This window comes from Flavobacterium sp. Leaf82 (genome assembly GCF_001422725.1).
In the GTDB taxonomy this organism is placed as follows: Bacteria; Bacteroidota; Bacteroidia; order Flavobacteriales; family Flavobacteriaceae; genus Flavobacterium.
In genome coordinates, this window is record NZ_LMMA01000023.1 from 230,686 (window position 1) to 448,404 (window position 217,719).

The window sequence follows — 217,719 nt, forward strand, 5'->3', positions numbered from 1 at the left end:
GATAAGATTTTTTGGACTTGGTTGTTTTTAAAATCTGCCATACGTGATTTCAATGCGTGATATGGAGCTGTGCCTTCTTCTACAGCTCTTTCACAGATGTAACAAATGTTGTCATCTAACATTTTTTGCACATATTCTGGACCAGGTAATGTAATTGGAACTGGGTTTTCAGACTTTTGAAATGACTTAATTTCTTTACTTAAAACATCCATATTAACGGATGATTTTTTGATCAAATCATCACATTTATTTAGCATCCATTTTGAAATAAATTTTTCTTTACTCTGAACAGACAAAAAATCTATTTTATCGTTAACTGCTTTAATTTCATATTCATATTTATTTAATTTCAATTTTAAATCAGAATACTTACCAACACCTTTTAATTTTTCCTCTTCTTTAATTATTGAATCTTCTAAATTTAATAATTCATTTTTAGCCTCAATTATTCTGTCATCATAAGAAGATGATTTTCTTTTTGCCTCTTCAACCTCTACTAATATTCTCTCTTGCTCAACAGTAAATTTTTTAACTTTTTTTAATTCATTATCAATCTTGTTACTAATACTTGATTCAGCCTTTTTAGTAATTGCTACCAAATTTTCATAAATTGGAAAATATGAAATTTCATTGATTGCATAACTTAGGGTTGCAGGATTGCTAAAATCATATAATTCATCAACAGTCTCTCCTTGAAACCACATAAATTTTCTTATGCTAACAGGAAAAATTTTATCTAAAAACCATTTATGTTCTCCTTTATCTAAGTATTTAGTTTCTCCGTTAAATACATACCAAATTTGCAATTCTGGTTTGGAGGTTGGAAAAACATCATTTATTCTCTTTTTAAAGAAAATTTCTTTTTCAAAATGATATTCAACTAAATCACCTTTTATTTCCTCATTTTCATGAAACTCAGCTGTAAGTGTGATTTTTATAGCAGTCTTAAAAACATCATCTACATTAGAATTTAAAACAATATAATCTGGTAATGTATTGATGTTGTCTGCTGCTTTCCATTCCTTTTTTGTTGTATCTTCTTGTTTATCAACATATATATTGTTGAAAAACGTCCAATGAAAAGCATTAAACAGGTGCGATTTTCCACCAGAGTTTTTTGCTGACACAATATTAAGACCTTTATCAAAATCAAACTCATTATACCCTACGTAACAAAAAAAGTTATCTATTTCTACTTTATTAATAATCATCTTTAATAATTTTTAGTTCTAAAATAGTTGATTAAATAGTTCTCAAATTCTCCTCTAGCCCGATCGGTTAAATCAGAATCATATTTAAATTTTAATAAAACATCAAAAGCTTTATTTAAAACATTTATATCCAGTCCATCTATTTGAATCTTCTCTAAGAATTCTTCTTTGGCAAGAATGGTATTGAATTCTTCACGTAATGAGTCATTTAATGATTTCATTTTATTTATAATTTTCAAGTTCTTTGTTAGCTAATTCGTATATATCAATATCAAGATCATAACATATCTGTTCAAGACTTTTTAAACAAGAATCTTTATTTTTACTTAAAACAGAAAAGTTAACTAATCTTTTTAATTCGGATAAAAATATATTCTTTTCAATCTTGGATAGTTTTTCATCGGTATTTGTGTGGTCTATTATTGGTTTTACAACCAAATCGTAAATGATAGCATGTTCTTTACCTTTAAAATTTCTTAGAACCCTACCTCGTCTTTGTACATATTGTCTTGGATTTCCTGTTGATGAACAAAAGATTGCATATTTTGTTTGCGGAATATCAACTCCTTCGTCTAAACACTTCATTGCTAATAAAGCATCTAATTTTTCACCTTTAAATTGCTCAAATATCTGATCTCTATTTTTGGTTTCTCCTGTGAATTTAGCCATTCGCAATCCAAAATTATTATATAGTATACTAAGATATTGATCAATTAACTTGTCATTATCACTTTCAATATCAAAAATAGCATTTTCATTTTCAGCATAATCAACTTCTATACCTTCCGGCACGTATATAAAGGCATTATTAAAATTTTCTTTTCCAATTCCTTTAACAATGGATATTAACTCATCTATTTTTCTTGAAGCTTTATGAATTATATTTTTCCTTTTAATCAATAAATTATTGACATAATCAGATTCTCGATACCTACCTGTTTCTGGATCAATATACTTCAATAATTCCTTTGAAATTTTCAAATATTCATCCTGTTCGCTTTGCTCTAAATTTACAATTTTAGGATAATAATAATATTTACACAACACCCCATTTTCTATTGCAGTCTTCATATTATACTCGTACGTATATTCATCTTCAGATGTAGAAAAATATTGAGCTAATATTTTATTACCCACATCATCAAATTGTCTTTCTGGAGTAGCCGATAATCCAATACGTTTATTAATATAGTTAGGTAATACATTTATAAAACCTTGTGATCCCATAGTATGGGCTTCATCGGCAATAATTGTAATTTTATCAAAATCATTCTCAAAATTATCTTTAAATATTGTTTGAAAATTCACTCCCTTAAAAGTAGCATACGTTGTTACTATTGCGTAGTCAATATCTCGTTTAAAAACGACATTTTTACCAATACTTTTAAGTTCTTCTTTCCATCCACTATTAATGCTACAACATATAATTGTATTCTGAAAATTGAACTTATGCTTCACTTCATCAACCCACTGTTTTGCTAAAGCAGTAGTCGGTACTAAAACAATGAATTTATAATATTTATTCTCACCGAAGTCATTCAAAACACAATTCAATGACGTAATGGTCTTTCCAGTTCCTGTTGCCATTGCAAAAAGTCCTTTCCGATCATTAGAAATCCATTTTTGATATGCTTCCATTTGATATGGACGAGGACCTTCTACAAAAGGAAATTTAGGATATCCCTCTTGTTTTTCAAACTCTTCAATTTTTGCTATTGCAGAAATGAATGATTTTTGAATTTTAGAATTATTAAATATTTTATCACGTTTAGCTAATAATTCTTTTTCTTGAATTAACAATTCATGAATATTTTTATCACCAAACTCTTTTTTAATTGCGGCTTTAACGTCTTCAATACTTAAATATTCTACAAAATCTGCTTTCTCGGTAAATATCTCTTCAAAATATTGATTCTGTCTTCTTATAAATTTATTTGATCTTCCATTTTCCCAAGACATAAAACAATCTAATTCTTCTAAATTTTCTAATAGTCCGTAAGCTGTAAAATTACATGATGATTTAAAACCAATTGTGTTTTCTCCATCAGTAAAAATACCTGATTTATAGTGTGAAATTCCTTTTCCTTCTTTTGGTCTTATAATTTTTATTTCTATCCTATCATTAGCTATTAACCATGCAAAACATTCAAAAAAATGTTTTCCGTATTCATCTAATGACTCTTTTAATTCTTTGACATTATTAAAATTATAAACTGTTGAAAATGCTTCTTTTTTCTGGCCTTTTTCAATTGCCTTTTTATCTTCTTCAGAAAGTATATTATTTATAACTGCTCTCATTTTTCCACCAGAATAAATGAAGTTAGCAAAACCTAACGACAAAACATTCAGAGCTGATGAACTAAAATAACCTAACAATAAATCAAATGATGTACTATTACACAAAGCATCCAAATAAAATTGTAATGGTTCGTCTTCACTACCTGTTTTATAATCTCTATCTTCTGCCCAAAGAATATTTTTTAACATCTTAAATTTAATTTATCTCGATCTGTATCGCATTAACTAATAAATCTATTTGATTTTCCGTTATCGTTTTGTCAATAGATATTCTTATACACTGATTACAATCAAAATCAGTTAATCCCATTGCTTTTAAAACATGTGAGTTTTCAATAATTTGTGAAGTACATGCAGAACCATTACTCACCAAAAAATCCACACTTTTTGATATGAATATTTGAGAATTTAAACGTGGTACTAAAACATTTAAAATATTGCAAACGTTGTGTTTTTTATTCCCAATTTGCTTAAATCCTGATATTTTATTTAATTTTTGAATTAAATACTCACTTTTAGCGTCAATTATGGCTGTATTTATTGCTAGTTCACTCATGGAAATTTCACACGCTTTTCCTAATCCAACTATAAAAGAAGTATTATATGTACCAGCTCTTAATCCATATTCTTGTCCTCCACCATGAAGCAATGGAACTAAATCTATTCCTTTTCTTTTATATAAAACACCAACTCCTTTTGGACCGTTTAATTTATGTCCACTAAAACATAACATGTCAATATTGTCTTTTTCAACATCTACTACGATTTTACCAACGGCTTGTGTTGCATCACAAAAAAAAGTAATATGATTTTTTCTTGCGATGGAACCAATTTCTTTAATTGGTTGTATAACTCCCGTTTCATTGTTTACATACATAATACAGACCAAAAATGTATCAGCTCTTATAGCATTCTGTAAATCATAAATCGAAATTAGACCATCTTTATCTACATCCAAATAAGTAACTTCAATACCTTTTGTTTCTAAATATTCACATGTTGAAAGAACAGCTTTATGCTCAGTCTTAACTGTAATAATGTGATTTCCTTTATCATAATTAGATTCAACAAAACCTTTTAAAGCAAAATTTATAGATTCAGTAGCACCTGATGTAAATATTACTTCATTTTCACTAGAATTTATTAAATGTGCAACTTGTGATCTTGCAATATCTATTGATTTTTTTGCTCTTTTACCAAAATCGTGATTGCTCGACGCGTTCCCAAATATATCTGTTAAATAAGGTAACATTGATTCAAGAACTCTAGAATCAATTTTGGTTGTGCTCGCATTATCGAAGTAGTTAATCTGCATTTAATAATCTTTTTATATACAATAATACGAAAAAGCATCGGAAAGAAAATAAGGAAAACCGTAAAGAAAAAACCGTATTCAAAATCAGGTATTTTTACGTAAGTTTTTTTAATTATTTCAACTACAATTATCCTCAATATGTTCTAACTAACTGAACTACTCTCTTAGTCTATGTTTGCCTGAAAAGCTTAAAGTAGAATTTCTTTAATTTATAAACAAAAAAATCTGAAATTAAAAATATCAGATTAAAGGAATTAACTTTTCAAACTCTTTATAACTGCAATTTCAAGATCTCCAATGAGTTTGGAATTACTTAAAAGAAATTTATAGTCAATACTACATCTAAAATCAGCATTTAGCATTAGAAGTTTAGCTTCTTTAGCTCTACTTGTGCTTTCTATTACTTTTTTATGATCTTCATAAACTGATTCAAGAAAAATTCCAGGACTTGGTATAAACTTTAAATTTTCTAAAACATAATCTTCATCCATATCCTTAATATCCTTTGTACGTTCAATCAGAGCTATACAATAGTGTTCTTTATATTTTGGATTTACAGCTCTCTCTAACTGTGATATTGCAAGTTTTATTGAATCCGTATTTCCATGTCTTACCGACTTCATTTCAATATAAAATGATTGTCCAGTTACTGGATTAGTAATTCTAAAATCATAAGATCCGCCTCCTGCATAAACAAAGTTAACATCATCTAAATTAATTTTTTCGACAATTAATCCTAAATGTGCTTTTTCAAATGCCGTTTTAAATAATTTTTCCACATCGCTGCCGATTTTTGATTTAGTGTCAAAATCTCGTTTTTTTTCTCCTTCTTCACGTGCTATGTCCATTACGTGCGAAGGTATTTTATCAGGAAACAGCTCAGCTAATTCTTTAAGCTGATTTAGATTTGCGCCAGATTCTATTATGCTGATTATTTTCTTTACCTCAGAAATACTTTCCACAACTTTATTTAATTCAGCTTCAGTGACATCTGACTCTGCAAGTCTAAGTAATGAATCTTGTTTACCGCTATCACGAATTGTAATTGCTTTTACTCTTTCTTCTTCATTAAAACTTTCCATAAAAAAATTAGAATACGAGCCATGAAATGTTGGGAAATAATTTGAAAGTTCTTTCCAATTAGGGAATCCTTTTACTTTCAGCCATTTTAACAGAATACTTAAACCTTCTAATTCATTTTTAGATAATCTAGAATTTCCATCTAATCGTATCCGGAAAATATCATCTATTTCTTTTGCTAAAGAATCCCATGTTTTAAATTTATTAGCAGGCAATAGATTAACGACTTCTTTATTGATTACATCATTTAAAAGTTTATCGCGATAGTTTTCATTTTTCATTTTGTTGAAAACCTCAATCAAATCATGATGAACTCCATTATCTGCATAAATTTCTGCATCTCTGTCTACAAATGTGCCTTCTTCTGATTTGCAAGGAATTATTTTATGCTTTGTAAGTAGGCCATTATCATTTTCTATTACATACTTTATAAAAACAGCCAGCCATTTAATTGTTTCTTCTTCATTCTTGTTAAGTAACTTTGAAAGCTGGACTAAATTTTTAGTCTCTTCTACTATTTTTACTGCTGCGTCTAATCTAAATGGAACCTGCTTAAATATTGTGAAATCTATATTTTTCAGCCAGTTTAAATATTCATGCCTATTAGGTACCTGTCCTAATATTAAATCACAAACAGTATCATAAAAATCTAAATCTTTTGATTCTGTTTTATTTTCGGGAATGAAAGGAAGTTTTAGTTCAGAGTAGGAAATACTTTCCCCGTTACAATTAACAAATTTTACCTGATCGAGTACGATTTTGAAGTCTTTTTCAATATTCTGTTGAAACCATGAAGAATCATTTTGAAGTGCTTTTATTCTGTCACTCTTTAGTTTTACTAAATGATAGAGATTTCCAACTCTATCTTTTGACAATGTTTCAAGCAACTTTTGATATGCTTTAACTCCATTTGATAAATTATTTCTGTTTTCAATATCATTATTTGAAATATTTATTCCATTTCTTTCTGTTTCTGGTTTAAACTTTTGGGAATTTATTGAAACTGGAAAAGGAAATTTTTCTGAACCAATCATGGGAAGATATAAAAATAGTACAGCCATATTTTCCGGATATTCCAACACAAGATTATTTTTTATCTCTACAGCAACAGTAACATCATCTTCTACAGCATACTTAACTTTTATATCTGGCTGGGGTACTGCATTTATTTCATAACCTATTTCACATAATCCAGACTGATCGTTCCTGCTTTTTTGATAAAAATAGCTTTCTTTTAAACTACCGTTATTTTGAATAAACTTAACCGATTTAAGTTTTGGTAGAAAAGTAAAAACTAATGGTAAAATTTTAACCGCATATTCAATACCTGATTTGGCAACTTCTTTTGGAGTTAGATTAGATAATCCTTTATTTAAATCATAAGTGAATTTTGTTTCAAAAGATCCAGGCAAGTGCTCAGATGATACATACTTACTTTTAAACTGACTTTCTGAACTTTGAATCGAATCTATCAATTTAGGTTTAGAATTATATTGATTTCTGTCTAAGTCAAATTTAAATCTGTAATATACATTTTCTCTGTATTTGTCTTTGACCAAACCCTCAACAGTAATTAAAGATGAAAGTACATGAGTCGATATAAAACCACTTCCAAAACGTCCAATATAATCATCATCAATATCTTTGTCATCCTTATCTGAATCAGGTGTTATCAAATTTTCAACATCTACAAGTTTAAAGGGCTGACCATTATGCCGAAATATTAAATAATTCTCTTTATGCTCTAATTCTATATCAACTTCGGAATTAAAATCACTTGCATTTTGAATCAATTCCCAAAACCACCTGTACTGAAGGGAATCTATTTTACTAGGTATAGGTTCCAATTTTTCCATCAGCCTTTTGGCCGGAATGCTTAACTTTTTTTCAATTTCAGTTTCTTTGATTTGGTCATCAAATGATTTAAACTCTGTATTCGATATTTTAACTTCTTCCATACTATTAATTAATTGCTAACAAGATTTCTACAGTGGTTAAGTAACTGTTATTTATATTTATATTGTTTTGTCTGTATAATTTAAAAGATTATTTTACCATCTTACTGCCAGTACTTTTGAGTAATAATTTGTGAGATATTGAAGTTTTTATCTTTTAATTACTTTACCAATATAGGATTTTTCCCAATACCTTTTTATTAATCAAAAGAATTTCTAATAGATTTATAACATCATATAGCCGATGTGACTTGTAATTAAAAAATCAGAATGTTAATCAGCAGGAATTTTGAATCTTATTTTTATTATAGTTATGAAAATAAGATTTCTGATATTGACTAAATTCAATAATAAACTATAATCTTCTTAAAAGTGATAAAAATCAGGATCTCTATGAATCTACAAGTTTGGAAGATTTATTTTGACTTGAAAATTCATGCAATAGCTTAATGATTTCTATTTCAATAATTCTTGCATTTTTTGCTGAAGTAATTGTTTGTCCGGAAGCTGGATTTTGTATTCAGCTACCATAGTAGAAGAAAGACTTCTATTGAGAGCATACTCTACTACTTTACTGTCCTTGTCGGTGCATAACAATATCCCGATGCTTGGATTTTCATTGGATTTTTTAACATCACGGTCTAATGCTTCCAAATAAAAATTTAACTGTCCTAAATATTCCGGTTTAAATTTATCTGTTTTTAATTCAAAAGCAACTAGACACTGTAATCCTCTATGGTAAAATAAAAGGTCAATATAAAAATCGCTATTACCAACCTGCAATTTATATTCCTGATCAATGAAGATAAAATCTTTGCCTAATTCCAAAATGAAATTCTTCATCTGCTTAATCAATCCTTGTTGTAATTCATTTTCACTGTAGGATTCAGAAAGATTTAAAAAATCAAAAATATAACTGTCTTTGAAGGTATTATTAATTTCAGAATGTATTTCTCGCACCACTGGTGCGAGTTTTGAATTTCCAATCATAGTTCTTTCAAAAAGACTGGATGAAATTTGACGCTCTAATTCTCGTTTACTATAGTTTTCTCTTTTTGAAAAGCTTAGATAAAACTCTCGTTCTTCTAATGTTTTACATCTAGAAAAGATAATCAGATTATTGGACCAGTTAATTTCTCGCAGCAGTGGTGCGAGTTTTGGCGTATCTTTATAGATTTCATAAAACTGCCTCATACGCCAAAGGTTTGCATCCGAAAATCCTTTTGAATCAGGCTCACTTCTTTGCAAAAAATCGGCCAGTTCTTTTACTACTGATTTCCCCCACTGTGCTGTTTCGATTCGATTATAAATGTATTGTCCAATATTCCAGTACAGATTAATCATTTCAGTGTTAACTGCTGAAATGGCTTTTGATCTGGATTGTTTTATTAATTGGATTATATCGGTAAATTGTTCTTGTATCATTATTTCTAATTTAAATTTATTATCACTTCTTAATTACTAAATGACTTAGTTCAATATCATTTAATAGTCTTTCCTTTTCAGCATAAATAGTATCCTTGATGTCCTTTTTTATCTGTAGGTAATTGCGCTGTACCATTGCATTATCAACTTTACGAATAACAGGAATATCGACATAGTGATCCTGTTCTTTTTTTAATGCTTCATGGTCATTTACTATTTCAGAATGAAATGTTTTGAGTTCAATTTTACAATCAGGATCATCGGCTACCATACCCACGAATTCACCAGAACTAAGTCCGGAAATTTTGGATGGAGGTACTGCTGATTCCAATTGTTTGGAACGGCTGATTGAAGTATCTCCACTATTAATCGAAAGGCTTTCCCTATCCTGCATTATTTTACCGAAACGCTCTGATAATTGTTTGGCAGTATCTCCTGCAACTTGTCCACTGACTACGTTTCCAACAATATTCATAATCACATCCGCCTGTTCTCGTCCATAGTCTTTACGCAGCTGGCTAAAATCCTGGATACCCAAACAAGTTGCTACCTTATTGCTCCGGGCTGTAGCAATTAAGCTGTCCATATTGTTGAGGTAAATAGTTGGAAATTCATCGAATATCAGACTGCTTTTATGTTTGTTTTTTTGGTTTACCTGCTTTACCAATCGGTTTACATAAAGTGACAACACAGCTCCATATATCTGGATTTTCTGGGGGTTATTACCCATACAAACGATCTTCGGTTCATCCGGATTATTAATGTCCAATGTGAAGTCACTACCCGATAAAACATAATACAATTGTGGAGAGGAAAGACGTGCCATGGCAATTTTTGCTGATGCAATTTGCCCCTCTAATTGGTCCATAACATTATTTAGGTAGGCATTCACAAAGGGATTAATAAGCACTTCAATTTCTTTTTCGGTTCTAAGCAGCGTAAAGAGACTATCATAATCTTCCTGCATGAGCTCAATTACATGGGGAAGTGTGCAGAATTCTCCGTCTTTGTATTTTCGTAAATACCATATTATGGCGGAAAGAAAATTAATCGGTGACTCTACAAAAAAATCACCCTGTCTTTTGATCCATTCCCTGTTGAGTCCCAACAAAATGGTACGTGCCGATTCTGAAGCATCTGTAATGTCACTCATACCTGACGGCTCTAACGGATTACACCGGTTAGTCCGGGTCAAATCATCAAAATTAATGACATAAAACTGTGGCAATTTCGGATAGTTATGTTTGTATTTAAGCCAAGTATTATAGACAATTTTGGTTAGGTCATCAAACTTGAAGTCATAGACAAACATGGTGAATTGTTTACGGATGTGCTGGGTAATGACATGGCGTATGACGAAATAAGATTTCCCAGATCCTGGTGTGCCGGAAACCAGCAATCCTCGAAAGGGATTAATAATGTTTATCCAACTGTCCCTTATCTTATCCTTTAAATGATAACGGGCCGGAAGGTTGATGGAATATTCATTATCCAAGAATCTTTCTTCCTGGGGGAAAGTTTCATTTTCGTTATTAAAAATATCCTTGCTGTTGAGCCTGTTTTTTATAATACGAGATAATAGTGTACCTCCGGAAAGCATCAGAAGAAAGCCACTGGAAGTTATGGTGATATAAGCAATTGCTGCCAGCATGAGTTCAATTTTCAGGTATAGTGAAAGACAACTTATAAAGTAAATAAGGAGACCTGTAATGATGTAAGCAAAAGCTGTTTTAGAACTCAGTTTTTCATCTTTTCTCCCTTTTGCTCCAATTAGTGAGATTAATAAAAATACTAGTGCAAAGAGTTTGGATTTATGAAAGTTATTGAATAATCCAGTATGGTAAATATTGCCCATAATTTTATCACTAAATCCGCTGACCAGATGCCACTGCTGAAAGGCAGCATAGCAGTAATAATAAAAATGGATTACTAAAATAATGATGCTGATAAGTCTTGTCATATCCAAGATCTTTCTAAGCGCCTGTTCGTTTTCTCCTGTCTGCATAGCCATGATTTCACGTTTTATCGATTATTAGACTGTCCTCTTCTTTTTTTCTTTTTGTTTCTCAACTCATATGGAAGGTAATTAGCTGTCTGTTCTGATTGAGTGAGCATCTCTGCTAATTGCCCCATTATTGTGCTGGACCCTACATATTTGTTATTTCTAAAATAATCACCAAACAGTGCTGCAACTATTTCCGATTTCGGTGTTTCAAATGTGATTTCGTATAATTTTTCACTTACCAAATTTGTCATTTTTTGTTCGGCCGGATTAATGAATGTACAGCGTTCCTGTATTGCCTTAGCACTGTATTGTTTACCAAGTGTACTGCCATTAAAAACACATTTTGTGGTATGATCTACATAGGTAATCCCATAAATTAATCCTTCTGCGTTTTTTCTAAAAACAGTATTGATTCCATCTTTTTGCAGTACTTGAACTAGTTCTGCGAGCGATATTTGAGTTTTAAAGAATGCCATATCAATGGCATTTTTTACCCTTCTTATATTTGAGACTTCATTTGTTTTATTAGACGCAAATTTTTCTTCTAAAAATTTCAGTGTTGGCTTGTTGTAAAACAGACTGGCTTTTATGGGGACTCCGATAGGTTTACCGTCATCATCAAGTATTCTATACATCAATCCTTTTGCTTTATACATTTTTGAATCTTCATTGCCGCGGTCAGCTAAAACATTGTATTGTTTAAGCACAGCATTGAGTTCTGGAAAGCTGGCGTATTTATACGATGAAAGCACCTGATTGAGTACATTTGTAATAGCCTTTTTCGATTCGCTTCGCCCGTATTGAATCTTTTGTGAGATGATTGGCTTAAGCATAAAATCAATACTGTTTTTATTCCCTTGCGCCTTAACAAGTCCAAAGCGTTCTTCGATTTCTTTTCTTGCCGGTTCAGATCGGTTTTTACCAATATTTTGCATGTCAATTCGCTTACTATCCCTTTGAACATTTATGGAGACCAGATGGATGTGCGGATGTCCGGAATCGTTGTGCTGATATACGAGATAAGGCTGCTCGCCAAATCCGATTTTTTGCATATAAGTATCCGCGATAGCCATTAATTTTTCCTTGGAATGATTTTCTGAAAGATCAAAATTGATCGAAATATGTACACTGTTTCGCTTTACATTTTCATTTAGTTCCAGTTGTTTTAAAAAGCGGTTCAGTTTCACAGTAAGCCCCATTTTATCAACATCAATAGGATAATTTCCAGCACCAATACATTGGGCCACATTTTCTTTTACTTTGTTTTCATTGTAATAGAAAACTTTCTGGATAGAGTATCCTGTTTTTATGATCGCAACCATTTTTCGGAGATTTTCCGGATGTAATTTTTGATTTCATCAATTTTGTCAAAAAGGATTTTTTTATCCAGTTCAGCACTTAAAATCCATACTTTAAATTCCGGAATTTGATTTAGTGTATGTAGTTTTTTTACTGCCTGATTGAAGTTGTTTCCAATACCATTTAATTGCTTGAATAACTGGGTCATTTCATGGATCATATCATCTAAAGACTGATTCCTGTAAGTGGTGTTTATAGATTTCTCAAATAAGTGCCTACGAATGTAATCACTCAGTTTGCGGCAAGTACTAGCTTTCCATTTTTTCTCAATTTTCGCATACTCTCCAGGTGTAAAGCGTAACCCAACTATACGTGTTCTGTTTGAATTTTCTCTTTTCATTTTCTCTCTTTTTCATTGTTATCAAACCTTAATTTATGCTTTTAGTATCACTGCTCACGAGTTCCGAGTATAGAGCAGCAAGAAGGCTGTTGTTTAACAACAGGACATCTTGCCGATTGCAGGAACGTTGCAATCTTGCTGATACTTTAAGATGTTCTTTAGACATTCTAATATTTCTAAAACACTCAAAACTTAAATTTCTCTTTTTACAGACTGTTTTTATATTATGTGATGTATTAATTGTAGTATTCCGGAAATTTAATACTGTATCCATTAAGTCATTATAGTTCAATATCCTTTTATAAAATCTGTTTGACTTTTATTTTTAAAACTCAAAGAAAGTGCACACTGCATATAATTTGAAACTACTGTAACGGGCTAGCTATAATGGCAATTTATCCTCTCAATTTTAGATTTAAAAACGTGCTCTTTCAAACCAATAAACCAATTTTAAAACAACAAAATCCTGACTCTTTTAAGGAAGGTTTTTGATTGTTCCTTTTAACCTTTCCTGTTATTTCTGATACAAAATTAAGTAAGCGAAATGGATTTTACCTATGATGGACATATTATGTCCATGACATTTTAGGACTAGCTTTATACCTTTGTATAAATAAATTATTAATTAAAAACGTGAAGATTATGACAACAAATGATGTGGCCAAGGTTTTTGATACTGTGCTTAGTATCCCTAGCATGAATGATGTAGTGAAGATTGATTTTAAAATTTCACGAAAAAATGTATTGTTATTACACCATGTTATCGAACGTGGTTTAGCAGCTAAAGGAGATGATAAACCATCAATACTCTTAACAAGTGTTTCAGAAGAAAATCTACAGGATTTAAAACTGTTTGCAGAGGAATGTCTTTTAAAAGCAGGGCTTATAGAACTTAGTGAAAAGCTCAACACATTAAATGAGACAGGTAAGTCATAAAAGATTAAAAAACCAAGAAAATATAAGAGGTTCAAATAAACAATTAGTGTTTATTTGAACCCTTTTTTATTATCCAATTTATTTTACCATTGTTTTTTTTAAAACTTTAACTAAAATATCGGATTTTGACAAATTGATGTCGGATTTTGATAACGCACTATAAAACAAGCTGTTGTAATTTTGTTTTCGCCCCAACTCCAAACAATTGAATCACAGTTAAAATGCTTTTCATTTTTTAGGATTTAAGGGGATTTAAATTTTGTTGTTAAAATTTATTAAGTGAATAACAGCAAAATTTAAAACTAGAATAAAAATTTCCATATGAATGATACCGATTTAGTATCACTAATTGTATCAGCTTAAATCTATAAAAACATGAAACTGAATGTAAAAATTAAGAGTGTAATTCTGGACGCAATATGTCTGCTTTATATACTTCTATTTGTATATGCTGCAGTTAGCAAATTACTTGATTATGAGAACTTCCATGTGCAACTTGGACAATCTCCTCTTTTAAGCGCTTTTGCTACCTGGATTTCCTGGATAGTGCCACTGAGTGAATTATTGATTGTTGTGCTACTGGTTGTTAAAAGATTTAGAAACTGGGGACTACTTGCTTCAGTAAGTATGATGACCATGTTTACGGCATATATTTTTATTGTACTGCATTACAGTTCTTTTGTTCCTTGTTCTTGTGGTGGTATATTGGAGAAAATGAGCTGGGATGTACATCTGATTTTCAATATTGTTTTTGTACTGTTAGGATTGTTAGCTCTTCTGTTAGAACATAATATACGCATAGAAAGTGAATACTTTGCAAGATCGGTTGTGGGGATAAAAACAACTATAATTTCAGTTGTACTTAGTATCATAACAGTTGTTGTTTTGTTTTTATCATCGGAACAAATTATGCAACATGAAAATCCATTTGTCAGAAGGTATCCACAGCATCCTATCATGCTGCAAAAAACAGAAAATCTGAAATTCAATTCCTATTATTTTGCCGGAAGCAGAGATAATCAGTTATATCTTGGGAACTACACAGATCCACTGCATATTATTGCATTTGATTCTGCCTTACAGGTGAAACAGACATTTAAAATCTCTTTTATCCAAAAAGATATAGCATTTAAAAGGATTAAAATTTTAGTTAGAGGATCTTACTTTTATTTGATGGATGGAACCGTTCCCTGCATTTTTTGGGGAAGGACCAATAATTGGAAAGTGATCGGCGAAATAAAAGACCTTCATTATTTTACCATCGCTGAGCCTGTGGATATTACTTCAGTAGTATTCAGGTCTAATAATGGCAAGAATGCTGCTCATATTTTAAGTATTTTTAAAGCCGAAAGGTCACCAAAAATTAGCTATAACGATACACTTTTGCAGACACAAATCGACGGCGTATTCGATACTGATGGTATGCTTGTCTACAATGAGAAAATGAAACGAATGATTTATCTCTATTATTACAGAAATGAATTTATTGTTGCAGATGAAAATTTAAAGCTATTATACCGGGGTCATACTATAGATACAATATCACATGCTCAGATTAAGGTAGCGTATCTCAAAAATAATACAGAGAGAAGAATGGCAACACCGCCGATGACCGTAAATGCAAATCTTGCTGTAAATTCAAATCTACTTTTTATAAACTCCAAAATTCAAGGACGTTTTGAAGATCTGAAATTATGGAAACAGGCTGCGATAATTGATGTATATGACCTAAAGAAAAAAGCTTATTTACTGAGTTTTGCAATCTACAATGTTGAGGATAAAAAACTGCAATCCTTTATCGTTACTGATACTCATTTGTATGCTTTGATGAGTGATGAACTGTCTGTTTATAAACTTAGAGATATACTAAAAAAAGAAATAAAAATGCTGGAATGAAAAAGCAGCATCAAAATACATTGGCCGATGTCAGGAAGCCAGATCGAACACCTGTAGAAAAAAGTAGATCGTGTTTTTAATTTAATATTTATTATTATGAAAACTTTTTTAAAAAATGTAATGCCGGCAGCAGTTATTGCGCTGGGAATTACCGGAGCATTTGCCACTATGTCCATGCAAAGTACTGAAAAAAAACTTGCACCAAAAATTGGATATACTCTCAATGCTCAAGGCGCTTGTAACATTCCGGTAAATTGTGATACCAGTGGATCACAAACCTGTCGTCTTAATGGGGCAACAGGACCGCAGGCATTTGGTAAAAATGCCCAAGGGAACTGTAATGAAGTATTGTTTCGACCAGCAAACTAACTGTTTGAGGTTTCGATAAACGGCAATGCAGTTCCAAAGCGGAACTGCATTGCTTTTTTTAGTTTATTTTAAAATTATTTCACGCCTTCGGTTATCCATTCTGCCGACAAATCATCTTTGAGATAGTAGGCAAACCACTGTTGAATCCGGCTGGTCATATCTTTTTGATTGGCTGGTTTTGAAATGCCATGTCCTTCGTCCGGATATAAGAGCATGATGCATTTTTTACCCAAAGAACGAAGTGCAAAATAAAATTCCATAGTCTGATGAGGATCAACATTATAATCTTCTTTTCCCGACCATAACAAGAGAGGTGTATTCACTTTATTGGCATACGTAATGGGGGAATTACGTCGATAGGTTTCAGGGTCTTCAAACGGACTCTGACTTATTTTCCATTGTCCACTGGCAAAGCGATACATATTAGGATAAGAGAAGTTTTTGGCAAGGGTAAAATAAAAACTATTTAGATCGGTACTACCGGCACTTGCAATAGCTGAGGCAAAAAGATTTGTTTGCGTAATTATAAACGAAGTCTCATACGCTCCGAAAGAATGTCCCATAAGTCCGATTTTATCTGGTTTTATAATTTCCTTAGCGAGGACTTTTTTGACTGCTGCCAAAACGCAATCCAAGGCTGAATAACCCAGAGTATCATACTCCACAATGATATCCGGAAGAAGAACAAAGTAGCCTTGAGTGGTCCATACAGTATCATTATCTTCATCCTCCATCTGTGATGTAGGATTTATATATTTATGATGCTGATCATATTGCCTCTGGTATACATGCACTATCATCGGATATTTTTTTTTGGGATCATAATGCGCAGGGTAACGTAGTACCCCTTTCATTTTTACGCCTTTAGAATTTTCATATTCGATGAGTTCTGATGTTCCCCAATAATATCTTTTTTGCTGTGGATTACTTTGAAAAAAAGAGACTGGATTCAAATTTTTCTTTTTAATTATCAGCTGTGGAGAAAGGTCAAATTTTTGTTCCCTGTAAAACAAATTTTGTTTGTTAGAATTATAGGTTAATTGGTCAATATGTAGATCATCATAGATAATTGACTTTTCACGTGACTTCTTATTCCACTTAAAATAACCCGTTTTTCCATCGTCTCCCTGACCGTGAAGAAACAATTCTTTTTCGATATCAATGTTGTCTACTTTTAGCGCATCATAAACAAAAAGATAAGGTTGCCTGTCGGGGCTGCTAACCAGTCTGTATCTTATTTTTAATTCGCGTCCCTGTGTTAACCTCCTGAAAGAAGTTCCATCGGGTTTAATAGCCCACAGGTCGAACTCGTCATATAGCAGAATTTCTTTATCATCCATACTCCAGCCTGCATTTGAGTTTTTGGCGGAGATGGAATACTGTAAATCTTCTGCTGTAAATTTAGATTTTATTCCCGCTGTAATATTTTGATGTGTATCAGCTGCAATATTATATACCCACCAGTTGCCGTCTTTAAAATAAGAAATATAGTTTCCTTTAGGCGATGGTATTAGTTCTAAAAAATGAGCAGAATGTTTTTTCAAAAACAGCTTTTTTTCAAGTGTTTTCAGATTCAGAATATAAATATCACTTGGACCGGGTTTTATTATAAACTGAGGTTCATAATCCTTTGGATTAAATAATAAGGCATATTGTTGATCACCGGAAAGCATCAGCTTAGGCAGGTCATTTGTTGTTAATTGATTGGCAATATTAGAAAAAGGAAACCAAAGTGCAACCCTTGGAACTGTTGAGAGAGAACCTCCCTTTTCCCTTTCGGTATACAACGATTTGTCATTTGCGTTCCATATTTCAACATCTGTAGTGTTTTTTTTCTCCAATAATGGACTATTTATTTTTGTGGTAAAAAACACTTTCTGCATATCATCAGAAACGGTCAGTTTAAATGTAAAGTCTGCAGGTATAAAGGTATTCTTCGGCAAGTTTAATTGTAGCGCCGGATCGAGCTTATATAATTTTTCATTTTCGAGTATATAATAAAACAAGAAGGTCTCAGTTATTAAATTTGATTGTGTTCCAAAAGCAACAGCACTTCCATCTTTATGCCATGTAAAGCCAAAACTTTTATCTTCGTGATTGTTCAGAATCAACTTTTCCTGCTCCGTTTTTTTTAGATCCAGCAGGATAACGGAATGTTTATCGTTCAATGCTCTTCCATAAACCAGATGCTGCTTGTCAGGACTTAAAGAAAAACTGGTAATGTCAGCTATTTCCCTAACGACTTTGCCATCTGGAGTTTGAAGGATGAGTTTCTTTTTATCCTGTGGAAGGTTGATTGTTACGATGATAAGATCTGCAAAGGATGAATAATCAAACTCATGAGCTGATTTTATATACTGTTTTTTCCCTGTGTGTAGTTCTGTAATTTGTAATCCCTCTTCATTCTTACATACAAAAGTGTTGTTTTTAGTGAATAAAGAATGCTGAACTGTCACAAACGAAAATGTCTTAAGACTTACTGTATTACGAACAAATAATGTATCAATATTATTCTCGTAACTCATGGTATAACTGGCCCACTTCTGGTCAGGAGATATTTTTTCCAGACTCAGTGCACCCCATAAGTGATAGTCTGCTGCAGTAAGATCTTTTTTTTGCACCACCTGTCCCCTTAAAGGACAGGCTACTAATGGCAAAATAAAAAATAAAAAAAAGTGTAAACGCGTATTTAGCAATAAAGAAGCACTTACAGGACTGAAACATTTTTGAGTAGCGTACTTCATCATCTTAAACGATTTTAATATCCCTGGTTTTGAGGACGAAGATTCGGATTTGAACTTAGTTCACTCTGAGGGAGAGGGAATAAACTATCAGACGCATTCCATCCCGGCTTACTGCTTGAAAGCACCACATCTATTTGATTGAAGCGTTTCAGATCGAAAAAACGATGTCCATACTCGGTAAAGAATTCCCATCGTCTCTCCTTTAATACAGCATCCAAGATTTCTTCTTTAGTGATTGCCGAAGTATCATCAAGACCAGCTCGATGTCTGATTTTGTTTAAGTCTTCTTTGGCACCAATAAGATCACCTTGCTGTGCTCGTGCTTCGGCTCTGATAAGATATTGTTCGGCAAGCCTGAAAACAATCGAATATTCTTTAGAGATCGAAGTAAAGTTTTGCTCTTTATACTTGTAGGCATGGTACCATGTTGAGGTGTCGTCATTGACCGCTTTAATCCAATTGGAATATCGCAGGTCAGATGCTGAAAAGGAATTTACAAGATTATCATTTAGAGCTACAATTGCAGGTGGACCAGATAAGAATATAAAGGTTGATGCTTCCTGTGTATTCTGTCCTGCTTCTGCTGATTGCAGCTGCCAGATGGTCTCTTTTGAATCCACTAAAAAGGTTTGGTCTATATTTTCCAAAGCAAACAAATCGGTCTGGTTAAGAACTGCCGAGGCTTCATTGGCAGCCTCAGGATAAGATTTAGTGTAGAGGTAAACTCTGGCTAAAAAGGCATGGATAACATATTTGTCAGCGCGGATTCTTCCCATTTCGCTGTAATTATTTTGCAATAAAGCAATAGCACTTTCCAGATCATTTATAATATTCTGATATACCTGATTGACAGGTATTCTGCTTACTGTACTGTTTTTTTTATAATCGGTCACTGTGATGTAGGGAATGTCTCCAAAGAGATTGACCAGATAAAAATGCTGTAGTGCGCGAATAAAAAGAGCTTCTCCTTTAAGTTGTTTTTTATTTTGGTCTGAAAGCTTAGTGCTCGCTTCTATACCTTCCATTAAAGAATTGGCAGCATAAATCTGATTGTAGGAGTCGTTCCAGTACTGCGCAATATCTGAATTCTCAGCTAAAAGGCTATTGTTATAAAAGTTCAAACTTGGATTTGAAGGCGTACCATAAGGAATTATCTCGTCTGTGTAGTTACCAAGCTGATTTGACAGCCCTCTGTTGTTGCCGGTTAGTAAGCCCTTATCCCTGATTTTTGCGTATATGTCCGTAAGGGCTGCATCAGCAGTAGCATAATCCTCAAACACGGTTACAGTGGTAAGTTGTGATTTGGGAAGATCTACCTCTACAAAAGAATCGCAGGAATTCATAAAAAAGGACAATATGCCTAGCCACAACATTTGCGTTGCTGTATGATAAAATGTTTTCATAAATACTGTTTTAAAATGTTAATAGGACACCTGCAGTTATTACTTTTAAAGGTGGGAGAAATCCAGAGGAAGTAAATTCAGGATCGCCGTCTTTGTATTTGGTAAAAGTCAAAAGATTCTGGCTCTGCAGCATTATTTTACATTGTACCACGTTTGAGTGCATGGGTAATAGATAGGAAAGCGAGATGTTTTTAAGTCTTATAAATGAAGCGTCTGTTATTGAGGCATCACTTCTGTCGTATAAATAATCTGCTGTAACAGACTCATTATTATTACCGGTTGTATACAATTGATAAGCGGGAATGTCTCCGACAGCTTGCCAGCGATCTGTTTTCGAAACAGGCTGATTGGACATCTGTCCTGCAAATCCCATTGGATTTATTCTGTTTTTTTGTTTGACAAACTGAAATAAGAAGTCAAGGTTCCAATTCTTATAGCGAAGCTGATTTTGCAGACCGCCGTAATACTTTGGATTAAGATCGACAGCTTTCTGTCTGTCTTCAGGAAAAGTAATTTTACCGTCTTTATTAATGTCTTCAAATTCATAGAGACCAGTCTGGGAATTAACCCCTTTATACTCGTAGACAAGCTCAATGTTTAGGGGCTTATCAAGGCGATATTTCTGGCTGTAGGGAGAACTTTCTAATCCCGGAAAACTAAGCAGTTTGTTCTTGGCAAAGGTTAGGTTGAAGCTGGTTGTCCAGCTAAAATTTGCATTACTGAAGTTATTGGTTCTAAGTGTCAGTTCCAAACCTCTGTTTTGAACTTCGGCATTTAAATTTGACTGAATAACGGTAAAACCAGTTGTTCCGGGCAGTGGGACTCCCACGAGCTGATTAGATGATTTGTTCTGATACCATGAAGCTGTTGTAAATATTTTATCGTGAAAAAAACCTAATTCAAGCGCGGCTTCTAGTTTTTTGTTGGTTTCCCAACCAAAATCAGCATTGTAAAGCCGGGTTGGCTCAAGGCCGACATTTCCTCCATAATTTATCCCTGTAGTAGTATAGGTATTTAAGAACTGATAATCGCCAATCTGGTCACTACCGGTTGTTCCGTAACTGGATCTTAGTTTTCCAAAACTGATCCATGAGCTATTTTTTAGAAAATTCTCATTTGAGAAGAGCCATGCCACACCTACGGCACCGAAAGTAGCAAATTGATTGCCTGGTCCAAAACGGCTTGACCCATCACGCCTGCCTGTAAGGTTGATGATATAACGTTTGTCGAAACTATAGTTAATACGTCCGAAAAAGGCCTGATACTTATATATGGTTTCATCATTTAGCAGTACATTAATGTACTTAGCAGATGCCAGATTATAAATCAGGCTGTTGGAACTATATCCTGTACCTGACTGAAACAACCGGGTGGTAGTTTGATTTTGAAAAGTTGATCCTGCAAGCAGGTCCAGTTTTCCTAAACCTAATTCTTTTGTCCAACTTATCTGTGGTTCTATGATCCAGGAAGAGCGGTCTGTATTGTTTAGATAAAGTGATGAATTAGCACTGCTGATATTGTAGGCAGGATTATATACAGACGATGGAGCTGTACGGGTTTCCACAGTGCTTAAATCAGTATATCCAAAATTGCTTTTAATCAAGAGACCTGAAGATATTTCATATGATAATACGGAATTGGCAATAAGGTCATTTGTTTTAGATTCAAATTCAGCATTAAGGTTCCGAAGCGGATTGTCCCAAGTGCCGTTTTCCCAGTTTAGTTCACCATTAGAATCATAAAGGGCAGGTGCATTAGGAGGGAGTGAGCGGGCATCATAGGTAAAATCAAAGGCGGGCTGATCATTGTTTTGACTGTTATATCCAGCTGAGAACGTAACCCTGAATTTATTATCTTCTGAGCGGTGGTTTAAATTGAATTGTGAACCGCCTTTTTTATAGATAAAATCACCCGGAAATACGCTGGACTGCGTATGATAATTACCGCTGATCAGGAACTGTGTTTTTTCAGATCCCCCTGAAATAGCAGCCTGCAGATCTGTGATGCTGGCTGTACCACCGATAAGTTCCTTTTGCCAATCGGTATATCTGTTTTGATCCCATGTTCCATTTACATCATAATCCCATGAATTGTAGGGAATGCCGTCATTTTTAAAAGCTTCTCTTCGCATGGCTAGATACTGCTCTGTATTCATGAGTTTCATGAATTTTGTTACAGTTCCGGCACCCGTGGAGGCAGTTACTGTAAAAGTTGTTTTTCCTGCTTTTCCTTTTTTAGTTGTGATGAGCACCACACCGTTAGCACCTCTCGAACCATATATAGCTGTGGCATCTGCATCTTTGAGTATTTCAATACTTTCGATAGTATCAGGATTTATACTGTTTAGAGGGCTTGTAGGTGATGGATAAATAGTAGAGGTCTGATTGTATCCAATTGTTTCAGAAGCATATGGCACACCATCTATAAGATAAAGTGGTGCATTGCCATCAACGCGAATACTGTTTTGTCCCCTGATTTTAATATCGAAATTACCTCCGGGAACTCCTGTATTTTGTGTAATATTCACACCTGCCATACGACCCTGCATCGTGGCAAGTACATTAGTTACGGGCTGTGTTTCGATATCCTTTGAAGTAATTTTTGCTATACTTCCCGTGCGTTCGCTCTCTTTAACGGAATAATATCCTGCATTAATTTTTACTTCCTGAAGGGAAGTGGCATCTTCCTTCATTTGTACATTAATCACTAAGCGCCCTGCAACTGGAATTTCAATTGTTTTGAAACCAATGTAAGTGAAAATAAGAATATCGTGTGATGACACTGTTATTGTAAATTTACCATCAAAGTCAGTAGCCACAGCTTTTTTCTGGTTTTTTACTGAAATACTGACTCCCGGAAGAGGAAGGGTGCCATCAGTTACAATACCATGGACTTGTGTTTGTTGTTGTGAAACGGAAAAGAACAAGGTGTTCCTTGCTAAGGCTGGCGTGCAAAAAAGATAGAACCCGAAAATAAACGGATACCAAAGTCCCGCCAACCCTTTATTTAATGAAAAAGTTTTCATAATTTTGGGGTTAGTTAATTTGAAACGAAAGTTTTATTAATTCAGCTCTCTAAACTTGTTGATCGCGGGTTAGAGAGCTTTTTTTAGCTTAGATAAAGCCATGTAATCTTGCTTTTTTTTAAACCTATAAAACCTTGCAGTTGACTAATTCATAATAAAAATTGAGACAGTGCAGGCAGTAAAAAAAAATAGCAGTAATTTTTTTTAATTCATAAGTCATGCAGGTTTGGTTAGGTAATAGCTAAATGCGAGACTTTGAAAAATGGAGAAGCAGTGCTATGAATGTAAGGGGAGAATTTTGCCAAGGAAATAAAAAATGGCGCAGTAACTCAGCTTATTGCACTAGAGGTACTGGAAATACCGAGCAACAATAAGTGAGCCCACGCCATGGTCGTGAGCATCTTAACTTATCATCTCGTTGCAAAATTTCCAGTTTTCTAGTGCGAGATTCAAAGCGAATGCTTCAAATATTTTTATATGAAGAATCGCAAATATACATCTTATTGATGTATACGTTAGGCAAATATATAAAATTATTTAAAAACATGGTCGAATTCGACCATGTTTTTTTTCTTAAAAAAATTCAATTTGCTTGAAAATTACTCATTATGGATAATAAGAACATTAATTTAGAATTTCGAAACAAAATTGGAGATAAAATAAAACTTATCAGAAATGGTGAGTCATATGCAAAGATTGCTTCACGTTGTAATTTAGACGCTACTAAAATTAGCAAAATTGAAAAAGGTCGTGTCGATTTTAGAATTAATACCATATTTGAAATTGCAAAAGGTCTCAGAGTCCATCCAAAGGAGTTGTTAGATATAGAATTTAACTTTGATGCTTACTATAAAGAGATCGATCACACTTATAAATAATCTTTGTCCAATAGCAGTTTTGAATTATAACTTTTAGATTCAAAACTATTAGGAACAGGCTAAGAAATTCGCCTAAAAAATAATAATAAAATGATATGGATTTAATACAGGGCAATATTATAACAACAATGTTAACAATATTTGGAACCGTAATTGTTGCTATACTAGGAAAGCAGTCATTAGCAGATGTATTCGACTTTTTTCAGAGAAGAAAGTTGAAGAATTTATTAAATGACTTAGAGACATATTCTGTAATGGATAAATTTGATGATGATTTTAAAACCAAATTTGTTACTCCTTATTTGAAAGAGTTATACTTTTTTTCTTTAACTGGAATTGATGCAAATGAAGAATCAATACCTAAATATATTGATTTTAAAAATAGGCTGAATTACACATGGACAAAAATCAAGAAAGCAAAACAACATTTTGATCTAAATAGTTCAGAAATAAAGATAAATTTAAGTATATATGAAAGAATTTGTGCTAACATTGCTATAGTATGTTTTATAATTCTACTTTTAGGTGGAACTATTTTGTTTACATATCTAAATCAATTTAAAACCCAAGGTATAAGAGATATTCTTATAATATTATCATCATTAATAATTCCAGCTGTCATTGGAATTTTATTAATTAGGGCTGTAGGTTCGATATTGATTGCAAAACAAATGGAAAATAGATTAAATAAAATCAACTAAAACTTATTTCTTGCTAAGCACATAAACCTCACTTAAATTATCTAAGTGAGGTTATTAGTTTAAAGGCTATTATTTCTTTGACTCCTCAATAGAAACTTTTCTAAACTCTTTCAATAATTTTTCTAATTCCAAAGTTGATTTACGAGCTCTAGCTCCAGCTGCTTTTACTCCTTTTTCAATTAGAGATTCTGATTCTGTCTTAAATGTTTCGATTTCTGCGTGGATTTTAGCTACTAAATCTTTCATGATATATTTTATTAAATGAGGGAACAAAAATAGAAGTTTACCTTTTAGATGTAAAGAAAAAAATGTTAAAACTATTCTTTTCTTAGTTCTTTCATAAAATATGATGTTGGCATTCCGGTTGTGGAAAAAAAAGCTTTTGTAAAACGTTCTTTACTACTAAAACCTGCTTCTTCTGATAGCGCTTTATTTGTATAATTCTGAAATTTCTTTTCCTCTTTCATTAATTTTATCAAATAGTCTATCCTTAGATCATTGATATACTTTACAAATTTCTTACCTCTGTAATGTAATATTATTTTTGAAAGATATTTTATATTTGAATCAATTAGAACTGCGAGTTTTGCTTCCGTTAAATCTTTCACCAAAAATTTTTTATCCTTTTCAAATTTTTCTAATTGCTTCAATATAACCATTACAGTCTCCGGATTTATATCTTCAATTCCGTTATTTAGGTTTTTTGATTCAAACTTAGATACAGTTTCACTTTTTTTCATTAAATCATCGAATCTTTGACGATAAACTTTCTTATTCCTACTATGATTATAAATTAGAAAGACCACAGATAAAAATAAAAATACTATTATACCCTTAAAAATAAAGTCATTACGCTTTCTTTCTTCAAATAACTTTTCAATTTTATTTTTCTGAAATAGTAATTCTTTAGTGTTATAGTCTTTGTAAATTCTTTGCGATACGTATTTGTATCTGCTGTTCATAATATTATTTACTTTAAGCAGTTTCTCAATATAGTAAAGTTGTAGGTTAAGATTTTTTTTGGATTTAAAGTAGCTGATTAATAATTCATAGCTATTGAGAAGATCAGGACGAATGTATCCTTTATTATTAAAAATATCATCTACTTTTTTGAAATAAGGTATGGCCATTTCTGGATTCTTAAGATCCCAATAACTTTTCCCAATATAAAAATAGCCAACAGCTTCATTTGCAAAATCTTTGTTTTTTATAATGACTGGTAGTGAATAGTTGATTTTACTAATAGCCAAAGTATAATTGCCTCGGAAATACTGGTTAACTCCTTCGGAGATAATAAAATACTCTTTCATCTCATTGTTAGATAATCTTTGTCCTTCTGATAATCCCTTCTCATTTATTTCTGTACATAAACTATAACTTCCGAGACGATTATAACAAAGACCCAGAGAATGTAAGGAATTCAGATAGCCCCTATCGTTGTTTTCTTTAAAGTAATCGATGCATTCCTTAAATAAAGAAATTGCCTCATTATAAAATCCCAGGTAGTATTTTATATTTGCAATATTGTATTTTACCTTATATATCAAATACTTATCATTTGTTTTGGAAATATAATTATCTGCAATTAGATAATTGTCTAATGCATAATTATGTTTTTTAGCGGCATAATATACGATTCCTTTTGAAAGATAGGCTGAACCTATTAATGCATTATCTTTTGATTTTTTTGCAGCATAAATCATACTATCTACATAGATCAGTTTTAGATTTTCCGGCGAGTGATGAACATAGTTTTTATAGCCATTTACAAGCTCTTCCAAATTATTTTCTGCTTTCGATTTTACGAGAAAGGATTTAAGGTATAAGGATTTTTTAACACTATCTTTTTCAGATTCTTCTATCCTTTCAAAAAGGTAATCGTAATTCTTATTTCGAAGTGTATCGGGAATTTTAAAATGGATTTCCTGTGCGCAGATTTGATCTCCCAAGCAAAGAGAGAGTACAAATAGATACTTTCTAATCATAGTTTGAATTAAAATGAGACATTATTTTTTGTACAAAATCATTCTGAAAGCTAAATAAAAGGCTTATAAAAAGGCTCATTAACATTTTTCAAAAAAATCGCCTTAAATATAGTGTAAACAATTGATAATTAAGGTTTTTTTATTTAAAAAAGGTATCTGGATTTTCCGAAAATCCATACTGTTATTCTCGGAAATCCACATACTAATGTTTTGCAAATCAAAAAATCTACTTTTAGATTTGCCTTGAATTCAAAAGCAAAAATATTTAGTAGAGTACTAAATTAAAGTTCTGCTTACCCGGGTGAAATGAACTGACTAAAAAATTAGTCGGTCACATTTAACACATTTTAATCATGAAAAACATTTCATTACGATTAATAATTTTACCATTATTAATCGTTTCCTGTACTACTGATACTATTGATAATATAGAAAGTATAGATAGTAAAATCAGTAGCAAGGAATCAGAAAAATCAGCACGTTTGGTGCAAAACATGACCCCTGAAAACCCTGCAAACATTTACGATTTTGCTGGTAAACTACATAATGATATTCTTGATGCTTATTTATCAGGTAACTATCAGTATAACACAATAGGACAAATTTCTCAACAGATCGAAACTATAGCGGCTCAAAATAATGATCTAATGCTTTTAACTTCAGGAACAAATTTGTCTCCCAATCTGATTGTAATACAAGAGATTATAAATAATCCACAGTCTAAACTAGATCAGACTATTTTAAATTCTACAATGACAATTGCAGCAAAAGATAATCTTTCGAATTTTATGAATGATATCCTTTTATGGGAAAATGATTCCTACGAGGAAATTTATCAATACATAATATCTTTTGAATCAGCTGTGATAGCTAATCAGGCATTTAACAGTGAGGATAAGAGAATTATCCTTACCACTTCCTCCATAGCGAGGTATTCAACGTATTATGCTCTGGAACGCAAAGATAAAGACTGGGACACTTCTACTGGTCACCGTGTTGCAGGGGTTAGTGGTGCAATTGATGATCCCTGTACGGCAATAAAACGTTCACTTGTAACAGGAATCATGATATACAATCAATGATCTGAGTTATGATGTATTATATCTATTGCTATGAAAAAGAGATAGCATACGTGTTTACTGTGTGCTTGATTCTTTTCAATCTTGTTAGTCTTTATTTCATCATAGATCTATTATCCTATGATGAAATAATTGGCTATCTCACAAATGGCGAGATAAAAAGTGATAGTCCACGTAGTCTGGCCTACCTGCTTTTTGTGAGTGGCATGTCCAATTTACTTTTTATTACCGTTACATTGATGTCTAGGTTGATGTCAGAGTAGCTTGCCAATTTGGGCTTTAATAAAGTAAAATTTATTTTAACTGATTATAATTTCATAAAGAGTATTGTCGTGGTAAGCAAAAAATCAAAATATTTTCATATAGGCCTGCAAGTTTACATTTTTGAGAAATTTACATCTAAAAAATCTTTGAGTAAATTATTTAAGGTAGACCATTTCTCTATACTGATTGTCAATTCGGGTTCCTTATCTATCCTAATAGATAATACAGAAGTTACTGTCTTTGAAAGTGAGATCCTTGTGATACCTATAAAGACTTCATTTGAAATTTTGATCATGAGTGATCAATTACAAATTTGCTTGCTGTCATTTACTACAGACTTTGTTATTGAAAATAGTATACGAAGACCTCATATTAGGTATTTTGAATTTTTTATTACCCAATTATCCTCTAAAATCTTTCTAAAAAGTAAAGATGTTTTATTACTAATTGATTTATTGACATTACTTAATAGCAAAGTATTACGACCTAGCTCGCATGTTTTTAAAGATGAGATAATACTTTTTAGTTTTAATCTGTTATTATATGAATTAGCAGGTATCTATCACAGGTCATCCTGGCATATATCACTTCAGCATTCGAAAAGGGAAAAACTAGTTCTTCAATTTTTTAAAATTTTAGAAATGAATTGCAGAAAGCAACACAGTGTAAAATACTACGCAAATTATTTAGGTGTTAATACGGATCATTTTAGTAGAATAGTTAAACAAGTTACAGAAAAAACTGCGAAGCAATTTATTGAAGAAGCGATTCTCCTCGAAGCAAAAGTTTTGCTGCAAAACAATCATTTAACCATTTTATATATTGGAGAAGAATTGCACTTTAGTAATTCTTCTGCTTTCAGTACTTTTTTTAAAAGGCATACTTCCCTGTCTCCTTCAGAATACCGTTTACAATTAAATTCTAATTAAATACTTTATAATACATGTTTGACCGGGTTAAGAATGTTCTATAAGCATTGATTTAGAGTACTGTCGATTGCAAGTCGAGAGAAATATTTACTAAGTAAAAGTAAAAAAAATGACTCAAACCTATCTTTTAGAATGGATGGATTTAACGGTGACCTCAACCCTTAATCCTGGTAAAACAGATCTTACTATGATTACTCCAATTCAATCCAAAGCGATTATTAAAAAAGCGACCGAGCAAACATTCTTAATTCAGTCACAATTTACGGTACAGGTTTTTTCGCTTACCAAGGAGAAACAGATTAAAATTTTAGTTGGAAATTATTATTCATCGCTGTTATTTCTTTTAGATAAAATTACAGAGATAAATAGTACCGATGATGAACATAGAGAACATTTAAAAGAGGTAACTGCTACTTTAATTTCGTGTTTGGATGAATTAATAACTTTTGTAGAATCCAGATTTGCAAACTATTTAAACAAACCTTTACCAATTATTGAAAAGAAGATGTGTGAGTCCTCCGTTATAGACTCTTCCTCTAATAAAGTCTTATGTAAGCTTTCGACAGATCAGACAGCCTTAATACTTAGGGCATCTGATGAATTAAAAATTCTTATTTCAAAATCAATGAATCATTTATTTAAAACAATTGTTCCATTTCTATCCACTCCAAATAAAGTGGATCTTTCATACAATGCCATGCGAAGCAAGGCTTACATTTTTGAAGAAAGGGATAAACGAATAGCAATTGAAACATTGGAGCGCATGATTAAACAGATTAAAGAATATTAACTAAATAATTTAAAACTTAAAAATATGAAAAATCTATCTTATATTTTAGCCACTATGCTTCTGATCATAACAGGTTGCCAGCCTAAAAAGCTGGATGAGAAATTGGCTACCACCCTTATTCTGGAAAAAAATCATTACCCTACTATTGTAGACCATGATATTTTCTGTGGTGATCCCGCGCATGCCTACACCATTTTTAAATCCGGACTCGTAGAAAAAGGATTTGTAAAAGTACTTCAAACCAAAAAATTTGGTGATACAACGGCTTTCGTGAGTTTTACCCCTGCAGCAAGACCGTACTTACTGCCAACACCTGCAGCAGATAAAAAACATAAAATTCAACGTGTAAAAGTAGCCGATGAAGAATTTGGAGCAATTGCAGAAATCAGAATTATGAGTTCCGGTAATAAGGCAATTGTAGAATACACTACAATTCGGAGAAAGAATGTTTTTGCTGCTAGCATTAAGAATGGCTTGAAAGACTTATTGAGTCATGAAGTGTATTTTATACTAGCCGATGATGGCTGGCAAATCATGGATAAAAAATCAGAAATTGAATTTTTATCTTATTAGAATATGTATATTATCTTCAAATTACTTAACTAAATATATTTTAATATAATAAATATCAAATAATTAAAAAGTTATTACCAATTAGAAAGGTATCAATTAAATCCGTTTAAACCGCACATTTGTAGATCCTACAAATCTTTTTCAAACCATTTCATACATGATTTAGAGAAATCTCAATAAGAGGATAACTTAGGAATTATTTTTATTTCAATTTCCAAAAAGTTAAAAAATTGTAGTAAAAATATTTCTTATATTCGCTGAAAGAAAAAGCAAACTTACTGCACCAACACAACCAAAAGGGTTGCGTTGGTGCCATTTTATGACTGGTATTAATGAGTTGGGTGCAATGGTACCTCAAAATCACCAAAAAAGTAATTTATGACAAAAATTAAAGTTTTTAAAAATATTCTTATTGTATTTACTACTATAATTTTTTTAATCATTATTTGGATATCTTTCGATTTAATAAATGAAACAAGTCCAAAACAAATTGAAATTGACTTTGCAAATAAGTCAGATATTATCTCGGGTTATGGAACTCTTATTGGTGGTGTTTTATCTTTTCTTTCAATCTTATTTGTAATATTGAGCTTACTTGAACAGCGACAACAAATTTTAAGAAATGAAGAACTTGTCCGAACCGAAAATCAAAAAGAATTACTTGACAAACTCAAACTGTTAAATACTTTTTTAAAATCCATGATTGATGGAATAATAGAACAAGGAACAGTGATGGAAAAGTATTATTTAGAAGAACAGACTCAACCCTCTAAGATGAATAGAATGTATTTCTTAGTAAATCGTAATTTTGCCAGAGCTGTTGAAATGGATTCATTATCTATTTACAATGGAATCAAATTCTATTTAAAAGATGATCCTGACTGGGAGAAGACATTTCTTAATCTTTTTACATTAATAGACTTTTATAAAGAAGGTATTGAAGAACTTAGAGCAAAATACACATCTCAAATCAATTATAAAGTTGAAGAACAAAGAAAAATTGGTTCTGCTTTTTTGAAACTTATGAATATGTGCGCTTCAATGATTGATGATTATAAAATTGCTAATCCGGACAATTACATGTCATTGCCATGGGCAAAATTAGTAAATCAATTTACTGGCGAGTATTACGAATATTTACAGGAATGTGAAGATAATGACGAGGCTACAGATTTTAGAGTTATCTCAAACGACATCTTGATTGAATTTCTTAGAGTTTCAATGGAATTTAGAAATACTATAGGATATGATATTTTTGGAAGCCGAAACATTGTGAGTTTCGTTGCAGACTTAAGAAAACAAATAAATGAAATTGAGATTCATTGTAAATATTATGCTAAAGATATAGAAGAACAATACAATTCTTATTTTAGTCCAGAAAATGATAGCTTAGATAAACTAAAGAAAATAAAAATAAAAATTGAAACCATTGTTACGTAAAACCACAGCACCCAACAGCCACTACAACGGATTTGGGCATTGGGTTTAATGGAAACATGGTTTTGTATTTGGGGTGATTTGGCAAATCCAAAAATAGGGCTTAATTTAGTCCCAAACCCGCTGTACTGCCAAGACGCTGGCAGCAAGCGCTTAGCAAACTTAGGAATTTAACGCAATTTTGCCATTATTAAAAAATTAAAAATTAATTTATTTTATATAACTATGCTATTGTCATTTAAAAATAATCACGAAATAAAAGAAAAAAAATTAGCTTCTACATATGATTGGTTGAATATGAAAAAGGCTCCTAAGTCAGCAGAGGAAATAGCAGAAAAGTTATTCAATCTAAATAGGACATACACCTCACCTGACTTTTTTTTAGAAGATTACGAAAATTTCCCTAGTAATTTAGGTTTACCTAATTGGTTAGGAAATCTATTATTTACTATTAACCACCATAATTCAAATGATTTTAGTGGTTTTAAAGAAAACTATGAAGAGTACTTTTATCCTGCCTTTTTGGAATCATGCAATGTCGGTATTGATTACTCTTTAATGTTTCATAAATGGGAACTTATGATTTTAACCGATATGATTCCAAAGCAAGAAAGGGAAAAAAAATATTTCCATGATTTAATTAAATTACACAAAAATGCTCTTGACGGAAAAGATTTAGAAAGCAATGAATGGAATGAATTACAAGCTAGAATAGATAAAGAGTTACAAGAAATAGAAGCACGAACTATAACATGGAATTCAGGTAGGACAGCATATTTGTCTATTGAAAATCACATAAATAAAGAAGATCCATATACTACATCTTCAGAAGCTATAGTTGATGCTTTACTTACAGAATATATTAACGACAATCAAAATTTTGTTAATAAATCGGAACAAGAATTAAGAAAAAATATTTGGTTTGAATTAATGAAAAAATTGTTAGCAATGCTTAATGAATGGAAATAAATTAAAACTAAAATAATGCCAGCTGCCAAAAAACGTTTAGAGACATTTACAAATTTAGTGGAATCATTCTTTTTCATCATATTTTAGATAAGCGGAAAATACTCGTTTTCATAACTTGTAAATGTCTAAAAGCGAAAGAACGTTTGCCGTAATTGTATCTCATAGTCAAGAATCTAACTCAATTTTTATTTAAAAAAAAACTCATTAACAATAGAAAAACAACTATGAAAAACACGATTCTATCTTTATTTTTATTTCTAATTTTTATTTGTTGTTCGAAACAGAACAAAAATGAATCGCTAAATGACCAAATTAAAAACACCAAAAATAATCTTGACAAGAAAAATAATGAAATTGCAATTAAATATTCAACCCCGATTAAGGGCTATAATGTAAGTGCAAAATGGCTAATTAGAGGGAAGATTGAATCAAAGTTTTCAAAAAATTTTAAAGGGCCAGCAATTCTAACTTTTGAAAACATTAAAACTAAAGAAATCTTCTGGGTTATACACCCTGAATTTACAATAGATATTGACAAAGAAAATTTAAAACATATAATTGTTGTAGATGATGAGTTTGTGAAAAATGAAAGTTTTACACAAGTTTGTAAATATGTAAAACCAAAATTTGAGAAAGTAGGAACTTCTAAAGAAGAAGAAGGTTTCGGATATGTATATATTCCATTCTTTTTTCAAGATGTAGATTTTGACGATGTAGATGAACTTATTCTAACATATGCAACTACTTATGAAAAAGGAGGTTCTATTAATAAAATATTCAAAAAAGGAGCTGATAAAAATTTAGAATTTAGTGAAATGACTAATGAACCATTTACAAATTTTTCAGGATTCTATTATGGCAACCCAAATGCTGACGCATACAATTATACAACTATAGATTATAAAAATAAAACGATAAGTCACCATGAATCGTCCGGAGATGGAGGTTCTAGAGAAATAATTTATGAGTTTAAAAAAACAAATAATAATCCAAATTATATATTATTCGGAAAGATTGATAAAAATAATTTCGAAAATTCGGAAATACAAAAAAGGACTGTATTTAAATACAATGATTATGGTGAAATTGTAAGTGTTGATAAAATAAAACAACCGACGGCTAACGCACGTTTGTGATTGTTGTGGAATTTAATGGAATTAACGTTATAATTTGTACTTACGTTTAACTGAAAATGCTTGTCTTCGAACTCCGCAACAGCCAAAATTGCGAGAACGTTATCACCAATATAAAAAAACCAAATACACTAAGAAAAATGACAAATGAAACTTACCAAAAAATGATTGGCGAATTGATTAGCAAAATAGTAGATGAAAAAAGGGAAAAACCTGAATTAATTAAAGGAATATTGGCTGATAATAAAGAAATTAGGGATAGTTTGTTTAAAACACTTCCTGATTTATTTAACGAGTTAGATACAAAAATTGGAGATAGATATGTAATGAATTCTCAAAACTCAATCAATGAAGAACTTGAAGAGGCTGAAAAGAAAATAAAAGAACTAAATGGACAAATTCAACTTAGAATTTCAGGTATAAAAGAATTTTACGATAAATTAATAACTGAACTTGAAAAGTTTGCTTAATAATAAATCCTGGTGCTAACAGCAGTTTGCGTTATTTTATAAAGAAATCATATGAACAGAGAAATTTGGAGCAAAAGTAATTTCACAAATAAAAATCCTTTAGACTATAATTGCCCTAAATGTAATATTGGAATATTAAATATTACTGATTTGAATTCTAAAATTATTCCAGGACAAGAAGAAATGGAAATGTATAATTATCCTAATGGAATTGATTATGTTTTCAGTGGAATATTAGTATGTAAAAATAGTAATTGTAAAAATGTATTGTCAATCATAGGAAACGTTTTGAAGGATATACATAATGGATATCAATTGCCAAATGGAGAATATGTTGAAGAATATTTAAGTATATATTATCCTAAATATTTCTTTCCTCCTTTAAAAATAATAGAAATTTCCCAAAAAGTGCCGAAAGAAGTAGCACAACAATTAAACTTGTCATTTTCACATTTTTATAATGACCTATCTTCTTGTGCAAATAGAATTAGAAATTCTATTGAGTTAATATTAGACGATTTAAAAGCTCCTAAAAAATATAGAGATTCCAAAACTAATAAACTCAAAGCTTTTAGAACTTTACATCATAGAATTGAAAACTATGAGAAAAAAACAAAAAACAAGAAAATAACTAACTTATTATTTGCGATAAAAATAATTGGAAATGAAGGGAGTCACATTGGAAATATAGCTTTAGAGGACATATTAGACGCCTATGAATTTTTAGAATCAATATTAGATTTTGTATATGACAAAAAAGAAAAAAACATTCATATTAAAGCATCCGAAATTGTTCTGAAAAACAAACCGATGTCAAAGCATAAATAAAAAATAAGGCATTAACAGCTACAACAACGGATTTGGGCAATTGGCTTATTGGGCAGTTTGTTTTGTATTTTGGATGATTAGTAAATTCGAAAACTGTACTTAATTTAATCCCAAACCTCTTGTAGCATGGGAACCTTGTCTATAATAGTAACTGTACACAAAAAAAAATGAGAAATTTCAAGATTATTACCTTTATAACATTATTACTTTTAGTCAGTTGCGATTCAAATAATGAACAAGTAGAATCTACTTATTTGGATAAAGACTTAAAAACGAAAATAGATTCATATATTGAAGATTCAGTTGATATTTTCAGTGAAGAATTAGAGGCTGATGGCGGTTTTTTTATGTGGAAAAACTACATAGATTATTTAGGATTAGGCGACATTGGATTTAAAGAACGTATACACAACTCATGGAACAAAGCCTACGACAATAAAACTTTAGAACTTTACATCAATACGGAATTGGCAAAAAAACATGGTACATCAAATTTTAAAATTGATAAAAACTTATCTGTAATCGATAATTATTCTATCATCCTTCTTTTTCCTTTTTTACAATTTGCATTTGAAGAATTATTACAGTGGATAATTGTTTTATTAATAATTGAATTTATAATTATACCTTATGTAGCAAAAAAAACATTACGGAAAGAGTATAAAACCAACAGTTTTTGGTCTAGCCTTGCCTTTAGTTTTGTGTCTAGTGTTGAACGTCAGAATAGAATTGACGCTAGAGTAAAAAAATTAAGAACAATTTTTAATAGAATTGCATTAATTAGTTTAATTGTTTTTACAATTTTTTATTATGATTTTAATGATTCTCTGAATAAAACACTTAAAACGAATATTAAAAAAGATATATTGGAAAATATAAATATTAAAATTAATGATCAATCAAACTAATATATATTAATGAATAAACTCATAAAATATTTTATTCTAATCTGTTTTACTTTAATAGCTTGTAAAAAGATGACTACAGAGTTATCAGAAAGAACCATTATTGAGACTTCGGAAACAGTAAGTGAAATTTCTAAAAAATCTGGTATAATTAAAGTCTTAAATCCTGAACGTAATTATAGTAGAACAGCTATAAATAAAGTGTTTACGTTAAAAAAAATAGAAATGCATGCTGAAGCCTTAAAACGTGGTCAAAAAGATAACATAAAAAATGCTTTATTCACTGATGGTTATACTGGCAAACGTCTTTTGGGTGGAATTAGCAAGTATGAATTTGATCATGTTCGTTCCGCTGAATATATCTATAAAAAGTACAAGTCTATATTAACAGATGAGGAAATTGCTCAAGTAGTTAATTGCAATGAAAATATATTAACTACTTCTACTAAAATAAATCGAGCAAAAGGTAAATGGCCTTTGGAGAGTCTATTGAATAATATTCAAAAAAAAGAAGAACTCGGAATAAATTCTTTATTAGCCAATCAAGCCATAAAAAATGCAGATGAAGGTATTAAAAGAAAGGTAAGTGAATTGATACTCAAAAAATAGTTGCTTAATAAGGACGAATAGCCAACAGCTACAACAACGGATTTTGGCATTTGGCTTAATGGGAAGTTGGTTTTATATTTGGGATGATTTGACAAATCCGAAAACAAGACTTAATTTAACCTCAAACCCCTTGCTAGTACGACAATGTCGGCAGTTATGCTACTGACATAAAAATTGAAAAAATCTGATGAAAGAAAATATATATTTAGAAGAACTTCTTCAGACAATATCAGAAAATCAATATATTGGATTGGGAAATCCTACCGCCAAAATATTGTTTATAGGAAAAGAAGCTGGAGATGAAATTGAACAAGAAATGTTTCATGGAAGCACTAAATCTTGGAGACAAAAAGAATTTAATTATTCTGAAAGATATGTCCCAAAAGAAGCAAAGATCAGAAACTTAAATCATACTTGGCAAAGATATCAAAAACTATACGATTGTATTTTGTCAAATTTAAATATAGAATTTGATAAAAAAGACAAATATGAAATCAGTTTTATTGAAAATATATTTACTACAGAATTAAGCAATTTACAGGCACCAAACACAAAAGACGCAAAAAAACAGGAGAAGTTTGGAGAAGAACTTAAATTAAGAAAAATAGAGTTTTTCAAAAGTAAATTTATTCAAGATTTTCAAATAGTGATAATATTTGCTAGTGATAATAAATACATAGAAACATATCCAGGAGAAATATGTGAGTTATTCAATGTAAAATTTATTAAATTACATAATCTAAATGCAAAAGATAAAATTTGGATACATTCAGAAAATGAAACTGGGAAAAAACCAAAATTATTAATTCACACAAGACAATTGACAAATAGAATTACTAACGAATTAATACCAAATATTTGTGAAGTTGTTGTGGATTTTTTGAAAACAAATTCAATACAATTAGAAAAACAATAGAAAAGCACTACTGCTAAAAGCCGTTTGGTATTGTCCAATTATTCTTGTTTCAAAAATCTATTTTTCAGTATTTTAGAACACAAATAACTATCCTAAATAATTCTTCCATCATCAAATTAGCCTCCCACTCGGTAGGCTTTTTTATTTTTTTAATACTTTTTTATTTTTTTTCTCCTTGATTTTACTGGGGGTTCAACGGGGTACAACTGAGGTACAACAAAAAGTTGTACTTGTAGCAGTTTATTATCTATTGTTCCTTTGTCCTGTAATGATGAAGATCCGGATTTAGAAATCGGGATTGCGAGAAACTAAATGTAGAACGATAAAATGATGAGGTATGTTTACAGACATTTCATGGGGTAATTACATGGTTGTAGTTATTCTGCTATTGGCAAGCTGGTATTTATTTGTTGGATTTCGATTTTATTTTGATGACCTCAAAGAAGTCATATCAGGAAAGCGGAAACTTCAATTCCGTGGATTTGAAAACTCAACTTCCCAAGATACTGAACCCGAGTTAAAGGATCAGGATTATCCTGAACTGACTTCAAACCAAACTTCTTTTGGAGAATTTGACATCACTTTTCAGGACGTTGATGCTTTGGTGGCAAGAATAAAAACTTTTATAACAGATGCAGCAAAGAAAAAATTAGTCAAAAAAGAATTTACCTATTATCTCCAGCTTCTCCTAAGAGAATTCCCTTCATTGAAAAATTCCCCTTTTAATTCTTCAATAAGTGAATTGATAGTCTCAGAATGTGAGAAACTCGAATCAATTACTTTAACCCAGAAGGAAGCAGAAGCCCTTTGGGAATAAATTATAAAACAACATAACGGAGGAATCGCCCCTGTCCATCCCGGCGCAGTATGGCAGATGTAACAGGAAAGTGGAACTGCGACAGCGGCTACACCTCCGTTTTTTATCTGAATTTTTAAACTTCAAAAATAATGTGCGATGAAAAAATGGAACTGGAATTTTAAAAAGTTTATAGAGCAAAAAACAAAAAGTATCTGTATGCTTCTGGCACAATTGCTTTTTGTAATAAGTTATGAAACCTACGCCCAGGATGGTCTGGCAGGAATCAATGAAGCCAACCAACAAGTACGAAGTTACTTTGATGCAGGAACGGAACTGATGTATGCCGTAGGAGCATTACTAGGACTAATAGGCGCTGTGAAAGTATATCAAAAATGGAATGCAGGTGATCCTGATACCGGGAAAGTAGCGGCAGCCTGGTTTGGAAGCTGTGTTTTTCTGGTAGTGGTAGCCACAGTAATCAAATCCTTCTTTGGGATTTAAAACAAATCGTTATGGAAGATCTACTCAAAGAAAAGTTATGGTTTTACATTATCCACAACAATCCCGATTTGATGTTTACACTACAGGAAGATTATAGTGTATTGGATTATCTCAATGAGAAAATAAGTAGTGTAAAATCCATATTGGACGATATGTTATTTGATGGTACACCAAAATATATCATCGAAGAAATCTGTCTCAATGTACTTACCGAAGATTTAAAACCTTCCCGGTTTTTATATATCCGCTCGTTACTTTCGGATGAGTTTGAGAAAACCTATACCGCTTTTCAGGAATCAGGTATCCTGACATATGAGGTAATGAATCTTATGGAAAACTGCAGGCCCGTTTTTGAAACCATTGGTTTTACTAAAGAAAATGAAGAAGATCCTAATTTGAGAAATGCCCTTATCGGTCAGATTGCTGACTATCTGAATTGAGCTATTTATAGCAGTGTGTAGTATGAAAAGGAGTAATTATGGCTTACAATCAATCCCAAAAACTAAATACCAATATCAAGGCGATTACCATTGCAATGCAATGGCAGCAAGGTGATGCTTTATCGGCAGAAGCAGTTGACGCGCTTAAGGCATATGCCGGCTTCGGAGGTATCAAGGCTGTATTATACCCAAATGGCACTACTGAAGACTGGATAAAATCCGGCGCTACTAAAGAAGATCTGAAGTTGCATCCGGAAATGACACGACTGCACGCAATACTGCAAGAACACTATTCTGAAAAGGAATACAACTCGGTAGTTTCTTCACTTCGTAATAGTGTCCTTACTGCATTTTATACGCCGGAAATTGTACCCAAAACTTTTTACAGGGCTTTGAAAGAACAAGGTATTGCCCCTAAAAGGTTCTACGAACCATCAGCTGGATCGGGCATTTTTATCACTGAAGCAGAAAACGCATTTTCAAATTTGGAACATATTACTGCTGTGGAAAAAGACCAATTAAGCGGACTGGTGCTTTCAGCATTAAACAGTGCACTTTCAATCCAAAATACCACACATGTACTAGGACTCGAACAAGCGCCAACATATGATAACGGCAGTTATGATCTTGTGGTCAGTAATATTCCCTTTGGTAATTTTTCAGTTTACGATGCATCCTATCCTGATAAAGTAATTTCGGGGAAAATTCACAATTACTTCTTTGCAAAAGGACTGGACAAACTCGCTGATGGCGGTCTTATGGCTTATATTACAACAGACGGTTTTTTGAACAGTCCTTCCAATCAGAGCGTGCGAGAATATCTTTTTCAAAATGCAGATTTTGTAAGTGTGGCAGTTATGCCCGATAATCTGATGAAGGAAACAGGAAACACCGATGCTCCAAATCATCTGCTTATTGTTCAGAAAAACGAGCATAAACAAACCCTGTCTGATAATGAAAATGAGCTACTGCAAACCGTTGAACTGGAAAATGAATTTGGAAAATACAGTATCAATAAATATCTGCATAATAAACCTGAGCTCATCATTGGGAATGAAATACAAGCCGGTAAAAACCAATACGGACAGGCGCACCAAAGTGTGAGACAAAACGGTGATATCAATTCTATTGGAAACTACCTTGCTGAAAATATTACCAAGGGATTAAAAGAAAACTTTAACCCGGAACGCTTTGAGAAGGCTCAAAAAACGAAGATCGTTCAGCCCGCTGAAGCAATCGGACAAAAATTCACTTATTTGCCCATGCCAGAGAGTAAAGCAAGCGGTATTTCAGTCCAGCTTGGCTTGTTTGATACTGTGCCTGCAGAGAATATCAACCGTGCTATGGATTACATCAATACTCTTGATGAAACTGTAGTGGATAAAAAAACAGCACGAATACTCAGTACCATACGCACAAATGATAATCCCTCACATGAAAATGTGGTGCTTATCACTGCTAAACAAATTAAGACCAATCGATACCTGTATAAATTATATTCCAATGTAAAAGAAATCAATGGCTTTTCAGCCAATTGGATGAATGGCGGATTACTCCCACATGAATTATTGGCTTTATCCAATACCCTTCAATACTATGATCACAAATATATTTATGAAGGAGATAAAACCCTTGAACCTGCTTTTAACCTTGAAAAACGACTCTATGAAGAAGTTGCTTCATTGAAATCTTTTTATACAGAAGGTACTCTTGTTAGAGTTGGAGAATCCGTTGGAATTATCAGTGATATCAATGAGCAGCACAAACAAGCCTTTTTCCAACCATTAGCATCACAAGGCAATCTGAAATTCTATGATTCCTATATTGCTATTCGGGATCATTATCTGGAATTGTTTGAGAAAGAGCAATCAGATAAAGCTGGCAGTGAAGAGGTGCGGAAAAATCTGGATGAGCAGTATACCAAATTTGTTTCTCACTATGGTATTTTGAACAGTGCTGAGAATCGCAGATTAATCATGCAGGATTCCGCTTTTGGTTTCACCATTCTTTCTTCATTGGAACGCAAAGAAGGCGAACGTTACGTGAAGTCGGATATTTTAATAGAATCTGTAGTAAAACAGCAAGACCGCTATTATACAGATGATCCGGTTGAAGCGCTGGCCCGAAGTCTTAATGAAAAAGGAACTGTTGACTTAGGATTTATAACTGCTGCGACAGGACTTGAACAAAATGAGGTTATAGAACGTCTGAACCATCATATCTATTTGAATCCTACAGATCAGAATTGGGAAACTTCAGACCTCTATTTAAGCGGCAATGTTGTAGAAAAGTTACAACAGGCTAAACAGGCTGTGCAACTGTATCCTGAAAACACGCAATATTACAAAGGATTGCAGGCACTGGAAAAAGTACAGCCGGAGCGCATCCCTTTCGAATTACTCGATTTTAATCTGGGCGAGCGATGGATTCCCAACCGATACTATGAAAGTTTTGCCGGAAAATTATTTGACCAGCCAACTGAAATTAATTATTTCCCATCACTTGATACCTTTAAAGTAAGTACAGGTCACAATACCAAAATAGACAGAGAATTTTCGGTGACTCCCAAAAGCGGCAGAACCACTTATGGTTACACGATATTGGAGCATGCGCTCGAAAATACGGCTCCCTTTTTTACCTATGAAGTTGAGGGAGCCGGCGGAAAACCCATCCGACTGCCCGATAATGAAGCCATACAGCTTGCCCATCAAAAAATTGAAAACATCCGTAATGGCTTTATTGAGTGGCTGCAGGAATTGCCAATAAGCGATAAAAATGAACTGGAGAGCCTCTATAACAATACTTTCAATTGTTACGTATTGCGAGAATATGATGGAAGTCATCTAAGCTTTCCGGGTTTGGATAAAAAAGCACTTGAAATTGAAGACTTGTACAGTTCTCAGAAAAATGCGGCATGGCGTATCATTGAGAACCGTGGCGCTTTAATCGATCATGAGGTTGGGCTTGGAAAAACATTAACCATGATTGTAGCTGCCAATGAAATGAAACGATTAGGGATTATTCACAAACCTGCAATACTGGCATTGAATGCCAATGTAAATCAAATTGCAGCAACCTATCGAAAGGCTTATCCCAATGCAAGAATATTGGCACCTGGTGAAAATGATTTTACTCCGGCAAAAAGAATGAGACTCTTCCATGAGATTAAAAATAACAATTGGGACTGTATCATTTTAACCCACGATCAGTTTGGTAAAATTCCGCAGTCACCCGAAATACAAAAAGAGATCTTACAAAATGAGCTGGATAATATAGAACGGGACCTTGATACGGCCAGAGATTTGGGAGGCGATATCTCCAAGAAAATATTAAAGGGTCTTGAAATACGAAAAAATAATCTGGACGGCAGACTAAAAACACTGCTGAAAGATATAGAAGATAAAAAGGACAGCGGTATCAACTTTAAAGAAATGGGTATCGATCATTTGTTTGTAGATGAATCTCACAAATTCAAAAACCTGACTTTCACTACCCGTCATGACCGTGTTGCCGGAATTGGAAATATGCAGGGAAGCCAAAAGGCGCTTAATATGTTATTTGCGGTACGCACGCTTCAGGAAAAATTCGATTCGGATCTGTGTGTAACTTTTCTTTCCGGTACTCCAATATCCAATAGTCTTACCGAAATGTATCTGCTTTTCAAATACCTGCGACCTAAAGAAATGGAACGCCAGCATATTGAAAACTTTGATGGATGGGCAGCTGTTTTTGCCAGAAAAACAACTGATTTTGAATTTTCTGTCACCAATGAGATTATTGCCAAGGAGCGTTTTCGCCATTTTATTAAAGTTCCGGAACTGGCACTGTTCTATAATGAGATTACCGATTATAAAACAGCCAAACATATTGAACTTGATAAACCTGAAATTGAGGAACAGCTTGTCAATATCAGTCCTACACCTGAGCAAAGTGAGTTTATTACCCAGCTCATGCAGTTTGCCAAAACTGGTAATGCGACACTTATTGGCAGGGCACCTCTTACCTCGCAAGAAGATAAAGGCAGGATGCTTATAGCTACTAATTATGCTAAAAAAATGGCTGCCGATATGAGGCTGATAAATGAAAGATATGGTGATCACCCGAATAATAAAGTGAATACATGCGCCAGAAAGGTGGCTGAAATTTATCAGGCTTCCATCGAGCATAAAGGCACCCAAATTGTTTTTTCAGATATCGGGACACCAAAGCCGGATGACTTTAATATGTATGATGCCCTTAAAGGAAAACTGGTAAGGGATTTTAATATCCCGGCTCATGAAATTACCTATATACACGACTGGACCGATAAGAAGAAACTGGAGTTGTTTTCTAAAATGAATACAGGTGAGATACGTATTCTTTTGGGCAGTACAGAAAAAGCAGGTACGGGGCTTAATGTACAAATGCGTGTTGTGGCGATGCATCATATGGATATTCCCTGGCGACCATCAGATCTGGGACAACGCAACGGCCGAGGAAGCAGGCAAGGTAACGAAGTTGCCAAACAGCATTATGGGAATAAAGTAAAGAATTTCATCTATGCGACAGAGCAGTCACTGGACAATTACAAATTCAACCTTTTGAAGAACAAACAGACTTTTATCAGTCAGATGAAAAACTGTGAACTTAATGTCAGGACTATTGATGAGGGAGCTATGGATGAGCAAAGTGGAATGAACTTTTCAGAATATATCGCAGTATTATCAGGTGATACTTCATTACTGGAAAAATCAAAATTGGAGAAAAAAGTAACGGTAATGGAAAGCCTTAAAAAAGCACATTACAAGGAAATTTCCAGAACTAAATATCAGGTTGAATACCTAATGGAGGAAAAAGGAATCACCACTAAAACACTCGACAAACTAACTGCTGATCACAGTTTTTACAAAAACAATCTGAAGTATGAACCTGATGGTTCCAAAGCAAATCCTATAGAGTTGTATAACTGCAAAACAGCAGATCCAGAAAGTATCGGCAAAGAAATTATCCTGCTCTATAAAAACTGGAAACCTCCCGAAGGAGAAAACCAGGCCAAACAAATTGGGAAGTTATATGATTTTGGACTCTATATAAAAAGAGAACGTGAAGCCTATCAAAATGATGGTTTATACCAGTACCGTTACTCCAACAGCTTTTATGCACAACGTTTAGAAGATGGTATTAAATATACTTCCAATGGAGGAACTCCAAATGTGGACAATCCAAAATTGGCAGCCCGCCACTTTTTAAATGCCATTGATAAGGTGGAACATCTCAGGTCTAAATACCAAAAGTCACTGAATGATATTGAAAACCAACTGCCGGAATTACAACAATTAACCACAAGAGTATTTAGTCAGGAGGATGAGCTTCAAAAAATGAAAAGCGACCTCTTTAGTCTGGAAAGGGAAATAGCCCTGAAAATTCAGGAGAACCAATTGAAAGAAGCCAATCCGCAAGAGGCTAGTCTCAGTAATGAAACAAAATTAACGGATACAGCTCCGGTAATTCAACTCCCAATAAAGAGCAGTGAAGAATCACAGCGTTTCAAAGGGGTAGAAAGCAATACTGATAAATGGCAGGAACGCTCTTTTTCAGAAATGAGGCGCAGCAGCAGGATGAAATTTTAAAATAAATACCATGTCAAACAGTGTGTATAAGATCAACAAAGGAATTAACCAGAGCATAGAGTTTAAAGGGCTAAAGGCGCAGTATATCTGGTATTTGGGCGGTGGCGTCATTGTGCTTATGATACTGTTTGCCATTATGTACATAGCCGGATTACCCTCTTTAATCTGTATTGGGATTATTGGTATTTCAGGAACATTGTGGGTTTTGAAAATATACAAGATGAGCCACAAATACGGTGAATATGGAATGATGAAAGCTTTAGCAAAACGGCAGATTCCAAAAGCTGTGAAATCGAAAAGCAGAAAAATATTTATGATGAAGAAATAGAATTTGCTCAGCATTACCTGAGCGGTAAAAAAGAGGATGATGGAAAAGATGATAGATGATATTTTACCAATTATGGATGTAGAGCATGATTGCATCCTGTCCAAACAAGGAGATGTGACAGTAGTATTTAGAGCAGAACTGCCTGAGATATTTACCTTGTCAGATCAGGAATACGAAGCATTTCATCAGGCGTGGCTTAAAGCTATAAAACTGCTTCCGAAATTTAGTGTATTCCATAAACAGGACTGGTTTATAGACAGCAAGTTTGAACCCGATTTCACAAGCGAAGATTCCAGTTTTCTTACCCGAAGCAGTGAACGTTTTTTTAATGAACGTCCCTTTCTGGATCATTCGTGTTACATTTTCCTGACCAAAAAACCAGCAGGCAGAAAAACATCCACTTCCCTATTTTCAAATTTACTGAGAAGTTCAATAGTTCCAGAAGAAACATTAAAAGCGCAGGTGCGTCAAGAATTTATTGATAGTACCGGACAATTCAGACGCATACTGGAAGACAGTGGTTTTGTCAAATTGACCCGCCTTGGTAATGATGAACTTAAAAGCCACAGCAGAAAGATTGGAATTATTGAACAATATTGTTTTTTGTCTGAAAAACAGAAATCGTTTGTTTTTAAAGATATCTCTTTTGATGATGGTCTTCAGGTAGGAGACAAACACTGCCAGATTTATACGTTGGGGGATGCCGCTGATCTGCCTGCCTTATGTGGTTCGAGAATTAATTATGACCGCTATTCCACAGATAAGACCAAATTCAGTATCGGATTTGCTTCGACTCTGGGGCAATTACTTTCCTGTAACCACATTTATAATCAATATATTTTCATAGAGGATTTCCAGAAAACGCTGCAAAAACTGGAAAGTAAAAGACTGCGACTGCAATCCTTATCAGCCTACAGTAGGGAGAACCTGATTGCGCGAGATGCTACAAATGATTTTCTTAACGAGGCTATCAGCCAGCAGCGACTGCCTGTAAAAGCACATTTTAATGTGCTGATCTGGACAGATAATAAAGAAGAACTCAAAGACCTGAAGAATAAAGTTTCTTCAGCACTGGCTCAGATGGATGCAGCTGCTAAACAGGAAACGGTTGGAGCTGCACAAATATTTTGGGCAGGAATTCCCGGGAATTCCGCAGATTTCCCAATGAACGACACCTTTGATACGTTCACAGAACAAGCGACATGCTTCCTGAATCTGGAAACGGGCTATCGCTCTTCCCTTAGTCCGACTGGTATTCGATTAGGAGATCGTTTGACTGGAAAACCGGTTCATGTGGATATCAGTGATGAGCCGGTTAAAATGGGGATTTGTACCAATAGGAACAAATTTATACTGGGACCCTCTGGAAGCGGTAAATCCTTTTTTACCAACCATATGGTCAGAAGCTATTATGAGCAGGGAACCCATGTTGTACTTGTTGATGTTGGACACAGCTACAAGGGACTGTGTGATATGGTAAAGGGCTACTACTTTACCTACGATGAAAAGAACCCAATCCGGTTTAATCCCTTTTATATCAGTGAAGGCGACTTGCTTGATACAGAGAAAAAAGAAAGTATTAAAACATTGTTATTAGCACTCTGGAAAAAAGACAATGAGACATTCAACCGAAGTGAATATGTTGCACTGTCCAATGCGCTTCAATTGTACTATGAAAAGTTAGACAGCAATTCTGATTTGTTTCCCTGCTTTGACAGCTTTTATGAATTTCTGAAAAATGAGTTTGTATCCATATTGGAAGGTGACAAAGTAAAGGAAAAGGATTTTGATGTAAATAATTTTCTCTATGTACTGCGCCCGTACTACAGAGGAGGTGAATTTGATTACCTGCTCAATGCTACCGAGAATCTGGATCTGTTAAAAGAACGCTTTATTGTTTTTGAACTTGATAATATCAAAGATCATCCGATACTTTTTCCAGTGGTAACGATCATCATTATGGAAGTCTTTATCAGTAAGATGCGCAAGCTTAAGGGAGTGCGGAAAATGATCCTGATTGAAGAGGCCTGGAAAGCTATTGCCAAGGAAGGAATGGCCGAATATATTCGGTATTTATTCAAAACTGTGCGTAAATTCTTTGGAGAGGCCATAGTAGTCACGCAGGAAGTAGAAGATATCATTTCCTCTCCTGTAGTCAAGCAGGCTATTATCAATAACAGTGACTGCAAGATATTACTGGACCAAAGCAAGTATCAAAACAAATTCGAGCAAATTCAGGAACTTCTTGGGCTTACAGAAAAAGAAAAAGCACTCGTATTATCTGTAAACAAAGCCAATGATCCTGATAAGAAATACAAAGAAGTGTTTATCTCCCTTGGGGGCATGCAGTCTAAAGTATACCGCACCGAGGTATCCCTTGAGGAATACTACGCCTACACCACCGAAGAAACTGAAAAAGTAAAAGTACAGGCGTATGCTAAGAAATTTGATAGTGATATCAGAAAAGGCATTGCAGCACTTGCCAATGACCTAAGAGCAGAAAAATTATGAAAACAAAACAACAATACTTATGAGAGCAAAAAAGAAAATCATGATTTGCCTGTTGTGCTTTTTACTGATCAGCACTCCGGCAAGACCGGCAAAGGTTGCGGCAATACCAATTTTGGAAATTGTAAAAGCAGTTGCCAAAAAAGTAATTAAGGCTATTGACCTAAGGATCCAAAAACTGCAGAACAAAACAATCTGGCTTCAGAATGCGCAGAAAAAAATAGAAAATGTACTCTCCAAACTAAAGCTGGATGAGATTTCAGATTGGACTGAGAAACAAAAAGAACTCTACAGGAATTATTATGAGGAACTGGCAAAAGTCAAATCCATCATTACCTATTACCAGCGTATCAAAGATATCAGTGCAAAGCAGATTCGTTTGGTAGATGAATATGAAAGAGCCTGGAACCTGTTTCAAAAAGATGCTCATTTCAATTCCAGTGAACTCGATTATATGCAAAGTGTTTATTCTGGAATACTCGATGAAAGCCTGAAAAACATCGATCAGATTTTCCTTGTATTGGATTCTTTCACCACACAGATGAGTGATGCCAAAAGGCTGGAGATTATAAATGCTGCCGCAGATCAGATTGATGCCAATTATGATGACCTGACACTATTCAACAGACAAAACATACTACTGAGCCTTCAAAGAGCCAAAACACAGCATGATGTCAAATCCGTTAAACAATTTTACGGAATTCCGTAAACAACAAATAAAATCATGAAAAAAATATTCTTACTGGTGCTTATTACTGCACTGACCACAGGGAATCTTCATGCACAGACAAAACAGCAAAGGATGCTTTTAGAGCAAATAGCAGCCCTGCAAGTCTATATTGGATATGCTCAAAAAGGCTATTCGGCAGTCAAAAAAGGACTCAATACCATAGGAGATTTCAAACGTGGAGAATTTAATCTTCATACCGATTACCTGAATTCCCTTAAGACAGTCAATCCCAAAATAAAAAAGTACGCCAGGGTAACGGAAATTATAGGGCTCCAGATAAAAATCATGAAAAGCTACAAGAGCTTACATCAGCAAATCCGGCAGGATGATTTGTTTCATGGAGATGAAGTCGATTATATCAAAAGGATCTTTGAAAGGTTAATCAAAAATTGTGATACCAATCTGGATGAACTACAAACAATCATTACGGACGGAAAGTTAGAGATGAAAGATGATGAGCGATTGAAACGCATTGATATGATTTACCAAGATATGCTGGATAACTATGCTTTCTCTGAGAGCTTCAGTAATGAAACTAAAATCCTGGCTGTATCAAAAGCTACCGAATTAAAAGAAGCAAAAAATAGCCGTTCACTGAACGGCATAAATACTGATTTACCATGAAAAAATTACTGATTATAGGAATTGTGTTTATCGGATTGCTATTTCCATCCCCGATAACCGCTCAAAAACAGGAAATCCAGCAATTGATTTTGAACATAGAGAAGTTGGCCCAGTTCAAACAGATTCTAAAGGATATGAAAAAGGGCTATGAAATACTAAGTGGAGGTTATAATACTGTAAAAGATTTGTCTGAAGGAAATTTCGGCCTTCATGAAACATTTCTTGATGCGCTCATGCAGGTTAGCCCCACAGTTAAGAATTACAGGCGTATTGGTGACATTGTGAATTATCAGGTGCTGCTGGTAAAAGAATACAAGTCCGCTTTTAGCCGCTTTAGGGATAGTAAAAATTTTAATCCAGAAGAAATTGCCTATTTCGAAAGGGTGTACGATAATCTGTTTAAACAAAGCCTTAGAAATCTTGATGAACTCACATCGGTGATTACTGCTAATAAAATGCGAATGTCAGATGATGAAAGACTGGCATCCATTGACAAAATATATGCAGATATGCAGGACAAACTTTTGTTCCTGAGAAACTTTAACAATAATACTGCTGTACTGGCTTTGCAACGTGCAAAAGAGCACAATGATACGCGGGCAATGCGCAGTATTTACAAGCTAAACAATTAAACCTAAACTGCTATGATAAAAATAAATCAAAAGAAATTATTTGTCATTCCGGGTATATTATTCCCCTTTCTAAGCCATGCACAAGGAATTGCAGACGACATGAACGGCCTGCATAGTGTACTGGAACAATTGTATGATGAAATGATGCCTTTATGCAGTAATCTGATTGGTGTTGGACAAGGACTTGCCGGTTTTGCTGCTATTTGGTATATCTCCTCAAGAGTTTGGAGACATATTGCCAGTGCTGAACCCATAGATTTCTATCCACTCTTTCGTCCTTTTGTTATCGGATTTTGCATTATGATTTTTCCCTCTGTCCTCTATATGATAAATGGTGTCATGAAACCTACTGTTACAGCAACTGCTGCAATGGTGGAAGGCTCCAACAAAGCGATTGAAAGACTGCTTAAAGAAAAAGAAGAAGCACTCAAAGAAACAGATCCCTGGAAAATGTATGTTGGTTCGACAGGAAGCGGTGATCAGGATAAATGGTACCGCTATACACATGATGATGCAGATACAAGTGGTCAGGGAATGCTAGATGGTATTGGAAATGATATCAAATTTGCCATGAGCAAGGCCTCTTATAATTTCCGCAATTCAGTAAAAGAATGGATGAGCGAGGTACTGCGTGTATTATTTGAATCTGCTTCCCTGTGCATCGACACACTTCGGACTTTTCAATTGGTGGTACTTTCTATTTTAGGTCCAATTGTTTTTGGTATTTCGGTCTTCGATGGTTTTCAACACACCCTTACCGTCTGGCTGGCACGTTACATCAATATCTATCTGTGGCTTCCCGTGGCTAATATATTTGGAAGCATTATTGGAAAAATTCAGGAGAATATGCTAAAGATTGATATTGCGCAAGCAGGAGAATATGGAGAGACTTTCTTTAGCAGGACTGATGTTGCCTATTTGGTCTTTATGATTATTGGGATTATAGGTTATTTCACTGTCCCTTCTGTTGCTAATTACATTGTTCATGCCGGAGGTGGCGGTGCACTCGGACAAAAAGTAACCAGTATGTTTAGTAATTCAACAACTTCCCTTGTCAATACTACATCTCAAGGGACTACAATGGTAGCGGATGCTATGGGGAATGCTGCCGGGCGTATGTACCAAAGCATGTCTGATTCCGGTAATTCTGCGCCTTACTTCAAGGACAATTATATGGCTGACAAATTAAAAGGTAAATCTTAACCCTAAATTCAAAGTTTATGTTTAGCAAAATGAAAAATATTGACACTGCCTTTCGACATATTCGCGGATTTACCATGCTGGTCATTATAGGGTGTATTTTAATTAGCTGCTTTGCGCTTTATAAGAGTTTCTCGCTGGTATCTCAAATGCAAAACAAGGTTTATATACTGGCTAATGGAAAAGCACTTGAAGCCTATGCTTCAGACCGAAAAGACAACATTCCTGTCGAGGCTAGAGATCATGTAAAAACGTTTCATAAGCTGTTTTTTACCCTTGACCCGGATGATAAAGTCATTAAAAGCAATGTAACAAAGGCTCTTTATCTGGCGGATGACAGTGCCAAACGTGTCTATGACGATTTAAAGGAAAACGGTTATTACTCCGGCATTATATCAGGGAACGTCAGCCAGACCATACAGATTGACAGTGTGACTATTGACCTTAACCGCTATCCGTATGGATTCCGATGTTATGCTACTCAAAATATCATTCGTACCACCAGCATCGCACATCGGAACCTTATCACTGAAGGTAACCTTCGTAACGTATCGAGAAGCGATAACAATCCACATGGCTTTTTAATCGAGCGATGGAATACTATTGAGAATCGGGACATAAGTACCGAAAATCGAAAATAATAAACTACTAATTATGAAAGTCACTTTTAAAAGAAAGAACAATGCTGTTACGGGTACTAGAGATAGTCTCTGGCAGAAATTTGAGCAGGCCAATCTTCGATTGCAACATAAGTGTGCACAATGGTTAGAGCGTAAAACAGCTCATTTTTCTAGACTCAATTGGATTGTGGTTCTATTCACTTTTATAGTGTTTACAGGAGGTTGCAGTATTTATCTGATTGTAACAAGCTTTTCTGGAAATACAACTAAAAAAACAACTGTAATTCCAATTACTAAACCAACGAGTTCGGTTTCCTTAAAAGAAAAGCCTATCCAACTCAATACAATTATTAGTAAAACAGAATTTGAAAAAATCACAAGTTTTAGGAAATATATGGATAGTCTGGGGCGAAGTCCGACAGGGAAAAAAACGCACGACAGCATTGTATTAAATCGTCCCGGACTTCTGGACAGTTTAACAATAATAGAAAATTACTATTACTCACATCTTAAAAATTAATATCATGGAACAAGACACAAAATCATTAAAGACCTTAAAGCATCGTAAGATGCTCTTGGTACTGCCAATATTGGCTTTGCCATTTCTAACTGCCATATTTTGGGCATTGGGCGGTGGAAAAATGGATGCTGCCAATTCAGCAACACCAGAGCAAAAAGGTTTTAATCTAAAACTTCCCAATGCGAACCTGAAAGAAGGGCTTCCAATGGATAAAATGAATTATTACGATCTGGCTGCTCTTGATTCAGCAAAGCTTGATGAACTTATCAAAAAAGATCCCAACTATTTAAGCCTGTCCTTTCAGATTGATTCCACTGAGGACAGCAGTGCTGTTACTCAAAGAAAAGAACAACATGGTTTAAAGAAATCTGTTTATCGCGATTCCAACGAAGAAAAAGTGCATCAAAAATTGGAAGCTTTGCAAAAAGCAATCAATACACCAGTAGCAGTTCCAGAGCAAAACAGAGATTATACTAAAATTGTAAAATCAAATGAAACCTCACTGCATTCCAATGATGTGGACAGGCTCGAACAAATGATGCAATCCATGAATGAAGAGCAGGAAAGTCAGGATCCGGAACTACAACAGCTCGGTGGAATGCTGGAGAGTATTTTGGATATCCAACATCCCAACAGGGTACAGGAAAAATTGAAAAAAGCGTCCGAGGCTCAGCGTGGACAAGTCTTTACTATTTCCACCAAGGAGCATGAAGATCCTGTTTCTTCTTTACAAAGCAAAACAATGAACAGTTTTGAGTACAAACAGAATGGTTTTTACTCTTTAGATGAATTTGAAAGTAATGATTTAGATCAGAATGCCGTACAAGCGGTAATTCATGAAAATCAGACTATTGTAAACGGAGCTACAGTTAAGTTCCGACTCATGAACGACATATTTATAAATGGCATTAAAGTTCCAAAAGATAATTTTTTGTTTGGAACAGCTTCCTTAAAAGGAGAACGATTAACTATTAACATTACTAGTATCAGATACAACAACTCCCTATTCCCAGTAGACTTGTCAGTTTACGATATGGATGGACTTGTTGGTATATATATTCCGGGAGCCATTAATCGTGATGTTGCCAAAGCTTCGGCTGATCGCTCCATGCAAACTTTAGGAGTTGCATCTCTTGACGATTCCTGGGGAGCTCAGGCAGCCGGAGCAGGAATTGAAGCGGCTAAAAGCCTGCTAAGTAAAAAAGTAAAACTAGTTAAAGTAGTTGTAAAAGCAGGTTATAAGGTGCTCTTGCATGATGAAAAAGAGAAACAAAAAGATTCCAATTAAAAACTAAAAATGATACAGATGAAAAATTTTAAACTATTGGTGATGGGCCATCTATTATTTATGACCATCGGTGTGTTGGCACAGCAAACAGGTAAAAACCGTTTATTCCAAACAGAATCAGACTCTTTAATGATAGCCTATTCAAAAACAACCAATATTGTATTTCCTTTTGCCATTAAAAGTGTTGACAAGGGAAGTCCAGAAATATTGGTACAAAAAGCAAAAGGTCTTGAAAATATCCTTCAGGTTAAGGCTGCCCAAAAAGGATTTTTCCAGACCAATCTTACGGTAGTGACTGCAGATGGAAAATTCTACTCTTTCGTGCTGGACTATAATGAAGAATTTCCACAGCTGAATCTTACCCTTAATAAAACTAAGCCTGATGGGCAGGAAATTTATTTTTCAGATGAAATTATTAATGATCAGGATATTGAGGAATATTCAAAGTTAGCGCTACACGACAAAAAAAAGCTGCGAGGTCAAAAGGAAAGTAACTATGATATTGACTTTAGGCTCAACGGAATTTTTATTCGTGACGAAGTAATGTATTACAGGATAAAAGTAACCAACAATTCTAAAATCAATTATGAGATCGACCAGCTTCGTTTTTTTATTCGCGACACTAAAAAAATACAACGTACTGCTTCACAGGAAATTGAAATTACACCAATTTATATTCTGAATGATGTTGATAAAATTAAAGCTGAAGCAGAAAACATCTTTGTATTTGCGCTGCCAAAATTTACAATTCCGGAAAAAAAATATTTAGCCATACAGCTAATGGAGAAAAATGGCGGCAGACATTTAGAAGAACATGTCAAGAACACAAAACTGGTACAGGTTACTGTACTTCCAAAATTATAAACTATTTAATAATTAAAAAATTGAAATCATGAACGAGAAAAATTTTGAATACTTAAGAGATCAGATTAAGTATACTGGATTCGGTGAAGCACTGGAATCTCAATTAAAAGAAAAAATGCAGAAGGAAGAGCCTAATTTTACTTTGACGCATAATGCGCAATACGGTAATGATACCGCTACAGCGACGTTAAATTTTAAAAAATCTGATCAAAGCGACATTTACTTTTTTAACTCTTATAAAGTCGAATTGCAAAAAGAAAATTCTAAAGAAGCCTTGGAACAAACCTTTTACATCAATAAAGGCAGCAACATAACAATGAAGGAAGCTTACAATCTTATGGAAGGCAGGTCGGTAAATAAAGATCTCACCAGTAAAGAGGGGGAAGTTTATAATTCTTGGGTTCAAATGGACTTCAAACAATCCGAATCTAATGGAAACTTTAAACTAAACCATTACCACCAAAATTACGGTTATGATTTAGAAGCAGCACTGTCCAAACATCCGATTAAAGAACTGGAAACCCCAAAATACAAAGAAGACTTGATAAATTCTTTGAAAAAAGGAAATCTGCAGAGCGCTACTTTTTTAAAAGAAGGTAATGAGATCAAGCAGTATATTGAAGCCAGCCCGCAATTCAAAACAATTAATATCTATGATAATAATATGAAAAGGATTGACAATCGTAAAGCTCAGGAAGAAAAGCAATCCGAAACTCAGCAAACTTCCGAAAAACAGGGCAGTAAAAAGCAAAACCAAACAGCCGATGATGATGGACCAGAAATACCAAAGGAAGCTAAGAAGAAAAAGAAAAGTCAATCCATGTAAGCAGTGATGAAGAACGAACAACTTCCCATAAACAGAGTAGAAATGGAATTAAACCAGTGGCGCTCCAGGGAAGAGCGTTTTAGTAAACTGTTTAATTTTAGTCTTTCGGGCAATAGGTCACTGATTAAAGAAAAGTTGCATCATTACGAGCGGATTGGAACAAAGTATAAGGGAACAAAAAATATTGAGGAGCGTTTTGCTTTGCAGATGCTCAAGCAGGAAAAGAACAAGATTCTTAAGCAGCTTTATCCTAATTTATTGGTAAGACTCATTCGTAAACTGATCATTGCACCACTCGTAGACCAAATTGCTGTTCGGAAAGATGCAAAAGAAGAAGAAAAAAATAACCAATCGCTGCACGATCAGGTGCAGCGTATTGGTTTTAGAGATTTGTCAAATCAAATTGATAAGCAAATCAAACAAGGTCATGAGCAGTTCATTATTCCGGTTTCTTATTACGTCAACGAAAAAGAACGACTGGATCATGAGTTGTCTTTTTCTAAAGACCAGAGTGGACAGTATCAATTTGAAGCATATAAAACGACTTTGCAAAATGAATCAAAGCCTGATGAAGAGAGAAGCCAATATTTTAAAGTACAACAAGGAAATTCTATTGATACCACACAGGCATATAATTTATTAGCTGGACGTTCCATTCAGAAGGAAAAATCCTGGATCCAACTGGATCTTAACGACAAAGATGCTAGTGGCAATCATAGAATCAAAGAATTTCATTCCGGGTATGGTTATGATCTTGAAAAAGCCTTACAGCAACTTCCTTTAAAGGAATTATCAAATAAAACTCAAGCCGATAAATTAAAGGATGATTTAAAACAAGGAAATCGGTTGCCCGTAACCTTGATTAAAAATGGAAATGAACATCGGTTTTATATTGAAGCTAATCCCCAGTTTAAATCAGTAAACATTTATGACGAGCATTCAAGAAAAATAACGCTCGCAACTGCATTGGGCAATAAAACAATGGAAACAGTAAAACAGCAGCAAAAGACAAATGAGAGTCAACAGTTAAACCATTCCACAAGAAATGGTATGCGTGTAAGCTCATAATCTAGAAAATAATGAAAACACTAAAACCTTTATCTGATTTTTTTAAGGCAATAGAGAAAGATTACCGTATCAGCGTAACGCATATTGGCATATATGCGGCATTACTTCAGTTTAGGACGGAAAAGGGTTTTGTTAATCCTATTGAGGTCTATAGGTATGAAATCATGAAGTTAGCCAAGATAACCGGGCCTGTAACATACCATAAATGTATTCGTGAGCTAAATGAGTATGGCTACATTAGCTATCAGCCAAAACGCAATAGAAACCAAAGGAGTATGATTTATTTTCCTATATGAGTAATTGAAACAATTTTATTTTAATTAATAAAGCCCGCTTGCGGGCTTTTGCTGTCAATAGAAGGAGGTATATGATGAGAGATAAAGATATTGATAGAATAACGCCTAACAAGGCAATGGAATTATTAAGGAAAGATGGAATTAATGTTGATGATGAACAAGCAAAAATAATCTTAGATTTCCTCTACGAAATGGCTGAAATAGTGGTTAGTACATATTTAAATGAACAAAAAAGACGTAAATTTACCCTCCAACAAGATGAGTGTAAATAAGTTTAATCAATTTCAAAATCATGAAAATTGCAGATTTATATATTAGGGTAAGTACGGAAGAGCAGGCTGATAAAGGATATTCACAACGTGATCAGGAAGAACGTCTGCGCAAGTATTGTGAATTAAACTCACTTAAAGTTCGTAAAGTTGTAATAGAAGATCACTCAGCTAAAACATTTAACCGTCCAGCCTGGAAAAAACTATTAGCAGAACTCCGATCACGCAGGGGACATTCTGATCTTATTTTATTTACAAAGTGGGACAGATTCAGTAGAAATGCAGGTGATTCATATCAAATGATCAGTACATTACGCAATTTAGGAGTAGAACCTCAGGCTGTTGAGCAGCCATTGGACCTTTCAATACCCGAAAACAAAATGATGCTAGCATTTTACCTTGCTGCACCGGAGGTAGAAAATGACCGCCGTGCACTAAATGTATTCAATGGAATGCGGAGAGCAAAAAAAGAAGGACGTGTTATGGGCCGCCCTCCTTTAGGATATGTAAATAGAATCACTGAAACAGGAAAAAAACATATTGCAATTAAAGAAGATCAGGCATTAATAATGCTCTGGGTATTTGAAGAACTTGCTAAAGGACAAATACACACAGAACAAATATGGAAAGCTGCTAAGAAAAAAGGTCTTAATTCCACACGAAGCTGCTTCTGGGTTGCACTGAGAAATCCTATTTACTTCGGCAAGGTATTCGTTGCTAAATATAAAGACGAAGAATGTCATTTAGTCCAGGGACAGCATGAGCCACTTATAACAGAAGCCTTATTTTATGACGTACAGGATATACTAGATGGACGGAAAAAAATAAAAAGAACTACAATAACAGTAGATCCAGCATTGCCACTCCGCGGATATTTAATATGTCCTAAGTGCGGAAAAGTACTTACCGGGAGTGCGTCAAAAGGGCGTCACAAGTACTATCATTATTATCACTGCACTATGGGATGTACATTCAGAGAAAAAGCACCTATAGTTAATGACAAAATAGTAGAGGAACTTCGAAAATATGTCAGACCATTACCTTTTCTTGAACTTTACAAGCAGACAATCACTTCTGTATATAATAGTAAAACAAAATATAATAGAAGCGATTCTGATGTTTTGAAAAAGAAACTAGAGGAAACAAATCAAAGATTGACACGTGCAAGAAACTTATTAATAGCCGGTGATTTAGATGCTGACGATTATAAAAGAATCAAAATAGAAACAGCAGATAATATAAATCGTCTAGAAGCACAACTCACAAGTCAAAACAGCAGTATTCCAAACGTTGAACCTCTTTTAAATAAGGCGCTCAGCAACATTTCACAGCTTGATAAACTCTATGAAGAAGCATCTACAGAAGGGAAAAGGAAGATAATTGGTTCGATATTTCCTGAAAAACTTACTTTTGAAAATAACGAAGTTCGAACCACTAAAATTAACGAAGCGCTCCGGCTTATGTTATTGTTTTACAAGGAGTTATACAATAAAAAAAGAGGACAAAATCAGAAAAATACTGATTTGTCCTCTTATGTGAACGCAGAAGGATTCGAACCTTCGACCGCCTGCTTAGAAGGCAGGTGCTCTATCCAGCTGAGCTATGCGTCCATTTGTTTTAAAACTTTATGGCAAAGTTTCTGTCGGGGTGGCAGGATTCGAACCTGCGGCCTCCTGCTCCCAAAGCAGGCGCGATAACCGGGCTACGCTACACCCCGAAGGCAAATTATTAAGCGGAGAGACAGGGACTCGAACCCTGGCGACGGTTACCCGTCGACAGATTAGCAATCTGCTCCATTACCGCTCTGGCACCTCTCCAAGCTCAAGAAACGTGTTCTGTTTTGCGGTTGCAAATGTAAGACAACATTCCATATCTCACAACTATTTCGGCGCTTTTTTTTCACTTTTTTCAATCTTTTTTTTAAAACGCTTAACAATCAAACAAATAGAATTAACAAAAATTTGATATTAAATTTAAAATTCAATCGAATTGCCCCAAAATTTGAATTTATTCAAATAAAGAGTAAATTTGCTTTATTAACTAATAATACAGAAAATGAACAAAAGAGTTGTTATCGTTTCTGCCGTTAGAACACCTATCGGAAGTTTCATGGGAGGGTTATCTACCGTACCCGCACCAAAATTAGGTGCTGCCGCAATAAAAGGAGCACTACAAAAAATTAACCTAGACCCTAAATTAGTTGATGAAGTTTTTATGGGCAACGTAGTTCAGGCTGGAGTTGGTCAGGCGCCGGCGCGTCAGGCAGCAATTTTTGCCGGACTATCTGAAGAAGTTGCCGCTACGACTGTAAACAAAGTTTGTGCTTCAGGAATGAAAGCCGTAATGTTTGCCGCACAGGCAATCGCTTGCGGTGATGCAGAAATTGTAGTTGCCGGTGGAATGGAAAACATGAGTTTGATCCCGCATTACGTACAAATGCGTAACGGAACTAAATTTGGTCCTGCAACAATGCTTGACGGAATGCAAAAAGATGGCTTGACAGATGCTTATGATAACAACGCAATGGGAGTTTGCGCTGACTTATGTGCAACTGAATACAACATCAGTCGTGAAGAACAAGACAATTTTGCTATTCAATCTTATGAAAGAAGTGCAAAAGCATGGGATGCCGGAAAATTCGACAACGAAATTGTTCCTGTAGAAGTTCCACAAAGACGTGGTGAACCAATCATCGTTTCTAAAGATGAAGAGTACACGAATGTAAAATTGGATAAAATCCCTTCATTAAGCGCTGTTTTTACAAAAGACGGAACTGTTACTGCCGCAAACGCATCTACAATCAATGACGGAGCTGCAGCTTTGGTTTTAATGTCTGAAGAAAAAGCAATCGCATTAGGATTAAAACCCCTGGCCTACATAAAAAGTTATGCTGATGCTGCTCAGGAACCAAAATGGTTTACTACGAGCCCGGCAAAAGCTTTACCAAAAGCCTTAGACAAAGCAGGAATTGCAATTGGCGATGTTGATTATTTCGAATTCAACGAAGCATTTGCAGTTGTTGGTCTGGCAAATTCAAAAATCCTTGGTCTTGATAACGATAAAGTAAATGTAAATGGTGGTGCAGTTTCATTAGGTCATCCTCTTGGATGTTCAGGAGCAAGAATCATCGTAACTTTACTAAATGTTTTAGAACAAAATAATGCTAAAACCGGAGCTGCAGCAATTTGCAATGGCGGCGGTGGTGCATCAGCAATTGTTATCGAAAGAGCTTAAATAATATTACATCAGGAGTTATTTCATTTTCAAATAACTCCTGATTTTCAACTAATAAATGACCTTAAATGTTCGGAATTTGTAATTTAGCCATAGTACCCGTTCGATCTGAGCCAAGTGACAGAAGCGAAATCGTTACACAACTTTTGTTTGGCGAGCACATCGAGATTTTAGAACGCCAAAATCAATGGGCGCGAATAAAAATACAATACGATGACTATGAAGGCTGGGTAGATTCTAAACAATATCAAATTATTTCAGAGGCAAATTACAAACAATTAAGCAATGACGCCATTATTCTTAATGCTGATTTGATTGATTATATCAGTGCACCAGAAAATTTATTATTACCAATTCCGCTTGGTGCATCCTTATCATTTTTAAATAATAACGAAATCAACACTGCTAATTTCGAATTTGAAGGCACAAAAACAAGTGGTATAAAATCAAAAAGTGCCTTAATAAATACTGCGTTTATGTATTTGAACGCACCTTATCTTTGGGGCGGAAAAACACCTTTTGGAATCGACTGTTCCGGTTTTACACAAATGGTTTACAAACTAAACGGATACAAAATACATCGCGATGCATCGCAGCAGGCACTTGAAGGAGAATCATTAAGTTTTATTGAAGAAAGCGAAGCAGGCGATTTGGCCTTTTTTGATAATGACGAAGGAAACATCATTCACGTGGGTATTATTATGGAAAATAATTATATCATTCACGCCAGCGGAAAAGTACGTATTGACCGTTTAGACCATTTAGGGATTTACAATCCTGAGATCAACAAACACACACACAAACTACGTGTGATCAAAAAGATAATTTAATTACTGTTCTTTCACGCTAATCATAAAAACAGCAATCCTGATGAAGTTTTCATTATCTAAAACAGATTTTAAAATTAACGATATTACCGTTCAATTTCCGATTGCTATAACTGTTTTAAAACAAACTTTAGGAGAATGCCGGCATTTAAAAAAGCAATACAACCATATTTACACTTGGGATAATCATGGTATTGTTGCATTTTCTAAAGAAGGAATAAACGCAGAAAACATATTACTTGACCTGAACTTTGGCAATTATGATTATTGCTCAGAAAATCCTTTTACAGGAGAATTCATTTTTGATGGTCATGAATTATTTGCATTTTTTGCATCCAATAAAAGTCAATTGGTAAAACTTTTTAAAGGAGATAAAACTGGCGCTTTTATCCTGAACGGAATTAGTGTGTGGTTTGATAAAGAAGACGATAAAATTACAGCAATTGACATTTCTGCCTACGAAGAAAAAGAAAAAAAAGAAAAAATGCCCGTTGCCGAAAAATTCAAACATTTTGACTCATTATGGAAAGAATGGATTGAAGAAATAAATAAAATTGTTCCAAAAGACAATGATTATTACAATCTCTCAGACGGAATTTCTCTTGAAGATTTAGAACAACACTCTATTCTGGAAGACAAAATTACAATACCAGAGGCACTTCAGAATTTTTATAAAATCCAGAATGTTGAATATGATGCTGTGACTTCTGCTTTTCAGTTTTTAATAGGCGATTGGACTTACGATCTTATTCCGTTTGAAGACATTAAAGAAGAATGGAATGGTATACAGGATTTGCAATTTGACGAAGACGATCTTCCGGAACTAGAAATAGATTTCGATAAAATCCAAACCAATAACTACGCAAACCCAAAATGGATTCCTTTTGCTACAGGAAGAAATGGAGATTATTTACTTTATGATACAGATCCCGCAGAAAAAGGAAAATTTGGACAAATCATAGAACTCCAAAACGAATCCTGGGAACGAAACATAGTTGCCGAATCCTTTGAAGAACTTCTGAAAAACGAAATCAACAACCTAAAAACAGGTAAAACTGAACATTTTGATTTTATAATTGGCAAAGACGAAACAGATTAAAATCATTTTAATCAAGAAATCAGTGAAAAAAAATCCGCGATAATACGTGTTTTCGCTTGCGAATCCGTGTCATCCGCGTGCCATCATCACGCACTAATTCGAATCACTTTTCTAAACTCAGATGGACTATTCCCTCTTTGTTTCTTAAAGAATTTATTAAAGTGGCTTTCATCCGTAAAACCAAATTCATACGCAATTTCGTTGATCCGTTTATCACTAAACTGCAAACGATGCTCGATTAGTTTCGTTTTATAATTACTAATATATTGCTGCATCGTTTCGTTTGCGTGTTTCTTAAAATAACGTCCTAAATACGTATTCGAGATTCCAAAATAATCACTAATCGATTCCGCTTTAATTCTTTCCGGATAATAGATATTATTCTGAATATATTGCAAGATATCCATCGCTTTCGCCTCACAACCAATATTTACCTGTTCCGGCAAGTACTTCGCAATATTTCGTGCAACCACAATAATCAGTGTATTTACCAATTGCTGAATCAATTCTTTATTATAAACATCTTTATCCTGATGTTCCCTAATAATCGCTTCAACCATTACTTTTACCAAACATTTATCAGCATCATTTTTTAAAATACACCCAGGCTGATGATTTGCATTTTGTAAAATATATTCCAGACGCTGAATATTCTCATTCTGCAAACTCGAATTCTTTAAATAAATATCATTAAATCTCAAAAAGAAAAACTTCGTTTTGGTCTCAATCGTAAAATTGTGACAATCCTCGGGCGTCAATAAAAACATATGTCCCGCATCATATTCAAAAATATTTTTGTTGATACATTGTCTTCCTGTTCCTTCTAAAATATAAACCAATTCAAAGAAATTATGACGATCTCCAACATCCGGATATTCATCCAGCGTTTCAAAAGAAACCGTAAAAGGTTCGTATAAATTTTCTTTCTTCATAATACTATTTATTAATTCGGCTACAAAATTACATAAAAAAGACAAATATATACAACTCAACAGTCGTAAATATGGTATAATTTTGCCAAACAATTTTTAAGCATTAAAATATAAGATTATGGAATATAGAAAATTAGGCAATACTGAACTTGAATTATCAACTATTACATACGGTGCATTTGCCATTGGCGGAAACATGTGGGGCGGAAACGAAAAGAAAGATTCAATCGATTCTATTCACGCATCGATCGATCATGGCGTAACTACAATCGACACCGCTCCTTTCTACGGATTTGGATTAAGCGAAGAAATGATTGGAGAAGCTTTAAAATCAAAAGATCGTTCAAAAGTTCAATTATTAACCAAATTTGGTTTAGTTTGGGACGGAAGCAATCAAGGAAAAGGAGAATTCTTTTTTGATGCCGAAGACAACGAAAAAAAAATCCCGGTTTACAAATACGCATCAAAAAGCAACATCATAAAAGAAGTCGAAGAAAGTTTAAAACGCCTTCAAACAGATTATATCGACTTATTACAAATTCACTGGCCAGACGCTACAACTTCAATTCAGGAAACAATGGAAGCGCTTGAAACCTTGATTCAACAAGGTAAAATCAGAGCAGGCGGAGTTAGTAATTATAGCGCAGACCAAATTAAAGAAGCACAAAAAACAATACAATTAGCATCAAATCAAGTTCCGTTTAGTATGCTGAACCAAGCGATTCAAACTGATTTAGTTCCACTAACAATTGCAGAAAATATCGGGATCATTGCTTACAGCCCGATGGAAAGAGGTTTATTAACCGGAAAATATTTCACAGACTCCAAATTAAAAGATAACGATCACAGAAACGGATATTTTGGTCAGTTTGATCTTCAAAAAGTAAAAACTTTGGTAGAAGAATTAAGTTCATTGGCAAACGCAAAACACATCTCAATTTCGCAATTAGTATTACGTTGGACGACTTTACAAAAAGGAATTACCATTGTTTTAGCCGGAGCCAGAAACGCAGAGCAAGCCATTTCTAACGCAAAAACATTAGATTTTGACTTATCAGTTTCTGAATTAGATTTCATTAATCAGGCAATTTCAAAATTAAAATAATATTTAAACACATAGAAACATAGCTTTTAGTAATCTTAAAAAAGGCGTTTCACTTGCATTAACAAACATAGTCAGCACAATCTTGTCGAAATGACAAACTTGGTGTTTTTTAGCCCCGATAGAAGTGGAAATCCTTTTTCTGGCTTCTTTAGCCAGGAAAAGATTGAAACGTATAGCGGGATTAGCTCCTGAAAAAAGATTTGCTTTAATCATAGAAATCGGAATAACAAACTTTGAAAACTATGTGTTAGAAACTAGTTTCTTTCAATTCCCTTTTCCAGAAAAGAAAAATCTATGTCTCTATGTGTTTAAAAATTATACTCAAAAAATTAAAATAAGAATAATAATTTGGGTGTGACCCGCAGAAAAAGCGGGTCGGGCTATTCGTTACAATCTTTTTCATAAATAGAAAAAATTTACAAAAAAGGATTTTCACTGCTATCCCTCACACAAAATCACGAATACATAAGAACATTACAATTATGAAGAAAATATTTATCATCAACGGAGGACAAAATTTTGCACATTCAGGCGGAAGATTCAATCAAACTGTTACCGATTGGACAATCGAATACCTGACAAACAGCAAGCAATTCGAAATTAAAACAACCAGTATAAAAGAAGAAATTGACTTGGACAAAGAAGTCGAAAAATTCGTTTGGGCAGATATTGTAATTTATCACACGCCAGTTTGGTGGTTTCAATTACCAAATCTTTTTAAAAAATACATCGATGACGTTTTTACTGCCGGACACAATAAAGGAATTTACAAAAGTGACGGACGAACAAGAACAAATCCAGACATTAATTACGGAACCGGCGGACTTTTGCACGGACGCAAATATATGTTAACCACAAGTTGGAATGCGCCTGCAACCGCATTTACAATTCCGGGAGAATTTTTTGAAGAAACATCTGTAGATGACGGAGCTATGTTTGGTTTCCATAAAATGAATAAATTTGTAGGTATGGAAAAACTGGACGGATTCCATTTTCACGACGTCGAAAAAGGTGCCACCGCAGAGAACATTGGTATCTTTAAGGAAAACTACACTAAACATTTAGAACAAATCTTTAAAAACTTATAATTATGATCTCAATTACAGCAATTTTCAAAAGCAAACCCGAAAATACAGAACAAGTTAAAAACATGCTGAATCATTTGGTTACCGAAACCAGAAAAGAAGAAGCTTGCGCTCGTTACGACCTTCACCATAGTGAAAATGTTTTCATTATTTGGGAAGAATGGAAAGATCAACCCGGTCTTGACATCCATAATAATCAACCTTATTTACTGGATTTTATTGGCAAAAGCGAAAGTTTAGTTGCATCACCAATTCAGGTTTATAAAACAGTACAAATTCTTTAAAAAGTTTTTTGCCACGAATTTCACTAATTTTCACTAATTTTCACTAATTTATTACTTACTCTTGATGCTTAAAATTCGTGTAGATTTGTGACCCGAGCGATAGCGAACATGCGAAGCAAATTCGTGGCAAACCTTTTTAAATTTAAAATAAATAATTCGTGTTCATTCGTGAAATTCGCGGCAAGTAACTATTTGATCCCGCCAAAAGCACCGAAACACATATTCTTATGCAAAATTTCAACGCTTTTAAAACCTACTTTCTTCATTAAATCCAACTGGTAATTCATGGAGCGTGGTGTATCTTCTTTTTCGATATAATCAAATACATTCTGACGATATTGTGCACCGCCAATTCCTTCTAAATATTCACCGTAACGTTGCCAGGTATATTCGTTTAATAATTCAGTATCCTGCGTAATTAAATCTGAAATCATAAAACATCCGCCAGGTTTCAATAATTTGAATATTTTAGTAAACGTTGTTTCCCAATCCTCGTCATCGCGCAAATGATGCAAAACAGCTCCGGCAAGAATAATGTCAAAATGATTTTCCGGCAAATCTACTTCTCGAATATCTCCTTGCTTCACTTCTACCCTTCCGTTAGTTTCTTTTGCAACTCTTTCAAAAGCCCTGTCTAACATAGGTAAACTCAAATCGACCAAAGTGCAATTTAGATTAGGGCTTTTTGATAACATTTTTAAAGTATAATTCCCCGCTCCGCAGCCGATATCCAAAACATTTTTAGCATTGGGAACAATTCTTTTAGAAGCTTCTGTAATTAATTCTAACGAGATTGTAGCGTCTATTGTAGCAACTTGTCCCGTTTCTAAATTCGAAAATCGTTCAACGTCTTTATCAAAACGTTCTTTAATTTCTGTAATGGTTGATTTTTTCATAGTTTTTTGTTTTTTATTGGCCCACGGGTTTTAACGGATTGAGCGGGTTTACGCTGATTTCTTTTGATACACTGTGTTTATTTTTTGCCACAGATTAAAATGATTCAAATGATTTTTTAAATTTAATTATGCTCAAAGAAATCTTTGTAAATCCTTTAATCTTTGGCATATTTTTTAGCTTACAGAAAAATAAAAAATCCGTGCAAACCAGTTAAATCCGTGTCATCCGTGGGCAATCCATTTTTTTATCAAAACTATAACTTTGATATATACTTCAAAAATACTTATTTTGTCAATTATCAATACTTAATAGGTATTTATGGAATTACGACACCTGAAATATTTTTTGGCTGTAGCCGAAGAATTAAACTTTACAAAAGCCGCTGAAAAACTTTTTATTTCTCAACCTCCTTTGAGCCGACAAATTATGGAATTGGAAAACGAAATTCAGGCGAAACTTTTTATCCGAAACAATAAAAAAGTAGAACTAACCGAAGCAGGAAAATATTTTGAAAAGGAAGTGCGAGAACTTTTTCAGAATTTGGAACGCATTTCTGTAAAAACGAAAAAAATCTCAGAAAATGTTTCCGGAGAATTTAGAATTGCATACATCAGTTCTATTTATTCTGCTGTGATTTCAGATTTGATTAAACACTTGACAGACCAATTTCCATATGTTAATTTCAAACTTTTTGAAGTCTCCACAACCAAACAATTAGATGCTTTAGAAAAAGGAAAAATTGAACTGGGAATTATTCGGTCTCCTGTAAAATCTCCCAAAATAAAATCGCAATTGTGGTTTCAGGACGGATTTTCAGTTGTTTATAACAAAAGCATAATTCAGATTAATTCTGAGAAAGAGATCCCAAATCTAAAAGACGAAACATTTGTATTTTTCAACAAGGATTATGCACCACATTATCACGAAGTTTTACTGGAACTTTGCGCATTTTATGGTTTTACACCAAAAGTAGTTCATGAATCCAACAACATCAATTCGATTGTACAATTGGTTAAAAATGGCTTGGGAATTTCGATTGTTCCGTCTAATATTGCTAAGAATAATCACGATCCCGAAATTGGTTTTATCGAATTAAAAAAAGTCAATTTGTATACGGATGTTTCGTTGATTACCTCAAAAGAAGATGAATCTGAAATTACGAAAGTAGCTGTTGATTTTTTATTGAATTTTAAAAGGTAGAGTTGCCACGAATTGCACAAATTTTCTCGAATTATTTTTAATATGGAAATCCGTAAGAATTAGTTTTTATAAGTGCTTAAATTGCATACTATAAAAAATAATCACGCAAAGTCGCAGAGGCGCAAAGATTCTACTTTAAAGCCACAGATTAAAAGATTAAAATGATTAAAAAAATCTGCCCAATATGCAAAATATGCGTAAAACAAAAAAACTTTGCGACTCTGCGACTTTGCGCGATTAATAAATCAAAAACACAAAACAATTCGTGAAAATTCGAGGAATTCGTGGCAAAAAAACCTCAATTTTTAAATACCTTAGCAAATTATAATTCTACTCAATAAAATCAATAAAAATGGCAGAGCAATCTTCAATTCAGTGTCCAAATTGCGGAACTACTATCGACGTAAATGACATTCTGAAACATCAACTGGAAGATAGTATACGCAAAGAATTTCAACAAAAAGCCAATGCTCAGTCCAGAGAATTGGAACTTAAAAATGAGCAATTCGAAAAGGCAAAAACCGAATTTGAAGCCAAAAAGAAACAGGAAAATGAACTTTTTGCTGAACGTTTGGACCGTGAAAAAAAGGTAGCCGAAAAAGAAATTACCGAAAAACTAAAAACCAAACTCGAAGAAGAAAATAAAGATCGTTTACTTTCGATGGAAAAAGAACTTTCAGAGAAATCAGAGAAACTTCGAGAACTAAATAAAATGACAGGTGAGATTGCGAAACTTCAGCGTGAAAAACTGGAGATGAAAGAAGCAATTGAAGCCGAAGCTCAAAAGCAATTAAATGCAACTTTGGTTCTGGAACGTGATAAAATCCGTAAACAAGAGGAAGAAAAAAATGAGCTAAAAATCAAAGAATACCAAAAGCAATCTGACGATCAAAAAAAGCTGATCGAAGAAATGAAACGCAAGCAAGAACAAGGTTCTATGCAATTGCAAGGCGAAGTAATGGAGCTGGCAATCGAAGAATGGCTGGCAAACAACTTTCCGCTTGATAGCATCGATGAGATTAAAAAAGGTGCAAACGGAGCAGATTGTCTTCAGATTGTAAACACGCGCGAACTGCAAAATTGTGGCTCTATATATTACGAAAGTAAACGTACCAAAGCTTTTCAGCCTTCATGGATTGAGAAATTTAAAAACGATATCAGAACAAAAAGAGCCAATATTGGAGTTTTGGTTACAGAAGTTATGCCAGCCGGAATGGACAGAATGGGAATGCGCGACGGAATATGGATTTGTACTTATGAGGAATTTAAAGGGCTAAGTGCCGTTTTGCGTCAATCTTTAATTCAGATTAGTCAGGCTGTTCAGGCGCAGGAAAACAAAGGCGATAAAATGTCGATGTTGTATGATTTTCTAACAAGCAATGAATTCCGTTTACAGATTGAAGGAATCGTTGAAGGTTTTACGCAAATGCAAGGAGATCTTGATGCCGAAAAAAGAGCAATGCAGCGTATCTGGAAACAACGCGAAAAACAAATCGAAAAAGTAGTCCATAATACCTTAGGAATGTACGGATCGATTCGTGGTATTGCCGGAAACGCGGTACAAACTGTACGAGCTTTAGAACTTGATTTTATTGAGGAAGATAAAGAAGATCCTAAAGAATTATTGGAATAGCAGCGTGAAATGGCACGCGGATTAGACGGATTCGCTAATGCGAAAACGCGGATTTACGCTGATTTTTATATTTTTTGCTTAATATTTGTCATTGCGAGGAACGAAGCAACCACACTAATATTGACATTAGTTGATACAGCAAATGAGATTGGTTACTTGTAATAACAAAATCAAAAAAAGGCTTCCCTAATAATTAGCGAAGCCTTAAATATTTAATTTCTTTAGTAATTAACCTTTCTTAAACAAATTAAGACATATTAACTGAATAGGTTCTAATCTACTTTTCTAAAAACCAAAAGTTTGCCTGAAGGATTAGAAAGCGTCAGTCTATTATCTCCAATAGAATAAGTTGTTATACTTTGCAGCGCTTTTATAAGTTGATTTTCCTTATTTCCTGCGCCACAAGCCATCTCAGTCGCAATTACTTTTGTAAATCTCAATAAATCTTTTTCATAAAAAATAGTACCGCTAATTGCATTACAACCTCCATAACCCATAAATTTATTTTCAGAAGAGTTAATTTCAAGACGTGGCAATTCTCTTTGAAAATCAGTAGGAAATACTTTAAATCCGTTTAGTTCTTCTAAAACCCAAATATCATGAAGGCGATAATCTGTATTATAATTTCCGCATCCGCCTAATTTTGTAAAAGCAAGTTCAGCATTATTTTTAATTTCAATCGAAACTTTATAAGGAGAAATTGCTCCGGACATCGAATTTTGACATTCTAATTGCTGAATCGTAATTGTTGCACTTGATGTTTCATTACTTACTTTGTACATTTTTATATTAGCATCCATGGCTCTTATAACTTCGGTTGCAGGGAAAGTGAGTTTTTCTTTTCCGGAAATTAAAGAAGTAAACTCAATGCCATCTATTCCCATTTTTAATACCCAAAATGGCTCATTTCCGGTTGCTGTAAAATAATATTTCATTTGATCTTCCTGAGTTCCGTACTCAGAAGTGGTTTCTTTTTTATCTGAAATTTTGCCGGCTGTAGATTTACAACCTACTATTAATGATAGTAATAGCAATAATGAAAGTGCTTTTTTCATAGAATTTATGTTAAGAATATTTCATTTAAATAAAACATATGTAAAATTCTTATGAATTTACGACATTTTTTCGAAATGCTTATTTAGAATCTTTTCAAATTTATAATAAATATTTCAGCTCTAATCATTCAAAAACCGCACTACGTATAAGATCAAGACAAATTACGTAATTATGATGCGCTATAATTCAAAAAAAATTAAATTACTTAAGTATTTAAATAAGTATAAATACTTATATTTGCGTAGTAATACTTAATTAAAGAAATCATGATTAGAGTAATAGTAGTTGGAAACGGCATGGTTGGTTATAAATTTTGCGAAAAATTTGTTGCAAAATCGGGACATGAAAAGTATCAGATTACCGTTTTTGGTGAAGAACCAAGACGTGCTTATGATCGTGTTCATTTAAGCGAGTACTTTGGAGGTAAAACTGCAGATGATTTATCATTATCAACAAGCGAATGGTACGCAGAAAACAATATTACTCTCAATACTTCTGAATTAATTACAGATATTAATCGTAAAGAAAAAACAATACATACGCATTTAGAAAAAACACATACGTACGATTACTTAGTTCTTGCTACGGGATCTTCGGCATTTGTTCCTCCTATTGACGGAGTCGAAAAAGAAGGTGTTTTTGTATACAGAACTATCGAGGATCTGGATGCAATTATGGCGTATGCAAAAAAAATAAAACAAAAAGGTGCAACAGAAGCCGCAGTTTTAGGCGGAGGTTTATTAGGTCTTGAAGCCGCAAAAGCTGTTCGTGATTTAGGGCTTAATCCTCATGTAGTCGAATTTGCTCCGCGTTTGATGCCCAGACAATTAGACAAAGGCGCAAGCGATATGCTGCAATCTAAAATAGAAGAGTTAAATATTGGCATTCATCTTAACAAAGCCACTCAATATATTGATGGAAAAGAATATATAACAGGAATGATGTTTGCCGATGACGATTTGTTAAAAGTTGATATGTTGGTTATATCTGCCGGAATTAAACCTCGCGACGAATTAGCTCGGGTTTCAGGACTTGAAGTGGGTTTAAGAGGCGGTGTTGTGGTAAACAATCAAATGCAAACATCAGATCCTTCTATTTATGCGATTGGCGAAGTGGCGCTTTACAACCAAAACATTTACGGACTTGTTGCTCCGGGTTACGAAATGGCGGATGTTGCTGCAGAGCAAATTTTAAATGGTTCTAAAACCATGAGAGAAACCATCGATATGTCAACTCAGTTAAAATTAATTGGTGTCGAAGTGGCGAGTTTTGGTGATCCTTTCGTAGAAAACGAAAATGTTACCGCTATTATATACGAGAATAAGTTAAGCGGAATTTACAAAAGAATCAACGTTACTAAGGATTCTAAAACTTTATTAGGCGGAATTCTCGTTGGTGATTCAAGTGATTATAATTCCCTTTTTCAGATTTTTAGCAATGCAATGACATTACCAAAAAATCCTGAAGATCTTATTTTAGGTTCGAGAGACGGTTCTGAAGGTTCCAGTTTAGGTAGTGTTCTTGATTTACCGGATACTGCCGTAATTTGTTCTTGCGAAAATGTTACCAAAGGTTCGATTTGTTGTTCGCTTCTTGACGAAACCTGTTCGAGTTTCTCAGATGTTGTTAAACATACCAAAGCAACTTCAGGCTGTGGAGGTTGTAAACCAATGGTTTCTGATTTGGTAAAAGCCACTCAAAAATCTTTAGGAAAAGAAATAAAAGAGGTAATCTGTGAGCATTTTAGTTATAACCGTCAGGAATTATTTGATTTGGTTAAAATCAATAAATATGAGAATTTCTATGATGTAATTGATCATCACGGCAAAGGTGATGGCTGTGAAGTTTGTAAACCTGTTGTGGCTTCTATTTTCTCCAGTATTTATAATGATACGGCAAATAAACACGTAACTACGCAAGATACAAACGATAGATTTCTGGCTAATATTCAGCGTAACGGAACTTATTCTGTAGTGCCTAGAGTTGCCGGAGGAGAAATTACTGCCGAAAAATTAATCGTGATTGGTGAAGTTGCCAAACAATTTGATTTGTATACCAAAATTACCGGAGCCCAACGTGTAGATTTATTTGGAGCGCATTTGAGTGATTTACCTAAAATATGGAAAATCTTAATCGATAATGGTTTTGAAAGTGGTCACGCTTACGGAAAATCGCTTCGTGCCGTAAAAAGCTGTGTTGGAAATGCGTGGTGTCGCTACGGAATGGATGACAGCGCCGGATTTGCCATAGAATTAGAAAACAGATATAAAGGAATTCGCTCTCCGCATAAACTTAAAGGCGGCGTTTCGGCTTGTATTCGTGAATGTGCCGAAGCCAGAGGTAAAGATTTTGGACTTATCGCCGTTGAAGGCGGATGGAATTTATATATCGCCGGAAATGGCGGTGCAAATCCAAAACATGCCGTTTTACTAGCCGAAAAAATTAATAAAGAAACCGTTATCAAATATCTGGATCGTTTTTTAATGTATTATATCCGTACTGCCGGTCCGTTGATTCGAACTGCAACCTGGTTAGAAAAACTCGACGGAGGTCTGGAATATTTAAAAGAAGTAATTATCGAAGACAGTCTTGGAATCTGTGAAACTCTTGAAGCCGAAATGCAAACCTTAGTAAATACTTTCGAATGCGAATGGAAACAAGTATTAGAAAAACCAAGATTATTAAAACGCTTCAATCATTTTGTAAACTCTGAAGAGAAAGATGATAATGTTGTTTTTGTTCCGTTACGAGATCAAAAAGCACCAAAAGCCTGGACTTAAACATATTTTTAAACACATAGAAACATAGATTCTGAAAACTTAATAAAGGCGTTTCACTTGCATTAACAAACATAGCTATGTGTGAGAAACTGGTTTCTTTCCAATTTCTTTTTCTAAAAAACCAAAAGTCTATGTTACTATGTGTTAAAAATAATAGCCACAGATTAAAGGATTAAAATGATTAAAAATAAAATCTGCGTGAAAAATATAAGCTCCAAAAAACAAAATAAATATCACAAAACGTTTGCTGTCCTCTTACCCTCTTTTTTACTGCGCCATCAAACTCTCTTGATTGTAAAAAGAGGGATAAGAAACAGAAGCACAAAACTTATTAAAATGGAAGAAATCTTAAATCAATACACAACAGTTCACCCAAATGAGGCAACAATTTGGTTCAAAGCCGGAAAAGTAGAAGATTTCCCAACCAATCGTGGCGGCTGCATTAAATACAAAAACAAACAAATTGCGATTTTCAATTTTGCGCGTCGCAACGAATGGTACGCTTGCCAAAATGCCTGTCCGCATAAAATGGAAATGGTTCTGGCTAGAGGAATGACAGGATCTACGGATGATATCCCGAAAATTGCCTGCCCAATGCATAAAAAAACCTTTTCGCTAGTGGATGGTTCAAATTTAAACGGGGACGATTTCAAAATAGCAACTTATCCGATTAAAGTTATTGAAAACGAAGTATTTGTAGGTTTTCTAGATTAGAATTTTAAGAGGGAAGAAACAAGAAGCAAGATGATAAAAGTTTTTCAAGTCTTGCTTCTTGCTTCTTTCATCTCACTTTCGACTTTTCTACTAATTTACGTATCTTTGAAATTCTATTATCCAACCAAAAATGACTACACCTTTTCAAAAAGCAAGCGAATGGATTGATGCTGAAAACGCTCAGGATCCGAATATCGAAATCGATCAAAATACCGAATATCCAAAAGAATTATTGTACTCGAACCGAATGTACGAGAGACTCATGCAATTTGAACCTGAAGCTTCAGAACAAATTCAGATTGCCTCAAAAGCCCAACATATTTGCCGATGGAAAGTGGCTCGCGAATCTTACCCAATGGATCGCGTAGGATATTTGAGATGGAGAGAAGATCTTAAAAAATTTCACGCCAAAACTACTGCCGAAATCTTAGAAAAAGCAGGATACAATCAGGACTTTATTGATCGTGTTTCTTTTTTGATCGAAAAGAAACTACTAAAAAAAGATGCCGAAACACAACTTCTTGAAGACATTATTTGTTTGGTATTTTTAGAATATTACTTAGATCCTTTTGTACACAAACACGATGATGAAAAACTAAAAAACATCATCAAAAAAACCTGGGATAAAATGTCTGACAAAGGACATCAGGAAGCTTTGAAAATCAACTATTCAGAAGAAAACTTAAATTTGATAAAAGCTTCTTTGGGATTGTAATTTGATTTTGACATGAATAAGCCAAAAGCGAATTATATTTTCCGCTAAAAAGACAAACATTATCTTCGAATGAAAAAAAGCAATCAGGAAGCTGCAGATAAAATCACTTTCAAAAATTTACGCCGTTGGTATTTTTTTGCACTTTGGACTATTGCTATAACCGTTATTTTAAGTCAGATTTTGGTTCAGTATAATCTGAAACAGCAATTAAATGATTCTAAAATCATCAATATTTCCGGTAAACAAAGAATGTTAAGCCAGAAAATTGTCAAAGAAGTGCTGATTTTAAATTATGTTTCGGATACTATTTCACAAAAACAAATTTCGCATTTAAACAACGTTTTACAACTTTGGAAAACAACTCAAAATGCACTTGAAAATGGCAATGATAGTTTGGCTTTTCCAAAAGAAAAAAGCGAAACCCTCAATAAATTGTATCAGGAAATTAATCCGGTTTTCAGCATTATCAGTCAATCAACCGATTCTTTTCTTTTAAATTTAAAACAAAAAAACAAGGTATCAGAAAATCAAAAAATGGTTCAGATTATTCTAAAAAACGAAGGCGTTTTTCTTTCGAAAATGAATCAAATAGTGAGTCAGTATGATATTGAAGCGCACGAAAAAGTAACCGAACAACGCAAAATAGAATATTGGATTTTTGCCTTTACACTTTTTGTTTTGTTAATGGAGTTTTTCTTTATTTTTAAACCTACCAATAAAAAAATCGAGAAGCTAATTGCCAAACTTTTATCATCCGAAAAGAAAGCTTTGAAACTCGCCTATGACACAGAAATTATTAGTGAAATAAAAGAAAATTCGGTAAAAGAATTAAAATCCCTTAATTACGCCATGGAAAATACGCTGCTTTATTGCCGTATTGCGCCTGATGGTTCGATTATACATATTGGAGAAAAATTTGCCAAGCTATTAAACTATACCCGCTTTTCATCCAACAAAAAATTCTCTGAAGTTCTAACAACTGACGAGAAAGAACAAATCAATATCGACCGAATTATCTTTGAGAAACATCGAAGTGGCTGGCAAGGCGAAATTAAAATAATTAATAAAGAAGCACAGACTTTTTGGCTCGACTTATCGATGGTTCCGGTAACGATTAAAAAAGAAGAATCAGAGCTTTTAATTATTTGTTTTAACATTACGGAACGCAAAAAAGCACAACGGGAAGTAGAACGTCTGAATATTGAAAACAGTACCGAAAAAATCAATCAGCAAAAGGTCATTTCAAGTAAAATTGTTGAAAATCAGGAAAATGAGCAAAACCGAATCGCTAAAGAAATTCACGACGGAATTGGGCAAATGCTTACTGGTTTAAAGTTTAGTTTAGAAAGCATCAATCTCGATGACAGAGAAAAATCAGCTCAAAAAATCGAATATCTCAAGAAATTATCGCTTGATATTATCAAAGGTGTCCGCACGGCAACTTTCAATTTAATGCCACCGGAATTGAGCGATCATGGCATTGTTTCTTCTCTGGCAAAGCTTACTCAGGAACTTTCCAAACTAACCGGAAAAGAAATTCTGTTTTATAACAAAACCGACTTTAATCAGCGTTTAGATTCTTTAATCGAAATTAATATTTACCGCCTTACTCAGGAAGCGATCAATAATGCGATCAAATATGCAGAGTCATCACACATTATTGTGCAGCTTTCGCACAGCAATACTTTGTTGAGTATTATTGTCGACGACAACGGAAAAGGCTTTGATATTCATGCTGTTGATAAAAAACGCAACAGCGAATCCGGAATGGGATTATTGTTTATGAAAGAAAGAATTCAATACGTAAACGGTCGTGTTTTTATCAATTCTATTCCGGGAGAAGGAACCAGAATTACTTTTAATATTCCTATTTGAGAATTAGAAAATTAGAGAATATGTCAATTAGATAATTAACGCACATAAACCTAACAGGTTTTAAAACCTAAAAATCATTATCTCATTTTCAAATTATCTAATTATCTAATTATCTCATTTATTTGGGCGAGCCACCATCGCGATAAGAGGGCTAATTTTCTTTGCGCTTATTCGCCCTCTTATCGCAATGCTGTCGGGCTGTACGCGCTACTTCGGTAGCCAGCTCCCATCCCTCTCGCGGACAATCTTTTCCAGAAGATGAATTAGGTTATAATACCACTTTTTAAATTTTTAAAGCACTATTTGTTATCCTGAGCGAAGTCGAAGGACCGCAATCAAAATCACTATTCTTTGTCGATTTCCGAGTGTGATTTCTCGTTCCTCGAAATGACAAAGTTTGTGTAAAACTTTGGCAAAGTTTACACAAGAACATCCTCAATCTTGTCATCCTGAGCGAAGTCGAAGGAACGCTATCAAAATCACTAATCTTTGTCGATTCCCGAGTGTGATTTCTCGTTCCTCGAAATGACAAACTTTGTCAAAAAGCTCAGCCTGACAATTCGAAACTTAATTTTTTAATGAAATTTTAATATTAGAATCTGAAATTTTATAGATTTCAAATATAAAAATTACGTATATTAGCGTCTTTTTTATAGATGAATATACGTAAATATCCAAAATAAAACTTAAGTAAATTATGAGTAATATCATTCGTGTAGTATTGGCAGATGATCATGTTTTTGTAAGAGATGGAATTAAATCATTACTTGAAAACGAAGCAAATATCGAGGTTGCAGGCGAAGCTATTGATGGTGCAGATGCTCTTGAAGTGGTTGCAGCCAGCAAACCAGATTTACTTATAGTAGATATTCGTATGCCAAACTTAACCGGTATTGAGGTAGTAGAAAAACTTAGAAGCGAAAATAATAACGTAAAGATCATCATGCTTTCTATGCACGAATCTGAAGAATACGTATTAAAGTCCATAAAAGCAGGAGCCGATGGTTATTTATTAAAAGGCTCAAGCAAAGAAGAATTTCTAAAAGCTTTGCATACGGTTGCTGCCGGCGGAAAATATTTTAGTGGCGATATCTCCTCTATATTAATTAGTCAATTAACAAACGCATCCACATCATTAGAACCTAAACAAAATTTGGGCGAAGAAATGATGATTACCAAAAGAGAAAAAGAAATCCTTGCCCTTTTATTATCCGGAAAAGGAAACAAAGAAATCGCCGAAGCTCTTGATATCAGTAAGCGTACTGCCGAAGTACATCGTTTTAACCTGATGAAAAAGTTAAAAGTAAAAAACTTGATGGAACTCTCTAATAAAGCAACTGAATATTCTTTATTATAAATTACGTATTAATACGTAATTATTTTTGTAAAACTGCGTTTTAGCAGTTTTTAACTAAGTTATAGTACTTATTTTTATCAAAAAATATAAGTGCTATGAAAACTACAAATTCATTATCTCAATCTCACAGAATTTTAATTTTGAACACATTGGCTTTTACAGTGTGTTTTGCGTGCTGGACATTAAACGGTGTTTTAGTTACCTTTTTAGTCGATAACGGAATTTTCCATTGGAGCGTTGTTCAGGTTGGGTGGCTTCTGGGTATTCCAATACTAACAGGTTCTGTTATGCGCCTGCCAATTGGAATTCTAACCGATAAATTTGGCGGAAAATATGTTTTTTCACTTTTGCTTCTCCTCTGCTCGATTCCGTTATTCCTTCTTCCTTATGCTGACAGTTTTTTTATGTTTGCCTTATTGAGTTTTTTCTTCGGAATGGTAGGAACAAGCTTTGCAGTAGGAATTGGTTATACTTCGATCTGGTATCCAAAAGAATGGCAAGGACGCGCTCTGGGAATTTTTGGGATGGGAAATGCCGGCGCGGCAATAACAACCTTTTTGGCTCCTTCTCTATTAAATCATTTCTCTGTTGACGACCCTCAAAATGGCTGGAAAATATTGCCTGTTATTTATGCAATTTCTTTGTTGGTAATTGGCGTTGCCTTTTTGATTTTTGCTAAAAACAAAAAAATAGAAAATAACACAAAAAGTGTTTATCAAATGCTTACTTCCTTAAAATCAGCAAGAGTCTGGCGTTTTGGAGCGTATTACTTTTTAGTCTTCGGATGTTTTGTTGCGTATTCGCAATGGTTATTACCTAATTTTATGAACGTTTATCAAACCAGTCTGGTAATGGGTGGTTTGTTCGCAACACTTTTTAGTTTACCATCCGGAGTAATCAGAGCGTTTGGAGGGTACTTATCAGATAAATTTGGAGCCAGAAAAGTGATGTATTGGGTTTTAAGTTCATCAGTAATTTTAAGTGCTTTATTAATGATTCCCAAAATGGAAATTACCACTACAGGTCCGGGTGTTTTAGCAACTAAAAAAGGAACTGTAACTGCTATATCAAACAATACAATTAAAATTGGAGAAACCGATTTTACAGTTGCCCAAAAGAAAGAAAACCTCAGCGAAAGCAGTATTTTTCCAACAAGTACATCCTGGCAGCAAGTTGTAGTATCACAAAATCAAACAGTGAAGAAAAAGGAATTACTCGCAAAAGGAATTACAGTAATTAAATTTGATGCGAATATGTGGGTTTTTCTGGTTTTGGTAATTCTAATCGGGATTTCATGGGGAATTGGAAAAGCTGCTGTTTACAAACATATTCCTGAATATTTCCCTACTGAAGTTGGAGTCGTTGGCGGAATGGTTGGCATGATTGGGGGACTCGGAGGTTTTTTTGGTCCAATAATTTTTGGATATTTACTCACTGCAACCGGAATTTGGTCCAGTTCATGGATTTTCATATTAGTGTTTTCAGCAATTTGTTTGATTTGGATGCATTATACAATCACAAAAATGATGAATGTGAAACAACCCAAATTATCTAAGCTCATTGATACACAATAAATTAAAAACAAATTCAATCAAAAAAAATAAAAATGATTTTTATCATGCATGATGGAGTATTTTTCTTATAAATTTACACCCATTTAAAAAACCAATTATGAAAAAGTTAAAAATAATTCTGTTTTTAGTATTAGTGGGGATAAGCTTTGATATTCAGGCGCAGGAACTGGATGTAAATTTACAGATCAGACCACGTTTTGAATACCGCAACGGATATAAAACACTGATTCCTGAGGGTCAGGAAGGAACATCACAAATTTCGCAACGTTCCCGATTAAACTTTAATTACAAACAAGATCAATTAACTGTAAAATTAACTTTCCAGAATACCAGAACGTGGGGAGACGTGCCAACAACTGCAACCGCAGATAAAAATGGTGTGGCCGTTTTTGAAGCATGGGCACAATATGATCTAACTGAAAAATGGAGCGCGAGAATGGGACGTCAGGTGCTTTCGTACGATAATCAACGTATTATGGGAGAAATGGACTGGGGACAACAAGGTCAAAGCCATGATGCATTGCTGGTTTCTTTTCACCCAAAAAACCATCAGCTGGATATGGGATTAGCCTACAACTCAACTGCCGAAAACACTTTTCAGACTCCATATACTGTAGCTAATTATAAAGCCATGCAATATGCCTGGTATCATACTACAGTAAGTGATTTAGGTGTAAGTTTATTGCTTCTTAACACAGGATATGAATATGCAAATCCGGAGACAAAATTATTAGTAGATTACAAACAGACTTTTGGAACATATCTAACTTATAAAACTGCAAAAATCGACAGTAACTTAAGCTTTTACGGTCAAACCGGAAAAAGCACAGACAGACAAGTAAGTGCATGGAATGCGGCATTAAACGTAGGATATAATGTAACAGATTCATTTAAGGCCGGTCTGGGTTATGAATTTCTATCCGGAAAAGATACAAACGACGGCAGTACAGTAATTAAATCTTTTAACCCAATCTTTGGAACCAATCATGGTTTTAATGGTTACATGGATTATTTTTATGTTGGAAATCACTTAAACAGTGTAGGTTTGCAAGATGCTTTTCTTAAACTGAACTACAACGTAAAAAAATGGCAATTTGCTTTGATTCCGCATGTTTTCTTGTCTGCTGCTGATGTCGTAACACCTTTAAATGAAAAAATGGATTCTTATTTAGGAACTGAGGTTGACTTTACTGCCGGATTTAATTTCAAAAAAGAAATCACGCTTACCGGAGGTTATTCTCAAATGTTTGGCACTAAAACTTTAGAGTTTTTAAAAGCTCCCGGAGATGCCGGTCATACTAACAATTGGGCATGGTTAATGATTTCTGTTAATCCTAGAATTTTCACCTGGAAGAAATAGCGTTTTCCTAAAATATAGTACTATAATTTTACCCTTTTTCTCATTTCGAAAAAGGGTATTTTTTTATGTATACAGTAAAGCTTTTTATGTTTTAATTTGGGGTATATTTGATATAGGATTTATCCTTTTTCTTCGTTAATCAAACTCCCGACCCAATTGGACTCTGTTAACCGTATAAACAACATATCCCAATGAAAATCATAGCTTGGAATTGTAATATGGCGTTCAGAAAAAAAGCCGAATTTATTTTGGCTTTCAATCCTGATATTGCTGTAATTTCTGAGTGTGAAAGTCCTGAAAAACTTAAATTCCCTGACACCATACAATTACCAACAGATATGCTGTGGTACGGAACAAACCCGCATAAAGGACTTGGCGTTTTCTCCTATAGCGATTATCGATTTGAATTATTGGATTGTCATAACCCAAATTTCAAAAATATTTTGCCCATTGCTGTTACTGGCGGTAAAGTAGATTTTACCTTATTTGCCGTTTGGGCGAATAATCCCGGAGATAAAGATGGAGCTTATGTCACTCAGGTCTGGAAAGCCATTAACTTTTATGAAGATCTGATTAAAGAAACAGGAACGATTTTAATTGGCGATTTTAATAGCAATACGATTTGGGACAAACCACGACGAGAAGGAAATCATTCAACTGTTGTGGACAAATTAGGATCAAAAAAGATTTTTAGTACTTATCATAAATATTACAACCAAATTCAGGGAAAAGAACAACATCCAACTCTATATATGTATCGGCATGAAAACAAGCCTTATCATCTTGACTACTGTTTTGCATCAAATGATTTCATTGAAACTTTAGAAAGTGTAGCAATAGGAAGTTATCAGGATTGGACTTTGCACAGCGATCATAAACCTTTAATAATTAAATTCAATATATAAACTATGAACAACACCTGGACAGACAGATGGAACGATCGCTACAGCAGCGAGGAATTTGCTTATGGCGAAGAACCCAACAATTATTTAAAAGAACAATTAGAAAAACTAAAAACAGGAAGCATTCTTTTTTCCCGCTGAAGGCGAAGGTCGTAATGCCGTTTTTGCAGCCAAATTGGGTTGGCAAGTTGCAGCGTTTGATATTAGTGCCGAGGGAAAAAACAAAGCCATAAAACTGGCTCAAGCAAACAATGTAAAATTAGATTATCAGGTTGGAGAATTAGAAACCCTAAACTATCAATCTCAGCAATTTGATGTTATTGCCTTAATTTATGCACACTTTCCGGCAACTGTTAAATCTTCTATTCACAAAACATTAGAAACTTATTTACGCAAAGGCGGAATCATTATTTTTGAAGCTTTCAGCAAAAAACATTTAGAATATCTGGCTGTAAACGATAAAGTTGGCGGACCAAAAGATATTGAATCCTTATTTTCTATTGAAGAAATACAATCTGATTTTCCTGATTACGAAATCATCCAGCTGGAAGAAAAAGAAATCGAATTAAATGAAGGATTATTCCATAACGGAAAAGGTTCTGTTATTCGATTTGTTGGCAAGAAAAAATAATCTACTTCAATAACGTTTCGTAGAGATGCACAAAAAACTCATACTTCCTGTGCATCTCTACACAATTCCCCCTCTAAACAAATAACTAACTATAATACAGTTATTTAAATTTTTCTCAATTGTTAAAATAAAACTTTTATTTGTATTTTAGTACAAAAAACAAACTATCACAAGCGGCAGCCTAAATTAAAAAAGGTTGTTTCATTTTGCATTGCCCTATTCTAAAATTAGTATAAATTTTAAACAACTTTAATAATGGCAAAATCAAAAACAATTGTATTAGTACACGGAATGTTCGTGAATGATAGTAGCTGGTCAGAATGGAAAAATTATTATGAGCAAAAAGGGTATACCGTTTATGCACCTGCAAACCCGGGGCACTCCGGCGATCCAGGCAAACTTCGAGAAAATATTCATCCGGATCTTGTTGAAACCGGCTTTATAGATGTGGTGCTAAATATTGCAAAACTCATAGATACTTTACCGGAGAAACCTCTTGTAATTGGACATTCAATGGCAGGATTAGCCGTTCAAAAACTGATAGATTTAGGCAAAGCAGATGCCGCAGTAAGTATTAATGGAGCGCCTCCTAAAAATGTTTTTCCACCACTTTCAACAGTAAAAATAGTTTGGCCTGCAGTAAACTTTTTCTCCAGTAAAGGATATTACTTAGGATCAAGAGACTGGTACAATCGTGCCTTTTTTAATACTCTCCCAAAACCGGAGCAAGACAAAGCTTATGATTTAATTGCCGTCCCTGAAAGTAGAAAAATTGGACGCGAAACATTATTAAAATCTTTTTCAAATGCAGATTTTAAAAAACCACATCAGCCTATTTTGTTTATTGGCGGAGGAAAAGACAATATATTTCCGCCAGTCTTAACCAAGAAAATTGCAGCGCAATACAAAGATCCCAACAGCAAAGTCGATGTGAAAATTTATGACGAGAAAAGTCATTTTATTTGTGGTGAAAAAGGATGGGAAGAAATCGCAGATTATATATTAAATTGGTACTCTAATTTATAAATGGCACAAAAGAGACGTACAAAAGAAATACACTTTTGTGCGTCTCTAGAATGTTTTCAGAACAAAAAAATGCTGAAAAATTGTTGTTTTTATGAAGCTAAAATTAAATAACAAGATATTTATGTTCCATAATTTCAGAACGTAATTTAGAAACATCCAAAATCCCAATTTTTTTTCCGACGGTTTTAATAAGCATTTCTTTTTTAAGATTTGAAAGTACGCGAATTGCCTGCTCTTCGGTGGTTCCGGCAAAATCAGCAATTTCTTTTCTCGAAAGTTCAATATCAATTAAGTCATTTATTTGCCCAAATTTTCGATGAATGTACAGCAACAAATCGATTACACGTTCACGAACATTCATATGAGCAATTTTGCGAATATTGTTTTCACTTTTATTCAGTTCATCGGCATAAAACAACATCAAAGCATACGTAAATTCAGGAACATTCTGAAGAATTTCTAACATCGTTTCATTGCTAAAATTACACAAAACGGTATCTTCTAATGCAGAGGCACCAATCAGATATTTTTTACTGGTTCCAAATCCACGAAAACCAACTGTGTCTCCATTTTTTGTTAATCGAACAATTTGTTCCCTGCCGTTTATTCCGGTTTTTATCGTTTTAACTTTCCCGGAACAAATAAAATAAAGTCCTTTTATAACGTCGCCTTCTGTAATAAAAGGATTCGCTTTTTTGCAAATAAAAGTCTGCTTTCTTAAAACATATTCTTTCATCTTTTCTAAATGCAAATGTTTTTTAATAAAACAATTTTCATTGATGCAAGTATAACAAATAGGTTGCTCCTCATTCATTGTTTCAAATTTGATGCATTAACACTAAGTAGTTGTTTCTCTTCTATTTTAATCAAAAGTAGAAAAATAAATTATAAAAATAAGTATTTATACGTAAAAATACTTATTTTTGTTTAGACTTAAATAAGTGATTTATTTAGATCTCCAGATTTATTATTAGTAGTATCCAAAAAAAGCTGTAATGCAAAATACCAAAATCAAAACTACCTGTTCGTATTGTGGCGTTGGCTGTGGCATAATTGTGACCAAAGATGCCAAAAATGGTGTAATGGTAACGGGCGACAAAGACCATCCTGTAAACAAAGGAATGTTGTGTTCTAAAGGAATGAATTTGCACTACGTAGTCAATGATACTTCAGACAGGATTTTGTATCCTGAAATGCGTGGCAGTAAATCATATCCGTTAGAACGAGTGAGTTGGGATACAGCGTTTGATCGCGCTGCTGCTGTTTTTACTTCTATCATAAAAAAATACGGGCCGGACAGCGTTGGTTTTTATATTTCCGGTCAGTGTTTAACCGAAGAATATTATTTGGTAAATAAACTCGTAAAAGGATTTTTAAAAACTAATAATATCGATACCAATTCTCGTCTTTGCATGAGTTCTGCCGTTGTAGGATATAAAAAAACTTTTGGAGAAGATTCAGTTCCAATCGCTTATGACGATATCGAATTAGCCGATACTTTCCTGATTACGGGTGCAAACCCAGCTTGGTGTCATCCTATTTTGTTTAGAAGAATTGAAAAACACAAGGAGAAAAATCCGAAAATAAAAATCATTGTTATCGATCCAAGGCGTACGGATACAGCTGCTTTTGCCGATTTGCATTTGCAGATTATTCCGGGATCTGATATTATATTATATCATGCCATTGCCAAACGTATTATCGAAAAAGGTTACGTAGATCACGATTTTGTAAAAAATAATGCCGAAAATTTCAAACAATATAAAGACTTAGTTTTAAGTACTTCGTTAGAAAAAGCTTCTAAGATCTGTGGTATTTCTGTAAGTGATATCAAACTTGCTGCGGATATTATAGGCAAAGCAAAAGGTTTTATTTCGCTTTGGGCGATGGGACTGAACCAAAGTGCCGTTGGGGTCGATAAAAATACGGCATTACTTAATTTATCATTATTAACGGGACAAATTGGTAAACCGGGTTCTGGACCATTTTCTTTAACCGGACAACCCAACGCAATGGGAGGACGTGAAGTTGGCGGAATGGCAACACTTTTAGCCGCACACAAAGACATCGCCAATCCTGAACATCGCAAAGAAGTTGCCGATTTTTGGGGCGTCGATGAAATATCAGATAAACCGGGTTTAACGGCAACCGAAATGTTTGAAGCGCTGGAATCCGGAAAAATGAAAGCGGTCTGGATTATTTGCACTAATCCGTTAGTTAGTTTACCGGATTCCCGCCGAATCGAAAAAGCATTGCAAAATGCAAAATTTGTAGTTGTTCAGGATATTTCGCATAATGCTGATACTTCAAAATATGCCGATTTATTACTGCCTGCTGCGGGTTGGTTAGAAAAAGAAGGTACGATGACCAACTCTGAACGTCGGATATCTTATTTACCCAAAGGAATCAATGCTCCGGGTGAAGCACTTTCTGACATTGAAATTTTAATTCGATTTGCTAAAAAAATGAATTTCAATGGTTTTAATTTTAATAGCGCAGAGGAAATTTATAAAGAACATTGTGCGCTAACTAAAAACACCAATATCGATATTTCGTTCTTAAATTATCATCGTTTAAAAACCGAAGGCACTTTTCAATGGCCGGTTCCTGACTATGGACATCCGGGAACTCCTCGCCTGTTTACAGATAAGAAATTTTATACGCCATCGCAAAAAGCAATTTTCAATTTGCCCACAGCAATAGAAAATACATCAGAACAGCCTAATTCGCAATTTCCGTTTATTTTAACAACAGGACGAGTTCGCGATCAATGGCATACGATGACAAAAACCGGAAAAGTATCGAGGTTGATGACGCACACACCGAGTCTGGTTTTGGAAATTAACCCAATAGATGCTTTTAAAAATGATATTAAAAACGGTGATATTGTTATAGTTTCCAGCAAAAACGGAGAAGTTCGTGTAAAAGCAAAAGTAACAGACTCGATTAAAGAAAAAGTCGTTTTTCTGCCGATGCATTGGGGAAAACAACTGGAAAATGATTTGAACAGAACCAATAATTTGACGAATACAGTGGTTGATCCGGTTTCTAAAGAACCAGATTTTAAGTACACAACGGTCAATATTACCAAATATGTTAAACCATTTCAGAAAATTGCCATTATAGGCGCTGGAGCTGCGGCTTTCAGGTTTATTCAAAACTATCGCGAATTTAACTCTACAGATGAAATTGTAGTTTTTTCGAATGAAGTAAATCCATTTTACAATCGGGTTTTACTTCCTGAATATATGACGGGAGAATTTACGTGGGAACAATTACTAAAAGTGAAAGATGGCGAAGCTTTAAGTAAACTAAAAATTACCATGAATGCCGGTATTGCGATCACTAAAATTGATTCTACTAAAAAAATAATAACTGATAGTTTAGGAGAAATTCATACGTATGATTCGCTGATTATGGCAACCGGAAGCCGTCCTTTTGTTCCGGAAAATGCACAACTTCATCTTCCGGGGAGATTTACCGTAAGGCGAAAAGAAGATGCTGACCGTTTAAAAAAACATTTAGACAGTACTAATTTACCACCCGAAGAACAACATGTTGTGATAATTGGCGGAGGTTTATTAGGTCTTGAATTGGCTGCTGCCTTAAAACATAAAAAAGTAAAAACAACAATTGTTCAAAGAGCTTCCCGATTGATGGAACGCCAATTAGATAGAATCTCAAGTAAATTATTGGCGGAGGAAGTTCAGCTTCGCGACATTCAGATTTACTTTGATAATGAAGTAAGTACCGTTTTTGAAACTGATAATCCTCACGAAATAGAAATTGCTTTAAAAAGTGGCAGAATTATTACCGCAAATGCAATCGTTTACACCATTGGAACAATTCCTAATATCGAAATTGCCAGAGAAAGCGGTCTTTCCTGTGGGCGTGGCGTAAAAGTTAACCAGTATTTGCAAACGTCAAATCCTGATGTTTTTGCGATTGGAGAAATAGCCGAATTCAATAATAAATTATTCGGAATCACATCAGCGGCAGAAGAACAAGCTGATATTCTGGCTAACTTTCTGGCTGGTGATATCAGTAGTTTTTACAAAGGTTCTATTTTAATGAATATTCTAAAATTAGAAGATATTAACCTTTGTAGTATTGGCGATATCGAAATTCCGGAAAACGATGATTCGTATGAAGAAATCGTTTTTACAGATCTGAAAAAAAGGTATTACAAAAAATGTATTGTAAAAGATGATCTTCTTGTTGGCGCTATTTTAATGGGTGATAAAAATGAATTTGCTGAGTTTAAAACCATGATCGAAAGCAAAATCGAATTATCAGACAAACGAAATTTATTACTCAGAGGAAGTTCAAATGCAAAACCAGTTCTGGGAAAATTAGTTTGTTCCTGCAGTCAGGTTGGTGCCGGAAACATTGAGGAAACCATAAAAAGCGGTGTCAATAATTTTACAGATTTATGCAAAAATACCGGCGCAGGATTAGGCTGCGGAAGTTGTAAAACAGAGGTTAAAGAGATATTGGCGAAGTGTAAAGTTTAGTTTCTTTTGTTTCATGTTTCATGTTACTTTACTTTGAACATAAATTTTACCGCAGAGTTCGCAAAGTTTTTTCGCAGAGTTTCGCAAAGTTTTTTTTATTGATGTTTCAATAAATAACCAAAGTTCACAAAGCTTTGGGCAAAGATCTAAAAGTATCGCTTTGTGAACTTTTTCGATAGAAAAAAACTTATACACATAATATAAACCTTTGCGAAAAAACTTTGCGAACTCTGTGGTTAAATCAACACAATCCAACAACTTGAAACCTGAAACAAATAAAACTTGAAACAAAAATTAAAAAAATGGAACTAACAAGACTAATAGTAAAAGGAGGCGTTATTTCGCCGGGGGAATTAAGAGAAGTAGTCAATATGGCAATGGATCAGGGTTTGGATTCTATTTCATTTGGTTCCAGGCAGGATATTATTTTCCCAAAAGGGTTTAAAACTTTAGATAAAGAAAAATTAGGCAAGCATCATTTTGTTTTTCCAGAACAAAAAAGTGGCAATAATATCGTTTCGTCTTATGTTTCTACGGATATTTTTAGAAATACAAATTGGCTTACAGGCAATAAGTTTCTATATATTTTAGAGCAATTTAAAGAGCAGCCAAAATTAAAGGTCAATATAAACGATCCCAAACAGCAACTCGTTCCTTTGTTTACGGGACATCTTAATTTTATTGCTTCAGAACATGAAGATTATTGGTATTTATACATTCGTTTACCAAATTGGCAACGCATGGAAGTTTATCCTATTTTGATTTACAGCTGGGATATTGCGCAATTTTATTATGAAATCGAAAAAATTACAGCTCAAGAATCTCTTGGAATCGATATGATATTTGCACTTGTGAGTGAAGCTCTGGATACCAATAACAGGACAATTGATAAGCCTTTGAATATTCCGTTTTATCCTTTTCCTTATTATGAAGGTATGAACCGTATGGGAATCGATCAATATTGGCTGGGTTTGTATTGGAGAAATAATTTATACGATTTAGGTTTTCTAAAAGAAATGTGTGATTTGTGTTTTGATTGCAAAATTGGAAAATTATGTATCACGCCCTGGAAATCCTTTATCGTAAAAGGAATCCCAAAGGATCGAAAACTGGAATGGGAAAAATTTTTAGGAAAAAGAGGTATCAACGTGCGTCATTCGTTATTAGAACTAAATTGGCATTTGCCCGTTGCGATGGAATGGGCGCTTAATCTTAAAACTTTTTTGGTTCGAACTTTAGATCAGTTTGACATTAGCACTTACGGATTGACTTTTGGTTTATCAGAGTACAATCGTGATGGACATTATTTTACTTCAATTGTAGTCGAAAAAAATGACTTGCCAAAAGATCTGGAATCTATTAAAATCAGAGACACTTATAATGTATTACATGCAAAGAATTTCGATGCCAATACGCGGGAATATGTAGTGCATTCGCAAGATATAGACAAACTCGAACTGCCTACAATATTAATTGAATTAAGCCGAAAATACTTTGAAGAACTAGGAAATTTGATTCCCGAAACAACGGAAAATTTACAGAATAAAGAAAAAACGCAACTCGATATTTACCAATGTCAGGAATGTTTAACGCTTTATAAATCAGAATATGGAGATGAAAGCCAAGGAATCCCGAAAGGTATTTTATTTACAGATTTATCAGAAAGTTATTGTTGCTCTTTATGCGAAGCACCAAAAAGTAATTTTAAGATTCTTGAAGTTGTAGCAAATTAATCTTTCGATTCTGCTCAGCCCAATTGTATTCATTCTGAGCAGAACCGATTTATTTTTGTTCTAATAATGCTATTAAATTTTGGTTTAAATCTTTTGTATTTACTCCGGTAACAGCAAAGAATTTTCGATCAAAATCTTCAACAGTAACAATCGCTTTCTTAATGATTTTTTTTCCTAAATCTGTCAATACAACTACTTTGGCTCTTGTATCTGTAGCATGTTCCTTTCTCGCAATGAGGCTTTTTTGCTGCAGAGTTCTCAAAACCGTAGAAGTCGTCATAGGGTCAATTTTAGTATGCGCCGAAAGAATAATTTGCGTAACTTCTTGTGCATGAAGCGTAAGCCAATGTATACTTGCCATCAACACAAATTGTGAATGCGTGATATTATGTTCTTCTAAAGCTTTTTTGATTTCGCGTTGCCAAAGATTCGTTACTTGCCACAACAAAAAACCAGAACTCTCTTCGGGTTTTTCAACACTAAATGTATTATCTTCTGCTTTACTCATTTTTATTTTTTCTGTTACGAATTGTTTGTAACGTTTGTTTTAGAAATCATTTTTGAAGTTATAAAGTTAAAATCATTTTCGTTGATTTCAAAGAACCCGTAACGAAATGGATATCCCCAGGATTTTTTATTGGGTATAAATTCCAAATTTTCAATTAACGGAAGTATCGAAACTTCACTCGCATCCATAAATTGAATATTTCGTCTAAAAGGAATAAAATTTTCTGTCATCTGAAAAGCATATACTTCATCACCAACTACTTTTCCTAAAGCTGTAAAAGATTGGCATTTTTCATTTCCTTCCATCGTTATTTTAGACGAGTATATTAAAATACAATCTTCCTTTTGCATTCTTTTCAATGGTGCTTCTTTTCCATGACAAACCTGAATAAATCCGCCATTTATAGCTCTTTGTGCATGCTCTTTTGAGATTGTCGCTATCCAATATTTCTTTGTTCTCATAATCTGGAAGCGGCTTTAATTTGCTCCTGAACATCCACAGGCAAAGCATCAACGATCTTTTTTGCAACTAATTTTACCCAAAGGAAACTTAATAATCCTTTTACAGTTATAATATTCGTAATTTTTAATCCGTCAGGAGTTTCTTCAAACAAATGTTCATCATACATTTTGGCCAAAGGAAAATTAGTAACATCAAGGAATCTTTTATTTTCTACCACTTCTAATAATTCAACTTTTACGTTTGGACCGCCTTTTGGTCTTAGTAAAAAATGGTTTCCTTTTTCAAAATTACCTTCTAATTTGGCATATTCAATTCCTGTATCCCAAGTATGCCAATTGTTTACATCTGCAAATAAATTCCACATTTGCTCTTTCGTTACCTCTTTTGTTATTATTGAATGAGATTTTGACCACATTTTATTTTAAATTAAAATTAATAAGTGCAAATATAGTAAGCGTACTTATAATAATAACTATTTCATTTAATTTTTTTTTACTTTTTACTTAAAATAACCGAAAAACAAGCTACAATTAAGAGTTTCAATGCTTTTTTCGTCAGTGGAATTGTTAAGAGATTTTACTCCTTAAAATTCACAAAAAACTTAATCTATTAAAAATAAGATGCTTATAATTTATTTTTAAATGAAAACTTAACATTGGGAGATTTGTTTATTGGTTATCTTTACTTAACTGTGAATTAACAATTTAGTTACATTGTTAAAGAAATCATCATCTAAAAGCACATTATTATGGAAAACAACAACGAAGAAGTTACCCCGGAAAAAATCGATTCGCCAACACCTGAAAATATTCAGCCTGCTACAGAAAATATAAAAACGGTAAATACTCCTGCTGCAAAAACACCAGTTCGCAAAACAACACCTGTTAAACCAGCAACTGCTGCAAAACCGGCTTCATCAACAAATGCTACACCAAAAGCTACAACAAAAACTGCAGCATCAACCACGCCTAAAACTACAGTTCGAAGAACTCCGGCAAAAAAAGTTACAGCTCCGGCTTCTTCCATAAAGCCAGAAGTTATAAAAGAAGTTACAGCACCAAAGCAAAACAAAGAAATTGAGATAACTTCAAAAGAAGAAACTAAGAAAGATAAATCAGATAAAAAGAAGAAAAAAGTGAAAGACAAAGACAAGGACAAAGAGAAAAAGAAATTAGCGAAGAAAAAAGATCAGGCTAAAAAAGACAAAAAGAAAGAGAAAGCTAAAAAAGCAAAACTAAAAGCTGCCGCTAAGAAAAAAGAAAAGGCAAAAAAAGCGAAAGATAAAGCGAAAGCGAAAAAAATAGCAAAAAAGAAAGCTAAAGCTCAGAAAAAAGCAAAAGCTAAAAAGAAAAAATAATACCAAAAAGGTTTGACTTATAGTTGAACCTTTTTTTTATGCTCTCTTTTGTCATCGCAAGGCACGAAGCAAACTTATCCTCCAATCGCAATCATACTGCGATTATCAAAATGCAATGAAGGATCGTCCATTTCTTCAATAGTAACCATTCCTGCCCTGACTTTCTTTTTACTTTTAACAGAATCGGAAATTAGATTCGTAATCTCTTCTCCATTTCTCAAAGGCGTAAGTAAATCAGTTTCTGAATTAGAGAAAAGACAATTTTTGATTTTTCCGTTTGCGGTAAGACGAATTCTGTTGCAGCCATCACAAAACGGATTTGTAATGGAACTTATGATTCCAAAATCGCCCTGATAACCTTTTATTTTATACGTTCTTGCTGTAAAGTTTTTTTCATCTTCTAATTTCAATATTTCTTCAGGCAAAAAAGTTTTTTCCAGTTCTGATAAAATCTCTTTTTGAGAAATCATTTTGCTTCTGTCCCACTCATTTCCCGCAAAAGGCATAAATTCAATAAAACGAATTGAAAGGGGTAAAAACTGTGTTAACTGGACAAAATTTATAATTTCATTTTCATTAAAACCTTTCATTAAAACCACATTTACTTTAACTTTAAAATCATTATTCAAAAGTAAATGCAAATTATCTACAACTTTCTCAAACTGATTTCTTAGCGTTATAGAATGAAATTTAGACGAGATCAAAGTATCTAAACTCAAATTGATTTTATTTATTCCATACTGCTTTAAAACATCAATATGGCGATCTATTAAAATACCATTTGTAGTTATTGAAAGAGAGACTTCAAGAGTTGCTAATTTTGAAGCGATCTCCGGAAAATCTTTTCGCAAAAGTGGTTCTCCTCCTGTTAATCTAATTTTGTCAACACCATTTTCTACGAAAGTCCGGGCAATAGAAAAAATCTCGTCTGCCGTCATTAAACTGGCTTTAGGAGACAATTCGATTCCGTCAGCAGGCATGCAATACGTACAACGCAAATTGCATTTCTCTAGTAACGAAATACGCAAATAATTGTGTTTTCGTCCAAAATCATCCGTTAAAATGGTTTTAGAGGGTATCATGATTTTTTCCTTTTAAAATATGAAAAACATGCAATACATGAGGGAAAACAGCATCCATAGATTCTCTGGCTCCGTTTGTTGATCCCGGCAAAGCCAAAATCAAACTTTTTCCTAATGTTCCAGCAACTGTTCTGGATAACATAGCGTATGGCATTCTTTGCTGACCATAATTGCGAATGGCTTCTTCGATTCCCGGAATTCTGCTTTCCAGTAATGGCGATAAGGCTTCGGGCGTAATATCTCTTGGCGATAATCCCGTTCCTCCGGTAAAAATTATTAACTGATGTTCTTTGGCGAAAGCCTTTGCTTTTTCCTGAATAATATCCAATTCGTCAGGAATAATTTCATAATGAGCCGTTTCTACTCCGCACGCGTCCAGTTTTTCTACAATAATTTTTCCCGAACGATCTTCCTTTTCACCGGCAAAAATCGAATCAGAACAAACAAAAACGGCTGCTTTTATGGTATTCGAAAATTTATTTTTGAAAGACGATTTACCGCCTTCTTTATTGATTAATTTAATCGTCGAAATCTCGATTTCCTTGTCAATTGGTTTTAGCATGTCATACATCGTCAACGCTACTATTGAAGCGCCGTGCATGGCTTCTACCTCGACTCCGGTTTTGTAAACCGTTTTTACATTGAAGATTATCTGAATTTCAAGATCCTCAATTTTATAGTCTACCGAAGTAAATTCAATTGGAATGGGATGACAATCCGGAATCGACAAATGTGTATTTTTCACTGCAAATAATCCGGCTGTTTTTGCCATTTCAAACACATTCCCTTTCGGAACTAGATTATTCACCACCGCATCAATTGTTTCCTGTTTACTAACTTTGACAATTGCTGTTGCTGTTGCTGTTCTTAATGTGTTTATTTTATGCGTAATATCAACCATTAGTATTTTGTTTCCAGGTGAATGTATCGTTTTCAAACATTTCTTTACCAAAAATTGGCACATCGGTTTTTATCCAGTTTACAATGGCTTCTGTTGCTTCATAAACTTGTTTGCGTCTTGTCGCCGATACAAATACGAACAAACAAATTTCTCCCGCTTTTACCACGCCTAAACTGTGGTAAATATGCATGCAGGTTAAATCGAATTTAGCAAAAGCTTTTTCGCGAATCGCATGCAAAGCTTCGTTTGCCATATCCGTATAAGCTGTATAATCGATTGCTACAACCGTATTGTCATGAATAACATCTGCGCGAACTTGTCCTAAAAAAATATTGTGCGCACCAATCGTATGTTTTGATTGGTGTTTCGCGATAGACTCAGCGATGAATTCAGGAGCAATTGGTCCTTCTACAAATACATTTTTACTCATTATATTTTATTTTTTTTGCCACAGATTACATTGCTTATATTGATTTTTTTTTGCCACGAATTTCACTAATTTTCACTAATTAAATCTATTTCCAAAAACCAACCGCGATCTTGTCATTTCGACAGAGGATAAATCACACTCGTAAATCGACATAGCTTGGCGATTTTCTTTGCGGAGTTTCCAATGTGATTTCTCCTCTGTCGAAATGACAAACGATACGAAACCATTAACTGTTTATAATCTGTGGCTATATTTTTATTTCTTCTAATAACTGCTTCATTGCCAAAGCTCCTCCAGCAATACTTTTTACATTTTTAAATTGCTTTTTCTGAAGCAATTCTGCTGCTATTTTACTTCTGATTCCGGATTGACAAAAAACGTAAATTGTTTGGCTTTTATCCCGTTTTTCGATTTCATTTTCTAAATCTATTAAAGATATCTGAATTTGATTTTTTAAACTAATTTTTGGCAATTCATCTTCATTTCTAACATCTAAAAATAAAACCTCATCGTTATTAATTTCATCAAAAACTGATTCAAAATTTACTTCTTCAATCTGATTTATAGATTTATTATATTTTTCATCGAATATATCTCTATTTATTAACGGAACATCACTTTTATCAAAATCATACTTTTGCTGTTCATTATTTAAAATATTGTAAACTAATATTTTTCCGCTTAAAACTTCTCCTATTTTCAGAATCATTTTGATGACTTCGTTTGCCTGAAGCATTCCGATAATTCCAACCGTGATTCCAATTACTCCGGCATCTTCACAACTCGCAGACTGGGTATTTTCATCCGGATATAAACATCTGTAAGTCGGTCCGTTTTGATAATTAAATACCGAAACCTGACCCTGAAACCTAAAAATAGATCCGTAAACCAATGGTTTATTCGTTATTATACAAGCATCATTAATGAGATATTTAATAGCAATATTATCTGTTGCGTCAACAATAATATCATACTTTTCGAATAAGGCAATTGCATTTATTCCTGATAATTTTTCAGCAATCGAATTGACTTTTACAAGCGGATTCAATTCAGAAATTCTCAGTTTTGCTTCGTCAGCTTTATATTTTCCAACAGCAGAACTTTTATAAATTACCTGGCGATGCAAATTCGAAATTTCGATAATGTCATCATCTGTAATTCCTATTTCTCCAACACCTGCAGCAGCTAAATAAGGTAATATAGAAGCTCCCAAACCTCCGGCGCCAATAACCAGAACTTTTGCTTTCGATAATTTATCCTGACCAATATCTCCTATTTCTGGAAGAATTATTTGCCTGTTGTAACGTGCTGTTGTATTCATTTTAATTTAGTTTATCCTCCTGCAAAAGGTGGTAAAAGCGCCACAATATCACTAGTTTGTAACGTGAAATCTGTTGCTTTTGGTATAATTTTCTGATTGACTGCCACACTAAAAGACATGGACTCAAATTGATATTTTTCTTCTAAATCCTGCAATACTTTTTGCAGTGATACTTCAGAATAAGATATTTTTTCGAAGCTACATTTTGTCTTTTCTGCTACAGCACCAAAATATTTTATTTCAATCATTATTTTAAATTTAAATTCTGAAAAATAAATTCATCTTCAAAGTGTTCCTGAAAATAAGACGTTAACCTTGAAGTATTCTTTACTACTTCTCCAATTACTATAATTGCGGGTGACGAAATTTTATTTTCTGCTACTAATTTACTAATCGAGCTTATTGTTCCTACTACTTTTTGCTCTGTATTTTTAGTTCCGTTCTGGATAATCGCTATCGGTAAATCATCATGTCGGTTTTGCTGATAGATAGAAATGATTTCCTCTAATTTATGCATTCCCATTAAAATAACAACCGTTGCATTTGATTTTGAAGCCAAATAAACATCTTTTGACAATTCATGATTGGAAGTTGTTCCTGTAATAACCCAAAAACTTTCGGCTATCTGGCGTTGTGTCAGACTTATTCCAACGGAAGCCGGAACACCTAAAGCAGATGAAATTCCTGGAACAATATCGGTTTCTACCCCAAATTGTTCTACATATTCAATTTCTTCACTTCCTCTTCCAAAAATAAACGGATCACCGCCTTTTAAACGTACCACATGACCGTAACGGTTTGCCATTGAAACAATCAATTCGTTAATCTGATCTTGTGTATAAGCGTGACATCCTAATCGTTTGCCAACAAAAACAATTTCTGCTTTTGTTGCATATTGCAATAATTCTTCGTTGACAAGCGCATCATATAAAACAACATCAGCTTTTTCCAGAGCTTTAATAGCTTTAAGCGTAATCAATTCAGCATCGCCAGGACCTGCGCCTACAATTGTTAATTTTGGTGTTTTTAAATCTCGCATAGCTTTTAACTTAAATTGATATTCAGGTCGTTTAATTCGTCAGCCGAATTAATATTAGTCAAAGGAAAATTTTCACTCTCTTCTATTGTGATGATTTGATGCGGAACTTTCGCTATTAAATTCATCATTTTTAAATCGTCATTATCAATTGCGCTTTTGATAACGGGTAATACTTTTTTAGCATAAATACCTATTAACGGATGCATTCTGCTTTCTGAAGCAAAAACTGTAATTTCAGCTTCCTGATTATGTTTTGAAACTAATTCTGATAATAATTCGGTTGAAATTAACGGAATATCACAACTAAGAATCAGATTAAATTCAGTTTCAGAATTTATCAAAGCCGTATAAATTCCTCCCAAAGGCCCTTTGTCTGAAATTATATCCGGTATTTTTTGATACGTCAAATAATCATATTCTTTATTAGTTGTTATTAATTTAATATTTGCTGTTATGGGCAAAATAGCCTTAATAATATGTTCAATAAATGGTTTGTTTTTAAACAGAACTAATCCTTTCTCTGACTGCATTCGAGAACTTTTTCCTCCACATAAAATAAATGCTGTTAGTGATTCCATCTCAGACTATTTAATAACTAAATTATTTTTAAAACTCCTTTTAAGGAAAAATCAATTTTATACTTGCCATTAAAATTACAACACCCAAAACCATTTTTAGTGTTCTGTTAGAAAAATATCCACTTCCGTAAAATCCGCCTAAAACTCCTCCAACAACTGCAATAGGAACTAAATAAAAACTCTCTATCGGAATCATTTTTCCTCCTAAAAAGAATCCTAACATTCCTGCAGATGAATTTACAAAAATGAACAAACTTGATATTGCTGCGGATTCTTTAACATTTGCCCAGCCTAAAAACAATAATATCGGACTTAGGATAATTCCGCCGCCAATACCTAACATTCCGGACAATAATCCTATTATAAATCCTATTGCCAATGCAAATGGCAGTTTAATTCCGACTGCTTCTTTTTCTTTAAAATTGAATATCCCAAACAATCTAAGTGCTGCAAAAACCAATACAAGACCTAAAATAATTTTATAAATCGTATTGTCTAAAGTCACAAAACCACCAATAAACGCGGCAGGAACTGAGGCAATGGCAAACGGATAAAAAAGCTTTGGTTTAAAATAATTCATTCTGTAATAAAACAAAAACGAAATACTGGATACAAATAAATTCAATAACAGCGCCGAAGGTTTCATAATCGACACCGGAAAAGCAAAAATTGTCATCAATGCCAAATAACCTGATGCCCCGCCATGACCTACACTAGAATACAAGAAAGCAATCACGATTAAAGCGAAGCTGAATAATACAATATTTTCGGAACTAAGAAGGCTCATAATTTTTATTTCAGGTTTTATTTTTTGTTTCAGGTTTCAAGTTTTCCTTGTTTCACGTTTAAGCTATATGTTTAAATTTACATACTGCCTTTCCAACTTTTTACTGAATTCTCTTTATTCTATTCTCTTTATTCTATTCTCTATATCAAAAACTAATCTATTGGCAAAAGAGTAACCAATTGTCCTTTTTTTATAGTTTCTACATCATGAGGAACTACTAATAAACTATTGGCAATTGCAAAAGTATTGAGCATTGCTGAACTCTGCCCTTCTAAAACCGTAACATTAGTTTCATCATACAACGCTTTTAAAAATAATGTTTTTCCTGTTGTATTGGTAACCGGATCATTTAACTTTCGGAGCATTTTCTTTAAATGAATATCAGAAAAGCCCATTCTGTTTTTGATTGCCGGATACACATAAATATAAAAATTCGTTAATGACGAAGCCGGATTTCCTGGCAAAGCAAAAACCAAGGTTTCATTTTTAGAGCCAAAAAACATTGGCTTTCCGGGTTTCTGATTGATTTTATAAAAAAGTTGCTGTACTTCATTTTCAAGCAAAGCTTCTTTTACAAAATCATAATCCCCAACAGAAATCCCACCTGAAATCAATACAATATCATATTTCTTTAAAATTTCTTTTAATGCCTTTTTTGTTGCTTTTAGATTATCTTTTACTTTGTAAACCTTCGTTTTTTTAATTCCGATTGTCTGAAGCCCAGCTTGCAACATCACTGAATTGCTTTCGTAAATTTTTCCTTTAGACAGTTTTTTACCGGGTTCTACCAATTCATTTCCTGTGACTAAAATAGCTACTTTAGGCTTTTTATAAACTTCGATTTCAGTGATTCCTAAACAGGCCAAAAAACCAATTGCTGCAGGTGTAATCAAGGTATTCGCATCAAAAACAATTTCTCCTTCACCAATTTGTTCTCCTTTTTTGCGGACATTTGTATGTTTTTCCGGCATTCTGGTAATCAAAATCGAATTTTCATTAGCCATCACATGTTCCTGCATAACCACAGTATCAGCATTATCCGGCACATGTGCACCTGTAAAAATCCGTACTGTTTGGTTTTCTTTGAGTTCTGTTTTCGAATGATCTCCCGCCTGAGAAATTCCTACTATATCATATTGATGTCTTTCACTATGAATAAAAGCATAACCATCCATTGCTGATTGGCGAAATGGCGGCATTGCAATGGGCGAATAAATAGTTTCTGCTAAAATATATCCCAATGATTTATTCACTTGAATTTTCTGAACTGGCATTCGAGTGCTATTCTCTTCAATAATTGATAAGGCTTCTGCGACTTGGATCATGGTTGCTATTTTATACAAGCAAAAAACACTTATTACAAATATAAGTACTTTTACTTAGTTTTAATCATTAATAATCTAAAAATTTTAAAGAATATAAATTTAAGCTTAATTCTCCATAAACTTCCAGAAAAAGTGATAAATAGCCTTGTTTGCCTTTTTTAATGATGGTTTTTTAAATTTTTTCTTTTAAAATTTCCTGTTGGCAAATAATACATCCATGCAAATCCAATAAAAAATAAGATTGCCGAAGCTATAAAAGCGGGCAATAATATTTCTTTATTATTGTCTAAAGCATTGTTTAAGGAAGCATATAATAGCCAAATTTGAATACTCACGTTTAAAATTAAAACAAAAATGAGTGTAGAAAGTATGTTATTAAGCTTATTAGGATTTGCGCTGTTCTGACTTCTTCTAAATGTGCTCATTGATATGAATATTGGATTTATAAATAAATGTCTTTTTTTTCTATTAGTGCTTTTACGTATACGCCGTTGTCTTTAAAAAACACATCTAACTGTGGCAAAGCTCTTGGCGGTGGTCCTGCAATTACATCTCCCGTCATGGCATCAAATGAACCTTCATGACACGGACAATGAATTATTCCGGTCCCGGGTTTGTAGAATACAGAACAGGAAAGATGGGTGCATTTTTGCTCATAAGCCCTGAAATCACCACTTTCGAGATGAATCAATATATATGGAATTGTACTTCCCTCTATTACAAAACCTCTCGTTCCTCCTACCGGAATTTCTTCTTTATTACAAATAAAATGTTCTCCCTGAACGCCTTCTTTTGGCAGTAAATATGCTTTGGCAGCAACAAAACCGCTTCCTACCATTAATCCTCCGGAAACAAAAGTCAGGAATTTAGCAAAATCACGACGGCTTACCTGAGTTGATTCTTGTTTTTTTATTGGGAAATCCTTTTTCCAGTTTTCATTTAAATTATCTTCTTTTGACATGGATATAGATTTAATATATTCTTAATTCTTTACTTCCTTTTGGCATCATAATATTCACTTTGGTATTTACCGTTTCTTTCCCAAAGATAAAAGTGTTTATTGGTGAACTGTTTGGTCTCATTTCTTCGATTTCAGCTCTTGTTCCGTAAAATAAGGCGCCGCTGGGACAAACAGTTGCACACATTGGTTTTTTACCCACACTGGTTCTATCGTAACACATGGTACATTTCATCATCAAATCGTACTCTTCCATCTTTTTTGGAACACCAAACGGACATGCCATTACACAATTAGAACAGCCTATACATCTTTCTGTATTTGCTGTATGCACAACTCCAAATTCGTCTTGCGAAATCGCATCAGCGGGACAAACGTTTGCACAAACCGGATCTTCACAATGCATACAAACTTGTACGGTGGTTTGAATTGTAGAAGACCGTTCTACATAATTTACACTTATTAGCGATTCCTGCCCGTTTGTTTCACATTCTGCACATGCCATTTCACAAGCTTTACAGCCAATGCAACGTTGCAGATCTACAAAAAACTCTTCGTTTTTATTGAAATTAGTTAAATTCATCCTTTCCTTTTTTATAGATTAAACACTTGCATAAGCTTCAGATTCTTTAGATGGCGGTGCAATTATTCCTTGCGGATCTAATAAACACGCACAAACTTTAAATTCAGGTATTTTAGAAACAGGATCTAAAATTCCGGTTGTAAGTTGATTTGCTGATTTGGCTCCAGGCCAATGATAAGGTATAAATACCGTGTCTTTTCGGATAGTTTCTACAATATTGGCCGGAAAAATTCCTTCGCCTCTACGAGTTGCTACTCTTACCAATTCTCGCTGTTTGATTCCATATTTTAAAGCCAGTTCCGGATGAATTTCTAACATAGGTTCCGGAAACTGATCTACCAGTTTACCAATTCTTCGTGTTTGTGTTCCGCTTAAATACTGTGAAACTACACGCCCTGTTGTAAGCGTTATAGGATATTCATGATTGGTAATTTCTCCCGGTTCTCTGTAAGGAGCAGGATTAAAGTGCGCTTTTTTATCCGGAGTTGCAAATACTTTATCTTCCCATAATCTGGGTGTTCCAGGATGATCATCTGTTGGACAAGGCCAGAAAACGCCCATATTGTCTTCTACTTTTTTATAGGAAATTCCAAAATAATCTGCCGTTCCGCCTTTTGATGCTACACGCAATTCATTAAATATGGCTTCACTGTTTTCATAGGCAAATTTATCTTCTTCGCCCAGTCTTTTTGCCAGTTCTAAAAATATAGAAGTATCCGTTCTCGCATCTCCCGGAGGGGTTACTGCCTGACGAATTCTGATAACACGACCTTCTGCAGATGTTGTTGTTCCTTCTTCTTCTTCCTGCAAAGATCCTGCAAGAACAATATCTGCATGTCGTGCGGTTTCATTCAAAAAGAAATCGATACAAACGTAAAATTCTAATTTTTCGAGTGCAGCTCTAACATAATTATTGTTTGGAAGCGAAACCAGCGGATTAAAACAAATAGAAATCAATCCTTTGATTTCTCCGCTATGTATTGCTTCTATGATTTCGTAAGCGGTCAATCCTTTTCCGGGCATATCTTTTTCATCGATTCCCCAAACTTCAGAAATATATTTTCGATGTTCCGGGTTTTCGATATCTCTGTTTCCGGGTAATTGATCACATTTATGTCCGTGTTCCCTGCCTCCCTGACCGTTTCCTTGTCCGGTTATTGTACCGTAACCACAATATGGCCTGCCAATTCTTCCGGTTGCTAAAACAAGATTTATACAACCTACAACATTGTCAACTCCTTTTGAATGATGCTCGATACCACGGGCATGAAGTAAAAAGCTTGTTTTTGCTTTTCCCCATAATTCGGCAGCTTCCCTAATTTTATTTTTGTCGATACCAGTAATTTCTTCTGCCCATTCTAATGTGTAATCTTTTACAGCATCGATTGTTTCCTGAAAGCCTGAGGTATAATTGTCTATAAAATCATGATCCAGCATATCGTGATCAACCAAATATTTAAGCATTGCGCCATATAAGGCAGAATCTGTTCCAGGTTTTACATCTAAATGAACATCTGCAGTTCTTGCCAACGGGATCATTCTGGGATCGATAACAATTAATTTTGCTCCACGATCTCTGGCTTTCCAGATCCAGTGCGTTAATGTTGGGAAAGTTTCACTAATATTTGCGCCTGCAACGATAATTACTTCGGCATATTCTAAATCAGAATAATTATTTGATGCACGATCTAACCCGAAAGCCTTTTTATTTCCGGCGCCTGCACTTACCATACAAAGTCTTCCGTTATAATCCAGATTTCTTGTTTTTAATGCTACTCGTGCAAATTTTCCAACCAAATAACTTTTCTCATTGGTTAGTGAAACTCCGGATAACATAGAAAAGGCATGTTTACCATATTTTTCCTGAATACGTTTTATTTCAGATACGGTTTTATCCATAGCTTCATCCCAGGAAACTTTTTCGAACCCTTTTCCTTCTACTCTTTTTATAGGATGTAAAAGTCGGTCCGGATGATTATTTTGCAGATATCTCTGAACACCTTTTGGACACAAACGCCCTTCATTAAAAGGAAATTCCATCCATGGTTCAAATCCTACTACTTTATTTTCTTTAACTAATAATTGAATCCCACATTGCATCCCGCAAAAACAACAATGTGTTTTTACCACTTCATCCGGTTCATCTCTACCTACGTAACCATCTTTTGGTGCATAATTTAAATTCGGTCCAAAATCTTCAATAATCTTTTCAGTTGATACGGGTAATTTTGCCATTTCTTATTTTATTTCAGGTTTTCTTTGTTTCAAGTTTTCTTTGTTTCAAGTTTCAGGTTTGCTTCCCTAATTCGGCTTTCAGCCTTGGGTCAGATTATTATAGGTTGTCTATAAACTACAGTTTACACAAAGTGTGAACTTGAAACCTGAAACAAAAGAAACCTGAAACTTTTTATTTTATCCAAATAAGCTTCCACCACTATCTAATCTTGCTTTTAGGTGTGCTTTTGCCAAACGGGAGCGTTTTCCTTCCGGGCTTAAATCTAGGTGTGAAGTTCCATCTTCATGGGTAAAGTCAAAACCCAATTGTTTGGTAACAATTTTCAAGTCGTTTATATGAAGTTGTGTAGCAAATTCTTCTCCGGTATGCGGACAAACTGCCATTCCCAGCTTCATACCTTCTTTTTTATAAATATGGGCTCCAATTTGTGCCGGACGCTGAATAATGTGAAAGAATTTCCCAAACGGAATCCATATTAAAAACATGATTACGGTTACAGCATGAATTACGGCTAAGAAATCATACGCAAATCCTTTCATGAACTGATATGAATAGGTAAGACATAATCCTGTAACTGATATTGCTATTAGTAAAATAAGCGGCAGCAAATCTCCTTCGAAGGTTTGGGTGGCTATTAAACCCGGATTTGTCAATCGTCTTCTTAAATAATATACAGACCCTAATATAACCAGCCACGAAGACCAGTTTAAGGCATGAAAAATTAAGAATGCCAAGAAGGAACCTATTTTGAAATCCATCATTTTAAACCCAAAAAAATGAGCTTCGTAAATCGATATTGAATTTGGCGCCAATGTAAAATGAATCCATCCAAATGTAAGCGGAATGGTTATGGCAAATGCAGATAAACATCCTAATGCAATACAAAAATGGGCTGCCCAACGGTATTTACTTCTGGGATAAATGAATTTTTGAACTACTATATTTCCAACTGTTTCTTTACCTAAAAAGAATAAATGTGAGAATAACTTTCCTGTAAACAGAAATTTAAGACTTCGTTTGAAATACATCCACGTAGGCGGACGCTGCAACCAAACGGAATAACGATAAACAATCCCGAAAAAAGCGAATATTGTTCCGAATAAATAAGTAACAAGGGCTGCGTCAAAATTTTGCAATTGTCTTGATCCGTAAAATACAAGCACAATAGTTAGTGCAGAGACCAGAGTTGCAACAAGTAAAGCTTTGGTATTAAATGTTTTATTTTTCATCCTTAATTTTAATTTAATGATTACTCCTTAACTTGGTTTCTCACAACCTTTACGATTATAGAACCACCAATTGATACCTGTAGCTAAAATAGCGAAAAAAGCAACACCTATAAAGAATTGATTTACAGTACCATTAGAAGAAAGATTATTTCCTATTAATTTAGAAAATATAAATGGTCCAAATGCTGCAATTGCTGCTGTCCACCCTATAACTCCAGCTGCCTGACGTTGATTTTCTGCAAAAATAATTGGATATTGTCTAAATGTTCCTGCGTTTCCAATTCCTGTAAAGAAGAACATTCCTAAAATAACCGCTACAAATAATGGAAATTGATCCATACTTGTTGGCGCTACTAATCCCTCTGTAACTAAAATTACAGAACCTGCCAAGATTCCTAAACCGGTAATTGTCGTAAGGATTGCGCCACCTACTTTATCAGCAACAAAACCAAAAGCAATTCTGCTTGCAGATCCAATCAGCGGGCCATAAAAAGCATACACAAGCGGATCCGGTGCATTGGGAAAATCACCATATAAAAACTTAATCATTAATGGGAATGCCGCAGATAAACCTGCAAATGTTCCAAATGTCATTACATAAGTAATTGTACAATACCACGTATGTTTATTAGAAAAGATGTCCATTTGTTCCCTGATGGATGCTTTCATAGGAATACTTCTTAAATAAACCCAGCTTATGATAGACAATATAATTAAGAAGGGAACGTACCAAAATGCAGCTGACTGCAGGTAAATTTCTTTGTTACTCACAGCTGTATTATCCGGACTTATATCATTAAGTATTTTTTCTGCCAGTTTTGGATTTGCATTTGCAACAGCCTTTGCTTTCATTTTTACTGGCAATGAGGTAAAAATAGCTACTTGATTATCTGATTGTATTGCTGTAGCAACAGAATCAATTACTTTTTTATTTACGTTTGATAATATTTTAGTCTGTACATCAGAACTAAGAGCTGCAAAAACTTCTTTTTGTTTTTGGATAGTCGAATTCTCAAAAATTGTTACTGTTTCCTTTGGGTTAATGCTCGTAAAAACAGATGCTGCTCCGTAAATTCCAACGCTAATAATTAAGGGGGTTACAAATTGAGCTACTGAAACTCCAAAATTTCCAATTCCGGCCTGAATACCAAGTGCCGTTCCTTTAAGTCTTTTAGGAAAAAACAAACTTGTACTTGGCATGTATGAAGAGAAATCCCCTCCTCCAAAACCAGTTGTAAAAGCTAATAATGCAAATACCCAAAACGGAGTATTTATATCCATTACCGCAAAACCAATACCTATTACAGGAATTAATTTAATAGCTGTAGCAAAAGAAACAACATGTCTTGTACCAAAAATGGGTAATATAAAAGTATGTATGATTCTCAAAAATCCTGCTGCTAATCCGGGAATCGCTGTTAACCAGAAAAGTTGATCTTTAGAAAAATTAAATCCCAATCCGGGTAATTTAACAGCAATAACACTCATCATAAACCAGGAGGCAAATGACAAGATGAGCGTAAGAGTTGTGATCGTTAATGTTTTCCATGCAATTTTACTTCCGGCAGAACTCCAATACGCTTCATCTTCGGGTTCCCATTTGTCTAACCAAGTTTTCATATATGTATATGTTTTAAATTATTTGTTTTAGTGATTGTCTTCAATATCTCTTGTAAAATTTGGAGATTTTGTTCGCATGACATTTATAATAGTTCTGTGCATCCAGAGTAAACACAGAATTGAGATTATGAAAATAAATATCCATGAACTGGTCCAGAGACCGGTATAATTAAGGAGATACCCAAATATAATTGGACCAACAAAACCTCCCAATCCACCTATTAAACCAACCATTCCGCCCACAACTCCTACTTCATTAGGAAAATATTCCGGAATATGTTTGTAAACTGCTGCTTTACCAATTCCCCATGAAATACCAATAAGAATCACCAGGATTACGTAAACCCATAGATTAGCACTAAACTTAATTTGTGTTACACCCTGAGCCAGTAATTCTTTCTTTTTTACTTGTTGGTTTTGTTTTACTACAATTTCCTGCCATGAATTTTTTACTGGAAAAATAGCTGTTTCATGATCTTGAGAATTTTCTTTTTGGCTGATAGTATGTACTTTACCATTAATAACTATTGCATTTGCAGAAACTTCTGTAACTATACCGCTATTCGTTGCAAGAACTCCGGGTCCTGCGGTAAAAATTTCCATTTTTGGAAACATTAATAAAAAGCTTATTACGATTGATGAGCCTAAAACCCAATACATTACTTTTCTGGCTCCAAATTTATCCGACAAGTATCCTCCAAATGCTCTGATAATTCCGGAAGGTAAACTAAACATTGTAGCAAACATTCCTCCCATTACCAATGAAGTATGGTATACATTCATGAAGTTGGGAACGAGCCATTGCGAATAGGCGACAAAACATCCAAAGACTAAAAAATAATAAGTTCCAAATCTCCAGACCCTGACATTTTTAAGAGGTGATAATAACTCTGTCATTGTTTTTGAAACTCCCGGATTAGTTTTGTTTTTAGCAAAAACAACAAAAAGAATTCCTATAAGTACTAAAACAGCGGCATAAATGACCGGAAGTAATTTCCATCCGTTTTGCGGATCTGATTCTGAGAAGTTGTTTAATAAAGTTGGTGCAATAAAAGTAGTAATTGCGGCACCTGCATTTCCCATTCCGAAAATACCCAACGCTCTGCCTTGCCAGTTTTTAGGATACCAAATCGAAGTATATCCTATTCCTACCGCGAAACTGGTACCTACAAGACCAAAGAAAAAACTTAACACGGCAAAGCTCCAGAAAGAATTCGCAAAAGGTAGAAGAAATAGCGGAATCGAACACAAAAACAATAAAATAGAAAATATAATTTTCCCTCCATATTTATCCGTTAGAATACCAATAGGAAGTCTGAAGATGGATCCTGATAAAATAGGAATTCCTAAAAGCCAGCCTGTTTCAACTACTGTAAAGTTAAATATCCCTTTATCTACCAAATAAGTAATCAAAACACCGTTTAAAGTCCAGCAAGCAAAGCATACTGAAAAAGCCAGCGTATTTAAAAATAAAATCCTGTGTGATTGAGATAGATTATCCATATAGAAATATTAAAAACATCTAATTTTAGATTTATCGAGTACTAAATTCCTCAATTGAACACAAAATTAAACCGTTAGATTCTTACAAAATATGATATATATCATACTAAAGACTTTCTTGTCTTTTTTATACAAATCAATAATAAGTGCTTATAAAATAGATAGTTTTAACCAAGATAAATATTACATTACAGACAGCGACTCTGCCTTTTTAAAGTAATTTGTAAGAATAATTGATTTATATGTTTTTTGAGATTATGGATCTTAAGCCATTAGAGAAATAGTGTTGTGAATTATTTTAGATTTAAGATTTAACACAATAAAAATAGGAAAAACATCAAAGCTAAATAATTAATTACTAGTTATTTACATTAAAACACGAAAGTATTTTCTTTCTAAAATGATTAACCCCTTTGTTTATATGGCTTTTAGCCTGCTATTTTTCTTATAAAATTTATACCTTAAAAAATGTTTTAGGAATACATTTTTTGGTTTTTAATCCTAAAATGTTGTTTACGTGACGTTTTTGCATTGATTTTCAAGTTGCTAAGTTTTTTCAAATTAAAAAATTAAGTATAAAATACTACATTTTGGGTAATTTTACAATCCTATTTTTAACATTTGTTTGATTTTTAAAAGTATACAAAATACTGATTTTCAACATATTAAATACTAATAAAATCACTTTATTCTAATTCTGTTTAAAAAAAACGAACAAATTTTTGGATTTTATTATATTAAAATTAACTTTGTCTATAGGATTAGTAGAGTATAAAAATATTTGAAACCATAAAGAATTATATTTTGAAAACAACCGAAAGCATATCGTATTACATTCTTCCTAAAAAATATACTTATAACAATTTTTGTTATATGTGCTTCTGTTGCTAATTCTTAGCTTTTTCGTTTGCATTCGGTTCTCCTTTATATCGAATCGATAAAAAAACGAATCTTTAAAAAACACATCACAAGATTTACTTATTGAGATTACAAAAAGTCTGTTTGATACATTAATTGCATCGAAAGGATTGCTGAAACTATATCTATAAATTAAAAAAGAATAACTAATAACTAAAAAAACTAAGATGAAAAATATGCAAAGTTGTTGCTGTAAATAAAAAAAGCCATTTCTGCGGCAACAGAAATGGCAAGGCTTAAAGAACATTTATCACTAAATCAAGGAAAACACGAGAGAGTTGAAAATTCAACTTTCAAGGTGCCTTGTTAATTACTTAAAACCAGTACAAAGAAATGAAAAAAAATTTAAACATATACTCATTGCTTTTTATCCTGTTATTATCAGCGGGAATTAATGCCCAGAATACCACTCCTCTCATACAATCTAAACTCGATGGAACTGTGGTAGATGATATTACAAATCAACCTATTATAGGAGCTTCGATAAATATAAAAGGTACAACTCATGGGGTTGTTACAGATGCTGAAGGAAAATTTTATTTTCAAACCGGTCAAAAATTACCATATACTTTAATTGTAAGTTACATTGGATATAAAAAAGCAGAAGTCATAGTTGATAAAAATCCTGTAACAATCCACCTGAAAGAAGAACGTCAGGAATTAGATGAACTTGTGGTTGTAGGTTACGGTTCTCAAAAAAGAAAAGACATTACAGGTTCTGTAGCATCGGTTCCTAAAGCCAATTTATCTCAGGTTACCTCATCTGCAGATAATTTATTAAGAGGAGCAATTGCCGGAGTGGTAGTTACACAAAGTTCCGGTCGTCCCGGCGCTTCTTCAAGTGTTCGTATCAGAGGTGGAAACTCGATTACAGCCGGTAACGAACCTCTTTATGTAGTCGACGGAATCCTGATTTACAATGATAACAATAATAGTTCTGCCGGAGTTTCGAATGCCGGTGCATCTGTCAATGTATTGTCTACAATAAATCCTGCTGATATCGAATCGATTGAGGTATTAAAAGATGCATCAGCTACTGCTATATATGGATCTCGAGGTGCAAATGGTGTTGTAATTATTACTACCAAAAAAGGAACAAAAGGACAAGATAACATTTCGTATCAGGGTTATTTTGGATTTCAGGATGTTTCAAAAAAATTACATTTAATGAATGCCAGTCAATGGGCAAGCTTACGTAATGATGTTCAGGCAAGTATTGGTCAGGCACCGGCTTTTTCTGCTGATCAGATAGAGGCTTTGAAAACGTCCGGAGGTTACGACTGGCAATCTGCACTTTTTAGAACTGCAGCTCCGGTTCAAAATCATCAATTGTCATTTTCAGGCGGCGACGAAAAATCGAGATATGCTATTTCTGCAGGTTATTTTCAACAAGACGGAATTGTAATTGCATCAGATTTCAAACGAATTTCTCTTCGTGTTAATTACGAAAGAAATTATTCTCAGGCTTTTAAATTTGGTGTGAATGCTAATTACAGTAATTCCGTTTCAAATGGAGTGGGAACAAATGGCGGTTCTTCTGCCGGAAGATCTCCAAGCCCTTTGGTTGTTGCTTTATACCAACCGCCTGTTGTACCTATTAAAAATCCTGACGGAAGTTATAATCTAACAAATAATCCTTACTCAACTGCTGTAAACGGAATCATAGCAAACCCTATTAATGATCTGGTTAGTACAACAAATGAGACTAAAATAAATAGAATTTTGACAAGTTTATTTGGTGAATATAAAATAACCAAAAAACTTACTGCAAAAGTTGCCGTTAGTGGGGACGTAATTAATACCAAACAAAATTATTATGCTCCGGCTACTACTACATCCGGTGCAGGAACCAAAGGATTAGCATCTGTTGGGGATCGATTGGTAAGTTCTGTATTGAATGAAAACACATTGAACTACAATACTACTTTTGGCGAAAATCATAAATTCTCTGCTTTAGGAGGTTATACGCTTCAATATACTCAGGGTGAAGTTGTAAATGCAGGTGCCAATACTTTTGTAAATGATGCTAATACTTACAACGCTTTGCAAGATGGTGTGCCGGTAAAACCTTATAGCGATGCATTCGAAAGTGTACTAAAATCATGGTTAACGAGAATAAATTATTCTTATAAAGGAAAATACAATTTTACACTATCGGCACGTGCAGACGGTTCGTCAAGATTTGGTTCTGAATCTCTTTGGGGATATTTTCCTTCAGCAGGATTTTCATGGAATATTACAGACGAAGACTTTGCAAAAAATATTAAAGGTGTAACCGAAGCTAAACTTAGAATTACAGCAGGAACAACAGGAAATCAGGAAATTGGAAATTACCTTTCTCTTGCCTCTATGGGTTCTGTAAATTATGCTTTTGGAGGTACATTACAAACCGGTCTTGCTCCTACCCGATTAGCAAACCCTGATTTGAAATGGGAAAAAACAGATCAGTATAATGTTGGTTTAGACTTGTCATTATTAGACCGAAAAATCAATTTTGTTTTTGATGTGTATTACAAGAAAACAAATGATTTATTAATCAATGTTCCAGTGCCGTTAACTTCGGGATATGCTACTGTGCTTCAAAATATTGGTGGTGTTGAGAATAAAGGTATCGAAATTGGTCTGACGACAGAAAACCTGAAAACAGAAAATTTCTCGTGGAATTCGAATATTGTATTTTCAGCAAACAAAAATAAAGTTGTTTCGATAGGAAACGGGGTTGATCAGTTTTTTCCGGTAGTACCAAATGGTTCTTTATTGCAGCAACAACCAGTTACAGTAAAAGTAGGGTTACCATTAGGAACTTTCTGGGGGTACAAAACAAATGGTATTTTCCAGACTCAGGAAGAAGTAAATACACAACCTAAAATAAACAGTTTAGCCAATACAAAAGTTGGTGACAGAAAATATGTAGATACAAACGGTGATGGCGTAATTACAGCTCTTGACAAAGGTAATCTTGGAAGTTCCCAGCCCAAATTTGTTGGAAGTTTCAGCAACACAATTTCTTATAATGATTTTGATCTTAATTTCTCTTTCCAGGGATCTTACGGAGGAAAAATCTTCAATGCATTAAATCAGCAATTAGAAATTTCTACACTTGGAACAAATGCTAACGTAACTCTTGAAGACCGCTGGACACCAGCAAATCCAAGTAATGAAATTCCAAGAGCTACAAGTTCACCGCTAGGCATTGTATCTGAACGTTATGTAGAAGATGCTTCTTTTTTAAGATTAAAATTGATCACTTTAGGGTATACATTACCTAAAAGCCTTTCTTCAAGACTTGGTGCAAAGAGTATTAAATTCTATGTCTCTGCAGAAAATTTAATTACATGGACAAAATACACTGGTTATGATCCAGAGGTAAGTTCATACGAACAAAACAATTTATATCCGGGAATTGACTTTGGCTCATATCCAAATTCTAAAACATTCATTTCCGGTCTGAACATAACTTTCTAAGTAAAAAAATATACCATGAAAAAGATTCTATTAACAATTATACTAAGTGCCGGTTTATTTGCATCGTGCACAGATCTGGAGGTTACACCAACCTCTTTTGTAACCGAAGACAACTACTTTAAAACCCAGGACGATGCTATTGCGAGCGTAACTGCTGTTTATGCTTCATTAAGTCTGGACCCGGGAGAACAAAGTTTATTTGGCAGAAACTTGTATTTTTTAACAGATATGGGTTCTGATTATGCAGCCGCAGGAGTTTCTGCAACAAATCCTCAGGTAAGAGCAATGAGCGCTTTAACGCACGATGCTACCAATGACCGTGTTCAGGTGGCGTGGCGCCAAATTTATAATGGAATAAACAGAGCCAATGTATCCATAGATAATATTCCTAAAGTAGCAGGAACAGAAGCTGTTAAAACAAGATTGATCAATGAAGCAAAATTTATCAGGGCCTTATTGTATTTTCAGGCAGTTCGTTTGTGGGGCGGAGTTCCAATTGTTTTACATGAACCAACTTCTATTCAGGTAGAAAGTTTAAAATCAAAAAGAGCAACTGTAGACGAAGTTTATGCACAAATCATTACGGACTTAAAAGACGCAGAAAACTTACCATCGACTTATGCTTCGACAGATGCCGGACGTGCTACATCCGGAGCTGCAAAAGCAATTTTAGCAAAAGTTTATCTGACTAGAAAAGATTATCCAAATGCCATTTTAAAAGCCAGAGAAGTAATCAACGGCGGTTATGGATATGCTCTTTTTGAAAGTTTTGGAGACATATTCGCAAAAGCTAAAAAAAACGGAAAAGAACATATTTTCTCTGTTCAGTTTGAGCCAAATCAGGCAGGAAACGGATCAAGCGGAAGTACGTTTCAATCTACTTCATTTACTGGATTCACTGCTACAGAACCTGCAGATATTATCTCAGACGTAGCTCAGTTCTATGATATATATGCCGCTGGAGATACCAGACGAGATGTAAGTTATGCCAAGACATTACCAATTCCGGGAACGACAAATACGTATACATTTCCTAAACCAATTTTTAAAAAATACCTGGATTTAACCAATCTGGCAACACCCGGAAACGTAGCAATCAATTTTCCAATTATTCGTTATGCCGATATTTTATTGTCTTTAGCAGAAGCGATAAACGAGCAGGGAACGCCAACGCCTGAAGCTTATGAATTGATTAATCAGGTAAGACGTAGAGCTTTTGGAAAACCAATTGCCACGCCGGATGCAACTGTAGATTTAGTTGGATTAACACAAACCACTTTTAGAGCTGCTATTCAGGAAGAACGCAAAAAAGAATTTGTTCAGGAAGGACAACGCTGGTTCGATTTAGTTCGTTGGGGAACTCTGGTTACCGAGGTTAAAAAAGTAACCGCCAAAAACTCAGTTTCCGAAAGAAATAATTTATATCCAATTCCGCAAAGCGAAAGAAATATTGATCCTGTAGGGTTACCACAAAACCCTGGATATTAACATAAACCACAACCAAAAAACTAGAATTATGAAAAATTTTAAATTTAACAGTACAATCAAAAGCTCGCAAAAAGGGCTTTTGATGACTGCATTGCTTGTTGTACAATTCGGTTTTGCACAAGATAAAAATGTAGAATTCAAAGGTGTAGTTGGTAAAACTCTAGCCGATTCTAAAGAATATTGGCCGGATCCTGTAAAAGCTCCCGCGGGTGCCCCAAATGTGATCTGGATCTTATTAGACGATGTAGGATTTGGAGCTTCAAGTGCTTTTGGAGGTTTGATTCAAACTCCAACTTTCGATCAATTGGCAAACAACGGTTTACGCTATACCAACTTTCATACAACTGCTATTTGTGCTCCTACACGTGCGGCATTATTAACCGGTAGAAATTCAGGTAAAGTACACGTAAGCGGATTTTCTCATACTATTTTATCTGCAGGTTTTCCGGGTTGGGATGGCAGGATTCCGTCAGATAAAGGAACGGTTGCAGAGATTTTACGCGAGAATGGATACAACACTTTTGCCGTTGGTAAATATGGTGTAACTCCAGATGAAGAAGCTACAGATGCCGGACCATTTGACAGATGGCCAACCGGAAAAGGATTTGATCATTTCTATGGCTTCTTAGGTTCACAAACAGATCAGTACAATCCTGATTTAGTAGAAGACCAGACGCATATAAAACCAGACGGACGTCATTTAAACGAACTTATTACGGATAAAGCGATTAGTTTTATTCAAAGACAACAAAAAGCAGCACCGGGAAAACCTTTCTTCTTGTATTATGCACCCGGAGCAGCTCATGCACCTCATCAGGTGGCTACAAAATGGAGCGATCCTTATAAAGGAAAATTTGACAAAGGCTGGGATGCCTATCGTGAAGAAGTAATTGCAAACCAAAAGAAGCTAGGCGTGATTCCTGCAAATGCTGTATTACCGGAGCGCAACCCGCTTATTACAGACTGGAAAAAACTTACTCCGGAACAAAAGAAAGTGTATGCTCGTTTTATGGAAGTTTATGCCGGATTCCTAACATATACAGATTCTGAAATTGGAAGAGTTGTAAACTATCTAAAAGAAAGCAATCAGCTGGAGAATACTGTGATTTTTGTTGCAATTGGCGACAATGGAGCCAGTAAAGAAGGAACTACTGAAGGAACAATTAACCAAAGTTTATTTTCTCAGGGAACATCTGACGACGAAAACCAAAAGAAAAACTTAGCGAATATCGATGAAATTGGTACTGCAAAAGGTTTAAACACCAATTATCCTTTGGGATGGGCGCAGGCAACAAATGTTCCTTTTAAAAACTGGAAACAAGATGCACAATCTGAAGGCGGAACTCACAACCCGTTGATTGTTTATTATCCAAAAGGAATTAAAGAAAAAGGCGGAATCAGAAATCAATACAGCCACGTAACAGATTTATTACCTACAACACTGGATATTGCAGGAATTAAAGCTCCGGAATATATCAAAGCAGTTAAACAAGACGCGATACAAGGTTCGTCTTTATATGCTTCTTTGAATGATGCCAAAGCAGAATCTTTACACAAAATCCAGTATTACTATATTTTTGGAAACAGAGCTATTTATAAAGACGGATGGAAAGCCGGAGCAGCACATTTACCGGATTCATTTGCCGTAAAAAAAGCTTTGGGCAAAAATGAAAAACCTGCCGAAAGCAATTTTGATACGGATGTTTGGGAATTATACAACCTAAACGAAGATTTTAACGAACGTAACAATCTTGCCAAAAAATATCCTGAAAAATTAGCTGAGCTGCAAAAATTATTTGATGAGCAAGCCAAAGAAAACAATGTTTATCCGCTAATTGACTGGCAGGATGTATACAACAGAAGGATTCACAATACAGGAGCAGACAAAGGCAAAACGTTACAGGATTTAGTAAAACAAGTTACTAAAGGCGGAGACGCTGGAAGCTCTAAATAATCTTTTAGAAGAACATTTCTAGAAGAAAATAAATAAAAACCGTCAGAGCTATTGACCATTTTGCAAAAGAATATGTTAGTAGCTCTGATATTAAAACAAGTAAATTATGGCAGCAACAAAACCAATTTTGAAAAGAGGCATATTTGCCTTGATTCTTGTAGTAATTGCGGTAAGTTTTTACTACTTAACGATCTGGATAACTCCTTATTATGTGCAAAAAAAGTTTGCCGAAAAAAGTTTGGGAGCTATCAATACACCCAGATTTGGAGATCAGCCAAATGCTGAAAACAGCAGAGTAATTCCGTTACCAAATCCGGACTTTTTATATTCTACAATCAGTTATGATTTGGAAGATGATGTACTAAAGATTTCAGGAATTGTTCCGGATTCAACTTATTGGTCGATCTCGGCATATCAGGAAAATACAACCAATTATTTTGTGGAGAATGAAGAGAAAGTAAAATCAAGATTCGAATATTATCTGGTGCCTGAAGGAAGTACTGCCGAAGTTTTGAAAAATATCCCAAAGGAAAAAATCATTTACAGTCCAACAAATAAAGGATTGATTTTGTTTCGTTATTTAGTTTCGAAAGCCTATCCGGTAAAAACATTGGCAGAATTGCAACATGGGGTTACGGTAGAGAAATTAGGAAAGTAAGCGTAATCTTTGTCAGGTACGCAGATGATACGGATTTGCTTTGCAAAGACGCGGATTTAAAAGGATTTTTTATTTTAATTCCAAAAAATGTCATCCTGAGCGAAGTCGAAGGACACACAAGTAACTCGACAAAGATTATAAACATTGTTTGCGGAGTTTCGAGTGTGATTTCTCGCTCTGGTCGAAATGACAAAAATGAGCATAATAGTTTGTCATCCTGAGCGAAATAACAACATTACAAAAAACAAAACGTTCAACTTTAAATCAAATAAAATGGCTTTAAATCAAAAAATTAAAAAGATAGGTCTTGCAACAGCATTGATTATTCTGGCGATAGTATTAGGAAGTGCCGTTGGTGTTTACAACATTAAATCCGGAAAAAGTGATTCGCAGCGCATTATTGGCAACTGGCAAACGGTTGACAAAGACAAAGATCTAAACTCAGCCGATTTGCTGACAATTGCACAAGTAGCTGTATACGGTCCTTATGCATTGACAAAAAAAGAAGTAATCTATTTAAGCACAAATACTGACAGCGACGGAAATGTATTAGATCCTAAATCAGATTATATCATAAGCGGAAAAAAGCTGGATGCTAAATACTGGAGTATTACGGCATATGACGAAAATGGTTTTTTAATTAAAAACCCAATCAACAAATACAGCTATAATCTTGAAAATGTGAAATATGAAGCTGATAGTACATCCTTTAAAATCAATCTTTCAGATTCAGCACAAAAAGAAAACTGGTTGCCAGTAAACAACATTAAAAAACCAAGTTTAATCATTCGCTTGTATTTACCCTCTCAAAAACTGAGAAACAACTTAACGACAGAAACGCTTCCGTCGATCAAAAAAATAAAATAAATAAGTATTATAACAAATTTCCGGAAAACAATTAAATAAAACTCTATCAAATCTATAGAATTAGAAGTTTTTATTTTTTAGTTTTACATTCTTTTAAAATTACTGATTATCAGAACATTCAAAAGAATTAATAATCCAGAATTAAATCAGAAAATATGAAACGAGTAGACTACGAAATTATAGGAAAAAAGATTGTTGTGGGAACAATTCTCTTTTTAGTTCCACTGGCTATTTTGGCTGGAGGTTTAGCAATAGTAAATCAATTTTTAAAATAAGAAATCATGGCAATAGTTCAAAAATCAAAACTAACAAGAGATTTAAGCATTAGTCTTTTATTGTATACACTGCCAGTAGTGGCAATATATCTTTATTTCAAATTAGGTAATGGCGTCATAACAGATTCTCACATTACATTACCCTCATTTTTAGAATTTGCGCAGCCTGCATTTGCCAATATCAGAACTTGGGGATTAACAGCTTTCATGCTCGTTTTAGGAATCATTGAGTTTGGAGCAGGTTTATATGACGATCAATGGACAGGCGAAGAACGTAAAATAGATATTATTTCTTTCCTGGCACCAAAATTAATTTTACCACCGGTAATTGCTTTTTTCAGCCTGACAGCGCTGCCTTATTTAATTCCTGATCTGGCTAATTCGCTTTCCTGGGTTCCGTTTTGGGGAGGATTCTTTTTAATCGCAGTTGCAGATGATTTAACGCAATACTGGTACCACAGACTTCATCATCAGGTTCCGTTTTTATGGCGTTTTCATAGAACACATCACTCCGCTCCATATATGGGAATGGCGATGCTTTCGAGACAAAACTTTATTTATACCATTTTCTTTTCACAAATTTACTTAACAGCGACTCTTACTTATTTAGGTTTAGGTTTGCCTGCATTATTTGTTTTGGTAGTCAAAAGTTTTATCACATTAGGAGCACATTCCAGTATTGCCTGGGATAAACCACTTTATAAATACAAAGTTTTACACCCAATTGCATGGGTTTTAGAACGTTTAATTTCGACTCCCGCAACACACCACGCTCATCACGCAGATACAAGCGGAGACGGTGTTGGACATTTTAAAGGAAACTTTGGTAATATGTTTTTCATTTGGGATGTAATTTTTGGAACAGGTTTAATCACCCGTAAATTTCCAAAATCATACGGAATCAAATCCTATAAACAAGAAGAATGGTACGCGCAATTTTTGTGGCCAATATTCAAATCTAAAAAAGAGGGAAGTGCCCTTGCCGAAGGCGTTTTTGCAGTTCCGATAAAGCAAAAAGAAGAAACTATTTCTCCAAGTCCGGTTTATTACGAACAGGCTCAATCTTAAAACCAGAACAAGCAGTGTATTCAAATTAAACAGGAATACACTGCTTGTTTCTTAAACAAAAAAATCATGAAAAATATACTACTCAAAATCAGTATGTTCGCATACCTGCTTTTTAGCACTATAGCTTTTTCTCAAGATAAAGGTTCCAGTAGTATTGTATTACTGGATGCTTTTTATGCGAAAATTAAAAGCCAAAAAAATCCACAAATAATTGATGCAAGAGGTCCGGAAGAATTTACCTTAAACCATATCGAAGGCGCTTTGAATTTTAATCTTAAATCAGAGAATTACGAAAAAGCCGTAGCCGCTTTAAATCCTTCTCAACCTGTATTTATTTATTCTATTGCAGCTTACAGAAGTGGTCTTTTATCTACTGAATTGATAAAAAAAGGTTTTTCTGAGGTATATATTTTAGAAGGCGGAATTGCTGCCTGGATTGGCGGCGGAAAACCTTTTTACTCGAATTTAAAAAGCAAATTATCATTACCCGAATACAAAAAAATCATTGCCGAAAATAATTATGTTTTGGTAGACATTGGCTCAAAATATTGCGCCACCTGCAAAACCGTAAAACCAATTTTAGAAAATCTAAGAACACAATACGGAGAAAAACTAAAAATCGTGCAAATCGAATTAGAAGAAAGTCCACAAGTTATTGCTGATTTAAAAACAGTAAAAGTTTTCCCTACTTTAATCTTATACCAAAATGGTAAAATTGTTTTCAAAAATGATGGTTTAGGCGATTTAAAAAACAATGTTGATGTAGCCTTAGCTTCTAAATAAAAAATAAAACTATGCCATTATCCAAAGCAAAAAAAATTATCCTCCCAATAGTTATTGTTCTTTTTCTAATAGCCGTATTTTTATTCTGGCCCATTAATACCGATGGAACTTTAATAAAACCGGACAAAAAATTACTGGAAGGAAAAGCAAAATTTCTCTCTGAAAAAATCCCGGCAGACAGTTCCTTCAAAAAACCAAATATTATCATTTTACTAGCTGACGATTTAGGAAAATATGATATTTCGTTATACGGAGGAAAATCCACACCAACACCACAAATAGATTCCCTTGCAGCTTCAGGCGTCACTTTTCAGGATGGTTATGTTTCGGCTTCTATTTGTTCTCCTTCGCGTGCCGGGATTTTAACGGGACGTTATCAGGAACGATTTGGTCATGAATTTCAACCCGGAGATCGATATCCCAAAAATAACTTAGAATATTATGGTTTTAAATATTTAATCAATACTAATAATTGGAGATTAAACCCAAAAATCAAATACCCAAACGAAGCTTCAATTGCCACACAAGGATTGCCACAATCTGAAATTACTTTTGCAGACCTTGCAAAAAGAGAAGGTTACAGCACGGCAATTATTGGTAAATGGCATTTGGGTCACAACAAAGGATTTTTTCCTTTAGACAGAGGTTTCGATTATCATTACGGATTTTATCAGGCATTTTCGCTTTATACGCCAGAAGATGATAATCCGGATATTATCAATCATCATCATAAAGATTTTACCGATAAAATGATCTGGGGAAATGGTCGTATTGGCATTGGACAAATTCGTCGGGATACTACCATTATTCACAACAAAGCCTATCTAACCGAAACATTTGCGGATGAAGCCGAAGCTTTTATCAATAAAAACAAAACAAAACCTTTCTTGCTTTACGTTCCGTTTAATGCGCCGCACACGCCATTTCAGGTTCGGAAAAAATATTATGATCGTTTCCCGAATGTAAAAGACAAAAATAAACGTGTTTATTTTGCCATGATTAGTGCCTTAGACGATGCCGTGGGAAGAATCAGGGCAAAAGTCAAAAAAGAAGGTCTGGAAGATAACACATTAATTATTTTTGCGAGCGACAATGGTGGCGCAGATTATACTTTTGCAACCACAAATGCACCATTAAAAGCCGGAAAATTTTCTCATTTTGAAGGCGGAGTAAATGTTCCGTTTGCACTTTCGTGGAAAGGGAAAATCAAACCGCATACGATCTACAAAACTCCGGTAAGTACATTGGATATTTTTAGTACGATTGCTGCTGCGATTCATTCTGATTTGCCAAAAGATCGTGTTTATGATGGTGTCGATCTTATTACTACCGTGAATAACAATACAGAAGCTCACAAAACTTTATACTGGCGTTCCGGTGATGCAAAAGCCATTAGAAGCGGCGATTGGAAATTAATCATAAGTGGAAAAACCCACGAAGAATGGCTTTATAATCTCGCAAAAGATAAATCTGAAAAAACAGATCTGGCTCAAAAAAATCCGGAAAAAGTAAAAGAATTACATCTTGCTTTACAAAACTGGGAAAAAGGTCTGGTGAAACCTTTATGGCCAAATCTAACACATTATGAATTTGATTTTGGCAAACAAAAATATTTTGTCGATTTGTAATTGATATTAATTCCGAAAAAATGAATAGGCTCCAGCTTTAGGAGTTTAAAAGAAAATAATCAAGGCTTTAGCCGAATACAAAGTTCGGCTAAAGCCAATTTCATTGACTCAATAATAATCTCCAGCTAAAGCTGGAGGCTATTCAAAACCAATAATAAAACAACAAACAAATACCTAACACTCCCGAAACCTCGGGATAAAAACCTGTTAGGATAATAAAATAATACAATGTCAATCCCAACAAAATCATTTCAACTTCACGAAGACTGGACCGTCGTAATCTTAGGATTTATAATTATAGGATTATCCCTTTTTATTTTCCTTCCGGAAGTTCCAGTTTTCAAATGGTCGACCGGAACTAATTTATTTCAGGATGTATTTGATTTAGCAAACCTGAAAATCCTCGCAGTACAATTTTTATATCTCATTTCAATCGGAACTTTAGGCGCATTTTTAATCGGTAAGTCAGTAAAATACTTTCTCTTGGTTTTCCCCATTGTTTATGTCTTAACCGTTGCTGCATTGATTATTGCAGGAAATATTCATGTAAAAGCATTGAATTTAGAAGCTGTAATTTTCAGTTTGATTATTGGTTTAGCAATCGGTAATTTCTTCAAGCTTCCGGATTGGTTTCGATCAGCACTTTCGACAGAAGTTTTTGTCAAAATTGGATTGATTTTATTAGGAACCAGCGTCATTTTCTCCGACATACTAAAAGCAGGTTCTTTAGGATTAATTCAGGCTTTGATTGTGGTATTATCCGTTTGGTATTTTGCTTTTTGGCTGTGTAAAAAACTAAAAGTCGATGACGAATTGACAATGATGATTTCTAGTGCCGTTTCGATCTGTGGCGTTTCTGCTGCAATCGCCACATCTGGAGCGATCAAAGGCGATTCTAAAAAACTGTCGTATGTAATTTCTATTGTATTGGTAACGGCAATTCCTATGATGATTTTTATGCCAATGATTGCCAAATATTTCAACTTTCCTGAAGAAGTTACCGGAGCTTGGTTAGGCGGAAGTATCGACACATCCGGAGCTGTTGTTGCTTCTGGTTCTTTAGTTGGTGAAACCGCTTTGAAGATTAGTACAATTGTAAAATTCTCCCAAAATGTATTACTCGGAATTGCTGCTTTTGCAATCTCCCTTTATTGGACATATACACACAACAAATCTGCAGAAGTCCTGGAATCAAAACCCACTTTAAGCATTATATGGGAACGTTTTCCAAAGTTTGTGATTGGCTTTATCGCCGCTTCAATACTGTTTTCTTTTTTTCTTACTCCAGAAGTTAGGGATAATGTAAAAGATAGTTTGAAGAATTTACAAGGTATTTGGTTTGCTTTGGCTTTTACAAGTATTGGTCTTGAAACCAACTTTAAGGATTTATTCAGCAATAATAGCCGTAAACCATTATACGCCTTTTTAATCGCGCAATTATTCAATGTGATTATTACGCTGATTATTGCTTTTTTGTTGTTTAGTAAGTAAAAATAATCTCGCAAAGTCGATAAGACGCAAAGTTGAAACACAATATTGTCATTGCGAGGAACGAAGCAACCACACTAACAATGATATACAACATTTCACTTTGCTAATGAGATTGCTTCGTTCCTCGCAATGACGTTGCGCAAAAAAACTTTGACAAAGTTACGCCCCAATAATTTTCGATAAATTAAAATATCAATAAAATGAAAAAAACAATTATTACACTAAACCTTCTGTTATCTGCCGTAGTTTTAGTTTCGGCACAAGACAAAACAAGTTTAGAAAATTCCAAGCCCAATATAATTTTAATTATGGTTGATGATATGGGATACTCTGATTTAGGGAATTACGGTTCAGAAATTAAAACACCTAATCTTGATAAATTAGCTGGCGAGGGTTTACGTTTACGCGAATTTTACAACAACTCAATTTGTGCACCAACACGCGGATCTTTGTTAACGGGACAATATCAGCACAAAGCCGGAATGGGATTTTTTGATGTTAATTTAGGATTACCCTCATATCAGGGCTATTTAAACAAAGAATCATTGACATTGGGCGAAGTTTTTCGTTCAGGCGGTTACAGCACTTTACTTTCCGGAAAATGGCACGTAGGTTCTGAAGATCAGGCGCAATGGCCCAACCAAAGAGGTTTTGATAAGTTCTACGGAATCCTGAAAGGCGCATCCAACTATTTTGATACAAAACCTTTACCTTTTGGAAAAACACCGTATCCGGTAAAACTGATCCGAAATAATGAAGAATTACATCCCAAAGATGATTCGTATTATTTTACAGATGAAATTGGCAATAATGCGGTGACTTTTTTAGACGAACAAAACAAAGAAAACAAACCATTCTTTTTGTATTTGGCTTTTACGGCTCCGCATTGGCCGTTGCAGGCAAAACCGGTTGACATTGCTAAATACAGAGGTAAATTTGATGAAGGCTGGGATATTTTAAGAGAAAAAAGAATTGCAAAACTAAAAGCAAACGGCATTTTACCAGCCAATCAAACTGTTTCTGTCAGAGATCCTGAAGTTCCGGAATGGAGTAAATTATCTTATGACGAAAAACAATTCTGGAAAGCAAAAATGGAAGTTTATGCTGCAATGGTCGATAATATGGACCAGAATGTGGGGAAAGTTTTAGAAAAATTAAAGGCTTTAAAGAAAGATAAAAACACGCTGATTATTTTTATTTCAGACAATGGTGCGCAAGGTGGTTTCAATACCTATAATCCGTTAGGAAGAGGATTAGTAAGAAACGACGGACCAGTTGGAACCTCCGGATCATTTGATTATCAGGAACAAAACTGGGCATATTTATCTAATACCCCACTTCAGCAATATAAAAATAATATGCACGAAGGCGGATTCAGTTCTCCGTTTATTGCCTGGTTTCCGTCAAAAATAAAAGCAGGCAGAATCGACAAAGGAACCGGACATATTATTGACCTTGCCCCAACTTTTTATGAATTGGCAGGAATCGAATATCCAAAAGAATATAACGGCGTAAACTCTAATCCGTTACCGGGCAAAAGCTTATTGCCAGTCTTGTTCGATAATGTCTCAGAAGTAAACAGAGGAGCTCCATTATTCTGGGAAAGAGCAGGAAACAGAGCTGTTAGAGATGGTAAATGGAAACTGGTTTCGATTTATCCGTCTTATGAATGGGAACTTTATAATATTGAAACTGACCGTGGTGAAACAACAAATGTGGCACAACAAAATCCGGGAATTGTCAATAAACTTTCGGCTGAATATTTTGATTGGGCTGACAAAACCGGAGTTGTAGAATACAGTAAATTCAAATTGAAACCGGAAACAATGCCAGGCGGAGCAGCTTTAAAAAAGTAATTCGAAAATAACAAAAGTTGCTTTTAGATTTTTATAAAAGTATTTAAGACAGAAAAAAAGGGTGTAAAAAACTTCTATCTTTTTTCTGTCTTTTTTATTGCTCAAAAACAAAGCTCAAAATCTTAAAAATCAAACAATTAAACATCTAAATACTTTACCTATTACCATACTCGCTTCTACTCTTTCAAATAAATTTTAAAAAATATTTGGTTTTTATTATATTAAATTTAACTTTGTCTATAGAATTAGTAGAGTTATAAAATTATAAAGAACTACATTTTGAAAACAACCGAAAGCATTTCATATTACATTATTCCAAAAAAATATACTTATAACACTTTTTGTTATATGTGCTTCTGTTGTTAATACCCACGAAACCTTCCGTTTATAATTGATTTTCATTTATAAAACACAATATATAAAACCGAATTTCTTACTTCTTAAAGATTTTTTTATTGAACAATTGCGATCCTTTTACTGCTGTCTTTGCATCAAAAAGTCAAAATAGATCAATATTAATTATCTAAAAAAAACATTTCTGCGGCAACGGAAAGAGACGTACAGAACATTTATCACTAAATCAAATTATAATAAGTTGAGTTTTACCTCAACTTTCAATTCGCTTGCATAACATTATAATTCAACAATTTACATGTTATTTAACGATAAATTAAACACTGTATATTTTCTACTATTTCACTTTTTAACATAAATTTACTAATACGACAAAAACAGTGTTTTAAGAGCATAAAATTGTTAAAAAAAATTCCAAAAATAAATTAACCATTAAACCTTTAAGCCATGGCTGAAACAAAACAACAACAGACAGCATTAGGAGATGTTGCAGCAAGACAATTAGCAATTGCAACCCGTACGGTCCCGCAAATTGGGACGATTTCGCCACGTTGGCTAACGCATCTTTTACATTGGACACCAGTAGAATCGGGTGTATTTCGTTTAAATAAAGTAAAAGATGGAAGCCATATCGAGGTAGATTGTTCTGCCAGGGACGAAAGAGTTTTGCCAAACACTTTTGTCGATTATATCGATAATCCAAGAGAATATAATCTTGCAGCTGTTCAAACTATTGTAGATGTACACACAAGGGTTTCTGACTTGTACAGCAAACCATACAATCAAATTTCTGAACAACTTCGATTGGCAATTGAAACCATTAAAGAGCGTCAGGAAAGTGAATTAATCAACAATAAAGATTATGGTTTGTTGAATAATGTTGCACCATCACAAATTATTAAAACCAGAACCGGTGCACCAACTCCGGACGATTTAGACGAGTTATTGACAAAAGTATGGAAGGAACCGGGATTCTTTTTACTGCATCCTTTGGCAATTGCTGCTTTTGGCCGCGAATGTACGCGTCGTGGTGTTCCGCCTCCTACTACATCTTTATTTGGATCTCAGTTTTTAACCTGGAGAGGAATTCCGCTTATTCCATCAGATAAATTGCCCATAAAAGACGGAAAATCGAAAATCATTTTACTGCGTACAGGCGAAAGTCGTCAGGGCGTTATTGGGTTAATTCAACCTGGATTACAAGGCGAACAATCGCCAGGATTATCAGTTCGTTTTATGGGAATAAATGAAAAAGCAATTGCTTCATATCTGGTGTCTCTTTATTGCTCATTGGCAATTTTGGTTGATGATGCCATCGCTGTTCTTGAAGATGTAGAAATAGGAAAGTATCATGAGTATAAATACTAACAACAACGGTTTACCCAATATTGAGGATTTGCAGTTTTTAGCCAACGAATTGTTCAGGACTTTACCGAATGAATTTCCAAAAGAAATTTCTTTAAGTCCGGATCGAAATGAACATCCGCGTGCTACCAAAATTGCAGAAACCATATTGAATTCGGGAAACTTAAGCGACAACAATACGCCTTTTTCATTACAAAATCTGGCAATTGCACCTTCTGCTCCGCCTGCGTTTAGTGGTTTTGGGGCGTCGCCAACTGTTGCCAATTATGGTTCAGGAGCTTCGGCTTTGTATCCAAATGCCGGAGCGGGATTTGATCCTCAAAGTGGTACTTCGCTATCAGGAATTCCACATGGAAATAATGTGAATGTCAACAATCCGCAAACCGGTTTTGATGATGTAAATTTCAAAAATGGCGGAACGGCTCAATCAAATGAAGAAACATTTTTTTCTAAATTGCTTTTAAACAATGATTATCTGCCTTTTCAAACCGAAAGTTCTTCGTTTGAAACTGAATTAAAAACAGCATTATCATTTGTTGACACACAATTTACAAAACGTGTTGATTTTCCGTTAAACGGAAATGAAATAGCAAATTCGTATTACTTTTTAGAGCAGAATCCGTTTGCTTTTGATCAGAAAAACACAAATTTGATCGTTGGAAATACTTTCGAGAAACCAGATTTCGGTATTATAACCGGTTCTCATTTTGATGCTAATCTGGTTAAAAAGGATTTCCCTATTTTAAGGGAAACCGTTAACGGCAAACCTTTAGTCTGGTTTGATAATGCCGCAACGACTCAAAAACCACAATTGGTGATCGATCGTATTGCTTATTTCTACGAACATGAAAATTCTAATATTCATCGTGCAGCACATGAATTGGCAGCTCGTGCATCTGATGCTTATGAAGCTGCGCGTGAAAAAGTAAAAACTTTTTTGAATGCCGGTTCCGTAAACGAAATTGTATTTGTTCGCGGTGCAACAGAGGGAATCAATTTAGTTGCACAGAGTTGGGGCGATCATAATTTAGTTGCGGGAGATGAAATCATTGTGAGCAATCTGGAGCATCACGCAAATATTGTTCCGTGGAAACGTTTGGCAGATAAAAAAGGATTAAAACTAAGGGTTATTCCGGTTGATGACGACGGACAAATTTTATTGGATGAATATGCAAAACTGCTAAATTCAAAAACACGTTTGGTTGCTTTTACACAAGTTTCAAACGCACTTGGAACCGTAACTCCAGCCAAAAGAATAGTAGAAATGGCACATGTTGTTGGAGCAAAAGTTTTAATTGATGGCGCGCAATGTGTTTCGCATATGAAAGTTGATGTTCAGGATCTTAATCCGGACTGGCTTGTTTTCTCCGGACATAAACTTTTTGGTCCAACCGGAATTGGCGCTTTGTACGGAAAAGAAGATTTACTAAACGAAATGCAGCAGTATCAAGCCGGCGGAAACATGATTCAGGATGTAACTTTTGAGGAAATAAAATACCACAAGGCACCCAATCGTTTTGAAGCTGGAACAGGAAATATTGCTGATGCTATTGGTCTTGGAGCCGCGATAGATTATGTTACCAAATTAGGCATTGAGGCTATTGGTCACTACGAGCATCAATTATTGGAATATGCTACGAGATTGCTAAAAGAAATTCCGGGTGTTCGATTGATAGGAACCGCTGCCAACAAAGCAAGTGTACTTTCTTTTAATCTGCAAGGTTATACTAACGATCAGGTTGGGCAAGCTTTAAATAAAGAAGGTGTTGCAGTACGAACCGGACATCATTGTGCACAGCCTATTTTGAGAAGAATGGGAGTTGAAACTACCGTTCGTCCCTCGTTGGCTTTTTACAATACCACTCAGGATGTTGATACTTTCATCAAAACGTTATGGGAACTTAAAAAAGTTAGATTTTAAATAGTAGAGAAAGATCTTAATTATAAATGAAAAAGCCATTCCGCTACAAGTGGAATGGCTTTTTTTCCGATTAAATGGAATTTATGTTAATGCTTCAACAGCTGGCGACATTACTTCTGCATCAATAATAGCTAAAGTTAACGGATCTGAATATCCCATAAAAAAGGTATCTAATATTTCCTGAAATACAGGATCAGCACCTTCAACCTGAGAGAAAAGTGTCATAGACGAACATAATTTACGAGCGCCTAAATCTCCTAAAATACCCTCAGCAGATTTTCTTTTAAATGTTAACAGAAGTCTTGAAATTTCTATAAGATGTTTTGCTAAAATAGGATGATCTAAAAATTCTTTAGCTTCTTGAAGATCAGCAATTGCATAATATTTTGAAATATTACTTGTTCCTAATCCTTTTATTTGCGGAAATATAAACCACATCCAATGTGTTTCTTTTTTTCCTTTTTTAATTTCGGAAAAAGCGGTAAGATAAAGTTTATTCTGCGCATCTAAAAAACGTGTTATATCATTATTTGAGTAAGCCATTATAATAGAATTGTATTTATAAAAGTTAATTAAACCGTTTTGATTCTTCTTATTCTTTCTATTAAAAATTAAATAAAATCGTTTTTCAGACCTCCTTTAATTTCCTTTTTAAAGACATTTCAAAACTACTTATCAAGTCGCTTTAAAAAATTATATAATTAATTCCGTTTGTTATATAATTTATGGTCTGGTCATTTTCTTTCTTAAAAAACACAATCTTAATAAGCTATATTCTTTACTCTTTACTCTCTATTCTTTCTTCTTTCTTCTTTACTTATACTGAATGGTTTTAAAAAAATTGCGATTATATACTACTGAATCATGATCTTTTTTAAATTCACCCGCAAGCTCATTATAAAACATAGCCCTTTCTATTTTTTTAATATTATAATAGCATACTGCAAGCTCAATAGCGGGAATAAAATTCCAGGAATCGGCTGTTACGATATACGTATACTCTTTAGAAACTTTTAAAGTCAGCGCCAGTTCGTACCAATAGATGGCTTTGTTGTAATCTTCATTCCCCTTGTAAATATCAGCAACCTCACAACATGCTTCGGCTTTTGGAGTATCAAAGCAAAAACTCTGAAAAAAATATTTCAAGGCATTGTCTTTATCATCAAGCTTTTTATAAAGTTTACCTATTTCTAAACACGCATTAATGCTGTCTCCAATTGAACCTTTTTTTGTATCCAGAAATTTATTAAAGTATAAAATTGCATCTCCATTTCGGTCATGATCTCTTAATTCCCGTGCGTAATAATAAAGTGATCTTGGCGAAAAGGGAATGTTTTTTTCTAATTCAGATTCATAGATTTTTAAGTTTCTATCAGAAAATGAAGGTTCTTTTTTATGGGTTACGGCAATTTCAGACATTAAATAATTACCACCATATTCTATATATTCATGAACCGGATCGCTCCATTTATAATTATTGAGTCTTTTTAGTAAACGTTCGCGATGAAAAGAATATACTGCTTTATGATTTTCGTCAACCACATAGTTGTATTTCATCAAAACCATATCAATATCCGGAGATAGTGTTTGTTTAAGTTCCCTAAAGGCGATTTGATCTTTTTCTATCAAAATATCATCTGCATCCAGCCACAACTGATAATCCTTTGTGGCTTTAGAAAAAGCAAAATTTCTTGCCGCAGCAAAATCATTTATCCATTCAAAATCATATACTTTATTGGTATATCTGTATGCTATATCCTTTGTTTTATCTGTAGAACCAGTATCAACAATTATAATTTCGTCTACAATGTTTTTTATCGAATCCAGACATTTGGCTAATGTTTTATCCTCGTTCTTAACAATCATACAAAGACTTATTGTGATCATATTTTGGCAGTAATAAATTAGTATTTCAAATCATTTCCTTGTTTTGAAAATGACTGCAAAAATAATTTACCCATAATCCCCCAATAGCCTCTAAAAGCTCAAATTATATTAAAATAATACTTTTATTAAAAGCAAAAAAAAACATATCCGGAAAATTGGATATGTTTTTTTTTTAATAAATATGAGGTATGCAATTTTGCTTAGTCTCTAAAATCGTTTAGCGATTTCTCTATAATTTCAAGACATTCATTAATTTGAGTTTCTGTCATAACCAATGGCGGCGCTAATCTAATCTTGTTTCCGTGAGTTGGTTTAGCCAATAATCCGTTATCTCTAAATTTAAGGCAAATTTCCCAGGCAAGATCTGAGTCTTCGCCACAATTAATTACAATAGCGTTTAATAATCCTTTACCACGAACAAGGGTGATTAGATTATTTCTTTCTGCAATTTCGTTTAAACCTTTTCTTAAAAGGATTCCCAAACGTTCTGCATTTTCAGCCATATTTTCGTCTTTAATTACTTCAAGAGCAGCAATTGCAACGGCAGCAGCAACAGGATTTCCACCAAAAGTAGATCCGTGTTGACCTGGTTTAATTACATTCATGATCTCATCGTTACACAAAACTGCCGAAACCGGATAAACTCCGCCTGAAATTGCTTTACCCAAAATCAAAATATCAGGTTGCACATTTTCATGATGTACCGCTAATAGTTTTCCTGTGCGCGCGATTCCGGTTTGAACCTCATCTGCGATAAACAAAACATTATGTTTCTCGCACAACGCTTTTGCTTTAGATAAATATCCTTCAGTTGGCACATAAACTCCAGCTTCTCCCTGAATTGGTTCAACCAGAAATCCAGCTATATTTTTAGATGATTCTAAAGCTTTTTCAAGAGCTTCAAGATTATCATATTCAATTTTTATAAATCCTTCTGTAAACGGACCAAAGTTTTTACGGGCTCCTTCATCATTTGAAAATGAAATAATTGTAGTGGTTCTACCGTGAAAATTGTTTTCACAAACAATAACCTGCGCCTGATTTTCCGGAATACCTTTTACTTCATAAGCCCATTTTCTACATACTTTAAGAGCAGTTTCAACAGCTTCTGCACCAGTATTCATGGGCAAAACTTTATCAAAACCAAAATACTTCGTTACAAACTCTTCATAATCTCCCAGTTTATCATTGTAAAATGCACGGGAAGTCAAAGTCAGTTTTTGTGCCTGATCTACCATTGCTTTCACAATTTTAGGATGGCAATGTCCTTGATTTACTGCAGAATAAGCAGACAAAAAATCATAATATTTTTTTCCGTCTACATCCCAAACATATACACCTTCTCCTCTTTCTAAAACCACAGGAAGCGGATGATAATTATGAGCTCCGTATTTATTTTCTTTTTCTATCAAAACTTCTGATTTTGATGAAAGTGATTTCTCAGTATGTACCATAATCTATTTCTTTTTACAGTACAAAAGTATTAAATTTTATTCATTATAGAAGGTAAAATACTATATTTTGACTTTTAAAATCATTATCAGAGTCAAAATTATAATTTTTAGGCTATAAAAAAATCAAATACATTTTGCTTTGCGAAGAGTTTTATCCGGTTTATTGAAAAAAATAATTACTTTTATGAATCCGAAAAGAAATTAACTCAATTTAAAATAATGGATATATTAGACGAATTTGATATTAGTATCATTAAAGAACTTGAAAAAGATGGCAGAATGGCTTTTTCTGCAATTGCTGCTAATTTAAAGATCTCAAACACAATGGTTCATCAACGTATTAACCGCATGGTTGAACAAGGTGTTATTGCTGGTATCAAACCTATTATTCAGGAAAAGAAAATTGGTTATGACTGGGCTTCTTTTACCGGAATTACTTTAAATAAAGATTCTGATTCTGACCGAATTATTGAAGCACTAAAAGATATTCCAGAAATCACAGAATGCTATTATGTAACGGGTTCATTTACATTATATATAAAAATCATTGCAACAAATCATGAACACATGCGAAGAATTCTATATGAAAAAATCGACAGCATTCCCGGTATTGCCAAGACAGATTCTATTATTGAATTAGGCTGTGCTTTTAAACGCAATATCACGTTGTAATACTCTCCAATAATCATGTTCGATTACTCAAAAATATTAAGGTTACTCTTTATCATTTGCTGTATAAATTTTCAGATTTCGGCACAAAAAATCACTCAAAAAGAAGCCAATCGTCTGGAAAAATCAGCACAGCAGGTTTCTATTATCAGAGACAAATGGGGAATTCCGCATGTGTACGGAAAAACCGATGCTGATGCTGTTTTTGGATTATTATATGCACAATGCGAAGATGATTTTAAACGCATTGAGATGAATTATATTGAAAAAATGGGACGCCTTTCAGAGATAAAAGGACAATCTGTTTTATACAATGATTTAGAAATTAGGCTGTTGATTGATGCTGATGAAGCTAAATCTGATTATAAAAAAGCACCTCTCTGGCTCAAAAAACTTTTAGATAGTTATGCTGATGCGATCAACTTTTATTTATACAAACATCCTGAAGTAAAACCGGCACTTTTAACACATTTCGAACCTTGGTTTCCATTACTCTGGACAGACGGAAGTATTGGCGCCATAAGTACCGCTGATCTTTCTACAGGACAATTAAAAGCTTTTTATTCCGGCAATACAGATAAAGTTGCTTATATCGAAAGAGAGAAAAATGTACAAACCGGATCGAATGGTTTTGCTTTTTCACCTTCTAAAACTGCTGACGGAAATGCTATTTTATACATTAACCCGCACACAACATTTTATTTCAGACCTGAAGTTCAGGCAACAAGTGAAGAAGGACTGAACGTTTATGGAGCCGTAACATGGGGACAATTTTTTATTTACCAGGGTTTTAATGAAAATTGCGGATGGATGCATACTTCATCAAATGTAGATGTTGCTGATATGTACGCGGAGAAAATCATCAATAAAAACAATAAATTATTTTATGAATTCGATAAAAAGCTTTTACCTGTTATCGAAAAAGAAATCATAATAAGTTATACTGAAAACGGAAAACTCATTCCTAAAAAATTCAAAACCTATTTTACCAATAATGGTCCGGTTATGGCGAAACGTGACGGAAAATGGATTAGTTTAAGATCAAACAATCGGTCAATGACCAGTTTGATCCAGAGTTGGGTACGCACTAAATCAAAAAGTTTTGAAGACTATAAAAAAGCGATGGATTTAAAAGCGAATACGTCTAATAATACTGTTTATGCAGACAGTAAAGGAAATATTGCATACTGGCATGGTAATTTTATCCCTGTGAGAGACAAAAGCCTGAACTGGTCAAAAGTAGTCGACGGATCGATTTCATCTACACAATGGAAGGGTTTGCATGAAGTAGACGAAACTGTTCATAGCTATAACCCAATAAATGGATGGTTGCAAAATTGTAATTCAACACCTTATTCTGTTGCTGGAGAAAACAGCCCGAAAAAAGAAAATTATTCTGCTTATATGGCTCCGGACGGAGAAAATTTCAGAGGTATTAATGCAGTTCGCATTTTTAGCAAAGGCGACAAATATACTTTAGACAAGGTAATTGCTGACGGCTACGATACAAAACTATCAATTTTTGAAATTTTGATTCCAAGCCTCATTACAACTTTCGAAAAAAACAGTAAAACTACAGATCCGGAATATACTGAATTGGCGGAAGCGATTGCAGTTTTAAAAGACTGGGATTATTATGCCAAAGAAAATTCAATAGCCACAACATTAGCCGTAGAATGGGCTTATAAATTAGACCCAATTATCTTAAAAGCTTATATTAATGAAGGCGAAACAGATCAGGTTCAAAACACCAAAAATTTTGCTGCAACTGCAACTGCAAAACAACTGATACCACAACTACAGGAAGTTTTAAAAGATTTAAAATCAAAATGGGGTTCGTGGAAAGTGGCTTGGGGAGAAATCAACCGTTTTCAGCGTTCAAGTGGCGATATTGATTTAAAATACGACGATTCTAAACCAAGCTTACCAATTGCTTTTGGTCCGGGTTCTTGGGGAAGTTTGCCTTCTTTTAAAAGCAGTTATCAAAAGGATTCCAAAAAACGTTACGGATATAATGGCAATAGTTTTGTTTGTGCCGTGGAATTTGGTTCAAAAATAAAAGCAAAATCATTATTAGCCGGAGGAAATAGCGGCAATCCTGACTCTAAACATTTTATCGATCAAGCTGAAATGTATCAAAACGGAAAATTTAAAGATGTCTTATTTTATAAAGAAGATGTGATTAAAAACGCTGAGAAAACATATCATCCCGGCGAATAATTTTTATGGCTTAAATCAACTTACAGAAACCTCGAAAGAAATACTTTTTCGAGGTTTTTTTGTAACATAATATTTCTGATATTTGTTTAAAATTGTATTACTATGAAAAATTCGGCTCTTTTATTATTTGCTACCATACTGTTTTCTAACACTATAGCAGCCCAGTTAAAATCTGTAAAATATACAGATGGTTCTCAGGCATTAAATGGATTATTTGCAAAATCTGCTAAAAAAAGCAATCAAAATCCAGGCATTTTATTATTGCCGGCCTGGCTTGGAATCGACAAAGCCTCAAAGGATATTGCAGAAAACTTATCTAAATTAGGTTACAATGTTTTCATCGCTGATATTTATGGCGAAGGAAATTATCCAACCAATACGACCGAAGCCGGAAAGCAAGCCGGTTATTATAAAAAGAATTATGAAGTTTATCAAAAGCGTATTGACGCTGCTTTGCAGGAATTGATAAAATCAGGCGCAAATGCTGATAATATTGTCGCTATTGGTTATTGTTTTGGAGGAACCGGAGTTCTTGAAGCTGCCCGCGGACATTTGAATCTAAAAGGTGTGGTATCTTTTCACGGAGGTCTTGGTAAAGATGCAACCCGCAAAGTTGAGCCAATTACAACAAAAGTTCTGGTTTGTCACGGTGCAGATGATCCGTTTGAATCTCCAGCAGAAATTACTGCTTTTCAGCAAGAAATGCGTGACACAAAAGCCGATTGGCAAATGATTTATTACGCAAATGCAGTTCACTCTTTTACAAATCCCGAAGCCGGAAATGATAACTCAAAAGGCGCTGCATATAATGCCGTTGCAGCAAAAAGATCATTTGAACATTTACAACTTTTCTTAAATGAGGTATTGAAAAAATAAACTTTTGAATAGCTCACAGATGTTATGGATTTAAAATGTTTTATACTGATTTATTCTATTCAATTCAATTTAGAATTTGCGTTAATTCATGTAATTCGTGGCAAAAAAACAGCGTAAAGCACTTTAAATCTGTTCCATCCGTGTGCAAATTAACAACCAAAATCAAACCAAACCAACCAATCAATGTCACATAGTCCCATTAGAAAAGACAAAACGTGCCTAAATTGCCGGCATGTTGTCGAACAAAATTTTTGTCCGCATTGCGGGCAGGAAAACACAGATAGCCGAAAAACATTTCATCATTTATTCATTCATTTCTTTGAAGATCTGACGCATTACGAAAATGCTTTTTGGAAAACCATTCGCAATCTGCTTTTTAAACCTGCTACATTAACCAAAGAATATCTTTCCGGAAAAAGATTATCTTACCTTGCTCCTGTCCGGCTTTATATCTTTATTAGTTTTATAACTTTTTTAATGATTGCTTTATTTCCGGGTGATAATAAACAAATTGTGACATCTGATAAATATAAAAAATCCGGCGAGAAAGAAATCCCCAAAAACATTTTTACAGGAGATCTCAATGATCTTAAACCCGGAAAAGATTTCGACAATTTTACAAAGAATGTTGATTCGTTACAAAAGTTTGCTCCGGAAGAAAAGAAGCTGGATAGTTTTAGTTATTGGATTATCAAAAAGGCTAAATATGTAAAGGATCATAATACGAAGGAAAACATTATAGAAAAATTTACGGAGTCATTCGTTCACAACATTCCAAAAGTGTTATTCATTATAATGCCATTTTTTGCTTTCTTTTTATGGATTTTTCACAATAAAAAGAAATGGTATTATTTTGACCACGGCATATTTACACTGCATTATTTTTCATTCTTGCTTTTAATATTTCTGATTTTATTTATAATTCGAAAATTGATAGGTTTATTTGGAGAAGACAACGGGTTGACCTTTATTTCGGATATCACTGACTTTGTGGGATTTATATGGATGAGTTATTATTTTTATCCGGCACATCATCGCTTTTATGGAGAAACAAGATGGGTGTCGTTTATAAAAAGTGTTGCTTTGTTTTTTATTAACTCCTTTTTTATTCTATTTTTACTAATACTATATGCTTTCTACACATTTCTAAACTTACATTAACAACAATGAAAAAAATTATAATTCTATTATTAATTGGTACCGCCTTTTCATGCAAAAACATGCAGTCGGCTGTAGCAAAAGACAATTCAGATCCAAGTAAATATATAAAAGCAATTAGCGAAAAAGACCTTAAAACAATGTTATACGTTGTGGCTTCTGATGAAATGGAAGGTCGCGAAACCGGATCTAAAGGACAAAAAAAAGCAGGTCTTTACATGATCGAACAATACAAAAAAAGTGGTATTTCGTTTCCTAAAGGAGCAACAGATTATTATCAGCACATTCCTGCGTCTTTCCTGAATGCAAGACGTAATGAAAACTTACCTGATTCTGAAAATATCTGGGCATACATCGAAGGTTCTGAAAAACCGGACGAAGTATTGGTTATTTCTGCACATTATGATCACGTAGGAATAAAAAATGGTGAAGTATATAATGGAGCTGATGATGACGGTTCAGGAACTGTAGCCGTAATCGAAATGGCAAAAGCGTTTGCAAAGGCCAAAAAAGACGGACACGGACCAAAACGTTCTATCCTTTTCCTGCATGTAACTGGTGAAGAACACGGTTTACACGGATCACGTTACTATTCTGAAAATCCTTTGTTTCCAATCGCAAACACTATTACAGATATTAATATTGACATGATTGGTCGTCGCGATGTAGAACATGCACAAACTAACAACTACGTTTACGTAATTGGAGCAGATAGATTATCTACAGATTTGCATAATATTGTGGTAGCCCAAAACGAAAAATACACTAAGATAGATTTAGATTTTAAATTTAATGACCCAAAAGATCCAAATCATTTCTATGAGCGTTCTGATCACTATAACTTTGCAAAATTTGGGATTCCTGCCGTTTTCTTCTTTAACGGTGTCCACGAAGATTACCACGGAAAAGGCGATGAACCTCAAAAAATCGAATACGACGCTTTGACAAAAAGAACACAATTAGCTTTCTCTGTAGCCTGGGATTTAGCGAATAGACCAAATAGACCGGTAGTTGATAAACCTATTAAATAAAGGTTCTAAGGTGCTGAGGGACTGAGGTTCTAAGGTTTTTACTTTGAGATTATATACTTTAAAATACAAAAAAGGGATGAGTTTAATAAAACTCATCCCTTTTTTGTATGTAAATTTTTAAACTTAGAACCTCAGTCCCTCAGCACCTTAGAACCTTTCCTTAGTCATTCATAGAGATCAAAAACTCTTCGTTATTTCTTGTTTTCTTGAAACGATCGTTTACAAAATCCATAGATTCTACCGGATTCATATCTGACAGATATTTACGCATGATCCACATTCTTTGTAATGTTTTCTCGTCTAATAATAAGTCATCACGACGTGTACTTGACGAAGTAAGATCAATTGCAGGGAAAATACGTTTGTTGGCAATTTTACGATCTAACTGAAGTTCCATGTTACCGGTTCCTTTAAATTCTTCAAAGATCACCTCATCCATTTTAGAACCTGTTTCAGTAAGTGCAGTTGCGATAATACTTAAAGAACCGCCATTTTCTACATTTCTTGCCGCTCCAAAGAAACGTTTTGGTTTTTGTAACGCATTTGCATCCACACCTCCACTTAAAACTTTTCCTGATGCTGGCTGAACGGTATTGTAAGCTCTTGCTAAACGTGTAATCGAATCTAATAAAATCACAACATCGTGACCACATTCTACCAAACGTTTTGCTTTTTCAAGAACAATATTGGCAATTTTTACGTGTTCTTGTGGTTCTCTGTCAAAAGTAGAAGCGATAACTTCACCACGAACACTGCGTTGCATATCTGTAACCTCTTCTGGACGCTCATCGATCAAAAGAACAATAAGATAAACTTCAGGGTGATTTGCTGCAATCGCATTTGCAATGTCTTTTAACAACATTGTTTTACCTGTTTTAGGCTGTGCGACAATCATACCACGTTGTCCTTTTCCAATTGGAGAAAATAAATCGATAATACGGGTTGAAACTGAACTGCCTTTTTCGGCTAATTTAAATTTTTCTGAAGGGAAAACCGGTGTCAGGTGTTCAAAAGAAACTCTGTCGCGAACCACTTGCGGATCGTGACCATTGATTTTAAGTACACGAACCAACGGGAAAAATTTCTCCCCTTCTTTAGGAGGACGAACCACTCCTTTTACTGTATCTCCAGTCTTAAGACCAAATAATCTGATTTGTGATGTTGATAAATAAATATCATCCGGAGAAGCTAAATAATTATAATCTGATGAACGTAAAAAACCGTAACCATCCGGCATCATTTCAAGAACACCTTCACTTTCGATGATTCCGTCAAACTCAAAGTCTGAATCTCTGAAATTATTTTTCTTGTTTTTATGATTTGGATTTTGATTCCCATTATTACCATTTCCGTTACCATTTGCATTCGGATTTGCGTTTGGATTAGAATTCTGATTTGGATTTTGGTTAGGATTCTGATTTGGATTCAGATTTTGGTTTGGATTCTTGTTTTGGTTCGGATTAACCTTTTTAACCGCAACGGGAGCTTCTGTTTTTTCAGCAGTTAAAGTTTCTGCTACAGCTTCGCTTTCCGGAATCACTTCCTTCGTAGCTTCTTTTTCTTTTTGCAAAGCGACTTTTTTCTCGTAAGCTGATTTATTAAATTTAACGATTTTTGGTCCTTTTTTCTCTGGCACTGTTTCCTCAGCTGTTTCCTGAACTTCAGGACTTTCCTGCTCTGCGACTACCTTTTCTTCCGTAGCTTGTTTCGCTACAGGAGTTTGTTTCGTTTTAGGAGCTATTTTTGCTGTCGGGGCTTTTACAGCTACCGGAGTTTCTGTTTTTTCAGCAGTTTCCTCTACATTATCAAATTCTAATACTGGAGCATTTTTGCTAATAGCCGCTTTTTTTACAGGAACAATCCTTGCTCTTTTCGGTTTATCATCAACTTTTTCCGTTTCAGTTACAGCACTAGCAGGTGGTGCTATAGTTGTTTCCTGATGTGCTAAAATCTGGCTAATTAAAGCGTCTTTTTTGACACCGGTAAACTTTATAGTTTTAGCTAACTTAGCTATTTCTTGAAGCTCAGAAAGCTTCATTTCTTTTAATGCAGAAATATCAAACATGAATGTTCTATGAATTTAATTATTTTAACGGAAATACTGTAAAAAGAATAGGTAGATAATTGTTTTCAATTGACCGCAGTATGAAGTGCTTACGGTATTATGATGCAATAATACGAATAAAATTTAATCATACAATAGTATTTTAAAAAAAGAAAATATATTTTTGTAAAACAATTTTAGATCATGATACAACGAATTCAAACTGTATATTTAATTCTTACCTTTATAATTACGGGGGTATTATTATTTTTTATTCCACTTTGGACATTAAATAATGGTAAACCATTTTATTTTATGCAAGATCAGTTTTACACAATTTTGCTGGGATTAAGTACTATGCTTACTATTATAAGTATCATTTCATACAAGAAAAGACAAAATCAGTTTGTAATGGGCAGACTGAACATAATATTAAATTTAATTTTATTAGGATTGTTTGTATATCGCTCTCTAAATTTATCTGGAGAAACAGTTGCTGTTTCAGAGAAAGGTATTGGGATGTTTCTACCAATTGTTGCTATCGTATTATTAGTTTTAGCTAATAAGGCCATCAAAAAGGATGAAGATCTCGTAAAATCTGTAGACCGTTTGAGATAAACCTATAAACTTAAGTTTTTTGTGCGAAGAGAACCCGAATTTTTAATTCGGGTTTTTTTGTACCTGACTGTTTTTTAAAATTTTATTATAGCATTTAAAACAAAGACCAAAACAACTTTGTAAGATATTTTTTTTCATAAATTTGCTTTTTAAGTTCCAAAAACAATTATGACACAAAAAATAAGGATTCATCTTGCTGATGATCATCAAGTACTTATCGATGGCCTTACCAATTTACTTCAAACTGTAGATAACTTCGAGGTTGTAGGAAGTTCATTAAACGGAACCACTGTTTATGATGATGTCATTCTAAACAATGCCGATATTTTAATCTTAGACATAAGCATGCCTAAAAAAGATGGTATTGAAACATTAAAAGAATTCAAAGAAAAAGAGTTTCCCTGTAAAGTTATTATTTTATCGAGCTATGATGATCTCAAACTCATAAAAGAAGTAATGAAACTAGGTGCCAAAGGCTATCTCACAAAAAAATGTGCTGGCGAAAACATTATTGAAGCTATTGAAGCTGTCTATCAGGGTCAGGAATACTTTTGTGATGCGGTGAGAGAAAAAATCTTTAATACTTTTACTCATAATAATCCTAAATTAAACAAGGATTTCTATGGCGGAAATCCAATATTGAGTGCTCGTGAAATCGAAATTATTATCTTGATTTCGCTTGAATATAGCAGCAAGGAAATCAGCGAGCAACTTTTTATTAGCATGAATACAGTTGAAACCCATAGAAAAAACATCATGAAAAAGTTACAGATTAAAAGTACTATTGGTCTTGTAAAATATGCGTTGAAAAACAATTTAATAAATTCGTAATCGTCTTCAAAAAATCAAATCTATTTCATAATTTACAATTGGATTATGGCTTTAATCAAATTTTTTATCGCATTCCTTTTCTTTACTTCGATAGGCGGAAATACTGTATTTGGTCATCAAAATACATCTTTAAGTACAAATGAATCAAGTATTGTAATTCAGGAAAATTTAAAAAAGACAACTAATACCAAAATTGAAAAATTCGAACAATTACGAAATAAAAAAATAGTCAGCCTGTCTATTGTCATTATAATAATACTTTGTTTTTTATTCTATTTCTTTTATCAGAATAACAAACTAAAGCAAAAAATTAAACGAAAGGATACGAAGCAAAAGATATTGCTTAATATTATTAATGCCGGAATTGACAGCAATGAAATTGAACGCAAAAAAATCGCTTCCTTTTTACATGACAACATTAATTCTTTATTATCTTCTGTAGGGTTACATTTAAATACGTTTACAGCACAAAACAATATAAAATCTGAAGAAATCCAGAAAGCAAAAGCTATTTTACAAGAAGCACACGATCTTTTGCGAGACATGTCTCATGACCTGATTCCTGCTCTTCTGGTTCGTTTTGGTTTAATTTTCGCATTGGAAGATTTATGTGAAAAGAACTCAAATTCCAGTATTAATTTTGAGTTTTCAAGTAAAATTCCAACAGATAAAAGATATACCGAAAAATTTGAAATGAAAGTTTATTTTATTGTTTCAGAATTATTCAGCAATATTATAAAACATAGTGACGCAAAGAAAGCCCGCATTTTATTACAGGAAAAAGAAAACAAATTCAGTATTATAATTGATGATGACGGAAAAGGCTTTAAAGCCGAAAAACTAAATGAATCCGAAGGTTTTGGTCTGAACCAAATTAGAGCGAGAATCAAAAAATACAAAGGAAATATATCTATTGTCTCAAAAGCAAATGAAGGAACCTTAATTAAGATTAAAATTCCGTTGCCTCATTAACCAAATTACTTTTTACCGATCTCGATAATTTCCAGATCTTTTATTTTATCATCATCGATTACAAACCTCAACATGGTTCTTACCTGATGAAAGCCGCTTTTTCCTGCCGCACCGGGATTCATATGCAGTAAATTATTCTTTTTATCGAATATTACTTTTAAGATATGCGAATGTCCACAAATGAATAATTTAGGCGGATTTGAAGCCATTTCTTCTCTGATTGCCGGATTATATTTCCCTGGATAACCACCAATATGAGTAATCCAGACAGAAACATTTTCGCATAAAAACCTGTTATGCAAAGGGAATTCTAATCTGGCTTGTGCGTCATCAATATTTCCGTAAACGCAACGTAAAGGTTTTAGCTTTTTTATGGTATCGGTAACATTTAAATCACCAATATCTCCCGCATGCCAAACCTCATCGGCTTGATTTACATATTTTAAAATAGTATCGTCAATATGACTATGTGTGTCAGAAAGTAGGAGGATTTTTTTCATTTTCTTTTAAAGGCAGAAAGGTTCAGAGCCGCAAAGGTACAAAGGTTTTCTTTAAAGATGCTAAGGTTCTGAGGTGCTAAGTTGCTAAGCTTTTAATAAAAAAATCCGATTCGCTTACGCAAATCGGATTTCAAACTTTGTGTTAGCCGCACTGCTGTGCATCTCTACGATATACGATGTGTTTTACATTTTACATCTCACATTTCACATCTAAAGTTTTTCACCTTAAAACAATTATTATTTCTTCGGATTTTTAACGTCTTTAGAATCTTTGGTATCCATCATTTCCATTAGTTTTAATCCTAATAAACCACTAATAGAACCATCAGAACCACCGTTTCCTGAAATCAGCACATCTGGAATTACTTTGATATTTCCTTTACCAATTTCCTCCGTTACTTTATATCGGGTAAAGTTATCACCGCCCATTGCAGCAACCTGAAGTTGGTACGATTCTGCAGTCGATTTACCAATTGCCATAATTTTCTCTGCTTCGGCTAAACCTGTTTTAGAGATTTTTTCTGCTTCGGCGCTTGCGTTTAGTTTTGTTGCTTCTGCCTGTGCTCCTGCTCTTGCTTTTGTAGCTTCGGCTTCTGCATTTGCACGCATTTTTGTGGCTTCGGCTTCAGCGTTTACATTTAGTTTTAAACTGGTTGCATCACCTTCTGCTTTTTTCACGGTTGCATCTGCTGTACGTTGTGCGATTTCAACACTTTGCGAAGCACGAACGATTTCTTTTTGCATATCTGCAATCGCCGTTTCTTTCTCCATTCCCTGGCGTTGTTCTTGTGCCATTCTTTGGGTTTGATACGTTTTTTGCTCTTCTTCTGCCAGTTTCCTATCCGTTAAGGTTTTCATCAATGAATCCGGCGGAACGATATCTCCAATCAAAGTATCAACAGCATTTACGTTGTATTCGTCTAATACTAACTTAATATGATTTTTAGCCGATTCCTGACGTTCTTTTCTTGTACTCAAAAAAGAAATCACATCGCTATCCTGCGCCGAGTTTCTAAAGTAGTTACCAATTGTAGGCTCTAAAACCTGAGAAACCAAGTTATTCATACTTCCAAAACGGGCAATTACTTTTGGCGCTTCGGCAGCCGGAACGTGAATAATTTGTGCCACATCCAGATTAAACGGGAAACCATCTTTTGAACGCACTGTAATTGTAGATAGATTTTTATCTAAATCATGCGATTCACTTCTCGCATTTGCCCAGTTTAGTACTAAATTAGTTGTTGGAACCGGTTCTAGTTTCGTTGTGTATTTATTAAGCGCATATTTTCCAGGACCAAAAGGTTCCATCCAAACACCGCGTTGTCCTTTTGAAACAATATTTCCGTGTTTAAAAGTATCTCCGGTTACATCTTGTCCGTCTTCTCCAATATAAGAAATCACAACGCCAACATAACCAATAGGCACATCAGTCATTGGGTTTTGCTCGATTTGTATTCCCCATGTGTTAATATAATAAGAACCTGCCAACATAACCTGAGGCTGCAAACCACGGTTTCCGCCCGTATCCAGAAACTTGTCAAAATCCTGAAAGTTATTATGACCTTCGACAAACTTTCCGGCAATTTGTCCTTGCGGAATTGGTTCTCCGTCAAGAGCGGTTACGATACCAATCATGTTCTCGTAAATCTTGATTTGATCTGCCATAACAATTTCGAACAAGAACGTATTAATACGATACGAACCTGTTGTAATAAAAGCTGTCTGACGCCCTTTTTGTCCGCCATTATCCAGGAAAAAAGTAGCATCCTGAAAATTGTCACTGTCTACTTTTCGTGCTAAGATTCGTCCGGTTGGGATTTCCTGTCCGTCTTTACTTAAAACGAGTCCAATTTTACCTTCGGGAATAACTGTAAATCCAGTCATATCTATCGAGTATTGCCAGATCCACATTCCCCAGTATAAACCCGGAGCAAGCGTTTTTGCCTGATAACCAGCTTCTCCTTTTGTCGCGATAATACGACCATCAGGAAGCGATTTGTCGGTTCCAAACAAAACAAATTTCTTGGTTACTAAACCAATTTTATCTTCGGGAACCATTACCATTCCGAAGAAAACACGTAAAATAAACTTGTAAAAAAGGAAGGAGAATAAGATTAAAATTATCCACCAATAAGAAGTAATTTCATTCATAGTTTTTGATATTTAGGCTACAAACATAATAGAAATACTTTCTGTTAAAATAAAATATTTTAAAAATTAACTTTCGCCAATTCTTTCACAAAATGTTAAAAAAAATAATTCAATTAAATCGATGGAATTGTCAATTTCTGACACGATTTTTTGCTGAACAAACTATGATTGGTATTTTTGGTTTTAACAGTTTTTTAGAAAGGTTCTGAGGTTCTGAGAGACTAAGGTGCTAAGTTTATTTTGCCACAGATTAAAGGATTAAAATGATTTAAAAAAAATCTGTTTAAATCTGCAAAATCTGCGTGAAAAATTATAATACGTTTGTTTTATCGTAGAAATGCACCGCAGTGCGTCTCTACAATAACGTCATGTAAAAAAACTTAGCATCTTAACATCTTAGCATCTTAGAACCTTAGCCACTTTTTTTCGTACCTTTGCCACTCAGAACCTTTGAACCTTCACCTTGAGATATTTTATTCAATTCGCTTATAACGGAACCCATTATCACGGTTGGCAATTTCAGCCCAATGCTTCATCTGTACAGGAAACTTTAAACAAAGCCCTTTCGGTTTTATTAAATTCACCTATAAATGCAATGGGCGCCGGAAGAACTGATACTGGCGTTCACGCAGAGAAAATGTATGCGCATTTTGATTTTGATGCTGCAATAGATGTTCCGGTTTTAGTACATAAACTGAATTCGTATTTACCAAAAGACATTGCCATTTTTGATATTATATTGGTACATGATGATGCTCATTGCAGATTTGACGCCACCAGACGAACGTATGAATACCATATCAATACTGTTAAAAACCCGTTTGCAGAAGAATTGAGTTGGTATTTTAACCAAAAATTAGACGTAGCTTTGATGAACGAAGCGGCAAAAATCTTACTGAATCATACGGATTTTCAATGTTTTTCGAAAGTAAATACGGATGTCAACACATTTGATTGCACGATTTTTGAGGCATATTGGAAACAAGAAAATAATAAACTGGTTTTTACGATTTCGGCGAATCGGTTTTTACGAAATATGGTTCGTTCTATTGTGGGAACGTTGGTAAATATTGGTTTACACAAAATTTCTCTAACCGATTTTGAAAACATTATTGCGAGTAAAAGTCGAGAAAAAGCCGGGTTTTCGGTTCCGGCGCACGGATTATATTTAACCGAAATTAATTACGATTACATCATAAAATAGCCCTGATTGCAGTGAAAAGCTTTTTTGAGAAAAATGTAGTTTTTGTGTTTTTATGAAGCGACCAGCGGAAGCTTTATAAAAATAATACAAAAACATATTTTTGAGAAAAACTTGTAACGGAAAGCAGGAATAGCTCCAGAAAATAAAAATGAAAGCAAAAGCATTTGATACCGGATTATTCAAACGAATTTTAAAATATACTAAACCTTATAAATGGCGCTATTATGGCGTTATAATTTTTGCCGTTTCGCTGTCGATTTTTGCAGCACTTCGCCCCTATCTATTAAAACAAACGGTCGACGGCTATATCAAGACGCATGACAAAGAGGGTTTGTTGATGTATATTGTATTGATGGGCGTTGTTCTTTTGTTTGAAGTATTCTCTCAGTTTTATTTTGTGTATTGGGCAAACTGGCTGGGACAGGATATTGTAAAGGATATCAGAACGAAACTTTTCAAACATATTCTGAGTTTTAGAATGAAATATTTTGATTTGGTTCCGGTTGGGCAACTGGTAACCAGATCAGTATCTGACATTGAATCGATTGCACGTATTTTTAGCCAGGGTTTGTTTATGATAATAAGTGACCTGATGAAAATGCTGGTTGTTTTGATTTTTATGTTTTATATGAACTGGAAACTAACCTGGATTGTGGTTGTCGCAATGCCGATTCTGGTTTTTATTACAAGAATTTTTCAGCGTAAAATGCAAGTTGCTTTTGAGGAAGTTCGAACACAAATTGCTAACATGAACTCGTTTGTACAGGAACGTGTTACGGGAATGAAGATTGTACAGCTTTTTAATCGTGAGAAAATCGAAGCCGAAAATTTTAAGGTAATTAATGACAAACACAGAGTTGCGTGGATTAAAACGATTTTATATAACTCAATATTTTTCCCAATTGCTGATATTATTTCGTCTATTACTCTGGGATTAGTGGTGGTTTATGGTGGATTTAAGATCCTGAACGGGGATCATTTTACGACTTTTGGAGATTTATTCTCTTATACGATGTTTATAGGAATGTTGTTTAACCCTTTGCGTCAGATTGCGGATAAATTCAATGAGATGCAATTGGGAATGATTGCTGCCAATCGTGTTTTTGATATCATAGATACACAAGACCATATACAAGATACAGGAACGCTTGAAGCTCCAGTTTTTAACGGAAGTATAGAGTTTGAAGCTGTCCGTTTTAGTTATATTCCGGAAGAAGAGGTTATAAAAGGAATAGATTTATCTGTGGCTGCCGGACAAACTATTGCAATTGTGGGTTCTACAGGTGCAGGAAAATCGACTATAATAAATTTACTGAATCGCTTTTACGAGATCAATAGCGGAACTATTTTTATTGATGGTCACAATATTGAAAATTATACTTTGGCTTCGTTACGAAAACAAATTGCAGTTGTACTTCAAGATGTGTTTTTATTTGCCGATACGATTTATAACAATATAACCCTGCACAATCCTGAAATTACACGCGAACAGGTTTTAAATGCTGCCAAAAAAATTGGTGTGCATGAGTTTATTATGAGTTTGCCGGATAATTATGATTTTGATGTTAAGGAACGAGGCGTTATGCTTTCGTCCGGACAACGCCAGTTAATTGCGTTTTTGAGATCGTATGTTAGTAATCCGAGTATTTTAATTCTGGATGAAGCAACATCGTCGATTGATACTTATTCTGAAGAATTGATTCAGCGTGCGACAGAAACGATTACAAAAGGCAGAACTTCGATTATTATAGCGCATCGATTAGCCACAATTGTAAACGCAGATAAAATTGTTGTTATGGATAAAGGCTTAATTGTAGAACAAGGAACGCATCAGGAATTACTGAATAAAGCCGACGGTTATTACAAAAACCTCTATGACTCCCAGTTTTCAGTAGCTAACTAGATTTTTAAATGCCAAAAAATTTCTTAAAAAAGTTAAATTAGCGTTATAGGAATCATAAAACTGGCAATACATAGGAATTATGTAACAATGGTGCTTTTTTAATTAATTATATTTGAGAATATATAATCAAATGTAAAAGAAAATGCCACAAAATAGATTTTATCCAAACGAGCAATTCAAAGAAATAGAAATAAACGCATCATTGCAACTTAGATATGCAATTTCAAATAAAGGCCGTCTGATTAGTTTTTCTGATGAAATACAAAACGGACGCATTTTAAAAGGCGGTTTAAGCGACGGTTACCCAACTTTTAGGTTTAAGGTTAAAAATGACGACAAGATTGTTAACAAATATCTCTTTTTATATAAGTTAGTTGCTCAATATTTTATCAAAAAAACATCTGAAGATCAAACTTATGTATTGCATTTGGACTATAACAGAAGCAATGATGATGTAAACAATTTGCGCTGGGCAACAAAAGCAGAAATGATGGCGCACAGCCGTAAAAGTCCGCGTGTGATCCAGGCCAAAAAGAATCTGATTGAACACAACTTAAAAGCCGACGGAAGAAAATTAACAACTACTAAAGTGATGTTAATCAAGAAAATATTAGCAAGACCGGAACAAAAAACGCGTCTTAAAATGATCGCTAAACAATTTGGCGTAAGCGAAATGCAAATTAGACGTATTGCCAGCGGAGAAAACTGGGGACACGTAAAAGTGTAATACCTAATTATTGATGGTTAATTGTTAGTTATTAATTGCTGATAATACTTAATTAATAATTCATCATTAACAATTAACAATTATTAGTCGAAGTCGAAGAGCTTTTCATCTCGAAAGGTCTTCGACTTCGCTTTGTTAATGAAAGTTTTATTTTACAGCTTTAGAGGAAAAAAGCAATAATTTATAATTTATAATTCATAATTAACAATTCAGATTTCATATTTTACCTTTTTACTTTTTTACAACTTACTATTTTTTAAAATAAATCCTTAAATTCGCAATCACAAATAACAAAAGAATAAATAGGAAAATGAGTTTCGGAATTAAACTTCGTTTTCGGTAATAAATACTAAAAACCAAAAAAATGAAATACGACGTTATTGTTTTAGGAAGTGGTCCTGGCGGATATGTAACAGCTATTAGAGCTTCACAATTAGGCTTTAAAGTAGCTGTAGTTGAAAAAGAAAACCTTGGTGGTGTATGTTTAAACTGGGGATGTATCCCAACAAAAGCATTACTAAAATCAGCTCAGGTTTTTGATTACTTAAAACACGCTTCTGACTACGGATTAAAAGTTTCTGAATTCGATAAAGATTTCCCTGCAGTAGTACAACGTAGCCGTAATGTTGCTGACGGAATGAGCAAAGGTGTTCAGTTTTTGATGAAAAAAAACAAAATTGACGTTATTGAAGGTTTTGGAAAACTAAAACCAGGAAAAAAACTTGACGTTACTGATAAAGATAATAAAGTTACTGAATATAGCGCTGACCATATTATCATTGCAACTGGAGCTCGTTCACGCGAGTTGCCAAACTTGCCACAAGATGGTGTAAAAGTAATTGGTTACCGTCAGGCAATGACTTTACCAACACAACCAAAATCTATGATTATTGTAGGTTCCGGAGCTATTGGTGTTGAGTTTGCACATTTTTACAACTCAATGGGAACTGATGTTACTATTGTAGAATTTATGCCAAATATTGTTCCAGTTGAAGATGAGGATATCTCTAAACAAATGGAGCGTTCTATGAAAAAAGCCGGAGTAAAAATTATGACCAACTCATCTGTTGAGAAAATTGACACTACAGGAACTGGAGTAAAAGCTACTGTAAAAACGGCTAAAGGAGAAGAAATTCTTGAGGCTGACATCGTACTTTCGGCAGTTGGAATTAAAACTAACATTGAAAACATAGGTTTAGAAGAAGTTGGAATCGCTGTTGACAGAGATAAAATCTTAGTAAACGCTTACAACGCAACTAATATTCCTGGTTACTACGCAATTGGAGACGTTACTCCGGGACAAGCTTTAGCTCACGTAGCTTCGGCAGAAGGAATTAACTGTGTTGAAAAAATCGCTGGTTTACACGTAGACCCAATCGATTACGGAAACGTTCCGGGTTGTACATATGCAACTCCAGAAATTGCTTCTGTAGGTTTAACAGAGAAACAAGCTAAAGAAAAAGGATACGAATTAAAAATTGGTAAATTCCCGTTCTCAGCTTCTGGAAAAGCAAAAGCTGCCGGTGCTGCTGATGGATTCGTAAAAGTAATCTTTGATGCTAAATACGGAGAATGGTTAGGATGCCACATGATTGGTGCTGGTGTTACAGATATGATTGCTGAGGCAGTTGTTGCCCGTAAACTTGAAACTACAGGTCATGAAATCCTTAAATCTATTCACCCTCACCCAACAATGAGTGAAGCTGTTATGGAGGCTGTAGCTGATGCTTACGGCGAAGTAATTCACTTGTAAAAAACATTGTATTGATGCCTGTGCATCGGTGCGAGTTACATATTATTTTCAATTTAAAAATCCGATTTGCAAAAGCAAGTCGGATTTTTTTTTGATTATAGTAGCATCTTTAAAATACCAAAAAATCTTCAAAAAAAACACAATAAAAACCTGCATAACAATTAGATACAAAAAAAATATTTCTGACTTTAATCTTTTTTTGTACTTTTATAAATCTTAAAAATCTGACAACAATCTGATTTTATCTTCGCCTGAATAATTTTTATATCAGCACAAAAAGAACCATCGAATATCATAAAATTTATAATCCCTAATAAATTGCCATTATGAAAAAAGTTCTTCTTTCGTTTTTACCATTACTGTTTTTAATAGCTTGTAATCAAACAAAAAAAACAGAAAACAGCAATACTACAGATACCTCAGCTTCTACAGAAACTGATACAACAAGTTTAAAACAACTTCCACCCGGACCAGATGCAAATGTTAAGATCACAGAGTCTTACGCGCGTCAGGTTGCAAGAGATGCTTATTTCTGGGCATGGCCAATGGAAAATATTTATAATCGGCGTCTGGCTTTTAAACAATCTCCAAAAGTTGGACTAATGAACGGCGTATTGCCTTTTGCACCAATTAATTCTTTAGCCATGCTGCACGATTACATAAAACCTGAACAGCGCTGGGTTGCCTGCCCCAATCAGGATGTAGTATATGGCGCTGCAATTGCTGCACTCGACGAAACTCCGGTTGTGATACAAGTGCCTGATTTTGGTGATCGTTTTTGGGTATATCAAGTGGTTGATTTGCGAACAGATGCTTTTGCACAATTGGGCAAAATGTACGGAACAAAACCCGGATTTTATTTATTGACAGGTCCAAACTGGAAAGGCGAAGTTCCTAAAGGAATTACAAAAACCTTTCGCAGCAAAACAGGAACTGCTTTTATTGTACCACGAGTTTTTCAGGATGATAATCCCGAAGACAGAAAAGCAATACAAAAGATCATAAATAATATTGATGTATATGCTTTAGATAAATATGATGGAAAAATGAAAGTAAACGACTGGAGCAAACTTCCTTCTCTGTCTTCCCCTACAAAAGATGGCGGTACAGGTGAAACCAAATGGGTTTTTCCTGATACTTTTTTTGATGAACTGCCTGTTGTTCTTAAAGATGCTCCACCTTTGCCTGGCGAAGAATCCCGTTATGCACAAGTACTTGCTGTAATTGAAGCTGCAAAAAAGGATCCTGTATTAAAAAAAGCAATTATTGAAGAAGCCCATAAAGCCGAAAAAGAATTAATAGATCCGTTATTACAATTTCGCAATTGGGGAATTCCACTTGCACATAATTGGTCGACTGCGAATAACTGCGCCGCTTTTGGAACTGATTATTTTACTCGTACCGCAATTGCAAAATCGAATATATTGGTGAATGCGGGTGCTGAAACAAAATATTTCTATCAGGATCTTGATGCAAATGCGGTAAGGCTAAATGGTGCAAATAAATACACAGTAACTTTTGCGAAAGATAAAATGCCTCCAGTAGAAGGATTTTGGTCGTTGACTTTATATGATGAACATCACTTTTTTTCGCCTAATACATTAAAGCGTTATTCATTGGGCACAAAAAATAAGGATCTAAAATATAATCCTGACGGATCTCTTACTATATGCATACAAAATTCTGAACCTCAAGGGAACAAAAAAGCCAATTGGTTGCCTTCTCCAAAAGGAATTTTCTGTCTTTACTTTCGATGTTATGGCCCTGAAGAAAAAACAATTAAAAACGAATGGACACCTCCAGGAGTAATAAAAACATAACATAAAAAAGAAAATACCCTGTTCATTAATTCAGATTCTTTTTGTTTTTAGAAATTAAATTTCTCTTGATTTATTAAGGCTAACGAAACAAAAAATCTTAAAATCAATAAAAACTCTTTTTCATTTTGTAGCAAAAAAACTATATTTACGTAATAAGAAATAATTATTCTAAAATATCAGTAATGGAAAACACACCCATATTTTTTGCAGACGGAGAAAGTCCAAAAATGATTGAAGCATTCAAAAAAGCACAAGAAACTTTTAAATATTTCTGGAGAGAATTATCCTGGGAGTATCGCCGTATAGTTCCCGCACTTAATGTTGCCTGCGTAAAACTTGCCTTTACTCAGGAAATAGATAACGAAACCATAGTAGAACATATGTGGATCAATGAGATCAATTTTGATGGCGAAAAAATAAAAGGCATTTTAGTAAACGATCCTGACGAATTAACAAATGTTAGCAATGGTGATTATGTAGAAATTCCGGTAAATCAAATAAGCGACTGGTTATTTGCAACTCAGGATAAAACCTACGGAGGTTTCACGATACACGCCATGCGATCAGAAATGGACGAAACAGAAAGAGAACAACATGATGAAGCGTGGGGATTAAATTTTGGTGATTACAATGATATTCTGGTTGCTTATGAACAAGAAGAAAAGCCAGAAAATTTGATAGAACACCCAATGAGCAAAAACATGCAGGAAAGTCTTATTGAGTTTATAAAAACAAATCCAGACGAACTTACAGCTCAGGACGAATTAGGATATACTTTTTTACATCGCGAAGCAATTGCAGGAAATAGTACAACTGTAAAAGTATTAATTGATTCCGGTGCAGATGTAAATGCAAAAACACACAACAATAAAACTGCTTTAGATTTTGCAGAACAACTTAAATGGGAACATTTAATTCCAATCTTAAATTAAATTTTTTAAAATGTTTTACAATAAACAAAAAGCCAATCGATAAGGATTGGCTTTTTGTTTTTAATGCTTAATTTGCTTTTAACTCTTTAAATTGTTCTGTGTACATCTCTTTTACTTCTACTTCAGTATTATCTTTTAATCTGCGTATTTTGTATGATATTGGAGCAGATGAAGAAACTAGGTCATTAGGAGTAGGCGCTTGCAAGAAATTTACAAAACTATTATAATCTGTAACTTTTCCTCCTAACGACAAAGGTCCGCCCACAATCATAACTTTTACCTTATTTTGCGCAAACAATCTTTTGAACTCTTCAGAGTAGTTTACATCAACACCAATATCTACCACTTTTAATGCTACACCAACAGATGCTTTAACCATCATATTATTATAAGCCTCATCTTTGGTGGTTTCGATTAATATATAAGCAACTCTTCCATAATCTACATTACTCACATAAACCGGTTCATGAGTTCCAAAATTGTTAGTGTTAATATCTCCATCAATCCAGTCTGTATAATATTTTGGATCAATAGTCATACTATACAAACGCTGTCTTACTTTTACCATTACATAAGATTTAGTATTCGTTGAGCCGCTATTTTGTGTATAACCAAAATTTACTTTTACTAAACCACCTAATACATTTACATTCAAATGAGCATCAAGTGCTTTTTTAAAACTATTCTCAGTCGTAATTTCATCACTTTGATATTCATAATAGGTTGGTATTGCATCATAATCAATAAAATTTTTATTTTTACCAACTAACCCATTAATTGTATTTCTTACGTCACTAGGAATGGGCAAAGTAATTGCGTTAACTAACTCCCCTCTTAAAGACATTGATAAAGTAACTGGTTTAAAAGCATTTTTAAGTACTAACGGATCATAAGTTGCATTCATAAAACTGGAACCACGTAAAATACTTCCCGGATAAATTACATCCAGATTTGCCTCGTTTATAATAGAAAGAGGAGAAAGTGTGGTTTGTTTTTCTACTTCAGTAAGATAAACATATTCATTATTGCCAGTCGTAGGATTAAGTTCCTGCGTTCCCGTTTTTTTAGAACTTAATACATTATCCGGTTTATTCTCAAAAACTACGGATTTCAAATTCTCTAAAGTAGCGTTAGAATCACTGTCTTTATTATCATCGCTGCAAGAGATAAATAATGTAGCGCTAATTGCCAAAGCTAAAATGGCGTTTTTTTTCATTAGGTTTTTCATATTATTGTTTTAAGTTATTGTTTTTGTTTAATAGTCAAATTGCTATATGTAATGATATTATCAGGTTCATGATTTCTTTTTTGTGTTATTTTAAGCTCAGATAATGTCCATTTAGGTACGATTTGCGCACCTTTTTCAGTATTTACTTTTTCGCTAAAAGTCATTACACTATTTATAGAAATGTTGCCATTAAATTTTTTATCATTATATAATGCTGTATAGCTATTTTGTTTAGAGTCACTGTCTGTTAAATACGTGTCGTTCGTCTGGTCACCATCATCAATTGTAAATTCATAGTAACGACTGTGTTTAGAATTCCCAAACATGGAAGAATTAGATGTTTGTTCATTCCAGGTATACATTTCGATTTTTACTGCAGAAAACAATATTTCCTGAGTTGATCCCGCAACATATTTATTTGCCAGCATTTTGCGAAGCTCATATTGTTGGGTGAAATTTCCGGGTTTTAAAATCGAAACAAAAAATGAAGAATTTGCAAATTTGACGATAATACTATCTCGCGTTTGCTTAACAAATTGATCATCAACAGACTCGGACATAAGCGAAGAAGTTATTTTTATTTCTTCCTGAAAATTATAATCAATTTTGTTTTGTTGATGTCTGGTTGCATCAGCTGTTATTGGTTTCAATACATAAACAACATCAGGCGAAGAATCAAAATCTTTGATTTTTACATCAAATTTTAGTGTTTCTCCTACCTGAATATTGTTCCAAACTGAACGATCATTACTTTTAGATAAAATAAAATTGGCTTCATTATGCTGAATGGTTTCTGTTGAATTGTTTTCTTCACTACAGGAAGCAAAACCGACTAGAATAAAAAAGAGATATTTTTTCATAATTAAATTTTTTTCAAATTAATGGCTTTATAATATCATTTTTATCCGCTAAAAGTCTTTTGAATAATAGAATAAGGTCGGTCTGTATTTTATTTTCTAAAAGCCTTTTTATTTTCTAAAAAATTCAAGTTTTATTTCAGAAAATGAGTTTTTAAAATTTAGAAAAACATACATAATGTTCTTTTATTTAAGTAGTATTTAAGACAAAAAAAAATCCGATTTGCTCTCACAAATCGGATTTTTTTATTGTATTAAATTATTCTTGAAATTCGTTATTTGAAATCAAGCAACTTTGATAAAGTAATTTCTAAGGCATTTGCAACTTCAAACAAAGTATAAATCGTAGCATTAACTTTTGCATTTTCAAGTTTTTCAATTGATTGACGATCTTTATTACACGCTCTCGCTAAGTCGGATTGACTCCAACCCTTTTCTTCTCTTAATTGAATAATTCTCTTACCAATTTTATTTTTCAATATATCTCGTGTCATAAATCAAATGTCATAGAATTTGCTGACAAATTTGTCATATTTTAATACGACAACTAGGTTTTTTAACTATATTTGTCATATAAAAATACGACAATGAAAAATTCAAGAACACTAAAAATTCACACAAAGTCCAAATCTGGAGTACATATGCCTACAAAAATTCCGGTAATAAAACTTGAAGGCAAATGGCTTAAAAAACTTGGTTTCAACGAAGGACAAATGATAAATGTAGCACAAGAAATAAACAGGCTCATAATTACAATTGATAATCAAGCGAAATGATCTTATTTTAATAATTCAACAAAAATTAAAGCCTATATTTTTATAACTTTATACCTAAATAAGTAAAGTCATGAAAGAAGTATGCATTGTTGAATTTCCATCAAATTTGGGTTTAAAAGAACCTCAACCCGGAAAAGAACCAGGCGTAAAAAAATTGCCGGACTGGTTATGGAAACATAATTTACATAAAGCCATTGATCCCAAAGACATTCTAAGACTTGATGCCCCAAAATATAGCAATGTAAGAGATCTGGAAACTAATATTCTCAACGCAAACGCATTAGTAAATTATGCCAGAGAACAAGCTTATTTAATAAACAATTTACTTTCTCAAAACAAATTTCCGTTTGTACTTGGCGGAGATTGCAGCATATTATTAGGACCCGCAATTGCTTTGAAACAAAAAGGAAACTACGGATTATTTTATCTCGACGGTCATACTGATTTTATGAATGTTTCGTTGTCTGAAACTGGCGGAGTTGGCGGAATGGCAGCTTCTATCGTAACGGGAAACGGATCTGAAAAACTAACCAATATTCTTAATTTATCCCCGTATATAAAACAAGAAAATCTTTGGTGCGCAGGCAATCGCGAATACGACGATGAATACGAAAATGAAATTCGTAATTCGCGTGCAACCTATATCAGTCTTCATGAATTGCGAAAACAAGGTATTGCAACTTGCATTCAAAATTTTTTATCACAAGTAAAAACTAAAAATCTGGACGGATTCTGGCTTCATATCGATGTTGATGTTCTCAACAATTCGATAATGCCTTGTGTCGACAGCCCAACTCCGGACGGACTTACTTATGAAGAATTCAATGAACTTACCTCCTATTTATTTCAAAGCGAGAAACTAACCGGACTCGAAATTACAATTCTCGATCCGGATTTAGATCCCACCGGACAATACACAAAAGAATTTGTACATCATATTAGCACAACTTTTAATGCATATAAAAGTTAGATTTTATTTGATATAATAAAAACTTCTATTGGTCATTTCAATTTAAAAAGGCAAGTAATTTTGCATAATTCTATTAGCCACAATAGATTACACCTTTAAAAAATTGAATCATGAAAACAAAAATTGCAATATTAGCGTTGATATTCTTTACTGCATTTGCATGCAAACAAGGAGAATCACAAAGTAATAATCCTACTGAAAAAGATCTTACACCTTTAGAAAAACTAACGTCTGGAAACCAGCGTTTTTTAGATCAAAAATCAATACATCCGCATCAAAACAAAAAATCTGTTTTAGAAAATCAAGATTCCCAAAAACCTTTTGCCGTAATTATTACCTGTTCAGACAGCAGGGTTTCTCCAGAAATCGTATTTGATCAGGGTATTGGCGATTTGTTCGTGATACGAAATGCCGGAAATTTAATTTCTGATATCGACATGGGAAGCATCGAATACGCCGTAGAACATTTAGACACTAAACTAATCGTAGTTTTAGGACATACAGAATGCGGTGCCATAAAAGCGTATATCAACGATAAAGACGGATCTTATAAAAAACACTTTAATCATATCGACAATATCGTCGAAACAATTTCTTTAGAAGATGAAGAAATCGAAGCCGACAAAATCAACCCGAAAATAAACAATTATCTGGGCGCGATTAATGCTAATATCAAACACTCGGCAAAACTTATAGAAAATAATCCTGTGTTGAAAAAACAAAAAGTAAAAATCGTCTCAATGCAATACGACGTTCATACCGGAAAAATAATCCAGTTATAATTGCAGGATAAAAATCAAGAATAAGAATCCGATTTGTGAAAACAAGTCGGATTTTTTTGTTTTGGAAGTTCAGTATTTTAATTTTTATTAGCACAATTTAAAAAAAGTTTTAAATTTATAATATCAATTTAAAGCTCAAAACATGACATTAGAAGAATACAAAAAACAATTTTCAGATGACGATGCTGTCGGCTGGCTGTCTATAGACAAAGAGCTAGATGAGCTTTATCCCAATCAGGAACCCAAACATTATGTACCGCCAATAAGTTATATGCTTGGCGGCGCAGATCCGCTTGACGGCATAAGCGTTTACGAAAGCAAAAAACAAACAGACCACCTGCATTTTGTAACCTACGGTTTTTCTGAATTGTATTATAATGAAGAAAAACTAGACGGCGAATTTAGCAAATGGGGATTTGAACTTACCTTTAGACTAAAACCTTTTGCACCGGATAACGAAAACCCAAGTTGGGCAATTGCACTCTTGCAAAACATTGCCCGATATGTTTTTGACAGCGGAAACTGGTTTGAGGAATTTCATTATATGCCCGCAAACGGACCAATACGACTGGATACTGAAACTGCTATAACAGCCTTGATTTTTGTGGCAGATCCTGAGTTAGAAAAAATACAAACTCCACATGGCGAAGTCACTTTTTTGCAAATCGTAGGAATCACATCTGCTGAATATGATCAGTTGGTAGAAAATCCCGAAACTGCAGAGGAATTAGTAAATAAACTCAAAGAAAACAATCCGTTATTGATTGCGGATTTGACAAGAAAATAACTCAGAAATCCGATTTAGAAAACTAAGTCGGATTTTTATTTGGGCGTTACCCGCAGAAAAAGCGGGTCGGGCTTTCGGCTATATCTTTTGTTCCGTTTCTCTTCACAAAAGGATACCGCCTCTATCCCTAACGCAAAACCCGTTTTTATAAGAACATTTTATTTCTAAATTAAATTATTATAATAAAAAGATTATTTTAGCTTTGTTAAGGATTCCGCATCAAAACAAACACATTCAACTAGTTATACAACCTTAAAAAAGTATTATTATGAATGCAGAAATACAAGAATACAATAATTTGCAAAACTCTACAGATCAGGAAATCTGTAATAAACTTGCCGCTATAATCGATGAAAATTTGCCAAATGCCGAAAACAAGATTTGGCACGCACATCCGGTTTGGTTTTTAGACGGTAATCCTATCGTGGGTTACAGCAAACTAAAAGCAAGCGTTAGGTTATTATTCTGGAGCGGACAATCTTTTGATGAAGAAAAACTAACCGACGAAGGCTCTTTTAAAGCCGCAGAATCACGCTACATAAATCCGGAACAAATCGACATAGACGATATAGAACGCTGGCTCAAAAAAGCGCAGGAAATACAATGGGATTATAAAAACCTAATCAAACGAAAAGGAATTTTAATTCGGTTAAAATAAAACAAGCACAAATAAGGTTAGAATAAAATTATTATGGAAATTGTAAGGATCAAAAAAAATCATTACGACGCTTTAAGAAAACTATTTTTAAAAGAGAGAAAAAACACGTTCTCGTGGCTGGATCCTTTAAAATTTAAACTAGACGATTTTGAAAAGCATACAAAAGGAGAATTAGTTTTGGTTGCTTTAGATCAGGAAATTCCAATTGGATTTATCTCTATTTGGATGCCAAATAAGTTTATTCATCATTTATATCTCGACGAAAAATATCAAAACAAAGGCGTTGGAACTCAATTGCTCAAAGCTGCAATTCAGGAAACTAATTTACCTATTACGTTAAAATGCTTAGAAGAGAATACAAAAGCAGTTGATTTTTATAAAAAGAAAGGATTTGTTGCCATAGAAAGAGGACCATCTGAAAACGGAGATTATATATTATTTGAGTTATCAGAAAATTTAAAATAGAAACACTAAATCAATTATAATTACACCTTACATTCAAAACCAATAATCACTGCATAAATTCGTTTAAAAAAGAAAATAATAATGGCCAATACATTCTACTCTTATTTAGCATTTATAACCCCAGATTCTAACGCAAGCCTCATTGCTTTAAAAAATAATTTAGAAACTTTCTATAACAAATCAGAAACAGCAGATAAACCAGAAATTGTACTTGATAATGACCAAATCGAGCTTGTTTTCAAAGATGAATATCGCTTGTATATCGCCTATTCTCAAGAAGAATATGTAAATGAAGAAGCGCTTGAACTTGCAGAAGAACACGAACTCGATTGGAATGAAAACATTATTGATAAAGCAAAATTACAAACCTGCAATAAAAGATTTGAAATTTGGGGCGATGACGATTTTGATATGGATTATTTTAATGACAGTTTGTATATCATAGAACAAATAGAAAATTTTGATGATGTAATTATATTTTCGATCCAATAAATGATTTAACACATATCATCATTAAATTTTACAAAAAGAAAACAATAAACAATTCTTTTAAGATATTAAACAACTACAACGCAACCATTTAATAAATTTTACATCTATTAATTAAACCAACGTAAAATTTATAACTATGAAAAAATTGTTTTTGTTAATCGCAGTTGTCTTATTTTGTTCTTGCAGTAATGATGATAAAGATTCCTCTCAAAACGAAATAAAAGGCAAATGGAAACTGACTAATACTTCTGGAGGAATAACTGGCACATCATATCCTATACCTGCGAATCAAGAAACGGTTTTAGAATTTTCTGAGAATACTTTAAAAACCTATATAAATGGTACTTTATTAAATACTCAGACTTATAGTTTTCAAATAAAAAAATCAATTTTTGGAGGCGTTAGAAAAATGATAGTTACCCAAAGTAATTCAATTGCAAATGACATTAACAGAGTACAATCTTTTAACATTCTTGGCGACAAATTATCCTTAAGAGATGAATGTTTCGATTGTTACACAGCAGAATATACGCGTATAAATCTTGCTGCATTCTAAAAACGTTAGATTACAACAAAACAAAAACCTTAAAAAGTCTGATCTTTAAACCTTAAAAAATCAGACTTTTATTTTATAACCTTTATACTCCTTTTCTCTATTTTCTATTTTCTCTCATTCCCTATTCTGGTTTTAATTTGTATTTTCGTTCAATATAAACGAATTCCTAAAAAATATAAATAAGCCAACTCATAATATGGAAGAAGCAGTAATCGAAAAATCAGTTTTTGAAGAAATACCAACAGAAAAAATTTATACCGAAAAAGCAATTACTGTCGGCACTTTTTTAGGCGGTCCATTAGTTGCCGGTTATTTTATGGCAGAAAATTTTAAAGTTTTTGGAGATTTCGACAAAGCCCGAAAAACCTGGATTATAACGATTCTGGCAACCATTTTTATCTTTGGTTTGATTTTTTTGATTCCGGAAAATATAAATATTCCAAATATGATTTTCCCAATTATTTATATGGGAATCGCAGCTTATTTTACCAAAAAATATCAGGAAAAACAAATTAATACACACATCGAGAATGGCGGCGAACATTATAATTGGTGGCGAACGCTATTAATTTCGATTATAGGAATTTCGGTTTTGCTTGGTGCTGTATTCAGTATTTCATTTTTGACAGAAGCTGCAAACGGAAGACTTGCCGAATCAACAAAAAAATATGGAACCATGAATCATGAAATTGCCTATCAAAGCAATATCAATGAAAACGAAGTAGATAAAATTGCTGTTGCTTTTGAGAAAACATTCTTTTTTGACGATGCTATAACTAAATACGTATACCTGGAAAAAATCGATAACACCTACGAAATTTCTATTTCATGCAATGAATCTGTCAAAGACGACGCTATAGCCGCGCAACCATTTGTACAATTAAGAGATGATATGCAAAAATATTTTCCTCATAATAAAATCATTCTTAAACTTGTCGTTGATAATCTTGATAATGTAGTTAAACGAATTGAATAGACATACAAATCTAATTTCATCCTTTTTTTGGATTCCCATTTTTAGACTACGATAAAAATAGTTTTGGCTAAATCTGCCTGATGAATGTTGCTCAACTTTGTACTATAAAAATATAGACAAATGAAAATTACAATTACAGGTTCTTTAGGGAACATCAGCAAGCCATTGGCTCAGGAATTATTGCAAAAAGAACATGAAGTTACAGTAATTAGCAGCAGTATTGATAAACAAGCCCAAATTGAAGCTCTTGGAGCTGTGGCAGCAATAGGTTCTGTTAATGATGTGGCATTTTTAACCAAAGTTTTTACAGGCGCAGATGCCGTATATTGCATGATTCCGCGTGCAAATTATTTTGACCCCAATCTGGATTTAGACGCTTTTACCCGCACAATTGGAAATAATTATGCCGAAGCAATTCAGAAATCTGGCGTAAAACGTGTTGTGTTTTTAAGTAGTATTGGAGCACACTTAGAGCAAAATTCCGGAATTATCCAGCGTTATAATGAAATCGAAACTGTTTTAAACCAACTTCAGGATGTTTCGATTACGTTTATGCGTCCGGTTTCTTTCTTTTATAATTTACTGCCTTATATTCCGCAGATTAAATCGCAAGGCATAATTTCCGCAAATTATGGCGGAGACAGGATGATTCCGTGGGTTTCACCAAGCGATATTGCCGCTGCAATTGCCGAAGAAATAGTGTATTTACCTCAGGGAAAAAACGTTCGTTATGTAGCAAGTGAAGAACTTACAGGCGATGAAACAGCTCACATTTTAGGCGAAGCAATAGGAAAACCAGATTTAAAATGGGTTTTAATCAGCGACGAAGAAACCTTAAACGGTTTGGTACATGTAGGAATGCAACCCAAAATAGCTGCAGGTTTGGTCGAAATGTATGCCGGACTTTACAACGGTTTATTATCTGAAGATTACTTACGCAATAAACCCACAGTTATGGGAAAAGTAAAACTGGCAGATTATGCCAAAGAATTTGCTGCAATTTATAACCAGAAATAAGTACCTTAGACTATGGCAAATCAGCAACCTGTTCGAATAAAAACGATAAGCGAATTTCATGAATTTAGAAGTTTGCCTAAACCGGAACATCCGTTAGTGAGCGTTTATAATTTTGAAGATCTTAAACGCCTTAACGAAGATGAACCCAAAAGCTTAATGCTTGATTTTTATTCGATTGCCCTAAAACGAAGCCCAAATGCCAAGATGCGATACGGGCAACAGGAATATGATTTTAATGAAGGCGTTTTATTATTTATCTCGCCGGGTCAGGTTTTTTCTATAGAAGGCAACGCAGATTTAGAACATACAGGATGGGCATTAATTGTTCATCCTGATTTTTTGTGGAATACGCCACTGGCAAAAAAAATCAAGCAATACGAATATTTTGGTTATTCGGTTCATGAAGCGTTGCACTTATCTGATAAAGAGGAGAAAATGATTATAGGCATCATGAAAAATATCCAGCACGAATATCAGTCTAATATTGATAAATTTAGCCAGGATGTAATTATCGCTCAAATCGAATTGTTACTTACCTATGCAGAGCGTTTTTATAACAGACAATTTATAACCAGAAAAATAAGCAATCATCAAATTCTCGCTCGCTTAGAAAACCTGCTTGAAGATTATTTCTCGAATCATTCTCTGGCAAAAAATGGTTTACCAACCGTACATTATATTGCCGAAAGTCTAAATGTGACACCCAATTATTTAAGCGGATTACTCAAATCACTCACCGGACAAAGTACACAACAGCATATACACGACAAATTGATTGAAAAAGCAAAAGAAAAACTTTCGACAACAAACTTATCGATAAGCGAAATTGCGTTTGATCTGGGTTTTGAACATCAGCAATCATTTAGTAAATTATTTAAGACCAAAACAAATATTTCTCCCTTAGAATTCAGACAATCATTTAACTAAACAGAATTTTATTTTTAGTAAATTCGCTACAAAAAAGTTTTATGAATCCGATTTTTAAAAATACTTTGGCCGTAATAATTGGTCTTTTTGTTGGTAGCGTTGTCAATATGGCAATAATTTTAATGAGTGGTTCCGTAATTCCACCTCCAAATGGTGCAGATGTGACCACGATGGAAGGGCTAAAAGCTACAATGCATTTATTTGAACCCAAACATTTTATTTTTCCCTTTCTGGCACATTCTATTGGTACTTTTGCAGGCGCGGCAACAACTGCTTTAATTGCTGCAACCCGCAAAACAGAATTGGCTTTGGTAATTGGATCCTTCTTTTTATTGGGCGGGATTGTAAATGTTTGTACATTGCCTTCACCAATTTGGTATAACATTATAGATCTTGCATTTGCATATTTGCCAATGGCATATCTGGCTAGAAAAGTTGTGGCTACAAAATAGTTCTGATTATATTTTAACATTAAATCACATTTATTAGATAAATCGCATAAATTGCAAGAGAAATTTTAACAAAAAAAATGTTTCTAAAACACACTTTGAGTTTAGCAGATACCTTCATTTTTCTGGGTATTGTTGCGATTATTGCAATCATATTCTCTATTATAGATTATCGTAAATCATCAGTTGAATACAAAAAAAAGGAGAATTTTAGAGACACTGCTATAAAAGTATTAGTTCAACTTAATGAAGTTAAAATTACCACTCAGGGTTTTACTGAAACTACAAAAGAAATAAAATCTAACCACTGGAACCGGAGCGAAATTCTTTATAATTCTATGACCGGTAATGATCATAAAAATTTTATAACCACAAAACATTGCTATAATACGCTATGGTATAATTTTAAGCATGACGGAAAAAATTACAAACAAACTTTTATTATAGACATGGATGTTTATAATTTAAAAATTTGGTTTGAAGTACAAAAAGAAACCTATTTATATATTGGCACAGGAGAATTTGCAAATAATCTGTATTTAGATCTGGAGTTTATGAATCGTTAAGTTTGATTCTTCGTAAAAAAATAAACTTCTGATTTTGCCTGATAATTTAATTAAAAAAAAATGAAAAAAGTTGGACTTGTAGGCGGAATCAGTTGGGTTTCTACCATAGATTATTATAAATTAATTAATGAAGGTGTAAATAAAAAACTGGGCGGATTGCACTTTGCAGAATGCCTGATTTATTCCCTAAACTTTGCAGATATTCAGGAAAAAACCTGGACAGACTCCTATGAAATTATTTTAAATGCCTGTATAAGTTTAAAAAATAGCGGTGTCGATGCCATCGTATTATGTGCCAATACAGCACATATGTATGCAGACAAAATCGAAAAGGAAATTAATTTGCCGTTAATTCATATTGGTACAGAAACGGCTAAAGCTGTAAAACGACAAGAAATTACCACGATTGGATTTTTAGGAACTTCGTTTTCTATGGAAATGGATTTCTATAAAGATCGCCTTAAAAGTTTTGGACTTAATGTGTTGATTCCTGAAAAGCAGGAAACAAGAGACTATATTCAACACGTTCTAAAAGAAGAACTTGGCAGAGGCATTATTAATCCGGATTCGAAACAAAACTATATTAAAATAGCAAACGAACTGATAGAACGTGGTGCCGAAGGTATTATTTTAGGTTGTACCGAAATTCCGTTATTGATCGATCAATCTCATTTTTCAGTTCCGGTTTTTGATACAACCAAAATACATTCTGAAGCTATTGTAAACTTTATATTGTCTTAAACTTAAATTGTAACTTATGAGCTATTTTGGCGGGCTGGGTTCAGGAAAAGGCTGGAATAAATTTAATTTTATCCTTACCCCTCAACAATTTGAATTAATTTTCAGTGAACTTAAATTTTACTTCGTTATTACAAATACAAGGGTTGCCATAGACTACACCGCAACTGATAAATCGTATGTATTTGATGGTTACAATGATTTTTTTAACGAAATCATAATTGGTAAAAAAGAACATGACAGAAAACAACATTGGTTTTACGAGAACAAAATAAGATTATCAATAACGGATGATATCAATAAAATTGGCTTTAAGGAAATTACAGATGAAGAAGGTTGTATTTCTGATACATTTAAACTGGTAAATCCAACAGAACCGGTAATCAATATCACTCCTTTTTATCTTACCTTTTCAGAGAATAATGAAAGCTTAAGCATTGCTTACATGAATACCGAAGGAACAATAGGTTTAGAACTAACTTATCCTAAAGTAATACGTTTTTCTAATGATAAGTTCAATTCGGTTATTGATGCACAACAATTCAATAATCACCAATTATTCAATGACTTACTAAAAAATATAAAAGCATTATCTACTAAAGCAAAATTACAAAGCAAAACAAAACTACATCGCTCAAATTTTTGGATTAGTACCGAAGCAAAAAAAGTAATCAATGAAAATCGATATTTAAAATCGAACTCATTACTTATTATTTAATTCCATAAAATCATTTATGAAAAATCTCTTTAGAATATTTATTGCTCTATTAGTTTCAGTTTTATTATCTAATTGCGCTTCGTTTTCTAAAAAAGATTTTAAAAAGGACTATGTCAATTTAAATCCAGTTGATATCTACAAATTTAACGGAAAATATACTTTTGCACCAATAAAGAAATACGATAAAAAAAATGAACATTCTGATTTAGAAAGTATAAAAAAATATATCAATTCTTATAATTATATCACAAATGATATTTTAAAATTTGAAAATATAGATTCTACCGTAAACAATGTTTCCCAGTATTACATTGAATTAAAAATCCTTAACACTACCGAATTGAGTGTTGAACTATTTAAAAATAATAACAGCCTGAAAAAGCAGCAAATAAAAGGAACCCTAAAAAAAGACGGAATGTTTTATCTCGATAATAATTACCTGAAATGTACCGGAATCCCTTATCTTTTTGGAGGATGTAACAACAATAAAAGACGAATTGCTATTTCAAAAAACAATAATTTAATTGTAAATGAAGCAGTTGACAATTCGGGTGCATTATTATTTCTTTTTTGGGCAGGACAAAGTTATAATAGTACATATGAATTTGAGCGTCTGGAATAAATATTAAGTGTTTTTTGGGTTTTCCTAAATACTTATTTTATAACTTAGTTAGCTTTTTAAATTTTAAAATCATGACTAAGAAAGAAATCGCCCAGGACTTTTTAAATCTCGCAGCAAAAGGGCATTCGCACGAAGCATTTCGACTGTATGTAAGTAAAAAATTTAAACATCATAATGCTTATTTTAAAGGTGATGCAGATACTTTGATGCTCGCAATGGAAGAATCGACAAGAACAAACCCAAATAAAGTTTTCAAAATTCATCACATTCTTGAAGATGGAGATCTCGTTGCCGTACACTCTCACTTAAAACAAACTCCGGTTGATCTGGGTTTTGCCGTAGTTCATATTCTAAAATTCAAAGCTGATAAAATTGTTGAATTTTGGGATTTAGGACAACCCATCCCAAAAGAACCTATTAACGAAAACGGAATGTTCTGAGATTTACCGCAAAGAACGCAATGTTTTTTTACTTCCCGAGTTTAATAAAATAGCAAAGTTCGCAAAGCGAAATCAATACAAAGCTTTGCGAACTTTGTGTTTTTAAACTTCTGATTGATAAAAAAGCTTAGCGTTCTTTGCCGTAAAGTCGCAATCAAAGTGGTGCAAAAATTTACACCCTAAATAACCTAAAACCAGAAACAAAAACAAAAAATGACTTCCAATATTCGAATTTCCTTTATTATATCCTTTATTTTCCTTTTTTCCAATTATAACACATTCGCTCAGAAAAAAAATAATTATACCGCTCAAATTGACAGTTTAATCAGCGTTAGCAATCCAATATTTAATGGCGTTGTTCTAATTTCTAAAAACGGAAAAACAGTTTATAATAAAGTATATGGTTTTACTGATTTTCAAACCAGAAAACATTTAAAAACAAACAGCCAATTTGAAATCATGTCGAATACCAGACAAATCACGGCTGTTTTAATCTTAAAAGAAGTTGAACAAGGCAAAATTGATCTTCAGGCACCCATAAAAAAATACCTGCCGGAATTAAAACAATCCTGGGCAGATTCTGTAACTGTTCACCAGCTCCTAAATCATACACACGGAATCGTTGATTTAAAAAAACCTCTTTTATTTAAACCGGGAAGCGAATTTAAATATGGAGATTTAGGATATAGTTTACTGGGAAAAATAATTGAATCTGTTTCTAAAAAAAGCTATCCTGAAATAGCAAATGCCTTTTTTAAAGAACTAAAGATGAAAAACACCCTTTGTTTTTCTGCTGCTAAAATTCCAAATTTAGTTTCAGGATATGTCAACACAAATAATACGTTCAAGATAGTCTCAAAAACTATGCTTACTTTACAAAGCACTCCGTCTAACGGAATTGTTTCAACAGCAAGTGATTTAGCAATTTGGAATGAAAACCTGCATAAAGGAAAACTTCTAAAACCAGAAAATTATCAATTAATGTTTCAGTACAATATAACAGCCCAACACAGTTTTTTTGCAAAAGAAAAAGTAGGCTACGGATATGGTTTTAGAATTATCGATAAAGAACCTGTAAAATATGTTGGTCATACCGGTTTGGGTGATGGTTTTTCTTCTGTAAATTTGTACTTCCCTGAAAGTGACGTAAGTTTGATTGTTTTAGAAAATCAGATGAATGAGAATTCGGATTTGTTTTATAGCAATGAAATTAAAATCAAAAATATTTTATTAAAAAGCGATTTACTGAATCCAAAATAAAACAGAATGGCAAAGAATAAAACCACCGAAACCAAAAGCAGTGTTCCTGATTTTATAAATGCTTTTGTAGAAGACGAAGCCAAAAGAAATGATGCTTTTGAACTTAACAAAATCATGCAGGAAATTACACAATTTGAGCCCAAAATGTGGGGTCCAAGTATTATTGGTTTTGGAAGTTACCATTACAAATATGCAAGTGGTCACGAAGGCGATGCCCCGCTTGTGGGATTTTCTCCAAGAAAAGCAGCTATTTCGCTCTACATTTATATATCGCCAGAAAACAGAGACGAGTTACTCTCTAAGCTTGGAAAAAATAAAGCTTCAAAAGGTTGTATTTATATTAAAAAACTAGCCGACATTGATCTTGAAGTCCTTAAAAATATGATTGCACTTTCTTTAGAATATTTCAAAAAAACATATCCCTCAAATTAATAACATCATGATTATTACCCTGCTTATTCTTTTATTCGCCTTACTTATTTTTGTTTTTCAACATCCCAGATATGGTAAAAAACCTTCTGGCGAAAGATTAGCTTTAATACAAAAGTCACCAAATTATAAAAACGGAAAATTCGAAAACGTCAACTTTACGCCTGAACTTGCAGAAGGTTACGGATACTTTAATGTAATTTCTGAATTTCTATTTAAAAAAGTAGACAGGAAAATTCCAACGGATTTGATTCCTTCAATCAAAACAAACTTACTTGAACTTGCTATTAATCAGGACGTTTTAGTTTGGTTTGGGCATTCTTCGTATTTTATTCAGCTTGAAGGAAAACGTTTTTTAATCGATCCCGTTTTCAGTGGCAACGCCTCTCCAGTTTATGGAACTACAAAAGCATTTAAAGGCACTGATATTTATACCGCCGCTGATTTTCCGGAAATTGATTATTTACTAATTACACACGATCACTATGATCACCTTGATTATAAAACAATAATGGAATTAAAACCAAAAATTAAAAAAGTAATCTGTGCGCTTGGCGTAGGTTCTCATTTTGAATTTTGGGGATTTCCTAAAGAGATTATCATCGAAAAAGACTGGCACGAAAAAATAGAACTCGATCAGAATCTAACCCTTTATACCACGCCATCACGCCATTTTTCAGGCAGAAGTATTAAACGCTGCAATACACTCTGGACGTCTTTTGTTCTGGAAGCAAAAGATTTTAAAATGTATTTGGGCGGAGACAGCGGTTACGATACTCATTATGCCGAAATTGGTGCAAAATTTGGTCCTTTTGATATTGCACTTATCGATAACGGGCAATATAATCCAGCCTGGAAATACATTCATAATCTTCCGGAAGATGTAATAAAAGCCATGCAGGATATAAAAGCTAAAAGAGTATTTCCGGTTCATTCTTCTAAATTTTCACTGGCATTACATCCTTGGGATGAACCTTTGAAAAAAGTAACAGAATCAAATGCCGCATTAGAAAATCCGATTCCGTTAATCACACCAAAAATTGGAGAATTAGTAGAATTGAGAAATGAAAATCAGGAATTTCAACAATGGTGGAAAGGAGTTAGATAAATTTTAGATTTTAGAATGAAGAGACAAGAATCTAGATTTTAGATTAAAACTAACACCGGAAACTTGAAAAACGCTTAGTTTGTCATTTCAACTGAAAGGAGAAATCACACGAGAAACTCCGCAAAGATTGTCGAAATACTTTATGTGATTTCTCCTTCGTCGAAATGACAAGATTGAACATAACCTAAAACATGAAACAAAACAAACCTGAAACCTGAAACAAAATAAAACCTGAAACAAAAAAGCAATGAAACTAAAATTCATCTCGACAACGATTCTTTTCCTGATCAGTTATACTATTTTCTCCCAAAATACGTATGTTTTTCTAGGAAGTTATAATCGTGACAAAACTGCCGAATCTATTCAGGTTTACCAATTAGACACTATAAACGGAGAACTCACAAAAGTAACCTCAGCAAAAAATACCATTAATCCGTCGTATTTGACTGTATCACCAAACGGAAAATATTTATATGCCTGTACTGATACCAGAACGCCAAATGCAGGAAGCGTAAGTAGTTTTGAGTTTAATCCGGAAAACAAAACACTTACTTTTTTAAACAAACAATCCAGCGGTGGCGAAAATCCCGTTTATCTCTCGGTTCATAAAAGCGGCAAATGGCTTGTAAATGGCAATTATAGTGAAGGAAGCGTTTCAGTTCATCCACTATTAGAAAATGGTCAGATCGATTCGCTTGCACAGAATTTTCAATATACAGACGGAAGCATTAATAAAGAAAGACAAACCAAATCTCATGTGCATTCGACTGTATTTTCTCCGCAAAATGATTATTTGTTTATGCCGGATTTAGGTGCGGATAAAATTCGTTGTTATCGTTTTGATGAAAAGCAAAAACAGCCCTTAATAGAAACAAAAGTTCCATATACAAAAACTGATTTAGAAGCCGGTCCAAGGCATTTTACTTTTCATCCCAACGAGAAATTTGGTTATTGTATCGAAGAAATATCAGGTTCGATAAGTGTTTATCAATACAAAAATGGGACTTTAAAACAAATTCAGCGCATTAACACACATCCGGATTCTATAACATCCGGTTTTGAAAGTTCCGACATTCACATTTCGCCTGACGGAAAATTTTTGTACGCCTCAAATCGAGGAAAAGAAAATAACATCGCTATTTTTTCTATTGCTAAAAACGGACTTCTGAAAAATATTGGCTATCAATCGACTTTAGGAAATCATCCGCGGGTTTTTGCTCTTGATGAAAGCGGTAAATTTTTGATCGTCACAAATGTAAATTCCGGAAATGTCGTAGTTTTTAAAAGAAATTCTAAAACAGGATTACTTGATAAAACAGGAAATGAAGTTAAAATGGAAAATGTAACTTGTGTGCAGATTAAAAAGATTTAAATTTGAGGTAAACGGGTTTTACTCGTCTTCGAAGATTTTTTTTCTGTTTTGATTTTACGCACATTCTGAAAAACGCAGTATCTCTACAAGAAAATTAATATCGAAAAAACTTTAATATTATAACACTGATTTCAGAGATTTCTTCTTTATCGAAAGATAAAATTATATTAATTATTGGCGAAAGAAAATCTTTTTCAATCACCTTAATCAGTGGCAAAAAAAACTTAAAAAAAATGAATAATTCAGCATTCAACTTACAACCTGATTTTTTAGAAGATGACATTACAAAATTAGTTCCGCTAAAGGAAAGTGATTTTGATGCACTTTATGAAGTAGCTTCTGATCCCTTAATTTGGGAACAGCATCCAATGAAAGACCGATATAAAATAGAAGTTTTCAAGACATTTTTTGACGCAGCCATCAACTCAAAAAGTTCTTTTTTAATTTTAGATAAAAAAACAAACGAAATTGCAGGTAATACCCGTTACTACGATTACAATCCGGAAAAATCAAGTATTGCCATTGGTTTTACTTTTATTGGCCGAAAATTCTGGGGAGGATTATACAATAAATCGAATAAAAAATTATTGATAGATTATGCTTTTCAACATGTAGATTCGGTACTATTTCATATTGGTACAGATAATATTCGTTCGCAAAAAGCAGTAGGCAAATTGGGAGCCATAAACATTGGTGAAGTAAATATTATTGGAAATGTTCCGCTAAATCTACCCCATTTTGAATTTGAATTAAAAAAGCAGAACGTTAAAAGATAAAAACTATTTTTGCACTTATTTTATCACACACATAGTTTACAAAGAATGAAAAGAATTACAGTTTTCTGCGGATCAAGTTTTGGTACCGAAGAAATTTACAAAGAACAAGCCCAATTACTTGGAAAAACATTAGCACAACAAAATATAGAATTAGTTTACGGCGGCGCAAACGTAGGTTTAATGGGCGCTGTAGCTGATGGTATTTTAAACGAAGGCGGAAAAGCAATTGGTGTTTTACCCAATTTTTTAAGATCGAAAGAAATAGCACATCTTGGTTTAACAGAATTAATTTTGGTGGAAAGCATGCATGAAAGAAAAACCAAAATGAACGAGTTGTGCGATGGGGTAATTGCGCTTCCGGGTGGCTTTGGAACTCTTGAAGAGCTTTTCGAAATGCTGACCTGGGCGCAATTAGGACTTCATAAAAAACCAATCGGAATCTTAAACATCAATGGATTTTATGATGCTTTGATCGAATTAACAAAAGTTATGGTCGAGAAAGGTTTATTAAAAGAGGTGAATCAGCAAATGCTTTTGGTAAGCGATAATATTGATGATTTATTAGAGCAAATGAAAAATTATGTCGCACCAACCACCGGAAAATGGATCGATAAAGAAAAAGTGTAAATTAATATTGAATGCATTGTGCGTTTAATTAAATTACAAATCGTTTAGAAATTGAATTTTTCACATCAACGCTCCAGCGGAGCGATATATTTATAGCAAATTCGTTCTAAGATCCTATAATCAAGCTCCATCGGAGCGACATATTTATAGCTATATATTTATAGCAATATGTTTTATTGAATAGATAGATATTTCACCCCGCTGAGGCTCTTCTATTTTGTAAATTCTTGATTTTCTATAGATATTTTACCCCTCTGGCGCTCTTCTATTGTGTGAATTCTTGATTTTCTATAGATATTTCACCCCGCTGGGGCTCTTCTATTGTGTAAATTCTTGATTTTCTATAAATATTTCACCCCGCTGGGGCTTCTATTATGTGAATTCTTGATTTTCTATAGATATTTCGTCCCGCTGGGACTGAGGTTTTATCTAATTTTTAAACTGCTTTTTATAATCGCTTGGGTTTACTCCAGTATATTTTTTAAACAATCTATTGAGGTGACTTGCATCGCTAAAACCAAACTCATATACAATTTCGTTGATTTGCATATTGGTAAATTTCAGTCTCGTTTCGATTAGTTTTATTTTGTAGGCAATTGTGTATTGCTGAATACTTTGTCCTGTTTTGGTTTTAAAATATTCGCTGATATAAGTTGGTGAAACATGAAATTCTATAGCCATTTTTGTCGCTTTTAATGCTTCGGGCTTATAAATATTCTGGTGTACATAATTTAGTAAATCCAAACCCGGTTCTGCATTCGATGGAGCAAATGCAACTGGCGCAATAAGGGAAATATTTCTTGCAGCAATTGTAATAATAGTATTCAGAATTTGTTTGATTACTTCCTGCTGCTGCGGAAAACTGCTGTTTTCTTCTAAAATTAAAGCCTGAACCATCGCCCTTAACAAAGGTTTATCAGTTACTGTTTTTAAAATACAGCCCGGCAAATGGTTGTGATTATGAAAAATGAATTCTAATTTCTGAATCCAGTCGCTGTTTTGTGTTTTAAGATAACTGTCATGAAAACGGATAAAGAAAAACTTCGTTTTTTCAGCAACTTCAAAACTATGTGTATCCTGCGGAAAAATCAAAAACAGTTTATCGCTGGCATATGGCAATCGATGATCATTAATAATCTGAATTCCTTTTCCTTCTAAAACAAAAACCATTTCAAAAAATGTATTCCTGCGTTCTTTTGCTTCATATTCTGAAACCTCCAGAAACTGAAGTTCAAAAGGATGGTATAAATTTCTAATTTCCATTTTTCAAAAATACAAATTATTCCAATGATTGTACAAATTTAAATAAGCAGTTCTTATCAACTTTGTAGTACAAAATCACACAAAATATGGAAACTACTTCTTTTTTATTATTACGCCTTGCCGTTGCTATAAGTATGTTTGGTCACGGACTTGTACGTTTGCCAAAACTAACCACTTTTAGTCATTGGATGATTGGCAGTTTTGAAAATTCTATGCTGCCAAAATTCATCGTCACACCATTTAGTTACGTTTTGCCAATTGCCGAATTTGTAATTGGATTGTTTTTGATACTGGGATTATTTACAAAAGCTTCTTTGATAGCCGGAGCAATCGTCATGTTGGCCTTACTGTTTGGTACTTCGATGATTGAGAATTGGGAAGCAATTCCGTCACAATTAATTCACGTTGCATTTTTTGCTTTACTTTTACATTTTATAAGTTATAATAGTTGGGCAGTAGATACTTTTTTAATTAAAAAATAACACTCATGAGTTCAAGAAGAAATTTTATAAAACAAACCGGAATTATTGGAATGGTTGGTATGATGAATCCAATCGATACATTCGCAGAAGTATCAAAAACAGAATCGTTTTTAACGCCAGCAAAAACAAAATGGGCAGATGGTTCGAGATTAGTCGTTTCGATTTCGATGCAATTTGAAGCGGGCGGACAACCTGAAAATGCAGAAAGTCCGTTTCCTCAAAATATACAAAAAGGATATATTGATCTTCCAGCCACAACCTGGTATGATTACGGATATAAAGAAGGAATCCCGCGCATGCTCGATAATTGGGATAAACTAGGTGTAAAAGTGACCTCGCACATGGTAGGAACTGCCGTTTTGAAAAATCCGGAACTTGCCAAAGAAATTGTACAACGCGGACACGAAGCTGCAGCGCACGGTATGAATTGGAGCACGCAATACACAATGCCTTATGAAGAGGAAAAGAAATTTATAAAAGATGGCGTTGATGCTATTAAAAAAGTAACAGGTTTTACTGCTGTTGGTTACAATGCAAACTGGTTACGTCGCGGAAAAAACACTCTCGACATCTTACAAGAATTGGGTTTCAAGTATCATATCGATGATCTTAGCAGAGATGAACCTTTTATTATTCAGGTAAAAAACAAAGATTTTGCCGTAGTTCCGTATACGCTGAGATGTAACGATATTGTTTTAATTGAGGGAAAAAACTTCTCAGCTGATCAATTTCTGCAACAAGCCAAAATGGAATTTGACCAATTATATGCCGAAAGTGAAACTCAACGCAGACAAATGTCTATTAGTTTTCATGATCGCATTGGCGGAACGCCACAAATGGTCAAAGCTGCAAACGATCTTATTAAATACATGCAACAACACAAAGGCGTAAGTTTTAAGCGAAAAGATGAAATTGCCGAAATAGCGCTGCACGATAAAACTACAATTAGAGAATAAAAAATATATTTCCAGCATTTAAAAATCCATACGGGTAAAACTTGTGTGGATTTTTTTATTGAATGTATTTGAGATTTCTTTCTTAAATTAGGGGTTGGAAAAACTTGTTTCAGTTTTTTTTGTTTCAAGTTTCAGGTTATGCGCCATTTTTGTCATTTCGACAGAGGAGAAATCTTCGCAACTGGCTCGCCAAAGATTGATATTCTTTGTAGAGTTTCGCACGAAGATTTCTCGTTCCTCGAAATAACAAACGAAGCTTGATTCACATTTTACATTTTACAAACAACATCTCACCAATAAAAAATGAAAGCAGAAAACAACCACTTCGCAAAAGCCGAAATGCTGATAAGAAAACCTGTTTCAGAAGTTTTTAAGGCTTTTACAGATCCGGAAATAACCAGTAAATTTTGGTTTACAAAAGGTTCCGGAAAATTAGAACAAGACACAAAAACCGAATGGACTTGGGAAATGTATGGTTTTTCATTAACCGTAACCACTCATGTTTTGCAGGAGAATAAAAAAATTGTGATCGAATGGGGAAATCCAGATGAAAGTACCATCGTAGAATGGATTTTTAGTCCGCTGGATGAAAATGAAACATTTGTAAGCATTATCAATTCAGGTTTAAAAGGAGATCATGATAAAATAATCGATCAGGTTCGCAATTCAACAGAAGGTTTTACGTTAGTTTTAGCAGGAGCAAAAGCATATTTAGAACATAATATCTTGTTGAATTTAGTCTTGGATCGTTTTCCTAAGGGATTAGCGTAAAGAAAGTTTATTTTGTTTCAGGTTTCAAGTTTCAGGTTTCGCAACAAACTTGAAACCTGAAACTTGAAACTTTTTAAACCTGAAACTAAAAAACAAAAACCATGGATACAAAGAAACCCGAAAATATCGATGAATATATTGGCGCGTTCCCTAATGATGTTCAGGAAATTTTAGAGAAAATCAGGGCAACGATTCAGGAAGCGGCTCCGGATGCCAAAGAAAAAATTAGTTATTCGATGCCGGCTTTTGAGCAAAACGGAATCGTGGTTTATTTTGCCGCCTATAAAAATCATATTGGTTTATATGCTTTGCCAAGCGGTAATGAAAGTTTTAAAGAAGAACTTTCAAAATATAAATCAGGAAAAGGTTCTGTTCAATTTCCTCTGGATCAGCCAATGCCATTTGAATTGATAACCAAAATTGTAAAATTCAGAATAAAAGAAAACATTGAAAAAGCAAAAAAGAAATAATTTTAAATGGATTTAAACCAACATTACAATCAGCTTTACAAAACATCTTCTGAAACTATTTTAGAAGGTAATTATAAACTTGACACACAAATAAACAATACTTCAGATTCCCGATTTGGAATCACCTTACTTATTCGCCCAAACGAAACCATTACAGCCAATATTAAGTTGTTTTTAGAGGAATTGAGAGCGATTGAACCTAACCAATATTATTATCCGGATTCAGATCTTCATATTACCGTGATGTCCATTATTTCCTGTTACGAAGATTTTACTTTAAACAAAATTGAGATTAAGGATTATATCGACATAATCCAGCAAAGTTTAGTGCATCTGGATAAAATAAAAATTGAGTTTCGAGGCGTTACAGCTTCTCCTTCTGCGGTGATGATTCAGGGTTTTCCAACAGATGAATCTTTGAATAATTTCCGAAATAAATTGAGAGAGAATTTTAAAAATTCTGTTTTAGAACAAAGTATCGATAGCAGATATACAATTGCAGCGGCACATTCTACCGTAATGCGATTTCAGGAAAAGCTTCAAAATCCGAAAAAATTAATAGAAATCACGGAAAAGTTTCGCGATTATGATTTTGGAGAATTTGAAGTTAAAAATATAGAACTAGTTTATAACGATTGGTATCAAAGAGAAGGAAACACAATACATTTAGCAAAGTTTGTGATTTGATATTTTTAGTCCCGAATTTCAAAAATTGGAATTTTTAAGTTTATTCTAATTAGTGAAAATTAGTGTGATTCGTGGCAAACTTCAAGCAAAAAAATTATTTATTAAACTTTCCAAAATGCCATAAAACACCGGAAGGATCGTGCAAAAAACATTCGCTTCCCCAATCTAAGTGCCGAATTGGAGTAAGTTTTACACCATATTTTTCGGCTATGTTTAAGGCTAATAATTGATTGTAATAATCATCGACATTCTCAACTTCAAGGAAAATCATGGTATTTTCGACCCATTCTTTTGCATAATAATCCTGAAGATAAAATGCCAGATCTCCTGTTTTAAAAACAGAGAAATTAGATTCTAAAATCGTTTCCTCAAAACCTAAATCACGGTAAAAACTTCTGGAGATTTCAAAATCCTTAGCACCAATAAAAGGTCGGATTGATGTGGCTTTGTGATTCATTTTTCTCTTATTTAAAATTAATGCTGAACCTTAGAACTACCTTTTATTTATCAAAACCAAGTTGTTTTCTCAAATCCAGATTTAAATTATATTGCTCCTGAATTGGGATAATTTTACGGGAACTTTTATTAATATCACTTCCTTCTGCTGTCCAGAGAAACGGGTAAAAATTAAAAACTTCATCGCCTTTCAGTTTAGAAACTTCCTGTCTCCAGCCATTCCATCTATTGCCTTCATAAAACTTATCCAGATCATTATTGAAACAAAATCCTAAAAATTCAGAATACGTAATATCAAGTTGCTCATACTCCAGATTATCCGGAGAAAAATAATAAACTTTCCCAATATCAGTTCCTAATCCGCCGCCATTTAAAAGATAAAAACCACCAATTGCATCATCTGCAATCAATAAAAACGGAGGTGTTTCACCAAATTCATTAAACGATTTTCCTTTGTTCCAATCCGGAAGCGTACGATTAAATTTTAAATTTCCTGAACCTAAAATTCTAATCCAGCCATCATCAACTAAAAGTCCGCCTGTCATAAAAACAATTGCTCCCATTGAGGAACGTGTTGTAACCTGGGTTTTGTATAATGCGTCTTTTGCTTTTGCTGCATCTACAGGTAAAACCTCAACTTTATTTTTTGCTGTTTTTATCCAGTCTTCAACAATTGTCCAGCCCGGATCTGCTTTATCTATAAGTTCTTCCGCTTTTTTCATTTTGGTTTGTGCAGTGGCTGCAAAAGTTATAAAGGTCAATACAATTAACGTAAATTTTAGTGTCATTTATTATCTTATAAAAATTCTTTTATATCTAACTTTTCTTCAAAATATTACCTAAACCTCAAAATCTCTACAAAACTTAATTACAATAAAAACTTTCAGAAATATTGAAGTGTTGATATGGGTATGTTTTGTGATTCATCTTATTAAAAGATTAAAAATATAATTAATTTTCTTTACGACGATTCATCAGTACCGTAGCTATTCTTTGATAAACAACTACAGCCGTTAACCATATAGTAATAAAAAAAGAAAATTTACCTAGTAAGTCATTCCAGTGATTAGTATAAACATCTATTAACATTGAAAATATAATACAAAATGGGATAAATCCAATTAAAATTACCGGAATCAATACAAGCAAACCAAAACTAATTTCGACAATTTTTGCCTTTTCATTAATAAAATTTGAAATTGAATTTGTAAAGGCATAAGGCTTATAAATTCTGCTCAAGTAACTATTAGAATCTTCTTCTTTAAACAATTTATCAAATCTTACCCTCGTTATAATATTAAATGCGAACAAAATTTCTTTCTTTTGATAAATTACTGAATTTAAATCATACAAAAGATACACAAAAACCAAAGGTATTAATTTAACGAATATAGAAGTATCAGTTATAGATACAGGTCCTAAATTCAAATTTTCAATTTTAAGATTACCCGCAAATAAATAAAGAAAAATAATAACAATTTCCCATAAAATTAACTTGTCATGTCTTTCATTCAATACCGTTAAATTTTCAAACAATTTATCATGATAATCCTTAATTGCTGATTCATCATTATTAGTTATAAATTGATCTACTTTTTCAGAATTTTTCATACAATTACAACTATTTTATAATAAGTTATTTCTTTATCCTTTCTTTAAAATATTCCCAAGACCACGGCCAATTTGTTCAATCGCTTCTAATCCTTTTGTTAGCGGTGTAGCTGTAAAATCTTCATAAGCATCCATAGAAGTTCCTTTGCGATCGTCATGCGCATACACTAAAATCAAGTTATTTTCATTGAATGATTTTTCGAATTTCTGAGGCAACTTATCAAAAATAGACTGGTACGAAACAGAACCTTTTCTGGATAAATTAAATACGATCAAATCAGTTGGTTTAATTTCATCTGAAATCGATTCAAAATCCTCCCAATCCAGAATGCTTTTAAAACCTAATTTAGCATTTAACTTTAAGTTTGCAGCTATTTGCTGAATTGCCTGATGTGTTCTATACTCGGCATAAATTATAATCGGAATACTTAATTCCTGTGATAAACGGCAGATTTTTTGTAATAAAAGATGAAAACCAACTCCTCTTTCAGAAAAAGGCGGACAAATAAAAACCAATCTTTTTTCTTCTATAAAAGTCTTTTGAAACCTGCAGATAAATAAACTCTTGTCTACATTATTGATAATTGAATCCACATTTTCTCCAAAAATTTTATCCAGGAATCCTGTTTTTCTTGGCCATCCAACAATCACAATATCCGACATGATTTCTTTAGACGTTCTCGCAATTCCGCTTGCAGGATTGTGGTCAATTCTGGCAATTGTATTTATTTTTACTTCAGATGCTGATCCCTGAATTACAAACTTATCAACTGCTTTTCGATACTTTAAAATGTTTTTTTCGGCCTGATCATTATTAGGAACAATCGTTAATAAAGTCACCGGATTAGCTGATTTTTTATCTTTTATCAAAAGCGCAAAATCTAGTAAAGTGGCTGTAGCCGAAGTTTTGGCTAACGGAATCAAAATGTGTTCGTCTAAAATTTGATCGCTGTGCGCATCTTCATGAGAAACTTCTTCTTCGCAAATCGCAATCTTTTTTGCTGCTTTTTCAGTCGCGAAAGAAGCTACGATACACGTTATTAAAATTAAAATAATAGTTCCGTTAAGGATATTCTCATCAAGGATTTTGGCTTTAAAACCAACCAGAATAACTGCCAAAGTTGCTGCGGCATGTGCACTGCTTAACCCGAAGATAAGTTGTCTTTCGGTCTTTGTATATTTAAAAACAATTTGAGTAAAAAAAGCTGCGATCCATTTTCCAAAAATAGCCACAACACTCAACGTACCGGCTACAATTAAAGCCGTTGGTCCGCTAAGAATCACGCTGATATCTACCAGCATTCCAACAGAAATCAGGAAAAACGGAATAAACAATGAATTTCCAATAAACTCAATTCGGTTCATCAATGCAGACGAATGCGGAATCAGTGGATTCAATGCCAAACCAGCAACGAAAGCCCCAATAATAGGCTCTACTCCTGCTACTTCGGCCAAAAATGCTGCAAAGAAAACAACAGATAATACGAATATATAATGGGCATGTTTTTCACTTTCTAATTTCTTAAAGAACCATTTTGCAATTCTCGGAATAACCAAAAACATAATAGCAGAAAAAATTGCCAGTGAAACGGTTAATTTTATCCAGAAAGCCTGATTCAGATTACCCTGACTACTTCCCATAATCACGGCAAGAATAATTAAAACGGCAGTATCTGTTAAAATAGTTCCACCAACGGTAATGGCAACAGCCTGATTTTTTGCAATACCAAGTTTACTCACAATTGGGTAAGCCACAAGCGTGTGCGTTGCAAACATACTTGCGGTCAGGAAACTGGCATTAAAATCATATTGCAATAAATAATAACAAACCGGAAACCCAATCGTCAAAGGAAAAATAAAGGTAAAGAAACCGAACAATAAACTCTTATTTCTGTTCGCCTTAAACTCATTCATATCCAATTCAAGACCTGCAATAAACATAATGTATAAAAGACCGATTGTCGAAAATAAATCTACAGCTGAATTTTTTGCCAGAATATTAAGTCCGTGTGGTCCAATGATAACGCCGGAAATAATAAGCCCGATAATCCCTGGAATATTTATTTTTTTTAGTAAAATAGGCGACAACAGAATAATGAAAAGTATCAAAGAAAAAATCAATACTGGGTTGCTAAGTGGTAATTCGAATTCTTGTAAAAAATGCTTGAAAAATTCTATCATAATGTAATTTTATCTTCTTTGTAGTATTTTAATTTTTCGTAAAAAGTGATGTCCAATTAAAATAAAACGAAGAAGTCATTTTACCGATTTATTAAAACAAGAAAATCGGATTCTTTAGTGATTGCTTCACTACAAAAATACCTAAAAAAACTGCCAACTTTTCACGAAAACCGCATATTAAGTAATAAAAATTGTTTCGTTGCCAAATTATTAATTTTTAATATATTTTTTAACAAAACTGCAACATTAATAAACTAAAATAAATGTTCATTGCATTATTCAATTATCTTTGTCTTAATAAATATTGCACAATGGAAGAATGTATCTCTGTTTTTGATATGCTTAAAATTGGCGTTGGCCCCTCGAGTTCTCATACTTTAGGGCCTTGGAGAGCCGCAGAACGTTTTTTAGAAGAGTTAAAAGACGAATCAATTTTAGACCAGATTAAACGTGTAAAAGTCGATTTATACGGATCTCTTTCTTTAACCGGAAAAGGTCACGCCACAGATTTATCTGTAATGCTGGGTTTAAGCGGACAAGATCCGGAATATATTCCTATTGATAATATTGCAGGAATCATTAAAACTATCGAAGACACGAACGAGATTACTTTAGCGAATGAATATAAAATTCCGTTTTATTTTCTTCAGGATATTGTTTTCAACAAAGAATTTCTTCCTTTTCATGCCAACGGATTAAAATTCACGGCTTATAAAGAAGATGATTCTGAGTATAAATCTACTTTTTATTCTATTGGAGGAGGTTTTGTCGTTAAAGAAGAACGTACGAATGCCAAGATCAAAGAGGTTATAAAATGTGCTTTCCCCTTCCCGATTCAAAATGCTGTTGAGCTTTTAAATTATACCGTTTCAGAAAATAAATCAATATCTGAGATTGTGTATGAAAACGAAAAATCGATGCGTCCCGAAGCTGAAATTCACTCTGAATTAATGCGTATCTGGAACACGATGTTAGAATGTATGTATATTGGTTGTCATACCGGAGGCATTCTTCCGGGCGGACTAAACGTTCGCCGAAGAGCTTTTGATATGCACCAAAACTTAATAGGTTTATCGAATTATTCGAACCCGCAAACCTGGCTGGAAGAAATTAGAAAAACCGAAGTAAAATTTCGCCAGATCCTGAAATGGGTAAGTTGTTTTGCACTTGCCGTGAATGAGGTAAATGCTTCTTTAGGCCGTGTAGTTACGGCACCAACAAACGGAAGCGCTGGTGTAATTCCGGCTGTTTTAATGTATTATCTGGTGATTGAAAACCATAATGCAGGCGAAAAAGAAATCAAACAATTTTTGATGGTTGCCGGAGAAATTGGAAGCATCTTTAAAAAAGGTTCTACAATTTCGGCTGCAATGGGCGGTTGTCAGGCAGAAATTGGCGTTTCATCATCGATGGCTGCGGCGGCACTTTGCGAATTAATGGGCGGATCTCCTGCTCAGGTTTTAATGGCTGCCGAAATCGCAATGGAACATCATCTTGGTTTAACCTGCGACCCAATTGGTGGTTTGGTTCAGATTCCGTGTATCGAAAGAAATACAATGGGCGCGATAAAAGCCATAAATGCTGCCGAATTAGCGCTTGAAACTGATTCTAAAAATGCAAAAGTTCCATTGGATAAAGTGATCAATACCATGTGGCAAACCGCAAAAGACATGAATTCTAAATACAAAGAAACCTCTGAAGGCGGATTGGCAATTGCCGTAAACATGGCGGATTGTTAAAAGCAAAAAAAGTTTGCCACGAATTTCACCAATTTACGCGAATTTTTATATTCGTAAAATATAGAATTCAATTAGTAATTAGTGAAAATTGGTGAAATTCGTGGCAAACTTATAAAATCAACTTCATGAAAAAATACCACTTTCTTTTAGCAATCTTATTTTGCTCTGTTTTATTGCATTCCCAAGAACGTTATTTTCTTAATTCAGATACTCGATTATATACTTCTGCCAATACATCTGCTGATTTTTTGGGCTATTTTAAATATGGTGCCGAAGTGCAATTATTATCCGAAAGTAAAAATGGCTGGTACAAAGTAAAAGCTGATAATTTTTCTGAAGGTTATATTCCTGAAAAATACGTTGCAACACGTTTAAACGCCAAAGATATTAAGGTTAGAGACAACGAAAATCCGCTTATAGAAGGCAGCGATAATTACTATGGCAGCAATCATCTTTTTGTATTAGTTGCAGGTTTAAAAGCGCGTGCACAACCGGATAAAAATTCAAAAATTAGAGAAATTTTATACACCGGTGATCCCGTTCCTATTAATTACCTTCCTAAAAACCAAGACGAATGGGTAAATATAGGCGGGAATTTTAGCGAAGAAAATGCAAAATTTACCCTAAGAAAATTTGTTGGAAACAGACCTGACTTCAATACTTTAATAAAAGACTTTGATAAACTCGATGTAACGAATATTACAGAACGCAAAACTATTGGTGAACGACTTGTAGAACTTGCCTGGAATAGTGACAACACAGCATTAGCTCCTGCATATCAAAGATATTATGAAGTTGTAAAGCAATTAAACGATCCTAAACTTCTTGCAGATACAGAGCTCAATATGGCTATAGCCAAAGGGCAAAGCAAACGTAAAAAGCCAGAAGAGATTCTTGCTTTTGTTAAAAAATCTGAATTCGTTTTGAAAGGAGTAAAAACCAAATCCTGGAATTTAACTCAAAAAGATCTCGTAAAAACATTTGGTAAACCTTCTAAAAAAGCAAACGTAAGTGATGAATGTGGTGTTTATTTAAGTGATCTTTTTTACTATTATCCAGACTTGGAAGCTTCTGTAGACGAGCAAAAAAATCAGGCAGAAATCACTAAAGTTTTTATCAACGAAAACAATAAACTGGTTTTAAACCCAAATGCAATATTAGACCATACAGTATCTGAGAAAGCATTTATCGAAAAATACGGTACTTATATTGGCGCTTCCATAAAAGCCCCGCATTCTTACTCTATACAAATAGAAGACAGCGAATTTAGACTAGAATTTAAAGACGGAAAGTTATTTACCATCGAAATATTCTTCTATTGCTGATTTCAATCTATAATTATTCAATACTTTTACATCTTCAAAAAAAAACAAAATGTCAGTAGCAAAAAAAGATTATAAAAGAATCACAACAAAGTCATTAATCGAAATGAAAAGCAATGGAGAAAAAATCTCTATGCTAACAGCTTACGATTTTACAATGGCTAAAATTGTTGATACCGCAGGAGTCGATGTGATTTTAGTGGGCGATTCAGCATCAAATGTTATGGCGGGTCACGAAACGACATTGCCTATTACTTTAGATCAAATGATATATCATGCTTCATCTGTAGTTCGTGCTGTAGAAAGAGCTTTAGTAGTGGTAGATTTACCTTTTGGAAGTTACCAGTCTGATCCTAAAGAAGCATTGCGTTCTGCTATTCGAATCATGAAAGAAAGCGGCGGTCACGCTGTAAAACTTGAAGGAGGAAAAGAAATTAAAGAATCAATCAAAAAAATATTAAACGCAGGAATCCCGGTTATGGGACATTTGGGTTTAACACCGCAATCGATCTATAAATTTGGAACTTACAGCGTTCGTGCCAAAGAAGATCAGGAAGCCGAAAAACTAATCGAAGATGCTAAATTATTAGAAAAAATAGGTTGTTTTGGAATTGTTCTGGAAAAAATCCCAGCACATTTAGCAGAGCAAGTTGCTAAAAGTATTTCAATTCCGGTTATTGGTATTGGTGCCGGTGGTGGTGTTGACGGACAAGTTTTAGTAATTCATGATATGTTAGGAATGAACAATGAATTTAGTCCGCGTTTCTTACGTCGTTATTTAAACCTTTACGAAGAAATGACAAAAGCAATTGGTCAATATGCTGCTGATGTTAAGTCAAGTGATTTTCCTAATGCTGGGGAACAATACTAAATTTTAGACTGACTTAGATTTTTAGACTGACTTAGACTTCTTAGATTTACTTTTTAAATTATTTAAAACATAAATCTAAGAAGTTTAATGCATGTAATATCTAAGAAAGCCTGATCTAAAATCTTAAAATATGCATCAGTTTAAAGAGCTTTTAATTTGGAAAAAAAGCAGATTATTTTGTTCTAAAATTTATAATGTGACTGCCAGTTTTCCAAGTGAAGAAAAATTTGGAATAACGAATCAATTACGAAGAGCTTCTGTTTCTATTCCTTCAAACATAGCAGAAGGTTCGTCAAGAAAATCCAATAAAGATTTTGCGAGATTTTTAGAAATTGCAATTGGTTCTGCTTACGAAGTAGAAACGCAACTTTTAATCTCATCTGATTTGGGATTCATTAATGAAGAAAAGACTAGTGAATTAATCCATATGTTAGAAGAAATTACAAAAATGACATCTAGATTTAGAGCGACTTTAATATTATAAAAAAGTAAATCTAAAAAATCTAAGTCTAAGTCAGTCTAAAAATCTAAGCCAGTCAAAAATGAAAGTACTTTCCAATAAAAACAACCTCCAAATTCTACACGAAGACAACCATATTATTGTGGTTAATAAGCGTGTGGGCGATATTGTGCAAGGTGATAAAACGGGTGATAAACCATTATCTGATGTTATAAAAGAATACATAAAAGACAAATACAATAAACCCGGTGACGTGTTTCTGGGAGTAATTCATCGATTAGATCGTCCTACAACCGGAATTGTAGTTTTTGCCAGAACGAGCAAAGCTTTGACACGAATGAACGAAATGTTCAGCAATCGTGACACGCAAAAAACCTATTGGGCAATTGTTAAGAATAAACCTCAGGAAACAAAGGCAAAATTGGTTCATTATCTTAAAAGAAACGAGAAAAACAATACTTCTAAAGCACATTTAAAAGAAGTTCCAGACAGTAAACTAGCCAGTTTAGATTATACGGTTTTTAAAGAACTTCAAAATTATGTGGCGCTGGAAATCAACTTACATACAGGTCGTCATCATCAAATCAGGGCACAATTATCTGCCATTGGATCTCCTATAAAAGGGGATTTAAAATATGGTTTTGATCGCAGTAATCCTGATGGAGGAATTCATTTACATGCGAGAAAACTGGTTTTTGTTCACCCAGTTTCTAAAGAAAACATTACCATTGTTGCACCAACTCCGGATGAAACAATTTGGAACGCACTTTGATTTTATGATACAATTCATAAATTTTTAAATTTTATCGATTAACTTGCATAGGAAAAATCAAGCGAATCACAAAAAATGGACTATAAAAACGACATCGGATACAGAAAAGAAACGCTAAAAAAATTGTTGTATAACATTCAAAAAAGCGAAGACTTAATTGTAAAAGCTTTATACGATGATTTTAAAAAGCCAGAATTTGAAGCTGTTTTAACCGAGACAAATTATGTCATATCGGAACTAAAAGACACGATAAAAAACATCAGTAAATGGGCAAAACGGAAACGAGTTTTACCATCACTTCTCAACTTTCCTTCTACAGATTATATTTATAAAGAACCATACGGAAACGTCTTGGTTATTGCACCGTGGAATTATCCTTTTCAATTGGCATTATGTCCGTTAATTTCAGCCGTAGCGGCCGGAAACAGAGTTGTTTTAAAACCTTCTGAACTTACTCCCAATACATCAGCGATTATCGCGAGAATTATCGAAAAAACATTCCACGTTAGTCATGTCGAAGTTTTTGAAGGCGGTGTTGAAGTCTCTAATAAATTACTGGCACAACGTTGGGATTATATTTTCTTTACAGGAAGTGTTTCTGTTGGAAAAATCGTCGCCAAAGCAGCAGCCGAAAACCTAACTCCCGTAACATTAGAATTAGGCGGAAAAAACCCTTGCATTGTTGATGAAACTGCAAATCTAAAACTGGCAGCAAAACGCATTGTATGGGGAAAATTTATAAATGCCGGACAAACTTGTATTGCGCCTGACTATATTTTGATTCAAAAAAACATGAAAGTTAATTTCATCTCTTTTTTAATCGAGGAAATCATAAAATCTTATGGCAAGAAATTAGAAAAATCTCCGGATTTTGCCCGTATCATCAATACTAAAAACTGGTTAAGACTTGCTAACATGATCGAAGCCGAAAAAGTAATTTTTGGCGCAGAAACAGATGCCAATAAACTTTACATATCTCCAACATTAATCGAAGAACCTGAATTGGACAGTCCGGTAATGAAAGAAGAAATTTTTGGACCTATTTTACCAATTCTGACTTATGAAACAGAAGCCGACATAGAAAACGTAATCAGACGCTATGAGAAACCTCTTGCATTTTATATTTTTAGCGAAAATAAATCGTTTGCCAGAAAATTAATCAAAACCTACTCATTTGGAGGCGGTTGCATCAACGACACAGTCGTTCATTTCTCTAATAAAAGGCTGCCTTTTGGCGGTGTTGGACATAGCGGAATTGGCGCTTATCATGGTCAGTTGAGTTTTGATATTTTTTCACATCATAAAGCAGTCGTAAAAAAAGCAAACTGGCTTGATTTACCTATGAGATACGCACCTTACAAAGATAAATTGGCGACTATAAAAAGAATATTGGAATGGATGTAACCGCAAAAAACAATTTCGTAATGTTTTTTGAGATTTTCATATGAATTTGATTAAAAATATTATATTTACGTCGCATTATTTATCTTAAATCCCAGAATATAAAACAATTCTACTTTTACAAAAAATGAAATCCACAATTGATCAAATCAAAGACATTAAAAATCATGGCTATACCTTAGATTTTTCAACTGTCTTTAACAATGCTTTTGAAAACTATAAAAAAATAGCACTTTATGCCGGATTAATACTTCTTGTATTTTCGATATTGTTTGGTGTAATCGCTTATAGTATTTTAGCTGCAATTTATGGAATCGATAAATTAAGCAATCCCGAATTTTTCAACATACAAACACAACATTTATCACAAATCAACCTTGTTTATTATTTGTTGGGAACAGCATTTTTTTCTGCCATATTAAGCCCATTTGCTGCCGGATTTTTAAAAATGGCGGAATGCGCAGATAAAGATCAGGAATTTAAAGTTTCTACAATTTTTACGTATTATAAAACTCGTCATTTTTTTCAACTTTTTATCGGCACTTTGCTTATTTCATTATTAGGAGGGATAATAACAACCTATCTTGAAACACAAAAGCTAAATAGTTTAGGTATTATAATCTCATTATTGATCTCTTATTTTACGTTTCTAATGGTTCCGCTTATAATATTTGGAAACCTAAATGCCGTTAGTGCAATAAAATCAAGTTTCATTCTTATTTCAAAACAGCCTTTTGTTCTCTTAAGTTTAATGATAACTATTGTAGTTGCATTATTCGTAGGTTTTCTGGCACTTTTTATAGGAATCCTTTTTACTGTTCCGCTTAGTTATTCGATTACATATACTATATATTTTTCAATTTTTAAAAATGATAAAGAAGATCCAATTGATTCCATTGGGCAATCGGATTTAGAATAAAACAAAGAATTCTAAACAAAAACAGAGCTTAACCTACTCTATTTTTAGAATTTTTTAAAAAGCCATTAACTAACCAAACATACCCCCGAATTCTATGGTAGAAAACTATAGTTTATTCAATTCGTTGATTTCAGGAATTGCCGCTATTGGCAATGGCCTAAAATCAATTATTGCAAACTGGTATGTTTTCACTTCAGATATTATTTTTTACAACAATCCTAAACTTATTATTTTAGGATTATCACTATTTGGATTTCTGGGGATTCTGGTTTACCAATTTTTTAAGATAAAAGCCAGGATTGGTTATTTTATCGAGAAGAAATTAGAAACTGAAACTGCCAACAGAGAATATCAGCTTTATCTTCTGTTTTTTGGTATTGCCATTATTGTTATCGAAATTATCAATGAAATATTTAAAATCAGGCCTCGCAGTTTGCTAATTTTAAATGTTACTATAGGATCGGTGGTTCTTTTAATTTACCTCATCACTGACAGAGTCAAATTTCTACGCAATAAAGTCCAACAAATTTTTATTACCTTATTTTTAAGCTTTCTTGTTTATGTAGGCTACAATATTATTTATCTCGAAAATGATGTCGTTCCTATCGTTGCCTTTTTAATCTCATTTTACTTTTCGTACAGTATTTTAAAACCCATAAAAGTATATTGGGCTTTTGTCGGGATTGTATTTATCTACCTGATTATAAATGTTATTTTCCATCTTATCCCTATAAAATCATCTATTTTACTTATCAATTACTGTATAATTGTTTTTATAATCAATCAGGTAAAATATGCTGTCTTATTAAACAACAGAGATAATTTCAGGTTTACAAATGAGATAGTCCATAAAGGAAACTCATTGACAATTGCTACCAATAAAAAAAATGAAGTCTTGTTTTGCAGCGAAACCATAACCTCAATTTTAGGCTATTTGCCAGATGAAGTAATGGGATTGAAATTCTGGAAGCTAACAAAAGAAACTGACTTTATTGGCGATATAAAAAATCTGAACCACGAAGAGAACAAACTTTATATCCGGAAATTAAAAAGCAAAAATGGCGAGTATAAATACATCCAATGGAAAGATAAAAAATTCTCTGAAGATTTAATTATCAGTATTGGTCAGGATGTTACGGAGCAAATAAATGTTAGGGACCAATACAAAAATCTAATTCAGACTGCTACAGATATTATTTTTGAAATTGACACAGATGGTTATTTCACTTTTGTAAATGACTTTGGATTTTCGGTTTTAGGATATTCTGAAAACGAAATTATCGGACAACATTACTCTAATTTCATTCATGAAAACTACCAGAGAAATGCAGTTGACTTTTACGAAAATCTGGAAATCAATGAGAATAATTTCCCAATTATTGAAATTCCTATTTTAAAGAAAAGCGGAAAAGCATTATGGATTTCACAGAAAATAATTGTCCGTAAAAATGATTTAGAACAAACCATTGGTTTTGCAGGAATTGCGCGCGATATTACAGATATTAAAAACATTGAAAACGAGAAAAAAAAGCGTCTTAAAAAAATCGAGGCTTATAACAGTTCCACAAAAAAATTATCAACCTCAGATTTTAGCCAATATGACAATTTGGACTCTGTTATCGATTATATTATTAAAGAAGCCGCAACAGTAAGCAAAACGAACCGCGTAAGTTTCTGGAAATATCATAATGATTTAATTACCTGTAAAAATTTATTTAGTGTTGACAATCAAAACTTAACTGATAAAAATATCCTGGACAAAGAATCTTATCCTATTTATTTTGAAACCTTAAAAAGCAAGGCAATCATTAATGCCCCGGATGTTTTTAACAAATTAGAAACATCAGAATTTCAGAGACTTTATTTCACTAAAAATCAAATTAAGTCAATGCTGGATGTCCCAATTTTTTTAAACGGACAATTGGCTGGTGTGGTTTGTTTTGAAAGTACAGATGAAAAAAGAGATTGGGATAATGAGGATATTAATTATGCCAGAACAATCTCTGATGTAATTTCCTTAGCCATTTCGTCGCAAATGCGTCTTGAAGCTGAGCGAAGATTAGAGTTCAAAAGTCAGTTACTTTCTGCGCTTTCTTTATGTACCGAGAAATTTTTATTGAGCAAAACCACTCATGAAATGTTTCAGGAAACCTATGATTTAATTGGTAAAGCTGCAAAAGTAGATCATATGTATTATTATGAAAGAGACTTTACAACAGATACGGTAAGCCAGAAATACAAATGGTCCAGAAAAGGAATTGAACACCAAATAACCGAATTGCGACAACTCACGAAAGATAATCTTCTGGAAATCTACGAAGCTGCGCAAAACAAAAAGATTTTAAACACGCACACGCGTAAACTTGATGAGACATTTTTTAAACAGTTATTAATCGAAAACGAAATTCAGTCGATTTTGATTTTGCCACTATATATCAACGATATTTTTACCGGTTTTATAGGCTTTGATGATTGTACAAAAGAAAGAAAATGGTCTGAAGAAGAAATTTATATCTTTCAGGTTCTTGCCAACAATATTTCATCAGCCTTAGAAAGAAATAGAAATGAAACGCGAATTGTCGAAAGTGAGCAAAAATTCAAGTTAATCGCTAATAATATTCCCGGAACTGTTTATCTGTCTAAATTTGATGCTTTTTCGACCAAAATATTCCTTAATGATGAGATTCTGAATCTAACAGGATATTCGAAATCTGAATTTATTGAGAATAATTTATCCTTTTTATCCCTTATTCATCCGGATGATAAAGATGAAGTAATCAGTAATCAGATTGATAATTTGCAAAGCGGAATGCCGTTGCATAATGTTTATCGAATTCGTCGAAAGAGCGGTGAATATATTTGGGTAGAAGAATTTGGGGATGTTATTAAAAAAGGAGATGAAATTGAATTTGTGGGCGGAATTTACTTTGATATCACGAATAAAAAAGAAACCGAAGACGCCATAAAAGCGAAACAACTGGCAGAAGCAGCGAATAAATCCAAATCTGATTTTCTTGCCAATATGTCGCACGAAATCAGAACACCGTTGAACGGAATTATAGGTTTTACGCATTTATTGATGAAAACTGAACTCGAAGAAATTCAGGAAAAATACATGACTACCATCAATCAATCTGCACATTCGCTCTTAGAGATTATAAATGATATTCTTGATTTTTCTAAAATTGAAGCCGGAAAACTGGAACTTTTTATCGATTTATATGATATTAAAAAAGTGCTGGGTCAGGTTTTTGATTTGATCGTTTATGAATCGAACCAAAAAAATCTTAAGCTGGAATTAAATGTAGATCCTGATGTTCCTAAATATATCTGGACTGATATTGTGAGGATCAAGCAAATTTTGATCAATTTACTTTCAAACGCAGTAAAATTCACCAATGAAGGTTCTATAAAACTGAATGTTTCTGTTTTAGAAAAAAATAAAAATAACAATTGTACCATCAGATTCTCTGTTGTAGATACCGGAATTGGAATTCTCGAGAAAAACCAGAAGAAAATTTTTAAAGCTTTCTCACAAGAAGACAGTTCTACAACCCGTAAATTTGGAGGAACCGGTTTAGGATTAACAATTTCCAATCAGTTATTAGCCTTAATGGAAAGCAGGCTGCAACTGGAAAGCAAGATTGATATAGGCAGTAATTTTTATTTTGATTTAAATTTAAAAACAAGTAATCAGAGTATTAATGAAAAGTACAATGCCGAACTTAAAAAGATCAATCTTGAATTGAGTTCAAACACTATTGGGGCAAACCATAAAAACATTACATTTTTGATTGTAGAAGATAATAAAGTCAATATGTTATTGCTCAAAACAATTATTAAAAACTTGTATAGTACCGCTTATATCTACGAATGCGAGAATGGTTATGAAGCCGTGAATCAATTTGAAAATATCAATCCGGATCTTGTATTTATGGATATCCAAATGCCAATTATGAACGGTTATGAAACCACAAAAGCAATTAGAAATACGATTACAGGCAAAGATATCCCCATAATTGCCGTAACTGCCGGAGCCGAAAAAGACGAAAGAAACAAATGTATATCAGCAGGAATGGATGATTATATCTCTAAACCAATCATAAAAGGTACTGTAGAAGAAGCCCTTGTAAAATGGTTAAAATAGTAAAAACTAAGTTATATCTATAATGTGTTTTTAGTAAAAAATATATAAATTCGTACAATATAAAACTCAATAATCTAAAATACAATATAATATGAAGTGGCTAGGCAGAAGACAAAGTGATAATGTAGAAGACAGAAGAGGTGTTTCTGGCGGAAAAGTAGCTCTTGGAGGCGGAGTTATTGGTATAATTATTTTGCTGCTGAACGTATTTGGAGGTGAAACCGGCCAAACTGTAGGGAATGTATTAGAGCAAATGCAAGGCGGACAACAAACACAAACCGAAGCTGCAGCACCGTTAAGCAAGGAAGATGAAGAAATGGGGAACTTTGTCAGAGTTATTTTAGCAGATAATGAAGACATCTGGAGCAAGATATTCACGGAACACGGCATGACGTATAAAAATCCAAAATTAGTGCTTTTTAGAGGCTCTGTAAATACTGCTTGTGGCGGTGCATCTTCTGCATCGGGACCTTTTTACTGTCCGGGCGATCAAAAAGTATATATGGATTTAGGCTTCTTTGAGGAACTAAAAAATAAATTTGGTGCAAAGGGTGGCGATTTCGCAATTGCGTATGTTATCGCGCATGAAATTGGGCATCACGTACAGACTTTATTAGGGACCTCAGCAAAAATGCGTCAGGAACAAGAAGGAAAAAGCGAAACCGAAGCCAATAAACTTTCAGTAGCATTAGAATTACAAGCTGATTTTTATGCCGGAGTATGGACGCATTATAATCAGGACAATCTTGATACAGGAGATATCGAAGAAGCCTTAAGCGCTGCCAATGCAGTTGGTGATGATGCCATACAAAGTAAAATGTCAGGACAAGTTGTTCCGGACTCTTTTACTCACGGAACATCAGAGCAAAGGATGTATTGGTTTAAAAAAGGTTTTAAATCCGGAGATATCAAACAGGGAGATACTTTCGCTGAAATACGATAATTTATAACCCAAAATATATAAGAAGAAAAGCATGACTTAAAGGTCATGCTTTTTTTGTGTTTTTTAGATCTAATTATGTAGGTTAATTTCAATAAAAATATCCGGTTTTAATGTAGAGACGCACAGCAGTGCGTCTTCGAATTGAGTTAGACGCACTGCTGTGCGTCTCTACTGGGAACTCGACAAAGATTAGTGAAAAAGATTAGCAACATTCTGTGCGGAGTTTCGAGTGTGATCCTTCGTTCCTCAGGATGACAAAAAAATGCTAAAAATTAAACGCACAAAAAAAGCCTTGAATAAATTCAAGGCTTTAAATTTCTGGGTGGCTGACCGGGTTCGAACCGGCGACCCGCGGCACCACAAACCGCTACTCTAACCAGCTGAGCTACAACCACCATTTTTGCTTAGCGAGTGCAAATATACAACAAAGGTTTATTTATGCAAAAAAAAGACTTCAAAAACCGGAGATATCAGGCAAGAAAATAGTTTTATAAAATAATACATTTCACAAACTAAAGCGTAACAGTCAATAAATCAATATTTAAACATTTATCTTTTTTTGATTTATTTTTAAATTAAATAAGTGATTTAAGTTCATTTTAGATGACAAAAACGTTCAAAAAAATAAACGCACAAAAAAAGCCTTGAATTTCTTCAAGGCTTTGAATTCCTGGGTGGCTGACCGGGTTCGAACCGGCGACCCTCGGCACCACAAACCAATACTCTAACCAGCTGAGCTACAACCACCATTTTTCTTTGCGGTTGCAAATATACAACAAAGGTTCGCTTCTCCAAAGAAAAAAATGAAAATTTTATATCAAAATCACATCAAATCTTCTAAGCTATTGACTGCCAAACATCTTTCGACAGTAAAACCTTCCGCAAAATCTTTACCAACCAGCCTTCCTAAATCCTGCGCACGATAATTTAGGCTTTCAAAAAAGTTTTTACTCGTAATTGGCGTTACAGGTTCTGTTGAATTTGGATCATAAAACTGCGTTTTATAAGCCATAATCGCTTCGACTTTTTTATTTTCGAAACCCGTAATATCAACTACAAAGTCCGGTTGTATGTTTTTCCACTGTATATAATGATACACTACTTTTGGTCTCCATGCTTCCTGATTTACTCCGTCAACAACAGTTTCGATTTTCATCAAGCCGGATAAAAAGCTAGCATCAGATACTAATTTACTTCCTTTACCATGATCGATATGGCGATCGTCAATTGCATTACACAATACAATCTCAGGTTTGTATTTACGGATCATTTTAATGACTTCTAACTGATGTTTTTCATCATTGGTAAAAAAGCCATCACGCATCTCTAAATTTTCACGAACCGAAACCCCTAAAATCGCTGCTGCATCTTTCGCTTCCTGATCTCTGGTTTCTGCTGTACCGCGAGTTCCTAATTCGCCACGCGTTAAATCTACAATACCTACTTTCTTACCCAGAGATATTTCTTTTAAAATCGTTCCCGCACAACCCAATTCTACATCATCCGGATGTGCCCCAAAGGCTAATATGTCTAATTTCATTCTTTTTGTTTTTTGTTTTTTTGTTTCAAGTTTTACGTTTCACGTTCTCTTAGCGACTTGAAACATGAAACTTTAAACTTTAAACTATTTTTTTAAAACCCTTTTCATCGTCATTGATTTATTCACGCTTTCCTCCCATTCTTTTTCAGGAATACTTTCTTTTGTGATTCCGCAGCCCATATATAAAATGGCTGTGTTTTGCTGAATTTGCATGCTACGTAAATTTACAAATAAATCAGAACTAATCTCATTGTTGGCAAAACTGCTGTTTAATTCACCCAGAAAACCCGTATAAAAAGTCCTCTCATAGTTTTCGTTTTCTATGATAAAGGCTTTTGCTTTTTTCTTTGGCAAACCACAAACCGCAGGAGTTGGATGCAAAGTATCAATAACTTCTTCCAAGGTAGAATTATCATTTAAAACTCCCGAAATATCAGTTTTAATATGCCAGATCGAACCTGCTTTTACACTATAAGGTTCCGTAACATCTACTGAAGAAGCTACTTCACGCAATCTTTTTACAATAAAATCAGTTACATATTGCTGTTCGTCTTTTTCTTTTTGCTGCCAGGAAATCTCAGCTTCTAAATTGGCTTTTTGAGTTCCCGCCAAAGCTGTAGTTTCAAAAACATTTCCGTTTGCTTTTAGCAATTGTTCCGGCGTTGCCCCCATCCAAAAACCAATTTCAGGATGAAAAAAACAATACGAAAAAGTTGTTGGATACAATTCGATCAAATTCTGAAAAGTCGTTATGAAATCAAATTCAGCCAAATCCACTTTTTCGCTTCTTGACAAAACAACCTTCTTAAATTCTTCGTTTTTGATGGCGCTAATTCCTTTCGAAACTAAATCTTCATATTGTGCTTTTGCATCTAAATCAAAATTTAATTCTTCGACTTCGATGTTATCAAAAAAAGTTTCTTCTTGTTGAGCCGTTATAATTTCAGATTCATTTTCCGGAATCAAAATCAGTTGTTTTTCATCAAAAGAAGCAAAAACAAAACCTTTCTCTTTATAATTAAAGATTTTATGCAACGTATTATTTTGCTGCAAAAGCCCAAAAACATTTCTGGAATTGGGTTTAGAATACATTACAAAAGGCAATTGATTTTCGTAATGTTTTTTTATTTTAGAAAAAAAGTCATTCATGTTATTCTGTTTTCTTTCTTTCTAAAACCATATTTGTCAGTTTGCAAAGCGAAATCAGGTTTCCGGCTTCATCTGTAATTTTAATTTCCCAAAGATGAATACTTCTGCCTTTATGGATGATTCTTGCCGTCCCGAAAACCCAGCCTTCACGAATACTTTTTAAGTGATTCGCCGAAATTTCAATTCCGCGTACTTCCTGTTCTTTTGGATCGATGAAAAAAAATGATGCCGCACTTCCTACACTTTCAGCCAAAGCTACAGATGCACCTCCGTGCAAAAGTCCCATTGGTTGGTGAACGGACGAATTTACAGGCATTTTTGCTGTCAAAAAATCTTCGCCAGCATCTATATATTCTATTTTTAGCGTTTCCATTAGCGTGTTTTTAGAAAACTCATTACAACGCGCTAAAATTTGCTCTTTTGTATAATTCATTTAAATTAGGCTTTAAAATCGTAAAATTAAAGAAAAGAAGAGATACAAATTAGAAAATCCAATTCTAAATTAAAAATCATCTGCAAGCGTGTAAGTTTTTTGTTATTTTTACAAAAACAATCAATATGAGTCTGCGGAAGAAAATTTATTTTTTTCTCCACAGATTTCACAGATTATCATAGATATTATTTTTTTGCCTTGAGCAGGAAATCATTAAAATCTTTTTAATCTCTGGCAAAAAACAAACCTATCAAATGCGTCAATACTTTATACTTTTTATTTTTGGATTACTTATAACTTTCAGCTCTTGCAGAACTGATTTTGATACTGTTGCCAGTTCCGGAAATTTAAAATTTTCTAAAGACACCGTTTATCTGGATACTGTTTTTAAAAATATTGGTTCAAGTACGTATCAGCTTAAAGTATATAATAAAAGTAAAGATGATATTTCGATTCCTGTTATTCAACTTAAAAATGGACTGAATTCAAAATACAGAATGACCGTTGACGGAATGAGCGGCACAAACGGTAAAATCTTTAAAGATGTGACACTTTTATCTAAAGACAGTTTGTATATTTTTATAGAAACTACGGCAGATATTACAGATGCAAATCCTACTGATTTTTTATATACAGATCAAATTCAGTTCGATAGCGGTGCAAATCTTCAAGAAGTGGCGCTGGTCACTTTAGTTCAGGATGCTGTTTTTCTTTATCCGAAACAAAATCCTGACGGAACTAAAGAAAAAATCAAAATTGACGGAAAAGATGTTGACGGTTTTTATCTAAATGAAAGTGACGCTGTAAACGGAAACGAATTGCTGTTTACCAAACAGAAACCGTATGTAATTTATGGTTTTGCAGGCGTTCCTGAAGGTAAGACTGTTAGTTTTGAAGCCGGATCACGCGTATTTTTCCATGCTAATTCAGGACTTTATGTAGACAATCAGGCATCATTACAAATTAACGGTTCTGCATCTTCAACAGATAAACTCGAAAATGAAGTTATTTTTGAAGGCGACCGTTTAGAATCTCTTTATGATGATATTCCCGGACAATGGAACTCGGTTATTTTTGCAAACGGAAGTAAAAACCATTCTATAAATCATCTTACGCTAAAAAATGCTATTACAGGTTTAAACATAAAAAACCCGGATAATACTACTCTTATTCAAATAAAAAATACACAGATTTATAATTGTGCCGAGTACGGAATCCTGGCTCAAAATGCACATATTAACGGAGAGAATATTGTAATCAATAATGCCGGTTTAGCTGGATTATCTTGTGTTTATGGCGGAAATTATGTTTTCACACATTGTACTTTCAATAATAACTGGCAAGGCAGTACGCAGTTTGCCGTAAACTTAAGCAATAGTTTAGCGGGCGCAACACCAGAGACAAATCCTTTAACTCAGGCAACTTTTAATAATTGTATTATTTATGGTTCAGCCACTAGCGAATTTAATTTGAGTAAAAATACAACTGCTGCTTTTGTTTATCAATTGAATAATTGTTTATTAAAGTTCAGCGGTTCTACTACAAATCCTGATTATCAATTTAAAACCGATGCGGCGCATTACAACCAAATCATATTAAATGAAAATCCTAAGTTTTTTAATGTTTCAAAAAACAAATTCAATATTGACAATACTTCCGCAGCTTTCGCAAAAGGGAATCCTGCTTATATAATTCCGTTAGACATTATTGGAGCAACCAGAACTTCTCCTCCAGATTTAGGTGCTTATCAAAGTGCAGCATTTCCTAAGTAATTTTGTTTTCACTACATAAGTGATATATGATAATTTAAGTTTTTATTAATCTATCGAGTATATCATTTCTCGTTCCTCGAAGTGACATAAAATGAGACAATTTTGTAAAATGATGGATTAAAATCCATCCCTGCAATATAAATCGAGCCGAAGGCTTTTTACAAAAGTTCCGGAGGAACGAGAAATCTTCGTAAGAAACTCCGTTGCCAAAATCATCAATCTTTGTCGAATTACGCGTGTTGTTTCTCCCTCCGGTCGAAATGACAAACTTCTTGAGACTGTATTCTACACCCATTCTAAAATGAACTTATATTACTTATATGGTTCAAAAATCCATCCGTAAGAAAATTTTTCTAAAATTAAAGATCACTTAACACAGTATATTCCTAAAAGTAGTATTTTTGATACAATTAATAATTAGAGACCTATATTTCAATTTATTAACAACCCAAATCTTAAACTATTTTTATGAAAAAAAACTACTCTTTGCTCTTATTGATTTTTGTTACGTTTGGTTTTGCCCAAATTCCTTCTGGTTATTATAACACAGCAACCGGAACAGGTTATACTCTGAAAACTCAGTTATACAATATTATAAAAGACCATACAAACAACGGTTATGCGGGTTTGTATACGACTTATCAAACTTCTGACGTAGATAATTTCTACGAAAATGACGGAACTGTTTTAGACATGTATTCTGAAAATCCATCAGGAACAGATCCTTACAATTACAGCACCGGAACTACACAAAGATGCGGAAATTACTCTGCAGAAGGCGATTGTTATAATAGAGAACACATTATACCGCAATCTGTATTTAATGAGCAATCACCAATGGTTGCTGATGCACATTTTATAACTCCAACTGACGGAAAAGTAAACGGAATGCGTTCTAATTATCCACATGGAACTGTATCTTCAGCAACTTACACTTCACAAAACGGAAGCAAATTAGGATCAAGTTCTGTATCTGGATATTCAGGAACTGTTTTTGAACCTGTAAATGCTTTTAAAGGTGATATTGCCAGAATGTATTTTTATTTCGCAACCAGATATGAAAATAATATTGCCGGATATTCTTACCCAATGTTTGATGGCTCAAGTAATAAAGCTTTTACAACTGCCTTCTTAAATATGCTCTTAGCCTGGAATGCGCAAGATCCGGTAAGTGCGAGAGAAATCGCCAGAAACAATGCCATTTATGCACGCCAGAACAATAGAAACCCATATATCGATCATCCTGAATATGTAAATCAAATTTGGGGTGGTACAGCTCCTTCCGGAGATACACAGGCGCCAACTGCTCCTACAAGTGTTGCTTCGACAGCAAAAACAGCCACATCTATCACGATTTCCTGGAATGGTTCTACAGATAATGTAGCCGTTACCGGTTATAATGTTTATGCTAATAATGTTCTAAAAACCACTGTTAGCAGTTTAAATTACACCATTACAGGATTGACTGCTTCAACAGCTTACAGTATTTATGTTACTGCAAAAGATGCTGCAGGAAATACTTCCGGCTCAAGCAACGTAATTTCCGTTACAACAAATGCAACCGGAGGAACTGGCGGAACAGCAAGCGACATACTATTCTCTGAATACATAGAAGGTTCAGGAAATAATAAAGCGTTGGAAATTACCAATAATACTGCAAGTTCTGTGAGTTTATCAGCTTATACTATTAAGAAACAAACAAATGGCGCCGGAGCATGGAGCACCGGTTTAACATTAAGCGGAACATTAGCTGCAGGATATAAATTTACAATCGTAAACAGCTCAATGTCATCAACTTGTTTTGCTACGAGTTCAGCTAATATTTCGACAACGGCAACTGAGTTGACTTTTAACGGTAATGATGCTGTTGGTTTATTCAAAAATGGCGTTTTAATAGACATCATCGGAACTTTTAATGGCGGAACAGCAAACTTTGCTGCTGATGTAACTTTAAGAAGAAAATCAACCGTAACCGCTCCAAGTACAACATTTAATCTTAGTTCACAATGGGATTCTTACGCAACAGATACGTGCTCAAACTTAGGTTCTAAAACTTTAGCAGTTGCTTCTATCGAAGAAGAAACTACAACTACATTGAGAGGACTTATTTTATATCCAAATCCATCTCATGGTAACTTTACCGTTTACTTTGACAATAGTGGTTCACCATATTCTATCGAGATAATTTCTATATTAGGTCAAAAAGTATTTGAGAAATCAAACATTACTGATTCATTATCTACGATAAACAATTTGCCAAAAGGCATTTACATTGTTCGTATTAATCAGGATTCTGACACTTTTGCAAAAAAGATCATCATCAACTAATTAATAACGAGTGCTTACTAAATTGAAAAGCGGCAATATTGCCGCTTTTTTTTGTTTTACCACATAAGTGATATAAGTTTATTTAAGTTTTTGTGGATTTTGTGGATTTTGCTCGCAAAGTCGCAACTCTATTCTCATTTTATGTCATTTCGACGAAGGAGAAATCTTCGCAAGTAACTCCGCAACAAGAGTCTATCTTTGTCGAGCTTCTCGTGGAGATTTCTCCTGCGTCGAAATGACAAACTATATGATTAATTATAAGTGATCTAAGTTTATTTAAGTTTTTGTGGATTTTGTGGATTTTGTGGATTTTGCTCGAAAAGTCGCAAATCTATTCTCATTTTATGTCATTTCGACGCAGGAGAAATCTTCGCAAGTAACTCCGCAGCAAGAGTCCAATCTTTGTCGAGCTTCTCGTGGAGATTTCTCCTGCGTCTAAATGACAAACTATATGATTAATTATTCCTTTGACTAAAAATTAGGTCTTTGCGACTTTGTGAGATTAAAAAAACTTGTATGAGATAGACGCAATGCAGTGAGTCTCTATGCATATGTGGTTCAAAAAAGCATCTGTATATTTTTTCAAAAGACTTTGTTTTCAAATTTGCGCTTACTATTTATTTACACTAAATTTGCACTTCAATACAACAAACTACACATCACAATGATCCATTTCTTTGAAAACCAAAGCAAAACTGTTTTTGCCGTACAAACGCAAAACGAAATTTCGGCTCAAGACATTTCAAAACTAAACTGGCTTTTTGCCAACTCTAATAAGATCGAGAAATCCGCACTGTCGGATTTTTTTGTTGGTCCACGTGCCACAATGATCACACCTTGGAGTACAAATGCTGTAGAAATTACTCAGAATATGGGTATTCCGGGCATTATCAGAATTGAGGAATTTCATCCTGCAACGGAAGATTTCACGGATTTTGATCCAATGCTTTCACAAAAATTCAATCAATTAGATCAGGAGATTTTCACGATTAATGTTCAACCAGAACCAATTTTGGAAATCGATGATATTGCGACTTATAATAAAGTTGAAGGTTTGGCTTTAAGCCAGGAAGAAGTAGATTATTTAGACAATCTTGCTGTAAAACTAGGCAGAAAGTTAACAGATTCTGAGATTTTTGCTTTCTCTCAAGCGAATTCAGAACACTGTCGTCACAAAATTTTCAACGGAACTTTTGTAATTGACGGTGAAGAAAAAGAGACTTCTCTTTTTAAATTAATCAAAAAAACATCACAGGAAAATCCTAACGATATAGTGTCTGCTTACAAAGACAACGTTGCTTTTGTAAAAGGACCAAAAGTGCAGCAGTTTGCACCAAAAACAGCTGACAAACCAGATTATTACGAGATAAAAGAATTTGATTCGGTTTTATCTTTAAAAGCAGAAACACACAATTTCCCAACAACTGTAGAGCCTTTCAATGGAGCTGCAACAGGTTCAGGAGGAGAAATTCGTGATCGTTTAGCCGGAGGACAAGGTTCATTGCCATTAGCGGGAACTGCGGTTTACATGACTTCATATTCTCGTTTAAACGACGAAAGAAAATGGGAAAATGCTGTTGCAGAAAGAAAATGGCTGTACCAAACTCCAATGGATATTTTGATCAAAGCTTCAAACGGAGCTTCTGATTTTGGAAATAAATTCGGGCAACCCTTAATTACAGGTTCGGTTTTAACTTTCGAACATTCAGAAAACGACCGTAAAATTGGTTACGATAAAGTAATCATGCAAGCGGGCGGAATTGGTTACGGAAAATTAGATCAGGCAATTAAAAAGAAACCACAAGAAGGCGATAAAATCGTAATTCTTGGTGGAGAAAATTATAGAATTGGTATGGGTGGAGCTGCGGTTTCGTCTGCAGATACTGGAGCTTTTGGTTCAGGAATTGAATTAAATGCTATCCAACGTTCAAATCCTGAAATGCAAAAACGTGCTGCTAATGCCATTCGTGGTTTGGTAGAAAGCGATCACAACCCAATTGTTTCGATTCACGATCATGGAGCTGGAGGACACTTAAACTGTCTTTCAGAATTGGTGGAAGAAACTGGAGGTTTAATCGATTTAGACAAATTACCGGTTGGAGATCCTACACTTTCCGCAAAAGAAATTATTGGTAACGAATCTCAGGAAAGAATGGGATTGGTTATTGGTCAAAAAGATATTGATACGTTACAAAGAATCGCTGACAGAGAGCGTTCACCAATGTATCAGGTTGGAGACGTAACGGGAGATCACCGTTTTACTTTCGAATCAAAATCAAATGGTTCAAAACCGATGGATTACGCTTTAGAAGATTTCTTCGGAAGTTCTCCTAAAACGGTTATGAACGACAAAACTATCGATAGAAAATATGCTGATGTTTCTTATGACAAGGCAGACTTCGAAAAATATTTACAAGATGTTTTACGTCTTGAAGCTGTTGCCTCAAAAGACTGGTTAACTAATAAAGTGGACCGTTGTGTTGGTGGAAAAGTAGCTAAACAACAAAATGCAGGACCGCTTCAATTGCCTTTGAATAATGTTGGAGTTATGGCTCTGGATTATTTAGGAAAAGAAGGAATCGCGACCTCTATTGGGCACGCTCCTATCGCTGCTTTGATTGATCCGGTTGCAGGAAGTAGAAATGCTATTGCCGAATCGTTATCAAACATTGTTTGGGCACCAATTAAAGATGGTTTAAAAGGTATTTCATTATCTGCAAACTGGATGTGGGCTTGTAAAAACGAAGGTGAAGACGCTCGTTTATACGCTGCCGTTGAAGGTTGTTCAGACTTTGCAATCGAATTGGGAATCAATATTCCGACAGGAAAAGATTCACTTTCGATGAAACAAAAATATCCAAACGACGAAGTAATCGCGCCGGGAACGGTTATTATTTCAGCTGGAGGAAACTGTACTGATATTAGAAAAGTAGTTGAACCGGTTTTACAGAAAAACGGAGATTCTATTTATTATATCAATTTGTCTCAGGATGATTTCAAATTAGGAGGTTCCTCTTTTGCACAAATTAGAAACACAATCGGAAACGAAACGTCTACAATTAAAGACGCTTCTTTCTTTAAAAATGCATTTAATACAATCCAGGAATTAATCGGCGAAAGCCAAATTTTAGCCGGACATGATATCGGAAGCGGTGGTTTAATTACTACTTTATTAGAATTGTGTTTTGCTGATGTAAATCTTGGAGCAAAAATTGATTTCAGCGCTTTCGCGGAAAAAGACTTATTGAAAATCCTTTTCGCTGAAAACATCGGAATCGTTTTCCAGGCAAAATCTGACGCAACTGTTGAAGCAAAATTGAATGCTAACAATATCGAATTCTTCAAATTAGGAAAAGCGACAACTACTGAGACTTTAGACCTTGGACTTTGGACTTTAGACATAAAAGCTTACAGAGATATTTGGTTTGAAACTTCTTATTTATTAGACCAAAAACAATCTAAAAACGGAAGAGCTCAGGCACGTTTCGAAAACTATAAAAATCAAGTTTTACAATATACTTTCCCAGCACATTTCACAGGTAAAAAGCCTGTCATCTCGAGCGAAGTCGAGAGACCAAAAGCGGCTATTATCCGTGAAAAAGGAAGTAATTCTGAGCGTGAAATGGCAAATGCGATGTACTTGGCAGGATTTGATGTAAAAGACGTTCACATGACCGATTTAATTTCTGGTCGTGAAACGCTTGAAGATATTCAGTTTATTGGTGCAGTTGGAGGATTCTCTAACTCAGATGTTTTAGGTTCTGCTAAAGGTTGGGCCGGAGCATTTTTATACAACGAAAAAGCAAAAACAGCTTTAGATAAATTCTTTAAAAGAGAAGATACTTTATCTGTTGGAATCTGTAACGGATGTCAATTGTTTATGGAATTGGAAGTTATTAATCCAGAGCATGAAGTTCATGGAAAAATGTTGCATAACGAAAGTAACAAACACGAAAGTATCTTTACTTCTGTAAAAGTTCAGGAAAATAACTCGGTTATGTTATCGACTTTGGCCGGAAGTACTTTAGGTGTTTGGGTTTCTCACGGAGAAGGAAAATTCAATTTACCTCTTGCTGAAGAAAACTACAACATTGTTTCGAAATATGCTTACGAAGGTTATCCTGCAAATCCTAACGGTTCTGATTACAACACTGCAATGATGTGTGATAAAACCGGAAGACATTTGGTTATGATGCCTCATATTGAGCGTTCCACTTTCCAATGGAACTGGGCTCATTATCCAAAAGACAGAAACGACGAAGTTTCGCCTTGGCATGAAGCTTTTGTTAACGCCAGAAAATGGATTGAGAAAATCTAAAAAATATATTTTTATTATAAAAATGCCTCGACAAGAATAGTGTCGAGGCATTTTTTTTTAACGTTTTAAGGAAGTTGCTATACCAGTCACTAAACTTGCAGATGCAAAAGCAACTAATCCGGAAGCAATTGCTGTTTGACCTGCAAAAAGCTGATCGTGTTCAATTTTTCCCTGAAATAATATACCTCCTGCTAATCCTGCAATTGCACCTATAGCAATTGCGCCAATATACCACCAAGGTTCCGGATCTGGCGGCGGTGGAGGAAATTTTAAAAAACGTTTCCACCAACCCGGATACAATGTTCCGCAAATACCCAATACTGCATAAAAAAAGGTTGCCATAATATTAAATTTTAAAAATATTGCCTACTCGTTTGCTTTTCGGCTTTCGCATTTTAATAAGACAAAACTATACAACACGCTGCAAAATTATATCAGGCTATTTCCTGTTTATTAAAAGGAAAAACACCCTTTTATTTAACTGCTTCCATGTTTCTTTAAAGCACTCTAAGACTAATTTAATGATATCTTAAGGCACTTTAAGAAGCTGTATTTACTGGGATAAATATCTTTGTCTCATGAAAAAATGGAGTCAAAACCTATCGCTTTTAAGTATCTTATTTTTATTAAGTCAATTTGCATTTGGGCAAAACTCTTCTGTAAAAGGAACCGTTTCTGACGGAAAACTTCCTGTGGAATTTGTAGATGTTATTTTAAAAAATGCAAACGACTCTACAAAAGTTGTAGGCTATGCTGTTACGGATGCTTCCGGAAGTTTTGATTTACAGCATATAATTTCTGGTGATTATGAATTGTCATTTAAATTAATTGGATTTAAAACTGTTTCTCAAAAAGTAAAACTTACCGGTTCTCCCCTATTTATTGGAACTGTAATTTTACAAAATGATACCAATTTACTGAACGCTGTTGTGGTTAATTCTGCCAAAAAACAAATTCAGAAAACAGACGAAGGTTTTATTTTTAATGCCGTCTCAAATATTTCACAATCCGGAGGAACAGCGACAGATATGCTAAAAAGCATTCCAACAGTTGCTGTTGATGCTGATGGAGGAATTACGCTGAGAGGAAAATCGCCTATGATTTTGATCAACGGAAAAAATTCTGCTATTACCAATATGGATCAAATCGCAGCAAGCAGTATTGAAAGTATCGAAGTTATTAGCAATCCTACAGCAAAATATGATGCAAATGCAGAAAGCGGAATTATTAATATTAAGCTGAAGAAAAACAATCAAAGTGGTATAAATGGCGCTGTAGTTCTGGGCAGCGGATTTGGCGCAAAAGGAAGATTAAACAGTTCTGTACTTTTAAATCAAAAAACCGGAAAATGGAATTTTGGTTTAGGTTACGACAATCGTTTTGCGGGAAGAACAAAAAAGATAAAAGGCGAAAGAACCAATAATTTTATTGATGATGAACATTTTATCAATCAAAACAGAAATGACGAACGAACAGAAGGTTTACAGAATTTAAAACTGAATATAGATTTCTCTCCAAACGATCAAAACAGTTTTTCGTTTGAAGCTCTGGGAAACTTAGAAAGTCAGGACAATGATGAGACTTTGCATACTCAGGTTAACACAAATACCAATCAGTTTTTTTCGAGTAATGTGAGACATTCATTAGAATTAGAACGTTCAAAAGTTGGCGAACTGGCTTTTAGTTATGATCGAAAATTTAGTGATGATCGCAAAAACCTGAACGCGAGCATAACCTCTTCTTTCAATAAACATAAAGAAAACACTAATATTGACACTTTTAATTATGACCAGTATAATGCTCAGATTGATGATGCTTTTTTACAAAGAACACACAATTATGAGCACGAAAATATATCTAATGCTATTGTAAATTATGCATTTCCTGTTTCAGAAAAATCGATTGTAGAAACGGGTTATAAAGGAACATTCCGGTTTTTTAATTCTGATTTTCAAAGCGCCGATTTCACAAATGGTGAATATTTAATAAATCCTCTTGCTAGCAATTCCTTTAAATTTAACGAACAAATAAATGCTGTTTACGGATTGTTGAATTCTTTTATTGGAAATGCCGACAATCCAAAATGGAAATATAATCTGGGCTTGCGTGCAGAAAATGTTTCGAATACCGGAGCAACGCTAAATAACAGTGATCGCTTTAATAATGATTATCTAAAACTTTTTCCTTCGGCATCTTTACAACTGAATTTACAATCTAATGATTTTGTAAAAATTGGGTATAGCAAACGTATTAACCGACCAGATTTAGATGATTTGAATCCGTTTGTAGATATTACAGATGCATTGAATCCTCATGGCGGAAATCCATATCTAAAACCTGAAATCATACATATTGCAGAAATAAGTTATAATAAAGAATGGTCGAAATATTCGTTTTCAAGCAATGCTTTTTATCGAAATGCAACCAATACCATTAAGCAATATGCAGAATTACAAGACAATGGCGTTATTTTATTACAACCCAGAAACATTGGAAGCACAATTACTTATGGTTTAGAAACCATTTTTAGCCTTAAACCTGTTGGTTTTTATGACGCCAATATTAGTGTAACCGCTTTTCAGCAGAATATTGATGCTTCAAATCTGGCACAAGATGTTGTAAATAACGCTTTTAGCTGGTACGGAAAAATCATCAATAATTTCGTTACCTGGAAAGGCGGAAAACTACAAATTATTGGCAATTACAATTCGGCATTAGCGACTCCGCAAGGAAAAAGAATTCCAATCTACAATGTTGATATGGGTTTTCAGCAAAAGATTGGCAAAGGAAATGCTCGTTTAGGATTAGTGGTTACAGATATGTTTAATACGCTAGAAAGCGGTTATAAAAACAATACTTTATTATTTAGCAATAACAGAACTTCAAAATCAGACACGCGTGCTTTAATGGTAACTTTTGCTTATACTTTTAAGTCAGATTTTAAAGAAAAACTTTTGGAAAATCAATTTTCGACAGAGTAAAATTATTAAGTAAATAAAAATTCTCATTCTTGTAATTTGGATTCATTTTTTTAATGAAAATTGAACTATATTCGCCAAAAAAATTATGCCACAGATTTTTTTTTTCGTTTCCAAAAACACTTAAACCTACATAGAATGAAATCGATACATTTATTACTTATCACGTTATTTTTTGTTTCTGCACAATCCTATTCACAAGTTCAGGTAGATCAAATTACCTATAACGGCCGTGATCATTATATCACGACAACTATTGGTTATCCTGCTCCGGGAACTTACATCCCAACAGGTCAAAAAACGCCAAGTACGGTTTTAAATCCGGATGGAACTGGTGTTATTCAGGCAGATGATTTAACAAAAACAAAAATTAACTGGGGAATCGAATGTACCGAAGAAGGAATTCCGGTTTTTAAAGAAGGTTTTAATAGTGCATCTTACACATTCTGGTACAGAGATAACGGAAGTGAAGTGTGGAATTACTCTCAATTTTCTATTCATTTTACCAAGAAAAAAATGTTTTTAATGGGCGAAAGAGTAAAAGATTACGTCGATTATAATGTACAATAATCGGATTCGAAATTTGAATAAAATATAAGATTTTCTCTGTATTTCAAAAAATTACTACAAAAAAGAAAACGTTTTCGTAATATTTCTATATTACCTATAATTTTTCCCATAAAATTGTATAAAATTAAAAATCATACCTAAATTTTATTTAATTTGCGGTAAAATTCAATATATTAAACATGGTTTCAATCACACGCCTTTTTGATTTTCCCTATTATCAACAAGAAACTTACAACCTTCCAGTTGCTTTGGCAACCAAAAAAAATGGAGTCTGGGAAAAAACATCTAGTCAGGAATATATTGCAAAAGCTAATGCTGTTTCAAGAGCATTATTACGTTTGGGCGTTCAAAAAGATGATAAAATTGCTTTAATTACTTCAAATAATCGCAGCGAATGGAATATCATGGATATTGGTATTCTGCAAACTGGAGCTCAAAACGTTCCTATTTACCCAACAATTGCCGAAGAAGATTACGAATACATATTAAATCACAGCGGTAGTATTTACTGCTTTGTGTCTGATGAAGAAGTACTTCAAAAAGTAAATGCCATAAAAGCAAATGTGCCTGCATTAAAAGAGGTTTACTCGTTTAATGAAATTGCAGGCTGTAAACATTGGTCTGAATTATTGACGCTTGGTGAAGACGAAAGTAATCAGAACGAGGTTGAAACAAGCAAAGACAGTATAAAAGAAGACGATTTAGCCACTATTATATATACATCAGGAACCACAGGAAGACCTAAAGGCGTTATGCTTTCGCACAAAAATATTGTGTCGAATGTTTTGGACAGCGCACCAAGGATTCCGTTTGATGCAGGAAAAAGTACCGCATTAAGCTTCTTGCCTATTTGCCATATTTTTGAAAGAATGATTTTGTATATCTATCAATATTATGGTGTATCCGTTTATTTTGGAGAATCGATTGATAAAATTAGTGATAACTTAAAAGAAGTTCGACCAACAGTAATTACTGCTGTACCAAGACTTTTAGAAAAAGTATATGATAAAATTTATGCCAAAGGAAGCGAACTGACCGGAATCAAGAAAAAACTATTTTTCTGGGCTATCGATTTAGGTTTAAAATATGAGCCATACGGAGCAAATGGTTTCTGGTATGAGTTTCAGTTAAAAATTGCCCGAAAACTTATTTTCAGTAAATGGAAAGAAGGTTTAGGAGGTAATTTAGATTTAATGGTTTCAGGAAGTGCAGCTTTGCAACCTCGTTTAACAAGAGTTTTTGCTGCTGCAGAAATTCCGGTTATGGAAGGTTACGGTTTATCTGAGACATCGCCAGTAATTGCTGTAAACGACCAAAGAAACAAAGGTTTCAAGATTGGAACTGTTGGAAAAGTAATTCGTAACGTTGAAGTTAAGATTGCACAAGACGGAGAAATACTTTGCAAAGGACCTAATGTAATGTTGGGTTATTTTAAAGATGATGAAAAAACTGCCGAAGCGTTGCAGGATGGATATTTTCATACCGGAGATATTGGTGAAATTGACAGCGAAGGTTTCCTGAAAATTACAGACCGTAAAAAAGAAATGTTCAAAACTTCAGGAGGAAAATATATTGCTCCGCAGTTGATTGAAAATGCCATGAAACAATCTCGTTTTATTGAGCAAATTATGGTAATTGGTGACGGAGAAAAAATGCCAGCAGCTTTTATCCAGCCAAACTTTGATTTTGTAAAAGAATGGGCAAAAATTCATAAAATAACTTTAGGAAGCACAAATGCAGAAATTAGTGCAAACCCTGACGTAATAAAACGTATCGACGAAGAAGTAGAAGGAATCAATGAGAAATTTGGTCATTGGGAAAAAATCAAACGTTTTGAATTAACTCCTGATGTCTGGTCTATCGATGGCGGACAATTGACTCCAACTTTGAAACTAAAGCGTAAAATTATCAAAGAAATCTACAAAGATCTTTACGCTAAAATCTACGATCATAATTAAATCAAAATAATATAACCAAACGGAAAACGGCTGTCTACAAAGACAGCCGTTTTTTATTTCACGAAGATTTCCTTCAATTGAACAATAGTGTTCTAGCCACTCGAGAACCTTGGGTTTCCCGGATATCTCTCCTGATCTCTTTTCTTAGAAAACAGAGTTGCGAAATTTGAAAAAAGATTTCTGTGTTTAGGATATTCTCCTGATTTTTCATTTTTATCTTTTACAAGACTCGCTATTTCTCTTCTTTTGTTCTCAACTTCAACAGCTTGTTTAGCGCTGTAGCTGCTTTCAACTTGTTTTGCATCTTCGATTCTACACATTTTATTAAAGTTTTTAAAAGGACGCGGTTGAAAATCGACCATAACTGCTGCCAGATTTATTGCATCAATATTAGATGGATCTGTTTCACCTTTAAAAAAGGTTTCAATAGGTCTGAACTTGTCTTTTTGCTCCTTAAATTTATTCTTTTTGGTATGATCAAAATCTATAGAAAATAAATTTCTAAAAACGTTTAAGTCATCCTGAGTTGCGTTATTCTCGAAAATAAGCCAGCAAAAGTCACGTAGTTTTCCACGAGATGGACTGTACAAATAATCGAAGTATTCGCCTTCTTTCTCTATTTCATATTTTAATCTAATTGCTCTTTTGTATTTTTCTAGTGTATTGTTATTCATAATATTTTATTTTTTTAATTATTGTAAATCTTAGGTAATTTGCTACTATGGCTAAAAGCACTAAGCATTGTATATTTTTTTTCTACGCCCGATAACTATCAGTTGTTTAACCTTTAAACTTATGCTTCTCTGAACCTTTGAATCTCGAAACAAATTTTTAGGCATAAAAAAAGCACCCGATTAAAGGTGCTTCATGAGATTGCATAAGATATGTCTATCCTACTGCCATTCATGCACCTGTATTGTAAAACGTCCCGAAACGAATCCTGGGGCCTGTAATTCTGCGCTATATGAGTTATATTTAAAATCCATTTTGTTTTTATTTGTTGTGTTGTATTTATTGTATTGTATGTTTAAATCATTATTGTTTGAAATTCTATCTTCAAATTTCTTCGACAAAGATATAGTGGAAAAGATCAATTATCCAAATCATTTTTAACATTTATTTTATTGACAATCAGCAATTTAAGTTCGTGTTAGAGCAAAGAAATCCCTGTCCGCATATTCCTGCAGATTCATAATTATACCAATTGATTGTATCTCACCAGATTACTTTTCAAGATTATATTTCGCTATTAGATTTAATCATTAAACTTTGGTTCATTATTTTTTTAATTATTTTAGTTAAAACTTCTTTTTCTTTCATACTGAGCGAGTCAAAGTACATTTTCTATCCTGATAAGTAATCTATATTGTCGCATTTTTACTTTATTCTCTGTGACAAAAACAAAAAAAGCGCCCTGAAAAGGACGCTTTTATATATTTATGTTGAACTTGTAATTACGATTCACGCTTTCAATTCATTAAAATACACATCACATCCTGAGCCTTTAGCTGAAATAAATTCGGCTAAAAGATCGCAATATTGTCTTACTGATGAGTTATTATGTATGTTTTTCATTTCCATTTCAGGTACAAATCTACAATATATTTTAACATTTCTAAAATATTCTCACATAATTATTTATAAAACGGAGATGAATTTTAACCAAAATTTTCATTTAAAAACACTGATAAACCTTAATAATTTTATATTTTTGAGAATATACGCACACTTTATTTTTTATCAATACAGTCCCTAAAATAGCATGAAAAAATACCTCAAATACATCGACGGAAACTCTGATAAGTTTTGGCAAATTGAAGTTACAGGATTAGAATATACTGTGACTTACGGAAAAAACGGAACATCAGGAACTTCTCAAACCAAATCATTTTCTACAGACGAAGAATGTCTGAAATCAGCAGAAAAAGTACTTGCCGAAAAAGTAAAAAAAGGATATTCAGAAACCGGTGATGTTGCCGTAGCTTCAAAACCAAAAACAGCCAAAAGCGCAAAATCTGACGAAGTTCTGGAAGAATATGAAGCGATCTTAAAAGCTAAAAATATAGATTTATTACTGCCTTTTCTTAAAGAAAAATCCAAAGGAAATATTGAGGCTTTAAAAAAACTCATCAAAAAAAGTAAGCGTTATTTCATGACGTATACAGATCTTACTAAAGATCCGGGTTATGTAAAAAAAGACAAACACGATTACGGCTGGGGAACTCGCGGCGATAAAAAACAAAGTGATATTATCACGCTTAGCGCCATCGCCTTATTTGATAAAGCCGATATTAATTCCTGGGATGAAGCTTTGAGTTTACTGAACGAACTTGACGAAAAACCTCAGGTTCTGGAAGTTTTACTGTGGGCAAAACCCAACTGGCTTGATACTTTTATTTTAGATAAAGTAAAAAGACAAGATTGGGTTGGATTTAATTATCACACGCTCCGTAAATTAGAAGAACAGGATTTAATGTCCTTTAATCCTGAATTATATGCTTTGACACTTGCCGCGACAAATGAGTGGCGCGCAAAGGTAAAAACACGGGCTTTTATCAATAATCTACTAAAAGATAAACTCGCTTATCAAAGGGATATTCCGGAATTGTTTAATTACGAAACGATTTTGCATAACAGTTTCTTTAGGGAAAATGATAAACAAAATCATGATGAATTCCAGACCTGGGCAATTATCTACAAGTCATTATTAGACGAAAATAAAATGGATCGCGCTTTCTTTATCGAAAATGCAATCCTGATTCAAACCAAAGAATGGAACAATAATCTGAAATCTTTCTTTAGAAAAAGAATCGAAGAATTTAATGTTACTGCCGATGAACTTGTCATTCATCAGGAAAATATATTCTCGTATTTACACAATCCGTATCCGCCAATTACGAGTTACGGAATTGAATTGATCAAGAAAATATACGATCATCCAAAATTCAAAACCAAATCATTTCTGGAATGGCTTGAACCGCTAATGATGCGCAGCGATTGCAAAGCAGCTATTAAAAACGTGTTGCCAATTCTGGAAAAACTGACCAAATCGAATCCTAAACTTAGCGCAACAATTACTGCAATAATTGCTGATGTTTACGTAATTGCAGATCTGGCTTTGCAGGAACGCGCCACAAAAATCATAACCAAAATAGGAAACGTAAAAGATAAGGTTCTTAAAGAAAAACTTTCGTCGTATGTAACGTTAATGCAGGGAAACATTAAATCAGGATTAACGCAGTTTTTAGACGAAGATGCCTTAATGATTGACGATGCTGCTCTTGAGGAATATACATTCGAACCTCAACGAGAATTATTGCTTACAGAAGAAGTTCAGTTACCAAAGGATTGGAATGATATAGTTTTTCAGTTTGGAAATTTTATAGGATCGGAAGATATTTTGGATACCGAAATTTTGATGAATGTCTATATTCAACAGCGCGATTTGTTTCCCGCAGATTATACAGCACAATTAGAGCCGTATAATAAGCAATTGCAGAAACATTATTTTGAAGCCGTTCATAAAAATTACCTGAAGTCATTTTTACAGCAGAAAATTCCAAATATAAATGGCAAATTCGACAGTACCTACAAGCATTATGCAAAAATAAATACGCTTACTTTAATGAAATATTTGCTGGAAAAAGTACAGCAAAAAATCGTTTCAGATTCGGTTTTACCGTTACTCTCCTTCCCTAGCCATAAACCGTATTGGGTCGCTCCAAAAGTTTTATTAGAAAGAATTATTGCGTATCAAAACACAAAAGAAGAAATTGATTATACCGATTTGGCCATTGCAATTGCGCGTATGCCGAGAGAAAATATCGATGAAGCATTGCCTTTGCTTGATCAGGTTGAAGGCGAACTCAAACCGCTTTTAACATTCTGTCTTGGTATTGATGAAAAACTAAACTTAGATTCGACTTCTATCTTCTCGAAACTATTGGCAACAATGGGTAAAACGACCAAAGAAACCGGAAACTTATCACTTTGGGCTGTTGCGGCACGAACATTTTATCCTAACGATACTTTTCCTGAATTCGAAAATACCTATTTAAAAGATGTTCCGTTTGTGGTTGTTCCTTTTAAACCGGTAGTTCAGTTTAAAGAAAAATGGAATGAATGGACAAATTATCAAACCAAACAAAAAGAGAGAACGCCATCGTGGTATGAGCTGCGATTCGACGTGCCTAATTATGCTAAAATCCCGAATTACTTGTTGTACAGCCAGGATATTTACAACAGACCAAACAGTTGGGATTATAATATAAATTATGCCGGAAACACCTATTTCTGGCACAGTATTATGCCACAAAACTCAGATGCGCTGGCTTTGACTTTGCTACATAATTGCGGAATTGCCGATGGTGCAAAACCGGAATTAAAAGGTTTTCTGGACGTAATAAACCGACCAGAATTTCGATTCTCAGACATTAGCATACTTTTGTTTGCGTGCGCTTTCTTTCAGGAGAAAAAAGATATCCGATTATTGGCATCAGAAATTTTGATTCAGTTAATCGAAAAACAAGCTGTTGATGTTGAACTTCTTGCTCAGAAAATAGCGTATCTGACAATCGAAAAATATGGCGTATTTTTAAGATTAGTCGACGGATTAATTGCCCTTAAAGATGTTTCGCCATTGCATAATAATGCTTTGTTGAAATTGTTGAACTCATTCTTTGCTCATCTTGATTTAAAAGACAAATTGCCAACCAACTTCAAGAAAATCATAGAAAATTATGTTGATATATTAACCAAAACGAATCAGAAACCATCGGCTCAGGCAATTGTTTTCTTTGAGCAATGGAAAGATAATGCATCGCTTAAATCGTTGATTAAGCAAATTTTAAAATAAAGAAAAATGACAGATCTCGAATATAATTATAAAGGAATTTCGACTTACAGTAAAACCAAAGGCATCAACAATCTGGTTCTGGCACACCAAACCGAAATTGAAGAAGTCAATAACATTCCATGTTTTTTCTGGGGAAGTTTGACAGATCCTTATGTTACCGCAAAATGCTGGACTACGATTGCCAAAGTCGTTCGTTCCAGTTTTGGACCAACTCCGCCAAGTCTTCGCGATCCTATTGTTTCGGCAGGATCTGAACGTTTGCGTTTTGAGGGGTTTTCGTCCTGCAATGGCGTTTATGTGCGACTCGACATGAAACCCGAAGCGATCGACGGAGAATTTATCGCCAACGGAACGACGAATGTCGATTTTAATGACCCGATGCTGAATGCCTTAAATGCGATTCAGAAAAACGAAAAAGTAACCCTTGCCGTTGGTCAGCAGGATGTTCAGGTGATAACCAGCAAAGCAAAAGTAACGGAGAAAAAAGTGACTTTACCCATGCGCTGGATAAAAGGTTTAACGAGCGTACAATTGTATCTTGCTGATATGGATATTAAGTTTGAATTGAATAAAATTCAGACGATTCAGTTGTTTCAAAGTTTACCAAAAGGAACCGTAAAAGGTGATTTTTTTATTACCAAAAGAGCCGGAAAATTTATGTTTTCGACTTTGGCAACGGCCGATAGCGTTAGAATTGGCGGCGTACAGCGCTTACGATTATTAGAAGGAATTTTGGCCATTGTAGATAAAATTTTCATTTACGAATCGTCAGATAAACAAACTTGCGCGATTGTGGCTGAGTTTGGAAAAATGCAGCTTCTCATGGCATTTTCTCCAGATTCGTACCGAGGATTTTCAGGAGAAGGAAATGTGCTCGAAACCATGACCGAAAACTTACCTATAGAATGGGTTTACGGTTTAAACAGTTTACTTAAATCAAACGAAACTTTTGACCCAACAATGCTTTCTATCGAAAATGATATCGATTTTGGAACCATGGACAATCTAGCTTCGAATTTATCCTCGATGGGATTATTGGGTTATGATTTAAGCGAAAAAGCACATTTTTACCGCCGACTTCCGTTTAAAACCGAACGTATTTTATCGCTGAATCCGAGGTTGAAAAATGCCAAAAAACTAATCGATAACGAAGACATCGAAATCGTCGAACGAAGAGCCAATTATATCGAAGCCAAAGTAAAAGGTTCAGGCGTTTTGCACAAAGTTATTATCGACAATAATTCGCAACGATGTACCTGCGACTGGTTTACGGCTTATCAGGGTAAAAGAGGAATTTGCAAGCATATTTTGGGAGTTAAGATGATAATTTCCTGAGATTAGTTTTTGATATAAAAGAAAATCGCCCTGATATTGGGGCGATTTTAGATGCAGATTATACGGATTCGCTTTCGCGAAAACGCGGATTTGTACGGATTTTTTTTAAGTCTAAATAATTTAAGGTTTATAAAAGTCTTCTATAACATAAAAAACGGTGTCGATAAAAAATAAAGCTCCCTGAAAAGTCAAAACATTTTCATCATGTAAATCTTCAAGGATAATTCCTAATTCCGGATTAAAATAATCGTTGTTTCTGGTGTTAACAAAACCGTTTGAGGTTAAAAAAACTTTTACGTTTTCTAATTCTGTATCACTATCAGACTCTACAAAACGCTGTTCTACTACGGCATATACTATTTTGTTTTGTTCATAAAAACCAATTAATTGATATGCAGTATCAGGAAAATAGAAATTATTTAATAATAAATTATTCAAATAATCTTCCCAACTTTCATAATAAATACTATCATTTAGCTTTATTACTTTATGCTTGTTTTGAAGGTAAACTTTTTGCTCTGCTCCCGAGGAAATGAAAGCATTGATATTAATTGATGTAATCCAGAAACCATTCCTGTCACAGAACTGTTTTATTAGCGCTGTTTCTTCACTTTTGATTTGCTTGCCTGACTCAAACGTTCCGCTTGGGCTCTTGCTTTTTCTAAGGTAACCGGAGATTGCTTGGATAGAATTTCCATGCCTAACTTGGCTCTTTCCTGAAATGATATTTTGTAGTCCATTTTTCATGAAGTTTATAATACAAATATAAAGATTTAAAGTTACTATTTACTTCATCCTATATAAAGTAAGAAAAAGCGCATATTTATTAAATAAGAAAAACAATTAAAACTATACTTTTTGTAAATCATTTTACTTTTAATCTTCTTGATAAAGTTTGTTGAGCTTTACAACATTTGTTCTAGCTGAAATAAAAAAGTCGAATATTTAGAAAATATCACAAAAAATGAAATAACATTCTTGATAAAAGAATTTCTTACTATATAAATGTGCAATGAAAGTTGCACATTTTTTTGTTTTTATAATAGTTAAGATTAGTTTTTATACATGCATCGTTTTTAGATTATTTCTCATTATTTAATAAAATTAATGGTTAAAAAATTGTTTAATATATTATTTTGTAATATTTTTACTTCAATTTATTTGAACTAATAAATAGCAAAGTAAGAAATTATT

183 protein-coding genes, 5 tRNA genes and 2 pseudogenes (1 of these 190 only partly in view) are annotated in these 217,719 nt (G+C 33.9%); 128 read left to right on the forward strand and 62 right to left on the reverse strand.

Annotated features, from left to right (window positions below; genetic code table 11):
• From ASF10_RS13375 to ASF10_RS13415, 9 genes are all read right to left on the reverse strand, one after another.
• Nucleotides 1-1,211, reverse strand: partial view of a hypothetical protein gene (locus ASF10_RS13375; protein WP_056250041.1) — the 5' portion only. The gene continues 916 nt to the left of window position 1, outside the view; only the first 1,211 of its 2,127 coding nucleotides appear in the window; the start codon lies at nt 1,209-1,211; the stop codon falls past the left edge of the window.
• A 2-nt stretch (nt 1,212-1,213) separates the two neighbouring features.
• The gene (locus ASF10_RS13380) at nt 1,214-1,432 is read right to left on the reverse strand and encodes a hypothetical protein (protein WP_131726538.1); all 219 of its coding nucleotides are present in this window, start codon (nt 1,430-1,432) and stop codon (nt 1,214-1,216) included.
• 1 nt (nt 1,433) lies between these two features.
• On the reverse strand, nt 1,434-3,698 hold the full coding sequence (locus ASF10_RS13385) for a DEAD/DEAH box helicase family protein (RefSeq protein ID WP_056250044.1): 2,265 nt from the start codon (nt 3,696-3,698) through the stop codon (nt 1,434-1,436).
• Nucleotides 3,699-3,705: 7 nt separating this feature from the next.
• Entirely contained in the window at nt 3,706-4,824 is a 1,119-nt protein-coding gene (locus tag ASF10_RS13390) for a cysteine desulfurase family protein (protein WP_056250046.1), read from the reverse strand.
• A 254-nt stretch (nt 4,825-5,078) separates the two neighbouring features.
• Nucleotides 5,079-7,862: a sacsin N-terminal ATP-binding-like domain-containing protein gene (locus tag ASF10_RS13395; protein ID WP_056250048.1), complete on the reverse strand. Its 2,784-nt coding sequence runs from the start codon at nt 7,860-7,862 to the stop codon at nt 5,079-5,081.
• Between the two features lie 453 nt (nt 7,863-8,315).
• Complete coding sequence (locus ASF10_RS13400; RefSeq protein ID WP_241774954.1) at nt 8,316-9,284, reverse strand: YhcG family protein; 969 nt, start codon at nt 9,282-9,284, stop codon at nt 8,316-8,318.
• A gap of 22 nt (nt 9,285-9,306) precedes the next feature.
• Complete coding sequence (mobC, locus tag ASF10_RS13405; RefSeq protein ID WP_056250397.1) at nt 9,307-11,289, reverse strand: conjugal transfer protein MobC; 1,983 nt, start codon at nt 11,287-11,289, stop codon at nt 9,307-9,309.
• Nucleotides 11,290-11,306: 17 nt separating this feature from the next.
• A complete protein-coding gene (locus ASF10_RS13410; RefSeq protein ID WP_056250050.1) occupies nt 11,307-12,611 on the reverse strand; it encodes a relaxase/mobilization nuclease domain-containing protein in 1,305 nt (434 codons plus the stop codon).
• On the reverse strand, nt 12,596-12,988 hold the full coding sequence (locus ASF10_RS13415) for a plasmid mobilization protein (protein WP_056250052.1): 393 nt from the start codon (nt 12,986-12,988) through the stop codon (nt 12,596-12,598). The genes ASF10_RS13410 and ASF10_RS13415 overlap by 16 nt, the downstream gene beginning before the upstream one ends.
• 642 nt (nt 12,989-13,630) lie before the next feature.
• Between ASF10_RS13415 and ASF10_RS13420 the strand changes: the two genes are divergently transcribed.
• The 3 genes from ASF10_RS13420 (at nt 13,631) to ASF10_RS13430 (ending at nt 16,189) form a co-directional block, all read left to right on the forward strand.
• Complete coding sequence (locus ASF10_RS13420; RefSeq protein WP_317039047.1) at nt 13,631-13,924, forward strand: hypothetical protein; 294 nt, start codon at nt 13,631-13,633, stop codon at nt 13,922-13,924.
• Nucleotides 13,925-14,299: 375 nt separating this feature from the next.
• Nucleotides 14,300-15,820, forward strand: coding sequence for a MauE/DoxX family redox-associated membrane protein (locus ASF10_RS13425; RefSeq protein ID WP_056250054.1), 1,521 nt, complete (start codon nt 14,300-14,302; stop codon nt 15,818-15,820).
• 96 nt (nt 15,821-15,916) lie between these two features.
• Nucleotides 15,917-16,189, forward strand: a complete 273-nt coding sequence (locus ASF10_RS13430) for a DUF6520 family protein (protein ID WP_056250057.1) — start codon at nt 15,917-15,919, stop codon at nt 16,187-16,189.
• A gap of 74 nt (nt 16,190-16,263) precedes the next feature.
• Here the strand turns inward: ASF10_RS13430 and ASF10_RS13435 are convergent, their stop codons facing one another.
• From ASF10_RS13435 to ASF10_RS13445, 3 genes are read right to left on the reverse strand one after another with little or no spacing between them, the layout of a single operon-like run.
• Complete coding sequence (locus tag ASF10_RS13435; RefSeq protein WP_056250060.1) at nt 16,264-18,936, reverse strand: prolyl oligopeptidase family serine peptidase; 2,673 nt, start codon at nt 18,934-18,936, stop codon at nt 16,264-16,266.
• A gap of 11 nt (nt 18,937-18,947) precedes the next feature.
• The gene (locus ASF10_RS13440) at nt 18,948-20,336 is read right to left on the reverse strand and encodes a RagB/SusD family nutrient uptake outer membrane protein (RefSeq protein WP_056250062.1); all 1,389 of its coding nucleotides are present in this window, start codon (nt 20,334-20,336) and stop codon (nt 18,948-18,950) included.
• 10 nt (nt 20,337-20,346) lie between these two features.
• Nucleotides 20,347-23,262 carry a SusC/RagA family TonB-linked outer membrane protein gene (locus ASF10_RS13445; RefSeq protein WP_317039048.1) on the reverse strand — a complete coding sequence of 972 codons (2,916 nt, stop codon included), beginning with the start codon at nt 23,260-23,262 and terminating at the stop codon, nt 20,347-20,349.
• A 707-nt stretch (nt 23,263-23,969) separates the two neighbouring features.
• Between ASF10_RS13445 and ASF10_RS13450 the strand changes: the two genes are divergently transcribed.
• Both ASF10_RS13450 and ASF10_RS13455 read left to right on the forward strand, forming a co-directional pair.
• Nucleotides 23,970-24,239 (forward strand): helix-turn-helix domain-containing protein, encoded by a 270-nt coding sequence (locus ASF10_RS13450; protein WP_056250066.1) that lies wholly within the window; start codon nt 23,970-23,972, stop codon nt 24,237-24,239.
• 95 nt (nt 24,240-24,334) lie between these two features.
• Nucleotides 24,335-24,940, forward strand: coding sequence for a hypothetical protein (locus tag ASF10_RS13455; protein ID WP_056250068.1), 606 nt, complete (start codon nt 24,335-24,337; stop codon nt 24,938-24,940).
• Nucleotides 24,941-25,009: 69 nt separating this feature from the next.
• On the opposite strand, the gene ASF10_RS13460 is transcribed toward ASF10_RS13455, so the two are convergent.
• Together ASF10_RS13460 and ASF10_RS13465 are read right to left on the reverse strand one after the other, a co-directional pair.
• Nucleotides 25,010-25,186 (reverse strand): histone H1, encoded by a 177-nt coding sequence (locus tag ASF10_RS13460; RefSeq protein ID WP_056250069.1) that lies wholly within the window; start codon nt 25,184-25,186, stop codon nt 25,010-25,012.
• Nucleotides 25,187-25,257: 71 nt separating this feature from the next.
• Nucleotides 25,258-26,889, reverse strand: a complete 1,632-nt coding sequence (locus ASF10_RS13465) for an AraC family transcriptional regulator (protein WP_241774955.1) — start codon at nt 26,887-26,889, stop codon at nt 25,258-25,260.
• Between the two features lie 389 nt (nt 26,890-27,278).
• Between ASF10_RS13465 and ASF10_RS13470 the strand changes: the two genes are divergently transcribed.
• The 31 genes and pseudogenes from ASF10_RS13470 to ASF10_RS24720 all read left to right on the forward strand — a co-directional run.
• Complete coding sequence (locus tag ASF10_RS13470; RefSeq protein ID WP_056250071.1) at nt 27,279-28,007, forward strand: hypothetical protein; 729 nt, start codon at nt 27,279-27,281, stop codon at nt 28,005-28,007.
• Between the two features lie 554 nt (nt 28,008-28,561).
• Complete coding sequence (locus ASF10_RS13475) at nt 28,562-29,197, forward strand: helix-turn-helix domain-containing protein (protein WP_123887402.1); 636 nt, start codon at nt 28,562-28,564, stop codon at nt 29,195-29,197.
• Between the two features lie 109 nt (nt 29,198-29,306).
• Nucleotides 29,307-29,987 carry a hypothetical protein gene (locus ASF10_RS13480; RefSeq protein WP_056250074.1) on the forward strand — a complete coding sequence of 227 codons (681 nt, stop codon included), beginning with the start codon at nt 29,307-29,309 and terminating at the stop codon, nt 29,985-29,987.
• 24 nt (nt 29,988-30,011) lie between these two features.
• On the forward strand, nt 30,012-30,560 hold the full coding sequence (locus tag ASF10_RS13485) for a hypothetical protein (RefSeq protein ID WP_056250076.1): 549 nt from the start codon (nt 30,012-30,014) through the stop codon (nt 30,558-30,560).
• Nucleotides 30,561-30,938: 378 nt separating this feature from the next.
• The gene (locus tag ASF10_RS13490) at nt 30,939-32,000 is read left to right on the forward strand and encodes a hypothetical protein (RefSeq protein WP_056250078.1); all 1,062 of its coding nucleotides are present in this window, start codon (nt 30,939-30,941) and stop codon (nt 31,998-32,000) included.
• Between the two features lie 228 nt (nt 32,001-32,228).
• Entirely contained in the window at nt 32,229-32,966 is a 738-nt protein-coding gene (locus tag ASF10_RS13495) for a hypothetical protein (protein ID WP_131726540.1), read from the forward strand.
• A 224-nt stretch (nt 32,967-33,190) separates the two neighbouring features.
• A complete protein-coding gene (locus ASF10_RS13500) occupies nt 33,191-34,102 on the forward strand; it encodes a hypothetical protein (protein ID WP_056250082.1) in 912 nt (303 codons plus the stop codon).
• Nucleotides 34,103-34,239: 137 nt separating this feature from the next.
• Nucleotides 34,240-34,569: a hypothetical protein gene (locus tag ASF10_RS13505; RefSeq protein ID WP_131726541.1), complete on the forward strand. Its 330-nt coding sequence runs from the start codon at nt 34,240-34,242 to the stop codon at nt 34,567-34,569.
• 51 nt (nt 34,570-34,620) lie between these two features.
• Entirely contained in the window at nt 34,621-35,397 is a 777-nt protein-coding gene (locus ASF10_RS13510; protein WP_056250087.1) for a DUF4145 domain-containing protein, read from the forward strand.
• Nucleotides 35,398-35,564: 167 nt separating this feature from the next.
• Nucleotides 35,565-36,305, forward strand: a complete 741-nt coding sequence (locus ASF10_RS13515) for a hypothetical protein (RefSeq protein WP_056250089.1) — start codon at nt 35,565-35,567, stop codon at nt 36,303-36,305.
• Nucleotides 36,306-36,374: 69 nt separating this feature from the next.
• Nucleotides 36,375-36,911, forward strand: a complete 537-nt coding sequence (locus ASF10_RS13520; RefSeq protein ID WP_056250091.1) for a hypothetical protein — start codon at nt 36,375-36,377, stop codon at nt 36,909-36,911.
• Between the two features lie 187 nt (nt 36,912-37,098).
• Nucleotides 37,099-37,827, forward strand: a complete 729-nt coding sequence (locus ASF10_RS13525) for a hypothetical protein (protein WP_056250093.1) — start codon at nt 37,099-37,101, stop codon at nt 37,825-37,827.
• 337 nt (nt 37,828-38,164) lie between these two features.
• A complete protein-coding gene (locus tag ASF10_RS13530; RefSeq protein WP_056250095.1) occupies nt 38,165-38,644 on the forward strand; it encodes a hypothetical protein in 480 nt (159 codons plus the stop codon).
• Nucleotides 38,645-38,782: 138 nt separating this feature from the next.
• Nucleotides 38,783-39,127: a DUF4134 domain-containing protein gene (locus ASF10_RS13535; protein ID WP_056250098.1), complete on the forward strand. Its 345-nt coding sequence runs from the start codon at nt 38,783-38,785 to the stop codon at nt 39,125-39,127.
• 11 nt (nt 39,128-39,138) lie between these two features.
• Nucleotides 39,139-39,567: a DUF1896 family protein gene (locus ASF10_RS13540; protein WP_056250099.1), complete on the forward strand. Its 429-nt coding sequence runs from the start codon at nt 39,139-39,141 to the stop codon at nt 39,565-39,567.
• A gap of 38 nt (nt 39,568-39,605) precedes the next feature.
• A complete protein-coding gene (locus ASF10_RS13545) occupies nt 39,606-45,176 on the forward strand; it encodes a helicase-related protein (protein WP_082472439.1) in 5,571 nt (1,856 codons plus the stop codon).
• A gap of 10 nt (nt 45,177-45,186) precedes the next feature.
• The gene (locus ASF10_RS13550; protein WP_056250101.1) at nt 45,187-45,504 is read left to right on the forward strand and encodes a DUF4133 domain-containing protein; all 318 of its coding nucleotides are present in this window, start codon (nt 45,187-45,189) and stop codon (nt 45,502-45,504) included.
• A 39-nt stretch (nt 45,505-45,543) separates the two neighbouring features.
• Complete coding sequence (locus ASF10_RS13555) at nt 45,544-48,015, forward strand: TraG family conjugative transposon ATPase (protein WP_056250103.1); 2,472 nt, start codon at nt 45,544-45,546, stop codon at nt 48,013-48,015.
• Nucleotides 48,016-48,034: 19 nt separating this feature from the next.
• Nucleotides 48,035-48,721 carry a hypothetical protein gene (locus ASF10_RS13560; RefSeq protein WP_056250104.1) on the forward strand — a complete coding sequence of 229 codons (687 nt, stop codon included), beginning with the start codon at nt 48,035-48,037 and terminating at the stop codon, nt 48,719-48,721.
• A 15-nt stretch (nt 48,722-48,736) separates the two neighbouring features.
• Nucleotides 48,737-49,366, forward strand: a complete 630-nt coding sequence (locus tag ASF10_RS13565) for a hypothetical protein (RefSeq protein ID WP_056250106.1) — start codon at nt 48,737-48,739, stop codon at nt 49,364-49,366.
• The gene (locus tag ASF10_RS13570) at nt 49,363-49,998 is read left to right on the forward strand and encodes a hypothetical protein (RefSeq protein ID WP_056250107.1); all 636 of its coding nucleotides are present in this window, start codon (nt 49,363-49,365) and stop codon (nt 49,996-49,998) included. The genes ASF10_RS13565 and ASF10_RS13570 overlap by 4 nt, the downstream gene beginning before the upstream one ends.
• Nucleotides 49,999-50,010: 12 nt before the next feature.
• Nucleotides 50,011-51,201 carry a conjugative transposon protein TraJ gene (gene traJ / locus ASF10_RS13575; RefSeq protein WP_056250109.1) on the forward strand — a complete coding sequence of 397 codons (1,191 nt, stop codon included), beginning with the start codon at nt 50,011-50,013 and terminating at the stop codon, nt 51,199-51,201.
• A 29-nt stretch (nt 51,202-51,230) separates the two neighbouring features.
• On the forward strand, nt 51,231-51,839 hold the full coding sequence (gene traK / locus ASF10_RS13580) for a conjugative transposon protein TraK (RefSeq protein WP_241774956.1): 609 nt from the start codon (nt 51,231-51,233) through the stop codon (nt 51,837-51,839).
• 13 nt (nt 51,840-51,852) lie between these two features.
• Entirely contained in the window at nt 51,853-52,338 is a 486-nt protein-coding gene (locus ASF10_RS13585) for a hypothetical protein (protein WP_056250113.1), read from the forward strand.
• Between the two features lie 4 nt (nt 52,339-52,342).
• Nucleotides 52,343-53,626 carry a conjugative transposon protein TraM gene (gene traM / locus ASF10_RS13590; protein WP_056250115.1) on the forward strand — a complete coding sequence of 428 codons (1,284 nt, stop codon included), beginning with the start codon at nt 52,343-52,345 and terminating at the stop codon, nt 53,624-53,626.
• 18 nt (nt 53,627-53,644) lie between these two features.
• On the forward strand, nt 53,645-54,490 hold the full coding sequence (gene traN / locus ASF10_RS13595) for a conjugative transposon protein TraN (RefSeq protein WP_056250117.1): 846 nt from the start codon (nt 53,645-53,647) through the stop codon (nt 54,488-54,490).
• 28 nt (nt 54,491-54,518) lie between these two features.
• On the forward strand, nt 54,519-55,316 hold the full coding sequence (locus tag ASF10_RS13600) for a hypothetical protein (RefSeq protein ID WP_056250119.1): 798 nt from the start codon (nt 54,519-54,521) through the stop codon (nt 55,314-55,316).
• A 42-nt stretch (nt 55,317-55,358) separates the two neighbouring features.
• A complete protein-coding gene (locus ASF10_RS13605; protein ID WP_131726542.1) occupies nt 55,359-56,384 on the forward strand; it encodes a hypothetical protein in 1,026 nt (341 codons plus the stop codon).
• A gap of 11 nt (nt 56,385-56,395) precedes the next feature.
• Nucleotides 56,396-56,680 (forward strand): hypothetical protein, encoded by a 285-nt coding sequence (locus ASF10_RS24525; protein ID WP_056250123.1) that lies wholly within the window; start codon nt 56,396-56,398, stop codon nt 56,678-56,680.
• A gap of 71 nt (nt 56,681-56,751) precedes the next feature.
• Nucleotides 56,752-56,952: a hypothetical protein gene (locus tag ASF10_RS13615; protein ID WP_056250125.1), complete on the forward strand. Its 201-nt coding sequence runs from the start codon at nt 56,752-56,754 to the stop codon at nt 56,950-56,952.
• Nucleotides 56,953-56,972: 20 nt separating this feature from the next.
• Nucleotides 56,973-57,896 (forward strand): annotated as a pseudogene (locus ASF10_RS24720) (recombinase family protein); the annotation flags it as partial.
• A 589-nt stretch (nt 57,897-58,485) separates the two neighbouring features.
• On the opposite strand, the gene ASF10_RS13620 reads toward ASF10_RS24720, so the two are convergent.
• The 3 genes from ASF10_RS13620 to ASF10_RS13630 form a co-directional block, all read right to left on the reverse strand.
• A tRNA-Arg gene (locus tag ASF10_RS13620) sits at nt 58,486-58,559 on the reverse strand.
• A 32-nt stretch (nt 58,560-58,591) separates the two neighbouring features.
• A tRNA-Pro gene (locus ASF10_RS13625) sits at nt 58,592-58,666 on the reverse strand.
• A 16-nt stretch (nt 58,667-58,682) separates the two neighbouring features.
• A tRNA-Ser gene (locus ASF10_RS13630) sits at nt 58,683-58,766 on the reverse strand.
• Nucleotides 58,767-59,004: 238 nt separating this feature from the next.
• Here ASF10_RS13630 and ASF10_RS13635 point away from each other — a divergent pair.
• The 3 genes from ASF10_RS13635 to ASF10_RS13645 all read left to right on the forward strand — a co-directional run bounded on the left by ASF10_RS13635 (nt 59,005) and on the right by ASF10_RS13645 (nt 62,109).
• Nucleotides 59,005-60,183: an acetyl-CoA C-acyltransferase gene (locus tag ASF10_RS13635; protein ID WP_056250127.1), complete on the forward strand. Its 1,179-nt coding sequence runs from the start codon at nt 59,005-59,007 to the stop codon at nt 60,181-60,183.
• A 68-nt stretch (nt 60,184-60,251) separates the two neighbouring features.
• Nucleotides 60,252-61,013: a C40 family peptidase gene (locus tag ASF10_RS13640; RefSeq protein WP_056250129.1), complete on the forward strand. Its 762-nt coding sequence runs from the start codon at nt 60,252-60,254 to the stop codon at nt 61,011-61,013.
• 40 nt (nt 61,014-61,053) lie between these two features.
• A complete protein-coding gene (locus ASF10_RS13645) occupies nt 61,054-62,109 on the forward strand; it encodes an SMI1/KNR4 family protein (RefSeq protein WP_056250131.1) in 1,056 nt (351 codons plus the stop codon).
• 86 nt (nt 62,110-62,195) lie between these two features.
• On the opposite strand, the gene ASF10_RS13650 is transcribed toward ASF10_RS13645, so the two are convergent.
• Nucleotides 62,196-63,041: an AraC family transcriptional regulator gene (locus ASF10_RS13650; protein ID WP_056250132.1), complete on the reverse strand. Its 846-nt coding sequence runs from the start codon at nt 63,039-63,041 to the stop codon at nt 62,196-62,198.
• Between the two features lie 118 nt (nt 63,042-63,159).
• On the opposite strand from ASF10_RS13650, the gene ASF10_RS13655 reads away from it, so the two are divergent.
• The 3 genes from ASF10_RS13655 (at nt 63,160) to ASF10_RS13670 (ending at nt 65,515) form a co-directional block, all read left to right on the forward strand.
• A complete protein-coding gene (locus tag ASF10_RS13655; RefSeq protein ID WP_056250134.1) occupies nt 63,160-64,146 on the forward strand; it encodes an aldo/keto reductase in 987 nt (328 codons plus the stop codon).
• Nucleotides 64,147-64,628: 482 nt separating this feature from the next.
• Nucleotides 64,629-65,234: an NAD(P)H-dependent oxidoreductase gene (locus ASF10_RS13665; RefSeq protein ID WP_056250137.1), complete on the forward strand. Its 606-nt coding sequence runs from the start codon at nt 64,629-64,631 to the stop codon at nt 65,232-65,234.
• Nucleotides 65,235-65,236: 2 nt separating this feature from the next.
• Nucleotides 65,237-65,515, forward strand: a complete 279-nt coding sequence (locus tag ASF10_RS13670) for a putative quinol monooxygenase (RefSeq protein ID WP_056250139.1) — start codon at nt 65,237-65,239, stop codon at nt 65,513-65,515.
• 188 nt (nt 65,516-65,703) lie between these two features.
• Here ASF10_RS13670 and ASF10_RS13675 read toward each other — a convergent pair whose 3' ends face one another.
• Nucleotides 65,704-66,411, reverse strand: coding sequence for a class I SAM-dependent methyltransferase (locus ASF10_RS13675; protein ID WP_056250141.1), 708 nt, complete (start codon nt 66,409-66,411; stop codon nt 65,704-65,706).
• Between the two features lie 319 nt (nt 66,412-66,730).
• On the opposite strand from ASF10_RS13675, the gene ASF10_RS13680 reads away from it, so the two are divergent.
• The gene (locus ASF10_RS13680; protein WP_056250143.1) at nt 66,731-67,612 is read left to right on the forward strand and encodes a LysR family transcriptional regulator; all 882 of its coding nucleotides are present in this window, start codon (nt 66,731-66,733) and stop codon (nt 67,610-67,612) included.
• 352 nt (nt 67,613-67,964) lie between these two features.
• Nucleotides 67,965-69,245, forward strand: coding sequence for a DUF2130 domain-containing protein (locus tag ASF10_RS13685; protein ID WP_056250145.1), 1,281 nt, complete (start codon nt 67,965-67,967; stop codon nt 69,243-69,245).
• A 272-nt stretch (nt 69,246-69,517) separates the two neighbouring features.
• On the opposite strand, the gene ASF10_RS13690 is transcribed toward ASF10_RS13685, so the two are convergent.
• Nucleotides 69,518-70,300, reverse strand: coding sequence for an META domain-containing protein (locus ASF10_RS13690; RefSeq protein ID WP_056250146.1), 783 nt, complete (start codon nt 70,298-70,300; stop codon nt 69,518-69,520).
• Nucleotides 70,301-70,567: 267 nt separating this feature from the next.
• Here ASF10_RS13690 and nirB point away from each other — a divergent pair, with 267 nt between their 5' ends.
• The 10 genes and pseudogenes from nirB to ASF10_RS13740 all read left to right on the forward strand — a co-directional run bounded on the left by nirB (nt 70,568) and on the right by ASF10_RS13740 (nt 83,235).
• Nucleotides 70,568-73,081, forward strand: coding sequence for a nitrite reductase large subunit NirB (nirB, locus tag ASF10_RS13695; RefSeq protein ID WP_056250148.1), 2,514 nt, complete (start codon nt 70,568-70,570; stop codon nt 73,079-73,081).
• Nucleotides 73,082-73,417: 336 nt separating this feature from the next.
• Entirely contained in the window at nt 73,418-73,795 is a 378-nt protein-coding gene (gene nirD, locus ASF10_RS13700; protein WP_056250402.1) for a nitrite reductase small subunit NirD, read from the forward strand.
• Between the two features lie 130 nt (nt 73,796-73,925).
• Nucleotides 73,926-74,510 carry a DUF4202 domain-containing protein gene (locus tag ASF10_RS13705; RefSeq protein WP_056250150.1) on the forward strand — a complete coding sequence of 195 codons (585 nt, stop codon included), beginning with the start codon at nt 73,926-73,928 and terminating at the stop codon, nt 74,508-74,510.
• 69 nt (nt 74,511-74,579) lie between these two features.
• Nucleotides 74,580-76,385 carry an ATP-binding protein gene (locus tag ASF10_RS13710; protein WP_056250151.1) on the forward strand — a complete coding sequence of 602 codons (1,806 nt, stop codon included), beginning with the start codon at nt 74,580-74,582 and terminating at the stop codon, nt 76,383-76,385.
• A 697-nt stretch (nt 76,386-77,082) separates the two neighbouring features.
• Entirely contained in the window at nt 77,083-77,742 is a 660-nt protein-coding gene (locus tag ASF10_RS13715) for a response regulator transcription factor (RefSeq protein ID WP_056250153.1), read from the forward strand.
• A gap of 95 nt (nt 77,743-77,837) precedes the next feature.
• Nucleotides 77,838-79,316 (forward strand): MFS transporter, encoded by a 1,479-nt coding sequence (locus tag ASF10_RS13720; protein WP_056250155.1) that lies wholly within the window; start codon nt 77,838-77,840, stop codon nt 79,314-79,316.
• 97 nt (nt 79,317-79,413) lie between these two features.
• Nucleotides 79,414-80,676 (forward strand): alginate export family protein, encoded by a 1,263-nt coding sequence (locus ASF10_RS13725; protein WP_056250157.1) that lies wholly within the window; start codon nt 79,414-79,416, stop codon nt 80,674-80,676.
• Between the two features lie 191 nt (nt 80,677-80,867).
• Entirely contained in the window at nt 80,868-81,581 is a 714-nt protein-coding gene (locus ASF10_RS13730) for an endonuclease/exonuclease/phosphatase family protein (RefSeq protein WP_056250159.1), read from the forward strand.
• A gap of 3 nt (nt 81,582-81,584) precedes the next feature.
• Nucleotides 81,585-82,209, forward strand: a pseudogene (locus ASF10_RS13735) (class I SAM-dependent methyltransferase).
• A gap of 255 nt (nt 82,210-82,464) precedes the next feature.
• Complete coding sequence (locus tag ASF10_RS13740) at nt 82,465-83,235, forward strand: alpha/beta hydrolase (RefSeq protein WP_056250161.1); 771 nt, start codon at nt 82,465-82,467, stop codon at nt 83,233-83,235.
• A 103-nt stretch (nt 83,236-83,338) separates the two neighbouring features.
• Here the strand turns inward: ASF10_RS13740 and ASF10_RS13745 are convergent, their stop codons facing one another.
• Nucleotides 83,339-84,049 carry a Crp/Fnr family transcriptional regulator gene (locus tag ASF10_RS13745; protein ID WP_056250162.1) on the reverse strand — a complete coding sequence of 237 codons (711 nt, stop codon included), beginning with the start codon at nt 84,047-84,049 and terminating at the stop codon, nt 83,339-83,341.
• 181 nt (nt 84,050-84,230) lie between these two features.
• Between ASF10_RS13745 and ASF10_RS13750 the strand changes: the two genes are divergently transcribed.
• Both ASF10_RS13750 and ASF10_RS13760 read left to right on the forward strand, forming a co-directional pair.
• Nucleotides 84,231-87,749 (forward strand): nitrate reductase, encoded by a 3,519-nt coding sequence (locus tag ASF10_RS13750; protein ID WP_056250164.1) that lies wholly within the window; start codon nt 84,231-84,233, stop codon nt 87,747-87,749.
• Between the two features lie 302 nt (nt 87,750-88,051).
• Nucleotides 88,052-89,482, forward strand: coding sequence for a rubredoxin (locus ASF10_RS13760; RefSeq protein ID WP_056250168.1), 1,431 nt, complete (start codon nt 88,052-88,054; stop codon nt 89,480-89,482).
• Nucleotides 89,483-89,531: 49 nt separating this feature from the next.
• On the opposite strand, the gene ASF10_RS13765 is transcribed toward ASF10_RS13760, so the two are convergent.
• Genes ASF10_RS13765 through ASF10_RS13775 form a run of 3 tightly spaced genes read right to left on the reverse strand, consistent with a single transcriptional unit; the run spans nt 89,532 to nt 90,867 of the window.
• The gene (locus ASF10_RS13765) at nt 89,532-89,990 is read right to left on the reverse strand and encodes a MarR family winged helix-turn-helix transcriptional regulator (protein ID WP_056250170.1); all 459 of its coding nucleotides are present in this window, start codon (nt 89,988-89,990) and stop codon (nt 89,532-89,534) included.
• Nucleotides 89,991-90,004: 14 nt separating this feature from the next.
• Complete coding sequence (locus tag ASF10_RS13770) at nt 90,005-90,451, reverse strand: EVE domain-containing protein (protein WP_056250173.1); 447 nt, start codon at nt 90,449-90,451, stop codon at nt 90,005-90,007.
• Entirely contained in the window at nt 90,448-90,867 is a 420-nt protein-coding gene (locus ASF10_RS13775) for an SRPBCC family protein (RefSeq protein ID WP_056250174.1), read from the reverse strand. Before ASF10_RS13775 ends, ASF10_RS13770 begins: the two co-directional genes overlap by 4 nt.
• 333 nt (nt 90,868-91,200) lie before the next feature.
• Here ASF10_RS13775 and ASF10_RS13780 point away from each other — a divergent pair, with 333 nt between their 5' ends.
• Nucleotides 91,201-91,809 carry a hypothetical protein gene (locus ASF10_RS13780; RefSeq protein WP_056250175.1) on the forward strand — a complete coding sequence of 203 codons (609 nt, stop codon included), beginning with the start codon at nt 91,201-91,203 and terminating at the stop codon, nt 91,807-91,809.
• Nucleotides 91,810-91,883: 74 nt separating this feature from the next.
• On the opposite strand, the gene moaA is transcribed toward ASF10_RS13780, so the two are convergent.
• The 16 genes from moaA to ASF10_RS13860 all read right to left on the reverse strand — a co-directional run bounded on the left by moaA (nt 91,884) and on the right by ASF10_RS13860 (nt 107,401).
• Nucleotides 91,884-92,891, reverse strand: a complete 1,008-nt coding sequence (moaA, locus tag ASF10_RS13785; RefSeq protein ID WP_056250176.1) for a GTP 3',8-cyclase MoaA — start codon at nt 92,889-92,891, stop codon at nt 91,884-91,886.
• Nucleotides 92,878-93,792, reverse strand: a complete 915-nt coding sequence (gene moaCB, locus ASF10_RS13790) for a bifunctional molybdenum cofactor biosynthesis protein MoaC/MoaB (RefSeq protein WP_056250177.1) — start codon at nt 93,790-93,792, stop codon at nt 92,878-92,880. The genes moaA and moaCB overlap by 14 nt, the downstream gene beginning before the upstream one ends.
• Nucleotides 93,785-94,222 carry a molybdenum cofactor biosynthesis protein MoaE gene (locus ASF10_RS13795; RefSeq protein ID WP_056250179.1) on the reverse strand — a complete coding sequence of 146 codons (438 nt, stop codon included), beginning with the start codon at nt 94,220-94,222 and terminating at the stop codon, nt 93,785-93,787. The genes moaCB and ASF10_RS13795 overlap by 8 nt, the downstream gene beginning before the upstream one ends.
• Nucleotides 94,223-94,469: 247 nt before the next feature.
• On the reverse strand, nt 94,470-95,543 hold the full coding sequence (moeB, locus tag ASF10_RS13800; protein ID WP_056250181.1) for a HesA/MoeB/ThiF family protein: 1,074 nt from the start codon (nt 95,541-95,543) through the stop codon (nt 94,470-94,472).
• Nucleotides 95,544-95,554: 11 nt separating this feature from the next.
• Nucleotides 95,555-95,791: a MoaD/ThiS family protein gene (locus ASF10_RS13805; protein ID WP_056250183.1), complete on the reverse strand. Its 237-nt coding sequence runs from the start codon at nt 95,789-95,791 to the stop codon at nt 95,555-95,557.
• Entirely contained in the window at nt 95,791-96,582 is a 792-nt protein-coding gene (cobA, locus tag ASF10_RS13810) for a uroporphyrinogen-III C-methyltransferase (RefSeq protein WP_056250185.1), read from the reverse strand. Before cobA ends, ASF10_RS13805 begins: the two co-directional genes overlap by 1 nt.
• 5 nt (nt 96,583-96,587) lie before the next feature.
• Complete coding sequence (locus tag ASF10_RS13815) at nt 96,588-97,160, reverse strand: molybdenum cofactor guanylyltransferase (RefSeq protein ID WP_056250187.1); 573 nt, start codon at nt 97,158-97,160, stop codon at nt 96,588-96,590.
• 40 nt (nt 97,161-97,200) lie between these two features.
• On the reverse strand, nt 97,201-97,947 hold the full coding sequence (locus tag ASF10_RS13820) for a sulfite exporter TauE/SafE family protein (RefSeq protein WP_056250188.1): 747 nt from the start codon (nt 97,945-97,947) through the stop codon (nt 97,201-97,203).
• A gap of 152 nt (nt 97,948-98,099) precedes the next feature.
• Nucleotides 98,100-99,272 carry a gephyrin-like molybdotransferase Glp gene (gene glp, locus ASF10_RS13825; RefSeq protein ID WP_056250190.1) on the reverse strand — a complete coding sequence of 391 codons (1,173 nt, stop codon included), beginning with the start codon at nt 99,270-99,272 and terminating at the stop codon, nt 98,100-98,102.
• A gap of 158 nt (nt 99,273-99,430) precedes the next feature.
• Nucleotides 99,431-99,697, reverse strand: coding sequence for a DUF6755 family protein (locus ASF10_RS13830; protein ID WP_056250192.1), 267 nt, complete (start codon nt 99,695-99,697; stop codon nt 99,431-99,433).
• Between the two features lie 17 nt (nt 99,698-99,714).
• On the reverse strand, nt 99,715-100,233 hold the full coding sequence (locus tag ASF10_RS13835; protein ID WP_056250193.1) for a ubiquinol-cytochrome c reductase iron-sulfur subunit: 519 nt from the start codon (nt 100,231-100,233) through the stop codon (nt 99,715-99,717).
• A gap of 10 nt (nt 100,234-100,243) precedes the next feature.
• Nucleotides 100,244-100,813 (reverse strand): 4Fe-4S dicluster domain-containing protein, encoded by a 570-nt coding sequence (locus tag ASF10_RS13840; protein WP_056250195.1) that lies wholly within the window; start codon nt 100,811-100,813, stop codon nt 100,244-100,246.
• Between the two features lie 18 nt (nt 100,814-100,831).
• On the reverse strand, nt 100,832-103,048 hold the full coding sequence (locus tag ASF10_RS13845) for a molybdopterin oxidoreductase family protein (protein ID WP_056250197.1): 2,217 nt from the start codon (nt 103,046-103,048) through the stop codon (nt 100,832-100,834).
• A gap of 177 nt (nt 103,049-103,225) precedes the next feature.
• The gene (locus tag ASF10_RS13850; RefSeq protein ID WP_056250199.1) at nt 103,226-104,278 is read right to left on the reverse strand and encodes a hypothetical protein; all 1,053 of its coding nucleotides are present in this window, start codon (nt 104,276-104,278) and stop codon (nt 103,226-103,228) included.
• 27 nt (nt 104,279-104,305) lie between these two features.
• Complete coding sequence (locus tag ASF10_RS13855; RefSeq protein WP_056250200.1) at nt 104,306-105,898, reverse strand: magnesium transporter MgtE N-terminal domain-containing protein; 1,593 nt, start codon at nt 105,896-105,898, stop codon at nt 104,306-104,308.
• A 27-nt stretch (nt 105,899-105,925) separates the two neighbouring features.
• Nucleotides 105,926-107,401 carry an MFS transporter gene (locus ASF10_RS13860; protein ID WP_056250202.1) on the reverse strand — a complete coding sequence of 492 codons (1,476 nt, stop codon included), beginning with the start codon at nt 107,399-107,401 and terminating at the stop codon, nt 105,926-105,928.
• Nucleotides 107,402-108,652: 1,251 nt separating this feature from the next.
• On the opposite strand from ASF10_RS13860, the gene ASF10_RS13865 reads away from it, so the two are divergent.
• The 12 genes from ASF10_RS13865 to ASF10_RS13920 all read left to right on the forward strand — a co-directional run bounded on the left by ASF10_RS13865 (nt 108,653) and on the right by ASF10_RS13920 (nt 127,492).
• Nucleotides 108,653-111,784, forward strand: coding sequence for a SusC/RagA family TonB-linked outer membrane protein (locus tag ASF10_RS13865; RefSeq protein WP_056250203.1), 3,132 nt, complete (start codon nt 108,653-108,655; stop codon nt 111,782-111,784).
• Between the two features lie 15 nt (nt 111,785-111,799).
• Nucleotides 111,800-113,272 (forward strand): RagB/SusD family nutrient uptake outer membrane protein, encoded by a 1,473-nt coding sequence (locus ASF10_RS13870; protein WP_056250205.1) that lies wholly within the window; start codon nt 111,800-111,802, stop codon nt 113,270-113,272.
• Nucleotides 113,273-113,300: 28 nt separating this feature from the next.
• On the forward strand, nt 113,301-115,226 hold the full coding sequence (locus ASF10_RS13875; protein WP_056250207.1) for an arylsulfatase: 1,926 nt from the start codon (nt 113,301-113,303) through the stop codon (nt 115,224-115,226).
• 106 nt (nt 115,227-115,332) lie between these two features.
• The gene (locus tag ASF10_RS13880; RefSeq protein WP_056250209.1) at nt 115,333-115,884 is read left to right on the forward strand and encodes a DUF1254 domain-containing protein; all 552 of its coding nucleotides are present in this window, start codon (nt 115,333-115,335) and stop codon (nt 115,882-115,884) included.
• Nucleotides 115,885-116,079: 195 nt separating this feature from the next.
• Nucleotides 116,080-116,751 (forward strand): DUF1214 domain-containing protein, encoded by a 672-nt coding sequence (locus ASF10_RS13885; RefSeq protein WP_157849061.1) that lies wholly within the window; start codon nt 116,080-116,082, stop codon nt 116,749-116,751.
• A 281-nt stretch (nt 116,752-117,032) separates the two neighbouring features.
• Entirely contained in the window at nt 117,033-118,094 is a 1,062-nt protein-coding gene (locus ASF10_RS13890; protein ID WP_056250212.1) for a sterol desaturase family protein, read from the forward strand.
• Between the two features lie 66 nt (nt 118,095-118,160).
• A complete protein-coding gene (locus ASF10_RS13895) occupies nt 118,161-118,877 on the forward strand; it encodes a thioredoxin domain-containing protein (RefSeq protein ID WP_056250214.1) in 717 nt (238 codons plus the stop codon).
• A gap of 11 nt (nt 118,878-118,888) precedes the next feature.
• Nucleotides 118,889-120,505: a sulfatase-like hydrolase/transferase gene (locus ASF10_RS13900; protein WP_056250216.1), complete on the forward strand. Its 1,617-nt coding sequence runs from the start codon at nt 118,889-118,891 to the stop codon at nt 120,503-120,505.
• 228 nt (nt 120,506-120,733) lie between these two features.
• The gene (locus ASF10_RS13905) at nt 120,734-121,996 is read left to right on the forward strand and encodes a YeiH family protein (RefSeq protein WP_056250218.1); all 1,263 of its coding nucleotides are present in this window, start codon (nt 120,734-120,736) and stop codon (nt 121,994-121,996) included.
• Between the two features lie 200 nt (nt 121,997-122,196).
• Nucleotides 122,197-123,852, forward strand: a complete 1,656-nt coding sequence (locus tag ASF10_RS13910) for an arylsulfatase (RefSeq protein WP_056250219.1) — start codon at nt 122,197-122,199, stop codon at nt 123,850-123,852.
• A gap of 801 nt (nt 123,853-124,653) precedes the next feature.
• A complete protein-coding gene (locus ASF10_RS13915) occupies nt 124,654-125,574 on the forward strand; it encodes a family 2A encapsulin nanocompartment shell protein (RefSeq protein ID WP_056250221.1) in 921 nt (306 codons plus the stop codon).
• Nucleotides 125,558-127,492 (forward strand): family 2A encapsulin nanocompartment cargo protein cysteine desulfurase, encoded by a 1,935-nt coding sequence (locus ASF10_RS13920; protein ID WP_056250223.1) that lies wholly within the window; start codon nt 125,558-125,560, stop codon nt 127,490-127,492. The genes ASF10_RS13915 and ASF10_RS13920 overlap by 17 nt, the downstream gene beginning before the upstream one ends.
• 81 nt (nt 127,493-127,573) lie before the next feature.
• Here ASF10_RS13920 and ASF10_RS13925 read toward each other — a convergent pair whose 3' ends face one another.
• The 3 genes from ASF10_RS13925 to rocD all read right to left on the reverse strand — a co-directional run bounded on the left by ASF10_RS13925 (nt 127,574) and on the right by rocD (nt 130,833).
• Entirely contained in the window at nt 127,574-128,035 is a 462-nt protein-coding gene (locus ASF10_RS13925; RefSeq protein WP_056250225.1) for a DUF1810 domain-containing protein, read from the reverse strand.
• A 270-nt stretch (nt 128,036-128,305) separates the two neighbouring features.
• Complete coding sequence (locus ASF10_RS13930) at nt 128,306-129,379, reverse strand: glycosyltransferase family 2 protein (protein ID WP_056250226.1); 1,074 nt, start codon at nt 129,377-129,379, stop codon at nt 128,306-128,308.
• 200 nt (nt 129,380-129,579) lie between these two features.
• Nucleotides 129,580-130,833: an ornithine--oxo-acid transaminase gene (rocD, locus tag ASF10_RS13935; RefSeq protein WP_056250228.1), complete on the reverse strand. Its 1,254-nt coding sequence runs from the start codon at nt 130,831-130,833 to the stop codon at nt 129,580-129,582.
• Between the two features lie 219 nt (nt 130,834-131,052).
• Between rocD and ASF10_RS13940 the strand changes: the two genes are divergently transcribed.
• The 5 genes from ASF10_RS13940 to ASF10_RS13960 all read left to right on the forward strand — a co-directional run bounded on the left by ASF10_RS13940 (nt 131,053) and on the right by ASF10_RS13960 (nt 136,787).
• Nucleotides 131,053-131,505: an Lrp/AsnC family transcriptional regulator gene (locus tag ASF10_RS13940; RefSeq protein WP_055096212.1), complete on the forward strand. Its 453-nt coding sequence runs from the start codon at nt 131,053-131,055 to the stop codon at nt 131,503-131,505.
• Nucleotides 131,506-131,520: 15 nt separating this feature from the next.
• On the forward strand, nt 131,521-133,722 hold the full coding sequence (locus ASF10_RS13945) for a penicillin acylase family protein (RefSeq protein WP_056250229.1): 2,202 nt from the start codon (nt 131,521-131,523) through the stop codon (nt 133,720-133,722).
• Between the two features lie 102 nt (nt 133,723-133,824).
• Nucleotides 133,825-134,598, forward strand: a complete 774-nt coding sequence (locus ASF10_RS13950) for a dienelactone hydrolase family protein (RefSeq protein ID WP_056250231.1) — start codon at nt 133,825-133,827, stop codon at nt 134,596-134,598.
• A 183-nt stretch (nt 134,599-134,781) separates the two neighbouring features.
• Nucleotides 134,782-135,759: a DUF3667 domain-containing protein gene (locus tag ASF10_RS13955; protein ID WP_056250233.1), complete on the forward strand. Its 978-nt coding sequence runs from the start codon at nt 134,782-134,784 to the stop codon at nt 135,757-135,759.
• Between the two features lie 5 nt (nt 135,760-135,764).
• Nucleotides 135,765-136,787, forward strand: a complete 1,023-nt coding sequence (locus tag ASF10_RS13960) for a M28 family peptidase (protein WP_056250234.1) — start codon at nt 135,765-135,767, stop codon at nt 136,785-136,787.
• Nucleotides 136,788-136,947: 160 nt separating this feature from the next.
• Here ASF10_RS13960 and rho read toward each other — a convergent pair whose 3' ends face one another.
• On the reverse strand, nt 136,948-138,852 hold the full coding sequence (gene rho, locus ASF10_RS13965; protein WP_056250236.1) for a transcription termination factor Rho: 1,905 nt from the start codon (nt 138,850-138,852) through the stop codon (nt 136,948-136,950).
• Between the two features lie 183 nt (nt 138,853-139,035).
• Between rho and ASF10_RS13970 the strand changes: the two genes are divergently transcribed.
• The 3 genes from ASF10_RS13970 (at nt 139,036) to ASF10_RS13980 (ending at nt 141,252) form a co-directional block, all read left to right on the forward strand.
• The gene (locus tag ASF10_RS13970) at nt 139,036-139,449 is read left to right on the forward strand and encodes a DUF4293 domain-containing protein (RefSeq protein WP_056250237.1); all 414 of its coding nucleotides are present in this window, start codon (nt 139,036-139,038) and stop codon (nt 139,447-139,449) included.
• 168 nt (nt 139,450-139,617) lie between these two features.
• Nucleotides 139,618-140,280, forward strand: coding sequence for a response regulator transcription factor (locus ASF10_RS13975; RefSeq protein ID WP_056250239.1), 663 nt, complete (start codon nt 139,618-139,620; stop codon nt 140,278-140,280).
• 45 nt (nt 140,281-140,325) lie between these two features.
• Nucleotides 140,326-141,252 carry a sensor histidine kinase gene (locus tag ASF10_RS13980; RefSeq protein ID WP_056250242.1) on the forward strand — a complete coding sequence of 309 codons (927 nt, stop codon included), beginning with the start codon at nt 140,326-140,328 and terminating at the stop codon, nt 141,250-141,252.
• A gap of 5 nt (nt 141,253-141,257) precedes the next feature.
• Here the strand turns inward: ASF10_RS13980 and ASF10_RS13985 are convergent, their stop codons facing one another.
• Complete coding sequence (locus ASF10_RS13985; protein ID WP_056250245.1) at nt 141,258-141,752, reverse strand: metallophosphoesterase family protein; 495 nt, start codon at nt 141,750-141,752, stop codon at nt 141,258-141,260.
• A 237-nt stretch (nt 141,753-141,989) separates the two neighbouring features.
• Nucleotides 141,990-143,903 carry an SPFH domain-containing protein gene (locus tag ASF10_RS13990; RefSeq protein ID WP_056250247.1) on the reverse strand — a complete coding sequence of 638 codons (1,914 nt, stop codon included), beginning with the start codon at nt 143,901-143,903 and terminating at the stop codon, nt 141,990-141,992.
• 463 nt (nt 143,904-144,366) lie between these two features.
• On the opposite strand from ASF10_RS13990, the gene truA reads away from it, so the two are divergent.
• From truA to ASF10_RS14020, 6 genes are all read left to right on the forward strand, one after another.
• Nucleotides 144,367-145,107, forward strand: coding sequence for a tRNA pseudouridine(38-40) synthase TruA (gene truA / locus ASF10_RS13995; RefSeq protein WP_056250249.1), 741 nt, complete (start codon nt 144,367-144,369; stop codon nt 145,105-145,107).
• Between the two features lie 148 nt (nt 145,108-145,255).
• Entirely contained in the window at nt 145,256-147,010 is a 1,755-nt protein-coding gene (locus ASF10_RS14000) for an ABC transporter ATP-binding protein (RefSeq protein ID WP_056250251.1), read from the forward strand.
• A 142-nt stretch (nt 147,011-147,152) separates the two neighbouring features.
• Entirely contained in the window at nt 147,153-147,737 is a 585-nt protein-coding gene (locus ASF10_RS14005) for an NUMOD4 domain-containing protein (protein WP_056250253.1), read from the forward strand.
• Nucleotides 147,738-148,101: 364 nt separating this feature from the next.
• Nucleotides 148,102-149,490: a dihydrolipoyl dehydrogenase gene (gene lpdA, locus ASF10_RS14010; RefSeq protein WP_056250254.1), complete on the forward strand. Its 1,389-nt coding sequence runs from the start codon at nt 148,102-148,104 to the stop codon at nt 149,488-149,490.
• Between the two features lie 326 nt (nt 149,491-149,816).
• The gene (locus ASF10_RS14015) at nt 149,817-151,310 is read left to right on the forward strand and encodes a DUF1254 domain-containing protein (protein WP_082472440.1); all 1,494 of its coding nucleotides are present in this window, start codon (nt 149,817-149,819) and stop codon (nt 151,308-151,310) included.
• A 182-nt stretch (nt 151,311-151,492) separates the two neighbouring features.
• Complete coding sequence (locus ASF10_RS14020; RefSeq protein WP_056250256.1) at nt 151,493-152,242, forward strand: DUF2314 domain-containing protein; 750 nt, start codon at nt 151,493-151,495, stop codon at nt 152,240-152,242.
• Between the two features lie 67 nt (nt 152,243-152,309).
• Here the strand turns inward: ASF10_RS14020 and ASF10_RS14025 are convergent, their stop codons facing one another.
• From ASF10_RS14025 to ASF10_RS14035, 3 genes are all read right to left on the reverse strand, one after another.
• The gene (locus ASF10_RS14025) at nt 152,310-153,470 is read right to left on the reverse strand and encodes a thiol-activated cytolysin family protein (protein ID WP_056250258.1); all 1,161 of its coding nucleotides are present in this window, start codon (nt 153,468-153,470) and stop codon (nt 152,310-152,312) included.
• Nucleotides 153,471-153,484: 14 nt separating this feature from the next.
• The gene (locus ASF10_RS14030; protein ID WP_056250259.1) at nt 153,485-154,330 is read right to left on the reverse strand and encodes a hypothetical protein; all 846 of its coding nucleotides are present in this window, start codon (nt 154,328-154,330) and stop codon (nt 153,485-153,487) included.
• Nucleotides 154,331-154,602: 272 nt separating this feature from the next.
• The gene (locus ASF10_RS14035) at nt 154,603-154,821 is read right to left on the reverse strand and encodes a helix-turn-helix domain-containing protein (protein WP_056250262.1); all 219 of its coding nucleotides are present in this window, start codon (nt 154,819-154,821) and stop codon (nt 154,603-154,605) included.
• A gap of 93 nt (nt 154,822-154,914) precedes the next feature.
• Here ASF10_RS14035 and ASF10_RS14040 point away from each other — a divergent pair, with 93 nt between their 5' ends.
• The 23 genes from ASF10_RS14040 to ASF10_RS14150 all read left to right on the forward strand — a co-directional run bounded on the left by ASF10_RS14040 (nt 154,915) and on the right by ASF10_RS14150 (nt 171,838).
• The gene (locus ASF10_RS14040; protein ID WP_056250263.1) at nt 154,915-155,103 is read left to right on the forward strand and encodes a SymE family type I addiction module toxin; all 189 of its coding nucleotides are present in this window, start codon (nt 154,915-154,917) and stop codon (nt 155,101-155,103) included.
• Nucleotides 155,104-155,173: 70 nt separating this feature from the next.
• Nucleotides 155,174-156,073, forward strand: coding sequence for an arginase family protein (locus ASF10_RS14045; protein ID WP_056250265.1), 900 nt, complete (start codon nt 155,174-155,176; stop codon nt 156,071-156,073).
• Nucleotides 156,074-156,183: 110 nt separating this feature from the next.
• On the forward strand, nt 156,184-156,855 hold the full coding sequence (locus tag ASF10_RS14050; protein ID WP_056250267.1) for a carbonic anhydrase: 672 nt from the start codon (nt 156,184-156,186) through the stop codon (nt 156,853-156,855).
• Nucleotides 156,856-156,997: 142 nt separating this feature from the next.
• Nucleotides 156,998-157,642, forward strand: a complete 645-nt coding sequence (locus ASF10_RS14055; protein ID WP_056250269.1) for a suppressor of fused domain protein — start codon at nt 156,998-157,000, stop codon at nt 157,640-157,642.
• 268 nt (nt 157,643-157,910) lie between these two features.
• Nucleotides 157,911-158,300, forward strand: a complete 390-nt coding sequence (locus ASF10_RS14060) for a DUF1801 domain-containing protein (protein WP_056250271.1) — start codon at nt 157,911-157,913, stop codon at nt 158,298-158,300.
• Between the two features lie 33 nt (nt 158,301-158,333).
• Entirely contained in the window at nt 158,334-158,765 is a 432-nt protein-coding gene (locus ASF10_RS14065) for a GNAT family N-acetyltransferase (protein ID WP_056250274.1), read from the forward strand.
• Between the two features lie 81 nt (nt 158,766-158,846).
• On the forward strand, nt 158,847-159,257 hold the full coding sequence (locus ASF10_RS14070) for a hypothetical protein (RefSeq protein ID WP_056250276.1): 411 nt from the start codon (nt 158,847-158,849) through the stop codon (nt 159,255-159,257).
• A gap of 136 nt (nt 159,258-159,393) precedes the next feature.
• Complete coding sequence (locus tag ASF10_RS14075) at nt 159,394-159,813, forward strand: hypothetical protein (protein WP_056250278.1); 420 nt, start codon at nt 159,394-159,396, stop codon at nt 159,811-159,813.
• Nucleotides 159,814-160,009: 196 nt separating this feature from the next.
• Nucleotides 160,010-160,789 (forward strand): hypothetical protein, encoded by a 780-nt coding sequence (locus tag ASF10_RS14080; protein ID WP_198529591.1) that lies wholly within the window; start codon nt 160,010-160,012, stop codon nt 160,787-160,789.
• A 120-nt stretch (nt 160,790-160,909) separates the two neighbouring features.
• Nucleotides 160,910-161,806, forward strand: coding sequence for an NAD(P)H-binding protein (locus ASF10_RS14085; protein WP_056250279.1), 897 nt, complete (start codon nt 160,910-160,912; stop codon nt 161,804-161,806).
• A 12-nt stretch (nt 161,807-161,818) separates the two neighbouring features.
• Nucleotides 161,819-162,733 (forward strand): helix-turn-helix domain-containing protein, encoded by a 915-nt coding sequence (locus ASF10_RS14090; protein WP_056250281.1) that lies wholly within the window; start codon nt 161,819-161,821, stop codon nt 162,731-162,733.
• 41 nt (nt 162,734-162,774) lie between these two features.
• Complete coding sequence (locus ASF10_RS14095; RefSeq protein ID WP_056250282.1) at nt 162,775-163,185, forward strand: hypothetical protein; 411 nt, start codon at nt 162,775-162,777, stop codon at nt 163,183-163,185.
• Nucleotides 163,186-163,262: 77 nt separating this feature from the next.
• Complete coding sequence (locus ASF10_RS14100; RefSeq protein ID WP_056250284.1) at nt 163,263-163,748, forward strand: hypothetical protein; 486 nt, start codon at nt 163,263-163,265, stop codon at nt 163,746-163,748.
• A 60-nt stretch (nt 163,749-163,808) separates the two neighbouring features.
• Complete coding sequence (locus ASF10_RS14105) at nt 163,809-164,489, forward strand: aspartate/glutamate racemase family protein (protein WP_056250285.1); 681 nt, start codon at nt 163,809-163,811, stop codon at nt 164,487-164,489.
• A 16-nt stretch (nt 164,490-164,505) separates the two neighbouring features.
• The gene (locus ASF10_RS14110) at nt 164,506-165,204 is read left to right on the forward strand and encodes a hypothetical protein (RefSeq protein WP_056250287.1); all 699 of its coding nucleotides are present in this window, start codon (nt 164,506-164,508) and stop codon (nt 165,202-165,204) included.
• A 16-nt stretch (nt 165,205-165,220) separates the two neighbouring features.
• Nucleotides 165,221-165,826 (forward strand): hypothetical protein, encoded by a 606-nt coding sequence (locus ASF10_RS14115; RefSeq protein WP_056250288.1) that lies wholly within the window; start codon nt 165,221-165,223, stop codon nt 165,824-165,826.
• 71 nt (nt 165,827-165,897) lie between these two features.
• A complete protein-coding gene (locus ASF10_RS14120) occupies nt 165,898-166,266 on the forward strand; it encodes an ester cyclase (RefSeq protein WP_056250289.1) in 369 nt (122 codons plus the stop codon).
• 213 nt (nt 166,267-166,479) lie between these two features.
• On the forward strand, nt 166,480-167,526 hold the full coding sequence (locus tag ASF10_RS14125) for a serine hydrolase domain-containing protein (RefSeq protein WP_056250290.1): 1,047 nt from the start codon (nt 166,480-166,482) through the stop codon (nt 167,524-167,526).
• Nucleotides 167,527-167,532: 6 nt separating this feature from the next.
• A complete protein-coding gene (locus ASF10_RS14130; RefSeq protein WP_056250291.1) occupies nt 167,533-167,958 on the forward strand; it encodes a DUF1801 domain-containing protein in 426 nt (141 codons plus the stop codon).
• A 7-nt stretch (nt 167,959-167,965) separates the two neighbouring features.
• Nucleotides 167,966-169,063, forward strand: a complete 1,098-nt coding sequence (locus ASF10_RS14135) for an MBL fold metallo-hydrolase (protein WP_056250292.1) — start codon at nt 167,966-167,968, stop codon at nt 169,061-169,063.
• Between the two features lie 247 nt (nt 169,064-169,310).
• Entirely contained in the window at nt 169,311-170,435 is a 1,125-nt protein-coding gene (locus ASF10_RS14140) for a lactonase family protein (protein WP_056250294.1), read from the forward strand.
• Nucleotides 170,436-170,668: 233 nt separating this feature from the next.
• A complete protein-coding gene (locus ASF10_RS14145; RefSeq protein ID WP_056250296.1) occupies nt 170,669-171,211 on the forward strand; it encodes a GNAT family N-acetyltransferase in 543 nt (180 codons plus the stop codon).
• Nucleotides 171,212-171,256: 45 nt separating this feature from the next.
• Nucleotides 171,257-171,838 carry a TIGR00730 family Rossman fold protein gene (locus ASF10_RS14150; RefSeq protein WP_056250299.1) on the forward strand — a complete coding sequence of 194 codons (582 nt, stop codon included), beginning with the start codon at nt 171,257-171,259 and terminating at the stop codon, nt 171,836-171,838.
• A 429-nt stretch (nt 171,839-172,267) separates the two neighbouring features.
• On the opposite strand, the gene ASF10_RS14155 is transcribed toward ASF10_RS14150, so the two are convergent.
• Complete coding sequence (locus tag ASF10_RS14155; RefSeq protein ID WP_056250301.1) at nt 172,268-173,101, reverse strand: helix-turn-helix domain-containing protein; 834 nt, start codon at nt 173,099-173,101, stop codon at nt 172,268-172,270.
• Between the two features lie 86 nt (nt 173,102-173,187).
• Here ASF10_RS14155 and ASF10_RS14160 point away from each other — a divergent pair, with 86 nt between their 5' ends.
• From ASF10_RS14160 to ASF10_RS14180, 5 genes are all read left to right on the forward strand, one after another.
• Nucleotides 173,188-173,583 carry a DoxX family protein gene (locus ASF10_RS14160; protein ID WP_056250304.1) on the forward strand — a complete coding sequence of 132 codons (396 nt, stop codon included), beginning with the start codon at nt 173,188-173,190 and terminating at the stop codon, nt 173,581-173,583.
• A 5-nt stretch (nt 173,584-173,588) separates the two neighbouring features.
• Nucleotides 173,589-174,539 carry a polysaccharide deacetylase family protein gene (locus ASF10_RS14165; RefSeq protein ID WP_056250306.1) on the forward strand — a complete coding sequence of 317 codons (951 nt, stop codon included), beginning with the start codon at nt 173,589-173,591 and terminating at the stop codon, nt 174,537-174,539.
• Nucleotides 174,540-174,842: 303 nt separating this feature from the next.
• Complete coding sequence (locus ASF10_RS14170; RefSeq protein WP_056250307.1) at nt 174,843-175,310, forward strand: SRPBCC family protein; 468 nt, start codon at nt 174,843-174,845, stop codon at nt 175,308-175,310.
• A gap of 101 nt (nt 175,311-175,411) precedes the next feature.
• Nucleotides 175,412-175,780 carry an iron chaperone gene (locus ASF10_RS14175; protein WP_056250308.1) on the forward strand — a complete coding sequence of 123 codons (369 nt, stop codon included), beginning with the start codon at nt 175,412-175,414 and terminating at the stop codon, nt 175,778-175,780.
• A 6-nt stretch (nt 175,781-175,786) separates the two neighbouring features.
• Nucleotides 175,787-176,467 carry a 2'-5' RNA ligase family protein gene (locus tag ASF10_RS14180; RefSeq protein ID WP_056250309.1) on the forward strand — a complete coding sequence of 227 codons (681 nt, stop codon included), beginning with the start codon at nt 175,787-175,789 and terminating at the stop codon, nt 176,465-176,467.
• A gap of 94 nt (nt 176,468-176,561) precedes the next feature.
• On the opposite strand, the gene ASF10_RS14185 is transcribed toward ASF10_RS14180, so the two are convergent.
• The 4 genes from ASF10_RS14185 to ASF10_RS14200 form a co-directional block, all read right to left on the reverse strand.
• Nucleotides 176,562-176,924 carry a VOC family protein gene (locus ASF10_RS14185; RefSeq protein WP_056250310.1) on the reverse strand — a complete coding sequence of 121 codons (363 nt, stop codon included), beginning with the start codon at nt 176,922-176,924 and terminating at the stop codon, nt 176,562-176,564.
• Between the two features lie 43 nt (nt 176,925-176,967).
• Nucleotides 176,968-177,711: a DUF2625 domain-containing protein gene (locus ASF10_RS14190; RefSeq protein WP_198529592.1), complete on the reverse strand. Its 744-nt coding sequence runs from the start codon at nt 177,709-177,711 to the stop codon at nt 176,968-176,970.
• Nucleotides 177,712-177,874: 163 nt separating this feature from the next.
• A complete protein-coding gene (locus ASF10_RS14195) occupies nt 177,875-178,534 on the reverse strand; it encodes a hypothetical protein (protein ID WP_056250313.1) in 660 nt (219 codons plus the stop codon).
• 33 nt (nt 178,535-178,567) lie between these two features.
• A complete protein-coding gene (locus ASF10_RS14200; RefSeq protein WP_056250315.1) occupies nt 178,568-180,715 on the reverse strand; it encodes a cation:proton antiporter in 2,148 nt (715 codons plus the stop codon).
• 311 nt (nt 180,716-181,026) lie between these two features.
• On the opposite strand from ASF10_RS14200, the gene ASF10_RS14205 reads away from it, so the two are divergent.
• From ASF10_RS14205 to ASF10_RS14245, 9 genes are all read left to right on the forward strand, one after another.
• Nucleotides 181,027-182,454, forward strand: a complete 1,428-nt coding sequence (locus ASF10_RS14205; protein WP_056250317.1) for an L-serine ammonia-lyase — start codon at nt 181,027-181,029, stop codon at nt 182,452-182,454.
• Nucleotides 182,455-182,579: 125 nt separating this feature from the next.
• A complete protein-coding gene (locus ASF10_RS14210) occupies nt 182,580-183,779 on the forward strand; it encodes an SH3 domain-containing protein (protein ID WP_056250319.1) in 1,200 nt (399 codons plus the stop codon).
• A 49-nt stretch (nt 183,780-183,828) separates the two neighbouring features.
• Nucleotides 183,829-184,647: a 3-methyl-2-oxobutanoate hydroxymethyltransferase gene (gene panB / locus ASF10_RS14215; protein ID WP_056250322.1), complete on the forward strand. Its 819-nt coding sequence runs from the start codon at nt 183,829-183,831 to the stop codon at nt 184,645-184,647.
• Between the two features lie 130 nt (nt 184,648-184,777).
• Nucleotides 184,778-185,131 (forward strand): four helix bundle protein, encoded by a 354-nt coding sequence (locus ASF10_RS14220; protein ID WP_056250324.1) that lies wholly within the window; start codon nt 184,778-184,780, stop codon nt 185,129-185,131.
• Nucleotides 185,132-185,189: 58 nt separating this feature from the next.
• A complete protein-coding gene (locus ASF10_RS14225; RefSeq protein ID WP_056250326.1) occupies nt 185,190-185,879 on the forward strand; it encodes an RluA family pseudouridine synthase in 690 nt (229 codons plus the stop codon).
• 75 nt (nt 185,880-185,954) lie between these two features.
• Nucleotides 185,955-187,283 (forward strand): aldehyde dehydrogenase, encoded by a 1,329-nt coding sequence (locus tag ASF10_RS14230; RefSeq protein ID WP_056250328.1) that lies wholly within the window; start codon nt 185,955-185,957, stop codon nt 187,281-187,283.
• A 124-nt stretch (nt 187,284-187,407) separates the two neighbouring features.
• On the forward strand, nt 187,408-188,199 hold the full coding sequence (locus tag ASF10_RS14235) for a hypothetical protein (protein ID WP_056250330.1): 792 nt from the start codon (nt 187,408-187,410) through the stop codon (nt 188,197-188,199).
• A gap of 94 nt (nt 188,200-188,293) precedes the next feature.
• Entirely contained in the window at nt 188,294-192,346 is a 4,053-nt protein-coding gene (locus ASF10_RS14240; protein WP_056250332.1) for a PAS domain S-box protein, read from the forward strand.
• A gap of 91 nt (nt 192,347-192,437) precedes the next feature.
• Nucleotides 192,438-193,289 carry a neutral zinc metallopeptidase gene (locus ASF10_RS14245; RefSeq protein ID WP_056250335.1) on the forward strand — a complete coding sequence of 284 codons (852 nt, stop codon included), beginning with the start codon at nt 192,438-192,440 and terminating at the stop codon, nt 193,287-193,289.
• A 321-nt stretch (nt 193,290-193,610) separates the two neighbouring features.
• On the opposite strand, the gene ASF10_RS14250 is transcribed toward ASF10_RS14245, so the two are convergent.
• From ASF10_RS14250 to ASF10_RS14270, 5 genes are all read right to left on the reverse strand, one after another.
• Nucleotides 193,611-193,684: transfer RNA gene (locus tag ASF10_RS14250), tRNA-His, on the reverse strand.
• 278 nt (nt 193,685-193,962) lie between these two features.
• A tRNA-His gene (locus ASF10_RS14255) sits at nt 193,963-194,036 on the reverse strand.
• 76 nt (nt 194,037-194,112) lie between these two features.
• On the reverse strand, nt 194,113-194,829 hold the full coding sequence (gene bshB1, locus ASF10_RS14260) for a bacillithiol biosynthesis deacetylase BshB1 (protein ID WP_056250338.1): 717 nt from the start codon (nt 194,827-194,829) through the stop codon (nt 194,113-194,115).
• 84 nt (nt 194,830-194,913) lie between these two features.
• A complete protein-coding gene (locus ASF10_RS14265; RefSeq protein WP_056250340.1) occupies nt 194,914-195,978 on the reverse strand; it encodes a chorismate-binding protein in 1,065 nt (354 codons plus the stop codon).
• Between the two features lies 1 nt (nt 195,979).
• Complete coding sequence (locus ASF10_RS14270; RefSeq protein ID WP_056250342.1) at nt 195,980-196,411, reverse strand: PaaI family thioesterase; 432 nt, start codon at nt 196,409-196,411, stop codon at nt 195,980-195,982.
• Between the two features lie 254 nt (nt 196,412-196,665).
• Here ASF10_RS14270 and ASF10_RS14275 point away from each other — a divergent pair, with 254 nt between their 5' ends.
• The 3 genes from ASF10_RS14275 to purL all read left to right on the forward strand — a co-directional run bounded on the left by ASF10_RS14275 (nt 196,666) and on the right by purL (nt 204,829).
• Nucleotides 196,666-198,183, forward strand: a complete 1,518-nt coding sequence (locus ASF10_RS14275) for a right-handed parallel beta-helix repeat-containing protein (protein WP_056250344.1) — start codon at nt 196,666-196,668, stop codon at nt 198,181-198,183.
• A 468-nt stretch (nt 198,184-198,651) separates the two neighbouring features.
• A complete protein-coding gene (locus ASF10_RS14280; protein WP_056250346.1) occupies nt 198,652-200,511 on the forward strand; it encodes an endonuclease in 1,860 nt (619 codons plus the stop codon).
• A gap of 664 nt (nt 200,512-201,175) precedes the next feature.
• Nucleotides 201,176-204,829, forward strand: coding sequence for a phosphoribosylformylglycinamidine synthase (purL, locus tag ASF10_RS14285; protein WP_056250349.1), 3,654 nt, complete (start codon nt 201,176-201,178; stop codon nt 204,827-204,829).
• 57 nt (nt 204,830-204,886) lie between these two features.
• Here purL and ASF10_RS14290 read toward each other — a convergent pair whose 3' ends face one another.
• Nucleotides 204,887-205,171 (reverse strand): hypothetical protein, encoded by a 285-nt coding sequence (locus ASF10_RS14290; protein WP_056250351.1) that lies wholly within the window; start codon nt 205,169-205,171, stop codon nt 204,887-204,889.
• A 236-nt stretch (nt 205,172-205,407) separates the two neighbouring features.
• Here ASF10_RS14290 and ASF10_RS14295 point away from each other — a divergent pair, with 236 nt between their 5' ends.
• The 3 genes from ASF10_RS14295 to ASF10_RS14305 all read left to right on the forward strand — a co-directional run bounded on the left by ASF10_RS14295 (nt 205,408) and on the right by ASF10_RS14305 (nt 210,335).
• Complete coding sequence (locus tag ASF10_RS14295; protein ID WP_056250352.1) at nt 205,408-207,810, forward strand: TonB-dependent receptor domain-containing protein; 2,403 nt, start codon at nt 205,408-205,410, stop codon at nt 207,808-207,810.
• Between the two features lie 135 nt (nt 207,811-207,945).
• The gene (locus tag ASF10_RS14300; RefSeq protein ID WP_056250354.1) at nt 207,946-208,377 is read left to right on the forward strand and encodes a hypothetical protein; all 432 of its coding nucleotides are present in this window, start codon (nt 207,946-207,948) and stop codon (nt 208,375-208,377) included.
• Between the two features lie 179 nt (nt 208,378-208,556).
• On the forward strand, nt 208,557-210,335 hold the full coding sequence (locus ASF10_RS14305; protein WP_056250356.1) for an AMP-dependent synthetase/ligase: 1,779 nt from the start codon (nt 208,557-208,559) through the stop codon (nt 210,333-210,335).
• Nucleotides 210,336-210,427: 92 nt separating this feature from the next.
• Here ASF10_RS14305 and ASF10_RS14310 read toward each other — a convergent pair whose 3' ends face one another.
• On the reverse strand, nt 210,428-211,009 hold the full coding sequence (locus tag ASF10_RS14310) for a hypothetical protein (protein WP_056250358.1): 582 nt from the start codon (nt 211,007-211,009) through the stop codon (nt 210,428-210,430).
• Between the two features lie 1,088 nt (nt 211,010-212,097).
• On the opposite strand from ASF10_RS14310, the gene ASF10_RS14320 reads away from it, so the two are divergent.
• Nucleotides 212,098-215,190 carry a DUF6493 family protein gene (locus ASF10_RS14320; protein WP_056250362.1) on the forward strand — a complete coding sequence of 1,031 codons (3,093 nt, stop codon included), beginning with the start codon at nt 212,098-212,100 and terminating at the stop codon, nt 215,188-215,190.
• Between the two features lie 6 nt (nt 215,191-215,196).
• Complete coding sequence (locus ASF10_RS14325) at nt 215,197-216,525, forward strand: SWIM zinc finger domain-containing protein (protein ID WP_056250365.1); 1,329 nt, start codon at nt 215,197-215,199, stop codon at nt 216,523-216,525.
• A gap of 120 nt (nt 216,526-216,645) precedes the next feature.
• Here ASF10_RS14325 and ASF10_RS14330 read toward each other — a convergent pair whose 3' ends face one another.
• A complete protein-coding gene (locus tag ASF10_RS14330) occupies nt 216,646-217,272 on the reverse strand; it encodes a hypothetical protein (protein WP_056250368.1) in 627 nt (208 codons plus the stop codon).
• Between the last annotated feature and the right edge of the window lie 447 nt (nt 217,273-217,719).

Bases quoted from the DNA above. Each gene is read 5' to 3' on its own strand.
- ASF10_RS13380 (WP_131726538.1), bottom strand. From the start codon at position 1,432: ATGAAATCATTAAATGACTCATTACGTGAAGAATTCAATACCATTCTT.
- ASF10_RS13385 (WP_056250044.1), bottom strand. From the start codon at position 3,698: ATGTTAAAAAATATTCTTTGGGCAGAAGATAGAGATTATAAAACAGGT.
- ASF10_RS13390 (WP_056250046.1), bottom strand. From the start codon at position 4,824: ATGCAGATTAACTACTTCGATAATGCGAGCACAACCAAAATTGATTCT.
- ASF10_RS13395 (WP_056250048.1), bottom strand. From the start codon at position 7,862: ATGGAAGAAGTTAAAATATCGAATACAGAGTTTAAATCATTTGATGAC.
- ASF10_RS13400 (WP_241774954.1), bottom strand. From the start codon at position 9,284: ATGATACAAGAACAATTTACCGATATAATCCAATTAATAAAACAATCC.
- mobC (WP_056250397.1), bottom strand. From the start codon at position 11,289: ATGCAGACAGGAGAAAACGAACAGGCGCTTAGAAAGATCTTGGATATG.
- ASF10_RS13410 (WP_056250050.1), bottom strand. From the start codon at position 12,611: ATGGTTGCGATCATAAAAACAGGATACTCTATCCAGAAAGTTTTCTAT.
- ASF10_RS13415 (WP_056250052.1), bottom strand. From the start codon at position 12,988: ATGAAAAGAGAAAATTCAAACAGAACACGTATAGTTGGGTTACGCTTT.
- ASF10_RS13420 (WP_317039047.1), top strand. From the start codon at position 13,631: ATGACAACAAATGATGTGGCCAAGGTTTTTGATACTGTGCTTAGTATC.
- ASF10_RS13425 (WP_056250054.1), top strand. From the start codon at position 14,300: ATGAAACTGAATGTAAAAATTAAGAGTGTAATTCTGGACGCAATATGT.
- ASF10_RS13430 (WP_056250057.1), top strand. From the start codon at position 15,917: ATGAAAACTTTTTTAAAAAATGTAATGCCGGCAGCAGTTATTGCGCTG.
- ASF10_RS13435 (WP_056250060.1), bottom strand. From the start codon at position 18,936: ATGATGAAGTACGCTACTCAAAAATGTTTCAGTCCTGTAAGTGCTTCT.
- ASF10_RS13440 (WP_056250062.1), bottom strand. From the start codon at position 20,336: ATGAAAACATTTTATCATACAGCAACGCAAATGTTGTGGCTAGGCATA.
- ASF10_RS13450 (WP_056250066.1), top strand. From the start codon at position 23,970: ATGGATAATAAGAACATTAATTTAGAATTTCGAAACAAAATTGGAGAT.
- ASF10_RS13455 (WP_056250068.1), top strand. From the start codon at position 24,335: ATGGATTTAATACAGGGCAATATTATAACAACAATGTTAACAATATTT.
- ASF10_RS13460 (WP_056250069.1), bottom strand. From the start codon at position 25,186: ATGAAAGATTTAGTAGCTAAAATCCACGCAGAAATCGAAACATTTAAG.
- ASF10_RS13470 (WP_056250071.1), top strand. From the start codon at position 27,279: ATGAAAAACATTTCATTACGATTAATAATTTTACCATTATTAATCGTT.
- ASF10_RS13475 (WP_123887402.1), top strand. From the start codon at position 28,562: ATGAGTGATCAATTACAAATTTGCTTGCTGTCATTTACTACAGACTTT.
- ASF10_RS13480 (WP_056250074.1), top strand. From the start codon at position 29,307: ATGACTCAAACCTATCTTTTAGAATGGATGGATTTAACGGTGACCTCA.
- ASF10_RS13485 (WP_056250076.1), top strand. From the start codon at position 30,012: ATGAAAAATCTATCTTATATTTTAGCCACTATGCTTCTGATCATAACA.
- ASF10_RS13490 (WP_056250078.1), top strand. From the start codon at position 30,939: ATGACAAAAATTAAAGTTTTTAAAAATATTCTTATTGTATTTACTACT.
- ASF10_RS13500 (WP_056250082.1), top strand. From the start codon at position 33,191: ATGAAAAACACGATTCTATCTTTATTTTTATTTCTAATTTTTATTTGT.
- ASF10_RS13505 (WP_131726541.1), top strand. From the start codon at position 34,240: ATGACAAATGAAACTTACCAAAAAATGATTGGCGAATTGATTAGCAAA.
- ASF10_RS13510 (WP_056250087.1), top strand. From the start codon at position 34,621: ATGAACAGAGAAATTTGGAGCAAAAGTAATTTCACAAATAAAAATCCT.
- ASF10_RS13515 (WP_056250089.1), top strand. From the start codon at position 35,565: ATGAGAAATTTCAAGATTATTACCTTTATAACATTATTACTTTTAGTC.
- ASF10_RS13520 (WP_056250091.1), top strand. From the start codon at position 36,375: ATGACTACAGAGTTATCAGAAAGAACCATTATTGAGACTTCGGAAACA.
- ASF10_RS13525 (WP_056250093.1), top strand. From the start codon at position 37,099: ATGAAAGAAAATATATATTTAGAAGAACTTCTTCAGACAATATCAGAA.
- ASF10_RS13530 (WP_056250095.1), top strand. From the start codon at position 38,165: ATGTTTACAGACATTTCATGGGGTAATTACATGGTTGTAGTTATTCTG.
- ASF10_RS13535 (WP_056250098.1), top strand. From the start codon at position 38,783: ATGAAAAAATGGAACTGGAATTTTAAAAAGTTTATAGAGCAAAAAACA.
- ASF10_RS13540 (WP_056250099.1), top strand. From the start codon at position 39,139: ATGGAAGATCTACTCAAAGAAAAGTTATGGTTTTACATTATCCACAAC.
- ASF10_RS13545 (WP_082472439.1), top strand. From the start codon at position 39,606: ATGGCTTACAATCAATCCCAAAAACTAAATACCAATATCAAGGCGATT.
- ASF10_RS13550 (WP_056250101.1), top strand. From the start codon at position 45,187: ATGTCAAACAGTGTGTATAAGATCAACAAAGGAATTAACCAGAGCATA.
- ASF10_RS13555 (WP_056250103.1), top strand. From the start codon at position 45,544: ATGGAAAAGATGATAGATGATATTTTACCAATTATGGATGTAGAGCAT.
- ASF10_RS13560 (WP_056250104.1), top strand. From the start codon at position 48,035: ATGAGAGCAAAAAAGAAAATCATGATTTGCCTGTTGTGCTTTTTACTG.
- ASF10_RS13565 (WP_056250106.1), top strand. From the start codon at position 48,737: ATGAAAAAAATATTCTTACTGGTGCTTATTACTGCACTGACCACAGGG.
- ASF10_RS13570 (WP_056250107.1), top strand. From the start codon at position 49,363: ATGAAAAAATTACTGATTATAGGAATTGTGTTTATCGGATTGCTATTT.
- traJ (WP_056250109.1), top strand. From the start codon at position 50,011: ATGATAAAAATAAATCAAAAGAAATTATTTGTCATTCCGGGTATATTA.
- traK (WP_241774956.1), top strand. From the start codon at position 51,231: ATGAAAAATATTGACACTGCCTTTCGACATATTCGCGGATTTACCATG.
- ASF10_RS13585 (WP_056250113.1), top strand. From the start codon at position 51,853: ATGAAAGTCACTTTTAAAAGAAAGAACAATGCTGTTACGGGTACTAGA.
- traM (WP_056250115.1), top strand. From the start codon at position 52,343: ATGGAACAAGACACAAAATCATTAAAGACCTTAAAGCATCGTAAGATG.
- traN (WP_056250117.1), top strand. From the start codon at position 53,645: ATGAAAAATTTTAAACTATTGGTGATGGGCCATCTATTATTTATGACC.
- ASF10_RS13600 (WP_056250119.1), top strand. From the start codon at position 54,519: ATGAACGAGAAAAATTTTGAATACTTAAGAGATCAGATTAAGTATACT.
- ASF10_RS13605 (WP_131726542.1), top strand. From the start codon at position 55,359: ATGGAATTAAACCAGTGGCGCTCCAGGGAAGAGCGTTTTAGTAAACTG.
- ASF10_RS24525 (WP_056250123.1), top strand. From the start codon at position 56,396: ATGAAAACACTAAAACCTTTATCTGATTTTTTTAAGGCAATAGAGAAA.
- ASF10_RS13615 (WP_056250125.1), top strand. From the start codon at position 56,752: ATGATGAGAGATAAAGATATTGATAGAATAACGCCTAACAAGGCAATG.
- ASF10_RS13635 (WP_056250127.1), top strand. From the start codon at position 59,005: ATGAACAAAAGAGTTGTTATCGTTTCTGCCGTTAGAACACCTATCGGA.
- ASF10_RS13640 (WP_056250129.1), top strand. From the start codon at position 60,252: ATGTTCGGAATTTGTAATTTAGCCATAGTACCCGTTCGATCTGAGCCA.
- ASF10_RS13645 (WP_056250131.1), top strand. From the start codon at position 61,054: ATGAAGTTTTCATTATCTAAAACAGATTTTAAAATTAACGATATTACC.
- ASF10_RS13650 (WP_056250132.1), bottom strand. From the start codon at position 63,041: ATGAAGAAAGAAAATTTATACGAACCTTTTACGGTTTCTTTTGAAACG.
- ASF10_RS13655 (WP_056250134.1), top strand. From the start codon at position 63,160: ATGGAATATAGAAAATTAGGCAATACTGAACTTGAATTATCAACTATT.
- ASF10_RS13665 (WP_056250137.1), top strand. From the start codon at position 64,629: ATGAAGAAAATATTTATCATCAACGGAGGACAAAATTTTGCACATTCA.
- ASF10_RS13670 (WP_056250139.1), top strand. From the start codon at position 65,237: ATGATCTCAATTACAGCAATTTTCAAAAGCAAACCCGAAAATACAGAA.
- ASF10_RS13675 (WP_056250141.1), bottom strand. From the start codon at position 66,411: ATGAAAAAATCAACCATTACAGAAATTAAAGAACGTTTTGATAAAGAC.
- ASF10_RS13680 (WP_056250143.1), top strand. From the start codon at position 66,731: ATGGAATTACGACACCTGAAATATTTTTTGGCTGTAGCCGAAGAATTA.
- ASF10_RS13685 (WP_056250145.1), top strand. From the start codon at position 67,965: ATGGCAGAGCAATCTTCAATTCAGTGTCCAAATTGCGGAACTACTATC.
- ASF10_RS13690 (WP_056250146.1), bottom strand. From the start codon at position 70,300: ATGAAAAAAGCACTTTCATTATTGCTATTACTATCATTAATAGTAGGT.
- nirB (WP_056250148.1), top strand. From the start codon at position 70,568: ATGATTAGAGTAATAGTAGTTGGAAACGGCATGGTTGGTTATAAATTT.
- nirD (WP_056250402.1), top strand. From the start codon at position 73,418: ATGGAAGAAATCTTAAATCAATACACAACAGTTCACCCAAATGAGGCA.
- ASF10_RS13705 (WP_056250150.1), top strand. From the start codon at position 73,926: ATGACTACACCTTTTCAAAAAGCAAGCGAATGGATTGATGCTGAAAAC.
- ASF10_RS13710 (WP_056250151.1), top strand. From the start codon at position 74,580: ATGAAAAAAAGCAATCAGGAAGCTGCAGATAAAATCACTTTCAAAAAT.
- ASF10_RS13715 (WP_056250153.1), top strand. From the start codon at position 77,083: ATGAGTAATATCATTCGTGTAGTATTGGCAGATGATCATGTTTTTGTA.
- ASF10_RS13720 (WP_056250155.1), top strand. From the start codon at position 77,838: ATGAAAACTACAAATTCATTATCTCAATCTCACAGAATTTTAATTTTG.
- ASF10_RS13725 (WP_056250157.1), top strand. From the start codon at position 79,414: ATGAAAAAGTTAAAAATAATTCTGTTTTTAGTATTAGTGGGGATAAGC.
- ASF10_RS13730 (WP_056250159.1), top strand. From the start codon at position 80,868: ATGAAAATCATAGCTTGGAATTGTAATATGGCGTTCAGAAAAAAAGCC.
- ASF10_RS13740 (WP_056250161.1), top strand. From the start codon at position 82,465: ATGGCAAAATCAAAAACAATTGTATTAGTACACGGAATGTTCGTGAAT.
- ASF10_RS13745 (WP_056250162.1), bottom strand. From the start codon at position 84,049: ATGAATGAGGAGCAACCTATTTGTTATACTTGCATCAATGAAAATTGT.
- ASF10_RS13750 (WP_056250164.1), top strand. From the start codon at position 84,231: ATGCAAAATACCAAAATCAAAACTACCTGTTCGTATTGTGGCGTTGGC.
- ASF10_RS13760 (WP_056250168.1), top strand. From the start codon at position 88,052: ATGGAACTAACAAGACTAATAGTAAAAGGAGGCGTTATTTCGCCGGGG.
- ASF10_RS13765 (WP_056250170.1), bottom strand. From the start codon at position 89,990: ATGAGTAAAGCAGAAGATAATACATTTAGTGTTGAAAAACCCGAAGAG.
- ASF10_RS13770 (WP_056250173.1), bottom strand. From the start codon at position 90,451: ATGAGAACAAAGAAATATTGGATAGCGACAATCTCAAAAGAGCATGCA.
- ASF10_RS13775 (WP_056250174.1), bottom strand. From the start codon at position 90,867: ATGTGGTCAAAATCTCATTCAATAATAACAAAAGAGGTAACGAAAGAG.
- ASF10_RS13780 (WP_056250175.1), top strand. From the start codon at position 91,201: ATGGAAAACAACAACGAAGAAGTTACCCCGGAAAAAATCGATTCGCCA.
- moaA (WP_056250176.1), bottom strand. From the start codon at position 92,891: ATGATACCCTCTAAAACCATTTTAACGGATGATTTTGGACGAAAACAC.
- moaCB (WP_056250177.1), bottom strand. From the start codon at position 93,792: ATGGTTGATATTACGCATAAAATAAACACATTAAGAACAGCAACAGCA.
- ASF10_RS13795 (WP_056250179.1), bottom strand. From the start codon at position 94,222: ATGAGTAAAAATGTATTTGTAGAAGGACCAATTGCTCCTGAATTCATC.
- moeB (WP_056250181.1), bottom strand. From the start codon at position 95,543: ATGAATACAACAGCACGTTACAACAGGCAAATAATTCTTCCAGAAATA.
- ASF10_RS13805 (WP_056250183.1), bottom strand. From the start codon at position 95,791: ATGATTGAAATAAAATATTTTGGTGCTGTAGCAGAAAAGACAAAATGT.
- cobA (WP_056250185.1), bottom strand. From the start codon at position 96,582: ATGCGAGATTTAAAAACACCAAAATTAACAATTGTAGGCGCAGGTCCT.
- ASF10_RS13815 (WP_056250187.1), bottom strand. From the start codon at position 97,160: ATGGAATCACTAACAGCATTTATTTTATGTGGAGGAAAAAGTTCTCGA.
- ASF10_RS13820 (WP_056250188.1), bottom strand. From the start codon at position 97,947: ATGAGCCTTCTTAGTTCCGAAAATATTGTATTATTCAGCTTCGCTTTA.
- glp (WP_056250190.1), bottom strand. From the start codon at position 99,272: ATGATCCAAGTCGCAGAAGCCTTATCAATTATTGAAGAGAATAGCACT.
- ASF10_RS13830 (WP_056250192.1), bottom strand. From the start codon at position 99,697: ATGAGCACATTTAGAAGAAGTCAGAACAGCGCAAATCCTAATAAGCTT.
- ASF10_RS13835 (WP_056250193.1), bottom strand. From the start codon at position 100,233: ATGTCAAAAGAAGATAATTTAAATGAAAACTGGAAAAAGGATTTCCCA.
- ASF10_RS13840 (WP_056250195.1), bottom strand. From the start codon at position 100,813: ATGAATTTAACTAATTTCAATAAAAACGAAGAGTTTTTTGTAGATCTG.
- ASF10_RS13845 (WP_056250197.1), bottom strand. From the start codon at position 103,048: ATGGCAAAATTACCCGTATCAACTGAAAAGATTATTGAAGATTTTGGA.
- ASF10_RS13850 (WP_056250199.1), bottom strand. From the start codon at position 104,278: ATGAAAAATAAAACATTTAATACCAAAGCTTTACTTGTTGCAACTCTG.
- ASF10_RS13855 (WP_056250200.1), bottom strand. From the start codon at position 105,898: ATGAAAACTTGGTTAGACAAATGGGAACCCGAAGATGAAGCGTATTGG.
- ASF10_RS13860 (WP_056250202.1), bottom strand. From the start codon at position 107,401: ATGGATAATCTATCTCAATCACACAGGATTTTATTTTTAAATACGCTG.
- ASF10_RS13865 (WP_056250203.1), top strand. From the start codon at position 108,653: ATGAAAAAAAATTTAAACATATACTCATTGCTTTTTATCCTGTTATTA.
- ASF10_RS13870 (WP_056250205.1), top strand. From the start codon at position 111,800: ATGAAAAAGATTCTATTAACAATTATACTAAGTGCCGGTTTATTTGCA.
- ASF10_RS13875 (WP_056250207.1), top strand. From the start codon at position 113,301: ATGAAAAATTTTAAATTTAACAGTACAATCAAAAGCTCGCAAAAAGGG.
- ASF10_RS13880 (WP_056250209.1), top strand. From the start codon at position 115,333: ATGGCAGCAACAAAACCAATTTTGAAAAGAGGCATATTTGCCTTGATT.
- ASF10_RS13885 (WP_157849061.1), top strand. From the start codon at position 116,080: ATGAGCATAATAGTTTGTCATCCTGAGCGAAATAACAACATTACAAAA.
- ASF10_RS13890 (WP_056250212.1), top strand. From the start codon at position 117,033: ATGGCAATAGTTCAAAAATCAAAACTAACAAGAGATTTAAGCATTAGT.
- ASF10_RS13895 (WP_056250214.1), top strand. From the start codon at position 118,161: ATGAAAAATATACTACTCAAAATCAGTATGTTCGCATACCTGCTTTTT.
- ASF10_RS13900 (WP_056250216.1), top strand. From the start codon at position 118,889: ATGCCATTATCCAAAGCAAAAAAAATTATCCTCCCAATAGTTATTGTT.
- ASF10_RS13905 (WP_056250218.1), top strand. From the start codon at position 120,734: ATGTCAATCCCAACAAAATCATTTCAACTTCACGAAGACTGGACCGTC.
- ASF10_RS13910 (WP_056250219.1), top strand. From the start codon at position 122,197: ATGAAAAAAACAATTATTACACTAAACCTTCTGTTATCTGCCGTAGTT.
- ASF10_RS13915 (WP_056250221.1), top strand. From the start codon at position 124,654: ATGGCTGAAACAAAACAACAACAGACAGCATTAGGAGATGTTGCAGCA.
- ASF10_RS13920 (WP_056250223.1), top strand. From the start codon at position 125,558: ATGAGTATAAATACTAACAACAACGGTTTACCCAATATTGAGGATTTG.
- ASF10_RS13925 (WP_056250225.1), bottom strand. From the start codon at position 128,035: ATGGCTTACTCAAATAATGATATAACACGTTTTTTAGATGCGCAGAAT.
- ASF10_RS13930 (WP_056250226.1), bottom strand. From the start codon at position 129,379: ATGATCACAATAAGTCTTTGTATGATTGTTAAGAACGAGGATAAAACA.
- rocD (WP_056250228.1), bottom strand. From the start codon at position 130,833: ATGGTACATACTGAGAAATCACTTTCATCAAAATCAGAAGTTTTGATA.
- ASF10_RS13940 (WP_055096212.1), top strand. From the start codon at position 131,053: ATGGATATATTAGACGAATTTGATATTAGTATCATTAAAGAACTTGAA.
- ASF10_RS13945 (WP_056250229.1), top strand. From the start codon at position 131,521: ATGTTCGATTACTCAAAAATATTAAGGTTACTCTTTATCATTTGCTGT.
- ASF10_RS13950 (WP_056250231.1), top strand. From the start codon at position 133,825: ATGAAAAATTCGGCTCTTTTATTATTTGCTACCATACTGTTTTCTAAC.
- ASF10_RS13955 (WP_056250233.1), top strand. From the start codon at position 134,782: ATGTCACATAGTCCCATTAGAAAAGACAAAACGTGCCTAAATTGCCGG.
- ASF10_RS13960 (WP_056250234.1), top strand. From the start codon at position 135,765: ATGAAAAAAATTATAATTCTATTATTAATTGGTACCGCCTTTTCATGC.
- rho (WP_056250236.1), bottom strand. From the start codon at position 138,852: ATGTTTGATATTTCTGCATTAAAAGAAATGAAGCTTTCTGAGCTTCAA.
- ASF10_RS13970 (WP_056250237.1), top strand. From the start codon at position 139,036: ATGATACAACGAATTCAAACTGTATATTTAATTCTTACCTTTATAATT.
- ASF10_RS13975 (WP_056250239.1), top strand. From the start codon at position 139,618: ATGACACAAAAAATAAGGATTCATCTTGCTGATGATCATCAAGTACTT.
- ASF10_RS13980 (WP_056250242.1), top strand. From the start codon at position 140,326: ATGGCTTTAATCAAATTTTTTATCGCATTCCTTTTCTTTACTTCGATA.
- ASF10_RS13985 (WP_056250245.1), bottom strand. From the start codon at position 141,752: ATGAAAAAAATCCTCCTACTTTCTGACACACATAGTCATATTGACGAT.
- ASF10_RS13990 (WP_056250247.1), bottom strand. From the start codon at position 143,903: ATGAATGAAATTACTTCTTATTGGTGGATAATTTTAATCTTATTCTCC.
- ASF10_RS14000 (WP_056250251.1), top strand. From the start codon at position 145,256: ATGAAAGCAAAAGCATTTGATACCGGATTATTCAAACGAATTTTAAAA.
- ASF10_RS14005 (WP_056250253.1), top strand. From the start codon at position 147,153: ATGCCACAAAATAGATTTTATCCAAACGAGCAATTCAAAGAAATAGAA.
- lpdA (WP_056250254.1), top strand. From the start codon at position 148,102: ATGAAATACGACGTTATTGTTTTAGGAAGTGGTCCTGGCGGATATGTA.
- ASF10_RS14015 (WP_082472440.1), top strand. From the start codon at position 149,817: ATGAAAAAAGTTCTTCTTTCGTTTTTACCATTACTGTTTTTAATAGCT.
- ASF10_RS14020 (WP_056250256.1), top strand. From the start codon at position 151,493: ATGGAAAACACACCCATATTTTTTGCAGACGGAGAAAGTCCAAAAATG.
- ASF10_RS14025 (WP_056250258.1), bottom strand. From the start codon at position 153,470: ATGAAAAACCTAATGAAAAAAAACGCCATTTTAGCTTTGGCAATTAGC.
- ASF10_RS14030 (WP_056250259.1), bottom strand. From the start codon at position 154,330: ATGAAAAAATATCTCTTTTTTATTCTAGTCGGTTTTGCTTCCTGTAGT.
- ASF10_RS14035 (WP_056250262.1), bottom strand. From the start codon at position 154,821: ATGACACGAGATATATTGAAAAATAAAATTGGTAAGAGAATTATTCAA.
- ASF10_RS14040 (WP_056250263.1), top strand. From the start codon at position 154,915: ATGAAAAATTCAAGAACACTAAAAATTCACACAAAGTCCAAATCTGGA.
- ASF10_RS14045 (WP_056250265.1), top strand. From the start codon at position 155,174: ATGAAAGAAGTATGCATTGTTGAATTTCCATCAAATTTGGGTTTAAAA.
- ASF10_RS14050 (WP_056250267.1), top strand. From the start codon at position 156,184: ATGAAAACAAAAATTGCAATATTAGCGTTGATATTCTTTACTGCATTT.
- ASF10_RS14055 (WP_056250269.1), top strand. From the start codon at position 156,998: ATGACATTAGAAGAATACAAAAAACAATTTTCAGATGACGATGCTGTC.
- ASF10_RS14060 (WP_056250271.1), top strand. From the start codon at position 157,911: ATGAATGCAGAAATACAAGAATACAATAATTTGCAAAACTCTACAGAT.
- ASF10_RS14065 (WP_056250274.1), top strand. From the start codon at position 158,334: ATGGAAATTGTAAGGATCAAAAAAAATCATTACGACGCTTTAAGAAAA.
- ASF10_RS14070 (WP_056250276.1), top strand. From the start codon at position 158,847: ATGGCCAATACATTCTACTCTTATTTAGCATTTATAACCCCAGATTCT.
- ASF10_RS14075 (WP_056250278.1), top strand. From the start codon at position 159,394: ATGAAAAAATTGTTTTTGTTAATCGCAGTTGTCTTATTTTGTTCTTGC.
- ASF10_RS14080 (WP_198529591.1), top strand. From the start codon at position 160,010: ATGGAAGAAGCAGTAATCGAAAAATCAGTTTTTGAAGAAATACCAACA.
- ASF10_RS14085 (WP_056250279.1), top strand. From the start codon at position 160,910: ATGAAAATTACAATTACAGGTTCTTTAGGGAACATCAGCAAGCCATTG.
- ASF10_RS14090 (WP_056250281.1), top strand. From the start codon at position 161,819: ATGGCAAATCAGCAACCTGTTCGAATAAAAACGATAAGCGAATTTCAT.
- ASF10_RS14095 (WP_056250282.1), top strand. From the start codon at position 162,775: ATGAATCCGATTTTTAAAAATACTTTGGCCGTAATAATTGGTCTTTTT.
- ASF10_RS14100 (WP_056250284.1), top strand. From the start codon at position 163,263: ATGTTTCTAAAACACACTTTGAGTTTAGCAGATACCTTCATTTTTCTG.
- ASF10_RS14105 (WP_056250285.1), top strand. From the start codon at position 163,809: ATGAAAAAAGTTGGACTTGTAGGCGGAATCAGTTGGGTTTCTACCATA.
- ASF10_RS14110 (WP_056250287.1), top strand. From the start codon at position 164,506: ATGAGCTATTTTGGCGGGCTGGGTTCAGGAAAAGGCTGGAATAAATTT.
- ASF10_RS14115 (WP_056250288.1), top strand. From the start codon at position 165,221: ATGAAAAATCTCTTTAGAATATTTATTGCTCTATTAGTTTCAGTTTTA.
- ASF10_RS14120 (WP_056250289.1), top strand. From the start codon at position 165,898: ATGACTAAGAAAGAAATCGCCCAGGACTTTTTAAATCTCGCAGCAAAA.
- ASF10_RS14125 (WP_056250290.1), top strand. From the start codon at position 166,480: ATGACTTCCAATATTCGAATTTCCTTTATTATATCCTTTATTTTCCTT.
- ASF10_RS14130 (WP_056250291.1), top strand. From the start codon at position 167,533: ATGGCAAAGAATAAAACCACCGAAACCAAAAGCAGTGTTCCTGATTTT.
- ASF10_RS14135 (WP_056250292.1), top strand. From the start codon at position 167,966: ATGATTATTACCCTGCTTATTCTTTTATTCGCCTTACTTATTTTTGTT.
- ASF10_RS14140 (WP_056250294.1), top strand. From the start codon at position 169,311: ATGAAACTAAAATTCATCTCGACAACGATTCTTTTCCTGATCAGTTAT.
- ASF10_RS14145 (WP_056250296.1), top strand. From the start codon at position 170,669: ATGAATAATTCAGCATTCAACTTACAACCTGATTTTTTAGAAGATGAC.
- ASF10_RS14150 (WP_056250299.1), top strand. From the start codon at position 171,257: ATGAAAAGAATTACAGTTTTCTGCGGATCAAGTTTTGGTACCGAAGAA.
- ASF10_RS14155 (WP_056250301.1), bottom strand. From the start codon at position 173,101: ATGGAAATTAGAAATTTATACCATCCTTTTGAACTTCAGTTTCTGGAG.
- ASF10_RS14160 (WP_056250304.1), top strand. From the start codon at position 173,188: ATGGAAACTACTTCTTTTTTATTATTACGCCTTGCCGTTGCTATAAGT.
- ASF10_RS14165 (WP_056250306.1), top strand. From the start codon at position 173,589: ATGAGTTCAAGAAGAAATTTTATAAAACAAACCGGAATTATTGGAATG.
- ASF10_RS14170 (WP_056250307.1), top strand. From the start codon at position 174,843: ATGAAAGCAGAAAACAACCACTTCGCAAAAGCCGAAATGCTGATAAGA.
- ASF10_RS14175 (WP_056250308.1), top strand. From the start codon at position 175,412: ATGGATACAAAGAAACCCGAAAATATCGATGAATATATTGGCGCGTTC.
- ASF10_RS14180 (WP_056250309.1), top strand. From the start codon at position 175,787: ATGGATTTAAACCAACATTACAATCAGCTTTACAAAACATCTTCTGAA.
- ASF10_RS14185 (WP_056250310.1), bottom strand. From the start codon at position 176,924: ATGAATCACAAAGCCACATCAATCCGACCTTTTATTGGTGCTAAGGAT.
- ASF10_RS14190 (WP_198529592.1), bottom strand. From the start codon at position 177,711: ATGACACTAAAATTTACGTTAATTGTATTGACCTTTATAACTTTTGCA.
- ASF10_RS14195 (WP_056250313.1), bottom strand. From the start codon at position 178,534: ATGAAAAATTCTGAAAAAGTAGATCAATTTATAACTAATAATGATGAA.
- ASF10_RS14200 (WP_056250315.1), bottom strand. From the start codon at position 180,715: ATGATAGAATTTTTCAAGCATTTTTTACAAGAATTCGAATTACCACTT.
- ASF10_RS14205 (WP_056250317.1), top strand. From the start codon at position 181,027: ATGGAAGAATGTATCTCTGTTTTTGATATGCTTAAAATTGGCGTTGGC.
- ASF10_RS14210 (WP_056250319.1), top strand. From the start codon at position 182,580: ATGAAAAAATACCACTTTCTTTTAGCAATCTTATTTTGCTCTGTTTTA.
- panB (WP_056250322.1), top strand. From the start codon at position 183,829: ATGTCAGTAGCAAAAAAAGATTATAAAAGAATCACAACAAAGTCATTA.
- ASF10_RS14220 (WP_056250324.1), top strand. From the start codon at position 184,778: ATGCATCAGTTTAAAGAGCTTTTAATTTGGAAAAAAAGCAGATTATTT.
- ASF10_RS14225 (WP_056250326.1), top strand. From the start codon at position 185,190: ATGAAAGTACTTTCCAATAAAAACAACCTCCAAATTCTACACGAAGAC.
- ASF10_RS14230 (WP_056250328.1), top strand. From the start codon at position 185,955: ATGGACTATAAAAACGACATCGGATACAGAAAAGAAACGCTAAAAAAA.
- ASF10_RS14235 (WP_056250330.1), top strand. From the start codon at position 187,408: ATGAAATCCACAATTGATCAAATCAAAGACATTAAAAATCATGGCTAT.
- ASF10_RS14240 (WP_056250332.1), top strand. From the start codon at position 188,294: ATGGTAGAAAACTATAGTTTATTCAATTCGTTGATTTCAGGAATTGCC.
- ASF10_RS14245 (WP_056250335.1), top strand. From the start codon at position 192,438: ATGAAGTGGCTAGGCAGAAGACAAAGTGATAATGTAGAAGACAGAAGA.
- bshB1 (WP_056250338.1), bottom strand. From the start codon at position 194,829: ATGAAATTAGACATATTAGCCTTTGGGGCACATCCGGATGATGTAGAA.
- ASF10_RS14265 (WP_056250340.1), bottom strand. From the start codon at position 195,978: ATGAATGACTTTTTTTCTAAAATAAAAAAACATTACGAAAATCAATTG.
- ASF10_RS14270 (WP_056250342.1), bottom strand. From the start codon at position 196,411: ATGAATTATACAAAAGAGCAAATTTTAGCGCGTTGTAATGAGTTTTCT.
- ASF10_RS14275 (WP_056250344.1), top strand. From the start codon at position 196,666: ATGCGTCAATACTTTATACTTTTTATTTTTGGATTACTTATAACTTTC.
- ASF10_RS14280 (WP_056250346.1), top strand. From the start codon at position 198,652: ATGAAAAAAAACTACTCTTTGCTCTTATTGATTTTTGTTACGTTTGGT.
- purL (WP_056250349.1), top strand. From the start codon at position 201,176: ATGATCCATTTCTTTGAAAACCAAAGCAAAACTGTTTTTGCCGTACAA.
- ASF10_RS14290 (WP_056250351.1), bottom strand. From the start codon at position 205,171: ATGGCAACCTTTTTTTATGCAGTATTGGGTATTTGCGGAACATTGTAT.
- ASF10_RS14295 (WP_056250352.1), top strand. From the start codon at position 205,408: ATGAAAAAATGGAGTCAAAACCTATCGCTTTTAAGTATCTTATTTTTA.
- ASF10_RS14300 (WP_056250354.1), top strand. From the start codon at position 207,946: ATGAAATCGATACATTTATTACTTATCACGTTATTTTTTGTTTCTGCA.
- ASF10_RS14305 (WP_056250356.1), top strand. From the start codon at position 208,557: ATGGTTTCAATCACACGCCTTTTTGATTTTCCCTATTATCAACAAGAA.
- ASF10_RS14310 (WP_056250358.1), bottom strand. From the start codon at position 211,009: ATGAATAACAATACACTAGAAAAATACAAAAGAGCAATTAGATTAAAA.
- ASF10_RS14320 (WP_056250362.1), top strand. From the start codon at position 212,098: ATGAAAAAATACCTCAAATACATCGACGGAAACTCTGATAAGTTTTGG.
- ASF10_RS14325 (WP_056250365.1), top strand. From the start codon at position 215,197: ATGACAGATCTCGAATATAATTATAAAGGAATTTCGACTTACAGTAAA.
- ASF10_RS14330 (WP_056250368.1), bottom strand. From the start codon at position 217,272: ATGAAAAATGGACTACAAAATATCATTTCAGGAAAGAGCCAAGTTAGG.